At 67.1% G+C, this 220,348-nt stretch carries 222 protein-coding genes, 2 pseudogenes and 1 riboswitch (2 of these 225 only partly in view); of the genes and pseudogenes, 86 read left to right on the top strand and 138 right to left on the bottom strand.

Annotated features, from left to right (window positions below; translation table 11 throughout):
* Positions 1 to 435: the 5' portion of a 7-carboxy-7-deazaguanine synthase gene (gene queE / locus F624_RS0103530; protein ID WP_031253952.1), read on the bottom strand. The gene continues 198 nt to the left of window position 1, outside the view; only the first 435 of its 633 coding nucleotides appear in the window; it begins with the start codon at positions 433 to 435; the stop codon falls past the left edge of the window.
* Positions 436 to 663: 228 nt separating this feature from the next.
* Complete coding sequence (locus F624_RS0103525) at positions 664 to 966, bottom strand: hypothetical protein (RefSeq protein ID WP_157443289.1); 303 nt, start codon at positions 964 to 966, stop codon at positions 664 to 666.
* A 474-nt stretch (positions 967 to 1,440) separates the two neighbouring features.
* Between F624_RS0103525 and F624_RS0103520 the strand changes: the two genes are divergently transcribed.
* Positions 1,441 to 1,812, top strand: a complete 372-nt coding sequence (locus F624_RS0103520) for a type IV pilin protein (protein ID WP_157443288.1) — start codon at positions 1,441 to 1,443, stop codon at positions 1,810 to 1,812.
* Between the two features lie 195 nt (positions 1,813 to 2,007).
* On the opposite strand, the gene F624_RS35655 is transcribed toward F624_RS0103520, so the two are convergent.
* The 4 genes from F624_RS35655 to F624_RS0103500 all read right to left on the bottom strand — a co-directional run bounded on the left by F624_RS35655 (position 2,008) and on the right by F624_RS0103500 (position 6,271).
* A complete protein-coding gene (locus tag F624_RS35655; protein ID WP_031253949.1) occupies positions 2,008 to 2,748 on the bottom strand; it encodes a helix-turn-helix transcriptional regulator in 741 nt (246 codons plus the stop codon).
* A gap of 252 nt (positions 2,749 to 3,000) precedes the next feature.
* Positions 3,001 to 4,542, bottom strand: coding sequence for an amidase (locus F624_RS0103510; protein ID WP_031253947.1), 1,542 nt, complete (start codon positions 4,540 to 4,542; stop codon positions 3,001 to 3,003).
* A 37-nt stretch (positions 4,543 to 4,579) separates the two neighbouring features.
* Entirely contained in the window at positions 4,580 to 5,581 is a 1,002-nt protein-coding gene (locus tag F624_RS0103505) for a Bug family tripartite tricarboxylate transporter substrate binding protein (RefSeq protein WP_019572877.1), read from the bottom strand.
* A gap of 132 nt (positions 5,582 to 5,713) precedes the next feature.
* Positions 5,714 to 6,271 carry a DUF2799 domain-containing protein gene (locus tag F624_RS0103500; RefSeq protein ID WP_084679390.1) on the bottom strand — a complete coding sequence of 186 codons (558 nt, stop codon included), beginning with the start codon at positions 6,269 to 6,271 and terminating at the stop codon, positions 5,714 to 5,716.
* A gap of 211 nt (positions 6,272 to 6,482) precedes the next feature.
* Between F624_RS0103500 and F624_RS0103495 the strand changes: the two genes are divergently transcribed.
* The 4 genes from F624_RS0103495 (at position 6,483) to F624_RS0103480 (ending at position 9,695) form a co-directional block, all read left to right on the top strand.
* The gene (locus tag F624_RS0103495) at positions 6,483 to 7,394 is read left to right on the top strand and encodes a LysR family transcriptional regulator (protein WP_031253945.1); all 912 of its coding nucleotides are present in this window, start codon (positions 6,483 to 6,485) and stop codon (positions 7,392 to 7,394) included.
* Between the two features lie 209 nt (positions 7,395 to 7,603).
* Entirely contained in the window at positions 7,604 to 8,533 is a 930-nt protein-coding gene (locus F624_RS0103490; RefSeq protein ID WP_019572874.1) for a LysR family transcriptional regulator, read from the top strand.
* Positions 8,534 to 8,710: 177 nt separating this feature from the next.
* Positions 8,711 to 9,304, top strand: a complete 594-nt coding sequence (locus F624_RS0103485; protein ID WP_019572873.1) for an outer membrane lipoprotein — start codon at positions 8,711 to 8,713, stop codon at positions 9,302 to 9,304.
* Between the two features lie 67 nt (positions 9,305 to 9,371).
* Positions 9,372 to 9,695, top strand: coding sequence for a DUF2845 domain-containing protein (locus F624_RS0103480; RefSeq protein ID WP_019572872.1), 324 nt, complete (start codon positions 9,372 to 9,374; stop codon positions 9,693 to 9,695).
* Between the two features lie 64 nt (positions 9,696 to 9,759).
* Here the strand turns inward: F624_RS0103480 and amaB are convergent, their stop codons facing one another.
* Both amaB and F624_RS0103470 read right to left on the bottom strand, forming a co-directional pair.
* Complete coding sequence (gene amaB, locus F624_RS0103475; protein WP_051107312.1) at positions 9,760 to 11,250, bottom strand: L-piperidine-6-carboxylate dehydrogenase; 1,491 nt, start codon at positions 11,248 to 11,250, stop codon at positions 9,760 to 9,762.
* A 234-nt stretch (positions 11,251 to 11,484) separates the two neighbouring features.
* On the bottom strand, positions 11,485 to 12,336 hold the full coding sequence (locus F624_RS0103470; protein ID WP_019572870.1) for an IclR family transcriptional regulator: 852 nt from the start codon (positions 12,334 to 12,336) through the stop codon (positions 11,485 to 11,487).
* Between the two features lie 205 nt (positions 12,337 to 12,541).
* Between F624_RS0103470 and F624_RS0103465 the strand changes: the two genes are divergently transcribed.
* The 7 genes from F624_RS0103465 to F624_RS0103435 all read left to right on the top strand — a co-directional run bounded on the left by F624_RS0103465 (position 12,542) and on the right by F624_RS0103435 (position 19,368).
* A complete protein-coding gene (locus F624_RS0103465; protein ID WP_019572869.1) occupies positions 12,542 to 13,633 on the top strand; it encodes an ABC transporter ATP-binding protein in 1,092 nt (363 codons plus the stop codon).
* A complete protein-coding gene (locus F624_RS0103460) occupies positions 13,630 to 14,478 on the top strand; it encodes an ABC transporter permease (protein ID WP_019572868.1) in 849 nt (282 codons plus the stop codon). Before F624_RS0103465 ends, F624_RS0103460 begins: the two co-directional genes overlap by 4 nt.
* 118 nt (positions 14,479 to 14,596) lie before the next feature.
* Complete coding sequence (locus tag F624_RS0103455; RefSeq protein ID WP_051107311.1) at positions 14,597 to 15,340, top strand: ABC transporter permease; 744 nt, start codon at positions 14,597 to 14,599, stop codon at positions 15,338 to 15,340.
* The gene (locus F624_RS0103450) at positions 15,337 to 15,660 is read left to right on the top strand and encodes a (2Fe-2S)-binding protein (protein ID WP_019572866.1); all 324 of its coding nucleotides are present in this window, start codon (positions 15,337 to 15,339) and stop codon (positions 15,658 to 15,660) included. The genes F624_RS0103455 and F624_RS0103450 overlap by 4 nt, the downstream gene beginning before the upstream one ends.
* Entirely contained in the window at positions 15,657 to 17,096 is a 1,440-nt protein-coding gene (locus F624_RS0103445) for an FAD/NAD(P)-dependent oxidoreductase (protein ID WP_019572865.1), read from the top strand. Before F624_RS0103450 ends, F624_RS0103445 begins: the two co-directional genes overlap by 4 nt.
* Entirely contained in the window at positions 17,096 to 18,235 is a 1,140-nt protein-coding gene (locus F624_RS0103440; RefSeq protein ID WP_031253940.1) for an NAD(P)/FAD-dependent oxidoreductase, read from the top strand. Before F624_RS0103445 ends, F624_RS0103440 begins: the two co-directional genes overlap by 1 nt.
* Positions 18,236 to 18,291: 56 nt before the next feature.
* Positions 18,292 to 19,368 (top strand): ABC transporter substrate-binding protein, encoded by a 1,077-nt coding sequence (locus tag F624_RS0103435; protein WP_019572863.1) that lies wholly within the window; start codon positions 18,292 to 18,294, stop codon positions 19,366 to 19,368.
* A 302-nt stretch (positions 19,369 to 19,670) separates the two neighbouring features.
* Here the strand turns inward: F624_RS0103435 and F624_RS0103430 are convergent, their stop codons facing one another.
* Both F624_RS0103430 and F624_RS0103425 read right to left on the bottom strand, forming a co-directional pair.
* Positions 19,671 to 20,066, bottom strand: coding sequence for a VOC family protein (locus tag F624_RS0103430; RefSeq protein WP_019572862.1), 396 nt, complete (start codon positions 20,064 to 20,066; stop codon positions 19,671 to 19,673).
* A gap of 78 nt (positions 20,067 to 20,144) precedes the next feature.
* Positions 20,145 to 20,561: a hypothetical protein gene (locus tag F624_RS0103425; RefSeq protein ID WP_019572861.1), complete on the bottom strand. Its 417-nt coding sequence runs from the start codon at positions 20,559 to 20,561 to the stop codon at positions 20,145 to 20,147.
* A 144-nt stretch (positions 20,562 to 20,705) separates the two neighbouring features.
* On the opposite strand from F624_RS0103425, the gene F624_RS0103420 reads away from it, so the two are divergent.
* The 4 genes from F624_RS0103420 (at position 20,706) to F624_RS33910 (ending at position 25,418) form a co-directional block, all read left to right on the top strand.
* The gene (locus tag F624_RS0103420) at positions 20,706 to 21,290 is read left to right on the top strand and encodes a TetR/AcrR family transcriptional regulator (protein WP_019572860.1); all 585 of its coding nucleotides are present in this window, start codon (positions 20,706 to 20,708) and stop codon (positions 21,288 to 21,290) included.
* Between the two features lie 743 nt (positions 21,291 to 22,033).
* On the top strand, positions 22,034 to 23,803 hold the full coding sequence (locus F624_RS0103415) for a methyl-accepting chemotaxis protein (protein WP_031253939.1): 1,770 nt from the start codon (positions 22,034 to 22,036) through the stop codon (positions 23,801 to 23,803).
* An 827-nt stretch (positions 23,804 to 24,630) separates the two neighbouring features.
* Positions 24,631 to 24,960 carry a hypothetical protein gene (locus F624_RS0103405; protein ID WP_019572857.1) on the top strand — a complete coding sequence of 110 codons (330 nt, stop codon included), beginning with the start codon at positions 24,631 to 24,633 and terminating at the stop codon, positions 24,958 to 24,960.
* 140 nt (positions 24,961 to 25,100) lie between these two features.
* On the top strand, positions 25,101 to 25,418 hold the full coding sequence (locus F624_RS33910) for a J domain-containing protein (RefSeq protein WP_169426539.1): 318 nt from the start codon (positions 25,101 to 25,103) through the stop codon (positions 25,416 to 25,418).
* A gap of 16 nt (positions 25,419 to 25,434) precedes the next feature.
* Here the strand turns inward: F624_RS33910 and F624_RS0103395 are convergent, their stop codons facing one another.
* The gene (locus tag F624_RS0103395) at positions 25,435 to 26,250 is read right to left on the bottom strand and encodes an inositol monophosphatase family protein (protein ID WP_019572855.1); all 816 of its coding nucleotides are present in this window, start codon (positions 26,248 to 26,250) and stop codon (positions 25,435 to 25,437) included.
* A gap of 175 nt (positions 26,251 to 26,425) precedes the next feature.
* On the opposite strand from F624_RS0103395, the gene F624_RS0103385 reads away from it, so the two are divergent.
* Positions 26,426 to 27,478, top strand: a complete 1,053-nt coding sequence (locus F624_RS0103385; RefSeq protein WP_019572853.1) for a hypothetical protein — start codon at positions 26,426 to 26,428, stop codon at positions 27,476 to 27,478.
* A gap of 88 nt (positions 27,479 to 27,566) precedes the next feature.
* Complete coding sequence (locus F624_RS0103380; RefSeq protein ID WP_031253937.1) at positions 27,567 to 27,830, top strand: VF530 family protein; 264 nt, start codon at positions 27,567 to 27,569, stop codon at positions 27,828 to 27,830.
* 18 nt (positions 27,831 to 27,848) lie between these two features.
* On the opposite strand, the gene F624_RS0103375 is transcribed toward F624_RS0103380, so the two are convergent.
* Together F624_RS0103375 and F624_RS0103370 are read right to left on the bottom strand one after the other, a co-directional pair.
* The gene (locus tag F624_RS0103375; protein WP_245573543.1) at positions 27,849 to 29,222 is read right to left on the bottom strand and encodes an aminotransferase class V-fold PLP-dependent enzyme; all 1,374 of its coding nucleotides are present in this window, start codon (positions 29,220 to 29,222) and stop codon (positions 27,849 to 27,851) included.
* Positions 29,223 to 29,280: 58 nt separating this feature from the next.
* Entirely contained in the window at positions 29,281 to 30,192 is a 912-nt protein-coding gene (locus F624_RS0103370) for a TauD/TfdA dioxygenase family protein (RefSeq protein ID WP_019572850.1), read from the bottom strand.
* A gap of 394 nt (positions 30,193 to 30,586) precedes the next feature.
* Between F624_RS0103370 and F624_RS0103365 the strand changes: the two genes are divergently transcribed.
* From F624_RS0103365 to F624_RS0103320, 10 genes are all read left to right on the top strand, one after another.
* Positions 30,587 to 31,561, top strand: a complete 975-nt coding sequence (locus F624_RS0103365; protein WP_019572849.1) for a DnaJ C-terminal domain-containing protein — start codon at positions 30,587 to 30,589, stop codon at positions 31,559 to 31,561.
* A 2-nt stretch (positions 31,562 to 31,563) separates the two neighbouring features.
* Complete coding sequence (locus F624_RS0103360) at positions 31,564 to 31,908, top strand: chaperone modulator CbpM (RefSeq protein WP_019572848.1); 345 nt, start codon at positions 31,564 to 31,566, stop codon at positions 31,906 to 31,908.
* Positions 31,909 to 32,060: 152 nt separating this feature from the next.
* On the top strand, positions 32,061 to 32,876 hold the full coding sequence (locus tag F624_RS0103355) for a polyprenyl synthetase family protein (protein ID WP_019572847.1): 816 nt from the start codon (positions 32,061 to 32,063) through the stop codon (positions 32,874 to 32,876).
* Positions 32,877 to 32,948: 72 nt separating this feature from the next.
* Positions 32,949 to 33,185, top strand: a complete 237-nt coding sequence (locus F624_RS0103350) for a hypothetical protein (RefSeq protein WP_157443287.1) — start codon at positions 32,949 to 32,951, stop codon at positions 33,183 to 33,185.
* A 44-nt stretch (positions 33,186 to 33,229) separates the two neighbouring features.
* Positions 33,230 to 33,409, top strand: a complete 180-nt coding sequence (locus tag F624_RS0103345) for an oxidoreductase-like domain-containing protein (protein WP_031253932.1) — start codon at positions 33,230 to 33,232, stop codon at positions 33,407 to 33,409.
* 215 nt (positions 33,410 to 33,624) lie between these two features.
* Positions 33,625 to 35,478 carry a putative bifunctional diguanylate cyclase/phosphodiesterase gene (locus F624_RS0103340; RefSeq protein WP_019572844.1) on the top strand — a complete coding sequence of 618 codons (1,854 nt, stop codon included), beginning with the start codon at positions 33,625 to 33,627 and terminating at the stop codon, positions 35,476 to 35,478.
* A 61-nt stretch (positions 35,479 to 35,539) separates the two neighbouring features.
* Complete coding sequence (locus tag F624_RS0103335) at positions 35,540 to 37,060, top strand: metallophosphoesterase (RefSeq protein WP_019572843.1); 1,521 nt, start codon at positions 35,540 to 35,542, stop codon at positions 37,058 to 37,060.
* Positions 37,057 to 40,875, top strand: coding sequence for an alpha/beta fold hydrolase (locus F624_RS33215; RefSeq protein ID WP_019572842.1), 3,819 nt, complete (start codon positions 37,057 to 37,059; stop codon positions 40,873 to 40,875). Before F624_RS0103335 ends, F624_RS33215 begins: the two co-directional genes overlap by 4 nt.
* 28 nt (positions 40,876 to 40,903) lie before the next feature.
* Positions 40,904 to 41,590: a hypothetical protein gene (locus F624_RS36190; RefSeq protein WP_019572841.1), complete on the top strand. Its 687-nt coding sequence runs from the start codon at positions 40,904 to 40,906 to the stop codon at positions 41,588 to 41,590.
* Between the two features lie 87 nt (positions 41,591 to 41,677).
* On the top strand, positions 41,678 to 42,439 hold the full coding sequence (locus tag F624_RS0103320; protein ID WP_019572840.1) for a DNA/RNA non-specific endonuclease: 762 nt from the start codon (positions 41,678 to 41,680) through the stop codon (positions 42,437 to 42,439).
* 52 nt (positions 42,440 to 42,491) lie between these two features.
* Here F624_RS0103320 and F624_RS0103315 read toward each other — a convergent pair whose 3' ends face one another.
* Positions 42,492 to 43,145 (bottom strand): GNAT family N-acetyltransferase, encoded by a 654-nt coding sequence (locus tag F624_RS0103315; protein WP_019572839.1) that lies wholly within the window; start codon positions 43,143 to 43,145, stop codon positions 42,492 to 42,494.
* Positions 43,146 to 43,239: 94 nt separating this feature from the next.
* Between F624_RS0103315 and F624_RS0103310 the strand changes: the two genes are divergently transcribed.
* From F624_RS0103310 to F624_RS0103295, 4 genes are all read left to right on the top strand, one after another.
* Entirely contained in the window at positions 43,240 to 44,220 is a 981-nt protein-coding gene (locus F624_RS0103310; protein WP_019572838.1) for a class I SAM-dependent methyltransferase, read from the top strand.
* A 151-nt stretch (positions 44,221 to 44,371) separates the two neighbouring features.
* On the top strand, positions 44,372 to 45,664 hold the full coding sequence (locus F624_RS0103305) for a sensor domain-containing diguanylate cyclase (protein WP_019572837.1): 1,293 nt from the start codon (positions 44,372 to 44,374) through the stop codon (positions 45,662 to 45,664).
* Between the two features lie 286 nt (positions 45,665 to 45,950).
* Positions 45,951 to 46,694: an RNA polymerase sigma factor gene (locus tag F624_RS32115; RefSeq protein WP_019572836.1), complete on the top strand. Its 744-nt coding sequence runs from the start codon at positions 45,951 to 45,953 to the stop codon at positions 46,692 to 46,694.
* Between the two features lie 47 nt (positions 46,695 to 46,741).
* A complete protein-coding gene (locus tag F624_RS0103295; RefSeq protein ID WP_169426537.1) occupies positions 46,742 to 47,542 on the top strand; it encodes a cupin domain-containing protein in 801 nt (266 codons plus the stop codon).
* 30 nt (positions 47,543 to 47,572) lie between these two features.
* Here the strand turns inward: F624_RS0103295 and F624_RS0103290 are convergent, their stop codons facing one another.
* The 15 genes from F624_RS0103290 to F624_RS0103215 all read right to left on the bottom strand — a co-directional run bounded on the left by F624_RS0103290 (position 47,573) and on the right by F624_RS0103215 (position 59,927).
* Complete coding sequence (locus F624_RS0103290; RefSeq protein ID WP_084679387.1) at positions 47,573 to 48,430, bottom strand: cupin domain-containing protein; 858 nt, start codon at positions 48,428 to 48,430, stop codon at positions 47,573 to 47,575.
* Complete coding sequence (locus F624_RS0103280; RefSeq protein ID WP_031253924.1) at positions 48,427 to 50,508, bottom strand: methyl-accepting chemotaxis protein; 2,082 nt, start codon at positions 50,506 to 50,508, stop codon at positions 48,427 to 48,429. The genes F624_RS0103290 and F624_RS0103280 overlap by 4 nt, the downstream gene beginning before the upstream one ends.
* Positions 50,505 to 50,819 carry a cupredoxin domain-containing protein gene (locus tag F624_RS35320; protein WP_019572832.1) on the bottom strand — a complete coding sequence of 105 codons (315 nt, stop codon included), beginning with the start codon at positions 50,817 to 50,819 and terminating at the stop codon, positions 50,505 to 50,507. The genes F624_RS0103280 and F624_RS35320 overlap by 4 nt, the downstream gene beginning before the upstream one ends.
* A gap of 241 nt (positions 50,820 to 51,060) precedes the next feature.
* Entirely contained in the window at positions 51,061 to 51,486 is a 426-nt protein-coding gene (locus F624_RS0103270; protein ID WP_019572831.1) for a c-type cytochrome, read from the bottom strand.
* Complete coding sequence (locus F624_RS0103265) at positions 51,483 to 51,968, bottom strand: group I truncated hemoglobin (RefSeq protein ID WP_019572830.1); 486 nt, start codon at positions 51,966 to 51,968, stop codon at positions 51,483 to 51,485. Before F624_RS0103265 ends, F624_RS0103270 begins: the two co-directional genes overlap by 4 nt.
* A 38-nt stretch (positions 51,969 to 52,006) precedes the next feature.
* Complete coding sequence (locus tag F624_RS0103260) at positions 52,007 to 52,948, bottom strand: DUF3034 family protein (protein WP_019572829.1); 942 nt, start codon at positions 52,946 to 52,948, stop codon at positions 52,007 to 52,009.
* 125 nt (positions 52,949 to 53,073) lie between these two features.
* A complete protein-coding gene (locus tag F624_RS0103255; protein WP_019572828.1) occupies positions 53,074 to 53,856 on the bottom strand; it encodes an anti-sigma factor in 783 nt (260 codons plus the stop codon).
* A gap of 34 nt (positions 53,857 to 53,890) precedes the next feature.
* Positions 53,891 to 54,472 (bottom strand): RNA polymerase sigma factor, encoded by a 582-nt coding sequence (locus F624_RS0103250; RefSeq protein ID WP_019572827.1) that lies wholly within the window; start codon positions 54,470 to 54,472, stop codon positions 53,891 to 53,893.
* A gap of 59 nt (positions 54,473 to 54,531) precedes the next feature.
* Positions 54,532 to 55,005, bottom strand: a complete 474-nt coding sequence (locus F624_RS0103245; RefSeq protein ID WP_019572826.1) for a c-type cytochrome — start codon at positions 55,003 to 55,005, stop codon at positions 54,532 to 54,534.
* Between the two features lie 4 nt (positions 55,006 to 55,009).
* Positions 55,010 to 55,585, bottom strand: coding sequence for a ferritin-like domain-containing protein (locus F624_RS0103240; RefSeq protein WP_019572825.1), 576 nt, complete (start codon positions 55,583 to 55,585; stop codon positions 55,010 to 55,012).
* A gap of 155 nt (positions 55,586 to 55,740) precedes the next feature.
* Positions 55,741 to 56,388, bottom strand: a complete 648-nt coding sequence (locus F624_RS0103235) for a cupredoxin domain-containing protein (protein WP_019572824.1) — start codon at positions 56,386 to 56,388, stop codon at positions 55,741 to 55,743.
* A gap of 129 nt (positions 56,389 to 56,517) precedes the next feature.
* Positions 56,518 to 57,387, bottom strand: coding sequence for an excinuclease Cho (gene cho, locus F624_RS0103230; protein ID WP_019572823.1), 870 nt, complete (start codon positions 57,385 to 57,387; stop codon positions 56,518 to 56,520).
* A gap of 29 nt (positions 57,388 to 57,416) precedes the next feature.
* Positions 57,417 to 58,778 carry a type II toxin-antitoxin system HipA family toxin gene (locus F624_RS0103225; RefSeq protein WP_019572822.1) on the bottom strand — a complete coding sequence of 454 codons (1,362 nt, stop codon included), beginning with the start codon at positions 58,776 to 58,778 and terminating at the stop codon, positions 57,417 to 57,419.
* Positions 58,775 to 59,038, bottom strand: a complete 264-nt coding sequence (locus F624_RS0103220; RefSeq protein ID WP_027475119.1) for a helix-turn-helix domain-containing protein — start codon at positions 59,036 to 59,038, stop codon at positions 58,775 to 58,777. The genes F624_RS0103225 and F624_RS0103220 overlap by 4 nt, the downstream gene beginning before the upstream one ends.
* Before the next feature lie 91 nt (positions 59,039 to 59,129).
* Positions 59,130 to 59,927 carry an IclR family transcriptional regulator gene (locus tag F624_RS0103215; RefSeq protein ID WP_019572820.1) on the bottom strand — a complete coding sequence of 266 codons (798 nt, stop codon included), beginning with the start codon at positions 59,925 to 59,927 and terminating at the stop codon, positions 59,130 to 59,132.
* Positions 59,928 to 60,053: 126 nt separating this feature from the next.
* On the opposite strand from F624_RS0103215, the gene F624_RS0103210 reads away from it, so the two are divergent.
* The 8 genes from F624_RS0103210 to F624_RS0103175 all read left to right on the top strand — a co-directional run bounded on the left by F624_RS0103210 (position 60,054) and on the right by F624_RS0103175 (position 67,801).
* A complete protein-coding gene (locus F624_RS0103210; RefSeq protein WP_051107281.1) occupies positions 60,054 to 61,049 on the top strand; it encodes a tripartite tricarboxylate transporter substrate binding protein in 996 nt (331 codons plus the stop codon).
* Positions 61,050 to 61,095: 46 nt separating this feature from the next.
* The gene (locus F624_RS0103205) at positions 61,096 to 61,779 is read left to right on the top strand and encodes an RraA family protein (protein ID WP_019572818.1); all 684 of its coding nucleotides are present in this window, start codon (positions 61,096 to 61,098) and stop codon (positions 61,777 to 61,779) included.
* The gene (locus F624_RS0103200; protein ID WP_019572817.1) at positions 61,779 to 62,711 is read left to right on the top strand and encodes a hydroxyacid dehydrogenase; all 933 of its coding nucleotides are present in this window, start codon (positions 61,779 to 61,781) and stop codon (positions 62,709 to 62,711) included. Before F624_RS0103205 ends, F624_RS0103200 begins: the two co-directional genes overlap by 1 nt.
* A gap of 15 nt (positions 62,712 to 62,726) precedes the next feature.
* Positions 62,727 to 63,800 (top strand): cyclase family protein, encoded by a 1,074-nt coding sequence (locus F624_RS0103195; protein ID WP_019572816.1) that lies wholly within the window; start codon positions 62,727 to 62,729, stop codon positions 63,798 to 63,800.
* Positions 63,801 to 63,880: 80 nt separating this feature from the next.
* Positions 63,881 to 64,882 (top strand): Bug family tripartite tricarboxylate transporter substrate binding protein, encoded by a 1,002-nt coding sequence (locus F624_RS0103190; RefSeq protein ID WP_019572815.1) that lies wholly within the window; start codon positions 63,881 to 63,883, stop codon positions 64,880 to 64,882.
* Between the two features lie 5 nt (positions 64,883 to 64,887).
* Complete coding sequence (locus F624_RS0103185; protein WP_157443285.1) at positions 64,888 to 65,859, top strand: Bug family tripartite tricarboxylate transporter substrate binding protein; 972 nt, start codon at positions 64,888 to 64,890, stop codon at positions 65,857 to 65,859.
* Positions 65,852 to 66,832, top strand: a complete 981-nt coding sequence (locus F624_RS0103180; RefSeq protein WP_019572813.1) for an amidohydrolase family protein — start codon at positions 65,852 to 65,854, stop codon at positions 66,830 to 66,832. The genes F624_RS0103185 and F624_RS0103180 overlap by 8 nt, the downstream gene beginning before the upstream one ends.
* 12 nt (positions 66,833 to 66,844) lie before the next feature.
* Positions 66,845 to 67,801 carry an SMP-30/gluconolactonase/LRE family protein gene (locus F624_RS0103175; RefSeq protein WP_019572812.1) on the top strand — a complete coding sequence of 319 codons (957 nt, stop codon included), beginning with the start codon at positions 66,845 to 66,847 and terminating at the stop codon, positions 67,799 to 67,801.
* Positions 67,802 to 67,847: 46 nt separating this feature from the next.
* On the opposite strand, the gene F624_RS0103170 is transcribed toward F624_RS0103175, so the two are convergent.
* Together F624_RS0103170 and F624_RS33905 are read right to left on the bottom strand one after the other, a co-directional pair.
* Complete coding sequence (locus tag F624_RS0103170) at positions 67,848 to 69,047, bottom strand: type II toxin-antitoxin system HipA family toxin (RefSeq protein ID WP_019572811.1); 1,200 nt, start codon at positions 69,045 to 69,047, stop codon at positions 67,848 to 67,850.
* An 8-nt stretch (positions 69,048 to 69,055) separates the two neighbouring features.
* The gene (locus F624_RS33905; protein ID WP_019572810.1) at positions 69,056 to 69,307 is read right to left on the bottom strand and encodes a helix-turn-helix transcriptional regulator; all 252 of its coding nucleotides are present in this window, start codon (positions 69,305 to 69,307) and stop codon (positions 69,056 to 69,058) included.
* 352 nt (positions 69,308 to 69,659) lie between these two features.
* On the opposite strand from F624_RS33905, the pseudogene aroE reads away from it, so the two are divergent.
* Positions 69,660 to 69,779, top strand: a pseudogene (gene aroE / locus F624_RS34655) (shikimate dehydrogenase); the annotation flags it as partial.
* 23 nt (positions 69,780 to 69,802) lie between these two features.
* Here the strand turns inward: aroE and F624_RS0103155 are convergent.
* From F624_RS0103155 to F624_RS0103090, 14 genes are all read right to left on the bottom strand, one after another.
* Complete coding sequence (locus tag F624_RS0103155; RefSeq protein ID WP_019572807.1) at positions 69,803 to 70,489, bottom strand: aspartate/glutamate racemase family protein; 687 nt, start codon at positions 70,487 to 70,489, stop codon at positions 69,803 to 69,805.
* Between the two features lie 26 nt (positions 70,490 to 70,515).
* Entirely contained in the window at positions 70,516 to 71,187 is a 672-nt protein-coding gene (locus F624_RS0103150; protein ID WP_051107309.1) for a GntR family transcriptional regulator, read from the bottom strand.
* 149 nt (positions 71,188 to 71,336) lie between these two features.
* Positions 71,337 to 72,215, bottom strand: coding sequence for an ABC transporter permease (locus F624_RS0103145; RefSeq protein ID WP_019572805.1), 879 nt, complete (start codon positions 72,213 to 72,215; stop codon positions 71,337 to 71,339).
* Between the two features lie 34 nt (positions 72,216 to 72,249).
* Positions 72,250 to 73,170: an ABC transporter permease gene (locus F624_RS0103140; protein WP_019572804.1), complete on the bottom strand. Its 921-nt coding sequence runs from the start codon at positions 73,168 to 73,170 to the stop codon at positions 72,250 to 72,252.
* Between the two features lie 4 nt (positions 73,171 to 73,174).
* Positions 73,175 to 74,476 (bottom strand): ABC transporter substrate-binding protein, encoded by a 1,302-nt coding sequence (locus F624_RS0103135; protein WP_019572803.1) that lies wholly within the window; start codon positions 74,474 to 74,476, stop codon positions 73,175 to 73,177.
* An 81-nt stretch (positions 74,477 to 74,557) separates the two neighbouring features.
* Entirely contained in the window at positions 74,558 to 75,601 is a 1,044-nt protein-coding gene (locus F624_RS0103130; protein ID WP_019572802.1) for an ABC transporter ATP-binding protein, read from the bottom strand.
* Positions 75,602 to 75,773: 172 nt separating this feature from the next.
* Positions 75,774 to 76,781, bottom strand: coding sequence for a UDP-glucose 4-epimerase GalE (galE, locus tag F624_RS0103125; protein ID WP_019572801.1), 1,008 nt, complete (start codon positions 76,779 to 76,781; stop codon positions 75,774 to 75,776).
* 53 nt (positions 76,782 to 76,834) lie between these two features.
* Entirely contained in the window at positions 76,835 to 77,152 is a 318-nt protein-coding gene (locus F624_RS0103120; RefSeq protein WP_051107280.1) for a hotdog family protein, read from the bottom strand.
* The gene (locus tag F624_RS0103115; RefSeq protein ID WP_019572799.1) at positions 77,152 to 77,970 is read right to left on the bottom strand and encodes an SDR family oxidoreductase; all 819 of its coding nucleotides are present in this window, start codon (positions 77,968 to 77,970) and stop codon (positions 77,152 to 77,154) included. The genes F624_RS0103120 and F624_RS0103115 overlap by 1 nt, the downstream gene beginning before the upstream one ends.
* Before the next feature lie 7 nt (positions 77,971 to 77,977).
* A complete protein-coding gene (locus F624_RS0103110; protein WP_019572798.1) occupies positions 77,978 to 78,988 on the bottom strand; it encodes a tripartite tricarboxylate transporter substrate binding protein in 1,011 nt (336 codons plus the stop codon).
* Positions 78,989 to 79,025: 37 nt separating this feature from the next.
* Entirely contained in the window at positions 79,026 to 79,520 is a 495-nt protein-coding gene (locus tag F624_RS32105; RefSeq protein WP_019572797.1) for a PaaI family thioesterase, read from the bottom strand.
* A complete protein-coding gene (locus tag F624_RS0103100) occupies positions 79,517 to 81,031 on the bottom strand; it encodes a class I adenylate-forming enzyme family protein (RefSeq protein ID WP_019572796.1) in 1,515 nt (504 codons plus the stop codon). The genes F624_RS32105 and F624_RS0103100 overlap by 4 nt, the downstream gene beginning before the upstream one ends.
* Before the next feature lie 172 nt (positions 81,032 to 81,203).
* The gene (locus F624_RS0103095) at positions 81,204 to 81,935 is read right to left on the bottom strand and encodes an LrgB family protein (protein WP_019572795.1); all 732 of its coding nucleotides are present in this window, start codon (positions 81,933 to 81,935) and stop codon (positions 81,204 to 81,206) included.
* Positions 81,925 to 82,284, bottom strand: coding sequence for a CidA/LrgA family protein (locus tag F624_RS0103090; RefSeq protein WP_019572794.1), 360 nt, complete (start codon positions 82,282 to 82,284; stop codon positions 81,925 to 81,927). Before F624_RS0103090 ends, F624_RS0103095 begins: the two co-directional genes overlap by 11 nt.
* A 319-nt stretch (positions 82,285 to 82,603) precedes the next feature.
* Here F624_RS0103090 and F624_RS0103085 point away from each other — a divergent pair, with 319 nt between their 5' ends.
* Positions 82,604 to 83,686 (top strand): ABC transporter substrate-binding protein, encoded by a 1,083-nt coding sequence (locus F624_RS0103085; protein ID WP_019572793.1) that lies wholly within the window; start codon positions 82,604 to 82,606, stop codon positions 83,684 to 83,686.
* Between the two features lie 407 nt (positions 83,687 to 84,093).
* Here the strand turns inward: F624_RS0103085 and F624_RS33895 are convergent, their stop codons facing one another.
* The 3 genes from F624_RS33895 to F624_RS35640 all read right to left on the bottom strand — a co-directional run bounded on the left by F624_RS33895 (position 84,094) and on the right by F624_RS35640 (position 86,907).
* On the bottom strand, positions 84,094 to 84,888 hold the full coding sequence (locus tag F624_RS33895; protein ID WP_031253914.1) for a TOBE domain-containing protein: 795 nt from the start codon (positions 84,886 to 84,888) through the stop codon (positions 84,094 to 84,096).
* Between the two features lie 135 nt (positions 84,889 to 85,023).
* Positions 85,024 to 86,061 (bottom strand): LLM class flavin-dependent oxidoreductase, encoded by a 1,038-nt coding sequence (locus F624_RS0103070; RefSeq protein ID WP_019572791.1) that lies wholly within the window; start codon positions 86,059 to 86,061, stop codon positions 85,024 to 85,026.
* Between the two features lie 156 nt (positions 86,062 to 86,217).
* Positions 86,218 to 86,907, bottom strand: coding sequence for a globin family protein (locus F624_RS35640; RefSeq protein ID WP_019572790.1), 690 nt, complete (start codon positions 86,905 to 86,907; stop codon positions 86,218 to 86,220).
* A 417-nt stretch (positions 86,908 to 87,324) separates the two neighbouring features.
* On the opposite strand from F624_RS35640, the gene F624_RS0103060 reads away from it, so the two are divergent.
* From F624_RS0103060 to F624_RS34650, 3 genes are all read left to right on the top strand, one after another.
* A complete protein-coding gene (locus F624_RS0103060; protein ID WP_337955934.1) occupies positions 87,325 to 87,918 on the top strand; it encodes a GNAT family N-acetyltransferase in 594 nt (197 codons plus the stop codon).
* A gap of 507 nt (positions 87,919 to 88,425) precedes the next feature.
* Complete coding sequence (locus F624_RS33205; RefSeq protein ID WP_019572788.1) at positions 88,426 to 88,752, top strand: hypothetical protein; 327 nt, start codon at positions 88,426 to 88,428, stop codon at positions 88,750 to 88,752.
* 466 nt (positions 88,753 to 89,218) lie between these two features.
* Positions 89,219 to 89,566, top strand: a complete 348-nt coding sequence (locus tag F624_RS34650) for a hypothetical protein (RefSeq protein ID WP_157443284.1) — start codon at positions 89,219 to 89,221, stop codon at positions 89,564 to 89,566.
* A gap of 1,041 nt (positions 89,567 to 90,607) precedes the next feature.
* Here F624_RS34650 and F624_RS0103050 read toward each other — a convergent pair.
* From F624_RS0103050 to nifE, 7 genes are all read right to left on the bottom strand, one after another.
* Positions 90,608 to 91,183 carry a nitrogen fixation protein NifQ gene (locus F624_RS0103050; RefSeq protein WP_019572787.1) on the bottom strand — a complete coding sequence of 192 codons (576 nt, stop codon included), beginning with the start codon at positions 91,181 to 91,183 and terminating at the stop codon, positions 90,608 to 90,610.
* Positions 91,184 to 91,211: 28 nt separating this feature from the next.
* On the bottom strand, positions 91,212 to 91,523 hold the full coding sequence (gene fdxB, locus F624_RS0103045) for a ferredoxin III, nif-specific (RefSeq protein ID WP_019572786.1): 312 nt from the start codon (positions 91,521 to 91,523) through the stop codon (positions 91,212 to 91,214).
* 18 nt (positions 91,524 to 91,541) lie between these two features.
* Positions 91,542 to 91,751, bottom strand: coding sequence for a CCE_0567 family metalloprotein (locus tag F624_RS0103040; protein WP_019572785.1), 210 nt, complete (start codon positions 91,749 to 91,751; stop codon positions 91,542 to 91,544).
* A 32-nt stretch (positions 91,752 to 91,783) separates the two neighbouring features.
* Positions 91,784 to 92,311 carry a NifX-associated nitrogen fixation protein gene (locus F624_RS0103035; RefSeq protein WP_019572784.1) on the bottom strand — a complete coding sequence of 176 codons (528 nt, stop codon included), beginning with the start codon at positions 92,309 to 92,311 and terminating at the stop codon, positions 91,784 to 91,786.
* Complete coding sequence (gene nifX, locus F624_RS0103030) at positions 92,304 to 92,723, bottom strand: nitrogen fixation protein NifX (RefSeq protein WP_019572783.1); 420 nt, start codon at positions 92,721 to 92,723, stop codon at positions 92,304 to 92,306. Before nifX ends, F624_RS0103035 begins: the two co-directional genes overlap by 8 nt.
* A gap of 40 nt (positions 92,724 to 92,763) precedes the next feature.
* A complete protein-coding gene (gene nifN / locus F624_RS0103025) occupies positions 92,764 to 94,191 on the bottom strand; it encodes a nitrogenase iron-molybdenum cofactor biosynthesis protein NifN (RefSeq protein ID WP_019572782.1) in 1,428 nt (475 codons plus the stop codon).
* Between the two features lie 68 nt (positions 94,192 to 94,259).
* Entirely contained in the window at positions 94,260 to 95,819 is a 1,560-nt protein-coding gene (gene nifE, locus F624_RS0103020; RefSeq protein ID WP_019572781.1) for a nitrogenase iron-molybdenum cofactor biosynthesis protein NifE, read from the bottom strand.
* A gap of 246 nt (positions 95,820 to 96,065) precedes the next feature.
* On the opposite strand from nifE, the gene F624_RS0103015 reads away from it, so the two are divergent.
* On the top strand, positions 96,066 to 96,311 hold the full coding sequence (locus F624_RS0103015; protein ID WP_019572780.1) for a hypothetical protein: 246 nt from the start codon (positions 96,066 to 96,068) through the stop codon (positions 96,309 to 96,311).
* A 286-nt stretch (positions 96,312 to 96,597) separates the two neighbouring features.
* On the opposite strand, the gene F624_RS34645 is transcribed toward F624_RS0103015, so the two are convergent.
* Positions 96,598 to 96,771, bottom strand: a complete 174-nt coding sequence (locus F624_RS34645; protein ID WP_157443283.1) for a hypothetical protein — start codon at positions 96,769 to 96,771, stop codon at positions 96,598 to 96,600.
* Between the two features lie 9 nt (positions 96,772 to 96,780).
* On the opposite strand from F624_RS34645, the gene F624_RS0103010 reads away from it, so the two are divergent.
* Positions 96,781 to 97,608 carry a hypothetical protein gene (locus F624_RS0103010; RefSeq protein WP_157443282.1) on the top strand — a complete coding sequence of 276 codons (828 nt, stop codon included), beginning with the start codon at positions 96,781 to 96,783 and terminating at the stop codon, positions 97,606 to 97,608.
* 159 nt (positions 97,609 to 97,767) lie between these two features.
* Here the strand turns inward: F624_RS0103010 and F624_RS0103005 are convergent, their stop codons facing one another.
* The 8 genes from F624_RS0103005 to nifH all read right to left on the bottom strand — a co-directional run bounded on the left by F624_RS0103005 (position 97,768) and on the right by nifH (position 104,812).
* Entirely contained in the window at positions 97,768 to 98,250 is a 483-nt protein-coding gene (locus F624_RS0103005; RefSeq protein ID WP_019572778.1) for a ferritin-like domain-containing protein, read from the bottom strand.
* A gap of 123 nt (positions 98,251 to 98,373) precedes the next feature.
* Positions 98,374 to 99,333 carry a hypothetical protein gene (locus F624_RS0103000; protein WP_019572777.1) on the bottom strand — a complete coding sequence of 320 codons (960 nt, stop codon included), beginning with the start codon at positions 99,331 to 99,333 and terminating at the stop codon, positions 98,374 to 98,376.
* Positions 99,334 to 99,341: 8 nt separating this feature from the next.
* Positions 99,342 to 99,698, bottom strand: a complete 357-nt coding sequence (locus F624_RS0102995) for a hypothetical protein (protein WP_019572776.1) — start codon at positions 99,696 to 99,698, stop codon at positions 99,342 to 99,344.
* A gap of 9 nt (positions 99,699 to 99,707) precedes the next feature.
* Positions 99,708 to 100,241, bottom strand: a complete 534-nt coding sequence (locus F624_RS0102990; RefSeq protein WP_245573540.1) for a hypothetical protein — start codon at positions 100,239 to 100,241, stop codon at positions 99,708 to 99,710.
* Positions 100,242 to 100,249: 8 nt separating this feature from the next.
* Positions 100,250 to 100,573: a hypothetical protein gene (locus F624_RS0102985; RefSeq protein ID WP_019572774.1), complete on the bottom strand. Its 324-nt coding sequence runs from the start codon at positions 100,571 to 100,573 to the stop codon at positions 100,250 to 100,252.
* Positions 100,574 to 100,731: 158 nt separating this feature from the next.
* Positions 100,732 to 102,291, bottom strand: a complete 1,560-nt coding sequence (gene nifK / locus F624_RS0102980) for a nitrogenase molybdenum-iron protein subunit beta (RefSeq protein WP_019572773.1) — start codon at positions 102,289 to 102,291, stop codon at positions 100,732 to 100,734.
* 89 nt (positions 102,292 to 102,380) lie between these two features.
* Complete coding sequence (gene nifD, locus F624_RS0102975; protein WP_019572772.1) at positions 102,381 to 103,844, bottom strand: nitrogenase molybdenum-iron protein alpha chain; 1,464 nt, start codon at positions 103,842 to 103,844, stop codon at positions 102,381 to 102,383.
* A 92-nt stretch (positions 103,845 to 103,936) separates the two neighbouring features.
* Entirely contained in the window at positions 103,937 to 104,812 is an 876-nt protein-coding gene (gene nifH / locus F624_RS0102970) for a nitrogenase iron protein (protein WP_019572771.1), read from the bottom strand.
* Between the two features lie 394 nt (positions 104,813 to 105,206).
* Between nifH and F624_RS32095 the strand changes: the two genes are divergently transcribed.
* The 7 genes from F624_RS32095 to F624_RS0102935 all read left to right on the top strand — a co-directional run bounded on the left by F624_RS32095 (position 105,207) and on the right by F624_RS0102935 (position 108,826).
* Complete coding sequence (locus F624_RS32095) at positions 105,207 to 105,719, top strand: group II truncated hemoglobin (protein ID WP_019572770.1); 513 nt, start codon at positions 105,207 to 105,209, stop codon at positions 105,717 to 105,719.
* On the top strand, positions 105,712 to 106,320 hold the full coding sequence (locus F624_RS0102960; RefSeq protein ID WP_019572769.1) for a hypothetical protein: 609 nt from the start codon (positions 105,712 to 105,714) through the stop codon (positions 106,318 to 106,320). Before F624_RS32095 ends, F624_RS0102960 begins: the two co-directional genes overlap by 8 nt.
* An 11-nt stretch (positions 106,321 to 106,331) precedes the next feature.
* Positions 106,332 to 106,670 carry a thiosulfate sulfurtransferase GlpE gene (locus tag F624_RS0102955; RefSeq protein ID WP_019572768.1) on the top strand — a complete coding sequence of 113 codons (339 nt, stop codon included), beginning with the start codon at positions 106,332 to 106,334 and terminating at the stop codon, positions 106,668 to 106,670.
* A complete protein-coding gene (locus F624_RS0102950; RefSeq protein WP_019572767.1) occupies positions 106,667 to 107,179 on the top strand; it encodes an ArsC/Spx/MgsR family protein in 513 nt (170 codons plus the stop codon). Before F624_RS0102955 ends, F624_RS0102950 begins: the two co-directional genes overlap by 4 nt.
* A 26-nt stretch (positions 107,180 to 107,205) precedes the next feature.
* Positions 107,206 to 107,439 carry an FmdB family zinc ribbon protein gene (locus tag F624_RS0102945; RefSeq protein ID WP_019572766.1) on the top strand — a complete coding sequence of 78 codons (234 nt, stop codon included), beginning with the start codon at positions 107,206 to 107,208 and terminating at the stop codon, positions 107,437 to 107,439.
* A 266-nt stretch (positions 107,440 to 107,705) separates the two neighbouring features.
* Positions 107,706 to 108,029: a hypothetical protein gene (locus tag F624_RS0102940; protein ID WP_019572765.1), complete on the top strand. Its 324-nt coding sequence runs from the start codon at positions 107,706 to 107,708 to the stop codon at positions 108,027 to 108,029.
* A gap of 80 nt (positions 108,030 to 108,109) precedes the next feature.
* Positions 108,110 to 108,826, top strand: coding sequence for a hypothetical protein (locus F624_RS0102935; protein ID WP_031253909.1), 717 nt, complete (start codon positions 108,110 to 108,112; stop codon positions 108,824 to 108,826).
* A gap of 131 nt (positions 108,827 to 108,957) precedes the next feature.
* Here the strand turns inward: F624_RS0102935 and F624_RS0102930 are convergent, their stop codons facing one another.
* The 16 genes from F624_RS0102930 to nifA all read right to left on the bottom strand — a co-directional run bounded on the left by F624_RS0102930 (position 108,958) and on the right by nifA (position 120,468).
* The gene (locus F624_RS0102930; RefSeq protein ID WP_019572763.1) at positions 108,958 to 109,416 is read right to left on the bottom strand and encodes a hypothetical protein; all 459 of its coding nucleotides are present in this window, start codon (positions 109,414 to 109,416) and stop codon (positions 108,958 to 108,960) included.
* Between the two features lie 8 nt (positions 109,417 to 109,424).
* Entirely contained in the window at positions 109,425 to 109,721 is a 297-nt protein-coding gene (locus F624_RS0102925; RefSeq protein WP_019572762.1) for a 2Fe-2S iron-sulfur cluster-binding protein, read from the bottom strand.
* 68 nt (positions 109,722 to 109,789) lie between these two features.
* Entirely contained in the window at positions 109,790 to 110,638 is an 849-nt protein-coding gene (locus F624_RS0102920) for an SIR2 family NAD-dependent protein deacylase (RefSeq protein ID WP_157443281.1), read from the bottom strand.
* A 9-nt stretch (positions 110,639 to 110,647) separates the two neighbouring features.
* Positions 110,648 to 111,811 carry a DegT/DnrJ/EryC1/StrS family aminotransferase gene (locus tag F624_RS0102915; RefSeq protein WP_019572760.1) on the bottom strand — a complete coding sequence of 388 codons (1,164 nt, stop codon included), beginning with the start codon at positions 111,809 to 111,811 and terminating at the stop codon, positions 110,648 to 110,650.
* A 2-nt stretch (positions 111,812 to 111,813) separates the two neighbouring features.
* A complete protein-coding gene (locus tag F624_RS0102910; protein WP_019572759.1) occupies positions 111,814 to 112,074 on the bottom strand; it encodes a hypothetical protein in 261 nt (86 codons plus the stop codon).
* Between the two features lie 58 nt (positions 112,075 to 112,132).
* Positions 112,133 to 112,348, bottom strand: a complete 216-nt coding sequence (gene nifT / locus F624_RS0102905) for a putative nitrogen fixation protein NifT (protein WP_019572758.1) — start codon at positions 112,346 to 112,348, stop codon at positions 112,133 to 112,135.
* Between the two features lie 57 nt (positions 112,349 to 112,405).
* Entirely contained in the window at positions 112,406 to 113,560 is a 1,155-nt protein-coding gene (locus F624_RS0102900) for a cysteine desulfurase family protein (protein WP_019572757.1), read from the bottom strand.
* A gap of 33 nt (positions 113,561 to 113,593) precedes the next feature.
* Positions 113,594 to 114,067: a DUF3024 domain-containing protein gene (locus tag F624_RS0102895; protein WP_019572756.1), complete on the bottom strand. Its 474-nt coding sequence runs from the start codon at positions 114,065 to 114,067 to the stop codon at positions 113,594 to 113,596.
* Positions 114,064 to 114,357, bottom strand: coding sequence for a nitrogen fixation protein NifZ (locus F624_RS0102890; RefSeq protein WP_019572755.1), 294 nt, complete (start codon positions 114,355 to 114,357; stop codon positions 114,064 to 114,066). Before F624_RS0102890 ends, F624_RS0102895 begins: the two co-directional genes overlap by 4 nt.
* Positions 114,354 to 114,719, bottom strand: a complete 366-nt coding sequence (locus F624_RS0102885) for a nitrogen fixation protein NifZ (RefSeq protein WP_019572754.1) — start codon at positions 114,717 to 114,719, stop codon at positions 114,354 to 114,356. Before F624_RS0102885 ends, F624_RS0102890 begins: the two co-directional genes overlap by 4 nt.
* Complete coding sequence (locus F624_RS0102880) at positions 114,712 to 115,569, bottom strand: 4Fe4S-binding leucine-rich repeat protein (RefSeq protein WP_051107279.1); 858 nt, start codon at positions 115,567 to 115,569, stop codon at positions 114,712 to 114,714. The genes F624_RS0102885 and F624_RS0102880 overlap by 8 nt, the downstream gene beginning before the upstream one ends.
* On the bottom strand, positions 115,566 to 116,138 hold the full coding sequence (locus F624_RS0102875; protein WP_019572752.1) for a hypothetical protein: 573 nt from the start codon (positions 116,136 to 116,138) through the stop codon (positions 115,566 to 115,568). The genes F624_RS0102880 and F624_RS0102875 overlap by 4 nt, the downstream gene beginning before the upstream one ends.
* 15 nt (positions 116,139 to 116,153) lie before the next feature.
* Positions 116,154 to 116,555, bottom strand: a complete 402-nt coding sequence (locus tag F624_RS0102870; RefSeq protein WP_019572751.1) for a HesB/IscA family protein — start codon at positions 116,553 to 116,555, stop codon at positions 116,154 to 116,156.
* A 1-nt stretch (position 116,556) separates the two neighbouring features.
* Positions 116,557 to 116,751 (bottom strand): 4Fe-4S binding protein, encoded by a 195-nt coding sequence (locus F624_RS0102865; RefSeq protein WP_019572750.1) that lies wholly within the window; start codon positions 116,749 to 116,751, stop codon positions 116,557 to 116,559.
* 78 nt (positions 116,752 to 116,829) lie between these two features.
* Positions 116,830 to 118,437 (bottom strand): nitrogenase cofactor biosynthesis protein NifB, encoded by a 1,608-nt coding sequence (gene nifB, locus F624_RS0102860; RefSeq protein ID WP_019572749.1) that lies wholly within the window; start codon positions 118,435 to 118,437, stop codon positions 116,830 to 116,832.
* Positions 118,438 to 118,692: 255 nt separating this feature from the next.
* Entirely contained in the window at positions 118,693 to 120,468 is a 1,776-nt protein-coding gene (gene nifA / locus F624_RS0102855) for a nif-specific transcriptional activator NifA (protein ID WP_019572748.1), read from the bottom strand.
* Between the two features lie 444 nt (positions 120,469 to 120,912).
* On the opposite strand from nifA, the gene F624_RS0102850 reads away from it, so the two are divergent.
* From F624_RS0102850 to F624_RS0102790, 13 genes are all read left to right on the top strand, one after another.
* Positions 120,913 to 122,157, top strand: a complete 1,245-nt coding sequence (locus tag F624_RS0102850) for an IscS subfamily cysteine desulfurase (RefSeq protein ID WP_019572747.1) — start codon at positions 120,913 to 120,915, stop codon at positions 122,155 to 122,157.
* A 60-nt stretch (positions 122,158 to 122,217) separates the two neighbouring features.
* Complete coding sequence (gene iscU, locus F624_RS0102845; protein WP_019572746.1) at positions 122,218 to 122,649, top strand: Fe-S cluster assembly scaffold IscU; 432 nt, start codon at positions 122,218 to 122,220, stop codon at positions 122,647 to 122,649.
* 63 nt (positions 122,650 to 122,712) lie between these two features.
* On the top strand, positions 122,713 to 123,093 hold the full coding sequence (gene erpA / locus F624_RS0102840; protein ID WP_019572745.1) for an iron-sulfur cluster insertion protein ErpA: 381 nt from the start codon (positions 122,713 to 122,715) through the stop codon (positions 123,091 to 123,093).
* Between the two features lie 13 nt (positions 123,094 to 123,106).
* Positions 123,107 to 123,427, top strand: a complete 321-nt coding sequence (iscA, locus tag F624_RS0102835) for an iron-sulfur cluster assembly protein IscA (RefSeq protein WP_019572744.1) — start codon at positions 123,107 to 123,109, stop codon at positions 123,425 to 123,427.
* Between the two features lie 18 nt (positions 123,428 to 123,445).
* Positions 123,446 to 125,320, top strand: a complete 1,875-nt coding sequence (gene hscA, locus F624_RS0102830; RefSeq protein ID WP_019572743.1) for a Fe-S protein assembly chaperone HscA — start codon at positions 123,446 to 123,448, stop codon at positions 125,318 to 125,320.
* 13 nt (positions 125,321 to 125,333) lie between these two features.
* Positions 125,334 to 125,669 (top strand): ISC system 2Fe-2S type ferredoxin, encoded by a 336-nt coding sequence (gene fdx / locus F624_RS0102825; RefSeq protein WP_019572742.1) that lies wholly within the window; start codon positions 125,334 to 125,336, stop codon positions 125,667 to 125,669.
* A gap of 275 nt (positions 125,670 to 125,944) precedes the next feature.
* Positions 125,945 to 127,096 (top strand): homocitrate synthase, encoded by a 1,152-nt coding sequence (nifV, locus tag F624_RS0102820; RefSeq protein WP_019572741.1) that lies wholly within the window; start codon positions 125,945 to 125,947, stop codon positions 127,094 to 127,096.
* Complete coding sequence (gene cysE / locus F624_RS32090; RefSeq protein ID WP_019572740.1) at positions 127,093 to 127,923, top strand: serine O-acetyltransferase; 831 nt, start codon at positions 127,093 to 127,095, stop codon at positions 127,921 to 127,923. The genes nifV and cysE overlap by 4 nt, the downstream gene beginning before the upstream one ends.
* A gap of 4 nt (positions 127,924 to 127,927) precedes the next feature.
* Positions 127,928 to 128,266, top strand: a complete 339-nt coding sequence (gene nifW, locus F624_RS0102810) for a nitrogenase stabilizing/protective protein NifW (protein ID WP_019572739.1) — start codon at positions 127,928 to 127,930, stop codon at positions 128,264 to 128,266.
* Positions 128,267 to 128,285: 19 nt separating this feature from the next.
* Complete coding sequence (locus F624_RS0102805) at positions 128,286 to 129,134, top strand: electron transfer flavoprotein subunit beta/FixA family protein (RefSeq protein ID WP_019572738.1); 849 nt, start codon at positions 128,286 to 128,288, stop codon at positions 129,132 to 129,134.
* Positions 129,131 to 130,246, top strand: coding sequence for an electron transfer flavoprotein subunit alpha/FixB family protein (locus tag F624_RS0102800; RefSeq protein WP_019572737.1), 1,116 nt, complete (start codon positions 129,131 to 129,133; stop codon positions 130,244 to 130,246). Before F624_RS0102805 ends, F624_RS0102800 begins: the two co-directional genes overlap by 4 nt.
* A 28-nt stretch (positions 130,247 to 130,274) precedes the next feature.
* Complete coding sequence (locus F624_RS0102795; RefSeq protein ID WP_019572736.1) at positions 130,275 to 131,585, top strand: FAD-dependent monooxygenase; 1,311 nt, start codon at positions 130,275 to 130,277, stop codon at positions 131,583 to 131,585.
* Positions 131,582 to 131,911: a ferredoxin family protein gene (locus tag F624_RS0102790; RefSeq protein ID WP_019572735.1), complete on the top strand. Its 330-nt coding sequence runs from the start codon at positions 131,582 to 131,584 to the stop codon at positions 131,909 to 131,911. Before F624_RS0102795 ends, F624_RS0102790 begins: the two co-directional genes overlap by 4 nt.
* On the opposite strand, the gene F624_RS33200 is transcribed toward F624_RS0102790, so the two are convergent.
* From F624_RS33200 to F624_RS0102770, 4 genes are read right to left on the bottom strand one after another with little or no spacing between them, the layout of a single operon-like run.
* Positions 131,898 to 132,545, bottom strand: a complete 648-nt coding sequence (locus F624_RS33200) for a TetR family transcriptional regulator (protein ID WP_019572734.1) — start codon at positions 132,543 to 132,545, stop codon at positions 131,898 to 131,900. The two genes, F624_RS0102790 and F624_RS33200, sit on opposite strands and share 14 nt — an antisense overlap.
* On the bottom strand, positions 132,542 to 134,056 hold the full coding sequence (gene adeC / locus F624_RS0102780) for an AdeC/AdeK/OprM family multidrug efflux complex outer membrane factor (protein ID WP_019572733.1): 1,515 nt from the start codon (positions 134,054 to 134,056) through the stop codon (positions 132,542 to 132,544). The genes F624_RS33200 and adeC overlap by 4 nt, the downstream gene beginning before the upstream one ends.
* 20 nt (positions 134,057 to 134,076) lie before the next feature.
* A complete protein-coding gene (locus F624_RS0102775; RefSeq protein WP_019572732.1) occupies positions 134,077 to 137,238 on the bottom strand; it encodes an efflux RND transporter permease subunit in 3,162 nt (1,053 codons plus the stop codon).
* Positions 137,239 to 137,255: 17 nt separating this feature from the next.
* Complete coding sequence (locus F624_RS0102770; protein WP_019572731.1) at positions 137,256 to 138,497, bottom strand: efflux RND transporter periplasmic adaptor subunit; 1,242 nt, start codon at positions 138,495 to 138,497, stop codon at positions 137,256 to 137,258.
* Positions 138,498 to 138,653: 156 nt separating this feature from the next.
* Between F624_RS0102770 and F624_RS0102765 the strand changes: the two genes are divergently transcribed.
* Positions 138,654 to 139,310: a TetR/AcrR family transcriptional regulator gene (locus tag F624_RS0102765; RefSeq protein WP_019572730.1), complete on the top strand. Its 657-nt coding sequence runs from the start codon at positions 138,654 to 138,656 to the stop codon at positions 139,308 to 139,310.
* 5 nt (positions 139,311 to 139,315) lie between these two features.
* Here the strand turns inward: F624_RS0102765 and F624_RS0102760 are convergent, their stop codons facing one another.
* Positions 139,316 to 140,314 carry an aldo/keto reductase gene (locus tag F624_RS0102760; protein ID WP_019572729.1) on the bottom strand — a complete coding sequence of 333 codons (999 nt, stop codon included), beginning with the start codon at positions 140,312 to 140,314 and terminating at the stop codon, positions 139,316 to 139,318.
* A gap of 136 nt (positions 140,315 to 140,450) precedes the next feature.
* Here F624_RS0102760 and F624_RS0102755 point away from each other — a divergent pair, with 136 nt between their 5' ends.
* A complete protein-coding gene (locus tag F624_RS0102755) occupies positions 140,451 to 141,371 on the top strand; it encodes a LysR family transcriptional regulator (protein ID WP_051107278.1) in 921 nt (306 codons plus the stop codon).
* A 4-nt stretch (positions 141,372 to 141,375) separates the two neighbouring features.
* Here F624_RS0102755 and F624_RS33195 read toward each other — a convergent pair whose 3' ends face one another.
* On the bottom strand, positions 141,376 to 143,550 hold the full coding sequence (locus F624_RS33195) for a bifunctional diguanylate cyclase/phosphodiesterase (protein ID WP_169426535.1): 2,175 nt from the start codon (positions 143,548 to 143,550) through the stop codon (positions 141,376 to 141,378).
* Positions 143,551 to 143,960: 410 nt separating this feature from the next.
* On the opposite strand from F624_RS33195, the gene F624_RS0102745 reads away from it, so the two are divergent.
* The 3 genes from F624_RS0102745 to F624_RS0102735 all read left to right on the top strand — a co-directional run bounded on the left by F624_RS0102745 (position 143,961) and on the right by F624_RS0102735 (position 146,651).
* A complete protein-coding gene (locus tag F624_RS0102745) occupies positions 143,961 to 144,263 on the top strand; it encodes a tripartite tricarboxylate transporter substrate-binding protein (protein WP_084679385.1) in 303 nt (100 codons plus the stop codon).
* A 75-nt stretch (positions 144,264 to 144,338) separates the two neighbouring features.
* A complete protein-coding gene (locus tag F624_RS0102740) occupies positions 144,339 to 145,385 on the top strand; it encodes a histone deacetylase family protein (protein WP_019572725.1) in 1,047 nt (348 codons plus the stop codon).
* Positions 145,386 to 145,571: 186 nt separating this feature from the next.
* Complete coding sequence (locus F624_RS0102735) at positions 145,572 to 146,651, top strand: DnaJ C-terminal domain-containing protein (protein ID WP_019572724.1); 1,080 nt, start codon at positions 145,572 to 145,574, stop codon at positions 146,649 to 146,651.
* 21 nt (positions 146,652 to 146,672) lie between these two features.
* Here F624_RS0102735 and F624_RS0102730 read toward each other — a convergent pair whose 3' ends face one another.
* Entirely contained in the window at positions 146,673 to 147,995 is a 1,323-nt protein-coding gene (locus F624_RS0102730; RefSeq protein WP_019572723.1) for an MFS transporter, read from the bottom strand.
* 2 nt (positions 147,996 to 147,997) lie between these two features.
* Here F624_RS0102730 and F624_RS0102725 point away from each other — a divergent pair, with 2 nt between their 5' ends.
* On the top strand, positions 147,998 to 148,969 hold the full coding sequence (locus F624_RS0102725) for a LysR family transcriptional regulator (protein ID WP_019572722.1): 972 nt from the start codon (positions 147,998 to 148,000) through the stop codon (positions 148,967 to 148,969).
* A 22-nt stretch (positions 148,970 to 148,991) separates the two neighbouring features.
* On the opposite strand, the gene F624_RS0102720 is transcribed toward F624_RS0102725, so the two are convergent.
* The 6 genes from F624_RS0102720 to F624_RS0102690 all read right to left on the bottom strand — a co-directional run bounded on the left by F624_RS0102720 (position 148,992) and on the right by F624_RS0102690 (position 155,119).
* Complete coding sequence (locus F624_RS0102720) at positions 148,992 to 149,786, bottom strand: class I SAM-dependent methyltransferase (RefSeq protein WP_019572721.1); 795 nt, start codon at positions 149,784 to 149,786, stop codon at positions 148,992 to 148,994.
* A 57-nt stretch (positions 149,787 to 149,843) separates the two neighbouring features.
* A complete protein-coding gene (locus F624_RS0102715; protein ID WP_019572720.1) occupies positions 149,844 to 150,482 on the bottom strand; it encodes an FABP family protein in 639 nt (212 codons plus the stop codon).
* 389 nt (positions 150,483 to 150,871) lie between these two features.
* A complete protein-coding gene (locus tag F624_RS0102705; protein ID WP_019572718.1) occupies positions 150,872 to 151,849 on the bottom strand; it encodes an MYG1 family protein in 978 nt (325 codons plus the stop codon).
* Between the two features lie 82 nt (positions 151,850 to 151,931).
* Positions 151,932 to 153,266 (bottom strand): type II toxin-antitoxin system HipA family toxin, encoded by a 1,335-nt coding sequence (locus F624_RS0102700; RefSeq protein WP_031253898.1) that lies wholly within the window; start codon positions 153,264 to 153,266, stop codon positions 151,932 to 151,934.
* A gap of 2 nt (positions 153,267 to 153,268) precedes the next feature.
* Positions 153,269 to 153,739, bottom strand: a complete 471-nt coding sequence (locus tag F624_RS36370) for a helix-turn-helix domain-containing protein (protein ID WP_337955929.1) — start codon at positions 153,737 to 153,739, stop codon at positions 153,269 to 153,271.
* Positions 153,740 to 153,769: 30 nt separating this feature from the next.
* A complete protein-coding gene (locus F624_RS0102690; protein ID WP_043425202.1) occupies positions 153,770 to 155,119 on the bottom strand; it encodes a chloride channel protein in 1,350 nt (449 codons plus the stop codon).
* 168 nt (positions 155,120 to 155,287) lie between these two features.
* Here F624_RS0102690 and F624_RS0102685 point away from each other — a divergent pair, with 168 nt between their 5' ends.
* The gene (locus F624_RS0102685) at positions 155,288 to 157,771 is read left to right on the top strand and encodes a penicillin-binding protein 1A (RefSeq protein WP_084679384.1); all 2,484 of its coding nucleotides are present in this window, start codon (positions 155,288 to 155,290) and stop codon (positions 157,769 to 157,771) included.
* Positions 157,772 to 157,824: 53 nt separating this feature from the next.
* Here the strand turns inward: F624_RS0102685 and F624_RS0102680 are convergent, their stop codons facing one another.
* The 5 genes from F624_RS0102680 to F624_RS0102660 form a co-directional block, all read right to left on the bottom strand.
* The gene (locus F624_RS0102680; RefSeq protein ID WP_019572714.1) at positions 157,825 to 158,886 is read right to left on the bottom strand and encodes a YeiH family protein; all 1,062 of its coding nucleotides are present in this window, start codon (positions 158,884 to 158,886) and stop codon (positions 157,825 to 157,827) included.
* Between the two features lie 9 nt (positions 158,887 to 158,895).
* On the bottom strand, positions 158,896 to 160,119 hold the full coding sequence (gene metC / locus F624_RS0102675) for a cystathionine beta-lyase (protein WP_019572713.1): 1,224 nt from the start codon (positions 160,117 to 160,119) through the stop codon (positions 158,896 to 158,898).
* Between the two features lie 63 nt (positions 160,120 to 160,182).
* Positions 160,183 to 161,166, bottom strand: coding sequence for a Bug family tripartite tricarboxylate transporter substrate binding protein (locus F624_RS0102670; protein WP_019572712.1), 984 nt, complete (start codon positions 161,164 to 161,166; stop codon positions 160,183 to 160,185).
* 128 nt (positions 161,167 to 161,294) lie between these two features.
* Positions 161,295 to 162,884, bottom strand: a complete 1,590-nt coding sequence (locus tag F624_RS0102665; protein WP_019572711.1) for a rhodanese-like domain-containing protein — start codon at positions 162,882 to 162,884, stop codon at positions 161,295 to 161,297.
* A gap of 117 nt (positions 162,885 to 163,001) precedes the next feature.
* Complete coding sequence (locus tag F624_RS0102660) at positions 163,002 to 163,604, bottom strand: cysteine dioxygenase family protein (RefSeq protein WP_019572710.1); 603 nt, start codon at positions 163,602 to 163,604, stop codon at positions 163,002 to 163,004.
* A gap of 113 nt (positions 163,605 to 163,717) precedes the next feature.
* On the opposite strand from F624_RS0102660, the gene F624_RS0102655 reads away from it, so the two are divergent.
* A complete protein-coding gene (locus tag F624_RS0102655; protein ID WP_019572709.1) occupies positions 163,718 to 164,593 on the top strand; it encodes a LysR substrate-binding domain-containing protein in 876 nt (291 codons plus the stop codon).
* Positions 164,594 to 164,612: 19 nt separating this feature from the next.
* Here F624_RS0102655 and F624_RS0102650 read toward each other — a convergent pair whose 3' ends face one another.
* The 3 genes from F624_RS0102650 to F624_RS0102640 all read right to left on the bottom strand — a co-directional run bounded on the left by F624_RS0102650 (position 164,613) and on the right by F624_RS0102640 (position 167,779).
* Complete coding sequence (locus F624_RS0102650) at positions 164,613 to 165,947, bottom strand: sensor domain-containing protein (RefSeq protein WP_019572708.1); 1,335 nt, start codon at positions 165,945 to 165,947, stop codon at positions 164,613 to 164,615.
* A 185-nt stretch (positions 165,948 to 166,132) separates the two neighbouring features.
* The gene (locus F624_RS0102645) at positions 166,133 to 167,149 is read right to left on the bottom strand and encodes a Bug family tripartite tricarboxylate transporter substrate binding protein (RefSeq protein ID WP_051107276.1); all 1,017 of its coding nucleotides are present in this window, start codon (positions 167,147 to 167,149) and stop codon (positions 166,133 to 166,135) included.
* 279 nt (positions 167,150 to 167,428) lie between these two features.
* Positions 167,429 to 167,779 (bottom strand): DUF1304 domain-containing protein, encoded by a 351-nt coding sequence (locus F624_RS0102640; protein ID WP_031253893.1) that lies wholly within the window; start codon positions 167,777 to 167,779, stop codon positions 167,429 to 167,431.
* 187 nt (positions 167,780 to 167,966) lie between these two features.
* Between F624_RS0102640 and F624_RS0102635 the strand changes: the two genes are divergently transcribed.
* Entirely contained in the window at positions 167,967 to 168,803 is an 837-nt protein-coding gene (locus F624_RS0102635; RefSeq protein WP_084679383.1) for a Crp/Fnr family transcriptional regulator, read from the top strand.
* A gap of 141 nt (positions 168,804 to 168,944) precedes the next feature.
* Here F624_RS0102635 and F624_RS36185 read toward each other — a convergent pair whose 3' ends face one another.
* Both F624_RS36185 and F624_RS0102625 read right to left on the bottom strand, forming a co-directional pair.
* Positions 168,945 to 170,732, bottom strand: coding sequence for a methyl-accepting chemotaxis protein (locus F624_RS36185; protein WP_043425393.1), 1,788 nt, complete (start codon positions 170,730 to 170,732; stop codon positions 168,945 to 168,947).
* A 37-nt stretch (positions 170,733 to 170,769) separates the two neighbouring features.
* Complete coding sequence (locus F624_RS0102625; protein ID WP_157443280.1) at positions 170,770 to 172,437, bottom strand: EAL domain-containing protein; 1,668 nt, start codon at positions 172,435 to 172,437, stop codon at positions 170,770 to 170,772.
* A gap of 309 nt (positions 172,438 to 172,746) precedes the next feature.
* Between F624_RS0102625 and F624_RS0102620 the strand changes: the two genes are divergently transcribed.
* On the top strand, positions 172,747 to 173,424 hold the full coding sequence (locus tag F624_RS0102620; RefSeq protein WP_031253892.1) for a Crp/Fnr family transcriptional regulator: 678 nt from the start codon (positions 172,747 to 172,749) through the stop codon (positions 173,422 to 173,424).
* A gap of 30 nt (positions 173,425 to 173,454) precedes the next feature.
* On the opposite strand, the gene F624_RS0102615 is transcribed toward F624_RS0102620, so the two are convergent.
* From F624_RS0102615 to F624_RS0102600, 4 genes are all read right to left on the bottom strand, one after another.
* Positions 173,455 to 176,901 carry an AAA family ATPase gene (locus tag F624_RS0102615; protein WP_019572701.1) on the bottom strand — a complete coding sequence of 1,149 codons (3,447 nt, stop codon included), beginning with the start codon at positions 176,899 to 176,901 and terminating at the stop codon, positions 173,455 to 173,457.
* Positions 176,898 to 178,151: an exonuclease subunit SbcD gene (sbcD, locus tag F624_RS0102610; protein ID WP_019572700.1), complete on the bottom strand. Its 1,254-nt coding sequence runs from the start codon at positions 178,149 to 178,151 to the stop codon at positions 176,898 to 176,900. The genes F624_RS0102615 and sbcD overlap by 4 nt, the downstream gene beginning before the upstream one ends.
* 448 nt (positions 178,152 to 178,599) lie before the next feature.
* Positions 178,600 to 179,874 (bottom strand): DUF4397 domain-containing protein, encoded by a 1,275-nt coding sequence (locus tag F624_RS0102605; RefSeq protein WP_020700640.1) that lies wholly within the window; start codon positions 179,872 to 179,874, stop codon positions 178,600 to 178,602.
* Between the two features lie 204 nt (positions 179,875 to 180,078).
* Positions 180,079 to 182,247: a secretin N-terminal domain-containing protein gene (locus tag F624_RS0102600; protein ID WP_019572699.1), complete on the bottom strand. Its 2,169-nt coding sequence runs from the start codon at positions 182,245 to 182,247 to the stop codon at positions 180,079 to 180,081.
* Between the two features lie 472 nt (positions 182,248 to 182,719).
* On the opposite strand from F624_RS0102600, the gene F624_RS0102595 reads away from it, so the two are divergent.
* On the top strand, positions 182,720 to 184,072 hold the full coding sequence (locus tag F624_RS0102595) for a lactonase family protein (protein WP_031253890.1): 1,353 nt from the start codon (positions 182,720 to 182,722) through the stop codon (positions 184,070 to 184,072).
* Positions 184,073 to 184,434: 362 nt separating this feature from the next.
* On the opposite strand, the gene F624_RS0102590 is transcribed toward F624_RS0102595, so the two are convergent.
* Positions 184,435 to 185,175 carry an SDR family oxidoreductase gene (locus F624_RS0102590; protein ID WP_019572698.1) on the bottom strand — a complete coding sequence of 247 codons (741 nt, stop codon included), beginning with the start codon at positions 185,173 to 185,175 and terminating at the stop codon, positions 184,435 to 184,437.
* Between the two features lie 296 nt (positions 185,176 to 185,471).
* On the opposite strand from F624_RS0102590, the gene F624_RS0102585 reads away from it, so the two are divergent.
* Both F624_RS0102585 and F624_RS0102580 read left to right on the top strand, forming a co-directional pair.
* Complete coding sequence (locus F624_RS0102585) at positions 185,472 to 186,098, top strand: pyridoxamine 5'-phosphate oxidase family protein (RefSeq protein ID WP_019572697.1); 627 nt, start codon at positions 185,472 to 185,474, stop codon at positions 186,096 to 186,098.
* An 87-nt stretch (positions 186,099 to 186,185) separates the two neighbouring features.
* Positions 186,186 to 186,527, top strand: coding sequence for a hypothetical protein (locus F624_RS0102580; protein ID WP_019572696.1), 342 nt, complete (start codon positions 186,186 to 186,188; stop codon positions 186,525 to 186,527).
* Positions 186,528 to 186,551: 24 nt separating this feature from the next.
* Here the strand turns inward: F624_RS0102580 and F624_RS0102575 are convergent, their stop codons facing one another.
* Entirely contained in the window at positions 186,552 to 187,454 is a 903-nt protein-coding gene (locus F624_RS0102575; RefSeq protein ID WP_019572695.1) for a LysR family transcriptional regulator, read from the bottom strand.
* A 138-nt stretch (positions 187,455 to 187,592) separates the two neighbouring features.
* Between F624_RS0102575 and F624_RS0102570 the strand changes: the two genes are divergently transcribed.
* Together F624_RS0102570 and F624_RS32085 are read left to right on the top strand one after the other, a co-directional pair.
* Positions 187,593 to 188,141, top strand: a complete 549-nt coding sequence (locus tag F624_RS0102570) for a carboxymuconolactone decarboxylase family protein (RefSeq protein WP_019572694.1) — start codon at positions 187,593 to 187,595, stop codon at positions 188,139 to 188,141.
* Between the two features lie 133 nt (positions 188,142 to 188,274).
* Positions 188,275 to 189,144 (top strand): HD-GYP domain-containing protein, encoded by an 870-nt coding sequence (locus F624_RS32085; protein ID WP_157443313.1) that lies wholly within the window; start codon positions 188,275 to 188,277, stop codon positions 189,142 to 189,144.
* Positions 189,145 to 189,492: 348 nt separating this feature from the next.
* On the opposite strand, the gene F624_RS35625 is transcribed toward F624_RS32085, so the two are convergent.
* Together F624_RS35625 and F624_RS35620 are read right to left on the bottom strand one after the other, a co-directional pair.
* Positions 189,493 to 189,939, bottom strand: coding sequence for a LysR substrate-binding domain-containing protein (locus F624_RS35625; RefSeq protein ID WP_019572692.1), 447 nt, complete (start codon positions 189,937 to 189,939; stop codon positions 189,493 to 189,495).
* Positions 189,940 to 190,374, bottom strand: a complete 435-nt coding sequence (locus F624_RS35620) for a LysR family transcriptional regulator (protein WP_245573538.1) — start codon at positions 190,372 to 190,374, stop codon at positions 189,940 to 189,942.
* A 134-nt stretch (positions 190,375 to 190,508) separates the two neighbouring features.
* On the opposite strand from F624_RS35620, the gene F624_RS0102555 reads away from it, so the two are divergent.
* Positions 190,509 to 191,477, top strand: coding sequence for a Bug family tripartite tricarboxylate transporter substrate binding protein (locus F624_RS0102555; protein WP_031253889.1), 969 nt, complete (start codon positions 190,509 to 190,511; stop codon positions 191,475 to 191,477).
* Positions 191,478 to 191,498: 21 nt separating this feature from the next.
* Entirely contained in the window at positions 191,499 to 192,854 is a 1,356-nt protein-coding gene (locus F624_RS0102550; RefSeq protein WP_031253888.1) for an FAD-dependent oxidoreductase, read from the top strand.
* Positions 192,855 to 192,970: 116 nt separating this feature from the next.
* Here F624_RS0102550 and F624_RS0102545 read toward each other — a convergent pair whose 3' ends face one another.
* On the bottom strand, positions 192,971 to 193,615 hold the full coding sequence (locus F624_RS0102545) for an NADPH-dependent F420 reductase (protein WP_019572688.1): 645 nt from the start codon (positions 193,613 to 193,615) through the stop codon (positions 192,971 to 192,973).
* 186 nt (positions 193,616 to 193,801) lie between these two features.
* Between F624_RS0102545 and F624_RS0102540 the strand changes: the two genes are divergently transcribed.
* On the top strand, positions 193,802 to 194,728 hold the full coding sequence (locus tag F624_RS0102540) for a LysR family transcriptional regulator (RefSeq protein WP_019572687.1): 927 nt from the start codon (positions 193,802 to 193,804) through the stop codon (positions 194,726 to 194,728).
* Positions 194,729 to 194,767: 39 nt separating this feature from the next.
* Here the strand turns inward: F624_RS0102540 and F624_RS0102535 are convergent, their stop codons facing one another.
* From F624_RS0102535 to F624_RS32075, 25 genes and pseudogenes are all read right to left on the bottom strand, one after another.
* The gene (locus F624_RS0102535; RefSeq protein WP_019572686.1) at positions 194,768 to 195,151 is read right to left on the bottom strand and encodes a (2Fe-2S) ferredoxin domain-containing protein; all 384 of its coding nucleotides are present in this window, start codon (positions 195,149 to 195,151) and stop codon (positions 194,768 to 194,770) included.
* Positions 195,148 to 196,179 carry a precorrin-3B C(17)-methyltransferase gene (gene cobJ, locus F624_RS0102530; RefSeq protein ID WP_019572685.1) on the bottom strand — a complete coding sequence of 344 codons (1,032 nt, stop codon included), beginning with the start codon at positions 196,177 to 196,179 and terminating at the stop codon, positions 195,148 to 195,150. The genes F624_RS0102535 and cobJ overlap by 4 nt, the downstream gene beginning before the upstream one ends.
* Positions 196,180 to 196,190: 11 nt before the next feature.
* Positions 196,191 to 196,640: a cobalamin biosynthesis protein gene (locus F624_RS0102525; RefSeq protein WP_019572684.1), complete on the bottom strand. Its 450-nt coding sequence runs from the start codon at positions 196,638 to 196,640 to the stop codon at positions 196,191 to 196,193.
* Positions 196,637 to 197,437: a cobalamin biosynthesis central domain-containing protein gene (locus F624_RS0102520; RefSeq protein ID WP_019572683.1), complete on the bottom strand. Its 801-nt coding sequence runs from the start codon at positions 197,435 to 197,437 to the stop codon at positions 196,637 to 196,639. The genes F624_RS0102525 and F624_RS0102520 overlap by 4 nt, the downstream gene beginning before the upstream one ends.
* Entirely contained in the window at positions 197,434 to 198,291 is an 858-nt protein-coding gene (cobI, locus tag F624_RS0102515) for a precorrin-2 C(20)-methyltransferase (protein WP_031253885.1), read from the bottom strand. The genes F624_RS0102520 and cobI overlap by 4 nt, the downstream gene beginning before the upstream one ends.
* Complete coding sequence (locus F624_RS0102510; protein WP_019572681.1) at positions 198,284 to 199,636, bottom strand: bifunctional cobalt-precorrin-7 (C(5))-methyltransferase/cobalt-precorrin-6B (C(15))-methyltransferase; 1,353 nt, start codon at positions 199,634 to 199,636, stop codon at positions 198,284 to 198,286. The genes cobI and F624_RS0102510 overlap by 8 nt, the downstream gene beginning before the upstream one ends.
* Positions 199,633 to 200,835: a cobalt-precorrin-5B (C(1))-methyltransferase gene (locus F624_RS0102505; protein ID WP_051107303.1), complete on the bottom strand. Its 1,203-nt coding sequence runs from the start codon at positions 200,833 to 200,835 to the stop codon at positions 199,633 to 199,635. The genes F624_RS0102510 and F624_RS0102505 overlap by 4 nt, the downstream gene beginning before the upstream one ends.
* A 23-nt stretch (positions 200,836 to 200,858) precedes the next feature.
* On the bottom strand, positions 200,859 to 201,542 hold the full coding sequence (locus F624_RS0102500; protein WP_019572679.1) for a precorrin-8X methylmutase: 684 nt from the start codon (positions 201,540 to 201,542) through the stop codon (positions 200,859 to 200,861).
* Positions 201,539 to 202,522 carry a sirohydrochlorin chelatase gene (locus tag F624_RS0102495; RefSeq protein ID WP_019572678.1) on the bottom strand — a complete coding sequence of 328 codons (984 nt, stop codon included), beginning with the start codon at positions 202,520 to 202,522 and terminating at the stop codon, positions 201,539 to 201,541. Before F624_RS0102495 ends, F624_RS0102500 begins: the two co-directional genes overlap by 4 nt.
* On the bottom strand, positions 202,519 to 203,328 hold the full coding sequence (gene cobM, locus F624_RS0102490) for a precorrin-4 C(11)-methyltransferase (protein WP_019572677.1): 810 nt from the start codon (positions 203,326 to 203,328) through the stop codon (positions 202,519 to 202,521). The genes F624_RS0102495 and cobM overlap by 4 nt, the downstream gene beginning before the upstream one ends.
* A complete protein-coding gene (locus F624_RS0102485; RefSeq protein ID WP_019572676.1) occupies positions 203,325 to 204,191 on the bottom strand; it encodes an energy-coupling factor ABC transporter ATP-binding protein in 867 nt (288 codons plus the stop codon). Before F624_RS0102485 ends, cobM begins: the two co-directional genes overlap by 4 nt.
* On the bottom strand, positions 204,188 to 204,937 hold the full coding sequence (locus F624_RS0102480; RefSeq protein ID WP_019572675.1) for a CbiQ family ECF transporter T component: 750 nt from the start codon (positions 204,935 to 204,937) through the stop codon (positions 204,188 to 204,190). The genes F624_RS0102485 and F624_RS0102480 overlap by 4 nt, the downstream gene beginning before the upstream one ends.
* 19 nt (positions 204,938 to 204,956) lie before the next feature.
* Positions 204,957 to 205,301 (bottom strand): energy-coupling factor ABC transporter substrate-binding protein, encoded by a 345-nt coding sequence (locus tag F624_RS0102475; RefSeq protein WP_019572674.1) that lies wholly within the window; start codon positions 205,299 to 205,301, stop codon positions 204,957 to 204,959.
* Positions 205,298 to 205,975, bottom strand: a complete 678-nt coding sequence (locus F624_RS0102470; RefSeq protein ID WP_019572673.1) for an energy-coupling factor ABC transporter permease — start codon at positions 205,973 to 205,975, stop codon at positions 205,298 to 205,300. Before F624_RS0102470 ends, F624_RS0102475 begins: the two co-directional genes overlap by 4 nt.
* Before the next feature lie 121 nt (positions 205,976 to 206,096).
* Positions 206,097 to 206,309: riboswitch (cobalamin riboswitch) on the bottom strand.
* 81 nt (positions 206,310 to 206,390) lie between these two features.
* A complete protein-coding gene (locus F624_RS34640; protein ID WP_157443279.1) occupies positions 206,391 to 206,606 on the bottom strand; it encodes a hypothetical protein in 216 nt (71 codons plus the stop codon).
* Positions 206,607 to 207,033: 427 nt separating this feature from the next.
* On the bottom strand, positions 207,034 to 208,281 hold the full coding sequence (locus F624_RS0102460; RefSeq protein ID WP_019572671.1) for a GGDEF domain-containing protein: 1,248 nt from the start codon (positions 208,279 to 208,281) through the stop codon (positions 207,034 to 207,036).
* An 88-nt stretch (positions 208,282 to 208,369) separates the two neighbouring features.
* Positions 208,370 to 210,586: an HD domain-containing phosphohydrolase gene (locus F624_RS33190; protein WP_169426527.1), complete on the bottom strand. Its 2,217-nt coding sequence runs from the start codon at positions 210,584 to 210,586 to the stop codon at positions 208,370 to 208,372.
* Positions 210,587 to 210,659: 73 nt separating this feature from the next.
* Positions 210,660 to 211,028, bottom strand: a complete 369-nt coding sequence (locus F624_RS0102450; protein ID WP_019572669.1) for a hypothetical protein — start codon at positions 211,026 to 211,028, stop codon at positions 210,660 to 210,662.
* A gap of 101 nt (positions 211,029 to 211,129) precedes the next feature.
* Complete coding sequence (locus F624_RS0102445) at positions 211,130 to 211,993, bottom strand: fumarylacetoacetate hydrolase family protein (protein WP_019572668.1); 864 nt, start codon at positions 211,991 to 211,993, stop codon at positions 211,130 to 211,132.
* A gap of 35 nt (positions 211,994 to 212,028) precedes the next feature.
* Positions 212,029 to 212,784, bottom strand: a complete 756-nt coding sequence (locus tag F624_RS0102440; RefSeq protein ID WP_019572667.1) for an SDR family oxidoreductase — start codon at positions 212,782 to 212,784, stop codon at positions 212,029 to 212,031.
* Between the two features lie 90 nt (positions 212,785 to 212,874).
* Positions 212,875 to 214,155: a TRAP transporter large permease subunit gene (locus tag F624_RS0102435; RefSeq protein ID WP_031253883.1), complete on the bottom strand. Its 1,281-nt coding sequence runs from the start codon at positions 214,153 to 214,155 to the stop codon at positions 212,875 to 212,877.
* Positions 214,156 to 214,202: 47 nt separating this feature from the next.
* Complete coding sequence (locus tag F624_RS0102430) at positions 214,203 to 214,820, bottom strand: TRAP transporter small permease (protein ID WP_019572665.1); 618 nt, start codon at positions 214,818 to 214,820, stop codon at positions 214,203 to 214,205.
* 71 nt (positions 214,821 to 214,891) lie between these two features.
* Positions 214,892 to 216,127, bottom strand: a complete 1,236-nt coding sequence (locus F624_RS0102425; protein WP_019572664.1) for a fumarylacetoacetate hydrolase family protein — start codon at positions 216,125 to 216,127, stop codon at positions 214,892 to 214,894.
* A gap of 19 nt (positions 216,128 to 216,146) precedes the next feature.
* A complete protein-coding gene (locus F624_RS0102420; RefSeq protein WP_019572663.1) occupies positions 216,147 to 217,928 on the bottom strand; it encodes an IlvD/Edd family dehydratase in 1,782 nt (593 codons plus the stop codon).
* 87 nt (positions 217,929 to 218,015) lie between these two features.
* Positions 218,016 to 219,025, bottom strand: a pseudogene (locus F624_RS32075) (TRAP transporter substrate-binding protein).
* A gap of 153 nt (positions 219,026 to 219,178) precedes the next feature.
* Here F624_RS32075 and F624_RS0102410 point away from each other — a divergent pair.
* The gene (locus F624_RS0102410) at positions 219,179 to 220,132 is read left to right on the top strand and encodes a LysR family transcriptional regulator (RefSeq protein WP_425387267.1); all 954 of its coding nucleotides are present in this window, start codon (positions 219,179 to 219,181) and stop codon (positions 220,130 to 220,132) included.
* Between the two features lie 50 nt (positions 220,133 to 220,182).
* Here the strand turns inward: F624_RS0102410 and F624_RS0102405 are convergent, their stop codons facing one another.
* A protein-coding gene (locus F624_RS0102405) for a Zn-dependent hydrolase (protein ID WP_019572661.1) crosses the window boundary here: on the bottom strand, positions 220,183 to 220,348 show its 3' end. The gene runs 1,079 nt beyond the window's last position; only the last 166 of its 1,245 coding nucleotides appear in the window; its start codon lies off the right edge, out of view; the stop codon is at positions 220,183 to 220,185.

Here is a 220,348-nt window from a genome sequence, read left to right as displayed (position 1 = left end):
GCCGCTGCGCTGCACCAAGGGTGCGCCGGCCTTGGGGCTGACGCAGATCCAGTCGATGGCCGGCGGGGCGGGCAGGCTGCCATTGGTTTCCACCGCGATCTCAAAGCCTTCAGCGTGCAAGGCCTGGGTCAGGGCCTCATCGACCTGCAGCAGGGGCTCGCCCCCGGTCAGCACCACATAGCGGTGGCCCTGCCCTTCGGGCCATTGGGCCGCGATCAGCGTGGCCAGGGCCTGGGCATCGGCGAACTTGCCGCCCAAGGTGCCATCAGTGCCCACAAAGTCGGTATCGCAGAAACGGCACACGGCCGTGGCGCGGTCGGCTTCACGCCCGCTCCACAGGTTGCAGCCCGCAAAGCGGCAGAACACCGCGGGCCGGCCAGCGCGCAGGCCTTCACCTTGCAAGGTGTAGAAAATTTCCTTCACGGCATAGCTCATGCGGCCCCCTTGGCGCATGCGTGCTGGGAGAGAAGCTGAACAGGGAGAACTTCGGAAGGCGGGCGACGGAAAACGACAGGCAGCCGCACAGCGTGCGGCAACGAGGTTTTGAACATGGTGTTCCTCTACATGGCCCCGGGCGTGAACGACATGAACCTTGGCCGGGGCGGCAAGAGGCGGGATTTTAGCTGAAGGCCTTGGCCGCCCCCGATGCGGCCCTCAGATGGGTCAGGCCTGGCGCTGACCAGGCCACCAGGCAAACACGCGTCTCCACCAAGGCTGGGGGGCCGCCACGGGAGCGCGTGCTCGCCTGCGATTGACCTTTCGTCGGTTGTAAGACCTCTCAGACGGCGGCTTGGCCATCTCCCACCCGCCCACGGGTTGGGGCTCAACCGTCATCAGATCCGAGTCGTACTGGTTGATTTCGCTGGTCACAAAGTGCTCTGCGACAAAAGACTCTGCGCGACGGTCTCCGCGGTGAAAGCTGTCGTCCAGGCGGCTGATCACCTCGGCGTCATCTTCCTCCGACATGACCGAATCCAGGAACTTGACTTCTAGGCCCACTGATTTCATGACATTCCTACCCTTTTTTTGATTGGCACCGATGCCGCCCCTTTTGGCGCTCATTCGAACCGCTTATCAAATAAGTGTCACAGGCAGAAGCACCAGTACGCAACTATCAAAATTGATGGTTGAAGGCCTGCGTGTCGAGCTTCATCAGCTTTTGCGGGGGACATCTGCCTCCATGCCCCAGATCAAGCAGATCAAGCCTTGGGTCAGTTTTAGCGCATCTTCGCCAGACATCCACTATCGAAAGTGATAGTTGCGACCATCCCCAGTTCGTCAAGAATCGGTTCGCCTCACCGTTCAGGCGCTTGCATGCCCCCCAAGTCAACCGCCGTTACCCGATCCCATCACCAAGAATGTTCATCCACGTGCTGTGTCTATCCCCCCTTTTGAGCCGGACTGAAAGGGTTGAATGTGTTTACCTTGATTGAGGGGCTGTTGGCACTGGCCATCACGGGCATGCTCTTGGTGGTTGCCTTGCCGACGCTGCACGCCCAGACCCCGCGCAGCCGTGTCGAAATGTCTGCCCAATACCTGGTCGCCCTCAGTGAGGTGTTGGAGCGTGGTTACCAACAGACGCAACGGTACCCCAGTCATGTGCTGATGGACTTTCCGGACCTGAGCACCGACCGGACCACCCCCCCTGTGGGCGTAGCGCCGGGGCCGGCCTTTCGCTTTTCCCTGCAATCCACCCCGCAGGCCTATACCCTGACGGCAACAGCCCTGAACGGCCTGCGTTGTACGCTGACCCTCAATCAATCGGGCGCACGCACGGCATCAGGCCCGGATTGCGGCGCTTTGCGGTGGTAAGGCACTGAGTCAAGAGAGCGTCACGGAGACCGCTTTCACACACGACTGCACAAGCCCTTCACCGATGACCCGGCCAGATCGGTGCTGCCAAGCTCACCCGCATCAGATCACTTATGACGAAAATCATCCATTCCGTCATCAAATATGAGCCATCGGCACCCCGCTTGAATCAGTAGACGGTTTGATCAGGCATTTTCAATGGAAGCCCCGTAAATCGATCCAACCGCGCGACAGCGCCAGAGCGACGGCATGCGCCTTGGACGCCGCATGCATTTTAGAAATGGCGTTTTTGAGGTGAAACGCCACCGTGGCTTCGGACACCGTCAAGATTTTGGCTGTGTCGGCCCCGGTTTTACCCAGAGCAGCCCATTTCAGGCATTCAAGTTCGCGCGGGGTCAGCGTCTGGTCTTTGACATGCTCCAGTGCCGCCTTGAAAATGCGCATCAGAGAAATTCGACTGGCCGCCAGAATCAGGCGCGACGCATTGGTCAACGCCGCCTCGGTCGACGCCGAGCCATCCTCCTGCGTCAGCGACAGGACCAACCGATGCGGCAGGCCGACGCCCGCAGGAAACTCCATGACCTGCCGTGTCTTGACACGCACCCCCTCAGGAAGGTCGAAGGTCTGGAAGTCGGTGGAGGGGCCCAGGCGGGCCGATTCCGAGGGCTCGGCCTGCGTCAGTTCCTGCCGGGATCCAGCGCCGAAGATGAAGTCGATGTCTGGCACATTGACCACGCTTGAACGCCCATCATCGACGTTTGAAAACCACAAACGCCGGGCCTCACCGGAAACCGCCCAGTACTCGACCATCAGATCCAGTCGATCGACAGGGAGCATGTGGGCTATTTGCATCAACAAACCACGCACCGCCGCCAAGTCAGTTGCTTTGGACAACTGAGAGATCGTGGCAATCAAATGATGTTCTGTGGCAGGCATGTGCAATCGAATGAAATGCCGCTTTGAAATTGGGAATGGGCGCATCGTGCGCCCATTTCCACCAGAATTCCCGACAGGAAAATGACTTGGCTATTTAGCGGATGAAAAAAAGGTAGGTGCAAACAAAAGCAAGGTGCTGTGCGATGCCAAGCCAGCCCCGGGTTTTTGCGATTTTAGCCAGAAACCAGGCAAGCCATCGAATGCCATGCTCGACATGACGGAAAAACCCAGGCTGAGCAACTCCGGCCTGCCTCAGACCACTGACTGCGCCGCGCCAGACCGGCCCGCTTCGGCCGTGTGCGGCACCTGGGGCGGGTGCGTCACGATGCTGTCCAGCGCGGGCACCGGCGGCTTGAGCGCGGCCAGATCGGGCAGCGGGCGGCGCAGCACGGGCGAGCCCGCAAAGGCCTGCTCCAGGGCACGCGAGGCCGAGAGCAGCGCCAGATCACCGCGGAAACGGCCCACCACCTGCAGCCCGAAGGGCATGCCCATCGGGTCGGTGCCGCAAGGCAGGCTGATGGCCGGGTGGGTGGTGAGGGTGATCACATAGGTCAGGGCCAGCCAGCGGTAGTAGTTGGCCTGGGCCTTGCCATCGATCATGTCCGCGTGCGGCAGCGTCCAGGGGAAGGGCGACACCGGCGTGGTGGGCGTGAGCAGCAGGTCGTAGTCGGCGTACACGGCCTGGAAGCGGTTCAGGATGCGGGTCTGCTCGGCCTGGGCCCAGGCGCTGTCGAGCAGGCTCATGCGCATGCCGATCTCATAGTTGGCGCGCGGGTTGGGGCCCAGGCTGGCGGGGTCGCGCTCGTAGGCCTCACGCGTGCCGGCCACAAAGGCCTCGGCGCGCAGCACGTCAAAGCAGCGGTGCACATCGCCCAGCTCCAGGTTCACCTCGTCGCAGCGGGCAAACAGGTGTCGCATGGCCTCGATCTTGGCCAGGAAGGTGGCGCGGATGACCGGGTCCACATCGCACGAGCCCAGGTCGGTGCTGTAGGCCACGCGCAGGCGGCCCAGATCGCCCATAGTGGGGCGCAGAAAACTCAAGGGGTCGAGCGGGTAGCTCAGCGGATCGCCCGGGTGCATGCCGGCCGAGGCCGCCATCTGCAGGCAGGCATCGTCCACCGTGCGCCCCATGGGGCCGACCACCGAGATCGGTGTCCAGCCCAGCAGCTTGCGCACGCTGGGCACCACGCCGGGCGAGGGGCGCAGGCCCACCACACCGCACTTGGCCGCGGGGATGCGCAACGAGCCCCCGGTGTCCGAGCCGGTGCATACCGGCAGCATGTCGGTGGCCAGGGCAGCGGCCGAGCCACCGGAGGACCCACCCGCATTCAGCTGCGGGTTGAAGGGGTTGCCCGTGGCGCCCCACACCGGGTTGCGCGAATTGGCGCCGGCCCCCATCTCGGGCACATTGGTCTTGCCGGCAACGATGGCGCCGGCACGGCGCAGCCGGGCCACCAACTCGATGTCTTGCGCTGGAATGTTGTTGCGGTAGTTGGGCGAACCGAAGGTGCTCAGCAGCCCGGCCGTGGGCTCCAGATCCTTCACGCCCAGGGGCAGGCCGTGCAACAGGCCCAGGGGCTCGCCGCGCAGCACGGCCTGCTCGGCCGCGCGGGCCTCGACCCGGGCGCGGTCATAGCACTTGGCGGTGACGGCGTTGATGCTGGGGTTGACGGTCTCGATGCGCTCGATGCAGGCCTCGAGCAGTTCGACGGGCGATATCTGGCGTTGCGCGATCAGCTCGCGCAATTCGACGGCAGAGCGGGTGACAAGGTCAGCAGAAGAAGATGCGGTCATGGGCAGGGGTCCAGGTCGTGAACAACGGACAGAGGCCTCAATCGGCCTGGATGTTGGCGCGTGCAGCGGTGGCGCGCATCAGCGGCAGTTCAGTTTCGATCAGGGCACTGGCCTCGGCCGCGGTGGAGAAACTGGGCTCCAGCCCCTGGTCGTTCAACGCCTTGCGCACGCCCGGGTCGGCCAGGGTGTCGCTCAGCGCTTTTTGCAACTTGGCCTTGACCGGTGCGGGGGCCCCGCGCGGTGCCAGCAGCATGAGCCAGGATTCAAGTTTCACATCGGGGTAGCCCGACTCGGCAAAGGTGGGCACATTGGGCAAGGTGGGCAGGCGCTTGGGCGAGGCCACGGCGATGGCGCGGATCTTGCCGGTCTTGAGCTGGGGCAAGGTGGCCGTGACCGTGTCAAAGGCCAGCGGCACCTGGCCGCCCAGCAGGTCGGTCATGGCGGGGGCGCTGCCCTTGTAGGGGATGTGGGTGACCTTGAGGCCCATGGCGTAGAAGGCCATTTCTGCCACGAAGTGGGAGCTGGTGCCGGCGCCAAACGAGGCGTACGAATACTTGTCGGGCGCGACTTTGATCGCGGTCTTCAGCTCGGCCAGGTTCTGCACCGGCAACTGGGCATTGGCCAGCAGCACCAGGCCGGCCCGGGTGATCATGCCGACAGGCTCGAAGCTCTTGACCGGGTCATAGGGCAGGTTCTTGCGCACGGCGGGGTTCAGCGTGAGCGTGGAGCCCGCGCCCATGAGCAAGGTGTAGCCGTCCGGGGCGGCCTTGGCCACATAGGCCGCGCCGATGGCGGTGCCCGCCCCAGGCCGGTTGTCGACCACGATGGTGGCGCCCAGGCGCTCACCCAGCTTGGGCGCAATGGCGCGCGCCACCACGTCGGTGCTGCCTCCCGGTGGGAAAGGCACCACCAGCGTGATCGGGTGGGCGGGGTAGACCGCTTCAGCACCCGCCATGCCGGCACACAAGGCCCATGCCGCCAGGCCCAGGGTGTTCAGGGTGGAACGGCGGTTCAGGACAGGAGAAAAGGACAGCTTCATGGCACAGGCTCCAGACGACTTGAAAGGGTTGTTCCAGGCCATGTTAGGCAGGCCTGCATCTTCCAGCAACGGCAATCCAAACAAACCTGCGTTGCGAATTACGCAACCCACCAGGCGCCATGGCGCCGTGGCTCAGCGCACGCGGTCCAGGTTGTATTCGGCGTCGCGCACCCGGTCGCGGGCGCGGCGCAGGTTGCGGTCGTTGTCCGACAGGTCATCACGCAGCTTCTTGCGGGCGTCATCGCTGCCGGCATTGCGCAGCTTGTTTTCCAGATCAATGCGCCGGTTGTCCAGGCTGCGCACCTGTTCACGCGAATCGCGCACCTCGCGCCCCACGTTGACGCGGCGTCGAAACTCCCCATCGATGGCCGCCGGGCAGACGCCGTTGTAGTACTTGCCGTCCAAGCCCAGACGGGTCGCATTGGGCAATTGGCAGTAGCTGTACAGCCCTTGATCGCGTCCGGCCATGTAGGCCCGGGTGTCCACCACCACCTTGGCTTCGGCACAGTCCTTGGACAGGTCGTTGAGCTTGGACAGCGGCTCGCCGGCCATGCCATCGCGCAGGCCCACATCGTTCCAGCGGGCCAGCTTGCACTCTTCCACGCTCATGGTGGAGCAACTGGCCAACAGGCCCAAGGCCGCGATGGCCAGCCAAAACATCAACTTCTTCATGGGCTTCATATGCTTCATGGGTATTTCTCCTCCTAGGATGGTTGCTCGGCCCGCTGGGCTCGATCGATGTATCGGTGTGTGCGAGCCCCGTCAGGCCTCACCCCCCGCGCCGATGATAGGAGATCAGATACATTGAGTTGCAATTCTGTTGATCGCAAGCGCCTGATCAAGCTGTCAGGCTTGCCCCCTGCCCCGAACTTCGCCCCGTGATCCGATGAACCGTCCCGCCATGAACCACCAAGCCCTGCAAGACACCTCCTTGCGCTACTTTCTGGAGGTGGTGCAGACCGGCTCGGTGACCGAGGCGGCAGCCCGCCTCAATGTGGCGCCCTCGGCGGTGAGCCGGCACATCGCGCGGCTGGAGGCCGAGCTGGACACCCTGCTGTTCGAGCGGCGCGCCCGCGGCATGGTGCCCAATGCGGCGGGCGAGTTGCTGGCCACGCATGCGCGCCGTGCCTGGCAGGACATCGAGCGGGTGGCCGACGAGATCCAGTCGCTGCGCGGCCTGAAAAGCGGCGTGGTGCGACTGGCCTGCACCGAGGGCTTTGCTGCTGAGTTCGTGCCCGGCCTGATCGTTGATTTTCAGCGCCAGTACCAGGGCATCCGCTTCGGCCTGCAGGTGAGCCGGCAGGCCGACGTGCCCGAAAAAGTGCGCCAGGGCGAGGTGGACATCGGCATCACCGTGAGCACGGTGTCCGAGCGTGGCATCAGCGTGGCGCTGCGCCACCCCTCGCCCATCATTGCCGTGCTGCACCCCGAGCACCCGCTGGCCGGCCGCGGCCAGCTGTCGCTGGCCCAGTTGGTGGGCCATGCCGTGGCGCTGCCCGGGCCGGACTCGACCTTGCGCCAGCTGTTCGACATCAGCTGCAGCCGCCAGGGCCTGGATTTCGAGGCGGTGTTTGAATGCGACCGGCTCGACCCCTGCCTGTCTTTTGTGCGCTCGGGTGGCGGCATCACCCTCAATGGTGAACTGGCCTTGCGCGAACGCCTGCGGCGCGGCGAGGTGGTGGGCATCCCCTTGCGCGACCGCGAAATGAACGAACGCCATTTCGAGGTGCAGACGCTGGCAGGCCGCACCCTGCCCCGCGCCGCCAAGGCCTTTCTGGAGCATCTGCTGGAGGCGCTGGGCCGGCCGGGTTGAGGCCCGCGGCGCAGAGGCCGTCCCTGTCACGGGCAAGGGCCTGCTCGGCCTCAGCCCTGTGCCCAGCCGCAAGCATCTGAAGTTCAGCCCCTCAGGCCGCACCGGATGCCGTGCTGCAAGCCGCTGCGCCTGCGCTGCGTGGCAACAAGGGCTGAGCCACAATAGGCCCGCGGCCTGGGTGATCCGGTGCCGGCCAACCACCGATCGCCATGAACCAACTCGACTCTTTGCGCGCCTTGCTGGCCGTCATCGACCTGGGCGGATTTGCCGCTGCTGCACGGTCACTCGACACCTCGCCCGCCAAGGTGACGCGCCTGATCCAGGACTTGGAGAAGACCCTCAACACCCGGCTGCTTCAGCGCACCACGCGCACCTTGTCGCTGACCGAGGCTGGCGAGGTTTACGCGGCCCGAATCCGCCCGGTGATCGACGCCCTCGATGCCGCCAACGACGAGGTCAGCACCAGCGGGCGCCTGCCCAGCGGGGTGTTGAAGGTGCGCTCGTCATTGGACTTTGCCGCCACCCAGTTGATCCCGCGCATCTCGCGCCTGCAGCGGCTCTACCCCAAGCTCGAAGTGGAGATCAACACCACCGAACGCCAGCTGGAGTCGCCGGACCTGGAGTCAGACATCACCATGCTGTTCTCGCGCAACGGCCTGTCGGACGGGGACTTTGTGGCCCGCAAGCTGGGCATGACCTCGGGGGTTCTGTGCGCGTCGCCCCAATACCTGAAGATCCACCCGGCCCCCAACCACCCCGCGGACCTGGTGCGGCACGAGTGCCTGATTCCCACTGGCAAGGACTTACCGCATGCCTTCTTGCTGGCCTCGATCGACCCGGCCGAACCCCAGCACTTCGAGTTCCGCCCCGGGCCGGCCAAATTTCACTCCAACAGCTCTGAAGCGCTCTACCACGCCGCGCTGCAAGGCCTGGGGCTGGTCGGCATGCTGTCGGTGCACGCCCAGCCCTACATCCGCAGCGGCGCCTTGGTGCGCGTGCTGCCGCAGTGGATTGGCGAGCGCTGGCAGGTGTGGGCGGGCTACGCGGGGCGCAAGCATGTGCCGCGCAAGGTCCAGGCCTTTCTGGAGTTTCTGCAGACCGAGTTTGGCGACCCGGAACTGGACCCCTGGCTAGTTTGACGGATTCAGCCACCGGCAAAAGGTTTGAATCCCGATATTCCTGCAGGGCCTGAAGGGATTCCCAGCCAAGGCGTTCAGGCGGGTGATATGTGATCGCGAGACATACTTACTGTTACATTCCAAATTGATAGTAACAGGCATGTAAGCGTAAGATTCAAATCATTTTGTGAGGTCATCATGCGCCCATCCTTTCTGCTTCCCTTCTTGTTGAGCGCCGTGGCCTTGGCCTCTGCGGCCCAGGCCCAACCCCAGGCACCTGCCGACGCACAACAAGCCAAGAACCGTTACAAGCAAGACTTGCAGATCTGCGCCAGCGAGACCAGCGCCGACAGCCGCATGCAATGCAAGCGCGACGCCAAGACCGAATACGACCAGGCCTTGGCCACCCTCAAGGCCAGCCAGCCGGTGACAGCGCCCGAGCATGCAGGCCCGGCGGGCTGCCCCGATTGCGGCACGGTCAGCTCGGTCAGCCAGATCGAGCGCGAGGGCGAAGGCAGCGCCTTGGGCCTGATCGCGGGCGGCGTGGCCGGTGCGGTGCTGGGCCACCAGGTGGGGGGCGGCTTTGGCAAGGACCTGGCCACCGTGGCCGGTGCGGCGGGTGGCGCCTACGCGGGCCGCGAGGTCGAGAAGAAGGTCAAGAGCCACAAGATCTGGGTGGTTACCGCCCGATTCAACGGCAACAGCTCGCAGCGCTATGAGTTTCAGAACGACCCGGGTTTCAAGGTGGGTGACACGGTCAAAAAATCGAATAAATCGATTGTTCGCCCCTGATAAAACGCTTTTAAATTCGCAGGGCGTGCCGCGGAATACCTGCTGATCTGGCCCAGATAATCCACCCATGAAAATCTCTGCCATTTTCGCCAGCGCACTGATGGCTGCGCTGCCCCTGGTGACTGCAGCCCAGTCACTGAAATGCGGCAACGACTTCACCCAGCTCGGCATGAGCAAGCTTGATGTGCTGCAGAAATGTGGCCAGCCCCTGGCCACCGACAGCTTCTGCAAGCCCGCCGACCCGGCGCGCCCCCCGGCCCAGAATGCGGCTGCCCCCTGCGAAAAGGTGGAAGAGCTGCTCTACAACCCGGGCTATGGGCAGTTCATGACCGTGCTGCGCTTTGAGAGCGGCGCCCTCAAGGAAGTGCGTTACGGCGACCGGGCCCGATAGGTCTCATCAGACCTGTCTCGCCCACCTGGCCCGTGATGACTCACCAGGCCAGTCGCCCAGGCGATCACCCCTCCACGTCGAACTTCACGCCCTGAGCCAGGGGCAGTTCACGCGAGTAGTTGATGGTGTTGGTGGCGCGGCGCATATAGGCCTTCCAGCTGTCCGAGCCCGCCTCACGACCACCGCCGGTTTCCTTCTCGCCGCCAAAGGCGCCACCGATTTCAGCGCCGCTGGGCCCGATGTTGACGTTGGCAATGCCGCAGTCCGAGCCCACGGCTGACATGAAGCGCTCGGCCTCGCGCAGGTCCAGCGTGAAAATCGAGGACGACAGGCCGGCCCCCACCGCGTTGTTCAGCGCAATCGCCTCGTCCAGCTCGGTGTAGCGCTGCACGTACAGGATGGGGGCAAAGGTTTCGTGCAGCATCGGGCCGCTCTGGGCCGGCATTTCCACCAAGGCCGGGCGGGCGTAGCAGGCCGACTCGCCCGCTTCGGTCAGCACACGCTCGCCGCCGTGCACCTTGGCGCCCAAGGCACGGGCCTGTTGCAAGGCTTGCTGCATGGCCGCCAGGGCGGCCGCATCGATCAGCGGGCCCACCAGCACGCCGTCTTCGCGCGGGTCGCCCACGCGCACACTGGCGTAGGCCTTGATCAGGCGCGGCACCAGGGCTTCATAAACCGAATCGTGCACAAACAGGCGGCGCAACGTGGTGCAGCGCTGGCCGGCGGTGCCCATGGCGGCGAAGGCGATGCCGCGCAGCGCCAGATCGAGGTCGGCGCTGGGGGCCACGATGGCGGCGTTGTTGCCCCCCAGCTCGAGGATGGCGCGGGCAAAGCGGGCGGCCAGCTTGGGGCCCACGGCACGGCCCATGGCGGTGGAGCCGGTGGCCGACACCAGGGCCACGCGCAGGTCGTCCACCAGGGCGGCGCCCACCTCGCGCTCGCCCAGCAGCAAGGGCAGCAGGCCCTCAGGCGCGCCGCCGAAGCGGGCCACGGCGCGCTGCACGATGGCCTGGGTGGCCAGTGCGGTCAGCGGGGTTTTCTCAGAGGGCTTCCAGACCACCGCGTTGCCACAGACCAAAGCCAGCGCCGCGTTCCAGGACCACACGGCCACCGGGAAGTTGAAGGCCGAAATCACCCCGCACACGCCCAGCGGGTGCCAGGTTTCCATCATGCGGTGGCCGGGGCGCTCGGTGGCGATGGTCAGGCCGTGCAGCTGGCGCGACAGGCCCACTGCGAAGTCGCAGATGTCGATCATCTCCTGCACCTCACCCTCGCCTTCGGAGGGGCTTTTGCCCACTTCAAGCGTGACCAGCTGGCCCAGCAAGGCCTTGTGCGTGCGCAGCTCTTCGCCGATCAGGCGCACCAGCTCGCCGCGGCGCGGGGCCGGGGTTTCACGCCAGGCCAGAAAGGCTTGCTGGGCCTGGCCGACCACGGCCGCCACATCGGCGGCCTGTTGCAAAGGCAGTTGGGCCATCACCTCGCCGGTGATGGGCGAGCGCACCGGCAGGCCACCGGCCTGGCGGTACTGGCTGGGTGCCACGCCCAGGGCGCCCATCAGGCGGTCCAGCTCTTGCGGCGCCGGCGGAAAGCCGCTGGACAAGGGGGTGGAAGGGGTGGACTGGCTGGGGGTGCTGCTCATGGACATCTTTCGGGGAGGGGCTCGGAAGGCCGCACTATCGCGCAAACCGCGCGCCCTGCCTATCGACGTTTGCGAAAGACTTGATTCCTTCTGGGCATCAAGTCAGGCCACACCCTACCTGAATCAACAGCCTATCATTCTGATGATGCATCAAGGGGTGGCACCGGACTCTGGGGCCACCGGCTCCGACCAGGGCTCGGCCAGGCTTTGTGAGGGGCGGCGCAGCACCGGGTCGAAGGGGTTGATGCGCGGGCCGATCTGGGCCGCCTCGCGTTGCAGCAGGGCCACCACGGTGGGCAGGCGCTCGGGGTTGAGGCGGTCGGCAATCGTGCCCACGCTGAGGGCGGCCACGGCCCGGCCATCCGAGCCCAGCACCGGCACGGCCACCCCGGCCATGCCATCGAGCAAGCCGGTGTTGCGACCGGCATAGCCCAGTTGGCGCACCCGCTCGACCTCGGTGCGCAGGTACACCTCGTCGTACACCCCGAACTCGCGCACCCGCGACAGGTTGAAGCGGATCACCTCTTCGCGCTCTTCTTCGGGCAGGAAGGCCAGGATGGCCAGCGCGCCCTGCCCCACCCCCAGGGCCACCCGCCCGCCGATGTCACCCGTGAACGAGCGGATCGGAAACGGGCCCTCGGCCCGGTCCAGGCACACCGCATCAAAGCCGCTGCGCACCAGCAGGAACAAGGTGTCGCCCAGGCTGGCGCACAAGCGCAGCAAGGCCGGGCGGCACAGGGCGCGCAGCCCGCCGGTGTTGCCGGCCTGGGCGGCCAGGGCAAAAAAATCGACGCTCAGGCGGTACAGCTTGCTGCGCCCGTCCTGCTCGACCATGCCTTCGGCCACCAGGGCCTGCAGCAATCGGTGCGTGGTGGCCTGGGTCAGGCCGACGCTTTGCGCCAAATGGGTGACCCGTGCACCTTCCGGGGGCACCCGGGTCAGCGCGCGGATCACCGCAAACACCCGCTGCACACCGCCTGTGCCGGTTTCTGCTTCTGCCATCTTCACCTCGCTGGAATGGACTTGGGGCCATCATCCCCATTTATTTCATTTAACGGAATATTTTATAAATATCTTCTGATTAATGGAATATCCCATTGTTTCAGGCCCGGCTATTGCAATAGATTGAAAAAAGAACGAACGACTTTCCAGCTCCCCCTCTTCATCGACGCCGATGCCCCCCGGCATCTGCTGAAAGGCTTTGACGATGTCCTTTTTGCAACTGCACGCCCTGTGCAAGAACTACGGTGCCACCCGGGCCGTGAGCGATCTGAACCTGACGGTGGAGCAAGGCGAATTTGTCTCGCTGCTGGGCCCCTCGGGCTGCGGCAAGACCACCACCTTGCAGATGATTGCCGGCATCGAGGCCGTGAGCAGCGGGCGCATCGTGCTCGATGGGCAAGACATCACCCACACCAAGACCAGCAGCCGCGGCCTGGGCATCGTGTTCCAGACCTATGCGCTGTTCCCGCACATGACGGTGGCCGAGAACGTGGGCTTTGGCCTGGAGATGCGCCACTGCCCCAAGGCCGAACGCGAGCAGCGCGTGGCCGAAGCCCTGGCCCTGGTGCGGCTGGACCAGCATGGCCAGCGCTACCCGCGCCAGCTGTCGGGCGGCCAGCGCCAGCGCGTGGCCCTGGCCCGGGCGCTGGTGATCCGCCCGCCAGTGCTGCTGCTCGACGAGCCCCTGTCCAACCTGGACGCCAAGCTGCGCGAAGAGATGCAGTTCGAGCTGCGCCGCATCCAGCGCCAGGTGGGCACCACCACGGTGATGGTCACGCATGACCAATCGGAGGCCCTGTCGGTGAGCGACCGGGTGGTGGTGATGGAGGCCGGGCGCATCACCCAGGTCGACCACCCCGAGGCGGTGTACGAGCACCCGGGCAACCGCTTCATTGCCACCTTTGTGGGCAAGGCCAACCTGATCCCAGCCCAGGTGGTGGCCGGCGAACACGGCCCTGAAATCAGCCTGGGCCCGCTGCAACTGGCCGTGCCGGGCCTGCGCCAGGCGCCGGGCACCGGCGTGCTGGTGGGCCTGCGCCCCGAAAAGCTGCACCTGTGCGCGCCCGGCCAGGGCCGGCTGAGCGGCCGGGTGCTGGAGCGCTTCTTTCTGGGCAGCCAATGGCTGTACCGGCTGAACAGCCCGCTGGGTGAGTTGCTGCTGCTGGCGCCCAACGACGGCGGTGACACCCTGGCCGTGGGCGCCGAGGCCGGCATCGACTGGCCCCTGCACGTGACCCGGGTGCTGGACACCACGGGCGCTGCCGCCGCGCTGACAGCCACCGAGGCCCTGGCATGAAAAAGCCCATCCCCTGGCTGCTCAGCGCGCCCGCGCTGTGCCTGTTTGCCACGCTGCTGATCACCCCGCTGCTGCTGACCGCCGTGCTGTCGTTCAACGGCTTTGACTACGCCACCGGGGTGAAAGAGGGCGAGTACACGCTGGCCCACTACACCCACCTGTTCAGCGACAGCTATTACCTGGGCATCTTCTGGCGCACCTTCTGGGTGGCCGGGCTGACCACCCTGATCTGCATGCTGGTGGGCGCCCCCCAGGCCTATGTGCTGAGCCGCATGGGCAGCCCCTGGCGCTCGATTCTGCTGCTGGTGGTGCTGGCGCCGCTGCTGGTGTCGGTGGTGGTGCGGGCCTTTGGCTGGTCGATGCTGCTGGGCCCTGAGGGGCTGATCAACCAGGCCCTGATGGCCCTGGGCCTGGGCCGGGTCAAGCTGCTGTACACCGAGGCCGCGGTGGTGATCGCCCTGGTGCACGTGATGCTGCCCTTCATGGTGATCCCGGTCTGGACCTCCTTGCAAAAGCTCGACCCCAGCGTGGAGCACGCCGCCGCCTCACTGCAGGCCAGCCCCTTCACCATCGTGCGCCGCATCGTGCTGCCGCAGGTGATGCCCGGCATCCTGTCGGGCAGCCTGATCGTGTTCGGCCTGTCGGCCAGCTCGTTCGCCATCCCGGGGCTGCTGGGCGGGCGCCGGCTCAAGATGGTGGCCACCATCGTCTACGACGAGTACCTGCATGAATTGAACTGGCCCCAGGGCGCGGCGGTGGCCCTGACCCTGTTGGTGGCCAACCTGATCGTGATGCTGAGCTACAACCGCCTGGTTGAGCGCCGCTACCAGAAAGCCTTGGGGTAAACCAGACATGAGCGCAACTGCAACAACATCCACCTCGCCTTCCGCCCCCGCATCGGCGCGTGTGCCCGGACGCAACGGCCCCCTGGCCCTGCTGTTCAATGCCCTGGTGGTGAGCTTCATGCTGGCCCCGCTGCTGATCGTGTGCGTGGTGGCCTTCACGCCCGAAAACACCCTGACCCTGCCGCGCCACGGCCTGTCGCTGCGCTGGTTCAAGGCCGTGTTCGAGCACCCCGACTTCGTGTCTTCGTTCTGGAACAGCCTGTGGCTGGCCCTGGGCTCGGCCACGCTGTCCACCGTGCTGGCCGTGCCCGCCGGCCTGGCGCTCACGCGCTACAGCTTTCGCGGGCGGGAGCTGATCAACGCGCTGTTCCTGTCTCCGCTGATCATTCCTCACCTGGTGCTGGGCGTGGCCTTGCTGCGCCTGTCCAGCCTGGTGGGCGCGGCCGGCAGCTTCGGCTTTTTGTTGCTGGCGCATGCCCTGGTGGTGACGCCCTATGTGCTGCGCCTGGTGCTGGCCTCGCTGGTGGGCTTTGACCGCAGCATCGAACAGGCCGCCCTGTCGCTGGGGGCCTCGCCCTGGCGCAGCTTTGTGCGCGTCACCCTGCCCATGATCCTACCCGGGGTGAGCGGCGGCTGGCTGCTGGCCTTCATCAACAGTTTTGACGAGGTCACGCTGTCGATCTTTGTCACTTCGCCGTCCACCGTCACCCTGCCGGTGCGCATGTACATGTATGCCACCGAGTCGATCGACCCGCTGATGGCCGCCGTGTCGGCCCTGATGGTGGGCCTGACCGCCGTGGCCATGCTGGTGCTGGACCGCCTGTACGGGCTCGACAAAGTGCTGGTCGGAGGCCACCGATGAACCCCCATGCCCTGAAGAAAGCCGGCCTCGGCCTGCTGCACCGCGTGGCCGAAACCGGCCGCACCCCGCTGACCCTGCTGGTGGACGGCCAGCCCGTGCAGGCCCTGGCCGGGGACACCGTGCTGACCGCCATCCTGCAGCACCAGGCCGCCCTGCGCCACAACGAATTCAGCGGCCAGCCGCGTGCCGGCTTCTGCCTGATGGGGGCCTGCCAGGATTGCTGGGTGCGCACCGCGCAAGGCCAGCGCCTGCGCGCCTGCAGCACCCTGGTCAGCCCCGGCCTGAGCGTGCTGACCCAGGCCGAGGAGAGCCCGCTGTGAACACACCCCAAGCCCCCGACAAGGCCCCTGCCGACACCCCAGCGGTGATCGTGGGCGCCGGCCCCGCCGGCATCCGCGCCGCCCAGACCCTGGTCGCCCATGGCCTGCGGCCCATCCTGATCGACGAGGCCGCGCGCGGCGGCGGCCAGATCTACCGCCAGCCCCCGCCCGGCTTTTCACGCCCGCCCGAGGCGCTGTATGGCTTCGAGGCCGGGCGCGCCCGCGCCGTGCACGAGGCCTGGCTGGCCCTGTTGCCCCAGGTGGACTACCGGCCCGAGCAACTGGTGTGGAACGCCGGCCCCGGCTGGCTGGATGTGCTGCAAGGCGAGCGCAGCCAGCGCCTGGCCTGGTCGCAGCTCATCGTGGCCACCGGCGCCACCGACCGCGTGCTGCCCCTGCCGGGCTGGACACTGCCCGGCGTCTACACCCTGGGCGGGGCCCAGGTGGCCTTGAAATACCAGGGCTGCACCATCGGCCAGCGCGTGCTGCTGACCGGCACCGGCCCCCTGCTCTACCTGGTGGCCTACCAGATCGCCCAAGCCGGCCGCGCCCATGGCGTGCAGGTGGCCGGGGTGCTGGACACGGCCGGCTGGGCCGGCAAGATCGCCGCCCTGCCGGCCCTGCTGAACCAGCCCGCCACCCTGGCCAAGGGCCAGTACTTTCTGGCCTGGCTGCTGGCCCATGGGGTGCCGGTGCACTGGGGCGTGCAGCCGCTGCAGGTGCTGGGCCGCGAGCGCGTCGAAGGCCTGCGCTGGCGCGACCGCCAGGGCCGCGAGCACAGCACCGCGGCCGACGGCCTGGCGCTGGGCTATGCCCTGCGCTCCGAAACCCAGCTGGCCGACCTGCTGGACTGCCGCTTTGAATTCAACGCCCTGAACCGATCCCACCTGCCGGTGCGCGATGCCGCCGGGCGCAGCAGCGTGGCCGGTGTGTACCTGGCTGGCGACGGCGCCGGCATCCAGGGCGCCGATGCGGCCGAATGGGCCGGCGAACGTGCCGCCCTGGCGCTGCTGGAAGACCGCCAGGGCCTGGCCCCGAGCCCGCGCAGCCGCGCGCTCGATGCCAAGCTGGCGGGCATTGCACGTTTTCGCCAGGGGCTGGAGACCGCCTTCCCCTTCCCCACCGATTGGGCAGCCCAGGCCCCCGATGAACTGGTGGTGTGCCGCTGCGAAAACATCACCGCAGGCGAGCTGCGCCAACAGGTCAAAGACACCGGCGCCCCTGAGCTGAACCGGCTCAAGGCCCTCAGCCGCGTGGGCATGGGCCGCTGCCAGGGCCGAATGTGTGGCCTGGCCGCCGCCGAGATCCTGGCCCACGCCAGCGGCCAGCCCATCGAACAGGTGGGCCGGCTGCGCGCCCAGGCCCCCATCAAACCCCTGCCCCTGATGGCTTACGCCAGCCCCGGTGCCGAGGGCACCGCCCCGGAGAACGACTGATGCAAACCCTTGATTGCGATGTGCTAGTGGTGGGGGGCGGCATTGTGGGCAGCTCGGCCGCGCTGGCGCTGGCCCGCAGCGGCAGCAAAGTGGTGCTGATCGAGCGCGACCTGTGTGGATCGCGCTCCAGCGGCGTCAACTTTGGCGGCGTGCGGCGCCAGGGCCGCCCCTTGAACCAACTGCCCCTGGCCCAGCGCGCCCACGGCATCTGGGGGCGCCTGCCCGAGCTGATCGGCATCAACGGCGAATACCAGCGCAGCGGCCACCTCAAGCTGGCCCGCAGCGAGGCCGACCTGGCCTCGCTGGAGCGCTACCGCGAGCAAAGCGCCGCCTTTGACCTGGGCCTGCAGGTGCTGGGCCGCGCCGAAGTGCGCCGCCGCTGGCCCTGGCTGGGCGAGGTGGCGGTGGGCGGCTCGCTGTGCCCCGAAGACGGCCAGGCCAACCCCCGCCTGGTGTCGCCGGCCTTTGCCCGCGCGGCCGAGCGCGCCGGGGCCCACGTGCTGGAACGCACCCCGCTGCTGGCCCTGGCCCACGATGGCCAGCGCTTTGTGGCCGAAGCCGGCCCCGACGGGCAGGCCAGCTGGCGCCTGCGCGCGCCCCAGCTGATCAACTGCGCCGGGGCCTGGGCGGGCCAGTTGGCCGCCCAATTTGGCGAGGCGGTGCCCCTGGTGTCGGGCCACCCGGCCATGGCCGTGACCGAGCCCCTGCCCTTTTTTGCCCCGGTCAGCCTGGGCGTGGAAGGCGGTGGCATCTACGGTCGGCAGGTTCGGCGCGGCAATTTTGTGCTGGGCGGCGGCTCGGGCCTGGCGCTGGACGGCCAACGCGCGCGCAGCAGCAGCGAGGCCCTGCTGAAGCTGAGCCAGCAGGCCGTCGAGCTGCTGCCCGCACTGCGCGGCGCCCACATCATCCGCACCTGGAGCGGCACCGAAGGCTACCTGCCCGACCGCCAACCCGTGCTGGGCGCGAGCCAGCAGCGCAGCGGCCTGTGGCATGGTTTCGGCTTTGCCGGGGCGGGCTTCCAGATCGGCCCTGCCGCCGGCGAGGTGCTGGCCGAACTGGCCCTGCAGGGCCGCAGCAGCACGCCGCTTGACGGCTTTGACATCGCCCGCTTCCAGCCCACCGAGCCAAGCCGCTCTTGAAGCCCCGTTCACCTCGTCCCCTTTTCTTTCACCCCCTAGCCAACAAGGACCACAGCATGAAAACCACCCCCTCCGTGCCAGCACGTCGTTTCAGCCGCCTGGCCTGGGCCAGCGCCGCCCTGTGCGCCAGCGCCGCCCTGGGCAGCAACGCCCTGGCCCAGACCAAAACCCTGTACATCGGCATGAACGGGGGGCAGATGGAGAAGGCCTACACCCAGTATGTGTTCCCGGCCTTCGAAAAGGCCTATGGCGCCAAGGTGGTGGTGGTGCCCGGCACTTCGTCCGACATCCTGGCCAAGGCCCAGGCCAACAAGGACAAGCCGCAGATGCATGTGATGTTTCTGGACGACGGCATCATGGTGCGGGCCATCAACATGGGCCTGTGCGAAAAGCAGCGCGACACCCCGGTGCTGAAAGACATCTACCCCGCCGCCCGCCTGAAGAATGACATGGCCACCGGCGTGAGCCTGGGCATGACCGGGCTGGCCTACAACAAGAAGATGTTCACCGAAAAAGGCTGGGCCGCCCCCACCTCGTGGATGGACCTGGCCGACCCCAAGTACAAGGGCAAGGTGGTGTTCCAATCCATGCCGTCGTCCACCTTCGGCCTGCACGGCTTCTTGATGTTCAACCGCATCCAGGGCGGCACCGACAAAAACGTCGAACCCGGCTTCAAGGCCTGGCCCAACACCATCGGCCCCAATGTGCTCGAGTACATCCCCAGCTCGGCCAAGATCTCCGAGATGGTGCAGACCGGCGAGGCCGCGCTGTTCCCGCTCACCCCCACCGGCGTGGCCGGCCTGAAGGCCAAGGGCATCCCGGTCGAATACGCCCAACCCAAAGAGGGCTCGGTGGTGCTGATGGTGGCCCAGTGCGTGATCGCCAAGAACAGCGAACCCGAACTGGCCCAGAAGCTGGCCGAGTTCCTGCTCTCGCCCCTGGCCCAGGCCAATGTGCTGCAGTTTGGCGACCAGATCCCCACCAACCCCAAGGCCCCCGTGGTGGGCAATGGGGTTGAGCAGGTCAAGCTGATCAATGGCTACATGAAAAACGCCGTGACCGTCGACTGGGACGCCATCAATGAGCAGCGCCCGGGGTGGAACAGCCGTTGGAACAAGACGATTGAGCGTTGAGGTGGGGGGGGCTGGCTGGGGCCGGGGGCTCCAGCCTGGGCCTTGTGTCAGGCCTGTTGTGCACGCTGCGCCAACGACAAAATCCAAACCATCGAACTCGTTGGATCCGCGGTACAGTCAAGGGGATTGCCAACTGCCGTGAGTGACCATAAATGCTGTTCCATTCAGATCAAGCACTGCGCCGGTCGACGATTGATCCGATATCTGCCCTTCAAAATCCCGATTGACTGCGGACGACCTTCGGACTACGCGAAGCAGACCATGCCCGGAACGGCCATGCTCCGCTAGCGCAGCGCGCGATCTCACTCAGCGCAGTTCAGCATCCACTGAACACCAAATCGATCGGTCAATTTGCCGTAATAGTCCCCCCAGGGTTGGATGCCCAAGGGAGTTGTGATGGTCCCGCCAGCACTCAGCGCGTGGAAGAGTTCGCGTGTGGAGTCGCGGTCGTCCATTGCCAATAAGTGTGCAGAACCCCGCATCGGTTCCGCGTCGTCATTGTCCGAGGCATAAAAGTGCAGAGCAGGTCCTTGGAACTTGGCATGCATGACCTTCCCACGCATAGCCTCGTTTCTTACCGGCATGCCGTCTACTCCGTAGCGCAGGATCTCGACAACATGGCCAAGGCCGCATTGCGCATAAAAAGCCAAGGCTTGGTCACAGTCAGTGGTGAAGAAAAGATAGTTCGAGAGTTGCATATTGGTCTCACTGAGTTGTGAGGAGGCCTCAACGCGGTCGTCCCGAATCTGGCGACCTCGTTGCGGCCCCCAGATGTCTCAGGCCGGAACACCCCCCGCGCTGAGTTGCGCATTGTTGAGGGCCATCCCTGCAATCCCCCAAGCCCCATCCACCGCGTGTACCACATTGACCCATATGCGTTCCTTCGGGTGAAGCGTGCCAGACAGTTCATGAATGATGTTCGTGGCCTCTTCGATGTAGCCGACTTGAATCTCACGGCTAGCGAACGCGAAGGACGGGACCTTCCATTCAATGAAGGCCACAGAAGCTTCCTGTGATCCCGAATACGTATGCTCCCTCGGCAGGACGTGGATCGAGCCAACGATATTCGGTGTCATCGCCTTATTTCCAGCCAGGCCGTGCCACTTGAGCATGGCATCGGACAGGCGACTGAAGGCGACTTTTTCCTGACCCTCGGGAAGAACGCCCTCGGTAAGGGTGAGCGTAAGTGGCATAGGTACTCCAACTAGAAAGAACGGCGTCGACCCATACGCTGCGTCTCCGCATGGCATTTCAAGTAACGACCGTTATTTAATATTACATAACGATCGTGTTCTGACAACTACAATCTTCAACTTCACAGGTCGAAGGAGTTCATCGTGTCGAGGTCAGAACAGAAGTCGCAGACGCGGCAGCAACTCCTGCAGGGCGCAGGGCGCGGGTTTCGCAAGGCAGGCTTCGGTGGGATAGGGGTAGACGGCCTTGCAAAAGAAGCAGGGGTGACCTCCGGCGCCTTCTACGTTCATTTCGACTCAAAGGCCCAAGCATTTCGGGAATCGGTCGCACTGGGCATGGCCGAATTGAGGGGCGGGGTGCTGTACTTCCAAGAACAACACGGACACGCTTGGTGGCCGGAATTTGTGCGCTTTTACCTCAGCGCCAAGCGAACCTGCGACTTGTCAGAAAGTTGCACGTTGCAGACGATGCCGATAGAGGTGTCTCGATCAGACGAAGCCTCGCGCACAACTTTCGAGGATGCTTTACGCGACGTCGCACAGGCAGTCGTAGATGGTCCCGACTCACCAAATGCGCCGCAAGACATGGAGGCTGCTTGTGCCGCCCTGTCTTCGCTGGTGGGTGCGGTCACGCTTGCACGAGCGGTTTTCAGCCGTGAGTTCTCGGATCAGATTGCCGCAGGGACGGAACATGCTTTGCTCGGGCCCCAAGCAACTCTACCTGCGTAAGGCCAACAAGAAGGCCTTCTAGGTGAAGTGAAATGCCCCGAATTTCGCATTCATAGCTCAACGCTAAATTGCGAGAAGGACCGCTTCTGTAGATAGCCGACTGACTGCTCTGGGCCCATTGCCGTCCTCCGCTGCAGTTGGCCGAAAGCCTGCTGAGTGGTTACCCCATGCTAGACGCCTCCAACATGCATGCGGGTGATATCGCTCTAACGTACAAGGAAGACCCCGCCAAATCCCGTCTCTAACTTGGCCAAAAAATGGGCCGCTGGGTAGCGCCAGGCCTTGCACTGCCCGGGGTCGGCAGGGCCGTCAAAAATTGGTCTACCAAGACCGAGGGCGTGGCGGGGTCTCGACGGCGCGCCGTGGATCAAGGCCGAGCCAGCCCAACTTGAGATCTCGGTGCCTCATGCTGGGAAAACCCCTACTTCGGCCTATCGTCAGCACCGTATGGCACGACCTTGTTCTGGTCCGACAAGATCAACACCGAGCCAGAGAAAGCTGGAACCCAACCAAAACGTATGCCGTGGCAGTTGGGGATTTGATGCTTGGTCCCGCAAGGGCCACCCAGAGCATCACAAAGGCCTCCAGCACAACATTCATCACAAGACAATCACGTGTGTTCGGTAGCACACATTTATGGGCAAAAGTGCATACCAGAGCATCACACTGGACTTATGATAGATTTGACACAAGTGTCACTTCGATCAAAAATTCCTCGAAATCTATCAAGTCGAGGTGCCGAAATGTCCTTTCAAAATATGTCGGTTCGTGCCAAGTTGTCTGCCGCCTTTGGTGGCTTGGCCCTGCTAGTCCTTGTCGTGGCTGGCGTAGCGCTCAATGCATTGCAGGACGCGAACCTGGCCTTTGAGTCGTATGTGAATGGCGTCAATGTCCGAGCCACTCTCGCAAGCCGCATTCACTCCGAGGTCGATGCTCGGGCCATTGCCGCGCGCAACCTGGTGCTGGTGACCAAGCCAGCCGACCTGGAAGTTGAAAAAGCAGCTGTCACCAGGGCGCATGAGCAGGTACAAAAGGATCTCGCAAAATTGAAAGAAATGGTGGTTAACCCTGATATCCCAAGCAATGTCAAAGCCTTGGTCGCTGAAATCGACAAGGTTGAACAGGCATACGGGCCGGTGGCGTTGGCGATCGTGCAGCTTGCTTTGCAAAACAAGCGTGACGAAGCCATCGCCAAGATGAACGACGAATGCCGCCCATTGCTGGCATCACTGATCGAAAAAACCAATGCATATGCCGATGTGACTGCACAGCGGTCGGCCGCGATGATCAAGGAAGCAGAGGCCCACTACAACAGCCAGCGCAATTGGCTTAGCGCCGCATGCCTTTTGGCCCTTGCCGCTGCGGTGGTCGCTGGTATGTTGATCGTGCGCAGTTTGACAAGCGCCCTGGGTGCTGAACCAGGATTGCTGAGCGAAGCCGCAGAGCGAGTTGCCAGTGGCGATTTGAGCCCGGTGACCGGAATTGAGGCCGCTCACCCTGGCAGTGTGCTGGCCTCCCTTGGGGTCATGCAACAAAATCTGGTGAAGATAGTTGCCCAAGTGCGTGGCGCGGCGGACTCCATCGCAACGGGCTCCTCGGAAATCTCGGTCGGCAACACCGATCTGAGCCAACGAACAGAAGAGCAGGCCAGCGCGCTGCAACAGACAGCTGCCACCATGGACCAGTTTGGAACCACGGTCCGCCACAATGCGGACAACGCGAAGATGGCCAATCAGCTGGCACTGAACGCCTCGGAGGTGGCCAGCAAGGGTGGCTCGGTGGTTGCGCAGGTTGTGGAGACCATGAAGGGCATCAATGACAGCTCCAAGAAGATCGGAGACATCATTGGCGTCATCGACAGCATCGCATTTCAGACCAATATCCTGGCCTTGAACGCTGCGGTCGAGGCGGCTCGTGCCGGGGAGCAGGGTCGTGGCTTTGCAGTGGTCGCCTCTGAGGTTAGAAGCCTGGCAGGACGCTCCGCCGAGGCTGCCAAAGAGATCAAGTCACTCATTGGTGCGAGTGTGGATCAAGTCGAGCAGGGCTCGATCCTGGTGGACCAAGCCGGTCAGACCATGGAGGAGGTCGTCGCAGCGATCACACGCGTCAGCGATATCGTCGGCGAGATCAGCTCCGCCAGTTCGGAGCAGAGCTCCGGCGTGACCCAAATTGGCCAAGCCATCAACCAGCTCGATCAAACCACGCAGCAAAACGCGGCGTTGGTGGAAGAAAGCGCCGCTGCAGCGCAAAGCCTGGAGCACCAATCGGCACAGTTGGTCGCTGCAGTGTCCGTCTTCAAATTGAGCGGAGTTCAACATCGCAGCGCTCAAGCTCCGGCATCAAAGGCAGCAGCACGTCCTCAAACAGCGACTGGCTCATCCAATACCACAAGCCTGAAGTCTGTGAAAAAGGCACCGAAGTTGGCATTGGCCCATCCAACAGCCACGACAGCAACCAGCTCGGCCAAGGCCACCGGCACGCATGTTGACAACGACAGCTGGGAGTCGTTCTAAGCGGCACAAGACAAGGGGATCATCCCAACGGGAAATTCCCCACGATCAGCTCCCCCTTCGGCGCCCGGGCTCGCCCGGCACCGCCCTCGCTGCAGTTGATTGACACCTCCCGCATCGGGAACCAGCGAGTTGGAGCCTTACGAGCTTGACGGCTGGTACTGCTACTGCGCGTTCACCCCGTGCCCGACCATGGTTGTATGGGTACGACGCTTTCAAAGGGATCTGGCGACACCAAGCACTTGCCGGCGAGATTCGGCCCGAACCGGCCGCTCGCAGACACCGCTCAACTCAGCCACTGGCGGCTTTCGCCCATTCGATTCAACGACAGTGCCGAGCTGCTAAGCGGAATCGGCTCTGCAGCCAACTCAACAATTGGCAGCTACTGGCAGCTACTGGCCGTTCTCAGCCATCCTACCAGGGCACTTTGCCGATCAAGCCAAGGGCCAGCGCTTGTTCGATGGACCCATTTCTTGGATCGTTTTGTGCTCATCGACGCACTCAATGTCCAATTGGCGCGCAGTGCCGCCTGACCAATTGCTCTAGCCCCCGCGCTATGACAGCCACCGTAAACTGATGCCTTCGGCTGACCTGCCCTCACCCCACCCCATGTCGCTTCGACGGATCTTTGCCCTCATCGCGCTGGCCGCCTCGGCCGTGATCTGGCACGCGGGGCAGCATCAGTTGGCCGAAACCTTTCTGGGGCCCCTGGCTTTGATGCTGGCGCCCGTGATGGTTTTTTTGGCGGCGGCGGTCCTTGTCTTCAACTTGCCCATCTTGGGCCGACCGCAGCCAGGCAGCCCTGAGCCCGGCCCAGCACGGCAACCCGCATGACCAAGATCCTGTGGCTCATCGCCCTGGCGCTGCTGCCCTGGTTGGGGACCAGGCTCGACGCGCCCAAGTGGGCCGTGTTGCTCACGCTGGTCCCCTTTGGGCTGCTGGCCATGCGCATGGGCGACTCTGACGAAGAGATGTTCGGCGATGCCTCGCCGAAGGTGGGGCGGTTCCTGTTTCTGGGGTTGGGGATGGGCGGCGTGGCCCTGGGGCTTGTGGCCTTCAGCCTGCAGGGAGGCGCTTCGATGCTGGGTTTGATCTGGTGGGTGCTGCCTATTGCGGGCGTGCTGCTGGTGATCGGCGTGATCCGCCTGTTCCGTCATTAGACCAGCCCATCGAGGGGGCGCAGGGCTTGCGGACCCATGTCTGCCAATGCACAGACTGCCCAGGCTCAATGGGGTTCACTGCACTCAGTCGGTCGCTACTGGCAGGGTTGCTGGCAGGGCTGCTTCCCCGCGAAGGTCCCATGAATTCCTTGTACGAAACGCTTCAGGTCAGCCCCCGGGCCAGCAGCCCGGTGATCCGGGCCGCGTACCGATGCCTGGCCCAACAGCTTCACCCCGACAAGCACCCGGAGGCCCCAGAGAGTGGCCACCGTCTGGCGCGCGTCAACCAGGCCTATGCCGTGTTGTCCGACCCCGAAAAAAGACAGGCCTATGACCTGAGGCAGGGCGTGGCCCCTGCTTTTGTGGAGCGGCGCGGTCGCGGTACTGCGGCGGCTCATGCCTCAGCTGGCAAGGGGGCGCCAAGCGCTCGCCTGTTCAGCTTCCGGCCCTTGGTCTGATCGGCCGGCGGTTCGATCAAGCGGCCACGTCTGGGCCTGGGCACAGCAGCTGCTGCGCCAGCGTGTTCCAGTTTTGCTGATTGTCGGCCACCAGCAGGCCCTGGCCACCGTCCAAAGGCCGATACGGCGAGCCATCAGGCCGCGCCACATGTGCCCCGGCCTCGGACATGAACAAGGCCCCGGGCGCGTGGTCCCAGGGTTCGGTGCGCCAGAACAGCACGAAATTCTGCAGCCCCTGGGCGATCGCAGGGTACTCGTGGCCGGAGCAGCGCATGCCCGGCAAGACGGCGCCCAGGTCGCCGGCGCGGGCCTCGATGTGGCCCTTCAAGGCAGAGGGCAGGAAGCGGGTGAAGATGGCCCCACGAAGTTCGCTGAGCGGCAGCGGGGTCTGCCGTGTGTGCACGCGCTGGCCGCCCAGGTAGGCCCCGGCCCCTTTTTCGGCAAAGGCCAGGGTGTCGGTCAAGGGGTCGAGCATCCAGCTCATCACCGTTTCGCCGTCGCGGATCAAGGCCACCATCACGGCAAACAGCGGGCTGCCGGCCACAAAATTGGCCGTGCCGTCCAAAGGGTCGACCACCCAGAGTTCGGAGACCGCGGCCGCATCGCTCCTGCGCTCGGCCTGCATCGATGTGGCCTCTTCGCCCATCACCTGCGCGCTGGGCAGCAGGGCCAGCAGCCCGGCGGTCAACAAGGCCTCGGCCTCGCGGTCGGCGGCGGTCACGGTTTCACCGGGCGATTTCTCCTCGATGTCTTCCGCCCGCAGCGCGCGGAAGCGGGGCAGGATGGCCTGGCGCGCAGCTTGGCGCATCAGTTGTGCGACTTCTTCAATCATTGAATTCCTCTGAACTGGCCCCGATCAGCGCCCAGGCCAGGGTACGCAGCCTGGTGCTGCGCGCCGCCGTCATGGTGCGCCGTCCTTGGGTAAAGTGCGGTTCACGGGCCTCTGCGGGCGACATGCCGGCCTGGGGTCTGAACCGCTACAAAACATCAAGAGGGAGGGTAGCAGCATGAATCTGTTCAATATCGGATTGGCGCTGATCCTTTTTCTGCAACTGCTGCTGGCCCTGCACCAGTTCAGGCGACATCGAAAGTTGAAGAAGCACCAGCAGAGGATGGTGGAGGCGCTGGGGGGCAGGCGGTTTTGGCGCGTCGGCCTGGCCCGCGTGGAGTTTCTGAAGTCCTGGCCCAAGCGAAGCCCGCAGCAAGCCCTGGGGGTGTTGATCGATGAGGGGCATACCGTTCGACTCAAGGGCCGCTGGTATGGCGCCCAGGAAGACTTTGAACAGGTCGTGAGCAAGGAGCCGGCCACGCTCACCTGGCTGGCCCCCCATCCGTGGCGCACGGCCAACCTGGCCTGGGTGCAGATCGATGCCCCTACCGGCCCGCTCCTGGTGTGTGCAGAAACCCTCGCCAACCCCAGGGCCTCGCGCGAGGCCCTGGCCGACAGGGTGCGTTCGGTCTCTCCAGGCTTTGCGTTGCCGACGGGCGCAGGCACAGATTTTTCGCTGGAGAAGAACCGTTTTTCGCTGACCGCCGTGGTGGTGTTCCTGGCGCTGCTGCTGTTCTCACTGCTGGACACCTATGTGTTCAACGACTACGAGCTGATTGAATCCCAGGTGGCACGGCTGCTCAGCAGCCCGGCCCTGCTGGTGGCCGCTGGGGCTGCGCTGGTCGGGGTGGGCTTGTTCAGCTACCGCCGGTTGCTGGCTGGCAAGGTGCCGGTGCAAGAGTCGCTGGTGCTGGCCCTGTTTGTGACCGGCGCCTTGACCATGGCGGCGCTGCCAGCGCTCAAGCGGGTTGATCAGGTGCTGGCGAAAGGGCCATCCACCTGGTACGCCTACCGCGTGGTCGATCGGGTGGTTCACCTGAGCCCGGTGGATGCCCGCCAGGGCTTGCCGACCCTGCGCTTCACCAAGGCCCCCGAGTACTGGGCTCAGGTGCCCACGGGCAGCGAGGTGCAGGTGCCGCCTTTGCGCGGCCCCCTGGGCCTGTGGCAGCTCGATCACCAACGCTTTGACCCGCCGATCCTGAAGTTTTATGAAGACGCCGGCAACAAGTGAGCCGCATGGGCACATCAGGCCAAAGCCGCCACAGGGGGCTCAGCCCTGGGTTAAGCTCAGCAGCCCCGCAGCCCACCCAGATGCCGCCATGTCCACGCCCCCTGCCCCTCCAGCCCAGCGCCACAACCCTTTGCATGGGCTGACCCTGGAGGCCATCGTCACCGCGCTGGTTGACTTCTATGGCTGGGACGAGCTGGCCCACCTGGTGCCCATCCGCTGCTTTGCGCTCAACCCGAGCATCAAATCAAGCCTGACCTTTCTGCGCAAGACGCCCTGGGCGCGTGAAAAGGTCGAAAGCCTGTACCTGTTCATGCTGCGCGAGCAGCGCCGCGCCGGGCAGCAAGGCGACTGATTGCGCGGGCCATCCCTTTCAGGCCGCGATCACCTTCAGGGCCTCGACCAGCCGCGCCGTGTCTTCGGCCGAGGTGAACAAGGCCGGTGAAATGCGCACGCAGTCCCCCGCCGCCACGCCCCCGCGGCGCACGGTGAACAGGCCAAACTCATCCTTCAAACGCTTGGCCAGGCGCAGGTTGTCCTCGCGGCTGGTCTGGCCGCGCAAGCGGATCGAGGTGATGCCGGCGTACAGGCGTGGGTCTTGCGGGGTCAGGATCTGCAGTTTCGACAGCCCCAGCAGGGGCGCCACCCACAGATCGCGCAGGTGGCGCAAGCGGGCCTCCTTGTGGGCCGGGCCCAGGGCCTGGTGCAGGTCCAGCGCCACGGGCACGCTCAGCACATTGGCGATGTTGGTGGTGCCGGTGTGCACGCGCGAGCGCACATCGTGGGCCGGGTAGTCACCGTCTTCAAACGCCCGGTCGATGTCATCCAGCCGGCCCTCCTTGATGTACAGGCAGCCCACGCCCAGGGGCGCGCCCATCCATTTGTGCAGGTTGAAGCCCACAAAATCGGCGCCCAGCGACTCCACCTTGAAATCGATCTGGCCCCAGGAATGGGCCGCATCCACGATCACGTCGATGCCACGGGCCCGTGCCAGGCGGCAGATCTCGGCCACCGGCAACAAGAGCCCGGTGCGGTGGCTGACATGGGTCAGCAGCAGCAAACGGGTCTTGGGATGCTGCTCGAAGGCCCGCGCGTAAGCATCGATCACGCCCTGATAGCTGGCCGGCTCGGGCAGACTGATGCGCACCACCTCGGCGCCGCGGCGCTGACGCAGGTAGTTCATGGCGTACTGCATGCTGTCGTAATCCAGATCGGCATACAGGGCCACATCGCCCGGCTGCAGGCGCCGGTAGTTGGTGATGAGGTTTTGCAGCGCCTCGGTGGCCCCCCGGGTCAGCGCCACCTCTTGCGGCTTGGCGCCCAGCTCCAGGGCCACACGATCACGCACGCGAGTGGCTTCGCCCGCGTCGTACTGGCCACGAACAAACACCGAGCCCCGGCGATTGATCTCATCGACGTGGCGGTGATAGGCCTGTGCCACGGGCCGGCCCATCATGCCGAAGTAGCCGTTCTCGAAGTTCACCACGCTGCGGTCCACCGGAAACAGCGCGGCCACGCGGGCCCAGTGGGCCTCGTCACGGGCCAGGCTGGCGGGATCTTGCAGGGGGCGCGGCACCGTCAAACTGTCGGCGGCTGAAGCCTCGGGCGCCGGCGGCGGGCTCACCTGGGCCTTGGCGGCACCGGCCACCAGGGCGCCCAAGGCGCCTGCTGAAGCCATCAGGCCACGGCGCTGGCGCTGGAAAGGGGTGACCGGGGTGTTGTTCATGGGCAATGGGCTGTCTTTCATGGGGCACCAGCCTAGGGGCAGGCCGTGTCATGCCCATGACGGACGGCGCTGCGGCCGCTCAGGCCTTGGGGCCGTGGTCCAGGTAGGCCGACACGCGTTCGCCCCAGCGCTCTTCGGGGAAGTAGTCCCACACGGCATGGTGCTGGGTGGCCCAGTTGTCCCAGAACAGCAAAGTTCCCGGCTCCCACCGCACACGCACCTGGAAGGTCAGATTGCGTTCGATGTGGCGGTACAAGTGCTGCAGCACAGACTGACTTTCCTGGCGGCTGAGCTGCACGATGTGCGAGGTGAAGGCCTCGTTCACGTACAGAAACTTCTGCCCGGTGAACGGGTGGCGGGCCACCACCGGGTGCTCGGTGGCCGGAAAGGTCTTGCCCGGCTCGGGCTGGGTGCCGTAGCCGGCCGTCCAGGCGGTGGAGCCGTCGTGCACAGCCGTCAGGCCGTCGAGAAAGGCCTTGTAGGGGGCCGACAGCGACTCATAGGCCAGCACCAGGTTGGCAAAGGCCGTGTCGCCGCCACCCGACTCGGGCAGCCGCGTGACGTGCAGGAACGAGCCCCAGATCGGGTTGGCGTCGCACGACACATCATGGTGCCAGGCGTCGCCCGCCGTGAAGCGCGACTGCGGCCCGGTGCGCCAGGCCAACACCTCGGGGTCGTCGGTGCCGCCGGCCACGGCGCGGCTCTTGGCGAGCAGATGGCGGTGCAGGGTGCCGAAGCGGCGCGCAAAACGCTTGTGCGACTCCAGATCCAGCGTCTGGCCGCGGAAAGCCAGCACCAGGTTTTCTCCGATGGCACGGCGGATTTCGGCGAATTGCACGTCAGGGATGTCGCGCGACAGGTCCACGCCATGGATCTCGGCACCGATCGTGGGCGCCAGGCGCGTCAGCTTGAAGGTTTTGTAGGGCGCGCGGGGCAGTGCGTGCCAGGCTTCGATGGCCTGTTTGTCGTTGAAGTCTTGGTAAAAGCTCATGGTGTTCGCTCAGTCGGTTGTCTGTTCCACGTGGGGTTCAACAAGGGGTTCTCACCGGTGGGGGGCGGGCCTTCTGATGGGCTGCCCGCCACCGGTTCGAGCCGAATCTAGCGCTGGCGCGGCAGCCGGTTACGACCCTTTTCAGATAAGAAAAAGTGATTCCGGCCAGATCTCCAAGGCTTGAGGAAACGCAAAAAATCGGGGCCGCGGGCCAGGCATGTTTTTGTCGCGGATCAAGCCCGCGGGGCCCGCCCTGTGGCTGAGCAGGGTCACAACTGCCCACTTCGGGCGGGCCGCCACGCACCGCCATGGCCAAACCTTGCGCCAGGTACAGACAAACTGCCCCCCATTGGATTAGGGTGGGCCTTTGACGCAGCTTCGCAAAGGCCCGGGCATGGAATTCAAGGACTACTACCAGCAATTGGGGGTGGGCAAGAACGCCACCGCGGACGAGATCAAGAAAGCGTTTCGCAAGAAGGCCCGCCAGTACCACCCCGATGTCAGCAAAGAGCCCGATGCGGCCAGCCGCATGGCCGAGCTCAACGAGGCCAACGCCGTGCTGTCCGACCCCGAAAAACGCGCCGCCTACGACACCCTGGCCAACCAGCCTCAGGCCAGCCGTGCGGGCCAGGCCTACCAGCCCCCACCCCACTGGGACAGCGGCTACGAGTTCTCGGGCGGCGCCGACGACCTGGAAGGCGAGCACAGCGACTTCTTCGAGCAACTGTTCGGCCGTTCGGCCCGTGCCAGCCGGCAAGGTCGGGGCACGGCCGGCATGGGCGGCGCCCGACCGCAGGCGCAGCGTGGCAACGACCACCACGCCAGCATCGAACTGGATCTGGTCGACGCCTACACCGGGGCCCTGCGCACCATCACGCTGCAGGCCGGGCGCCTGAACGAAGCCGGCCACCTGGTGCGCGAAGAACGGCATCTGGAGGTGAAGATTCCCCAGGGCGTGCGCGAGGGCCAGCACATCCGCCTGGCCGGCCAGGGCAGCCCGGGCCTGGCCGGTGGCCCACCCGGCGACCTGTTGCTCGAAGTCGGCTTCAAGCCCGACGCGCGCTGGCATGCCGAAGGCCGCGATGTGCACCAGACCCTGCTGTTGGCGCCCTGGGAGGCGACCCTGGGCACCAGCATCACGGTGACCACCCCGGGCGGCGAGCTGGAGGTGCAGGTGCCCGCCGGCTGGCGCCGCGGCCGCAAGCTGCGCCTGAAAGAACGTGGCATCCCCGGCCACCCCCCCGGTGACCTGTACCTGACGCTGGACCTGGCCCTGCCCCCGGCCGACACCGACGCGGCCCGTGCCGCCTACACCGCCCTGGCCCAGGCCTGCCCGGGCTTCAACCCTCGCCAGCCCCACGGAGCCTGACCATGAACCCAGCCCCCCAAAGCCCTCACACAAGCCATGTGCTGGATGCCGAGTTGCTGCCAGACGATGCCTTCGATCTGGAGGCCCTGGCCCAGGCCTGCCGCCAGAGCCCGGACTGGGTGCGTGTGCGGGTCGAAACCGGCGTGTTGCAGACCGACCCACCTGAGCAGGCCTGGCGCTTCAGCAGCCAGACCTTTGTGCGCGCGCGCCGCATTGCCCACCTGGAAGCCACCTTTGACGCCGATCCCCAACTGGCCGCCTTGACGGTCGACCTGATCGAAGAGGTGACCCGTTTGCGCCGCCAACTGCAGCAGTTGCAGGCCTTGCACGGCGATGCCCCGACCTGATGCGCGCAGCGCTGTAACGGGTCATTGCACCTGTCTGCCCGGCGGGCCCGCCGAGTTCCCCTACACTCGCCGGCAAACCCTGCGCCGGATCAGGGTGCTCCACCGGCCCGCAAGGGTGGTTGGCTGCACCTGCCCCTGCCGAACCCGTCACCATGCAAGCCCCCATCCCGAGTTCTTTTCTTGCCCTGATTGATGCCGATCTGGCCCAGGTCGGCACGCTGATCCAGCAGCGCCTCAACACCGAGGTGGCCCTGATTGCCTACGCTGCGCAGCACATCGCCCATTCGCCAGAACAGCGCGTGCGCCCGGCACTGGCGCTGGTTTGCGCCCAGGCTTTGGGGGACAGCGGCGCGCGCCAGCAGGTGCTGGCCGCGGCCGTTGAACTGATCCACGCCGCCCTGGCGCTGCACCATGAGGTGGACCTGCCCACGGCAGAAGCCCCCGCGGGCCTGGGCAATGCCCCCAGCGTGCTGCTGGGCGACCTGCTCTACACCGGCGCCTTCCGGGCCATCGTCGAGCTGGGCGACATGCGCGTGCTGCGCGTGCTGGCCGACGCCACCAACCAGGTGGCCGAGGGCTCGGTGATGTACCAACAGACCTACCAGGCCGCGGATGCACCCGCCACGGCCGATGAGACCGGCCAGCAGCACCTGCGCATCACCCGGGCCCGAACCGCCTCGCTGTTCGAGGCCGGGGCGCGTTGCGCGGCCATCCTGGCCGCGGCACCGCCCGAGGTGGAGGCCGCCCTGGCCGCCTATGGCCAAAGCTGGGGCCTGGTGTGGCAACTGAGCCGCGAAAGCCATGCCGAAGCCCCCACGCCCGCCCGGCCAACGCAACTGAGCAAGACGGCCCTGAGCGCCGCCCTGGCCCAAGCCCAGGCGGCGCTGGCCCAGGCCCGGCAAGGCTTGAGCGTGCTGCCTGAATCACCCTATCGGCAGGCACTGCTGGACGCGACCGCCCTCGGTTGAGCGCCCGCGCACCCGTCGCAGGCCCAGGGCGGTTGCGCTGGCCTGCGGCTGGTGTTCAACGTGGGCGCCGGCATGACCAGCCCCGCCGCACTGACTCACACCCTGACCCGCACCCTGAGCGTGCACCCCGACCTGGTAGGCTCGGCCGCGGGGCTGTATGGCGCCATCCAGAGGGTGGTGGGCGCCCTGTGCACCGCCGCGGTCGGGCTGGGCCACGACCCCGCCCTGGCGATGGCCACGGTGCTGGTCGGGGCCAGCACCCTGAGCCAGTGGGGGTTCCGCGATGCATTGCAGGTTTCGCGGCCCTGACCCTGCGCCAGCAAGGCCTGTGCGGCTGCGCGAAAATCGTCACCATGCCCAGCCCACAGCCCCCTGACAACGACCCGATGCCCACACCGCCCGTGCAGCCTGAACTCGAGGCCTGTTGCGGCAATGGCTGTGACCCCTGCATCTTCGACCTGCACGATCTGGCCATGGACGAGTACCGCCAGGCCCTGCGGGCCTGGCAGGCACGCCAGCCACCGACACCTTAGATCAGCGCCCAGCCCCCCCGCCCTGGCCCCCGCGCCCAACACCCTGCGCCTGGGGCCGATTGGCAGCAGGTGCCAACACCTGCGCGCGCTTGTTTGAAAGCCAACCGGGAAAGTCACACGCTGATCCCCGTTTTGGTTACATTAGGTAACAGCAGCGCAAAAACCACGACAAACGTCAGGTTTGATCGCGCCAAAATACAAAATCTGATAGATCCATGCCGATTTTGCGCGAAATTGCCGACGACCTGACGGTGAGACGAGTCGAAATCCTGGTCTCTCAATCCCGATTGGGCACGCTGGCGGCCTTGAGCCTGTGCGGCCTTTTCGGCTTCACCCTGGTCGAGCGCGTGGGATGGCCGGCATACGGCGCCTGGTATGCCGTGGTGGCCTGCGGCTACCTGTTGCGGCAGTGGTACTACCACGTGCATCTGAGCCGCCAGGGGCCCACGCCGGGCACGCTGGATGCCATGGCGGCCATCAACACCATCACAGGCGCGCTGGCGGTGTCCTGCCTGCCCTTGTTCTCCAGCGCTCTGGACATCATCGACCTGGCGCTGCTGTCAGCCCTGGTGGTGGGCTGGGCAGCGGTCACGGTGACGGTGTTGTCCGCCAGGCCCCGCATCTATGGCGTTTTTCTGGTCCTGAGTCTGGGTTCCGTGCTGTACGCGTGGCACGGGCATGTTCAGCCCCACGCCTTGCTGACCCTGGCGGCCAGCCTGTTCTTCGGTGGGGTGCTGCTGCTCAACGTGTGCCGGATGATGGAGCACCAACAGCAGTCGGAATACGAACACCAGAAAGCCATCACCGACAGCCTGACCCAGTTGCCCAATCGTGAAGGGATCCGGGCCGATGGCGATGCCCACCTGCGCCAGGGCAATGACCCCTTGGTGCTGGTGCTGGACCTGGACCGCTTCAAGGCCATCAACGATGCGCTGGGCTATGAATTTGGCGATGCCGTGCTGATCGAGGCAGCTCGACGCCTGCACAGCATCCCCGAGGTCAAGGTGGGTCGGCTCCATGCCTCGCAGTTCTGTCTGCTGGCCTCCAGCCATGCCGACACCTCCGACCTGATCGAAGAGGTGCGGACCCGCTTTGCCGAGCCCCTGAATGTGATGGGCGAGCCCGTGGACATCAGCTTCACCGTGGGCGTGGCGGTGGCGCCCCGGCATGGGCAGAGCATGCAGCACCTGATCCGCGCCGCGGCCATCGCCACCCATGCGGCACAGCGGGTCAATGCCGACTGGCTGACCTTCTCCGACAGCATGGAGCTGAATTCGCGGGCCGACCTGAGCCTGCTGTCCAAGCTCAAGGACGCTGTCACACAAAACCAGTTGGAAATGCACCTGCAACCCAAGGTCCGCATCGCGGACGGCAGCATCGAGTCGGCCGAAGCCCTGATCCGCTGGCGTCACCCCGAACGGGGCCTGGTGCCCCCCAGTGAATTCATTCCGTTTGCCGAGCAGACGGGCAGCATCCGCATGCTGACCGAATGGATGCTCAAAAAGGCCTTGTTGGTCTGCGCCCAGCAGCGGGTGGCGGGGCGGCCGATTCAGATCTCGGTGAATATCAGCGCCAGCGATCTGCGCGACGACCGCCTGGGTCGTCAGGCGCAGGAACTGGCGGCCCGCCTGCATGCCGATCCGCGAGACATCCGCTTCGAGGTCACGGAGAGCAGCGTGATGGATGACCCGGACACCGCCCTCAAGCACCTGTACGCCTTGCGGCAGGCCGGCTTCAGCCTGTCCATCGACGATTTCGGCACCGGGTACTCATCGCTGGCCTACCTGCAGAAGATGCCCGTGCAAGAGCTCAAGGTGGACCGCTCCTTTGTCAAAGGCGTGCAGGAGGGCAGCGCCGCCGAAGTGCTGCTCGATTCGATCTGCTCGCTGGCCCACCGCATGGGCCTGAGCATCGTGGCCGAGGGGGTGGAGACCGCCGAGGAATGGGCCATCGTGAAACGCCTGGGCTGCGAATACGTGCAAGGCTGGTATGTCGCCAAGGCCATGCCCGTGGAGGCGTTCTGGGACTGGCGCCAGTTGAATGAACCTGTGATTCCACCCGGGCTTTGACAGCCCCCTGCAGCCCCCGGCTGATCAGGATCGGCCACCAGATACAGGAGCGAAACTGCCCATGACCACTGTGCGCTACGTCTGCGTGTCGGACCTCCACCTCGGGGCCCCGGACAGCACCCTCACGCAGCTGAATGCGGCCGGCGAGTTCGACGCCGCCCACCCCAGCCCCACGCTGCTGCACTTTGCCTCGTCGCTGCGGCGCACGCTGCGCCACATGGCCCAGGCGGCCCAGGCCCAGGGCCTGGCCCCCACGCCGCCCACCCTGGTGCTGCTGGGCGACATCCTGGACCTGGGCATCTCGCCCATGGGGCAGGTGGCCCGGGTGTTCACCCAGTTTGTCGAGGCCCTGTTCCCCCCCGGCCAGGAGCCGGTGCTGGCCCCCACCATGCTGCTGGTGCCCGGCAACCACGACCACCACCTGTGGCGCATGGCCCAGGACACCTTGTTCGTCGAGGCCTTGCGCCAGGGCCAGATCCATGACGACCTGATCGACCACTCGGAGTACCGCGACCGCCCCCCGGGCTCCGAGATCCCGTGCGACATGCTGACGGCCATCCTGCGCCGGCACCTGCCCGATGAACCCCTGGCCCGCGTGCACATCGCCTACCCCAACCTGTGCCTGCTGACGCCCGACCGCCAACGCGGCGTGGTGCTGCACCATGGCCACTACATCGACCCGACCTACCGCCTGATGAGCACCATCAATGGCCTGATGTCGGGGCAAACGATGGGCGACCTGAGCGCCGAGACCCTGGAAGAGGAAAACGGTGCCTGGGTCGACTTTCTGTGGTCCGACCTGGGCAGCGCCGGCGACACCGGGCGCGAGGCCTTCTCGCTGTACCAGGTCATGAACAATGCCGGCGCTTCGCATGCCTATGCCGACCAGTTCCGCGAACGCCTGCTGGACCGGGTGGCGAGCCAGCTCGGCTTCAGCGGCAGCATGCCGCTGTACCAGGGCATCACGCTGCGGCAACTGGTGGGAGCGCTGATCGAGCTCACCCTGACGCGCAATGCCCAGGGTCAGCGCAACAACTTTCTCGATGTGCTGCCCCCCGACGACCTGAAGAACCTGCGCGCCTTCATCGGCGGGCCGGCCCTGTACGACCTGCAACAGGCTTTGCGCCCCGACCCCGCGGCCCACCCCGCCCTGCCCGACTTCGATCTGTCCTTTGTCTATGGGCACACCCACAAGCCCTTCCAGCAAGAGCTGGTCATCGAGGGCCTGAACCAGCCGGTGGCCGTCTACAACACCGGCGGCTGGGTGCTGGACCAGCCCACCATGACCTTCACCCAGGGGGCCTCGGCCGTGTTCATCAGCGACGCCATGGATGTGGCCGCCCTGCGCCTGTTCAACGACCCCGTGGCCTCGCAGATGGCCCCGGTGCGGGCCGAGGGCCTGCAGAACTTCCGCGACCGGCACAACCCCTTGCTGGGCGCCCTGCAAGCGGCGGTCGCGGCCACCGCAGCGGATTGGGCCGCCTTCTCGGGCTGCGCCCGCGACAAGCTGGAAGCCCTGGCCGCGGCGGCGCTCAATGCCCGGTCCATGGCCCACCCCTACCAGAAAGGAGCCCGGCCATGATGCGCAGGATTGCCCAAGACATTGGCCAGGGCCTGGCCGCCATAAAGCCCTCGTATGAGGTGGTGGTGGTGGGCTCGGGCTATGGGGCCGGCGTGGCGGCCTCGCGCCTGGCGCGTGCGGGCCGCCAGGTGGCCCTGCTGGAACGCGGCCTGGAGCACCTGCCCGGCGAGTTTCCGGCCTCGCTCAACCAGGCGCGGGGCGCCATGCGCGTGGACACCGCCGCCCAGACCCTCGGCTCGCCCACCGGGCTGTACCAGCTGCATGTGCACGCCGACATGCTGGCCATGGTGGGCAATGGGCTGGGCGGCACCTCGCTGATCAACGCCAACGTGTCACTCGAGGCCGACCCCGAGCTGCTGCGCAGCCCGGCCTGGCCCCAACCCTTCCGGGACGACCCTGAGCTGCTGGCCCCCTACCTGCAGCGGGCCCGGGCCACCCTGGAGCCTCGCACCTACCCGCTGGACCGCCCCACCCCAGCCAAGCTGGCCGCCCTGCGGCAGTCGGCCAGCCACCTCGACAAGCCTTTCAAGCGGGTGCCGATCAACGTCACCTTTGAAGACCGGGTCAACCCCTTCGGCGTCGCCCAGCCGGCCTGTAACGATTGCGGCGACTGCACCAGCGGCTGCAACGTGGGCGCCAAGAACACGGTGCAGATGAACTACCTGCCCGATGCCGAGCGCCATGGCGCCAGCCTGTTCACCGGCGTGAGCGTGAGCCACGTGAGCCGCGAGGGCACGCGCTGGCGCGTGCACTACCGCCCCACCGCCCAGCAGGAGACCGCCCTGCGCAGCGTGCTGGCCGATGTGGTGGTGCTGGGCGCCGGCAGCCTGGGCTCCACCGAGATCCTGCTGCGCTCGCGCCAGCACGGCCTGCCCCTGTCAGACCGGCTGGGCGCCTCGTTTTCGGGCAATGGCGATGTGCTGGGCCTGGCGTATGACGCGGGCTGGTCGCCTCAGGCGGCCGAGGCTGCGCAGGCCACCACGGCCGACGACGACCAAGGCGAAGACCCGGACGAACTGGCTTTGCGTGAACCCCCAGTGGCCGACGTGCCAGGCCTGCACGGGGTGGGCCTGGGCCAGCGCAAGCCGGTGGAAGGCGCCCTGCCCGGCCCCTGCATCACCGGCGTGATCGACCTGCGCCAGGAGCCCGACCCCAAGGACCGCCTGGTGATCGAAGAAGGCGTGATCCCGGGCGCGCTGGCCCTGGCGCTGGCCCCGGCCCTGTTCTTTGCATCGGCCCAGCTCAACACCGCCTTCGAATACGGCGCGGAGGACGGCAAGCGCAAGCTGCTCGATGCCAAGGCCATCGGCGAGGCCGTCCAGCAAGACCCCGGCCAACTGGCCGACATGGCCTACCGCGGCGCGGTGGACCGCACCCAGACCTTTCTGGTGATGAGCCTGGACGACGCCCAGGGCCAGTTGAAACTGCATGACGACCGCCTGCGCATCGATTGGCCCCATGCCGGGCGATCCCCCGTCATCGAGCACGACAACCAGTGGCTGCGCCGCGCCAGTGAGGGCATCCAGGGCCAGTTCATCGCCAACCCGCTGTGGACCGAGGGCATGGGCCAGAAGCTGGTCACGGTGCACCCGCTCGGGGGCTGCGCCATGGGCGACGATGCGTCGCACGGCGTGGTCAACCACCAGTGCCAGGTCTTTGCCGGTACGCAGGGCGAGGCCGTGCATGAGGGCCTGTACGTGTGCGACGGCGCGGTGATCCCCGCCGCGGTGGGGGTCAACCCGCTGCTGACCATCACCGCCGTGGCCGAGCGCGCCTGCCAGCGCCTGGCCGACCAGCGCGGCTGGACCATCCAGTGGGGTGCCACCCCTGCCCACCCTGCCACCCCACCGGCCGCAGCCGAGGCACCGGAGGACTCCGAAAGCCTCTGGGCGCGCCTGAAAAACGCTGTGCAAGAGGAACTGCAGACCGCCGAGCACGCTCTTCAACAAGCCGGCCACACTTTGATGCACGAGCTGATCCAGCCCCTGGAAGACGGCGTGCTCGACTGGGCCAAGGCAGAAGGCGCCGCGGTGTTGAAAGCCGCAATCGCACGCTTTCCGCAGCTGCTGAGCCCGGCCTTCTCGTTTTCCGAGCGCATGGCCGGCTGGGTGAGCACCGAAGCCCTGCAGCAGAACGGGCCCGGCGGGCTGATCCACGACTTCGAGATCGCCCGCGCCTGGGGGCGCCGCCGCGGCCAGACTTTGAGCCTGGAGCTGTTGGTGCACACCCAGGACCTTCACCAACTCAACACCCACGAAGACCACCCCGCCGACATCGACGGCCAGGTGCATTGCCACGCCCTGGACCCCGAGCCCATGGTGGTGCGCCAGGGGCGCTTCCAGCTGCTGTGCACCGACGAGCAGCAGGTGGAGACCTGGCTCATGGTGTACGACATGACGCTGGAGCGCGCGCAAGGGCGTGGCCAGTTCCACCTGCGCGGCCACAAGCGCCTGCACCAGACCGCCAGCTCCTCGAGTTGGCAAGACCTGACCACGCTGTTCGTGGAGGTGCGCGACCAGCCCGGTGGCACCCTGCTGGCCCAGGGCATCGCCTCGCTGGCACTGGACGACCTGCTCAAGCAGCTGACCACGCTGAAGCTGGAGGCCGTCACGCCCCTGGCCCGGCAAATCCAGGCCCACCAGCCCGGGCTGCTGGACACCATCCACCTGCTGTACCTGGAGCAGTTTGCGGGCTTCTTCGGCATGACGGTGTTCCAGGCCTATGGGGGCCTGCTCTCCTGCCTCAACGACTTTCCGGGCAAGGCCCTGCCCCAATGGGCCGGGCGGCCTTTGAAGGCGCCGGCCCCGGTGGTGCACAGCGTGCCGCTGGACGATGGCTTTTCGATCCGCCTGACCCGCTACCCAGGTCAGAAGGGCCCGGTGATCCTGGCGCCGGGCTTTTCGATCCGGACCTCCTCGTTTGCCACTGACACGGTGGACGAGAACCTGGTCGAGGCCTTGTGCCGCGACGGCTTCGATGTGTGGCTGCTCGACTACCGCGGCAGCATCGACTCGGGCAGCCCGCTGCAGCCCTACACGATCAGCGACATCGCCCGCCATGACTGGCCCGCCGCCGTGCGCCATGTGCTGGCCCAAACCGGCCGGCCCGACCTGCAGGTGATCGCGCATTGCGTGGGTTCGATGACGCTGCTGATGGCCTTGCTGGAGGGCATGCCCGGCGTGCGCTCGGTGATCGCCTCGCAGCTCACGCTGCACCCCATCACCAACTGGCTCAACGATCTGAAAAGCGAGCTGGGGGTGTCGCGCCTGCTGCAGAACATGCCCGAGTTCGGCGGCCATGTCGACTTCGTGCCCGGTGGCACGGACTTCGACAGCCAGCTGGACGCCGTGCTCTGGGGCGTGCCCGTGCCCGAAGGCGAGGCCTGCAAGAACCCGGTGTGCCGCCGCCTGTTTGCCATCATGGGGCCCTCGTACCGGCACGACCAGCTCAACCACGCCACCCACACCGCCCTGGCACGCATGGTGGGGCCGGTGTCGCTGCGGCCCTTCGACCAACTGAGCCTGATCATGCAAAAAGGCCATGTGGTGGACCCGCTGGGGCACGAGCGCTACCTGAGCCCCGAGCGGGCGCGCCACCTGGCCCTGCCCATCCACTTCATTGCGGGGGCCCGCAACCAGTTGTTCCTGCCCGAGACCAGCCTGCGCACCCTGGCCTGGCTGAGCGAGCACAACGACCCCGGCCTGTACAGCCGACAGCTCTTCAAGGACTACGCCCACATGGACCTGTTCATCGGCAAGAACGCGGCCGCCGAGGTGTTCCCGCAGCTCATCGCCGAGCTGAACCGACACCCCTGAGCGGCCCCCTCCAAGCCCGACCGAGCCCATGTACGCCGGACACTTCGCCATCGGCCTGGCCTTGCAAAGCCGCATCCCGCGGCAGCCGGCCTGGCCCGTCCTGCTGGGGGTGGGCCTGCTGGACATGCTCAACGGCCTGTTCATCGTGCTGGGCTGGGACCAGGTCAGCCCCAACCTGGCGGCCGGCCCCTACCTGTACTTCGACCTGCGCTTCATCGACTGGGACCACTCCTTGCTGGCGGCCGGGCTGTGGTCCGGCGCCTGGGGCCTGCTGTGCTGGCGCCGCAGCCGGGCGCTGGCGGCCTGGGGTCTGGTGGCGGCGCTGTCGCATTGGGTGGCCGACTGGCCGGTGCACAACCACGATCTGGCCCTGTTTCCGTACGCTGAGCAGCACCTGGGCGCCGGCCTGTGGGCCCGCCTGGGCCCCTGGGCCTGGTGGCTGGAGGGCGGCCTGGTGCTGTGCCTGATCGGGCTGGCCTGGCAACAGGCCCGCCAGCATGGTGCCGACTGGCGCTGGCCCTGCGCCCTGGTGGCCGCGCTGTGGATGGGCCTGAACCCCTGGCTCTCGCCCATGCGCTGGATGGCCGCGTGGCCCGAGCCCTGGGCCCACCTGGGCCATGGCACGCTGGTCGGCCTGGGCTTTCTGCTGCCGGGTCTGGTGCTGATGGCCCTGGTGAAACAAGCGCCCTCAAGGCCCGAACAACACACCCCGTAAATTCACCTGTTTTGCACTTTGTGACGCTTTGGCCGTGCTCCAATCGAGCGCTTTGGCTTTGTAGTTTCCGTGCATTTCATGTCTCCGATGGCGCCCTGGTTGCGCCGCTTTGTCGCCTGTGCCGCCGTCAGCACCGCATTCCTGGCCCCTCAAACCTCTGGCTGGGCCGCCCCCCCAACCCAGGCTCTGCCCACGCGCTTTGCCGAATGCCCTCAGTTCTTTGCCGGCGGTCATCCGCCCCAGGTGCCAGCAGCGCGAGGTTTGCGCGAGCTGTGTTACGAGGCGTTTGCCGTGCTGCACAGCGGCGAAACCCGCACCCCGGTGTTCGTGGCCGAGCGCCTGAACCGCCAGCGCATCGAGGACGCCGACGAGAAGCGGGCCGACAAGTTCTTTGCCGACGCCCGCCTGCCGCGCGGCGAACGCGCCGAGCTGGAAGACTACAAAGGCTCGGGCTACTCACGCGGGCACATGGCCCCGGCCGGTGACATGCCCACGCCCAGCGCCATGGCGCAAAGCTTTTCGCTGGCCAACATGGTGCCGCAGAACAGCCAGAACAACAGCGGCCCCTGGGCCAAGATCGAAAAGGACACCCGCCGCTATGCCTTGCGCGCCCAGGGCGACGTGTTCGTGATCACAGGCCCGGTGTTCGAGCCCGGCAGCGAACGCATCGGCCCACGTGGCGTGCGGGTGCCGGCCTACCTGTACAAGCTGGTCTACGACGCCCACACCGGCAAGGCCTGGGCCCACTGGCAGCGCAACCAGGCCGGCGAGCGCGTGTCGGCCCCCATCAGCTACGCCGAGCTGGTGCGGCGCACGGGCATTGAGTTTCTGGGCGGGCGCAGCGACTGACGCAGCGCGCTCCGGCCTGCCCACTCACACCCGGCCGCACACATCTGGCCGCTCAGATCTGGCCACCGCCCGCCACCAGCCGCTCCCGCAGGGCCTGCTGCACCTGGGGCCACTCGTCATCGATGATGCTGAAGCGCACCGAGTTGCGCTTGCGCCCGTCGGGCATGATGCGTTCGTGCCGCACGATGCCCTCCTGCACCGCGCCCAGGCGCAGGATGGCGGCGCGCGAACGCTGGTTGATCTCGTCGGTGGTCAGTTGCACGCGCACGCACTGCATCACCTCGAACGCATGGCGCAGCAGCAGGTACTTGGCCTCGGTGTTGGCAAAGCTGCGCTGCCAGCGCGCGGCCAGCCAGGTGGCGCCGATCTCCAGTTTGCGGTGCCGGCGGTGGATCTTCCAGAACCGGGTGGTGCCGATCACCTCGCCGGTGGCCACCAGCTCGGTGGCAAAAGGCATCACGGTGCCCGCCTCGCGCCCGGCCAGGGCCTCGGCCAGGTAGGTGTGCACCGTGTCGGCCGACGGCACCACCGTGAAGGGCAATTGCCACAACTCGCCATCGGCGGCGGCCTTCAACAGGGCCGGGCCATCATCGGCCTGCAAGGGGCGCAGGCGGATGCGCGGCCCCTGCAGGGTGGTCAGCAGTTGGAAGGGTGCGGGTGCAGGCGGCTGAGCCGCTGGGACAGGAGGAATCGGCGTGGGGTTCATGGCTGCAGATTCTGCCGTGTCGGCCCACGCTAAGATGTGCCCCCTTCCGGGCGTCGCCTTGCCCAAGCAGTTCCACCCCCACGATCTCCCCTCCATGCAAGCCCTGCTCGACACCATCGCCTCGATGGACATGCCCCAAGACGCCCAACGCCTGTTCCACGGCCGGGGCGGCCGCTACCCGGGCTGCGAGCAATGGACGCTGGACGCCTACCCGCCCGTGTGGGTGGTGACCAGCTTTCTGCCCGCGTCCGATTCGGAACTGGCCACGCTGCAGACCGCCCTGCAGGCCCGCTGGGCGCAGATCGCCCCCGGGCAGCCGCTGAACTGGGTGTTCCAGCAGCGCCTGGAAGGCCGAGCCGAAACCCGTCTGATGGCGGGCAACGTGCCCGAGCCGCATGTGGTGAGCGAACGCGGCGCGCAGTACCGGGTGCACGTGCTCAAGGGGCAGAACCACGGCCTGTTCCTGGACATGGCCGAAGGCCGGCGCTGGGTGCGCGAGCACCTGCTGGCCCACCCCCACCCCAATGGCCTGCGCGCCCCCAAGGTGCTGAACCTGTTTGCCTACTCCTGTGCATTTTCAGTGGTGGCCCTGCAGGCCGGGGCGCGCCAGGTGGTGAACGTGGACATGAGTTCCGGCGCCATTGCCATCGGCCAGCAGAACCACCGCCTCAACGGGCTGGACACCGGGGCCAGCTTTCTGGCCCACGACATCTTCACCACCTGGGGCAAGATCAACCGGGCCGGGCCGTATGACCTGATCGTCGTCGACCCGCCCACGCACCAGAAGGGCAGTTTTGTGGCCACCAAGGACTACGCCCGGCTGATGCGCCGCCTGCCCGACCTGCTGGCCCCTGACGGCCGCGCCTTGCTGTGCCTGAACTCGCCCACCCTGGGGCTGGATTTTCTGCAAGGCCAGATGCGCGAACTGGCGCCCAGCCTGGTCTTTGAGCAACGGGTGGCCAACCCGGCGGTTTTTGCCGACACCAACGAAGACCGATCCTTGAAGGTGCTGGTGTACCGGGCTGCACCGGCAGACACCCCGACGGCCACCGCTGACGACGCAAAGTCGGTGTAAAGACTGACCGGCATGGGGCCAAGTCTGGCCCCGGGAGCAGGCAAATGGAAAACCCCCAGGCCCGAAAGGGCCAAGGTGGTGCTAAATTGCAGACAAGGTTGTCAAAAATAACGATTACCGGTTTTCCAACTGCCCCTTTTCCAGAGCTTCCATGCCGCATTCCCCGGAACTGCACACCGACACTCTGGACGCCCTGCCGACCCCCGCCGTGGTGGCCGTGTCGGGCCAGATTGTTCATGCCAACCCCGCCTGCCTGGTGCTGCTGGAGGCCGAACAGGCCGATCAGGTGCTGGGGCGCTCTTACAGTGATTTCACCCACCCGCTGGATCTTGCCCGAGCCCGCCGGCGCGTGCAGGCCTTGAGCCAGGGCGGCGTGCCCGGTCAGCGCAACCAAAGCACCAGCTACCGCATGCAGACCTGCTGCGGCAACACCCGCATGGTGCTGCTGGCCAGTGCCAAGGTGCTGTGGCAGGGGCAGCCGGCCCTGCTGGTCAGCGGCATCGACATGACCCACCTGGACCGCCTGCAACACGAGATGCAGGAAAGCGAGCGCAATTTCCGGCGCCTGTTCGAGAAGATGCAGGACGTGTACTACCGCACCGACGCCCAGGGCGTGGTGCAGCATGTGGGCCCGGGCGTGCGCCGCGTGCTGGGCTACGAACCCCATGAAATCGAAGGCCGCACCGCCGAGTCTTACTACCCTCAGAGCAAGGACCGCGACGCCTTCAAGGTGGCCATCATGGAGCACGGCGAGGTGTCCGACTTCCCTGGCCAGATGGTGCGCCGCGATGGGCAGGTGATCGACATCTCGATCAGCAGCCACGCCCTGTACGACCAGCACGGCGCCTTTGCCGGCGTGGAGGGCATCTACCGCGACGTGACCCAGCGCAAAAACCTGGAGCGCGAACTGCACCGCCTGGCCAGCACCGACATGCTGACCGGCCTGAGCAACCGCCGTGTGCTGCTGGAGGCGGCTGAATCGCTGTTCCTGGCAAGTTCCAATGCGGGTGCCCGTGATGGCGGCGCCGTGGCCACATCCGCGCCGGCCCTGCTGATCCTCGATCTGGACCACTTCAAGTCTATCAACGACCGCTACGGCCACCTCGAAGGCGACCGCGCCCTGATCGAATTTGCCGCGGTGGTGCGCGCCGAGTTGCGCAACAGCGATGTGGTGGGGCGCATGGGCGGCGAAGAGTTTGCCGTGCTGCTGCCCGACACCCGCAGCACCGAGGCCGAGGCCATTGCCCAGCGCATCGTGCGGCAGTTGCGCCAGCGCCAGCTCTGGAGCGGCGACGACCAGCAACCCCGTGGCATGACCGCCAGCGTCGGCGTGGCCAGCCGCCTGCCCAGCGACCGCCACCTGCGCGACTGGCTGGACCGCGCCGACAAAGCGCTGTACCAGGCCAAGCACCAGGGGCGTGACCGGGTCGTGCTGGCCGCTTGAGCTGGCGCCATTCGCTGGCGCCTTCCCCCGGCTGCCGGTGCGCCGGGGGGCCGGTCTGGCAAAGAAAGCCTTGTTTTTTGGCGCGCTGCATCCAAAAAGGAATGTGTTGCGTATCAGCGGTGGAGCATGGCGTTGCCTGCAGGCCATTGACCCAGCACGCCAACACGATGCTTGCCCGGTCGGCCATCCTTCAGGCACCTGGGCAGGTGCCCTCGTGTGCCTGGATGGCGCACGGGTCAGAGCAAACGCGCCAAGAAAGCCCTGGGCGGAGGAAGCGATAGCTGCAATGGAATTTCCTGAAAACGATCCGGAAGAGGACGAATGGGTGCTGCAGGTGCTTGGCGATGGGGCGACCCATCCGCCAAGGCTGGAGGGACGCGCGCCCGTCACCGATGAGCCAGGCGAGCCCTACGTGCACGACGTGTCCGACATGGCCGATGTGCCCGACGAATCGGCGCTGCTGGCCGCGCTGGTGGCCCGCGTCATGCGCCAGGACGAAGCCGCCCTGGCCGAGCTGTACCAGCGTCTGGTGAACCGGGTCTATTCCACCGCACTTCATCTGACACGCAACCCGGCTCTGGCCGAAGAGGTGACAGAGACCGCGTTCTGGCAGGTCTGGCGCCAGGCCCCGCGTTTCGACCCGACACGCGGCAGCGTGACGGCCTGGGTGCTCAACATCACGCGATCGCGCGCCTTGGACGCCCTGCGCGCCTTGCGCAGAACCCCCGGTTACGAAGGCCATGTCGACGCCCAGGACGAATCGGGGGCCCTGTGCAGCGATGCCCAGGACGACCCCATGGACCTGCTGGAGCTGGCCCAGAACGGCACCCGGCTGCATGAAGCCCTGTTGCAGCTGGACCCGATGCGACGCCAGTTGATCGCCCTGGCCTACTTCCGTGACATGACCCAGGAGCAGATCGCCGCCCATGTCCAGATGCCCTTGGGCACCGTCAAATCCCACATGCGGCGCACCTTGTCACTCCTGAGGGTGGCGCTGGGCGAAACACCGAGTCGGAGGCCATTGCGATGAAGCCGCGCGACAATCCAGGCCGTGAACCCTTCTTGCTCGACAGCTCCATGACCTTCAAGCCAACGCCCATGCCCTCGCTGTGGCCCGGCGAGCTGGCGGCCCAGCTCCGCGAACAGGCACCGCCGGCCGCTCTCAAAGAATCCATGGCTGCCCGCCTGCGGGCCCGAGCCTTGGCCAGCGCCCAGGCGCACAAAGCCTTCAAGGTGACGCGGCGCGAGGATGGCGCCTGGCAGCCACGCGGCCCCGGCGCCCAGGCGCGCGTCCTGCATGAAGACGCCCAGTTCTGCGTCGAATGTGTGAAGCTGCAAAGCGGCGCCGCCATGCCCTGGAGCGACACCGATCACGCCCAGGAGATTCTGGTGCTGAGTGGCAGCTTGTCTTGGGAGGGCTCGCCCCTGCCATCCATGGGCTATGGCGTGCGGGACGCAACGCACACAGTGGTCGCGGCCACCCAGGAGGGGGCCGAGATGTACGTGCGCCGCCTGCGTGTGGATCCCGCCGCCTTGCCTGCTCCTGAATCGCACTGGTGGCAGCAAGCCGCCGGTCAACGGGTGAACGATGCCTTGGGCGGCACCTGGTCTGGCAACGGGCTGGGCATGGAGATACGGCCGCTGGCCCAGGCCGGCGCAGTGGCATCGATGCTGATCCGCCTGGCCCCGGGGGGTGTCGCCCCCGATCACGCCCACCCCATTGCCGAAGATTGCATGATGATCGAAGGTGCGTTGTTCCTGGGCGACATCCTGCTGCGCGCGCTGGACTACCAATTGGCCCCCACGGACGCGACGCATTGCAGCATCAGCAGCGACACCGGCGCCCTGTTCTTTGTGCACGGCGCGCTGCCGGCCTGAGGGTTGAAGGCCCACTGGCCGTGTGGCTGCTCAGCGGCGCGGCTCGCGCAAGACCGGGTCCAGGGCGCCATGGAAGAAGAACAGGACCCCGACATCGCTGAATTCCCCAAAATGCCCGCCTCCGGCCGGCGCCAATTGGTAGTCGCCCGGTTGCAGCAGCATGTCCCCGAGAAACATCTCGCCTTCCAGCACCAGACAATCCTCGTCCAGCGCATGGTGATGGTCGTTGACGCCGGCACCCGCTTCGAAGCGAACCAGCATGGACACCACCTGGGCGTCCCCGCTGAGCAGACAGACCTGGACCCCGGGGCCACTGGCGATCCAGGCGCTCAGGCCCGGCTCCACCTGGGTCTGGGGTGCCAGCGCCCGTTGCCACCACCGGGCCTCCAGCGGAGGCAGTTGCTCGACAGGCGCACGCAGGTGGCGCACATAGGCCTGGGTGTCGCCGTGCGCCAGCAAGGGCATGGGCGGCTGGTCCGGCCCCTGGCCGGGCGCCCGGCGCACCCGGTAGCTGTAGCGGTAGTCCGTGGCGGCATCACTGCCCGACGGGCTTGCCCACGCCCCCTGCAACAGCAGCACCTCCTGCGCCAGAACGCCCTCGGGCCACGGCAGGGGCTGACCATCGCGCAAGTGCAGCAGCTCGACCCGGAAAAAGGCGTCCTCGCGCAGCACGGCGGGCCCGCCCACCGGGGCGCCGCCCAGCCAGGCTGAGCCCCCACGGCGCACCGTCAGGTAATCGCTGTGGGCCGCCACGCTGAGCTGCACCCGCCCCATCAGGCGTTGCATCACACGCTCATAGCGGGTCGACGACAGGCCCAGGCCATCCGCCCCATGGCCTGTGGAAACCCCATCGTTCATCGGAGCAGGATCTTTGTCGGTTGGGCTCATTGAGAAGCACTCAGAGGGTGCGCCAGCAAGGGTTCGAGGTCCGGGTCCAGCGCTGCGCTGTCCAGGGTGGGCGATCGGTCACGCAGCAGGCGCTGCGATGCCGACCATGACGGCAGGCGGAAAGCCTCCACCCGCAGCGCCAGATGCCGGGCCAAGCCCTGCAGCTGCTCAGCCGCCGTGGCCGTGCCCGTGGCCTGGGACGAGCCTTTGGCCGTGGCGGCGGTCAGCTGCTGCAGCCTGGCGTCGACCTGGGCCGTGGCCTGGGCCTGGGTGGATGACTGGGCTGCCAAAGTCTGCAGGGTCTGCTGCATGCGCTCGGCGTTGGCCGCCAGGGCGTTCATTTTGTGGGCGGTCTGCTCGCCAATGGCCACGCTCTGGGCCACCCGGGCCAGGTTGGCGGAAAGCAGTCGCTGGATGTTGTGCGCCGCCGCCGCAGATTGCACGGCCAGTTGCCGCACCTCGCCCGCCACCACGGCGAAGCCACGCCCGCTGGCGCCCGCGCGGGCGGCCTCCACGGCGGCGTTGAGGGCCAGCAGGTTGGTGCGAAAGGCGATGTCGTTGATGAGGTCGGTGATGTCACGCATGGTGCCGGAGGACACCCGCAGCTCGGCCATCACGGCCAGCCACCGCTGAACCGAATCGAGCCCGGCCTGGGCGGCCTGGGCGTTCTCTCGCGTCAGATCCGCCGCCTGCTCCAGCCCCCGCCCCGCCTGCTGCACCGAGGCGCTGAGCGCATGGGTGGCGGCAGACGCGTCACCGATCTGGCGGTCGGCGGCTTCGTTCAGCGCCTGCAGGGTTTCGGCATCGCGGCTCAGCTGCACCGTGGCCCCCAGCACCTCGGCACTGGCCCCGCGCACCTCGCCCACGAGGGCGGCGATCGCGCCCTGCATGTGGCTCAGCTGGTGCACCAGGTCAGCCACTTCGTCGCGGCCCCAGGCCTGGGGCGCCTGGGTGAGATCGCCGTCGGCCAGGCGCTGCATTTGCGATCCCAGCAAGGCCATGCCCCCGGCGCTGACCCGGCTGAATGAGACAAAAAGGTAGGCCGCCAAGGCCAGGCTCAAGCCCAACATCAGCAGCACGGCATCGCGACGCCTCTGCAGCGATTGCTCGCGGGCCGCCAGTGTCGTGTCCAGCGCTTGCAGGCCACTGGCCTGCAAGCGTCGTTGCCCCTGGTCCAGGGTCTGGGCCACACGCTCGAAGGCCGCGGCATCGCCCGACAGGGCCGGGCCCAGGAACTGCCGGCGCGCCAGGCCGCGCAGTTCAGCCGCCGAGGGCAAGGCCTGTGGATCGGGCAGACCGCTGGCGCCATCGCCCTGGGCCTGTGTGAAGGCCTTGAGCAAGGCCTGGTCCAGGTACTCGATGACGGGCAGTTGGTCGGCCATGATGCGTTGCTGCGACGGCTCCAGGCGCGCCGAGCGCAACACCCAGCCGCCCAGTGAACGCACCTGCGAGGCCTTTTCCTGCAGGACCGGCAAGACCTGCAGCGCGCCACGGACCAGGCTTTGCCCCACCAGGCTGGGGTCCTGCGCCAGGCGAGAGGCATCAAGCACCTCTTGCAGCAGCACCTGGCCATCGGCCACCACCTGGGACAGGCGCTCGAAGGCATCCATCGGATCGGCCTGCGCGGGGTCGAGGGCGGGCGCCCCGGACATCCGATCGGCCATCAAGTCGGCAGGGAGTTCCGAGGGTAATTCAGCCAGCAAGGGCGCCCGCACCGGCGGCCCCTCCTGCCGCATCAGCTCGGCCCTGAGCTGGGCATAGCGGCGCGGCGCCTGCTGCGCCGACGTCAGGTTGGCGGGGCCGGGCAGCAACAGGCCCAGGCGCAGATCCTGCACGGACTGGACCAGCGCCAGCACCCGCCGTGCCTGCTCGAGCCCCTGCCGCTCGGACCGGACATGGCTCAGGCCTTGAAACACCGCGCCCAGGTAGGCCACCGCCAACACCCCCAGTGGCAGCAGAAAGGCCAGGCTGATCAAGGCGGCACGGGCACGGAAACGCAGGCGCCGGAAGCCCCGCACCCCCGGGGCCCAGAGCCCATGGTGCGCAAAGAACCCGCTGGCGCCAGGCCCTGATGTCATGGGGCCACCACGATGCGCATTTTCATGTTGGGGTGGATGCCGCAGATGACATCGACCACACCGGTCTTGTCGAAGGTGACGCTGCGCTGGGTGCCCTTGGGCAAGGTTCCGAGGTCGAAGCTCTTGGCTTCGGAAGACGACAACACGCTGTGGCTGAAGGCATCTTCATTGCTGAAGCGCACGCTGTCGCCCACGCGGATCTTGAGTTCGGCGGGCGCGAAGGCGCGGGCGCGCTGGACCGCCAGGTGCTCCTCGGCGTGGGCCGCGTTCAGGCCAGCCAGGATCAGGGCAGCAAAGAGGACAGATTTCATGAGGGCTCCGGAGATCAGAAAGTGAAACACGACTGATCTGTCTACGCCCCACCTCCAGCGCCGGATGCACCATGCCAGGGATGCCATCGGGGTCTTTGAGGGCCGCCAGGGCCGGGGTCGCGGGCAGGCCAAGCACCCTGTAAAAAAGCCCCCAGACCAGAAAGCCTGGGGGCCAACACGGGCCGGGCCCATCCTCGGAGAAACTGCCCGCCGCTCTGCGCCTGCCGGGCGGGGAGGCGATTCAGGGTGCGTGGGCGCCCGTGGTGCGGGCGCTCACCGCGTCCGAGCTCAGGTACTCGATGATCAGGCGCCGGTCTTCGGCCGACCTGACGCTGTAGTTCATGCGCTGCCCGGGGATCAAGGCCTCGGGGTTGCTGAGCCAGGCGTCCAGGGTCTTGGCCGACCACACCACGGCGCTGGATTGCAGCGCGGGCGAGTAGGCAAAGTCGGGCACCCGGCCGGCCTGCCGTCCGATCAGGTTGCGGTGCTGGGGCCCCACCCGGTTGGCGTCCACCGCATGGCAGCCGCCGCAACGGGATTCGTACAGCGTGCGCCCTTGGATCAGCTCATTGGCAGGTACCGGGCCGGCCTGGCCGGTAGCGCCCCAAGTCAGCAGCGCCAGGGCGGCGCAGCCAGGCCGCCTCAGCAGGTGCAGGATCGGGCTCATTGGGTGATGATGTCCCGGTGCATGGGGGCCAGACGGGCCAGCATCTGGTTCTGCGCCGAGAAGGGGATGGAGCGCGCGTCCATGGCCTTTTGCAGGTCTTCGACCAGGGCGTTGAAGTTGCCCTTGCTCACGCCCATGTCGGCATGGGCGGCGGCCATGTCGGGCCCCTGGTACTGGCAGGGGCCGCCGGCCACCTGGCACAGTTGCTCGGTGAGCTGGTGCTTCAGGTGCTCGAGGTTGGTGTTCTTGAACTTGTCGGCAATGCGCGGGTCGGCCGCCAGCCGGTTGACGAAGTCGTCCATCAACTGGGTCAGGCCGGTCTTCTCACCGAAGGCCTTGTACAGGGCGGCCGGGTCGCTGGCCGCCATGGCGGGCGCCGCGGTCTGGGCCATAGCGGGCGTCACAAACGCCATGGACAGGGCCATGGACAAGGTGGTGGACAAGGCGGCTGCCGCCAGGGCGATGCTTTTTTTCATGGTCATACTCACAGGGATTGGGTTGGCCGGGGTGGCACAAGACGTCAGAACGCGATTTGGGTGGACAGGAACAGGCCGCTTTGGCGGCGGTTGCCGGTCACACCCGGCACCACCTGGCCCAGATCGACATAGGCCGCCGTGACCGAGACGTTCTTGCTCGGGGCCCAGGCCACGAACAGGTCTTTCCAGTTGTCCTGGTGCAGGGCGTTGCCCAGGCCCGCAGCACGGCCCAGGGCTTCGAGGTTGTTGGGCATGAAGCGGTACTCGGCCCCCACCACCACGTTCTTGCTCAGCAGGTAGGCCACCGAGAACTCGGGTTGCAGGCTGCGGCTGTCACGACCGGGTGCGGCCGAGCCAAACCCCAGCAGGCCACCCTGGTTGGCGTTGGTGTAGCGCAGCGTGGCATTGAGCAAGATGCCCTGGGCCAGCAGCAGCTTGGTGGCCGAGGCATACAGGTCGGTGCCCGTGGTCTTGGCATGCAGGAAATCGAGCACCGGGCGGATGGTGCCGGCATCGGTGCTCTTGTATTCCATGCCCACCGCAATCTGGGGCATCAGCGTGTCGCTGTCGAGCACGGCGTCGCCCGCCACCCGGACCTTGGCACCCAGCACGGTCATCTTGATGTGCTGGCCATTGGCCACGCTGAAGCCCAGGCCATTGAGGGCCACGGCCGGGCCGGCATTGAAATCCTGCTCGCCCACCGAGAGCTCGAAGCGCTCGCGAAAGCCGAAGGCCGCACCGTAGCTGGTCAAGCCGTAGTCCTTGGTCTTCAGGCGACTGATGCTGGCGCTGGCGCCCACCTCATCGGCTGCGGCATTGCTGCCGATCACGGCCCAGGGCGTGATGCCCCCGCCCGCCGGCCCTTCCACCGTCGACACCCCGCCGGTCAGCAGCAGCTTGCCGGTATCGGCCCATGCATGCCCTGCACCCAGAGCGCCAGCGGCGAGCAGGGTCAGGGAACAGATCAATCCATGTTGCTTTTTCATCGATGCGAACTCCATCCAGGTTGAACACGGCGCATGTCCCATGCGCCCTTGCCCACCTAGTACGGGCCGCTTCAGCAACTGGATTCAATTTCAGATGCAAAAAGCAGAAAAAAACGGGCCTCCGATCACAGCGTCCGGTGCACCACGGGTCCCTTGAAGAGGATTGGCCCCTGCGGGCCACCGGCCTCAGGCACACCGCCCTCCACCTCCAGGCTGAGGGCCAGCAACGCCGCCCCCTGGACCTGCGACGCGGCAGCACTCAGCACCTTGCCTGCGTCGCCCGCGCCCAGCACGCCCAGCGAGCGTGGCGCCCCTTGGGCCGGCACGGCCCACAGTTGCAGCGAGCGCCCGGCCGGCACCGGCTGGCCCAGCAGGTCTTGCAGCTGAACTTGCTGGCGCGCGCCGCTCCAGGAGGCCAGCCAGGCCGGTCGGTTGTCGGCATCCAAAAGCAGGGCCAGGGCTTCGGAGGCGGTGCCCGCCGGGGCACGGGCCTGGGTGGAGGCGTCGGGGGCCGCTTGCCAGGGCTGCCACCAGGCCAGCAAGGCCAGCGACAACGCCGCTGCGCTGAAGCCTTGCCAGACAAACAACTGGCGCCACCAAGGCTGCGAAGGCGCCTGGCTTTGCGGCGCTGCCGAGGCCTTGCTGCGGGCGGCCGCCAGGCGCAGCGCTTCGCGCTCCAGGTGCAGAGCGATTTCGATGCGCTTCCAGACCACCTCGGGGGGCTTGGCCGGGGCCTGCAGTTCGGTGAGCCCGGCCAGGCGCTCCTGCCAGTCACGGATGGCCTGGCGCACCGGGGCCTGGCGCCGGGCCAGGGCCTCGAAACGGCGCCGGGCGGCGCCCTGCATGGTGCCCAGGCCGTAGTCGGCGGCCAGGCGCTGCAACAGGATCTTGTTCTGCACGATGTTCATGGCTGGCCTCTTTCAATCCTCGGTGGGGTGGGCATCAATGGAGGGCCCCCATGCACAGCCGCAGCTGCTCCAGCCCGCGGCGGATCCAGCTCTTGATGGTGCCCAGGGGCAGCTTGAGCTGCTCGGCCAGGTCGCCGTGGCTCAGCTCGCGCAGGTAGGCCAGGCTCAAGACCTCGCGCTGCGGGCCCTTGAGCTGCGCCAGGCAGCGGTGCAAGGCCTGTGCCTGCTGGCTGGCGTCGGCACACTGGGCCGGGTCGGGTGAATCGCCCTCCAGGGTGTCTTCGGTCAGCTCGTCCAGTGAATCGGTCAGTTGCACACGTTCGCCCGTGCGCCGGCGCAGCAGGTCGAGCGCGCGGCTGCGCACGATCAGGCCCATCCAGGCCAGCGGCGGGCTTAGGCTGGCGCGGTAATCGGCCGCCGAGCGCCAGATGCTGAGGTAGCTCTCCTGCAGCACGTCCTCGGCCAGTTCACCGGCCCGCACGATGCGCAGGGCCAGGCCATAGAACCGGCCCGAGGTCAGGTCATAGAGCTGCTTGAGCGCCAGCTCGTCGCCCTGGGCCACACGGCTGAGCAGGTCGATGAGCAGGGCTTGGGTGTTGTCGTCTGGGATCGTCATGTTCTGGTGGGCCGGCAGCGCCTGGACCGGCGCCAGCGCAGAGTGCGGGCCGCTGCATCTTATCGAAGGGTGGCCAGGTAGGCGATCAGGTCTTGCCGGGCCTGGGGGTCGGCCACTTGTTCATCCATGGCCTGCCCCGGGATCAGGGCTTCGGGGTTGCGCAGCCAGGCATCCAGCGACTGGCGCGTCCACACCAGGCGGCTGGCGCGCAAGGCGGGCGAATAGTCAAAGCCAGGCACCGCGCCAGCACGCCGGCCCAGCACACCCCGGTGCAGGGGGCCGGCGTCATTGTTGTCCACGGCGTGGCATGAGGCACAGCGCTCTTGGTACAAAACCTGGCCGCGCAGTGCTGAGCCGGCCAACAGCCCGTTGGCGGAAGTACCGCCACCCGATTGGCCCGAAGCCAGTCCGGCCGGCCCTTCAGCCCGGGCCGTGAGCAGCCCCAGGGCCAGGCCTGCACACACCATCAGCCCCAACAGCCCCAGCGCGCGACGCACACCAGGGCCGGGCAAGATCGAGGTCTTCAGCCGCATGCCCTCAGGCGCCGAAGCTCAGCGCCTGCGTCGGCAGTGCCTTGCCCAGGGCCGAGATCAGCACGGTGTAGTGCATGGTCTCGTCAGCCGCCAGACGCGCCGCCACCTTGGCCAGATCGCGGTTGCCCAGCGAGGGCAGCACACCCAGGTAGGCATTGGTGGCGCCCAGCTCCAGGCGGGCGGCGAGCTCGAGCACATCGGCCTGGGTCTTCAGGGTGTTGGCCTTGAGGGCCATGGCGTAGTCCTCCAGCTTCTTCTCGGCCACCGGGCTGCCACCCAATTTCTGGATGGTGGCGGCCAGGGCATCGCGGTGGGCCTTGTGGTGACTCTGGAACTGCACGGCCACGTCGAGCACGGGCTTTTGCAGCAGGCCGCTGCCGGCACCCAGTTGGTAGGCGTTGATGGCTTCGTGCTCCAGGCCCAGGGCCACGTTGAGGATCTGCACGTCCTTGGAGGTGTCGCCCATGGCGCCTTGGGCCAGGGCTTCGCGGCCGCCCAGCATGGCCACGGCCACAGCGGACAAGGTGGCGCCCGTGCCCAGGAATTGACGGCGCGCAGTGGTTTGACGGATGAGGTTCATGGTGGTGTCCAGATGAAAAGAGTTGGCTGAGGCAACAGACATCGTTGGCCTCTGCAGCCAGTACGGAGGGGCGCTCCCGAGTGGATGCATGACCCGGACCTGCGCTCGGGTATTGCACAGGCCCTGCAGGCTCCGCAGACCAAGCACCCGCGCCTTCAACGCCGCTTGGCCACCATGCTCAGCTGCCGCGTCAACTGCAGGGGCTGGGCACCGAGCACGACGGGCGACGGCGCGATCTCCGCCACCTCATCGGCCTGCCAGAGCTTCACCACGGCCGGCCCGGCGGGCAGCTCATCGAGCACGGCCACGCCATCGGCCCCGGTCACCGCTACCCAGGGGCTGTCGGCCACCACCACATAGCCACGCATGGAGGAGTGCAGAAAACAGCCCAGCAAGGTCACACCGGGTTTGTCGAACACCACCTCGCTGCTGGACAGGGGCTTGCTGTCCACCCAGCCGGCCAGGCGGAACTGAAAGCCCACCGCATCCAGCATCTGGGCCAAGCCCCCCAAGGTACCGCGCACATGGTGGTCCCAACGGTCCTGGTTGGTGAACACCACCCGGGTGCCGGGCTGGACCACGGTGACACGGGGCACGAACTTCATCTTGCTCTGGTTGATCGTGACCTGGCCCGGCGCCGGTGCTCGGGGCACGGCGCCCGAGGCGACTTGCACCTCGACCACCGCATCGGGCACCGGCTGGCCATCGCGGTCGGTCACTTTGATTTGCAAGGAGGCGGCACAGGCCAGAGCGGGCAGCGCGGCCACCACCAGGGCGGCCAGAGAAAAACGGAGCGGTTTCATGGGGCAAGGCTTCAGGGGTTGGAGGCACTTGGATGCGGCTCGGCCGCAGGCCGAGACAGGGCGTGTCAGCCCCCTGTACGCAGCGGGATGCCATCTGGATGCAGCCCGCCGCAAAAAAACTGAAAAATTTCAAAGCCCTGGCGACAGCGGCACGATCTCGGCCCCGCCCTGCATCAGCGGCCTCACCAGGATCTGGTAGCCGTCCGCATCAAAGCCCGCCGCCTGCCGGGTGAAGCGGGCCGCCTCGGCGGGTGTGGCGGCGCTGCCCAGGTAGCACCAGTTGTTCACCACATGCACCTGGCTGAAATCGCCCGTGCGCTCGACCAGGCCCACCGCGCCCGGGTAAGGCCAGCAGACCACCTGCACCTGGCGCAGGGCGCCCAGCAGGCGCTCGTCGTGGGCCGCGGGGGTTTCATCGCCCCGGCACACGCCGGCGCACTGCCTGAGCGCGGCCCTGAAGCAGGCCCGGCCCGGCGGCAACTTCTCCAGGCCCAGGTGGGCGTAGCAAAGCCGCTGCTCGTCGGCCACCTGGCGCAGGCGCTCGATGGCGGCGTGGCGGCTGGCAAACAAGCCGAACAGATCAGGCGCCTGGGCAAAGTCCACGTCTTTTGAATACACCAGTTGCAGCTGGCCACCCTGCCGCTGCCAGGCGCACAGCTGTCGGTTGCGGCGCAGCTTCTGGTTGAGCAAAGGGTGCAGGGTCTTGATCATCTGCGCCTCCAGCAACTGGGCTCCGATGTCGCCGGCCGTGCAGATGTGGCTGATGCGCCGGGTCTGGCGCAGCAGGCGGTCTTCGTCGGGGTTGCGCAGGTGCGAGAGCACGCGCTGGCGCAGGTTGACGCTTTTGCCGATGTACAGCGGCATGGCCGGGTCATCGCCATGGAACACATACACCCCGGGTGCTGCGGGCAGGTCGCCCAGCGCCGCCTTCAGGTGGGCGGGGTAGACGAACTCGGCCGTGGGGGCAAAGTCGGCGCGGCGGCGGCGGGGGAGGTGCATGGGTATGCCGTATTGTCAGGGGGCCGGGCCTAACGCTTGCGTCGCGGTGCCGCCAACAGCTCGGATCGGCCGATCGTCACACGGGCCGGCTCTGCTGGCGCAGGGGCGGAGAAGCCGGCCTCAGCGATGGCTGCATCCAGCCCCCGCCAGGCCACGCTCGCCTTCGGGTCACGCAGTGATGCCATGCCCTCATTCCAGGCGTGCACCATCTGCTTGGCCACGGGGCGCCATCGTGCTTCGTTCAATGATGCCTCGATCACTTCTTTGCCAACCTCTACGGCCGACTCGCACAGGCGCTCCACCATGGCGGCGTACTGCCTGGGGGATATGCCTAGGCGGGCCGTGAAAAAGCGCTGCAAAGCCTTGCCTGCAGCCCAGGTCTGACGACCATCGATGGACAGTCCTGGCGGGTTGTTCGCGTAGCGCGGATAGGCCTGCGTGGTCACGGTGTCATAGACCGGGGTGAAGCCCACATCACCGAGCCGGGTGTAGTACAGCGCGATATTTTTGGCATGGCAATCGGCGTTGCGCACCACGTAGTTGCTCAGCACATGCCAGCCGAACTGCTCAAGTTGTGCACGCACCTGGGCCGGAGGCAGGTAAGCCCTGGTGGCGTTGAGCACTTTCTCAAGGGTGGTGGCGTATTTTTCGTGCGGAGGCAGGCCGAGCAATCCGCAGGCATCCTCCAGACCATGCGTGGGCGTGCCATGTTCGTCCACGTCAAAGCGCTCGACCACCAGAACCCGGCCATCGTCAGACATGCGGGTGTGCGCCACCGGCACCACGTTCAAACGCTGCAGCACGCGCATGCTGTAGTGCTCGTTGAAGCCCAAATAGGGCGTGGCGTCGTCCGAGCCCTTGATGATGTGGCGGCTGGTCCGCAAGGTGGGCTTGCCCAAGGGGCCCAAGCCCTCGGCGGAGGGCTCGCCAATCGTCTCTTCCGGCGCCATGAATTTGGGCACCATGCCCGAGATCGACGCCCGGGCATAGCGCCGCACCAACGATGCAAAGTACTCAGGGGTGTTGTCCGCCTTCAACAGGCTGTCGATCTGCAGCGGTGCCAAGGCGAGACCGGGCGCTGCGCCTTCGGGCGTGACCGTGACCCGGCCGACGCCCATGCCCCCGACCACGGCCAGCAGCGACAGGTCGGTGCCGTCGAGCCAGGGCCCAAATTCCTCGCGGATGATGTTCAGCAGGTACCCCTCTGGCAGGTTCTGGCGGAAAAAGGGATGCAGGTCGCGTGGCCAGCGCCAGGGCGCTTCCCGAACCGGCATGGTCAAGCTCACGAAATCGGCCACATCGGTGCCAGGGTGGTAGTGCAGCAAGTACTCGTCGCGCTCTCGGTACAACTGGGCCACGGTTCTGCCGCTGACCTGTACATCCAGCCTCATGGCGAATCACCTTGGCGCTGCTCAAGCAGGATGTCCTCGACGGTGCGCTGGTGCCCGGGCCTGACCAGTCTCATGTCGTAGCCCGCAGCCTCCAGCAGACGCAGCAACGCCGAGACGCTCATATCGCCCTTGGAGAGGTTCTCCATCCGTGCCACGGTGGTGCGCGACACACCGGCCCGACGGGCCAGTTCATCCTGGCTCAGCCGCGCTTCACGGCGGGCACTTTTGAGCATTTCAGCAACATCAGAGAGGGTGGTCAATGTAGCCCCCAGGCATCAAAAATAGGCAATCATTGAGAAAATGTAGCCCAAGTGATGCAGTTTCTCAATTTTTCAAACTGAAGACCATCGCTCAGCCCGGAAACCACGCGCTCGATTTGACCGGCCCCGCAGCCGGCCCCGGTCGGCGGCTGCCGGCCAGCGCGTAGGAGAGCTGGTTGGCGGCCTGGATGATGGTCTGGGCCAGTTCCAGCAGGCGGGCCTCGCTGAGGCGCGAGGTGGGCCCCGAGATGCACACCGAGCCCAGCAGCTTCCAGTGCATGCCGAACACCGGGGCCGACACGCTGGACACCTCGGGCTCGCGCTCGCCCAGCGAGAGGTGGTAGCCGCGCTGGCGGATGGATTCATAGGGTTCACCGGCTTCACCCGAGAAGGCCAGGATGACCCGCCCCGGCGCGCCCAGGTCCAGCGGCAGGCCCAGGCCCACGCGAACGTGGTGGCGGATGGTGCGCGGCCCATCCACCCGGGCCAGGCAAGTGCGCAGGTTGCCCTCGCGCACATAGAACGAGGCGCTCTCGCCGGTCTGCACCGTCAGCTCGCGCAGCACCGGCTCGACCAGATCGTGCACATCAAAGGTGGCCTGGTAGCAGGCCCCCAGCCAACCCGCTGCCCGCCCCAGCCGCCAGGCACCGTCTTCGCGCTGCACCAGGTAGTGCTCGGCCGCCAGCGTGCGCGCCAGGCGCAAGGCCGTGGTCTTGTGCATGCCGGTGCGGCGGCTCAGTTCGGCCAGGCTGAGAAAGGCGTCTTCCATGCCGAAGGCCTCCAGCAGACGCAAGGCGCGGGTGACGGCCACCACGCCGCCGGCGGCCGCGGTGGCGGCTTCGGCAAGGCTGGCATCGGTTTCCGCAAGGGGTGTTTTGGGGTTTCGCATATCGGCACATGAACCACTGTGTGAAACGGCATTGTACTGATTGAAACGCTCTCCTACAGTCCGGTCCCAACAAGGGGCGCTGCATTTGGCAGCCCAACCCCGGTGGACCGCACACAAGGAGACAACATGACACTGATCCCCCATGGGCTGCGCCAAGTCGCGCGCCTGAGCCTGCTGCCCGTTCTCGCCCTGGGCCTGCTGGCAGGCCCGGCACAGGCCGACACCTACCCCGGCAAACCGATCCGCCTGGTGGTGCCCTTCCCGGCCGGGGGCGGCACCGACATCATTGCCCGCGCCATCGGCCAGCAGCTGACCGAAAGCCGGCAATGGACCGTGGTGGTGGACAACAAGCCGGGGGCTGGCGGCAACCTGGGTGTGGACGCGGTGGCCAAGGCCCCGGCCGACGGCTACACCGTGGTGCTGGGCCAGACCAGCAACCTGGCCATCAACCCCGCGCTGTACCCCAAGCTGCCTTACGACCCGGTGAAAGACCTGAAGCCCGTGGTGCTGGCCGCCACCGCACCGCTGGTCATCGTGGTGCCCAACAGCTCCAAGTACAAGACCCTGGCCGATGTGCTGGCCGCCGCCAAGCAAACCCCTGGCGCCCTGGTGTTCGGCACCCCGGGCAATGGCACGGTGGCCCACCTGGCCATGGAGCAACTGCAGAAGGCCGCCCACATCCGGCTGCAGCACGTGCCCTACAAGGGCTCGGCCCAGGCGCTGACCGATCTGATGGGCGGGCAGATGGATCTGTATGTGTCGTCCATCCCCACCGCCATCAGCCACCTCAAAGGCGGCCGCATGAAAGCGCTGGCCGTGACCTCGGACAAGCGCTCTTCACAACTGCCCCAGGTGCCCACGGTGGCCGAGTCGGGCGTGAAGGGCTTCGAGGCCAACACCTGGTTCGGCTTCATGGCCCCCGCAGCCACCCCGGCAGCGGTGCTGACGACCTTGAACACCGCCATCAACCAGGCCTTGCAGTCGCCCACCGTGCGCAGCCGCCTCATGGGCGAAGGCGGCGAGGTGCTGGGCGGCAGCCAGGCCGAGTTCGCCGCCCTGCTCAAGACCGATCTGCAGCGCTGGGGACGCATCGTGCACGAGGCCGATGCCCGCATCGACTGACGCCCTCTCTGACCGACATCCACCCATTCACCTTCAAGGAACCGCCATGAGCACACCCGACATCATCAAAGACTTCCCCCGCGTCAGCCCCGAGGACGTGGCCCAGGCCAGCCAATACCAGCCGGCCATCTTCTCCGACATCGCGGGCCGCCGCGGCGCCCTGCATGGCCGCATCCAGGCCCTGCGCCCGCGCATGAAAGTGGCCGGCCCGGCCTTCACGGTGGAAGTGCGCCCCGGCGACAACCTGATGATCCACGCCGCCCTGTCGCTGGCCAAGCCCGGTGATGTGCTGGTGGTGGACGGCAAGGGCGACCAGACCTCGGCCCTGATGGGCACCATCATGATGACCGCCGCGCGCCAGCTGGGCCTGGCCGGCGTGATCCTCGATGGCGCCGTGCGCGACAGCCTGGAAATCGACGAGATGGACTACCCGGTGTTCTCGGTGGGCACCAACCCCAACGGGCCGACCAAGAACAACGGCGGCCGCATCGGCCACCCCATCTCCTGCGGCGGCGTGACGGTGCGCCCGGGCGATCTGGTGATCGGCGACGCCGACGGCGTGGTGGTGGTGGAGCGCGTGCAACTGCCCGCCCTGCTGCCCCTGGCCGCCCACAAGGTGCAGGCCGAGGCCAAGCGCATCGCCGCCATCAAGACCGGCGACACGGCGGCCAAGTGGCTGACCGCCTCGCTGGTGACGGCCGGCGTGCTCAAGGAAGGCGAGGTGCTGTGATGAGCCGCCCCGTCATCCTCATCACCGCGGCCGACCTGGCCCCGGCGGCCCTGGCCCTGCTGACGGACTTCGACATCGTCTACGCGGGCAAGACCCCGCAGCCGGCCGACATCGAGGCGCTGGCCCGCCAGCACAACCCGGTGGGCATCATCGTGCGCTACAGCGGCGTGAACGCCGCCACCATGGACGCGGCCCCGGCCTTGAAGGTGATCTCCAAGCACGGCAGCGGCACCGACACCATCGACAAGGCCGCCGCCGCCGAGCGCGGCATTGCCGTGACCGCGGCCGTGGGCGCCAACGCCGCGGCCGTGGCCGAACAGGCCCTGGCCTTGATGCTGGCTGGTGCCAAGTCGATCGTGGCGCTGAACCAGCGCATGCACAGCGGCCACTGGGACAAGGCCACCCACAAGAGCCTGGAGCTGGGCGGTCGCACCGTGGGCCTGGTGGGCCTGGGCGCCATCGGCCGCCGCTTTGCCCGCATGTGCGACGCCATGGACATGCGCGTGATCGGCTTTGACCCCTTCGCCCGCGATCTGCCGGCCCACATCACCCCGGTCGACCTGGACACCCTGTGGGCCCAGGCCGATGTGATCTCGCTGCACTGCCCGCTGACGCCCGAGAACCGCCACCTGCTCAACGCCGACACCCTGGCGCGCTGCAAGCGCGGCGTGATCGTGGTGAACACCGCGCGTGGCGGCCTGATCGATGAAGCCGCCCTGCTGGCCGCCGTGCAATCGGGCCAGGTGGCCTCGGCCGGGCTGGACAGCTTTGCCGTGGAGCCCATGACGGCGCCGCACCCCTTCCACGGCCAGCCGGGCTTCACGCTGAGCCCGCACATCGGCGGCGTGACCAGCGACGCCTATGTGAACATGGGTGTGGCCGCTGCCCGCAACACCCTGGCCGTGCTGCAGGCCAGCACCCAGGCCGCCTGAGCCCGGAGGCCCGCCATGAACCCAAGCCCCCGACGATGGAAACAGGCCCCGCCCGGCAGCAGCTGGGGCGAATTCGGCCCCGATGACCAGCGTGGCCGCATGAACCTGGTGGACGCCCGCAAGGTGCTGCAGGGCGTGGCCGAGGTGCAGGTGGGCCGCACCTTCTGCCTGTCGCTGCCGCTGGACGTGCCCGGCGGCCAGAGCCTGAACCCGCGGCGCATGCCGCCGCGCCGCTACAGCGTGCTGCGCGACGGCAAAAGCCAGGGGCAACAGGGCTTTTGCTGGTCGTACCAGGCCGAAGACCCCGATCTGAGCGACGTGGTGAACGACGACGTGCTGCTGATGAGCCTGCAGTACAGCACCCAGTGGGACAGCCTGGCCCACGTGGGCAGCCGCTTCGACGCCGATGACGACGGGGTGGCCGAGGCCGTGTTCTACAACGGCTTTCGCGCCGGCACCGACATCCGCCCCGGAACCGAAGACCCGCAGGCCGTGGCCGACTGGGCCCGCTACCCGGCGCCCGAGGCCGCCGCCCTGGGCATCGAACGCCTGGCCGAGCATGGCGCGCAGGGCCGGGGCGTGCTGATCGACCTGGCCCACCACCTGGGCCGAGAGCGGCAGGCCGTGGGCTACGACCGCCTGATGCGCCTGCTGGAGGCCGACCGCATCGAGATCGACCCCGGCGACATGGTGTGCCTGCACACCGGCTTTGCCAACACCCTGCTGGCCATGAACCGCCAGCCCGACCTGGCCCGGCTGCACGCCACGGGCAGCGGACTGGACGGCCACGACACCCGGCTGCTGAACTGGATCACCGACAGCCGCCTGGCCTGCCTGCTGGCCGACAACCCCGCCGTGGAGCTGGTGGTGCCCAAGCTGATGAGCCCCAGCCCGCTGCGCCAGCCCAGGCTGCCCCTGCACGAGCACTGCCTGTTCAAGCACGGCATCCACCTGGGTGAGCTGTGGTATTTCACCGAACTCGCCACCTGGCTGCGCCAGCAAGGGCGGCATCACTTCCTGCTGACGGCGCCGCCCTTGCGCCTGCCGGGGGCGGTGGGCTCGCCGGCCACGCCGATCGCGACGGTTTAGCGGGGGTGTAGCGACGGTCCAACCACCGTGTAAACCCCCGCGCCCTTGAGCGCTCTATTCAAAACAATGAGACAAACACCATGCCACACAACACCTTCATACCCCGCCCCCTCGCTCGCCGCCCTTGGCTGGCCCTCGCAACCGCCCTGCTGGCCACTACCGGCTGCAACGCCTGGGCGCAAACGCCCTGGCCCGCCAAGCCCGTGAAGATCGTCGTGCCCTATGGCCCCGGCGGTGCGGTGGACGTGGTCACACGCAAGGTGGCCCAGAAGCTGACCGAGCAGACCGGCCAGAGCTTCTACATCGAGAACAAGGCTGGCGGCACCGGCACCATCGGCGCCACCCAGGTGGCCAAGGCCGAGGCCGACGGCTACACCCTGATGGCCAACGACACCACCTTCTCGTTGCTGCCCCACATCTTCAAGAAGCTGCCCTTCGACCCGGCGCAGGATCTGCAGCCGGTGAGCGCCTTTGTGTTTGCCCCCATGGCCCTGGCGGTGAACGCCAGCTCGCGCTTCGCCAGCCTGCAGGACCTGCTGGCCGCCGCACGCAAAGAGCCCAACCAGGTCACCTACGGCACCGGCGGCCCCGGCACCACGCCGCACTTTGCCAGCGAGGCGCTGGGCATTGCCGCCGGCGTGAACTTCATGCACGTGCCCTTCAAGGGGGCGGGTGAGGCCACCCAGGCCGTGCTGTCGAACACGGTGGACTTCCAGATCGCCTCGCCGGCCGGGGTGATGGGCAACGTCAAGGGCGGCAAGATGCGGGTGCTGGCCGTGAGCGGCGACAAGCGCCTGAGCGCCCTGCCCGACGCCCCCACCTTTGCCGAGGCCGGCGTGCGCTGGAGCGGCGTGGTCAACTGGACCGGCCTGTGGGCCCCCAAGGGCACGCCGGCCCCGGTGCTGCAGAAGCTGCAGGCCGAAATCGCCAAGGCCATGGCCAGCACCGATCTGCAGGCCTTTGCCGCCAACATGGGCGCCGAGCCACGCCAGATCGGTGGCGCTGACATGGCCAAGATGCTGAAAGACAGCACCGAATCGTGGGGCAAGGTGGTGGCCAACACCGCTTTTGAAAAGCAATGAAGCCCATGAAGAAGCTCCCCCTGCTTTGCATCGGCCTGCTGAGCACCACCTGGGCGCAGGCACAGCCCACGACCAACGCCCCCTGGCCCACCCAGCCGGTGCGCCTGCTGGTGGGCTTCACCGCAGGCGGGCCCACCGACATCGTGGCACGCGCCCTGGCCGAGCCCCTGGGCAAAAGCCTGGGCCAGCCCGTGATCGTGGACAACCGGCCCGGTGCCAACACCATCATCGCGGCCCAGGCTGTGGCCCAGGCCAAGGACGGCCATACCCTGTTGATGGCGGCCACCAACCACACCATGATCAGCGCGCTGTACAGCCGCCAGATCCAGTTCGACCCGGTCAAATCCTTCAAGGCCGTGTGCCGCATCGGGGCCTCGCCCACCGTGCTGGTGGTGGGGCCGCAAGCGGGCTTCAGCCGGCTGGCTGATTTTCTGGCCAAGGCCAAAAGCCAGCCCCGTGGCGTCACCTACGCCTCGCCAGGCCAGGGCAGCTCGGTGCACTTTGCAGGCGAAGACTTTGCCCAGCGCGCAGGCCTGCAGCTGACCCATGTGCCCTACAAGGGTGCGGCCCCGGCCATTGCCGACGTGATGGCCGGGCAGGTGATGGCCTCTTTCGCCTCGCTGGGATCGGTGCTGCCCTCGATCAAGTCGGGCAAGCTGCTGGCCTTGGCGGTGGCCAGCCCGCAGCGCGTGAGCGCCCTGCCCCAGGTGCCCACCTTCGAGGAATCGGGCATCAAGGGCTACCGGGCCGATGCCTGGTATGGCGTGCTGGCCCCGGCCCAGACGCCCGAGCCGGTGCTGCAGAAGCTGCAGACCGAGGTCAGCCGCTTTGTCACGTCGAGTGCCGGGGCCGACCGGCTGCAGCAACTGGGCATGGACCCGGTGCTGGCCTGCGGCGACGAGTTCGACCGCCAGATTGCGGCCGAGACCGCCCACTGGAGCCAACTGGCCCGCCAACTGAAGATCAACGATGAATGAGTTCACTGCCCCCCTGGCATCGCCCCACCGTCGTCACCTGCTGACCCTGGGCGCCGGCGCCCTGCTCGGTGCCTGCGCCCAGACACCGGCCCGCCCCGGTGCGCCGCGGCCTGAGCCCCTGAGCGTGCCCCATTCGGCCGGCCAGGTCACGCCAAGCTTCGAGGTGCCTGCCGGCGCCTGCGACTGCCACCACCACATCTACGACCGGCGCTACCCAGCCCACCCCAGTGCCACCCTGCTGCCGGCCGACGCCAGCCTGGCCGATTACCGATTGCTGCAGCGCCGCCTGGGCCTGCAGCGCCATGTGATCGTGCAGCCCTCCACCTACGGCACCGACAACCGCCTGCTGGCCGACACCCTGCGCGCGGCCGGCCCCCAGTCCCGGGGCGTGGCGGTACTCGGCAGCGATGTGAGCGAGGCCGAGCTGCAGGCCCTGCACGAGGCCGGCGTGCGCGGCGTGCGCTTCAACCTGAGCTTTCTGGTCGGCGTCAACGCCGACATGATGGTGCCTCTGTCAAAGCGCCTGGCCGAGCGCGGCTGGCACCTGCAGGTGAACGGCACGGCCGCGCTGCTGCAGGCGCACGAGGCGACTCTCAGCCAGCTGGCCTGCCCGCTGGTGATCGACCACATGGGCCAGCTGCCCCAGCCCGCAGGGCTGGATCACCCGGCCTGGCGCCTGTACCAGCGCTGGCTGGATGGGGGGCGCACCTGGTTCAAGCTGTCGGGCGCCTACCTGCCCAGCCGGCGCAGCGATTTTTCCGACGTGGGCGAGGTGGCGCGGGCGCTGCTGCGCCAGGCCCCCGAGCGCATGGTGTGGGGCAGCGACTGGCCGCACCCGACCAAGAAGGAAGGCGCCAAGCCCGACGACACCACCCTGTTCAACCTGCTGGCCACCTGGGCGCCCGACGCCGGCTTGCGACACAGAATACTGGTCGACAACCCCGCCGTGCTGTACGGCTTTCCCAGCGCCTGAGGACACCCCACCATGTTTTTGCTGAACCCACCCACGGTCCGCACCCTGGACACCTTCAGCGCCCTGCCCGGCCGGTACCGGCAGACGCGGCGCACCGTCTGGGGCGATGCCAACCAGGGCGGCCGCGCCAGCGACTCGTTTCTGGAGGGCCCCGTGTTCGATGCCCAGGGCAACCTGTATGTCACCGACATCCCCTTCGGCCGCGTGTTCCGCATCGACCCCAAAGGCGAGTGGGATCTGGTGGCCCAGTGGGAGGGCGAGCCCAACGGCATGAAGTTCATGAGCCCCACCGAGTTGCTGATCACCGACTACATGAATGGTCTGATGGTGCTCGACGTGACCCGAGGCAGCCTGCGCCCCCTGCTGGCGCGGCGCAACACCGAAAGCTTCAAGGGCGTGAATGACCTGTGCTTCGACAGCCGGGGCAACCTGTTCTTCACCGACCAGGGCCAGACCGGCCTGCACGACCCCAGCGGCCGGGTGTACCGCCTCTCGCCCGAAGGGCGGCTGGACCTGCTGCTGTCGAATGTGCCCAGCCCCAACGGGATCGTGCTCTCGCCCGACGAGCGCTTCCTGTTCGTGGCCGCCACCCGCGGCAACTGCGTGTGGCGCATGCCCCTGCTGGCCGACGGCTCGGTGGCCAAGGCGGGGCAGTTCTTCACCTCCTACGGCCCCAGCGGCCCCGACGGCCTGGCCATGGACGAGGCCGGCCGCCTGATCGTGGCCAACCCGGGCCTGGCCTATGTGTGGGTGCTCAACGGCCGGGCCGAGCCGGTCGAGGTGTTGCGCGGCCCCTCAGGCCACTCGCTGACCAATGTGGCCTACGGCGTGGCGGACCGCCGCACGCTGTTCGTCACTGATTCGACGGCGGGCGAGATCTTGTGGGCGCCGATGAGCGAGGCAGGGGTGGCGCTGGGGCAGGCCCAGCGCTTTCCGGAGGCCACCACAACGGCGGACAAGGCGCAGTAAGAGGATCGTCAATCCATGACGCAACTTGGACGCGGATGGTTGAGGTTCAACTCAAGAACGTCTTGGAGAAGGCATCGATCCCGAGCTGAATTGCTTGAGCCACATGAGGAATGGCCGCAGTGATCTCCTCTTGTTCGCGCAAGACCTGCTCTGCGGTCAATACCAGCGTCTGAATGCGCTCGACAGGGTCTAAAACGTCGCAGTCTTTTGCGAATTTGAGAAGGCCATCCCGGCTTGAAAAAAATGAGCGCTGGCCGCGCAGCTCAAGGGCCAAGGCGTCTTCGGCAATATAAGCCGTGGTGTTGACGATGTCATACGCCGGTGCGAGTTGGCAGTCGGCCGTGGTCGGGTCGGCGTACAGCAAGCCGAAATTCTTGAGATGCGCGTCGCCATTTCCGACGATGCAAGAGAGCGCGACCATGTCAAAGAGCGAATGCAGTGACGTGGCGACATGCTCAGGGGAGGCAAAACTTTCGATCAACCTGGCGACGAAGGTGTAGCTCCTGTCGTACTTTTCTCGGGCAGACAGGCCACCGAGGACAGCCATGTCCTCAAAGCCCATGGCTTCGCCTTGGGCGGTCCTGTCGAAACGCTTCATGACGAACAACTCACGGTTCTTGGACAGGTAGAACTCGGGAACGGACATACCCGCCTCGCGAGCCATCGTCATGCACAGGTATTCATTGGCAGCCAAACCGGGATACGCCTGCCGACCACTTTTGACGATCAGGTCTGGGGCATGGAAGGTCGCTCGGGTCTGTGCATCACCAGCCTCCAGGGCTTGAGGAACCAATACCTTGGGCTGGACGCCCGAGATGCCGGCTCGGGTGATGTACTTGTCGACAAGTTCGGCAAAGATGTTCTCTTTGCCGTCCCACTCCAGGATCTCAGTGAGGCTTTCCCCGCGCTGAATTTCAGGGCGCTTGAGCAGACCGCGCGTCATCTCCGTGGGGTCGACCTGAATGCGGCCAATCGGGGCTTGCGAGCCGCTGATGGCCAGCAGCGCCATGTCATCGAGTTGCAGCGTCTTGGCAAGGCGATTGCGCAACTCCTCCAGCATGAAGCCCTCGGGCAGGTTCATCTGGAACACGGGGTGCAATGCCTGGCTCTCGTACTGCCGGGATCGCACAGGCATGGTCAGACTCACGGCCGCCTCATCAGGCCTGGCCCGGCCATAGCCAAACAAGTACACGCGATCTTCGAGCGACAGCGTGCCACTCTCTCCCTGGGGCGTGCTGATACCCATGGATGGCTTCACTTGAAATCCCTCAGTTCTTCAAGGGTGGGTCTGCTGCGGGGTGCCAAGGTCAGTTCAGCCCCCAAAGCGCTTGCCAGCTTGTCGTAAGAGCCCACTGCCACGGATTCACGACCCGCCTCAATTCGGATCACCGTCAGTCGCGGGATACGCGCCAGTTCGCCTGCCCGTGCCTGAGTGAGCCCACGGTTCACCCGCATCGCCTTGAAGGTGGCGCCAAGTCTCTGAAGCTGGAAAGACGATGTCGTCATGTATTTTATGAGATACCAAAGTATAAATAGGTATCACAAAATATACACTCAACCCTGCGATTTCACAAACGCGGCGCACTGGGGGCTGAGTCGCCATGCGCAAGACCCGCTCCCCCTGAGCGCCCGCCCCTGCACACGACGGCTCAATTCCCTTTCACCACCCCCATGAACACGTCCGCGCACACACCCCGCAGCCACTGGTTGGCCGGGTCTTGGTGAAAGCGCGCGTGCCAGTGCTGCTTGACCGTGAAACCCGGGATGGCGATGGGGCAAGGCAGCACCTGCAGGCCACCGCTGTGGGCCAGGGTTTCGCCGATCTGGCGCGGCAGGGTGCCGATCAGGTCCGTGGTGCGATGGCGTGGGCATGCTGGCCGAACAGGCCGAGCAGGCCGCAGAAGCCTTTGCCTGGTGGCGCGGCGTGCGGCCGCAGACACGGGCCGTGATCGAGCAACTGACCGTGCCCCTGGTGTGAGCCGGCGCCTGCCCAGGCCGCCGTCAAGCTGCCGGTGCAAGCTCCATGTGCCCCAGCAACTGCCGCACGCCCGCCTGCACGCTGTCGATCAGGGGCAGGCCACTGCCCGGCTGCAACTGGGCGGCCATGCCGGCCAGGCCCGCGCCACCGATGATCAGCGCATCGGGGGCCCAGCGCGCCTGGGCCTCATGGCAGGCCTGGGCCAGCACGCGCAGAGCGCCATCCGGGTCGGCGGCCATCTCGGCGCCGCTGGGGGCCACGGTCCACACCCCGGCCAGTTGCGGCGCAAAGCCCAATTGCAGGGCCAGGCGTTGCAGCATGGGACCCCAGCGCTCGCCCCCGGTGACCACGGCAAAGCGGCCCAGGCGGGCCGCTTCGGTGAAGGCGGCCTCGGCCAGGCCGGTGGCGGGCACGGGGCTGCACTCCCTGAGCGCCCACAGGCCCGGGTCGCCAAAGCAGCCGATCAGCACGCCGTCGGGGGGCGTGACGGCCCGCTCTTGCTCGGCCCCCCAGGCATCGAGCACCGCATGGCCGGCCACCTGGTAGCTGACCTCGTCGGCAATGTAAGGAGCGCCGAAGCGCGCGGTCACGGTGTGTGCCACGACCGGCGACGCAAGGTCAGCCAGCGCGTGGGCGATGTGTTGCTGCAACAGCGCACTGACCGATTCAGAGGTGTTGGGGTTGATGACCAGAAGGCGCTTTGTAGGCATCGTGGGCTTCACCGGCTTGATGGACCTCACCCGGCGCTGCCCAGCAGGGCCACCAGATCGGGCGCAGCGGCTTCCGCCGGGCCGAAGTGCAGCTGCGTCTCCAGCCGGGCCAGGTGGTCGCGCATGCGGCGGGCCGCCTCGACCGGGTCGCGCAGGCGGATGGCGTCGATCAGGGCTCGGTGCTCGCGGCAGCCGCAGGCCGTGGCCTCTTCACGCTCGGCGGCGTGGTGGGCGCTGTAGGTCATGAGGATCAGCGAGGTGCGCGACACCAGCTCGCGCAGGATGCGGCCCAGGGTCTGGTGGCCCGAGCCTTCGGCAATGCGCAGATGAAAGTCGCCCGACAGGCGGATGGCGCGGCGCATGTCACCCTGGGCGCGCGCGGCTTCTTCCTGCTCGATGCTGTCGCGCAGCTGCTGCACCTCGCCCACGCTGGCGCGCTGGATGAACAGCTCCACCAGCATGGGCTCGATCAGCCGGCGCGCCCCGAACACCTCGCGCGCCTCCTGCTCGGTGGGCTGGGCGATGGTGGCGCCGCGGTTGGGGGTGAGCGTGACGATCTGTTCATTGGCCAGGCGCACCAGCACCGGCCGGATGCGCGTGCGCGAGACGCCGAAGGCGGTGGCCAGCTTGTCTTCGACCAGCTTGGTGCCAGGTGGCAGGTGGTGGTCCAGCACCGCCGACACGATGCGGTCGTACATCTCGCTGTCGCTCAGGGGGAGCACGGGGCTTGGAACAGGGCCAGAAGCAGAAGCAGAAGCAGAAGCAGAAGCAGAAGCAGAAGCAGAAGCAGAGGCAGAGGCAGGGGCAGACACGGGGCTTGTCATGGCGAGATCATCGGTTCGGGTCATCAGACCTCCTTGCGGCGGCGCCGCTTCATCCAGGCTGCGGCGGCCACGGCCAGGCCCATCACGGCAAACGACACCACGGTGGTGACGGTGCCCAGGGCGTAGATGGCCGGGGTGGTGACGGTGGCGGTCAGGCCCTGCAGCTCCAGCGGCAGGGTGTTCACATCGCCAATGGCCTGCGAGGTGCGGGCGATTTCGTCCCAGCTCAGCGTGAAGCCGAACATGCCCACGCCCACCACCGAGGGGCCGATCAGGGGCAGCACCACATGGCGGAAGGTCTGCCACGGGGTGGCGCCCAGGTCACGGGCGGCCTCTTCGTAAGCCGGGTTGAAGCGGTTGAACACCGCAAACATGATCAGCAGGCCAAAGGGCAGTGTCCAGGTGAGGTGGGCGCCCAGCGCAGAGGTCATGAGGCCCAGCGAGCTGCCGTAGCCCTCGAGCAGCGCATCGGCACCGCACCAGGCCAGCAAGGCCTTGAGGCCGTCGTCCAACAGGCGAAACTGCAGCCCGATGCCCAGCGACACCACGATGGAGGGCATGATCAGGCTGGCCACGGTGACAAAAAACAGCACCTGCCCACCGCGCAGCCGCTTGCGAAAGGCCAGGCCGGCCAACACCGACAGCAGCACGGTCAAGGCCATCACCATCGCCCCCAGCCCGAGCGAGCGCATGAAGGCCGCGCCGATGTCGACCGTGCCCAGGCCCTGGGCCAGCTGCGCAAACCAGTGCAGCGAGACCCCGCGCAGCGGAAAGGTCAGGCCGCCTTCGGGGCCCTGGAAGCTCAACACCACGATGGTGAGCATGGGCCCATACAAAAAGGCCACAAACAGGGCAAACACCAGCGCCAGCGGCCAGAAGCCGGGGGCACGTCGTCGGATCATGGACCGGGTCATGGAACGGGACATGGGGGACCTCTCACAGCTCGCGGCGGATGTCGACCAGGCGCGTCAGGCCCCAGATGATCATCAACACCACCGCCAGCAAAATCACGGCATTGGCCGCCGCCAGGGGAAACTGAAGGTACGAGGTCTGGACCTGGATGATCTTGCCCACCGAGGCGATCTGCTGCCCGCCCATCACGCCGATGGTGACAAAGTCGCCCATGACGATGGTGATCACAAAGATCGAGCCGATCAACACCCCGGTGCGCGACAAGGGCACGATCACGTGCCACAGCGTCTGCCAGGCCGAGGCGCCGGCATCGCTGGCGGCCTCCAGCAGGCTGCGGTCGATGCGCATCATGCTGTTGAAGATGGGCACGATCATGAACAGCGTGTACAGGTGCACAAAAGCCAGCACCACCGAAAAATCCGAGTACAGCAGCCAGTCCAACGGGCCCTGGGTCAGCCCCAGGCCCTGCAGGGTCTGGTTGACCAGGCCGTTGCGGCCCAGCAGCGGCACCCAGGAGATCATGCGGATCACGTTCGAGGTCCAGAACGGCACGGTGCACAGAACGAACAGGCCGGTCTGCACGCCTGCCGAAGGCACGTGGAAGGCCAGAAAATACGCCACCGCAAAACCCAGCAGCAAGGTGATGCCCCAGACCAGCACGCAGAACTTGAGCGTGGAGAGGTAGGTGCTCAGGGTGACGCACAGGTCGCCCTGGTCGGTGCGCTGGCTGCAGCCCTCGAAGATGGCCGCGTAGTTGTGCAGCGTGAAGCCGGGGATCAGCTCGTACTCGTTGAAGTGCCAGAAGCTGACCATCAACACCAGCAGCAGCGGCAGCACAAAGAACAGCGCGAACACCGCGCTGAAAGGGGCCGCCTGCCACCAGGCAGGCAGCCCGCGCGCCACGGCGCCGGCCGGCGCCTGGGTGGGGGCTACAACCGTGCTCATCGGGTCAGGCCGCGACAAACTCGTTCCACTTGCGAACCATGTACTCGTTCTCGTCCATGACCGCGTTCCAGCAGGCGATGCCGCCCATGCGCTGCTCGTAGCTGCCGCCATCGCGCACGCTGCCCGCCTTGGCGATCACCTCGCCATGGGGGTTCTTGATGTCCTGGGCGGCGGCCTTGCCTTCCATCCAGTAGGCCCACTCGTAGGCTTCCATCTTGGCCTTGGCGGTCTCGAGCACCGCGCTGTAGTAGCCCTGGCGGTTCAGGTAGGCACCAGCCCAGCCGTCGAGGAACCAGTTGATGAACTCATAGGCGGCATCGAGCTTGGCGCCCGACAGCGTGGCCGGCAGGCCAAAGCCCGAGGCCCAGGCGCGGTAGCCCTCCTTGAGCGGCTGGAACACGCAGTCGATGCCCTTGCCGCGCACGGCCGTCACGGCGGGCGACCACATCGACTGGATCACCACCTCGCCCGAGGCCATCAGGTTGACCGACTCGTTGAAATCCTTCCACAAGGCGCGGAACTGGCCGGCCTTCTTGGCCTCGATCAGGGTCTTGATCGTGAGGTCGATCTCGGCCTTGGTCATGTTGCCCTTGTCGGCGTACTTGTGGATGCCCTTGGCCTCGACCACCATGGCCGCGTCCATGATGCCGATGGAGGGGATGTTGAGGATGGCCGCCTTGCCCTTGAACTCGGGGTTCAGCAGCTCGGCCCACGAGCTGATCGGGCGCTTGATCAGGTCGGGGCGAATGCCCAGCGTGTCGGCGTTGTAGGTGGTGGGGATCAGCGACATCCACTCGGTGGGCGCCTTGGCAAACACCTTGCTCTTTTCGCCTTCCAGAAAGATCACCTTCTTGGGCGCGGTGCCCTGGTCACCCACCAGCTTGCCGGCCACAGTGCCGGTGGTAAACAGCGAGGTGATCTTGTCGGCGTTCTTCACACGCTTGGTGCTGATGCCCTTGAGGTTGCCGGTGGGCACGATCTTCTTGAGCGAGAAGTACTCGGTGTCGATCAGATCGAAGCTGTTGGGCGCGGTGACGGCGCGCTTGGTCACATCGTCGGTGGTCACGGCCACGTACTGCAGGGTGATGCCTGTGTCGGCCTTGAACTTCTCTGCAATCGCCTTGTCCTGGTTGACCGCCGTGCCCAGGTAGCGCAGCACAGGCTTGTCCTGGGCATGCACGGCCGGGAACACGCCCGCGGCCAGGATGCCCGCCGTGCCCTTGAGCAGGGATCGGCGTTGCACAGCGGTCTCGGACAGATCGGTCTTGGGCACATCTGCCTTGGGGGAGAACTGGGAATCAGACATGGTCAAAGCTCCAGAAGTTGAGTGGAAACAAGTGAAAGAAAACGGCTAACGCGGGGACGACAGAAATCGCATGGGCCAGGCTCAGGCCGCCAGGGCATGGGCCTGCTGGGGCTGCCACCACAGGCTCACGGCCTGGCCCAGCTGCACGGGGTGCTCGGCAAAGCGGGCCTCGGGCACCATCACGGTGACACCGGTGGCGCCCTGCTGATCGACCGCCTCCACCCCGAGCAGCACATGGGTGCCCTGGTATTCGACGTCGGTCACCGTGCCCCCCAGGCTGGGGCAGGCCTCGGCCGGGGTGCCCAGTTGCAGGTGGTCGTTGCGCACCGCCATCAAGCCCTGCTGCAGGCGCAGCACGTTGTGCCCGCCCATGAAGCGCGCCACAAACTCGTTGACCGGGCGGTTGTAGATCTGGTGCGGGGAGCCCACTTGCTCAATCACGCCATGGTTCATCACCACCATGGTGTCGGCCAGGGCCATGGCCTCTTCCTGCGAGTGGGTGACGTGGATGAAGGTCAAGCCCAGCTCCTGCTGCCAACGGCGCAGCTCGGCCCGCATCTGGATGCGCAAAAAGGGGTCGAGCGCAGAAAGCGGCTCGTCGAGCAACAAGACCTTGGGGTGGTTCATCAGCGCCCGCGCCAGCGCCACGCGCTGCTGCTGGCCGCCCGACAGCTCGCCCGGCAGACGCTGCGCCAGGTGGCCCATGGCCACGCGCTCCAGCAGGGCCTGGGCCTGCCGCTGCCGCTCGGCCCGGGCCACGCCCTTCATCTTCAGGCTGAAGGCCACGTTGTCGAGCGCTGTCAGGTGCGGAAACAGCGCAAAGCTCTGGAACATCATGGCCGTGCCCCGCGCCGCTGCCGGCAGATCGGTGATGTTGCGCGAGCCCATCAGGATGTCGCCGCTGCTGACCGACTCGTGGCCCGCAATCATGCGCAAGGTGGTGCTCTTGCCACAGCCCGAAGGGCCCAGCAGACAACAGTAGCTGCCCTCGGCAATGCGCAGATCGATGGAATTCACCGCCACACTGCCGCCGTCATAGCGCTTGCTCAGCGCAATCAGTTCAATGCCGGCAGCCCGCGAGGCCACCGGGCCGGAAGAGGTCTTTGATGCGTCCATGCCCCACATGGAGCACAGTCCGTGCCAGCTTTGTACACAATCTTTTTTTGAGATTGCACACAATTTTCACCAGAAGCGTGCGCAGAGGTCAGGCTGCCGGGGCGGGCCGCGCTGCAGGTTGGTGCTGGGTGCACCTGGGGAAGGCGTGGTCTATGACAGGAACAACCACTTTGGCCGGTCCTCAGGCCCTCCCCTGCCACCGCCAGGCATCCCGGCACATCTCTGCCAGCCCCAGTTCTGCCTGCCACCCAAGGTGCTGGCGCGCTGCCGACACATCGGCCACCCAACAGGCCGCGTCGCCCTCGCGGCGTGGCGCCCACTGGTGCGGCACACGGTAGCCGGTGTGCTGCTCGAAGGCCTGCAGCAGTTGCAGCACCGAGATGCCCTGGCCGCGCCCCAGGTTGAGCACGCGGTGGCGGGCATCTGGCGGCGCCGCCGCCTGCAGCAGCTGTTGCAGGGCGAGCAGGTGGCCCCGGGCCAGGTCCATCACGTGGATGTAGTCGCGCACGCCGGTGCCGTCGGGTGTGGGGTAGTCGTTGCCGAAGATGCTCAAGGGCGGGCGCTGGCCGGCGGTGGCCTGGGCCATCACGGTCAGCAGGTTCAGCGTCTGGCCGCGGGGTGCTTCGCCCAGGGCCCCGCTCGGGTGGGCGCCAACCGGGTTGAAGCAGCGCAAGCTGAGCACACGCCAATCGGGGTGGCTGGCCGCCACGTCGTGCAGGATCTGCTCGACCATCACCTTGCTGCGGGCCTCGGGGTTGAGCGGGACCAGGGGCGCGGACTCGGGCAGGCACTGCAGGGTGGGGTTGCCGTACACGGTGGACGACGACGAAAACACCAGCCGCCGCACCCCGGCGCGCTCCATGGCGCGGATCAGGGTGACGGTGCCGCTCACGTTGTTGTCGTGGTAGAGCGCAGGCTGCGCCAGGCCCTCACCCACGGCCTTGAGGCTGGCCCCGTGCAGCACGGCCTGAATGGGGTAGCGGGCAAACAAGCTGTCGAGCAGGGCCGCATCGCGCACATCGCCCTGCACAAATAAAGGGGCCTGGCCCGTGATGCGGGCCAGGCCTTGCAGAGTGGATTCGGGGCTGTTGGCCAGGTTGTCGAGCAGCACACAGGGCAGGCCGGCCTCGGCCAGGGCCACCGCGGTGTGGCTGCTGATGAAGCCGGTGCCACCGGTCAGAAGAATCATGGTTGTGAGGGGTTGGCCGCGGGGCCTCTATTGTGGCCAAAGCCAGCCGCCCCTCAGCGTTGCACCGCCCCACCCCGTTGATACCGAAACGTCCCCATGGCCCGGGCCACCGTGCGCTGAGCACTGTCCAGCAGCTGGGCCTCGCAAAAGCACACCGAACGGCCCCCGCCCGTGACCTGAGCCCGGGTCTGCAGCGGCCCCTCCAATGCGGTGCTGAAGACCAGACTCAGGTCGGTCGCGGCCAGCGCCCGGGTCTCGTCATCGAGGCGGGTGCGGGCGGCCTGGCGCAAGGCCTGGTGCAGCAGGCGGCATTGCTGCTGCTCGGCGTCGGCCCTTTCTTCATCGCTTTCTTCACCCCTGTCTTCATGCATCAACGGGGCCCCCGCGCCGTGGCCTCGGCGGCGGCCGAGAAATCGCGCGGGCCGCTCAGCGACAGGCCCCCATCGACCGGGATGATGGCGCCGGTGATGAAGCTGCCCCAGTCGCTGGCCAGCCATTGGGCCATGCGAGCGATGTCGCTCACCTGGCCCAGGCGACGCAGGGGCACACGCTGGGCCATCTGGGCCAGGGTGTCGGCAGTGGGGGCCAGGCGCTTGAGGCCCTCGGTGTCGGCGATCGGGCCGGGCACGATGGAGTTGACGCGGATGCCCTGCGGCCCCCACTCCATGGCCAGCACCTGGGTCAGCATGTCGACCCCGGCCTTGGCGGCGCAGACATGGGCCTGGTAGGGGGTGGGTGTGAAGGCCTGACTGGCCGAGATCTGGATCACGCAGGCGCCAGGCTGGCGCAAGTGCTCGTGGGCCAGGCGCGCCACATGAAAGCTGCCCATCAGGTCGATGTCGACCACGGTCTTGAAGGCATTGGGCGACATGTCGAGCACCCGCGCCAGAAAATTGCCGGCCGCCCCCGACACCAGCACGTCGATGGGGCCAAAACGCCCGGCGGCCGCCGCCAGGGCCGCGGCCACGGCCTCGGGCTGGCGCACGTCAGCGGCCTGCCCAAAAGCCTCGGCACCGGCGGCCTGCAGGGTGGCCACGGCGGCATCCACCTTGTCGGCCGAGCGGCTGATCAGGCTGATGCGGGCGCCCGCCTCGGCAAAGGCCTGCGCAATGCCGAAGTTGATGCCAGACGAGCCACCGGCCACAAACACGTGCCGGCCCTGAAAGTCGAAGGGGTTGTTGTTGCTCATGGGTTCCTCAATCCAGTTTGAAGCCGATCTCGGCCAGCATTTTCTGATCGCGCTCGAACTGGGCGCGGGCGTAATCGGCGTACTCCAGGGGGCTGGTGAGCTGGGGCAGCATGTCGAAGGCATCGAGCTGCTTCAGGTAGGCCGGGTCGCTGGCGGCCTTGCGAAAGGCCTCGTGCAGGCGCTGCAGCACCTCGGGCGGCAGGCGCTTGGGGGCCACCAGGCCCACCGGCGAGTCGATGGCCACCGGGTAGCCCAGCTCTTTGAGGGTGGGCACGTCGGGGTAGCTTTTGTGGCGCTGCTCCAGAAACACCGCCAGCAGGCGCGCGCGCCCGCCCTGCACCTGGGGGCCGAAGCCTGGGTCGGCATACACATCGAGGTGGCGACCGATCAGGGCCTGAAAGGCCTCGGCCCCACCCTTGAACGACACCATGTTGAACGACGCGCCCGCGCCCCGCGCCATGCGCTCGGCCGTGATGCGGTTGATGCTGATGGCGCCCACATTGCCCCAACTGATGGCGCCGGGGCGGGCCTTGGCGTCGGCCATCAACTCGTTGAAGCTCTTCCAGGGCGCATCGCGCGCCACACACACCCCGGTGACCAGCCCGAAGAAACCGCCCAGGTAAGTGAAATCCTTGATTGGGTCCCAGTTCACCCGCTGCACCAGCGGGGCGCGGATGACCGAGTTGTGCATCACCGCCAGGGTGTAGCCGTCGCCCTCGGCAATTCGGGCCAGGTTGGCCGTGCCCGCCACGCCGCCCGCGCCGGGCTGGTGCATCAGCACCACCGGCTGCCCCAGCTCGCGCGAGGCCGCCTCGGCCAGGGACCGGAACACCGGGTCGAACGAGCCCCCGGGCGGAAACGGCAGCACGAGCTGGATGGGCTTGCTCGGAAAGCGCTCCGCGGCCCGGGCCGGCACACCCTGGCCGGCCAGGCCGGCAAGGCCGAGCGCCGACAGGCCGGCCAGGCATTGGCGCCGGTTGGGTCGATGCCGATTTGAAGGAGGAAGCTTGGGGTTCATGGGTGTCTCCTGGTCTTGTTGTCGAAATCAGGGCTTTTCAGCGCCGCGGCGCTGTGCTGCCAGCCGCTGCCGCAGCTGGTAAGGGCAAGGGCAGGTAGCGGAAGGTGCCCTGCCCCCGCGCCACCACCCGGCCTTCGGTATCGCTCACCACGGCGCGGCAGGTGGCCACCTGCTCGTCACAGGCCAGCAATTCGCCATCGCACACCAGGCTGCCCCGGCCGGGCTCGATGAAGCTGGTGTTCAGGTTCAGGGTGACCGCCGTGCACTGAAAATCCCGGTACGAGACCGCCGCACTGGCCATGGCCACGTCCAGCAGGGTGACCACCACGCCGCCGTGCACGGCGCCGATCACATTGCCCAGCTCTTCGCGGGCGTCGATGGCGAGGCGGGCCTTGCCGCCCTCAGAAAACTCACGCCGCATCTGCAGCCAGGCCATGAAGGGCACCTGGCTGAAGATCTGGCGCGGGTCAGCCCCCACCACCACCTGTGGGCCGGCCGTGGGGGTGGTCGCGTTGGGGAGGGGCCTGTTCATGCGGCCAGCTGCTGGCGCAGCACCGTCTTCAGCACCTTGCCGGCGGCCGACAGCGGCAGCGCCGGCACATGGCTCAGGCCGCGCGGGCATTTGTAGCCGGCCAGGTGTTCGTGGCACCAGTCGCGCAGCACGGGCAGCGGCAGTTGCTCGGGCGTGGCCCCGTCGGCCAGCACCAGCACGGCATGCACCACCTCGCCCCAGTGCGGGTCGGGCCGCCCGATGACGGCGGCCTGCGACACCAGCGGGTGGGCGCGCAGCACGCTCTCGACCTCTGCGCAGTAGATGTTCTCGCCGCCCGAGATGATCATGTCCTTGAGGCGGTCGACGATGTACAGATAGCCCTGCGCATCCATGCGCCCGGCATCGCCCGTGTGCAGCCAGCCGCCGCGCAAGGCCTCAGCACTGGCCTCGGCCAGACGCCAGTAGCCGCGGGTGACCATGGGGCCGCGCACGATGATCTGCCCCACCTGGCCCGCTGGCAGCTCGCGCCCGCTTTCATCGACGATCTGGATCTCGGCCCCCAGGCCGGCACGGCCAACTGAATTCAAACGCCCCTGGGCCAGGGCCGCCGGGTTGCGGTGGTTGTCGGGCAGGTTGATGCAGACCGCGCCAGCGGTTTCGGTGAGGCCATAGGCCTGGAAGAACTCGGCATGCGGCCAGGCCTGCAGGGCCCGCTCCAGCAGGTCGGGCGGCATGGGTGCGGCGCCAAAGGCAATGCGGTTGAGGCTGCGCACGCGCTCAGGTGCAAAGCCCGGGTCGTCCAGCAGCGACTGCAGCATGGTGGGCACCACCACCACATCGCTGATGCCGTGGCGCTCAATGGCCTCCAGCACCGCCGCTGGTTTGAAATGCGCCATGGTCACGCAGGTGCCGCCCACCAGGGTCTGGCCCACCAGGCGGCCCAGCCCGGCCACATGGAACAGGGGCGCCACCAGCAGCGAGACCGAATCTGGGGCGTTGTTCAACTCGGCCCCGCGCGTCATCGAGGCGGTCCAGAAATTGGCGTGGCTGAGCATCACGCCCTTGGATCGGCCCGTGGTGCCCCCGGTGTACAGGATGGCGGCCAGGGTGTCGCCACCGGCGCGCACATCGGGCAGGGCCTGCAGGCCCTGGGCCTCTTGGGCGAGTTGCTCAAAGTCGATCACAGGCAGCGGCAGCTCGCGCACCAAGCCTGCCAGTGCCTCGTCCACCACCAGCAGGCTGGCCTCGCTGTCGCTGACGGCATAGGCCAGTTCGGGTGCGCTCCAGCGCACGTTCAAGGGGCAGGCCACGGCACCCAGCCACCAGCAGGCCAACAGGGCCCGCACCAGACGGTCGTGGTTGGGTGCGAGCAAGGCCACGCGGTCGCCGGCCTTCACGCCACGGGCCTGCAGGGCCGCCGCGTGCTGGCCCGTGTCGCGCAGCAGCTCGGCAAAGGTATGGGTGCGCACATCGCCGTCGCCGACATGGCGCAGGGCGGGCTTGTCGGGGTGTCGCTGCAGTGATCGGTGCAGGCCTTGGGTCAGGTACACGGTGGTCGCTACTCGGGTGAAGGGTCGATCGGAGGGTGTGAGCGCCAAGCGTAGGCAGCCCTGCACAGCCCGCCAATGGCTGGATTGACCAATGCGCTTGGCGAAAAACGACACGCCCAGCCCCGCCCCGGCGCCCCGGCGCCGGGCTCCAACCCTCAGCCCCGGGAGCGCCTCAGCCCGACACCCAGCGCAGCACCACCGGGATCAGCGTGGCCCCCAGGATGCCGTGCAGGCCCATGCCCAGGCTGGCATAGGTGCCGGCGGCCGGGTGCACGCTGAAGGCCCGCGAGGTGCCGATACCGTGCGCGGCCACCCCCAGTGCAAAGCCGCGCTGCCACCACGCCGTGACCCGGCAGGCATTGAGCACATAGCGCCCCAGCACGGCGCCCAGGATGCCGGTGGTGACGGCGAACACCGCCGTCAGCGTGGGCGAGGCCCCGATGCGCTCGGCAATGCCCATGGCAATCGGGGCGGTGACCGATTTGGCGAACATGGCGCGCACCAGGGCCGCATCGGCATGGAGCAAGCTGAGCACACCCACCGCCACGGCGATCGAGCACACCCCGCCCGCCGCCAGCGCCAGCAGCAGCACGCCAAAGCGCCCGCGCAGCGACGACCAGCCCTTGTAGATCGGGATGGCCAGCGACACGGTGGCCGTGCCCAGCAGAAAGTGCACAAACTGCGCCCCCTCGAAGTAGCGCGCATAGGGCATGTCGGCCAGGGTCAGGCCCAGGGCCACCACCAGCAAGGCCAGCAGCACCGGGTTGGCCAAGGGGTTGCGCCGGCTGCGCTCGTAGCAGAACAGCCCGAAGGCATAGGCCCCCAGGGTGAGCAGCAGCGCAAACAGCGGGCTGCCCGCCAGATACACCCAGATCTCGTGGATGTGGGGCAGATCAGGGCGCATGCTCGTCCTCCGGGCTGGGGCGGGCCACAGCCTTGAGCACCAGCGCCGTCACCGCGATGGTGGCCGCCACGCTCAGCACCAGGGCCAGCCCCAGGGCCAGCGCGTTCGCGGCCAGCAAAGGCAGGTACATGATGACGCCCACCGAGGCCGGGATGAACAGCAAGCCCAGGTGCTGCAGGATGCCGCTGCCCACCAGATCGATGCTGGCCGGTACCGACCCGCGCAGGCCCAGGAAGGCCAGCAGCAACACCAGGCCCAGCACCGGCCCGGGGATGAAGGGCAGCGCAAAGCGGCTGCACAACTCACCCAGCGCCTGGAAGGCCAGCAGTTGCAAAAAACCATGGATCACGGGCGCTCCTTGTGGGGTGGGCAGACAGCGCCTTTATAGCGCGCTCACCGGCGGGGCACGCCACGCGAGGCGATCGCTTGCTGATTTTGTAATGTCCTCATTCAGATTCAGTCGTTGGGGCAAAGGCGCCCATTCCATACGCTGCAACCCATCAAGGGGGCGTGCATCGGGTCTGCAAGTGAACTTGACTGGCCTGGGCCTGTCGGCCTTCAAGGGCGCGGGCCACCGCTTGGTGTGGCGCCACCTGGCGACAGCCCGTGTCATCCCAGGCCACCCATCCCAGGTCGCCCCCATCCGTCTTACCCTTCAAGGACCCCGCATGGATCTTCATCGCAGAGACATCGTCAAATCAGCCCTGGCGTTCGCGGCTGCAGCCCAGGGTGCCGGCGCCTGGGCCCAATCACCAGCTCCCGTGACCACCATCCGCCTGGGCGTGGCCCAGCCCGCGATCGGCAACCCACCGGGCTTTTACGGCAGTTCGATCTCGATCGCCCACGCCAAGGGCTGGATCGAGCAGGAGTTCAGCCGCGACAACATCAAGATCGAGTGGTTCTTCTTCAAGGGGGCCGGACCGGCCGTGAATGAGGCGCTGGCCAACAAGCAGCTGGACTTTGCCTTTCAGGGCGATTTGCCCGCCATCGTGGCCAAGGCGGCAGGGCTCAAGACCCGGCTGATCCTGGCCACCGGCATCCGCTCCAACATCTACCTGGCGATGCCGCCGGACTCGCCCATCCAGTCGGTCAAAGACCTGCGCGGCAAACGCGTGGCCATCTTCAAGGGCACCAATGCACAGCTGCCCATCAACCGCCTGCTGGAGGCCAACGGCCTGACCGAGAAAGACCTGCGCGCCCTCAACCTCGACACCGCTGCAGGCAAGGCCGCGCTGGCCAGCAAAGACATCGACGCCTTGTTCGGCGGGCTCGATCTGATCTCGCTGCGGCTCAATGGCACGGCGCGCATCGTGTATTCGAGCAAGGGCGATTCACCCATCTTCACGCGCCAAGGCCATTTGCTGGTGACGGACGAGTTCGCCGGGGCCCAGCCCGCGCTCACGCAACGCCTGGTCAAGGCCGTGGTGCAGACCGCCCGCTGGGCCTCTGACGACCTGAACCGCGACGAGGTGTTCCGCATCTGGGCACGCACCGGCTTCCCCTACGAGGTGTGGAAGGAAGACTACGACGGCGAGCCACTGCGCGTGCGCTTCAACCCGCAGTTCGACCCCTTTCTGGTGGCCCGCTACAAGGACGCGGTCGAGCAGGCCTACAAGTTCAAGCTGACCCGCGCCAAGTTCAATGTCGATGGCTGGATCGACACCCGCTTTCTGCAAGCCGCCTTGACCGAGCTGAAGTTGGAGAACTACTGGCCCGTGTACCAGGCCAACGGCAAGATTTCAGGCGTGTGAATGGAGGGGCGCCAGCCACCTCGACTGATTTTGGAAATGCGCTGCCGATTCCCACCTATGGATATGCAAATGGCTTCGTTCACCGGCAGCCTGGCGGCACAGATACTGAATCCATGCGCTGAGTATCGAGTTGAAACAACGCGGTGGTCAGCGCAGCTCCATAGCTCGCGGGGGTGAGCTTCAGTTCGACGAACACATCGTCGGGCTTTTGATCTGGCCGTCAGGTGAATTCATCTGACGGCCATTTTTTTAGGCTGCCGCGCTAGATCTGAAAGCGCGCCCCCTGGAGGGTGGCGGCTTCAGGCCTTGGCACAGCCAACCGTGAATCCACTCAGCACGCCCTCAGCGGATGGAGCTTTGGGGCGCCTCTTCTTGGGTGGCGCCATCGAGGTCATGCGCCCCCACCCTCAATCCACCGCCACAGCCACCATCACCGAATAGGCCTTGAACACCGCCGTGGCGGCCTGGCCTACCTGCAGGGCCAGGGCGTCCACCGCGTCGTTGGTGACGCTGGCGGTCAGGTGCATGCCGCCGGGCAGGGTCAGCACCACCAGCGAGGACACGGCGCCGCGCTCCACCCGCGACAGGGTGCCGGCAAACTGGTTGCGCGCCGACAGGGCATAGCCGCCAAAGTCGGTCACCAGCACCACGGCCGACGATTTGATCATCACGATGGCAGCCTTGCCCAGGGCCAGCTTGAGGCGCTCGGCCGCCTTGCTGGTCAGGGTGGCCACCACCTCATGGCCGCCGGCGATCTGCACGCAGACCTGGGTGGTGACGGGGCCGCTTTCGATGGCCGTGATGCTGCCGGCGAACTGGTTGCGTGCGGTGGTCTTCATGGAAACGCTCCTTAAAAGCCCGGCGAGTGCCGGTTGCTGGGTGAGCCAGGCCTCTTGCTGGCGCAAGAAGGCGGCTTGTTGGGTTTGCAGATGGCGCCACGCGGCCAGCAGGCCCAGCGAGGCCGGCGTGAGGCGGGTGCCCCCGCCGCCACGCCCGCCCACCACGCGCTCCACCAGGGGTTCGTGCGCCAGCTTGGCAGCACTCTCCAGAATCAGCCAGGCGCCTTTGTAGGTGTAGCCCGCGGCGCGGGCGGCGCGGTTGATCGAGCCCGTGGCGTGCAGGGCCTCCAGCAGCTCAAAAAAACGCCCATCGAGGCGGCCGGCCAGCCTCAGGTCGCCACTGAGCAAGGTTGAATCAGCCATGCACCCCCTCGGTTGCCGCGCCGGCGCAGAGCGCCGGGCATGGCAGGCAGGCAAGGGCAGCAGTGGGCAGGGGCATGGGGTGGCAGGCAAGGCCAGCGAAGGACTCTTGCAAAAACTGTTGCCGTGACAGAGCAATCACTGGGCCAGGCCTTTTTGTCGCATTTCCGACATGAACAGGCCCAGCGCCGCGCGAGCCTGGGCGGGCTCATGGGCGGCGGGCTTGAGCAGCAACAGGTGCGGGCCCAACAAGGCCTGCAGGCGCTGCACCTGGGCCAGGCACTGGGCCGGGTCGCCGATCACGGCGTTGGCCAGGATCACCTCGTCGGGCGCATCGGGCTCGAACATGGGCGGGCGCTTGCCCGGCGCAAACTGCACCCCCATCTCCAACGGGTAGGCGCGCACCCCGGCCAGGCCACGCGCCAGAGCCTGCCCAGGGTCGGCCTCGCAATGAAAGAAGCGCGCGATCGCAAAGCGCAAGTCACCCTGCCGGACGCGCTGTGCCTGCACCACCTGGGCCACCTGCGCCAGATCGGACGAAGGCGTGGCCATCAGGCCGTCGCCATGCTCAGCGGCCAGTTCGCAAGAGTCAGGGCTGAGGCTGGCCAGCCACACCGGCACCGGTCGCTGCAGCGGCTTGGGCTCAAGCCGCAGGCCGCTGACCTGGTAGAAGCGACCCGAAAAGTCAACGCCGCCCTCGCCGTCCGCCCCGCTCTGTGCGGGGGCCCACAGCCGCCGGATCAGCGCCAGCGCCTCATGCAGATGGGCCCGGGCCTCGTCGGCCGAGGCCAGGCCCACCTGGCGGTACTGCTCCGGAAACGGCCCGCCCCGCCCCACGCCAAACTCGATGCGGCCCTGGCTCAGCAAGTCGAGCGTGGCCACCTGCTCGGCGATGCGCACCGGGTCGTTCAAGGGCAGCAGGGCCGCCCCGGTGCCCAGGCGAATCCGCGTGGTCAGCGCCGCAATGTGGCCCAGCAACACCGTGAGGGCGCTGCCAATGGCAAAGCCGTTGTGGTGGTGCTCGGCCAGCCACACCGATTCGTAGCCCTGAGCCTCGGCCGCCACGGCCGTGTTCACCAGTTCATGCAAGGCGCCGGCCGGGTCGTGGTGTGGGTCTTCCACGTTGAGGAACACGCCCAGGCGGGTAAGGCCCGGTGTGGGCAACAAAAACGACATTTGCGACAAAGACGACACAGGCAGACTTTCTGAAATTCGAGCCATGGCAGCCGCCAGGCACGCGCCAGGCAAGCGCCAACGCGCCACCCGACCCTGGAGGGCACCAAGAGCAATCAAGCATCGGACACGGCAGCCATTCCGCAAGAACCGCGCCGCTCAGGCATCCAAGGGGGCCGTGTTGAGAAACCAGCTGCGCACCGTGTCGTACGGGTAGCGGCTGAGCCCGGCGTGGCGCGCCTGCGGTGCCAGCAGGTGCACCGACAGGGGCTCGGCCCAGTTCCAGTAATCGGCCCGCAGGCCAGGCGCCAGGCCGGCATCGTCCATGGCGTGCCAAAGCTGCACCAGCCACAGCTCGCGGCCCGGCGGGTCGAGCAGCAGAGGCAGGCCATAGCCGGCCTGCAGACGGCTGTGGCGCTGGCTGTAATACAGCGGCCCGCCGCAAGACTCGACCACAAAATCGGCCACGCGCTGCGCCACGCAATCAAAACACGGCCCGGCGGGGGCAAACAGCGGCGTGTTGCGCAGGCGCGCCATGTGCAAGGCCACCAGCCGGCGCAACCCCTCTTCGTTGCACAAGGCCAGCAGCCGGTGCGGCGGCTGGGGCAGCTGGGGCAGGCGCTGGTGCAACGAGCCGGCCGGCGGGTCGGGATCGCCCTGCCAGCCCCCACCGCCACGGCCACTGCCAGCCGTGCCCGCCGCCCCCCGTGGCCACACCAGGGTCTGGTAACTGGCCCGCGAGCACGGGCTGTAGCGCGCGCTGGGCCCCTCGGCAGCCGCGCCGGGGGTTGCTGGCAGGCCGGTGCGTTCATGGGGCGTGGCGGTGTGTTGGGGTGCGGAGGCGTTCATGGCGTGTCGGCTTTGTCAGGGTTGGCACAGGGCTTGTCGCGTTTATGTAGCGCGCTACATAGGTCGATGAAGCATTGCAAGCTGTGTGCCTGGCTCCAGCGGCTGGGGTGCCAACACAGCACCACGGCGCAACCCGGTGGCTGTCGCCCGAACGCCGTCCACCATGATCACCTGCCCGGCATGCCACTCTCACGAGACCGTTGAAGGCCAATTGCTGCCTTCCGCCGACGATGGCGCCACAAGCTACTTCTACCCGAGCGGGCTCAAGCTTCTGGCGTTCAAACGATCTGTCGCCCTTGAAAATGGGCAGCAGTTCAGGGCCTGTACGGCGTGTGGGCCTGTGTGAAGCCGGGTTTCAGCGGAGCAACTCAAGAGGCTTTTGGAGCGGAGTGGGAAAGGCAGTGCTGGGTGATCAGAATGGGTGACCACTTGTGCGGCGGGCCTGTCAGCAAGCTTGGTTGTGGGTCAGAATCCGGCCAGGAGCAGCCATTCAAGCTTCGACTTCACAAAATGGAACGCACCCTGAGACTGACATTTCGACGGCTAACCCCAGGAGATATGTCCTTCATCTTGGCGATGGAAGCAGACCCAGAGGTGATGAAGCACACCACCGGCCGTATTGAGCCGACGGCCGCCAGACAAGCAGAGTTGCTGAACGCGCTCGCCGCCATGCCGGAAGCAGGCCTTGGTCACTGGTGTGTGGAGCATCAGGCTAAGCCAATCGGTTGGGTCAGCCTTACGCCATTGGAGGCGACTGGTCGTATCCAACTGGCATATCGATTCGTCCGAGATGCCTGGGGTCAGGGTTTTGCAACCGAAGCGGGCGAAGCTGCACTTGAGCATGCCCGAACAAAACTGGGTCTGGATGAGTGTGTCGCCATTGTCTGGCCAGCCAATAAGGCATCCGCACGGGTCTTATTCAAGCTGCGATTTCGGAACGAAGAGAGGGCTGCGCACTACGGGCATGAGGTCAACGTGCTCTCCTGCTCTCTGAGAGCAGCGGTGGATTGAACCGCTGCTTCGGGACCACCAGTGGCATCATGATGTGGGACAGAATTCGGCCAGAAGCAGCCCCCAACCTGACGGTGTATTGCACCACGAGCCAGCCACTAATGCTCACTTTCGACTGCCGTGTTCGAAGACTATTTTTCCCTTCAACTTGCGTTCTCGAAGCAGTACGCATCCAAATCCCGCGTGGCTTTAAGTGAAGCGATAGACCGCTGCACCAACCTGCGACGTCGATTTGGTTTGACCGGACCGAACGGGGAAGGCCCTTGGCGAACTTTTCTCGCTTGCGTCGACCAATCAGCCACAGACAGAGACGATGCTGTTCTATCTATGTGTTCGAAGCTCTACGCTGACAGACCCGTGGTCAGCCAGGGTCCAGCCTTCGGTTGTTTCTCATACGACCCACCGAACGCATCAGGAATTCTCCGGCTGCACTTCGTTCCCCCAGAGAGCGTCGAAGCCAGTCCGCTGGCATCAGCGAACGTTGAGGCCAGGTTGAGCGAACTTCGAATGATGTTCGAGCACATCCGTCGCCAAGAGCGCCATGCGACCGTCGTCATGGGCATCTCTTGGCTGTACAACATCGAAGCCTACAAGCGCTTGTTTCCCGAAAGATATGTCGAATCCGTGCGCACTCCCGCGTTTTCAGTTCACCTGAATGGAACTTCGACCTGGGGGCAGGTGCTCGACTGGCGCCAGGCCGTGAAGCCAGCGATGCGAGGCTCTATTCTGGCCCGCTTGTCGGACTTGCGAGTTGAGGCGCCTTGGGCAGTTTTCCCTTATCGAGCGCTTGTCGCGAACTGTGAAATGGCGGTCTTTCACGACTATTTCACCTGAAATCATGACCGCTATGGGCGTCGCCGGCTGGCCGCTCTGGGCCAATTCTGTTGAAAAACTCCCTACCTCCGTCTTGAGCGATGTTTTTGGGGGTGCCTTACCCCTTCCCGCATGTGAGATCGTCGATCCTAGGGCGATCTGAGAGGTCGATTTTTTTGCCAACGTGGGACTCTCGGGAACTTCCGAGTTTTTCAACAGAATAGGCCCAAAGACGCCGTTGAACAACGCCACCCGGAAGCTGACGTTGATTCACGGCCCGCTGGCTCACAGGCCAAACGTGCTGTTGGAATGTCCGGCCTCGGAGCAACTAACCTGAGCAGAATCCCAATAAGCATTTAATATGCCAATCGACACGAACCCACGCCTGCAGGAGGCGGCTTCGCCGCGGATGGTTGTGGTCCGGCTATTTTCACGCTAGGGCTCGTCACCGCACTGGCGCATCTCCTATTGAAAGAGGGCACATCGAATGAATCTCACGACAGAACTGGGCGAGTTCAACCGTCGCATGGCGCATGCCTTAGCTGGCACTTTTGATCCATCTGTGAAGCCAGTGCAGTCCGAAGAGGGAACTCTGCTTTTTCGCGGCCCGATTCCGACCAGCGATGATCCTAGGCACATCGGAACACACGTCGCCGTATCGTTGGAAAATGAAGTCAAGGCCGCACTGGACGCATCAACGCCAGATGAACGCGAAGCAATGATTGAAAACCTCGTTTGCAGCCTGTCGACGCAAGTCCAAGCGCAATACCACTCCAGCAAGATTGGGCCATATGCGTTGGATGTCGTTGGCACAATCCGTATCGTCCAAGGCTAGAGTTCTTGCGTATGGCTTGATATTTTTAGAAATTGGGAGTTGGCCGCCATCCTTAGGCGACGGCTGGCAATCCCCGGCGTGGTGGTAATCACGTCGTCAGGCGGGAAAGAGACGTGACGACAACGCCACACAACCTCGTACCCGTCAAAGCCCACGCCCCGCAGGCAGGATCACGATCATTGGTGAGAGCAATGTGGCGCGGGCGTCAAGGCCGATGCGCTGCGGTGTACCAACTGCCCAGCTGTTTTCACAAAAGACTCTCGCTGGCGAGTGATGAATCGGGGAAGCAGTTGATGCCGGGACCAGCTCGGCAACCGATTTAGTGAAAGCCCGCACCCGATGACAAGCATCTTCGACACCAAAATTCAATTGGGAGGCAGTGATAAATGAAACATCGAAATACCGTTTTTTCGATCATCTTAATATTGATTTTGGCCGTGGCTGCAAAATCAATACACCATCCAGGAATCAATATTTGGCTCCAAATATCAGCCATACCAACATTCTACATATTGGCAGTCATTATTATTTTTCGTTCTAAAAAACGCTGGACCACCCTGCTTTGGAGTGCGCCCATTTTGATATATCTAATTAAAGATCTGTATATATTTATATTTGGAATGATATTCGCCTTTATTACCCTCTTTTCATATAAATTTGGATAAATCAAGGCAGCCAATATCATTCTGTCATTTTCAAATATTTTCAAATTAAGAACGGCTAACGCTACTCACTTCTGAAGGCCTGCGGAGCATTTATGCTCTGCGTCCCCGTGGCCCGACATCCCGTAAGCAAAGAACTGCGGCAGCAGCTATGCCGTTCGCTGAACTCGGTCGTTAAGCGTCCGCTTTCGTCAGCCATCATCGGCCGCTATTGGCCGTTCTCAGTCATCGTATCAGCCCCCCCTCTGAAGCCTTCAAGCGACACTCGAGTCCAGAAATACACCAGTGTCAGCATAAGACCTGCCCAGAACACACACCTGTGGCCTGGACACAGAAGCAACCCATAAAGCCGGCAAAATCGCCACCGCCAGCTTATCCCCTACTCCGGCCCAAAACACACCCCCTGATCCGCACACACCGCACAACTGGGCGCGCGGCAGATGAACAGCTCATGGCGCAGGCAAAGCTGTTTGTAGAAGAACTTCTTCCACTTCATGTTCTGGTGGTTCAGCGCCGCCAGGGTGGGGAACCAGGTGGCGATAAGCGCTGAGAGTTCGGCGCGTGAGGGCAGTGCCAGGTCTTGCCACAGGTGGTTGTTGCCCAGGCAGGCGCAGGCGATGGCGTGGGCCACGGCCTCACGCTCGGCGGGGGTGCCCGCGGCCAGGGCCATGTGTTCGCGCAGCAGGGCCAGCAGGTCGTCCACCTCGTCTTGCCGGGGCTCGGGGCGGTGGGCTTGGGCCAGGGCGGGCCAGTCGAGGCCCAGCAGGTGGTCGGCGCCCGGGAACCAGCGCTGCAGCGCCAGCCGGGTGGGCTCGGCGCCCAGGCCGCTCAGGGGCAGCAGCGCCAGGCCGTGGGTTTGCCAGGCCTGGCCCAGCACGCCGGCCAGGGCCAGGGCGGCGGGCTCCAGCGGGTCGGCGCTGGCGCACGACAGCAGCAGGGTGCGGGGGGTGCTCATGCGCGGGCCCGGTGATGGTTGCGCAGGCTCACACCGAGGCGGCGGCGTGGGTGTAGCACTTCTTGGGGCAGATCTTGGCGCAGGCGGTGCAGCCGATGCACAGCTCCTGGTGGGCGATGGTCATCACCTTTTTCTCGTACTCGTCGTCTTCGTCGTCGTCATCGCCGGCCAGGTGGATGCGTTCGCCGTCTTCGTCCAGCCCCACCAGTTCCAGCACGCCACGTGGGCAGACGCGAAAGCAGCGGCCGCAGCCGATGCACTTGGCTTCGTCGAGGCTGGCCACAAAGGTCGGGGTCCATTGCGCGCCGCTGGGCAGGGTGACCTGAAAGTGTTCGCTCATGGTGGGCTCCGGGCAGGGTCAGGAGGTGGCCTGGGCCGCCTCGCGGCGGGCGTCCATCAGGTCGGCGTGGGCGCGGTGGCAGCGCTGGGCCACTTCGAGAATGCGCTCCCAGCCGGTGGGCAGGTCTTCCGACAGATCGTGCAGATCCATCTTGGCCTGGGTGGCCTGGGCGTTGAGCTTCTTGATGCGCGCTTTGAGCTCGTCGGCGCGGGGGTCGGGCGTGGTCATGGTCGGGACATTGATAAGGTGGGTGAGCGGTTTCACGCCCCGTACTGGGCCACGGCCGGGTAGGTGCGGATCATGGTGATGGCCTCGTCGAGAAACTTGCCACCGGCCTCGGCCAGCTTGGCCAGCGACGGAAAGCCGAAGCGGTGCACATCGCGCAGCTGCTTGTTGACCACCACCAGGCGGCCGGCCAGCAGCACCATGCGGCCAAAGCCCTCGTGGCTCATCTTCATCATGGGCGAGACCATCTGGCCGGTCTCACGTTCGATGGCCACGGCGATCGCGTTGTAGAAGATGTCGAGCCGCCACAGGATCTCGGGATCGGGGTCGCCCAGGATGGGCAGGGCCCGGCGCTCTTCGGGGGTGAGGATGTAGGGGCGCAGCAGTTGCAGATCGGTCTTGCCGTCCCAGGCGCCATGGGTGTCCTGGGCGCGCAGCTGCTTGATCAGCTGCTGCACAAAGGGCTGGGCCAGAAAGGCCGCATCGTCGGTGCCGGCAGGCAGCTCGGCGGGCGCCGCAGCGTCAAGCTTGGGGGTGGGGGTGAAAGTGGTGGCATCAGCCATGTTGGACCTCATCGAGTTCGTCATCAAAATCGTGGGCGCGAGGCTGGTCTTTGGTCATGGCCTTGCGCAGCCAGGGCGGCGGCGTGCCCTTGAGCACGTCTTGCAGCTTGAGCAGGATCTCGCCGATCACCTCGGGCTGGGGCACCTTGATCGGGTGGATCTTCAGCGCCACCACCCGCGCCGCGCCCGAGCCGCCGATGGCGGCCACGTAAAGGATGGCGCAGTCTTTGATGGCTTCGAGCTTGGGGGCCAGCTTGTCTTCGTCGCCGTCTTCCTCGAGCTTGCCGTCGAAGTCGAAGGCCTCGACAAAGCGCGAGCCCTCGGGCGTCACGTCGTAGCAGAGGATGCTTTTGGCCCAGCCGAAGTGGGCGTCCACGCGGACCTTGTCCTGGGTGGCGAAGGCGACTTTCATGGGGTACTCCTGTTCTTCAGAGAGAGGCAATGGACGGGGCTCAGAAGCTGCAGGCCTGGGCCGGCGGTGCCGCCTGATGGGCGTCGAGCGCGATCGAGGCGAGGGTTGCGGTGCTGGTCGGGGAGCGGCTGGCCGCACGCTGGGCCTCGGGGCTCAGGGGCCAGTCGCCGGCGTGGTGGTGCGGCAGGTGCTCGATCATCAGGTTGGCGATCTCGAAGATCAGGTTCATGGTGCCGCGGTAGCCCACCATGCGCCGGTGCGAGTTGCCCACCCGGTCGAACATCGGAAACCCCACGCGCCACAGCGGCTTGCCCAGGTGCTCGGCCGCCTGGCGACCGTGCGAGTGGGTGATCAGCACGTCGCAATCGACGGCCAGGCGCTCCAGGTCTTCCAGGTCGCCCAGCAGCACTTCGGCAGCGGGCAGCAGGGCGTGGGCGGAGGACGCGGTGGTGCTGATGCACACGCTCAGCTCGGCGCCCATTTCATGCAGCAAGGCGCCCACGGCCAGCAGCAGGTCGGGCTCGGCCCCCAGGGCCACCTTGATGCCGCCGGTGTAGAAGTGCCCGTCGAGCATGGCGTCGAGCAACTGGCTGCGCTGGCGGCGCAGGCGGGCCGGCACAGGCTGGCCCGACACCTGCGACAGGCGCAGCAGCAGGCGGTCGTTGGGCTCCAGCCCGGTCAGGCGCTCAAACACCTCAAAAGGTGTGCCAGCAATGGCCTGCAGGGCCTGGGCCGCCTGCCGGGTCTGCTCGCCCACGCCCAGGGTGAAGGCCGAGGCCCCGGTGGCGCGGATGTCTTCCAGGCTGGTGCCGCCCAGGGTGGTGCCGCGCCAGTCGGGGGCGATGTGGCCGTCCAGCGAGCCCGACAGATCGGGCAGCACCACGGGCTGCAGGCCAAAGGCCTCGATGATCTCGCGCAGCTCGTCGATGTCGCCGGGTGAGAGGTGGCTGCCGGGCAGCAGCGTCACCTGGCGGGGCTGCACCGGCAGCGGCTTGACCAGTTGCTGCACCAGGCCGGTCAGGGCCAGGCGGTAGCCGTCTTCAAAGGCGCCCACGTAGTCGGGCGTGGACACATAGACGATCTCGGTGTCGGCCAGCTCGGGGTGGCGCTGGCGGGCGGTGACCAGAAAGCCCTCCACATCGTCGCCCTTGGTCTCGGTCAGGCCCGTTGAGCAGATGGCGATCAGGCGCGGTGCGGCGCGCTTGCGGATGTTGAGCAGCGCCGTGACCAGGTTGTCGTAGCCCCCCATGATGGTGGTCACCTCGTTCATGGCCGTGGTCTGCAGCGGAATGGCCTCTTTGAAGTGGCGCACCAGCAGCACCAGGCCGAACGAGGTGCAACCCTGCGAGCCGTGCATCACCGGCATGCAGTCGGCCAGGCCCAGAAAGGCCAGGCTGGCCCCCAGGGGCTGGCTCATCTTGAGCGGGTTGACGGTGCAGGCTTTCTTCGACTCGACGACCTTGGCCATGGTGGGGCTCTCCGGCTGGGTGGATGGGGTGGGCTGGCGGGCAGAAAGGCAGGCAAGCGTGGTAGGGCTCAGACCGGAATCTCTTCGGCGCTGAGGCCCAGCGACTGGGCCGCCACATCGCTCAGGTACTGGTGCGCCGCCGTAGGCAGGGGTTCGGGCGTGGGGCCGGGCAAGGCCGCAGCGCTGGCAAGGGCCGCATCCGGGCCGGCGGTGCTGGCCGGCACCGCGCCCAGGGTCTCGCCGTCGTCGCCCCAGGGCGCCGGGATGCGCACCTGCTGCCACACCGGGTTGAACAGGGCCCGGTCGATCTCGTGCACCAGCTCCACCATGCCTTCGTAACCGCCATAGGGGTGGTGGCGCTCCTGGTTGATGTCGAGCCAGGGCATGCGCGCCTTCAGGGCCACAAACTGCGAGCGCCCGCCTGACAGCATGATGTCGGCCCGTGCCTCGCGCAGCATCTTGTACATCTCGCGCGGGGTCATGTCGTCGATCATGTGGGCGTCGTCGCCCATGATCTCCTTGATCTTTTCCTTGTCTTCGCGCGTGCTCTTCTTGACGCTGGTGCCCACGATCTCAAGCCCCGCCTCTTGCAGGGCCGACACCACCGACCAGGACTTGACGCCGCCGGTGATCAGCAGCACCCGCTTGCCGCTCAGGCGGGCCTTGTAGCTGGCAATGCGCTTCCAGGCCCGGGCCTCTTCCACCTCGATCAGGCGCTCGGTGCGCTCCAGCAGTTCGGCATCGGCGCCCTGGCGCACCAGCAGCGTGGCGATCTGGCGCAGGGTGTCGCTCATGTCGCTGATGCCGTAGAACGAGCCCTCGAAGTACGGAATGCCGTAGCGCTGCTCCATGCGGGTGGCCACATTGATCATCGACTTGGAGCACACCATCATGTTGACCTTGGCGCGGTGTGCGCTGGCGATCTCGTTGTAGCGGCCATCGCCCGAGATGCACGACAGCACCCGGATGCCCAGGGCCTCCAGCAGCGGCCGGGTCTGCCACAGCTCGCCCACCAGGTTGTATTCACCGATGATGTTGATGTCCAGCGGGGTGGTGTACTCGGGCTCGCGGGTGCCGATCACGTAGTCGAGCAAGGCCTCGGCGCCCAGCTTGTTGCCCAGGTTCTTGGGGCCGGCAAAGCCCGGCGCGTTGACCGGGATCACCGGTTTGCCGAACTTGGCGCTGGCGCGCTGGCACACGGCCTCGATGTCGTCGCCGATCAGAGCGGTCACACAAGTCTGGTACACAAACACCGCCGGGGGGTCGAACTTCTCGATGATCTCGCGCACGCTGCGGAACAGGCGTTTTTCGCCGCCATAGATCACATCGAGCTCATGGATGTCGGTGGTGAAGCCGGTGCGGTAGATCTGCGAGCCCGACGAGGCCGAGTGCCGGTTGTCCCACGAGTTGCCCTCGCAGGCGATCGGGCCATGCACCAGGTGGGCCACGTCGGCAATCGGCTGCAGCGCGATCTTGGCGCCATCAAACGCACAGCCACCGGCGGCGGCGCCGGGCGAGAGCTGCTTGGTGCAGCCCTTCTTGCGCTCTTTCTCACTCTTGCCCTGGTTCTTGTCGCAACCGGGCTCTTCGAACACTTCGGCGATTTTCGCTTTGAGCGAGACGGACATGGGGCACTCCTGACGGCGGTGGGGTGGGTAGCCCCTCTTTGCAGATTTGGTGCCAACGACAAAGCGCACAAAAGCCCCCTGCCCCAGCGCCACCCAGCCCGCTCCGCCCTCGGGCTGGCGCCCTCGGCATGACACTTTTGAAGCGATTGAAGGGTTTGCGACACAAGGCGGCCGACTGGCGACCGACTGGCGGCCGCCCCTAGAATGGCGGCCTCTCTTCACCTCCCGCCCCCCCATCAAGCTGCCATGCCCGCCACCGAACTCACCGTGACCCCCGCCGGCCAAGTGGCCGGCAAACACCTGCTGATCCCCAGCGGCCCCGAGGGCACCTTTTACCCCCACATCCAGGACTGGGTCACCGCCCAGCGCAAGGCCGGCAAGGTGGTGCGCGACGTGAGCTCGGAGGTGCTGGTCAAAGGCATCAAGCAGTGGGCCGCGTATGAGCACAAGGCCGGTGGCAAGACGGTGCGGACGGTGTTCAAGATCACTTGAGGGGCGATCTGGCGCGCTTTGTTCGCCCACCTTCAGCTCAGAGCGCCACAGTACGCCTGCCATCAAGGCAAGCTGCAAGGCGCGGCAGCCTTTCGTTTAGGATCAAATCCAGACCGCAGGCCCTGTCAAAAAAGAGGGCCCACCACCTGAACGGAGGACCTTGATCATGGCAAAAGCCCATCTGAAACGTTGCCTGGCCGTCGCATTGATGGCAGCCTCACTGGGGCCCTCTGTCTCACCAGCCTTTCAGGTTCTGCCCCGCATCAGCGACGTTGACCGAAAGCTCTCAAGCCTGGGTAGCAACCAGCTCATCGACAGCCTCGGGCAATGGTTGGTTGGCAATGCGCTTCCCATGATCAAAAGCCCGGTTCATGAGGCCATCACCCTCAACGCCCTTGATTGCGAGGCTCAGCCAGGCGCTGAAAAAGAATGCCTGACCACCGAAGCGGTCCGTGCCCACCAGGTGCTTTTGTACGGCGTGCGCTGGCCTGACGATCCGCCGTTCGCACTGAACCGCGCGTCGCCGCCGCGGATTGCAGACTGCGACCCCAGTGTCACGCTGCGCTCCACCGCCCAGCCCAAGTGCTGGAAGGGGCTCTTCTCCGATGCCGACAAGACCGCCAAGCAGCGCATGGCCAGCCGGCCCGGTGAGCCGGCTTTCGGCCCAGGCGACTACCTGCTGTACCGATCCCATTTTGGTGACCTGCAGTTCTTCCATTCGATGGCCGCATACGACGGAGAAACTGCCGCTGAGACCCAGCAACGCATGCGCATGTGGGCGCAGTTCCTGTGGGGGGTGGCGACCAAGTCGATTCCGACCGACCACTTCATCCGGACCCTCGGCATAGCCCCGCTGACGCCCTATTTCCCCGGCGACATGACGGCCACCAATCTATTTGCCACCGGTATCGTCGAGGTCCGAAATGACCTCGACCAAGTGGCTCTGGGTGTTTTGCTGCACATGCTCCAGGACAGTTTTTCACAGGCCCATGCAGGCCGGGCCCCTGAGAGCGGAGCCGCCTGCGAAAGGATGGCGCGGTTTGCACAGCCCGGCAAGATCCGCCAGTTCTACAGTTACGCGGGGCAGGTGGGCAGCCTGCATGACCACGAGGACACCTTCAAGGCACTGGGCCTGCAAACCTTGCAGGTCAGCCCAAGCGTCGTGGATGCCAGCCGTGCCTTGCTGACCTTGTGGAAGGAAAACGCGCCCTGGAGCGAGGCCGAGAAATACTTCGATTGCGCCTTCGCGCTGGAGACACCCGATGCCCCGGCGGGGCCCGGCCCATTCACGCACTGAGGCCATGTCGGGTCAGTCGGTGTGAGGTCCTGCAGATCCACGCCTGCAAAGCGAACGAAGTGCGGCGGAGGTTCCGCACAAAAATCGAAACGATCATTTCGAAACCGAAACTGATCGCGGTTCAGCACGGCAAAACGAAGCGCTTGCTTCTATTTTTTCTCAGCCCTCCACCGGCAACGGCAGCCCCGCCCGTTGCAGATCCGCCCAGCGCTGCAGCTCCAGCACGTGGGCGCTTTCTTCGTCGACAAACTCGCGTGCCAGGGCACGTATTTCGGGGTCGGTGGTGGCGTCGAGCACCTGCTGGTAGAAGTCGCGGCCCGAGGTTTCGGCTTGAAGGGCCACTTGCAGCGCCTGCTCGGGGCCCAGTTGGGGGTCGGCGGCCCAGATGGCGGCGGCCTCGGGGCTTTCGAGGCCGGGCCAGCTGAAATCCTCCGCTTTCAGCGCGGGCAACTGGCGGTAGGCGGCGCGGGCCCGGGCGTCTTGCAGGTGCAGCAGCGAATAGTCGGCCAGGCGCCTGAACAGCCGGGCCACGGGGCGGTTGCCGGCGCTTTGCATGGCGTCGGCCAGTTCGCCGAAGCGGCGGGCGGCCTCGCTCTCCAACTGGATGGAATGGGCCAGAAAGCGTTCGATGTCGGTGTGCATGGTGTGTGCGTGCCTTTGCGGGTTCGGGATGCGTGAATCGGGAAAGGTGAATCTGGGGGTTGGGGACGTGTGCGTCGGGTGGGATGCGTGAAACTGATGCAGCGGGTGGGCCTTGGCGGCGTGTCAGCGTCGTGGCGGGCTCGGTGGAGGGTGCTGTGCCTGCGCGGGCAGCTCGTGCAGCAGCAGTTGGCGCAGGCAGGCCAGTTGGGCCTGGTGCCAGGCTGGGTGCCAGGCCGGGTCGGGCCGTGCACCGGACCCTGCACCGGACAGTGCGTTGGGCCGTTCGCCGGGCTGCGCCGCAGGTGCAGGCACGGCCGCCACGGCGGCCTGCATGCGCTGCCACCAGCGGGCCTGCACAAAGCGGGCGCCAGCTCGGCCGGTGGCGGCCTCGTGCTCCAGCTGGCAGAGGTGCAGCAGGGTCGTCAAGGGTGCGGGCTGGCGGGGTTGACCAGGCGGATGGGCTTGCTGGGGCAGCCCCAGCGCCTGCAGCACTTGCAACACGGCCTCGGGCTCGCCGTCGGCCAGGTGCAGCAGCGGGTCGCGGTGCTGCATCAGCTGCCGGCACAGTTGCAACTGGGCCTGGGGCAGGTCCATGCGCTCGCACAGCGCAGCCAGGGCGGCTTGGGCGACCTCGCCCGGGCGCGCCAGCAGGCGCCGGTAGCCCCACTGCCCGCCTTCGGTCTGGGCCCAGCCGATGCGGTGCAGCAACCCGGCCAGGCGCTGCTCCAGCGGGGCGCCGCTGGCGGCCAGCTTGCCCAGCACCCGCAGTTGCACCTCGCCGGCGTTCGGGGCGGCCGTGGCCGTGCCACTGTCGGGCAGGGCTTGGCTGAACAGCAGATCCAGCTCGGGCAGAAAGCGCTTCAGGCCGCCACAGGCGCGCAGGGCCTCAAAAAAGCCGCGGGGGTACGGCGCCATCAGCGCGCGGCACAGGCTTTGGCCACGCTGCCCGGGGCTGAGCTGCTCCAGCCGGTTCATCTGCACCAGGCAGCTCATCCAGGCCAGGTCTTGCGCGTCCAGGCAGGTGGCCTGGGTCTGCGCCGCAGCCAGCGAGAGGCGGATCAGGTCTTGGCCGGTGCCGGTCATGGGGGCGCTCACAGCTTCATGTCGAACCACACGGGGTGGCGCTGGCGCAGCTGGTGCAGCATGTCCAGCGTGGCGGGCACCAGGGCATTGAGGGCGTACCACACGGCCTCGCGGCGGGGGCTGCCGGGCTGCTCCAGCAGGGCCTGCAGGGTGCCCCAGCCGTGCCAGTCGAGCTGGGGCAGCTGCAGTTGCAGGGCTTCGGGCAGGTGCGACAGGGTCTGGGCCATGATCAGCAGTTGCTGCTCCAACTCGGCCAGGGTGTTGGGGCTGGCGAACAGCTCGGCCTCGTCCTGCAGCTCACGCAGCAGCAGGGCCAGGGTGCGACCACCCGACTGCAGGATGGCCAATTGCATCAGCGCCAGCACGGCCTGCCCCTATTGGTTGTCGGCCAGCACTTCCAGTGCCACCAACTGCTGGTACAGGGCGCGGCGGGCGTGCCAGTGCGCAGGCCCCACCAGGGCCGGGTCGCCACCCTCGAAGGCGTGCAGGGCCTGCTCGTCGCTCCAGTAGACCGTGGTGCGGCCCGGGCGGGCGGCCAGGGCGGCCTCCAGCGCCTGGCGCAGGCTCACGGGTTCAGCCTGCAGCATGCCGCGCCCCAGCAGGTGGTCGGCGCGGTACAGCGGGGTGTCGTAGCCATGGCGCTGGCCCAGCGCACACAGGGCCGGAAACCGCGCCTCGGCCTCGGGGCCGGGGGGCAGCTCGGCCAGCAGCTCCAGCCATTCGCGGGCGCTTTGCTGGTCGTAGATCTCCCAGGGCTGCAGGCTGTCGGTGGCGGCCACCTTGCGGGCCAGGTCGGCCTCGTCGTAGGCAAACCAGGCGCGGGGCTCAGCCCGGGGCTGGGCTGGGGCAGTTGCCTCGACCTGTATCTCAGCCTGTACCTCGGCGGGGCGCTCCAGGATGTAGATCATGGCGCGCTTCACTCAACGCCATCGGCCTCGGCCTTGGCCCACAGGGCCCGCCGGATGCGCTGGTTGATGCCCGAGGGGCTGGCGTCGAACTGGCGCTGCTCCTGCGTCAGGGCGCCCTGTGCGGTGGCGGCCTCGCTGAGGGTGAGCGGCAGGCGGCCGGCCACATAGGCCGCATCGGGCATGACGCGGGCGATGGCCTGGCGGTTGGGGTGCTCGCTCAGGGGCACCAGCACCGTGGTCTCGGGCACACCGGCCAGGCACAGCTGGCCGCCGATGACCTCGACGCGACGCCCGTCCTGGGTGGTCTTCACATAGGTGACGTGGGGGTTCATGAAGGCGCCTCCTCGGTGGGCTTGGGCGACGGGGCCAGGGGGTTGGGATCAGGGTGAGATCGGGGTGGGATCGGGGTAGATCCTGCCGGGCCCGGTCGGCACGGGCCACCCACCCGGGGTGGCCCGAGGACCTGGGCCCGTCAACGTCAACGTCAACGTCAGCGGATGATGTCGAACGAGTAATCGGTCTTGGAGGCCACGTTGGTGTTGGCGTCCAGGGTTTCGAAGAACTCGTCGAGCAGGGTCACCAGCACGCGCAGGCCGCCGTCATAGCCCCAGGTGGGGTAGCGGTGGTAGTGGTGGCGGTCAAAGATCGGGAACACCATGCGCACCAGCGGGGTACCGGTGTCGCGCTCCAGGTACTTGCCGTAGGTGTTGCCGATCAGAAAATCCACCGGCTCGGTGAACAGCAGCGAGCGCAGGTGCCACAGGTCGCGCTTGGGGTAGACCTTGCAGCCAGCGCCATAGGGCGAGGCGTCGAACAAGGCCTGCACCCGCTTGGCCCATTCTTCGTTGCCGTTGGTGGCCACCACATGGGCCGGCTCGGCGCCCAGCTCCAGCAGGAACTGCGTGTAGCCCAGCATCTGGTCGGGGTCGCCGTACAAAGCGTAGCGCTTGCCGTGCAGGTGGGCCTGGCTGTCGGCCATGGCGTCGACCAGTTGGCCGCGCTCCAGCTCCAGCTCGGCCGGCACAGGCTTGCCCGTGAGGCGCGAGATGGCCAGCAAGAAGTCATCGGTGCCGGCCACGCCCACGGGGGCATTCAGCACCACCACTTCCTGGCCGTGTTCCTTGATGAACTTGGTGGTCTTTTCGCTGCAGAACTCCTGGAACACGATGGTGGCCTTGGCATGCAGGGCGCGCTCCACCTCTTCCTTGGTGGTGCCGCCTTCGTACATGCGGAACTCACCATCGGTGGGGGTGTTCCAGTTGCCCGAGGGGTCGCACAGCACGTTCACCTGCACGCCGAACAGGCTGAAGATGCGGCGGATCTCTTTCATGTTGCCGACCACAAAGCCGTCAAAGCCGCCGATGAAGTTGATGCTCTCGTCGGGCACGCGGGTCAGCGGTGCGGTGGTGCCGGCCTTGCCATCCCAGAAGTGCTTGAGGATGCCCAGCAAGGCGTTGTCGTAGCCGGTGATGTGGCTGCCCACAAAGGCCGGGGTGTGGGCAAAAGGCACGTCGTAGGCCTCGGGCACGCTGCCCTTTTGCTTGCTGTTCTTGATGAAGGCGTCCAGGTCATCGCCGATCACCTCGGCCATGCAGGTGGTGGACACCGCGATCATCTCGGGCTTGTACAGGTTGTAGGCGTTGGCCAGGCCATCGATCATGTTGTTCAGGCCCCCGAAGACGGCGGCGTCTTCGGTCATCGACGAGCTCACGCACGAGGTGGGCTCCTTGAAGTGGCGCGAGAAGTGCGACCGGTAGTAGGCCACGCAGCCCTGGCTGCCGTGCACAAAGCTCAGGGTCTTGTGAAAGCCGTTGGCCACGTACACGGCGCCCAGCGGCTGGCAGGCCTTGGCCGGGTTCACGGTGAGTGAGTCGCGGGCAAAGTTCTTTTGCTTGTAGTCTTCGGTCTTGGTCCACTCGATGACCTGCTTGACGGTGTCGTCGGAGTGGTTGAACTCGAAGTTCTCTTTCTTGCTTCGGAAGATTTCCTGGTACTCGGGCTCACGGAACAGCAATTCGTGGTCGAGGATCTTGTCGGCGGATTGGGGCATGACGGGCTCCGGTAAACGAGAGGGGGTTCAGGGGGCCCCGGGCGCGGGGCACCCGGGGCGCTGGCGGTGGCTGGCGGTGGCTGATGGGATCAGGCGGCCTTTTTCCAGGGCGCCTGGGTCAGGCCCCAGATCGGGCTGGAGATGGCCATGTCCATGTCGCGCGCAAAGATCGCGAAGCCGTCATAGCCGTGGTAAGGGCCCGAGTAGTCCCAGCTGTGCATCTGGCGGAAGGGCACGCCCATTTTCTGGAACACGTACTTTTCCTTGATGCCCGAGCCGACCAGGTCGGGCTTGACCTGTTCGACGAACTTCTCGAACTCGTAGCCGGTCACGTCGTCATAGATCAGCGTGCCGTCTTTCACGTAGTGGGTGGTGCGCTGGTAGTCGTCGTTGTGGCCGAACTCGTAGCCCGTGCCCACCACTTCCATGCCCAGGTCTTCGTAGGCGCCGATCACGTGGCGCGGGCGCAGGCCACCCACGAACAGCATGACCTTCTTGCCTTCCAGGCGGGGCTTGTACTTGGCGATCACCGCGTCCATCAGGGGGCGGTAGCGGGCGATCAGCTTCTCGGCATTGGCCTTGATGGTGTCGTCGAAGTGGCTGGCGATCTCGCGCAGGCTCTTCTCGATCATCGAGGGGCCGAAGAAGTTGTACTCCACCCATGGGATGCCGTATTTTTCTTCCATGTGGCGGCTGATGTAGTTCATCGAGCGGTAGCAGTGCAGCACGTTGAGCTTGGCCTTGGGGGTGTTCTCCAGCTCGGCGATGGTGCCGTCGCCCGACCATTGCGCGATCACGCGCAGGCCCATCTCTTCAAGCAGGATGCGGCTGGCCCAGGCGTCACCACCGATGTTGTAGTCGCCGATGATGGCCACGTCGTAGGGGGTGGAGACAAAGTCGGGGCGCTTGTTGGGGTCGACCTTGTCGAACACCCAGTCGCGGATCGCGTCGTTGGCCAGGTGGTGGCCCAGCGACTGGCTCACGCCGCGAAAGCCTTCGCAACGCACCGGCACGATGGTGTGGCCTTCGTACTGCTTGGCCTTCTTCTTGGAGACGGCTTCGATGTCGTCGCCGATCAGGCCGATCGGGCACTCGGACTGGATCGAGATGCCCTTGTTGAGCGGAAACAGTTCCTGGATCTCGTCAATGATCTTGTCGAGCTTCTTGTCACCGCCGAAGACGATGTCTTTTTCCTGGAAGTCCGAGGTGAACTGCATCGTCACGAAGGTGTCGATGCCGGTGGTGCCGATGTAATAGTTGCGGCGGGCAGCCCACGAGTACTGGCCGCAGCCCACCGGGCCGTGGCTGATGTGGACCATGTCCTTGATGGGGCCCCACACCACGCCCTTGGAGCCCGCGTAGGCACAACCCCGGATCGTCATGACGCCGGGCAAGGATTTGATGTTGGACTTGACCCCGCAATCGGGCTTGCCGTCCTCGAAGGTGCCCAGGTGCTTGGCGCGCCGCTTGGCCATCTTTTCAGGGTAGGCCTTCAGCACTTCATCGATCAGGGCCTTGTTCGCGGCCTTGCGTTCTTCAACGGTGGCGGTCATGGAGAGCTCCGGTTAGATAGTTGTCAGTGAGAGTCGGGCGCGGGGGCAGGCCCTCGTGAGGTGGGGCCCTGCGCCCCGCACCCGGGGGCCCTTCAGGCGGCCACGGCCGACTTGCCGACTTGCGACTCGTCGATCTGCTTCATGATCCCGTGCTCCATCAGCAGGTCTTCCAGCTGGTCCATGGTGATGGGGGTGGGGATGGTGCCGTTGCCAGCGTTGTTGTGCACCTTGGTGGCCAGTTGGCGGTACTCGTCGGCCTGCTTGGAGTCCGGGGCGTACTCGATCACGGTCATGCGGCGCAGCTCGGCGTGCTGCACGATGTTGTCGCGCGGCACGAAGTGGATCAGGCGCGAGCCCAGCATCTTGGCCAGCGATTCGGCCAGCTCCAGTTCCTTGTCGGTCTGGCGCTCGTTGCACACCAGGCCACCCAGGCGCACGCCGCCCGAATTGGCGTACTTCAGAATGCCCTTGGAGATGTTGTTGGCCGCGTACATGGCCATCATCTCGCCCGACATGACGATGTAGATCTCTTGCGCCTTGTTTTCGCGGATGGGCATGGCAAAGCCGCCGCACACCACGTCGCCCAGCACGTCGTAAGAGACGTAGTCGACACCGTCGTAGGCGCCGTTTTCTTCAAGGAAGTTGATCGAGGTGATCACGCCGCGGCCGGCGCAGCCCACTCCGGGCTCCGGGCCACCGGATTCGACGCAACGGATGTCCTTGTAGCCGATCTTCATCACGTCCTCGAGCTCCAGGTCCTCCACCGAGCCGGCTTCGGCCGCCAGTGACAGGATGGTGTCCTGGGCCTTGGCGTGCAGGATCAGGCGGGTCGAGTCGGCCTTGGGGTCGCAGCCGACGATGAGGATCTTCTGACCGAGTTCGGTCAGCGCGGCCAGCGTGTTCTGGGAGGTGGTGGATTTGCCGATGCCGCCTTTGCCGTAGAAGGCGATTTGCCGAAGTTTAGACATTGCAGTACTCCATTCAGGAAGGGTTGAGAACCAAGGTAGCGAACTCGCGACCATGTCAGCCTGGCGTGCCTGTTGGTCTTCTTCTATCGGGTCACGTTGGGCCGGACTTGTGTCCGCGCACTGGTTCTTTGCACCTTCTGTGCCATGCCGAAATCACGGTGTTCCAGCCCGATCAGCGCGCTGTTTACGACAAAACGACACCAACATGTCGGCTTGTGGCGGGCTTGGCGGGCGCTTTGTCCGGCCTGCTGCAGCGCTTTGTTCCGTTTGCGACAAACCGGGCCCGGCCAGCCCCACACCGCTGAGGCGGGCGCGCCCCAAGGGCTGTTTTGTCGCGTTTGGTGGCCGCCCACGCGCGCGCCTGGCCTGGTACGGTCATTGCAGAAAGAGGGGCATGAGCACGCTGCCCCACCCCACGGCCCCTGCCGAGTCAGCCCCCCCGTTGCCCCCCCTATCGGCGCCCGTGGGCGCGCCGGTGTCAGCCCAGGTATCGCACTACCAACAGCTGGGCGGCCTGGCCCGGGTGCAGGCCCTGGTCGAGGCCTTCTATGCGCAGATGGACCAGCGCCCCGAGGCGCAGGTGATTCGCGCCATGCACCCCGCCGACCTGGGCCCGGTGAAGGCCGTGCTGGTGAGCTACCTGTGTGAATGGCTGGGTGGGCCGCGTGACTACAGCGCACAACGCGGCCACCCGCGCCTGCGCATGCGCCACCAGCCCTTTGCCATTGGCAACGCCGAGCGCGATGCCTGGCTGAACTGCATGCAGGCCGCCCTGCTCGCCACCGAGGTTCCCCCTGGCCTGCGCCAAGCGCTGATGCAGGCCTTCTCCAAGACCGCCGACCACCTGCGCAACCGCGCGGCCGGCCCCTCTGTTTCCTCCACCCTTCCAAGGACTGACCATGACTGAAACCCTGGTGCGCAAACCCATTGAAGACACGGCCCTGGGCCCGCTCGATGCCGATGGCCGACTGCTGAACCCCGTGCTCAAGGCGCCCACGGCCAAGCCCGGGCGGGTCGGCTTCCGGGGCGAGCTGGCGCTGCGCTTTGCCGCCAAGCTGGCCGACGAGGCCCGCCCCCCCGAACTGACCTGCGACCAGGTGATGGCCGTGGCCCAGGTGGGGGAGGCCCACCTGCCCTTCTTTGCAGGCTACCTGCTGAGCTTCGAGCACCTGAAGGACGTGGCCGAGGTGCTGGGCGACAGCCTGAGCGCAGGCGGCAAGTACTTTCTGTTCTGCAACAACATCGACCTGTCGAAGAAGTACCAGGTGCCCTACCGCGGCGCACTGTTCTATGTGCTTCCCATCGACGAGTCGACCGTCTACAACGAGCTGCTCGACCTGCTGTACCTCGAAAAGAGCGAGCTCAAGAAAAAGGACACCGCCGGCAAGCTCGACGCCGTGGCCGATGCGGCGCTCAAGTACGACGTGACCTTTGACACCATCACCTACGCCGAAGGCCTGAGCCTGATGGGGCCGGTGCGCAACCCCAACGAAAACCGCCCGGTCTGAGCGACGGCGCCATGCGCGGCCCCCGCCTCTTCCGCCGGCTCACGCTGGCCGAGCTGGAGCGCTGGTGCGCCAGCCGCCCCCACGCCCTGGTGCTGGATGCGCGCGACCCGGGCAGCCACCAGCGCGATGGCTGGGCCGGCTCGGTGCGCCTGGGCCCGCACAACCAGGACGCGCTGCTGCTGCAGACCGATCGCAAGCGCCCCATCCTGATCTACTGCCACCACGGCCACGCCAGCCAGACCTGGGCCCAGATGTTTGCCGACTTCGGCTATGTGGACGTGTGCGACCTGGTCGGCGGCCACGCGGCCTGGGCCCAGGCCCACCCCCTGCCCCCGGAGGAGCCCGCATGAGCCACATCGTCTTCTACGAAAAGCCCGGCTGCGGCGGCAACGCCCGGCAGAAGGCCGCGCTGCGCGCCGCCGGCCACACCCTGGAAGTGCGCGACCTGCTGCGCACCGCCTGGACCCCCGACACCCTGCTGCCCTTTCTGCAGGGCCAGCCCGTGCCCAGCTGGTTCAACCGCGCGGCGCCCCGCATCCGCCAAGGCCTGCTCGACCCCGACACCCTGAGCGCCGATCAGGCCCTGGCCTGCCTGCTGGCCGAACCCCTGCTGATACGCCGGCCACTGATGCAGTGCGGCCCCCAACACCACCTGGGCTTTGTGACCGAGGCCGTGCACGCCTGGGTGGGCCTGGGCCCCAGCCTGGCCACGCTGCCGGGGAGCACGGGGCTGGAGGGCTGTGCCCACCCCCACCCCCATGGCCATGCCCACGCTCATACGCCCCCTCACACCGAATCGACCACCCCACCGGGCCCCGAGGCCGGCCGCTGCGCCAGCCCGCCCCCGCTCGCCGCCTGATGCCCCACCACACAAGGACCCTCGCCATGCCTCTTTACGACTACCACTGCCCGGCCTGCGGCCACCGCTTTGAAGCCCTGGTGCGCGCCGGCAGCACCCCCGCCTGCCCCCAATGCGGCAGCAGCGCCCTGGAGCGCCAGATCAGCGCCCCGGTGCCCCCAGGCCAGAGCAAGGCCATCATCGCCTCGGCCCGCCGCCAGGTCGCACGCGAAGGGCATCTGAGCAACTTCTCGAAGGCCGAGCGCGGCAAGCTGGGTTGAGGTCAATGTTCGAGACATTGGACCTTTGGCGATTCCGATACAGACGAGCCCCTCAGCCGCCAGACGTTTGATTTCTCTTTCCTTCAAGCCCCGTTCAACAGCAACAGCCCGGGCATCACCCTGCAAACATTGCTAACGGATTGAAGCTTGGCCAACGGCAAGAATGGTGGGTGCCAGACGGGCTTGAAGCGGTTTGTCTTGCCCTTTTGAAGCGGGCTGCCTGGCCGGGCGAGCGCTTCGTGGGCAGGTAGGGACGAGGCCATCACATGCTGGCCATCCGCCTGGACCGGTCCCAGAAATTGGGACACCAAGTGGCACAGCAGGCAAGCCCCCCGAGGCAAGCAGAAGGAGACAGCATGAGAGCAACAACAAATCCACCGACCCCCGACCCCGAGTTTGCTGACGACTACGTGGTGCACCAACCCAGCCAATATTCGGTCACAAGAGGCGTCACCTCAACGGGCGAGGTCCTGTACCTTCTGACCTTCATCGACTCGATGCTTGTGCCTGTGATCTCAGGAGACCACCACAGTGCGAGAGAACAAAAGCTGATCAGAACCACTGTTCAGATGTCGAAGAGCTTTTTTTGAACACATGGTGAAGACTGTGGAATCCCTGGAACCCAGGGCAGCCACAGCCATGCCAGCAGGTACCGCGGAGGGCAAGCCCCATGCCGGCAACGGTTGAGGTGCCCTTCGACCCCAGATTTCAGCGGTTTCTGCAGATGGCCACGTCCCATTCGCAGATCGAGCCCACTGAACGAATTCAGTTTGATGCTGCGCATGGAGCAGGCCCCAAAGGAACCGTTCATCTGGTCTATTCGTCGGCTACCGGCGTGTCCCCCCATGTGCGACAACTTGAGCAGGGCATCGGCAAAGCAGAAATGGACCTCACTGAGATCCGCATGCCATGCGGTGAAGTACAAACAAAAGCTGACGCCTATACTGGTGAAACCATGACATCCCCTTCTCGCGAAGAGATTGCCCTTCAGTTCCAGAACGCCCGGCTGCAGGTCGACAAAGACTTGCTGGCTGCCAGGCAGGCGGAAGCCGAATTCCGTGCCGAGATCAAAGTCATGATCGCCCACCAGGGTGAAACCTTTCAAACCCTGCGTTCAGACATCAACAAGGCAGTGGGTGAAGCTGGGCTGAATGTGGAGCGCCTGCGCACTGAGATGCACAAAGAGTCGTCCGTCAATCTGCGCTGGATTGTGTCGACCATGATTGCCCTTGGCTTGGCAACAGCCGGTGCCGTCTCGTGGGTCGTGAAATCCGGCATGGAGGGTCGTTCTGCCACCACCGCCACAGCCCTGGTTACAAAATCTGTTGCTGATGGAACAACCCACACGGAAACGACGACTCAAGCAGCCCCGCGTCCAAACCAGTAGATGCCCAGCCAGGCTTTGCCAGCGTTTTTTTGCGGTGACTGAAGGGCATTGGGGGCATGAGGCCTTGCCCACCAAATCGCGCCGATGTCCGCAGGCACCGCTCTGAGTCGCCCCCTCACCGAGAGCACTCCTCACAACCCGATGCGAAACCACCGCGGCTGCTGTTGGCGGTAGAAGCGCAGCCACAGCAAGGTGGCAGGCACCAGCGATTCGACAGCGAACCACAGCGCCTCGTCCAGCGCGGGGCCGGCGGGGGCGCGCAGGCGTGGAGCCAGGGCAGCCCAGCCGGCCCAGTCCAGCTCGGGCATGGCGGTCTGAACGGCCGCGTCCAGCTGGGTGGCCGACAGGGTCAAAGTGCTCAACTGGCGTAACACTTCCGTGCGGGTCAGGCGCGAGCCCAGCAGCTCATCGCGGGTCAGGCCTTCACACAGCACCAACACGCCCTGGGCGGCCTGCTCGATCAGGCCCAGCAAGGCCCCGGTGGCCCAAGGCGAAGGGCCTGAGAGATCGATCTCGTCCGGGGTGGAAGGCCCAGGGGTGGAACGGGCCTGCGGGGTGGCGCCCGGCTTGGCCGGGCCGGGGCCGGTCACCGGCCGCCTCAGACGAAGCTGAGCAGTTCGACGGTGGCAGGCTCGGTGCCCAGCACCACCTGGCAGGCCAGGCGCGACTTGGAGCTGACGCCCACCAGCGCGTCGAGTTTCTCGTTTTCGAGCTTCTGGATCTTGGACAGGCCCTTGCGCCCTTCCTGGATGAACACATGGCAGGCGCCACATTTGGCCTGCCCATCGCATTTGCTGGCGATCACCTCGCCAACGGCAAGCAGGGCCTGCAGCAGGGTGCTGCCGGCAGTGGCTTCGTAGGTTTTGCCCGAGGGCAGGACGGTCAGTGCAGTCATGGTGGTACTCAGCTCAAGGCTGGTTCTGGTTGAGGAAAGGGGTGACGGGGCAACGGTGGGCCAGGCGCTCAGGCGGTGGCGGTGTCCTGCAAGGCCTCCACCAGGCCGGCGGCAAAGCTGGCCAGCGGCTGGGCGATGCGGGTGATGCCCTGCTCCTGCAGAAAGCGCGCCTCCATGCGCGTGGGTTCGTCGGGCAGCACGGCCCAGTGCTGGGCGCTGGAGCGCTTCATGATCTGGCGCGCAAAGCTGCGTGTGAGCTGGTCATCGAAGCGGCAGCCCAGAAACAGAAAATGCCGCCCGCTGCGCCAGGCCTGCACGGCCGCCGGGATGGGGGTCTGGATGTCGATCTCGGTCAGCACCTCGACATAGTCGCTGTCAGACACCAGGTAGTTGCCGGCCGGCGCATGGGCCCCGATGGGCTTGTAGAGAATGGGCTGCGCGCCGCCCGGGGCCTGGGGCAGGAACTCGCCGTTGGCGGCATAGGCGCCCGTCCAGTGGCCGAAATGTTCCGATTGCGACAGGCCCTGCAGCTGCAGCCAGCCGCCCTCGGGCCGCACCTGGGCCAGCGCGGTGGCCAGGGTGTCGTCGTACCAGCCATCGACCAGCAGGCCGGCATTGCTGCGCGCCAGGGCCAGGTGCAGGGCCGAGGGCGTGGTGGGCGCGGCAAAGGCCTGGTTCATCAGGTGCACCACCGATTTGCGGTGCTTGAAGTTCTCGATGAACTGCGCCGCCTGCGTCAGCCGCTTGCGGATCTTGTGCGGCACGCTGACCTGCGAGGTCATCAGCTCGGCCAGGGCCAGCGGCGTGGCCGGCACCGGGGCCTCGGGGCACAGGGCCAGCATGCCCGGGCCGAGGTAGGGCACGATCAGGCCCTTGTCAAGTTGCTCGGCCAGGGTGGCCATCAGAGGTGTGTTCATGGGCGGCTTTCACAGGTAGATGGCGGCCCCGGCACCGACATTGGTGGCGGTGTCCTTGAGGGTCTTGACGATGTACTGGATGTGCTCCGGCCCCAGGCCGCCATGCAGCGGCAGGGCCAGGGCGCGGTCACCGATGCGCTCGGTATCGGGCAGCAGGCCGCGCTTGCGGCCGATGGTGTCGCCGGCGTTCATGTAGAAGAACTGCTGGTGCAAGGGGTGGCTGTAGGCCGCGCTCTCGATGCCGCAGGCGCGCAGGTCGTCGATCATCTGGGTGCGGGCGCTGGCGGTGAAGCGCTTGCCCAGGTGCACCACGTAGAGCATCCAGTGCACCTCGTCCACGTCTTCGCCCAGGTAAGGGGGCTTGATGCCTTCAAAGCTCTGCATCTGCTCGTGGTACCAGGTCTCGACCTGCTTGCGCTGCAGCAGGCGCTCGTCCAGCGACGCCAGCTGGGCCAGGCCCAGGGCGGCGCTCAGCTCGCTGAGGCCGGCCTGCAGGGGCACGCGCGAGCCCACCGACACCGAATGCCGGTCGCTCAGCCGGCGCTGGCGCAGGTAGCGCAGCTCATGGGCCAGTTGTTCGTCGTCGGTCACAACCATGCCGCCCTCGCCCGTGCACAAGGCCAGGGGGGACGAGAAGTCGAACACCGCCAGGTCGCCAAAGCTGCCCACGGTCTGGCCGCCGTAGCGCGAGCCCAGCGCCTCGGTGCTGTCTTCGATCAGCGCCAGGCCGTGGGCCTGGGCCAGGGCCCGCAGCGGCCCCCAGGCGGCCGGGTGGCCATTGGTGTTGCCGGCCAGCAGGGCCCGGGTGCGCGGGCCGATGCGCAGCGCGGCCTTGTCGGCGCTCAGGCAGCCGCTCCAGTAGTCGATGTCGGCAAACACCGGGGTGGCACCGCACAGCGTGATGGCCTGGGCCACCTGGTGCCAGGTGTGGGCCGCGCACACCACCTCGTCGCCCGGCCCGATGCCGAGGGCGCGCAGGGCCATCCAGGTGCCCAGGGTGCCGCTGGCCACGCCCACGGCATGGGCACGGCCCACCCAGCCGGCAAAGGCCTGCTCAAAGGCTTCCAGCATGGGGCCGTCGCTCCAGCGGCCCGAATCGAGCACGGCCTGGATCAGCGCGCTCTCCTGCGGGCCGGCCTCGGGCTCGAACAGGGCGATGGTGTCGGTCTGCATGCTCAGACCTCGGTCAGGATCAGCGCCGAGGCCTGGGCCGGCTCCTGCGTGATCTGCCAGCAATGGCCGTCGCTGGCGGCCAGGTAGACGCGGCGGGCGCCCAGGATCAGCGTGGGGGCCTCGTCGCGCATGTCAAAGGCGTCCACCACCAGGGCGCGGATTTCGGGGTGGTGGGCGCGCCACAGCGCGGCGGCATCGCGCAGGCTGGAGGCGGCACCCACCAGCTGGCTGGCTTCGTGCAGGTGTTCGGGCATCAGGCTCATGGGGGGCTCCTGGGGTGGCGGGGGATCAGGACGGATTCAGCCGGTGATCAGCTGAAGATCACTCGGCGGCCGCGATGCGGCGGGCCTCGACGGTGATGGGCAGTGGCGTGTCGGGCGCCATGGCCGGCAAGTCAAGCTGCCAGCCATTGCCCAGGGTGACCAGGCCCCCCCACATGCCGGGCTCGACCATGGAGACGATGGGCTCCTCCAGGTCCTTCTTGGGCACATAGGCACTGAGCTGGCCTTTGCTGTCTTTTCGGATCATGACTTTCATGGGGGGCCTCTCGTTGGGTTCGGGGTTAAGGGAAGGGGGTGAGCGCTGTCGTGGCCTTCAGTGGCAGGCCTGGGCTTCGTGCAGCAGCGGCGCCAGCAGGGCCGGCAGGCCTTGCAGCACGGCGTTCACGTCGTCGGCCGTGCTGTCGCGGCTCATCGACAGGCGCACGGCCGCCAGCGCCTGCTCGCGCGGCACGCCCATGGCCGACAGCACATGCGAAGGCTGGCTGCCGCCCGAAGAGCAGGCAGCGCCCGACGAGGCCGCCACGCCGAGGCGGGCCAGGCGTTGCAGCACCGTATCGGCCGCCAGCAGGCCCACACGCAGGTAGCTGGTGCCCGGCAGCCGGGCCAGGCCCTGGCCCCACACCTGCAGCTCGGGCAGGGCCTGGGCCAGGCCCTGCTCCAGCGCATCGCGCAGGGTGGCCTGGCGGCGGGCTTCGGCGTTCACCGCCCCCGCATCGCCCAGCTGGCTCAGGGCCGTGGCCAGGCCCACGATGGCGGGCAGGTTCTCGGTGCCGCCGCGGCGCCCGCGCTCCTGGCTGCCCGGCACGGGCGAATGGAAGGCCAGGCCCTGGCGCAGCAGCAGGCCGCCCACGCCCTTGGGGCCATGGAACTTGTGGGCCGAGAAGCTGACCGCGTCGGCCGCGCAGTCGTCAAACCGGAAGGGCAGCTTGCCCAGCCACTGCGTGGCGTCGGTGTGCAGCAGCGCGCCGGCCTGGCGCGTCAGGGCGGCCACCTCGGCCAGCGGCATCAGCACGCCGGTCTCGTTGTTGGCGGCCATGAGCGACACCAGGGCCACCTCGGGGTTGATCAGCTCAGTGGCAGCCCGCAAGTCGAGTGCCCCGTCGGGCCGCACCGGCAGCCAGCCCACCGACACCCCCTGGGCCACCAGGCTGCGGGCCAGGGCCAGGTGGGCGCTGTGCTCCACCTGGCTGAACAGCACGCGCCGGCGCCCCACCGGCGCGCCGGCCAGCAGGCCGCGCACGGCCAGCTGGTTGGACTCGGTCGCGCCGCTGGTGAACACCAGCTCGGCCGGCTTGCAGCCCAGGGCCTGGGCCGCCTGCTGCCGCGCCTGGGCCAGGCAGCGGCGCGCCTCTTGCCCTGGCGCGTGTTGCGACGAGGCATTGGCCCAGTGCTGCGCCATGGCCTGGGCCATGGCCTGCAGCACGGCGTGGCTGGGCGCGGTGGTGGCGTTGTGGTCGAGGTAGATCATGGGTGCTGCGTTTCAGGCGGGTGGCGGGTGCGCTCAGGGCCAGAAGACCCGCTGCGGGTCCTGGCACAGCAGCGCCAGCAGGGGTTGCAGCGCCTCGTCTTCGGCTTGCGCGGCCCAGCAGCCGGCGGTGTGGTCGCGGGCATACAGGGTCCAGCCCCGGCCGCCGCGCGAGGTGCCGGGCTGCAGCAAGGCGATGTCGATCACGCCGCCGCTGCGGTCGATGTTGCGTGAGCAGCAGGGGCTTTCGATGCGCACGCCCTCGCCTTCGCGCAGCACCCGTGGCTTCACGTAGCGGTAGCGGCTGCGCTCGCCCAGCACGCGCTGCACCTGCCGGATCAGCAGGTCCATCACGCGGCTGCCTGCCGGGGTGGCGGGCTGGGCGGCCATGCCCGAGGGCATCTCACGCCGGCGCGCCTGCAGGGCGCGCAGCATCTGGCGTATCTGCTGCGGTGGCCGCAGCGGCCGCAGGGGGCGAACCTGGGCGCCGCCCACGCAACGCCCGGTCATGCCGGCACCTCGTCGGTCTCGGGCAGCAGGCCGGCCGGGGCCGGGGCCAGTTCGACCTCCAGGCAGCCCACCACGGCATGGGCAAACTGCACCAGGTAGACGGGCTCGTTGAGCTCGACGGCGTGTCCGATGTTGACCACCTCGCCCACGCTGCCGCGCGGCGCCAGCAGGGCATCGGGGGCGCACTCGGGGTGGCTGCCGTCGTTGACCAGGTCGTCCAGCGCAATCACGCGCTGGCCCCAGGCATACACGGCGCTGCGGGCTTCGATCGGCAGTGGGGGGGTGGTCATGGCAGGTCCTCCTTGGGGGCGGGTGGCAGGCCCAGGTGGTTCAGCGCCTGGGCCTTGTCGCCCAGTTGCTGCAGCACCTCGTCGGGCAGGTGGTCCAGGGTGCACAGTTCCTTGGCCCGCATGCCGACCCGGTGGCCCGAGTCGACAAAATCGACGGCGTAGATGTAGAACTGCTGCAAAAAGGTGTTGATCTGGGTGACGTAGCCGATCTCGCCGCGCTGCACCAGCACGGCGCCGATGTCCAGGCCGTTGTAGGTGCCGTCGTTGCGCACCACCGAGCGCGCCACCACCCGCTCGCCAAAGCCGAAGCGCGGGGGCGAGGCGATCTCGATCAGGTCATCGTCACGGTTGATGTCAGCCATGGGCGTTGCTCCGGTGGGTGGAGGGGCCAGCCTGGGGGGCCGGGGCCAGAGGCAGGCGCTGGCGGGCGGCCGCGCGCACCTCGGGGTCGTCGTCGTTCAGCAAGGGGGCCAGGGCGGCGGGGGCGGCACGCTGGGCCACCTCCCAGCGCACGCGCCAGTCGGGGTCGCCCAGCAGCCGGGGCAGCAAGGCGGTGGGCAGGCGCTGGGCCACGGCGCGGCGCACCTCGCCTTCGGGGTCGTCGGCCAGGGCCAACAGCGCGGGCATCTCCAGCCGCTGCGCCACGCGCAGGCGCACCGCCCGGTCGGGGTCGTGGGCCAGCGCGCTCAGCAGGGGCAGCGGCAGCCGGGCCGCCACGCATTCGCGCACGCCATAGTCGGGGTCGCGCAGCAACGGGCCCAATTGGGCAGGATCGATGCGCTGGGCCACGCGCAGGCGCACCTCGCGGTGCGGGTCCTGCGCCAGCATGGGCAGGTGGGCCAGCAGTTGGGCGATCGGCAGCCTTTGCACCACCTGCATGCGCACGGTCTCATCGGGGTCACCCAGCAGGGCCGGCAGGCGGAACACGCTGGCGTGGCGCACAGCGATCGCACGCACTTCGAAATACGGGTGCTGCAACTGGGCGTCGGCCAGCCCGGGGTGCCAGCTCAGAAAGCGGCTGATGCGCCGGGCGTAGGCATCGTGCAGGCAGGCGTGGCCGGGCTGGCAGCCCTGGCGGGGTGGGCGCTGCAGCAGATCGCGCTGCGCGCAGGTGCCGCAGTCCAGGGCAGCACCTGACCAGTGCCGCAGCGGGATATCCACGTCAGAGACGTCAGCGGCTTCTGTCGATTCAGCGGCGTCAGCGGTGCTCATGAGCGGGGCCTCCAGCCGCGCACCGGGTCGCCCTCTTGCCACAGCGGGGTGTCGGGGTCTTCGCCGGCCTCGCGGCGCTCCAGCACCTGCAGCAGCAGCGAGCCACCGACATGGTCTGCCGGGTCCAGCCGGCGCAGCTCGCCCAGCATCAGCCAGGCCTGGGGCCAGTCGCCCAGGCGCAGGTTGAGGTAGGCCAGGCCCTTGAGGGTGAAGAGGTAGAAGCGCACCGCGGCGTCGTGGCGGGTGGCCTCGTCGCTGGGCGGCACATCGCCAAAGTCCGGGCCCAGCGCGTGGCGCGCCATGGCCAGGGCGTCTTCGCCGGCGGCGCGGGCCAGGGTCAGCTCGTGTGCATAAAAATGAAAGCGGTACACGGCAATCACCGGCACCGGGTGGCGCGGGGCCAGCTGCCGGGCCTGTTGCAGGCAGCGCAGGGCCGCCTCGGGTTGCTCGCGCAACTGGCCTGCCTGTTCGATCAAGGCCAGGGCTTCGGGCCCCAGGCCGGCGCCCACCACGCTGTCGGCAAAGGCCGCCAGCGCCTGTTCGTCGAAAGCCAGGGGGGCGAAGCTCATGGCGCGGGCCCTGCGTCAGGACAGCAGGCTGGCCGGGCGGCCGCGGCTGATCGAGCCGATCTCGATGCGCGCCACGCCCGGGGGCGCGGCCTCGGCACTGCTGCTGCAGGCACAGGCCGACTGCTTGGGGTTGACGAAGGTGAGGCCGGACTTGGTCGGGGTGTCGGCAAAGTCCATGGTCACGCCATCGAGCAGCAGGCGGCTTTCGGCCGGCAGGAAGATCTTCAGGCCCTGGTGTTCCAGGGTCTGCTCGCCTTCACGCGGGGCCGGTTCGGCGCTGAACTCGGCGTTGTAGCCCGAGCAGCCGCCTTCGCTGACCAGCAGCCTGAAACCTGCGCCCTCGGGCAGGCCCGAGAAGCGGACGATGCGCCGCATGAATTTGTCGGCGGCGGCGGTGATTTGAATGTTGGGCAGCATGTCAGGCCTTCACGATGCAGCCGTCGACGGGGCACACGGCCACGCACTGGGGCGAGTCGAACTGCCCTTCGCATTCGGTGCACTTCTTGGGGTCGATGACATAGGTGCCGCCTTTTTCGCGGATCGCGACGTTGGGGCATTCAGGCTCGCAGGCCGAGCAGCCGGTGCAGGTGGAACCGATGATCTTCAAAGCCATGATGACGCTCCTTTGCTTGGATGAAAGTGGGGTTGAAAAAGCGGGGGCCAGGGAGGGCCACAGGGAGGCCGGCGGGCCTCAGGCCGCCTGCTGCGCGCCGGTGAAGGCGCCTTGGCGGATCTGGGCGTCACCGCGGTGCTGGTGCACCAAGGCGCCGCTGGCCACGCGGCTGCGGTAGTCGTTGAACCACCCGAGCACGGCCTTCTCGATGAACTCGCCCGCATAGGCATCCACCGGCTCGATGCCGGCAGCCGACAGCTCATCGCGCGGGCAGGCACCGATCTTGGACACCAGCACGGCATGGCAGTCGTTGATGGCGCGCACCACCGAAGGCAGTTGCTCGTCGTCGCCATAGCCGCCCTGGCAGTACAGGTCAACCCGGCGGTGGCCCACGAACAGGGTCTGCTGGGCCGAGACCTCGTAGATCTGGAACTCGGTGACGTGGCCGAAATGCTCGTTGACGCGGCCCCCGCCCTGGGTGGCCACGGCCACCAGCAGCTTCAGGTCGTCCACCGGCAGCGCGCTGGCGCCGGCCAGGGCCATCTGCAAGGCCATTTGCTTGGCCTGGTGCTGGGCCTGGCGCTCGATCTCGACCTGCTCCTGGTAGCTGCGGCGGCGGTCCAGGTCGTACACCACCTCCATCTGGTCGATCTTGTCCTGGGTGAACTCTTCGCTGCGGTCTTCGCCCAGCAGGCCCACCGCATCGGCGCGGCACTGGCGGCAGTGGCGCATCAGGTTGGCACCGCCGGCACAGGCGTCCTGCACGGCCTTGAGCTCTTGCGCGGTGGGGCCACGCTGGCCGGTCAGGCCGAACACCGTGCCGTGCTCGGCCTCGGAGATCAGGGGCATGATGTTGTGCAGAAAGGCGCCGCGCTTCTTGACCTCGCGGTTCACTTCGATCAGGTGCTGGTCGTTCACGCCGGGGATCAGCACCGAGTTGATCTTGGTGAGCACGCCGCGTGCGGTCAGCATCTCCAGCCCCAGCATCTGGCGCTCGTGCAGGATGCGGGCCGCCTCGATGCCCGTGATGCGACGGTGGTCCCAGAAGATCCAGGGGTAGATCTTGGCCCCCACCTCGGGGTCGACCATGTTGATGGTGATGGTGACGTGGTCGATGTTGTAGCGGCAGATCTCATCGACCAGATCCGGCAGGGCCAGGCCGTTGGTGGACAGGCACAGCTTGATGTCGGGGGCCTGCTCCTGCAGCATGCGGAAGGTGTCGAAGGTCTTCTTGGGGTTGGCCAGCGAGTCGCCCGGGCCGGCGATGCCCAGCACGGTCATCTGCGGGATTTCGCTGGCCACGGTGACCACCTTCTTCACGGCCTGCTCGGGGGTGAGCTTCTGGCTGACCACGCCGGGGCGCGACTCGTTGCTGCAGTCGTACTTGCGGTTGCAGTAATTGCACTGGATGTTGCAGGCCGGGGCCACGGCCACGTGCATGCGGGCGTAGTGGTGGTGCGCCTCTTCGGAGTAGCAGGGGTGGTTCTTGACCTTCTCCCAGATCTCGGGCGGCATGTCCTCGGGGCCGCCGGAGGAGCCACAACTGGCCTTGCCCTCGCCGCCTTCGGTGCTGCAGCCCCCCGAGGGGGCCGGGATGTCCAGGGGGTCGCCCAGGCGTTTGATCTGTCCAATGCCCACAAAGGCGACGGCGGGTGGGGTGCTGCTGGCGGGGGAAGCGGATTGCATGGAGATCCTTCCTGGCCACCTGGAGTGGCGGCCTCAGGCTTCTTTAGCCAAATCCATGCCACCTAAAAACTTCTTTTAAATCAACAGCTTGTCTTCTTTGTAGGGTGTTGGCTGGTGTCGGTGTCACGACAGCCCGGACAGGGAGGCGGGGCGCTTGTCAGGCTTGCGACAAAGCGCACACAGGGATGACAAGGGGGCGACAAAGACAGGACACGGGACGCACAAGGGACGCACAAGGGGCCAGGGCCGCCCCGTTCAGAACTTGCGCACCTCAATGCCGTGCTTGCGCAAGGCATAGCCCATCTGCCGCGGCGAGATCTTGAGCAGCCGCGCCGCCTTGGCCTGCACCCAGCCACAGCGCTCCATGGCCCAGATCAGGCGTTCGCGCTCGCCCTCGGGCTTGCCGTCGGCGTTGGCCGGGGCGGGCTGGCCGCCGGGCAGGCCTTGCAGCGCGTCGTCCGCGTCCAGCCCATCGTCATCGAGGTGCTCGTGATCCGCGTGGCCGGTGGCCTCGGGCAAGGCGTCCGACGCCGTGGGCGGCAACGACGGGGGCGCAGGCAGCACCGCGCCCGCCTCAGCAGGTTGGCCGGCGCGCGCCAGTGGCACCTCATGGATCGGGATCACCCCGTGGCGGCCCGGGCGCACGGCGTCTTCGCGCTCGATGTGGTGCAGCACCTGGGTCAGGCAGCGGTTTTCACGGCACGGAAAGGCCAGGTCGGTGATCACGCCATCGCCGGCCATGGTGGCCGTGCGTTCCACGCAGTTCTCCAGCTCGCGCACATTGCCGGGCCAGTAGCAGCTCGACAGCACGCGCACGGCCGACACGTCAAAGCGGGACTGGCGCCCGTTCTCGCGGTTGAAGCGGTCCAGAAAGTGCTGGGCCATGGCCGGGATGTCGCCACGGCGCTCGCGCAAGGGCGGCAGCTGGATGCTGATGACGTTGATGCGGTAGTACAGGTCGGCGCGGAACTCGCCGGCCTGCACCATGCGCTCCAGATTGCGGTTGGTGGCCAGGATCAGGCGCACATCGACCTTCACCTGCGAGGCCCCGCCCACACGCTCGAACACGCGCTCCTGCAGCACACGCAGCAGCTTGGCCTGGAACGAGGCGGAGATGTCGCCGATCTCGTCCAGAAACAAGGTGCCGCCATGGGCCATCTCGAATCGCCCCTTGCGCTGGCCCTGGGCGCCCGTGAAGGCGCCCTTCTCGTGGCCGAACAGCTCGCTCTCCAGCAGCGACTCGGTCAGCGCGGCGCAGTTGACGCAGACAAAGGCCTCGTTGCGCCGGGGCGACAGGTTGTGGATGGCGCGCGCAATCACCTCCTTGCCGGTGCCGCTCTCGCCGCGCAGCAGCACGGTGGTGCGGGCCGCCGCCACCTGCTCGACCTGGGCGAACACCGCCAGCATGGGTGGCGACGAGCCCACCACCTGGTCGCTGAGCTGCACGGGCTTCAAGGCCTTGTGCATGCGCCGGGCCTCGCTTTGCAGCGAGTCGTGGGCGGCGCTCACACTGCGGTGCAGCAGAAAAGCCTGGCCCATCATGGTGGCCACCATCTTGAGCAGGTGCAGGTCTTCGGCAAACACCCGGCGCGCCCCGGGATTCAGGCAGTCGACCGACACCACGCCGATGGTGCGTCGGTCGGCGCGGATGGGCATGACCAGCATGGCCACACAGCTCTCCAGTGACTGGTCGGCGCCGCCGGTGCGGTTCAGGAACAAGGGTTCGTTGCGGATGTCGGGCACCACGGCCGGCACGCCACTGGCATACACCCGCCCCACGATGCCTTCGCCCGACTGGAAATGCAGGCGCTGCTGCTCCTCGCGCGTGAGCCCCACCGAGCAGAGGCCGCGCAGGCGCCCCTCGGGCTCGCCCAGCAGCACAAAGGCGCGACGCCACGAGCACGCGTGCAGCAGGTAATTGAGGGCTTCGCGAAAGGTCTTGGCGATGTCGAGCGAGGTCGACAGCGTCTTGCTGACCTCGTAGATCGCGTGCAGCTCTCGCCGGGCTTCGGATTCGTGTGTGCTCACCATAGGGCCTCGTTCTCGTGCGCCATCGCGGGGTTTGCGCTGCCAGCGTCCTTGTGGGACACCAGGCAGCCACCATTTCAGACACCACCTGCACCAGCTTTGGGAGGCACCCGGGATCGCAGCGCCACCCGCGAGCAGAGATGCAAAAAATATACCTATCGCGAGGCTGACGGCTTTGTAAAGACTCGGTTGCGCAAGCACTGTCCATGGGGCCGGCGCGCCACGACATTCGCGCACCTGCACCCGCCGCTGCAGCCACCTCCGTTCAATTGCGACAAACCCGACACGCCCTGCGGCGGGCAGGTGCAGGCACGCTCACAAATGCAACAAAGGAACGACAAAGAAGCGACAAAGCGCGTCGCAAAAGCACGCTTGCCGACACGAAATCGCGTGGCACCGAAGTTGCAAAACAGCCCTGCCAACCCACTCACACAGCAGGAGCTCCACATGACCGATTCGCGTGCAGACAAAGCCCCGCCCGGCCAGGGCCAGCCGGTCTACCTCGACTACGCCGCCACCACCCCCGTGGACCGCAGGGTGCTGAACCGGATGCTGCCTTACCTGACGAACCTGTACGGCAACCCGGCCAGCCGCTCGCATGCCTACGGCTGGGCCGCCGAAGAGGCGGTGGAGCTGGCCCGCGAGCAGGTGTGCTCGCTGATCAATGCCGATCCGCGCGAGATCGTCTGGACCTCGGGCGCCACCGAATCCAACAACCTGGCGCTCAAGGGCGCAGCGCACTTCCACAAGGGGCGCGGGCGCCATCTGGTGACGCTGGCCACCGAACACAAGGCCGTGCTCGACAGCCTGCGCGACCTGGAGCGCGAGGGTTATGAAGTGACGGTGCTACCGGTGCTGGACAGCGGGCTGGTCGACCCCGCCGTGTTCGAGGCCGCACTGCGCCCCGACACGGTGCTGGCCTCGGTGATGTTCGTGAACAACGAGACCGGGGTGATCCAGGACGTGGCCACGCTGGGCGCGATGTGCCGCGCCCGCGGCGTGATCTTCCATGTGGACGCGGCGCAGGCCGCCGGCAAGGTGCCCATCGACCTGGAGCAGCTGCCCATCGACCTGATGTCGCTGTCGGCCCACAAGATCTACGGTCCCAAGGGCATTGGCGCGCTGTATGTGCGGCGCAAGCCCCGCATCCGCATCGATGCGCAGATGCATGGCGGGGGCCACGAACGCGGCATGCGCTCGGGCACGCTGCCCACGCACCAGATCGTGGGCATGGGCGAGGCCTTCTGGCTGGCGCGCGAAAACATGGCGGCCGACAACGCCCGCATCGAGGCCCTGCGCGAGCGCCTGTGGGCCGGCCTGTCGAAGATGGACTCGGTGGTTCTCAACGGCCACCCGCAGCAGCGCGCCCCCCAGTACCTGAACGTGAGCTTCAACTACGTGGAGGGCGAGTCGCTGCTGATGGGGGTGAAGAACCTGGCCGTGTCCTCGGGCTCGGCCTGCACCTCGGCCAGCCTGGAGCCCAGCTACGTGCTGCGCGCCATGGGGCGCAGCGACGAGCTGGCCCACAGCTCGGTGCGCTTTTCGCTGGGGCGCTTCACCACCGAGGCCGAGATCGACTTTGCCATCGCCCAGGTCACCGAAGTGGTCGAGCGCCTGCGCGCCATGAGCCCGCTGTGGGACATGGTGCAGGCCGGCGTCGACCTGTCCAGCATCCAGTGGGCGGCGCACTGAGGCGGCCCCGCGCCGCCAGCACCCCTTCTTCATCCCCCCCAACCCGACACGGAGTACCCCATGGCTTACAGCGACAAGGTGATCGACCACTATGAAAACCCCCGCAACGTGGGCGCCTTCAGCGCCGAGGACGAGGGCGTGGGCACCGGCATGGTCGGGGCCCCGGCCTGCGGCGACGTGATGCGGCTGCAGATCCGCGTGAACGCGGCCGGCGTGATCGAAGACGCGCGCTTCAAGACCTATGGCTGCGGCTCGGCGATTGCGTCGAGCTCGCTGGTCACCGAATGGGTGCGCGGGCGCACGCTGGACGAGGCGCTCAACATCAAGAACGCCGAGATCGCCGAAGAGCTGGCCCTGCCGCCCGTGAAGATCCACTGCTCCATCCTGGCCGAAGACGCCATCAAGGCCGCGGTGGCCGACTACCGCGCCCGCCATGCGGGCCAGGCCGCCGTGGTGAGCGAGCAGCCCGTGTGCCGCTCCAGCCAGGGCTGAACGATCCCCCTCCCCCCAACCCAGACCCCTCCCTACCCCAACCAACGACCAAGGAACACCGCCATGGCCCACGCCAGCCCCACCCCTGTAGAGGCCGCCCTGCCCGGCCTGATGCCCTCGCTGCTGGAATTCACCCACCAGGCCGCTGCCAAGGTAGCCGAGCTGATCGAGGAAGAAGGCAACCCCGACCTGAAGCTGCGCCTGTATGTGACGGGTGGCGGCTGCTCGGGCTTCCAGTACGGCTTTGCCTTTGACGACCAGCTGGCCGAAGACGACACCACCATCGTCACCGAAGGCGTGGCCCTGGTGGTGGACGCCATGAGCCAGCAGTACCTGATGGGCGCCCGGGTGGACTACGAAGAAGGGCTGGAAGGCTCGCGCTTCGTGATCCACAACCCCAACGCGCAGACCACCTGCGGCTGCGGCAGTTCGTTCTCGGTCTGAAGGAGAAGCCCCCATGATCAGCCTGACCCCGGCGGCCGCCCGCCACATCCAGAAATCGCTCTACAAACGCGGCTCGGGCCTGGGCCTGCGCCTGGCCGTGAAGACCAGCGGCTGCTCGGGCTATGCCTATGCGCTGGAGTTCGTCGACCAGGCCAACCCCGAGGACACCTGCTTCGAGGCCCATGGCGTGAGCGTGATCGTGGACCCGCGCAGCCTGGGCATGCTGGACGGCACCGAGCTGGACTTTGTGCGCGAAGGCCTGAACGAGGGCTTCAAGTTCAACAACCCGAACGCACGCGCCAATTGCGGCTGCGGCGAGAGCTTCGCCGTCTGAAGCGGGAGCCCACGCGCCATGGCCCTGTTGCAAATCACCGAACCCGGCCAGAGCGCCGCGCCCCATCAGCACGTGCTGGCCGCCGGCATCGACCTGGGCACCACCAACTCGCTGATTGCGACCGTGCAAAGCGCCCTGCCCCGCGCCCTGGCCGATGCCCAGGGCCGCTACCTGCTGCCCTCGGTCGTGCGCTACCAGGCCGAGGCCACACCTTGCGTGGGGCACGAGGCCCAGGCCCTGCAGGCCAGCGACCCGCGCAACACGGTGGTGTCGGTCAAGCGCTTCATGGGCCGGCGCCTGGCCGACCTGCGCGAGGCCAGCTCGCTGCCCTATGAATTCCTGGACCGCCCCGGCATGGTGAGCCTGGCCACCGCCGCGGGCGAGCGCTCGCCGGTGCAGGTGTCGGCTGACATCCTGGGCGCCCTGCGCGAGCGGGCCGAGGCCACGCTGGGCGGGCCGCTGTCGGGCGTGGTGATCACGGTGCCGGCGTACTTTGACGACGCCCAGCGCCAGGCCACCAAGGATGCGGCCCGGCTGGCCGGCCTGAACGTGCTGCGCCTGCTCAACGAGCCCACGGCGGCCGCCATTGCCTACGGGCTGGACAAGCGGGCCGAGGGCACCTTCGCCATCTACGACCTGGGCGGCGGCACCTTCGACATCTCGGTGCTGCGCCTGAGCCAGGGCGTGTTCGAGGTGCTGGCCACCGGGGGCGATTCGGCCCTGGGCGGCGACGACTTTGACGCCGTGATCGCCCAGTGGTTCTGCACCCAGCACGCGCTGGGGGCCCCCGCCACCCTGGCGCCCGGCCTGCAACGCGGCCTGCTGGCCGCGGCCCGCGCCACCAAGGAGGCCCTGAGCGACGCGCCTGAGGCGCTCATGAACCTGGCCCTGGAGGGCGCCCCGCCGCTGCAGGCCCAGTTGACGCGGGCCGGCTTTGCCACGCTGGGCCAGGCGCTGATCGAGCGCACCCTGCAGGCCTCGCGCCGCGCGCTGCGCGACGCCGGCCTGAAGGCCGACGAGCTGGACGGCGTGGTGCTGGTGGGCGGATCGACCCGCATGCCACTGGCGCGCGACGCGGTGCAGGCCTTTTTTGGCCGGGCCCCGCTGGCCGACATCGACCCCGATCAGGTGGTGGCCCTGGGGGCGGCCATGCAGGCCGACGTGCTGGCCGGCAATGGCCGCCAGGACCCCTGGCTGCTGCTGGACGTGTGCCCGCTGTCGCTGGGGCTGGAGACCATGGGCGGCCTGGTGGAGAAGATCATCCCGCGCAACTCCACCCTGCCGGTGGCGCGGGCCCAGGAGTTCACCACCTTCAAGGACGGCCAGACCGCCATGGCCCTGCACGTGGTGCAGGGCGAGCGCGACAGCGTGGCCGAGTGCCGCAGCCTGGCGCGTTTCGAGTTGCGCGGCATCCCGCCGGCGGTGGCCGGGGCGGCGCGCATCCAGGTGACCTTCCAGATCGATGCCGATGGCCTGCTGTCGGTGAGCGCGCGCGAGCAGACCAGCGGGGTGCAGGCCCATGTCGAGGTCAAGCCCTCGTACGGGCTGCAGGACAGCCAGATCGCGGCCATGCTGCAGGACGCGGTGGGCGCGGCCCGCGCCGACATGCAGTTGCGCGCCCTGCGCGAAGCCCAGGTGGACGCCCGGCGCCTGCTGGACGCCACCGAGGGCGCGCTGGCCCAGGACCAGGCCTTGCTGAACGCGGCCGAGCTGGCCCGGGTGCGCCAGGCCCTGTACCGACTGGCCGATCACCTGGAGACCGAGGCCCCGCTGGAGCGCCTGCGCGAGGCCAGCGAGGCCTTGTCGCAAGAGACTGCCGAGTTTGCGGCCCGGCGCATGAACGCCTCGATCCAGCGCGCCTTATCGGGCCAGCTGATCGACAGCCTGAGCTGAGGGTGGGCCCGCCATGCCCCAGATCACCCTGCTGCCCCACCCCGACCTGTGCCCCGAGGGCCGCACGCTGGACATGCGCCGTGGTGCCATGCTGTGCCGTGGCCTGCTGGAGGCCGGCATTGCCATCGAGCACGCCTGCGAGATGGTGGCGGCCTGCGCCACCTGCCACGTGCATGTGCGCAGCGGCGCCGATTCGCTGGCGCCGCCCGACGATGAGGAAAACGACCAGCTCGACAACGCCTGGGGCCTGGACGCCCAGTCGCGCCTGGCCTGTTGCGTGAAGGTGCGCGACACCGACCTGGTGATCGAGCTGCCGCGCCACACACGCAACCACGCCCGCGAGGCCTGAAGCCGCAGGGCCTGGGCCACACCTCGCACCCAACCCCTCCCTGTGCACAAGGGCCGGCCATGCCGGCCCTTGCTGCTTTGGCACGCCTGCATTTCAGCACTGTCGTGGCCCTGCCGGGCGGCGTGTTGCAAACAGCACATTCCCGACATCGCAAGCCGCCGACGGCGGGCTTTGCAGGCCGACAACAGGCCCTGCAGCAGCCCAAGCGTGTCGGGTTTGCAGGCTGTGGGCCATGGCACGCGCTTTGCGAAGAAGGGGCAGGAAGGACCTCATCCATGACCTCCTCGCTAGTGATCAACGACACCACCTTGCGCGACGGCGAACAGACCGCCGGCGTGGCGTTCACCGATGCCGAGAAATGCGCGATTGCCAGCGCGCTGGCCCAGGCCGGTGTGCCCGAGATGGAGATCGGCATCCCGGCCATGGGCCAGGAAGAGCTGGCCAGCATCGAAGCCATCGTGGCCCTGGGCCTGCCGGTGCGCCTGATGGTGTGGGGCCGCATGACCCGGGGCGATCTGCACCAGGCGCTGCGCACCGGGGCCGACATCATCCATCTGTCGATCCCGGTGTCGGACATCCACCTGCAGCACAAGCTGCGCCAATCGCGTGAGGCGGTGCTGCGCCAGATGACCGAAGTGCTGGAACTGGCCGTGGCCAGCGGCCGGCACATCTCGGTGGGGGCCGAAGACGCCTCGCGCGCCGACCCCGATTTTCTCGACCTGGTGGCCCGCCGCGCCCAGGCCTGCGGGGCGCGCCGCATCCGCTTTGCCGACACGCTGGGCGTGCTGGACCCGTTTGCCACCCACGAGGCGATTGCCCGCCTGCGCGCCGCGGTGGAGCTGGAGATCGAAGTCCACGCCCACGACGACCTGGGCCTGGCCACCGCCAACACCCTGGCCGGCCTGCGGGCCGGGGCCAGCCACGCCAACACCACCGTCAACGGCCTGGGCGAGCGGGCCGGCAACGCGGCGCTCGAAGAGGTGGTGATGGGCTTGCGCCACCTGCACCAGGGGCAGACCGGCATCGACACGCGCGCGCTGCTGGGCATCTCGCGCCTGGTGGAGCAGGCCTCGGGGCGCAGCGTGGCCTTCAACAAGAGCATCGTGGGCGAGGCGGTGTTCACCCACGAGTCGGGCATCCACATCGATGGCCTGCTGAAGAACGCCAGCACCTACGAGAGCTTTGACCCCGCCGAGCTGGGCCGCCAGCGCCGCACGGTGCTGGGCAAGCACTCGGGCGCCCATGCGGTGCGCCAGGCCTACAGCGCCCTGGGGGTGGAGGTGGAGGATGGCCCGCTGGCCAGCCACCTGCTGGCCCGCGTGCGCGAACACGCGGTGCGCGTGAAGCGCGAGCCCAATGCCGCCGACCTGGTGCGCTTTCTCAGCGAAGGCCCGGCGCTGGCGGGCCTGAAGGCGGTGCCGGCATGAACACCAGCCTCACCCCGCCGCTGCCCGAGCCGGCCCAGGCCCCGGCGGCGACCCCGGCCCAGCCGCCGGGCTGGTGGGCCAGCCTGCGGGCCGATGTGGACTGCGTGCTGGCCCGCGACCCCGCCGCGCGCAACCGGCTCGAGGTGTGGACGATCTACCCCGGCGTGCATGCCGTGGCCTGGCACCGCGTGGCACACGCCCTGTGGCAGCGCGGCTGGCGCTACCTGCCGCGCTGGATGGCCTTTGTGGCCCGGGCCCTGACGCAGGTGGACATCCACCCCGGGGCGCGCATCGGCCAGCGCTTCTTCATCGACCACGGCGCCGGGGTGGTGATCGGCGAGACCGCCGAGATCGGCGACGACGTGACCCTGTACCACGGCGTGACCCTGGGCGGCACCACCTGGCGCGCCGGCAAGCGCCACCCCACGCTGGGCCACCGGGTGGTGGTGGGGGCCGGCGCCAAGATCCTGGGCGCCATCGAGGTGGGTGACGACGCCCGCATCGCCGCCAACTCGGTGGTGATCGAGCCGGTGCCCGCGGGCGCCACCGTGGTCGGCATCCCCGGGCGGGTGGTGGCGCGCCGGCGCGATGCGCCGCATGGCTTCGACCTGAACCACCACCTGATCCCCGACCCGCTGGGCAAGGCCGTGTCCTGCCTGCTGGACCGCGTGGCGCGGCTGGAGGCGGCCAGCGCCCCGACGGGCCCTGCCCAGGCCCAGCGCCCTGACAGCGCCTGCGCCCGGTGCGACGGCGCCCAACTGCCCCACACCCTGCCCCCCGGAGCCGATTCCCAGCCCCGTCCCCAACCCTGTCCGACCGAGGAGTGAACCCATGGAAGACCTGCTCATGCAACTCAAGTCGCTGTCCTCGGCCGAGGACTTTCTTGAATTCTTCGGCGTGCCCTTTGACCAGAAGGTGGTCAACGTGAGCCGCCTGCACATCCTGAAGCGCTTTTTCCAGTACATCCGGCAGCAGTCCGCCGCGCCCACCAGCGACGAGGTGAAGCTGTTCACGGTGTACCGGGATCTGCTGGCCCAGGCCTATGCCGACTTCGTGCACTCGACGCCGGCGCAGGAGAAGGTGTTCAAGGTGTTTCAGGACACCCAGGGCACGCAGCATGTCCCGCTGGACCGGCTGCGCGCATCCATGACCCCGCGCACCGCCGCATAAACCCAAGGAGAGGCAAGCCATGCACATCGTCGTCTGTATCAAGCAGGTTCCGGACTCGGCGCAGATCCGGGTCCACCCGGTGACCAACACCATCATGCGCCAGGGGGTGCCGGCCATCGTCAACCCCTACGACCTGTTCTCGCTGGAAGAGGCGCTGCGCCTCAAGGACAAGCTGGGCGGCAAGGTGACCATGCTGTGCATGGGCCCGCCGCAGGCCGAGGATGCGCTGCGCAAGTGCATCGGCTTCGGGGCTGACGACGCGGTGCTGGTGACCGACCGGGCCTTTGCCGGTGCCGACACCCTGGCCACCTCGTATGCCCTGGCGGCCGGCGTGCGCCAGCTGGCCCGCGAGCAGGCGGTGGACATCGTGTTCACCGGCAAGCAGACCATCGACGGCGACACCGCCCAGGTGGGGCCGGGCATTGCCAAGCGCCTGGGCCTGCAGCTGCTGACCTATGTGTCGCGCATCATCGAAACCGATCTGGTGAACCGCACCATCACGGTGGAGCGGCGCGCCGAAGGCGGGGTGCAGGTGCTGAAAACCGCCCTGCCCTGCCTGATCACGATGCTCGAAAACACCAACGAGATGCGCTTTGCCAACCTGCCCGCCATGATCCACGCCGCGGCCTACCCGGTGCGCAAATGGAACAAGGAGCAGGCCGGCATCGAAGACCCGGCCAAGATCGGCCTGAAGGGCTCGCCCACGGTGGTGAGCAAGGTGTTCGGCCCCACGCCCCGCAGCGAGAAGGCCGACATGCTGGAACTGGAGACCTCCAGCCTGCGCGACGTGTCGCTGAACCTGATCCAGAAGATTTTCACCCGCCACCCCACGCTCGAATCCGATCTGCTGATGAAGGAGCTGACATGAGCACGCCCACACCTTCCGCCGCCCCCGCCACCGCGGCCCGTCCCGCCGGCCGAGGCCGCAACCTGGAGCTGCCCGAGCACCTGAAGGCCTACAAGGGCGTGTGGGTGTTCATCGAACACGACCGGGGCCATGTGCACAGCGTGTCCTGGGAGCTGCTGGGCGAGGCGCGCAAGCTGGCCGACACCCTGGGCAGCAGCGTGGGCGCGGTGATCCTGGGTGGCGACGACGAAGCCCTGGAGAAGTTTGCCGCCGAGGCCTTCACCATGGGCGCCGACAAGGCCTATGTGATGCACGACCCGGTGCTCAAAGGCTACCGCAACGAGCCCTTCACCAAGGGCCTGACCGACCTGGTCAACAAGCACCAGCCCGAGATCCTGCTGCTGGGCGCCACCTCCATGGGGCGCGACCTGGCGGGCTCGGTGGCCACCACCTTGCTGACCGGGCTGACCGCCGACTGCACCGAGCTGAAGATCGACCCCGTCTCGCGCGCCCTGGCCGCCACCCGCCCGACCTTCGGTGGCTCACTGCTGTGCACCATCATGACCCTGGCCTACCGGCCGCAGATGGCCACGGTGCGGCCCCGCGTGATGGCCATGCCGCAGATCGACGCCACGCGCAGCGGCGAGATCACGCAAGAGACCCTGGGCATGGTGGAGACCCAGATCGTGACCAAGCTGCTGGACTTCATTGCCGACGCCAACAGCCAGCAGGTCAATCTGCCCTATGCCGACGTGATCGTGAGCGGGGGCAAGGGGCTGAAGAACCCCGACAACTTCAAGCTGGTGTTCGAGCTGGCCCGGGTGCTGGGCGGCGAGGTGGGGGCCACCCGCCCCTGCGTGCAGGCGGGCTGGGTGGAGGCCGAGCGCCAGGTGGGCCAGACCGGCAAGACAGTGCGGCCCAAGCTGTACATCGCGGCAGGCATCTCGGGGGCCATCCAGCACCGGGTGGGCATGGAGGCCTCGGACGTGATCGTGGCCATCAACACCGACCCGAATGCGCCGATCTTCGAATTTGCGCACTACGGCATCGTGGGCAACGCCATGCAGGTGCTGCCGGCGCTGACGCAGGCCTTTGCGGGCCATTTCGCCAACCACCGGCGCCAGGCCGCCTGAGCGGCGCCAATCACACCAAGGGCAGATCATGAAAAAACCCTCTCAATTCGACGCCATCGTGGTGGGTGCGGGCCCCTCGGGCAACGCCTGCGCCTACACCCTGGCCAAGGCCGGCCTGAAGGTGCTGCAGATCGAACGTGGTGAATACCCGGGCAGCAAGAACGTGCAGGGTGCGATCCTGTACGCCAAGGCGCTGGAGGAGATCATTCCGGATTTCCGCGACGACGCGCCGCTGGAGCGCCACATCATCGAGCAGCGCATGTGGATGCTGGACGAAAGCTCTTTTGTCGGCACCCACATCCGCAGCGAGGACTACAACAAGCCCCCGTACAACCGCTACACCATCATCCGGGCGCAGTTCGACAAGTGGTTCAACGCCAAGGTGCGCGAGGCCGGCGCCCTGCTGATCTGCGAGACCACGGTGAACCACCTGATCATGGACGGTGACCAGGTGGTGGGCGTGCAGTGCGACCGCGAACAGGGCGATGTGTACGCCGACGTGGTGATCCTGGCCGACGGCGTGAACTCGACCCTGGCGCGCAAGGCGGGCTTCCACGGCGAGATCAAGTCGAGCAACGTGGCCCTGGCGGTAAAAGAGATCCTGTTCATGCCCGAGGAGACGATACGCCAGCGCTTCAACGTGGGCGAGGAGTCGGGGGTGGTGATCGAGATGGTGGGGCGCATCACCGACGGCATGATGGGCACCGGCTTTCTGTACACCAACAAGGAGTCCATCACCATCGGCGTGGGCTGCATGCTGAGCGACTTCACGGGCAACCCGAACCGCACCAGCCCCTACGTGCTGCTGGAGCAGATGAAGCGCCACCCCTCGATTGCACCGCTGATCGAAGGCGGCGAGATGAAGGAATACTGCGCCCACCTGATCCCGGAAGGCGGCTTTCACGCCATCCCCAAGGTGTATGGACACGGCTGGATGATCGTGGGCGACTCGGGCGGCTTTGTGAACGCGGCCCACCGCGAGGGCTCGAACCTGGCCATGACCACGGGGCGCCTGGCCGCCGAGACGGTGATCCAGGCCAAGGCCGCCGGCCAGGGCTTCCGCGAAAACGCCTTGAAGGGCTACAAGGCGGCGCTGGACGAGAGCTTTGTCATGAAAGACCTGCACAAGTACCGCGACATGCCCGCGGTTCTGCACCAGAACCCGCAGTTCTTCACCACCTACCCCGACCTGCTGGCCCGCGCCGCCCGCACCATGATCACGGTGGATGGCGTGGACAAGAAGACCAAGGAGCGCGAGATCCTCTCCAGCTTCCGCAAGACCCGTTCGCTGACCGGCCTGGTGGGCGACGCATTCAAGATCTGGAGGGCTTTCCGATGAACCCCAACACCAACACCAACCCCAACCCCGGCCCCATCACCGTGAACGTGGAAGAAAAGCTCTTCCAGAACCGCTACAAGGTGGACGCCGGGCGGCCCCACATCCGCATCAAGGATGCCGACATCTGCACCCATGCCTGCGCCAGCAAGAGCTGCACCTTTGTGTGCCCGGCCTCCTGCTACAAGACCGAGGGCAATGGCAGCGTGACCCTGATCACCGACGGCTGCCTGGAGTGCGGCAGCTGCCGCATCCTGTGCAGCGAGTTCTCCAACGTCGACTGGGAGTACCCGCGCGGCGGGCACGGCATTCTGTTCAAGTTTGGCTGAGGGCCGCCCCCTGCAGCAGCCAGGCGATGGCCTGGCGGTGCTGCAGGGCTCCAGCAGCCCAAGTACCTGACCCACCCGCCCAGGCCAGGCAGTGGCCACGCAGGCAGTCCAGCGCCAGCGCATGCAGGCATGAGCCCAGGACCTGCGGCTGGCAGCCCACCCGCAGCAGGCCGCGCGCCTCGGCCAGCGCGCAGACCTCCACCAGGCGGACCGAGGCATCGGCCACCTGCCGCTCCAGCTGCGCCACCAGATCGGGGGGCAGCTCGGGCGGCATGGGGCTGCAGCGCTGTTGGGACAGCAGCAGGGCCACCAGGCTGCGCTGGCGGGGGTCGGCCAGGCAGCGATCGATGCGCTGCGCCAGGGTTTCGCGCAGCAGGGCCAGGGGGTTGTGGCACTGCAGATAGGGCTGCAGGTCGGGGCCGATGTCGAGCGGCCATTGCAGGCCCAGGAACACCTCGCGCAGCAGGCTGACCCGGTCGGTGAAATGCCAGTAGACGGCCCCCCGCGTGACACCCGCCAGCTCGGCCACATGCTGGAAGCTGGCGCCGCTGATGCCATGCCGGGCAAAGGCCTGCAGGGCCGCGGCCAGGATGGCTTCACGCGTGCGCAGCGCACCGGCGCGGCTGCGTTTCATGGCGACGGGGTGCTGTCGGTGGCCGGCAGGGTGGCCACCGGCTGGCCCGTGTTCTCGACCCAGCCACCGCCCAGGGTCTTGTAGAAAGTGATCAGGTTCGACTGCTGCGACAGGCGCAAGCCGATCAGGTTCTGCTGGGCCGCATAGAGGGTGCGCTGCGAATCGAGCTCGTTGAGGTAGCTGTCCACCCCGCGCTTGAAGCGGGCCTGCGAAAGGCGGTAGGCGTCATCGGCCGCGCCCACCAATGCGGTCTGGGCCGACAGTTGCCGGTCGATGCCGGTGCGCTGCACCAGGGCATCGGAGACCTCCTTGAAGGCGCTCTGGATGGCTTTTTCGTACTGGGCCACGTAAAGATCGCGATCGGTCTTGGCGATGCTGAGGTTGGCCTCGTTGGCGCCGGCATTGAAGATCGGCAGTGAGACCTGGGGCGCGAAGGTCCAGGCCCCCGAGCCGCCCTTGAACAGCCCCGACAGGCTGGCGCTGGAGCTGCCCGCGCTCGCCGTGAGGCTGATGCGCGGGTAGAAGGCGGCCCGCGCAGCGCCGATGTTGGCGTTGGCGGCGCGCAGATTGCGCTCGGCCTGCAAGATGTCCGGGCGGCGCTGCAGCAGATCGGACGACAAACCGGGCGGCACCTGGGCCAGGGGGTTGGCCGCCACGGCCACGCTGTCGGGCAGGCCCGTGGGCAGCAGGCGATCGGGCAGTTCGGTGCCCATCAGCAAGGCCAGGGCATTGCGGTCCTGGGCCACCTGGGTGCTGTATTTCTCGACATCCACCCGCGCCGACTCGACGCTGGTCTGCGACTGGCGCAGAGTCAGGGCCGAGCTGACGCCCAGCTCGAAGCTGCGCTGGTTGAGCTGGTAGGTGGCGGTCTGGCTGAGCAGGGTGTCCTGCGCGAGCTTCAGGCGCTCCTGGTCGCTGGCCAGGGTGAGGTAGGCGGTGGCCACCTCGGCCACCAGGCTGATCTGGGTGCTGCGCCTGGCCTCGGCCGTGGCCATGAAGGATTCGAGCGCCTGGGTGCTCAGGCTGCGCACCCGGCCGAACAGGTCGAGCTCATAGGCGCTGAAGCCCAGCGAGGCGCTGTAGCTCTGGCCCGTGACGGTGCGGCCGGTGGCCGACAGATCGGCCGGGGTGCGGCTGGCCGTCTCGCCCAGGCTGGCGTTGACCGAGGGCAGCAGCGCGGCACGCTGCACGCCGTACTGGGCACGCGCCTTCTCGATGTTCAGCACGGCCACCCGCAGATCGCGGTTGTTGGCCAGCGTCAGCTCGATGACGGCGCGCAGCGAGGGGTCGGTGAAGACGTCGCGCCAGCCGATGTCGGCCACGGCTTGCGCGGCGCCAGTGCCGCGGGTGTCGCGGGTGTCGCCCGCGAAGCGCTCGGGCACGGGGGCCTGGGGGCGCTCATAGGCTGGCATCAGGCTGCAGCCCGACAGAAAGACCGCCAGGGCCACGGGGGCCAGCAGGGCCCGGGGCGCCAACGAGGGGCGGCCCAGAGGGGAACGGTACAGGTTCATGGTGATGTCCTCAGGGTGTGTCAGTGATGGGCACCTGCCGGGCTGGCGGGGGCCAGGGCCGGCTGGGCAGGGGTGGCCCGCTTGCGCCCGAAAAAGCCCACGACCACGACATAGAACAAGGGCACGAAGAAGATCGCCAGGAGGGTGCCGGACAGCATGCCGCCGATCACCGCGCCGCCCAGCGCATGCTGGGCGCCCGCCCCCGCCCCGCTGCCCAGCACCATGGGCAGCACGCCCAGGATAAAGGCCAGCGAGGTCATCAGGATGGGGCGCAGGCGCAGGCGTGCGGCCTCCAGGGCGGCCTCGGCCAGGCTCTTGCCGGCCGCATGCAGCTCCTTGGCGAACTCGACAATCAGGATGGCGTTCTTGGAGGCCAGGCCAATGGTGGTCAGCAGGCCGACCTGGAAGTACACATCGTTCATGTGCCAGTTCAGGAAGGCGTTGAGCAAGGCGCCAAAAACGCCCAGCGGCACGACCAGGATCACCGAGAAGGGGATGGCCCAGCTCTCGTACAGCGCGGCCAGGGCCAGGAACACGATCAGGATCGACAGCGAGTAAAGGATGGTGGTCTGGCCGCTGGAGGCCTTCTCCTGGCGCGACAGGCCGGTCCATTCGTAGCCAATGCCCGCGGGCAGCTTGGCCACGGCGGCCTCGACGATGTCCATCGCCTGTCCGCTGGAGGCCGAGCCCGGCATGGCCATGCCCAGCACTTCCATCGAGGGCACGCCGTTGTAGCGCTCCAGACGAGGCGAGCCCGAGGTCCAGCTGGCCTTGGAGAACGCGCTGAAGGGCACCATGTTGCCGTCGCTGTTGCGCACATACCAGCGGTCCACGTCGCTGGGCAGCATGCGGTAGCGTGCCTCGCCTTGCAACATCACCTTCTTCACGCGGCCCTTGTCGATGAAGTCATTGACATAGCTGCTGCCCAGGGCGGTGGAGATGGTGTTGTTGATGTCGGTCATGGCCACGCCCAGGGTGCCGGCCTTGTGGGTATCGACCTCCAGGCGGTATTGCGGCGTGTCTTCCAGACCGTTGGGGCGCACGGCGACCAGGCGCTTGTCGGCCATCAGCTCGCCCAGCAGCTGGTTGCGTGCCTGGGTCAGGGCTTCGTGGCCGAGGTTGGCCTCGTCCTTGAGCATCAGGTCAAAGCCCGTGGCATTGCCGAGCTCGGACACGGCCGGCGGCGCAAAGGCGAAGATGCGGGCGTCGCGCACCGTGCCAAAAAAGGCACCGGCCTTGGCCGCCACATCGGTCACGCTGAGGCCGGGGGCGGTGCGCTCGTCCCAGGGCTTGAGCTTGACGAAGGCAAAGCCCATGTTCTGGCCGCTGCCGGCAAAGCTGAAGCCGGCCACCGAGAAAATGCCGGCCACGGCTTCTTTCTGGTCTTCCAGGAAGTGGTGCTCGACCTGGCGCAACACGTCATCGGTGCGCGACTGGGCGGCGCCCGGCGGCAACTGCACGATGGCAAACAGCGTGCCCTGGTCTTCGTCAGGCAAGAAGCCCACCGGCAGCTTGGTGAAACCGAGCACCACCAGCGCCAGCACCACGGCATAGCCCAGCATGTAGCGCTTGCGCTGGCCCAGCATGCGCCGCACCACGCCCTGGTAGCCGCGGTTGCCACGGTCGAAGGTGCGGTTGAACCAGCCAAAGAAGCCGGTGTCGGCCAGCACATGGCCCGCCGCCATGGGCTTGAGCAGGGTGGCACACAGGGCCGGGGTGAGCACCATGGCCACCAGCACCGACAAGGTCATGGCCGACACGATGGTGATGGAGAACTGGCGGTAGATCACGCCGGTGGAGCCGCTGAAGAAGGCCATGGGCACGAACACCGCCGCCAGCACCAGGGCCACGCCCACCAGGGCGCCCGAGATCTGGCCCATGGACTTGCGGGTGGCTTCAAGCGGCGACAGCCTCTCTTCGCTCATCACGCGCTCCACGTTCTCGACCACCACGATGGCATCGTCCACCAGCAGACCGATGGCCAGCACCATGGCGAACATGGTCAGGGTGTTGATGGTGAAGCCGCAGGCGGCCAGCACCCCGAACGTGCCCAGCAGCACCACGGGCACGGCGATGGTGGGGATCAGGGTGGCACGGAAGTTCTGCAAGAACAGGTACATCACCAGGAACACCAGCACCACGGCCTCGATCAGGGTGCGCACCACCTCTTCGATCGAGATGCGCACGAAGGGGGTGGTGTCGTAAGGCTTCTGCACCTTCATGCCCGGGGGGAAGAACTTCTCAAGCTGGGCCACACGGGCGTCGATGGCGCGCACGGTGTCCAGCGCGTTGGCGCCGGTGGCGAGCTTGATGGCCAGGCCGGCCGCGGGCTTGCCGTTGTAGCGGCCCACGGTGTTGTAGGCCTCGCTGCCCAGCTCGATGCGGGCCACGTCGCGCAGGCGGATCTGCGAGCCATCGGTGCGCGTACGCAGCAGGATGTTGCTGAACTCTTCTGCGGTGCGCAGGCGGGTCTGGGCCGTGATGGTGGCGTTGATCTGCTGCTCGCCGACGGCGGGCAAGCCGCCGAGCTGGCCGGCGGACACCTGGGCGTTCTGGGCCTGGATGGCGCTCTTGACGTCCAGCGGCGTGAGGTTGAAGTTGATCAGCTTGTCGGGGTTGAGCCACACGCGCATGGCGTACTGCGAGCCGAACAAGGTGGTGTCGCCCACGCCCTCGACCCGGCTCAGCGCCTCTTGCACATTGGCCGCCACGTAGTCGGACAGGTCAGATCCATTCATGCTGCCGTCTTCAGACGTGAAGGCCAGCACATTGAGGAAGTTGGTGGCCGACTTGGTGACGGTGATGCCCTGTTGCTGAACCTCTTGCGGCAGCAGCGGCGTGGCCAGGGTGAGCTTGTTCTGCACCTGGACCTGCGCCGTGTCGGGGTTGGTGCCGTTCTCGAAGGTGAGCGTGATGGTGACCTGACCCGAAGACTCGCTGGTCGAGGCCATGTAGCTCAGCCGGTCCAGCCCCTTCATCTTCTGCTCGATGATCTGGGTGACGGTGTCTTCCAGCGTCTTGGCCGAGGCCCCGGGGTAGTTGGCCGTGATGGCGATGGCCGGCGGCGCAATGCTGGGGTATTGCGCAATCGGCAGGGTGTAGATGGACATCGCCCCGGCGAGCATGACCACAATGGCCAGCACCCAGGCGAAGATCGGTCGGTCGATGAAAAAACGTGCCATGACGGGATTCCGATCGATCAACGGGCCGACGCTGTGGTCTCAGCGGCCGGCGTGGAGGGGGCGGTACTGGCGGACGCTTCGGCTGAGGCTGCGGCAGGCTTGGCCTTGGGGGCCCAGGGCGCGGTCTTCACCTCGATGCCGGGGGCGGCGCGCTGCAGGCCGTCCACCACCAGTTGCTCGCCTTCGCTCAGGCCGCGGCGCACCAGCCATTGGTCGCCGATGGCACGGTCTGTCTCAAGTGCACGGCGCTCCAGCTTGTTGTCCTTGCCCACCACATAGGCCACCGGCTTGCCGGCGCCATCGCGGGTGACCGCCTGCTGCGGCACCAGCAGGGCCGACTCCTTCACGCCCTCTTGCAGCACGGCGCGCACATACATGCCCGGCAGCAGATCGGCCTTGGGGTTGGGGAACACGGCGCGCAGCGTGATCGAGCCCGTGCTCTGGTCCACCGTCACATCGGAGAACTCCAGCCGGCCTTCCAGCGGGTAGGCGCTGCCGTCTTCCAGCAGCAGGCGCACCTTGGCGGCCGTGGCGCCGGCCTTCTTGAAGTCGCCCCGGGCCAGGGCCTGCTTGAGCTGCAGCAAAGAGGCATTGGACTGGGTCAGGTCGACGTAGATGGGGTCGAGTTGCTGGATGGTGGCCATGGCCGTGGCCTGGCTGGCCGTGACCAGGGCCCCGGGCGTGACCGTGGACTTGCCGATGCGGCCCGAGATGGGCGCATCCACCCGGGCGTAGGCCAGGTTGATGCGGCTGCTCTCCACATTGGCCTTGGCCGCCGCCACGTCGGACTGCGCCTGGCCCAGGGCGGCGAAGGCGTCGTCGTAGTCCTGCTTGCTGACGGCGTTGATGGCCACCAGCTCCTTGTAGCGCTCGGCCTTCAGGCGGGTGGATTGCAGGGTGGCCTCGGCCTTGCCCAGGGCCGCCACGCTGCTGTCGTAGGCAGCCTTGTAGGTGGCGGGGTTGATCTCATACAGGGTCTGGCCGGCCTTGACGTCGCTGCCTTCGCGGAAGCTGCGCGTCTTGATGATGCCGTTGACCTGCGGCCGCACATCGGCAATCAGGTAGGGCACCGTGCGGCCCGGCAACTCGGTGCTGAGGCCCACGGCTTGGGCCTTGACGGCCAGCACGCCCATGACCGGGGTGCCTTCGGCGGGCGGTGGACCGCCCGGCGGCTTGCCACACGCGCTCAGCAGGCAGGACAAGGCCAGCACGGTGCTGGTCGAACGGAGGGTCAGGAAGCGGCGCAGTGGGTGGGGCATGGGTTGGACTCCAGTAAGTGCATGCTGCGGATGAGGGTCTTTCTTCGTCATAACCAAACCGTACGGTATGTTTAAAACAGTGGCGCCATGTTAGATTGAGCCCCCCGATGGAGTCAAGCAAAACTAAACACCCTGGTTCAGTAAAGGATTAAAAGAATGAGAGTCAAGACCGAGGCAAAGCGCGAGGCCATCCTGGAAGCAGCCTCCAAGGTGTTCATGGAGGCCGGTTTTGAGGGCGCTTCGATGGCCGAGATCTCCAAGGTGACCGGCGGGTCGAAAGCCACGCTGTACAGCTACTTCAAGTCCAAGGAAGAGTTGTTCGTCGACGTGATGCACCACGCCGCGCACCAGCAGCTCGACCCCATGCTGTCGTCGCTGAACCAGGACACCGAGAACCTGCCCCGGGCGCTGCAGGTCTTTGGTGAGCAGGTGGTGGGCTTTTTGTGCTCGGCTGGCGCCATCCAGACCCGGCGCCTGGTGATTGCCGAGTCAGGCCGCAGCGACATCGGTCAGCGCTTCCATGAGCAAGGGCCCAAAGAAGGCATGCAACAGATCGCTGATTTTCTGAAGCTGCAGATGAGCCGCGGCAAACTGCGCCAGGCCGACCCCATGCTGGCCACCTTGCAACTGGGCGCCCTGCTCGAATGTGAAACCGTCATGCCCCTGCTGATGGGCATCGAGACCGAGATGCCACCCGCCCGCATCAAGCAGGCGGTGAAACGCGCACTGCAGACCTTCTTCACCGCCTACGGCATGCCCGAGGAAGAGCTGGCCCAACTGGCCCAAGCAGCCGAGCCCGCCGGGACGGCTTGACGCCTTCACCCCCGCTCGACGCCGGCAAACCCAGCCTCCGGGTAGCGCGCCCCGGCCACGGCGGCGGGGTCGAACAAGCGGTCCAGCCAGGCCATCTCATCGGCGGACAACGCCATGCCCGCGCTGGCCGCATTGCTCTCCAGGTAGCTGATGCGGCGGGTGCCCGGGATGGGGATCACATGGGGTGCCTTGTTCAACAGCCAGGCCAGTGCGACCTGGGCGTTGCTCAGGCCGCGTGCCTCGGCAAATCCCCCCAGCGCGGCCACCAGTTGGCGGTTGTGGGCTTCGGCTTCACCGGCAAAGCGGGGGTTGTGCTTGCGGAAATCGTTGTCGGCCAACTGGGCCGTGTCGACGGTGGCGGTCAGAAAGGCCCGGCCCAGCGGGCTGTAGGCGACAAAGGCGGTGCCCAGTTCGGCGCAGGCGGCCAGCAAGCCGCCTTCGGGCTCGCGACTCCACAACGAGTATTCGCTCTGCACCGCCGCCACCGGGTGCACGGCATGGGCCCGGCGCAGCGTGGGCACCGACACCTCGGACAGGCCGATGGCCCCCACCTTGCCGGCGGCCACCAGATCGGCCATGGCGCCCACCACCTCTTCGATGGGCACGGCCGGGTCGCGGCGGTGGCAGTAGTACAGATCGATGCGCTCCAGCCCCAGCCGGCGCAGCGAGGCCTCGCAGGCGGCCCGGATGTAGGCGGGTGAGTTGTCGATGCGGCGCTCGTACTGGCCGGCCTGGCGCACGATGCCGAACTTGGTGGCCACCACCATCTGCTGGCGTCGGGCGGGGCCGCCCTGCTCGATGAAGCGGCCCAGCAGCGATTCGTTGTGGCCCAGGCCATAGGTGTCGGCGGTGTCGAACAGGCGGATGCCCAGCTCCAACGCACGGGCCAGGGTGAGCATCGACTGCTCGTCGTCGCTGGGCCCATAAAACTCGCTCATGCCCATGCAGCCCAGGCCCAGGGCCGATACCAAGGGGCCGCCGGCCCCCAATTGACGTTGTTGCATGCGAAAACTCCTGTCTTGCGTGGCGGCACCGGGCCGCCTGGGTTGATCGAGTGCCTCTATGGCCGCGAGCGTAAGCCCGAAAGACACATGCAACAATACGCACAATCAAACATGAGCTGTTGAACAATTTTCAACAATGACACCATCCCCTGCCTCCCATGTGCCCAAGCCTGCCGGCCTGAACGATCTGCACGCCTTCGCCGCCGTGGCCCGGACGCGCAACTTCCGCCAGGCCGCCATCGAACTGGGCGTTTCGCCTTCGGCGCTGAGCCACACGCTGCGCGCCCTGGAGGCTCGCCTGGGCGTGCGCCTGCTGAACCGCACCACGCGCAGCGTGGCGCCCACCGAAGCCGGCGAACGCCTGCTGGCCCGCCTGGCCCCGGCGCTGGCCGAAATCACCCAGGCCTTGGCGGCCATCGAAGACCTGCGCACTTCGCCCCATGGCACCTTGCGCATCAACGCCCCGCGGGCAGCCTGCGACTGGGTACTGGCCCCGCTGGTGCCGCTCTTTCTGGCCCGGCACCCCGGCATGCGGGTGGAGTTGGTGGGCGACGACAGCCTGGTCGACATCGTGGCCCGGGGCTTTGACGCGGGGGTGCGCTTTGGCGAGAGCCTGCAGCAGGACATGGTGGCCGTGCCGCTGGGGCCGCCGCAGCGCTTCATCGTCGTGGCCTCACCCGAGCACCTGGCCCGGCATGGGCGGCCGGCCCACCCGCGCGAGCTGATCGAGCACCCCTGCATTCGCCTGCGCTTTCCAAACGGCACCTTCTACCGCTGGGAGTTCGCCCAGGGTGATGAGCGCGTCGAGGTCGCGGTGGACGGCCCGCTGGCCCTGGGCGACATGCGCCTGATGGTGCAGGCCGCCGAACAAGGCCTGGGGCTGGCCTTCGTCTACCAGCAGTACGCGCAGCAGGCCCTGGCGGCCGGCCGGCTGATCACCGTGCTGGACGACTGGCGGCCCGCCGAGACCGGCTTTTTTCTGTACTACCCCAGCCAGCGCCTGGTGCCCGCGGGCCTGCGCGCCTTCATCGAACTGGTGCGCGAGCGCCACCCCTGAGCACTCAAGCCGCTTTGGAGGCAAACGCATTGCGCCCGGCTGCCTTGGCCACATAAAGCTGGGTGTCTGCCAACTTCAGCAACTCCTTGCCATCGGCGGCCGTGGTGCCATCGCTGCAGGCCACGCCCACGCTGACAGTGACCTGCAAGGCCGTCTTGTCCAGCGCCAACGGGGCCTTGAACTGCTCGACGATCTTGGCCGCCACCCCGTCGGCCTCCTGCGGGCTGCCCAGGTCCTCGAGCAGGATCACAAACTCGTCGCCGGCCAGCCGCACCACCCGATCGGTCTCACGCACGGCCTGTGTCAGCCGCCGGGCGATCTTCTTGAGCACCTCGTCCCCGATGGCGTGGCCATGGGTGTCGTTGATGCTCTTGAATCTGTCGACATCAAGAAACAGCAGGCCGATGTGTTTGCCCGAGCGCCGCGCACGGGCAATGGCCTGGGGCAAGGCCTCGTTGAGCCGAAGCCGGTTGTCCAGCCCGGTCAGGGCGTCCTGGTACAGCAGGCGCGACAGTTCGGCCTCGGTGCGCTTGAAGTCGGTGATGTCAAAGCTGAGCAGGTACACGCCCTGCACCACACTGTCGCTGCTCCAGTCGGGGATGTAGATGTTCTGCAGGGTGCGCAGGCCGCTGGTGGTCTCGGAGGTGACCAGGAACTCGACACGCTCGCCATCCAGCGCGCGCTCGACATAAGGCAGGCGTTGCTCGCACAGGGCCGGGCTCCAGTGCTCAGACAGGGCCTTGCCCAAAGGCGGCATCGCATCCGGGCCATACCAGCGCTGGTAGGTGTCGTTGACAAAGGTGATGACCAGGTCACGGTCCACGCAGGTAATCAGCGCCGGCACGTTGTTGGTGATGGCCAGCAGCTGCCGCTCGCTCCTTTCCAGCGCGGCACGCTGCTCCTGCAGCAACTGCTCCCGCGCGTGGGCCTGGGTGACATCGCGCATGGTGATGGCCAGGCCATCGCCCACCGGCACGATCTGCTGCACCACACGCCGCACATCGCCTTGCGGGGTCTCCCACGAAAACTCATCTTCAATGGCGGTGCGGGTGCTGAGCGCCTGCGCATACAGCCGGCCCAGGTGCGGCCGCAGCACGGCGGGCATCAGCGGCTCCACCACCTGTCCGACCAGGCCGCCCGATTTGTCGTCCATCCATTGCTGGGCGTGGGGGTTGGCCAGATCACAGCGAAAGCCGCTGAGGCCGCCGTCTTCAAGCCGGATCGCCGCCAGCATCATGAAAGGATCGAGCTGGGCGTGCGCCGCGGCCTGGAATCTGTCCTCGGCCAGGCTGGCTCGGCGGCGGGATTGCTCCAGCCGGATCGCCAGCAGGGTCAGGCCCGCCGTGACCAGGCAGATGAAAAAGGTGGCCGCACCCAGAAACTCGATCAGCCGCTCGCTTCTGATCTGGTAATGGGCAAATACCTCGTCAGAGGCCAAACCGGTATAGACCACAAGCTGGTATTGCGGCACCACCCGATAAGAGATGAAGCGCGACACCCCGTCCAGATGGCTTTGCGCGAGAAACATCCCCTTGGGTGATTTCTCGATCTGCCGGGCCAAAGTCGTCTGACCACCATGGTCACCAAACTGAAGGGATTCACCGCTGCGCCGGGCCCGCAAGACCTGATCCATCCCCGTCACACTGACCAGCCCCCGCTGGCCGAATTGGGCCTCGTTGTAGATATCCACCAGGTATTCGGGGTTGACGGTGGCCACCACCACGCCGGCAAATGAACCATCGGCATGCAAGCGGGCCCGGCTCAGGTGGATCACCCACTGGCGGCTGACCCGGCCGATGGCAGGCTGGCCCACATACAGGCCCTGGACGCGCCGCTCCTTGTGAACCTGAAAATACAGGCGGTCGGCCGCAGAGCCCGCCGCCGTCACCTTGCCCTTGCTCAGGGCCGCGGCCACCACATCGCCCTTTTCGTTGGTCACATAGAGGCTGCCCAGGCTGGGTTGGTGCTGCAAAGCCTGCAGCAGCAGGGTGGTGAGCGCTTCATCCGACCGGATCAGTTGGGCGTTGCCGGCCACCAATTCGGCCAGTTGGTCGATCTGCTGCAAGGCCCGCAGGATGTACGACTCATAGGCCTGGGTGGAGGCCTCGGAGCGCCGGTAGGCCTCTGCCTCGGTCCGTTGCTGGTCCTGTTGCAGATAAGTCCACCCGAGAAGCCACATGGTGGCAATGATCAGGACCCCAAATGCCGGCTGCCCCCATCGCAATATCCCCAGCACGGTGGGCCTGGGCATCGCGGCAAAAATTGATTTGTGCATGAATCATCAGAAACGCTCCCTCTTATTCGGCCGATTTCTGATTTTCTGAAGCGTGCTGCATTGATTTATGGGTCATGCACAAAACCCCATAATCATACGCAAAAAATCATTTATGTGATTATTTATATATAAATGACCAGCATGATTCAACTTCAATCCATCCATATGAATAGCCCATCAAGCCTGCACAGCCTTGGCCTACAGAATGGACCGCCAAGATCACCCTCGGACGGCGACTGCACCACGCCCGAAGGCCCCAACCTGCTGGTGGGGGGTGATGGGCCGATCACCATCCTGCCGAGTCTGCAAAAAAACTGCCCTGCGACGCCCGGCGCGATCTGCTGCCCGAGGTGCCCACCGTGGCCGAGACCTGTGCGGGCTTTCGGGCCGGTACCTGGTTCGGCCTGTTTGCACCGGCTGGCACGCCACAGGCCGTGCTGGACCCGCTGAGCAACGAGGTCAATCGCATCCCGCGCAGCCCTGCGGCTCGCAAGGAGCTGGCCGCCCAAGGCATTGAAACGCCCAGGCTGTCTCCACGGGCCTTTGCACAACAGGTGGGCCAGGAATACACGCGCTATGCGCAGATCGTGAAAAGCGCCGGCATCACCGCCGATTGAGGCTAGAGAGACAGCCACGGCGTGCGCGCCGGTAGCTAAACTCTGGCCTTTCGTCTTCAGCCTGCCAGCGCCTGCATGATCATCTTCCACAACCCCCAGCACCACCTGCACGATGGCCGCCAGGAAATGTTCCGGGGCCGCCTGGTGCCCTGCCACGAAAACCCCAGCCGCCTCGACTACGTGATCAACGAGCTGCAGCGCCGCCCCGTGGGCCCGCTGCGCCAGCCGGGCGAGCCCGATCTGGGCCCCTTGCACCGCGTGCACAGCGCGCCCTACCTGGATTTTCTGGCCCAGGCCTGGGACGACTGGGTGGCCCTGAACCCGGCCAATGCCGAGCTGGACATCCTGCCCTCGATCTGGCCGGTGCGGGGCTTCAGGCACGAGGCGCCCAGCACCAACTTCACGGCCCGCCTGGGACGCTTCTCGTTTGATTCGGGCAGCCCCATCACCGCGGGCACCTGGACGGCGGCGCTGGCCGGCGCGCGCTGCGCCATCGAAGCCGCGCTGGCCGTGAGCGGGCCGGCGCCTGAGGCGCGGGCCGCCATGGCCCTCACCCGCCCACCCGGCCACCATGCCGGGCCCGACTTCTTTGGCGGCTACTGCTTCATCAACAACGCCGCCGTGGCGGCCCAGACCTTGCGCGATGCGGGCGCCCGCCGCGTGGCCGTGCTGGACATCGACTACCACCACGGCAACGGCACCCAGACCATCTTCTATGAGCGCGGTGATGTGCTGACGGTGTCGGTGCATGGCGACCCGCGCACCGAGTACCCCTTCTACCTGGGCTATGCCGACGAGACCGGTGAGGGCGAGGGGCGGGGCTGCAACCTGAACCTGCCCCTGCCCACTGGCAGCGACTTCGCCACCTGGCGGGCCGCCCTGCAGCAGGGGCTGGACGCCATCGCCCGCTTCGGGGCCGAGGCGCTGGTGGTGTCGCTGGGGGTGGACACCTTCGAGGGCGACCCGATCTCGCAGTTCAAGCTGGCCAGTGCCGACTACCTGCAGGTGGGGGCCACCCTCGCGGCGGCTGGGCTGCCCACGGTGTTTGTGATGGAAGGCGGCTACGCTGTGGCCGACGTGGGCATCAACGTGGTCAATGTGCTGCAGGGCTTTGCGGGCTGAGGGCAGGTGTATCCAATGGTTCGTGGCAGCGCTCGCCGCCCCCAGGCGGTGGCTGAGCCAGGCTGACGTTCTTTCACAGTCTGCACCGGCGTCGGGCTGGCGGCCTGCTACGATGCGCCCCTGGCCGCCAGCGCCTGCGGGCACCTGCCCCGTTGGCCGACACGCCACGCCAAGAAACACACCCCCATGGACAAGCACGAGGCCTACCGCGAACTGGGCCTGCCCCCCACTGCCAGCGATGAACAACTGAAGGCCGCCTGGCGCCGCCTGGTGTCACGCTGGCACCCCGACCGCAACCCCAGCCGCGACGCGGCCAGCCGCACCCAGCGCATCAACAAGGCCTACCACCACCTGCGCGGCCTGCGTGACGAAGCGCCCGAGGCGCCACCCGCGGCCAAGCCAGCCCCCAAGCCCGCGGCCAAACCGGCGGCGAAACCAGCCGCCGACAAAGCGGCACCGCCCCCATCGCCGCCGCCCCATTCACCGCGCGAGGTGACGGTGCGCCAGGTGAGCCTGTCCATCGAAGAAGCCACCCTGGGCTGCGTGCGCACCCTGCGCGGGCGCTTCACCCACACCTGCCCGGCCTGCCAAGGGCAGGGCCACCGGGTGCTGGCCAGCGCCTGCCCGGGCTGCCAGGGCAAAGGCACGCGCCCCAAGCCTGCGCTTTTTGGCTGGCTGTGGACGCAAGAAACCTGCCCCGACTGCGAAGGCGACGGCCGCCAGCGCGAGCGCTGCGCGCCCTGTGAGGGCACGGGCCAGCGCTCGATCAGCTACCGCCGCCATGTGCGCATCCCACCAGGCGTGCGCGCCGGTGACGAACTCAGCGTGCCCGGCACGCTGCACGACGGCATCGAGCTGGGGCTGGAGCTGCACCTCGAGATCGAGCCCCACCCCTTCTTTGTGCTGGAAGACGGCCAGCTGCGCTGCGAGATCCCGGTGTGCGGCTACGCCTGGGCCGCCAACCAATGGGTGGAGGTGCCGGCCCCCGAGGGCCTGCAGCACATGCGCCTGAACCGCGACGCCCTGGTGTACCGCCTGCGTGGGCAGGGCTTTCCGGAGCGGCCCAACGGGCCGCGTGGCGACTACATCGTCAAGGTGGTGCCGAGTTTTCCGGAATCGCCCAATGCCGAGCAGCAGGCGCTGCTGGATCAGTTGGCCGCCGCCTCGGCGCGCGCGGCCGATGCCCAGCCGGACAGCGCCCTGGGCCGCTGGCGCCGGCAACTGGCCGGCTGGCAGCCCAAGGCGGCGCCTGGCGCCAAGGACTGAGCCACCCCGGCCCATCTCCCTTCAGTCCCGGCCCTGCCCGGCCAACGCCTGCCGGACCACCCAGGTCAAGGGCAGCGTGAGCAACACAAAGGCGGCCACCGCCTGCATGGCCTGGGCCACGCCCCACTGATCGCCCAGCCAGCCAAACAGGCTGGGCGCGATGGCGCCGGCCCCGATGGTGGCGGTGTAGTACAGGGCAAAGGCACGGTCACGCCCCTCGGGCGGCACCAGATCGGGCACGCAGCCATACAACACCGACGAGGTGCCATTGAGCATCAAGCCCAGCAGGGGCATCAGGGCCAGCGCCCCCCACCAAGGCAGCAGCAGCGTGCCCACGATGCACAGGGCCGTGGCGCCTTCGGTGAGCCACACCGTGCGCAGCAGGCCCAGGTGGCGCTCCAGCACCGCGCACAGCAGCTTGCCCAGGGCCCCGCCCACAAACAGCAGGCCCAGCGCCAGGCCGGTGCCAGCTGCCCCGGCCCCCTTGGCCGACAACACAAAGGGCAGAAAGGTCAGAAAGCCCATGCGCGTGCCGCTGTCCACCACCCCGGTGGCGGCCAGTGCTGCAAAGCCCCAAGTGGGTGGCGGCACCAGCGCCTGCTGCGGCAGCGGTGCCGGCTGGGCCGGCCCGCCATCGGCCGCCGCGCCCTGCAGCGGCGGAGCGCGCAGCAGCCAGGCCAGGCCGGCGGCCGCCCCCAGCCCCAGCAGGCCCACGGCGATCAGGCTGTGCTGCCAGCTCAGCCACATCAGCAAGGCCCCCACCCCGGCCGGCACGGCCGTCTTGCCCAGATCGCCGGCAAAGTTGTAGCTGGCCAGCGCGCGCCGGGCCTGCACCCGGTGGCCGGCGTAGGCATCGGCCACCAGGGCCGAGGCCAGGGGGTGTTGGGTGCTGGCGCCCAGCCCGCCCAGCAAGAGCGCGCCACACACCACCGGCAGGGCACCGCTGAGCCCAGCCACCAGGTAGGCCAGGGCCACCAGCACGGTGCCCCCCACCAGCAAGGCGGGCCGGCCCCAGCGCCGCGCCAGGCGCGTGGCCGGCACCTGAAAGCCTGCCATGCAGGCGGCATACAAGCCACGCATGGCCCCGGTGAAGGCCAGCGACAGGCCAAACTGACTCTGCCAGAGCGGCAACAGCACATAGATCAGATCGGTCATGCCGTCGTGCACTGCGTGGGCCACGCTGGCGGCCAGCAGGCTGCGCCGGGCTTCGGCCGGCATGGGCGTGTGGGCCTGGGGCAGGGGCTTGTCAGAGGCGGTGTTTGGAGAGGCGATGGAAACCATGCCGGGCATGATGCCGCGGCGGCTGGCCGCAAGGGGGACCAGAATGAGGAAAATGGAGAACATCCATGAGTGAATCAGATACCCCCCACCGGCCCGATCCTGATCCTGATCCCGGTCCCGATCCCACCGCCACCCTGCCCCGCCCGGGGCGCCCCGAGCAGGTGCCGCTGAACGCTCTGCGGGTGTTTGTCGAGGCGGCCCGCTGGGGCAGCTTCAAGCGCACGGGCCAGCACCTGGGCCTGACGCAAAGCGGTGTCAGCCGGCATGTGGCCACGCTGGAGGCCTGGCTGGGTCAGCCCCTGTTTAGACGCGGCGGCGCCGGCCTGAGCCTGACGGATGCGGGGCGCCTGTACTTCGACACGGTGCAGGACGCCATGGCCACCATCGAGCTGACCAGCCAGCAACTGCGCAGCCGCATGACCGGGCCTTCGGTGCTGCAGGTGCGCACCTCATTGCCCTCGCTGGCGATGGCGGTGCTGATCCCGGCGCTGTCGCGCTTTCAGCAGGCGCACCAGGTGAGCGTCGAGCTGACCACCTCGCTGGCGATGCCGCAGGCCGACGATGCCTTTGATGTGCTGGTGACGCGCGACCTGAACCTGGGGCACGCCGAGCAGTGGCACCTGGCGCACGAAGAGCTGGTGGCCGTGGCCACCCCCGATCAGCTGCGCCGCTGGCAGCACACGCCGGTGCAGGGCTGGCCCTTGCTGGTGGCCCGCTCACGGCCCGACGTGCTGGCCCAATGGTCGCGCCAACAGGGCACGGGGGCGGGGGCGGGGGCCCTGCACATCCAGGCTGGCTTCGACCACTATTTTCTGGCCATCGCGGCGGCCTTGAGCGGCGCCGGGGTGTTGGTGGCGCCTTCGTTTCTGGTGGCCAGCCACCTGCACCAGGGCCTGCTGGCCGAGTTGCCGCTGGAGCGTGTGCGCGGCGAGGGCAGCTACCTGGCCTTCATCCACCCGCGCAGCACCCAGCCCGACCCGGCGCGGGCCTTCTGCCGCTGGATCAAGGCCGAGCTGGCGGCCAGCCCGCCGGCCTGAGCAGGTCCAGCGCTGCGCCGTTTCAGAGCCGGCGGGCCAGGTAGGCCTCGGTCTGGTAGGGAAAGGCCACGGTGCTCTGGCCGCGCAGGGCCGGGTGCTGAGCGACCAGATCTTGCAATTGCTGGCGCACCTCGGACTGTGCAGCGGGCGGCAGCGCGGCAATGAAGCTGACCGACATGAAGCGGTCGACGATCACCTGGGCCGGCGGGCCCACATGCTGGTAGCTGAACCGGCTCAGCTCCAGCGGCGCGAACCAGCGGCCGGTGAAAGGTCGGCGCCAATCGCCCTTGTAAAAGCGCGGCGCATCGCCCTCGTGCGGGGTGATCAAGGCGGTCAGCCGGGCCACCCAGTCGACCGATTCATCGCGCACGTTCCAGACCAGCCCCAGGCAGCCACCGGGGCGCAGCACGCGGTGGATCTCCTGCAGCGCGGCCTCATTGGCAAACCAGTGGAAGGCCTGCGCGCACACCACGGCGTCGACCGAGGCGTCGGGCAGGGGCAAGGCCTCGGCGGTGCCGCCCAACGCGGGCACCCCCGGCAGGGCAGCCGCCAACTGGGCCCGCATCTCAGCCACCGGCTCGACCGCCGTCACCTGCGCGCCGGTACGGGCCAGCAGCCGGGTGAACTTGCCGGTGCCCGCACCCAGGTCCAGCACCTGGCGCCCCGGGGCCAGGCCCAGGGCCTGCTGCAGCCAGGGCAGCAACTCGGCCGGGTAGTCGGGGCGGCCCTGGGCGTAGGCCTGGGCCGCATGCGAAAACCCCTGTTGAGCGGCCTCATGGACCGGTGCAGGCGTGGGGTCTGGAAGGGGCTGGGTCATGCGCAGGGCTTCTTGAATGCAACGCTCGGGTGCCGAGCTGAGGCGCCAACAGCTTGATCAGGCCGGTCGGGCCATCGGATTGGGGGTCGGCTCAGCCACCTTGAACAGGTGGTTGCGGTCGGTGTGGTGGAAGGGCTCGGTCTGGCCCCGGATCATCAGCACCGTGTCTTCGCTGTAGCCCCAGCTGCCGTCGGGGTGGATGGTGACCTCGATGCGGTACTCGACCGTCTTGAAGGCGTGGTCCAGAAACGGGTTGGAGCTGATGTTGGCGTGCGTGTCGCCCAGGGTGGAGACCAGCTCGAAGCGCTTGGCATCGGGGGCGGCCTGGCCTACCGCCATGGCGATCTGGCCGCGCGGGATGGCCAGGGTCTGGATCACCGTGCCGGTGGCGGGCTCCCACAGCCAGTAGCCGACCTGGTCGTGGTAGGTCTTGGTCTGGCCGGGCTTGACCACGTGCACGTGGTAGCGCAGGCCGTACAGCAGTTGCGGGCCGTTGGTCTGGGGGTCGATGGGTTGCAGCTCGATGCGCTCGACATAGGCCTGCTTGCGCGGGCCATCGGCCTTGGGTTTGACGTCCAGCCCGCGGCTGCCCTCCCACACCCCGGCCATGGGGGCCAGCGGGCCCAGATTGGCCAGCGTGTTGAAGTCAAGGTTGGAGGGCTCGGTGTAGATGTCCTGGGCGAAGGTTTGCGACATGGCGATGCAGATTCGTGGGTTGGTGCCGATGCCGGCCCCCCTCGGCGCCCGACTCCAGCGAGCCCAGGACGGCAGCGGTGAGCCGGCGCCCTGGATCATAGAACGGGTGCGCGCCCTGGCCTGGCTTGCGCGTAACAAGATGCCCGCGCCCCTGATTTATCCGTTTTTATCTTGATTCAGATAATTTATCCAAACCAAGATAATTTCCGATAATTGAGCCCAACAGCCCCCCCGACAAGCCTGGCGCCAGCACTTGCCCAACAATTGAGCAGCGCAACACAAGCCCTTGTGAATCAAGCACTTGCCCTGGCTTTCAGCCCCCTGGGCACGGCTTATCCACAGTGTTGTTCAGGGTTTGCAGGGAAAACTGCGCACCCTGCCCCGGGGTTTCAGCGGCCAGCGGATTGCAGGGCCAGCTCGGCCAGGCGCACCGCACCGGCCTGGCTGCGGGCGCCGGCAATGAACAGGTTCATGTGGCAGAACACGCTGTCGGCCACGCCGGTGACGGCCGCCATCTCCTGCTCGCGCAGGCCGGCCCAGGCCTCGGGCAGGTCCATCTTGGCGGTGAACGAACCGGCCTCGACCGGCACGGTCTTGATCTGGTACTGGTCGCCGTCCGAATCGGGGTAGATCACCAGCAGCACCTCGGGCATTTCTTCGAGCACCACGTGCGTCCAGGGCATGCCGCCCTCGCGCAGGTGCAGCACGCGCCCGTCGAGCAGGCGCGGGGCGCGGCGCACGGTTTCCTTGGCGCGCAGCTGCGAGATCTTGCGCACGATGGCGTGGTCCAGAAAGCGGCGGGTGATGGCGATCGCCTCGCGGAAGCGGGTCTCCTGCAGGGCGGCCTTGGTGTCTTGCGTCAGGCCCTGTTCGTCCATCCAGTGGGTGTTGAGCTGCGAGATCAGCGCTGACAGGCCAAAGATGCCGGGCGCCACATCGCCCTGCCCGGTGTCCACGATGTCGAGGTACTGCACCAGCGAGGCGTCGATCGAACGCACCACCTCGGCCACGCCGGCATCGTCCAAGGCATGGCCCTGGGCCTGCGCCAGGGCGCGCACGTAGTCGGCGCCATGCGCCGCCCACACCAGGCCGGCGCTGGCATAGCCCACACCGGGCTGGCTTGCGCCGTCCACCACGCGGGCCGGGCGGGCCCCGTCAAAGCCGCGCTGGTGGTGGTCGAAACGGCCGCGGTCAGCATCCCACAGGCCCCCCACATCAACCGCGAAATCGGCGGCCTCGATCTGTTCGTTCTTGCGGGTGCGGATCAGGGTGTGCGAGGGATGCACCCCCATGAGCACGCCCACGCCAAAAACGTCGTCGGCGTGGAAGCTGCCACTGTGGGTGGCGATGGTCTTGTGTTCGGTCATGGGGGCATTTTATGGACTGCGCTTGCCCTCGAATCTCGGAGTTCGTCATTCAGCAGCCTTCCAAGCCGAGCGAACACGCGAGTCAGGGTGTCGAGTCGGCCAGAATGTGAGACATGCGCCGAAGGCCAGCGAAGACTGAGAGAGCAACCCTCTCCGGGAAGCCAGTGGGCAGTCGAGCGGTGACAGCTGCGATGGCCTGCTCCAGGTCCTCAAGCACTTCCTTGATGACATCCTCTGCACTTTCGCGCTGGAAGAACTTTTCTGCGGTTGCGTTGAAGTGGCGACGCTGAATGTCCTTGAAGCTGTCGTGCCGATTCTTGCCTTGCAGCGCCATGGCGAGCTTGGCTTTGTACCAAGAAAACTGGTTTGCGCCGTTTCCTTCAAAGGGCCAGATGGACATCACGTCGTAGAGCGGCGTGAGCTTGTAGCGGCCAAGTGGCAAGATGCGCAGGCTGAAGTTCTTGGCGTGACCGTCAGGCGCGGCGAGCATCCAAAATAGCAACTGCGTCTTGAGAAAATTCTTGAGGTCCATCTCCGCGTTCACGGAGCCAGAGAGAACCCTGGCGATGTCCGCCATACCGGGTCCGCCATCAGCCTCGTACTTGCGGTGGGGCGCTGTGCCACTGACTTGGCAGAAATCTTCTTGGGGAAGGCGTAGCAGCCAGGTGCCTGACGAATGCATCTGCCTGTCGAATCGCTCGACAGAGAGAACCTTTTGGCTCCCGAACTGGAGAATTTCCGTTGTGGCAGTCGGCAGACCGAACTCACGCATCAGTTCCATGCAGAGCCACTCGTTTTCCACCGAGGTTCCAAAATCGGCCTTGCGTGCACCCACCAGTCCGATGGGCAGCTTCAGGATGTGCGTGGTGGGAGTGGAGCGATGGGGGCGTTTCCATTGCCCTTCATGCCACAAGAGCGCCGTCTTCTCTTGGGCGCCCGCAAGCGAGATGCGGAAGTTTTCATCATCTTCCACGCCCGGGTGCGGGCCTGAGCCCGCAGCCAGCTGCAGCAGTGCCTCCACCTCACCCTCGTTGAGTGGCGTGCCCTCGATGCTTGCGACGTTGACCGGCGACTCTTCAGCGCCGAGTAGCTGGATGGCGCCCACACAATCACGTCCGATGGCTTCGAGCAGATCAAATGCGTCCAGGGTGTCTGTCTTGAATCGGGTGGCCAGGCGCTTTCGGATGGGCTCGCTATCGGGCAACAGGTTTTCGAAGTAGTTGTTGACCGGGGCCCCGCGCAGCGCCTGCGCGCCCGTGAAAGGCATGGACAGAGACAGTGGTCGACCCGCCGCCGAGGCCATCCAGCCAGCGTCGTAGACGAACTCCATATCGCCACGGGCCGGGAGGGTCCAGGTGCCCACCCGCTCCCCATTGGCCCAGACGGAGAGGGCGCGAACACGCGTTGCACGCCCCATGATTACCATTCCACCTTGCCAGCGGTCGGTTCGCCTCGACCGCCCTCGCTTCCGGCAACGGGCGAGCCGCCCCGGGTCTGCACTTGCAATTCGAGGCCCAGAACGGATATGACGGCAAGCAGTTGATCCACGCGCATGGAGCCCGGGTCAGTCTCCAGTTCGGACACGCGGTTTTGGCTCAAGCCAAGTTTTGCGGCCAACTGCTTCTGGCTCATCTTGGCGCTTTTGCGCACGGCTCGAAGGACGAGGCCGACTTGGCTAGGTACAGAGAGCAGTTGATTCATAGGGCAGGGGTGAGACGAAAGTATCGCCAATGCTGATACTTTCATTGTATCGCCATTGTCGATAAATGCAATAAATCGCTCAAGCCGATAAATTAGAGATATCGCCAGAAGCGATGCGTTGTGGTCGGGATCGAACAGCGACCAGGGAGAAATTTTCGGCTGTTTGTGACAGAGGATCCAGCCAGTCATCTATGTGCGCCGGCTCGATGGCGATCACCTTCAGGCCGATGGCGCCGCCTCACCCCGCCCCCGCAACCCCTCCGGCAGGCGCAGCCACTGCAGGTGGGCCAGCGAGGCGTACAGCGGCAGGCTGATCAGGCGCGACACCGCACTGGCCACCAGGGCGCTGGCCATCAGGCTCAGCACCAGGCCGTGGCCGTCGACCATTTCCATCACGATGATGAAGGCGGTGAGCGGCGCCTGCGTGGCCGCGGCCAGAAAGCCCGCCATGCCCAGGGCGATCAGGGTGCTGGCCTGGGCCGGGTGGAGCCACTGGGCCAGGTCATTGCCGATGCCGGCGCCGATGGCCAGCGAGGGCGCAAAAATGCCGCCCGGCACGCCCGACCAGCTGGTCACCCAGGTGGCCATGAACTTCAGCAGCACGTACAGGGGGTTGGCATCCTGCGGCCCTTCGAGCAGGCCGCGGGTGTGCTGGTAGCCACTGCCGAAGGTGGCCCCGTCGCTGGCCAGGCCCATCACGGCCACGGCCAGGCCGCAGCCGGCGGCAAAGCGCACCGGGTAGGCGCGGCGCCAGCGCGTGAACACATCGCCCGAGGCCATGCTGAGCGAGGCCACCATCAGGCGCGAAAACAGCCCCCCGGCCAGCCCCGCCACCCCGGCCACGGCCAGCGCGGGCCCCAACAAGGCCAGGTCGACCGCGCCCGGCCGGATCACCCCGAAATACGTGGCATTGCCGTACACCGACACCGCCATCAGCCCCGACAGCACAATGGCGGCCATGATCAGGCCGTTGCTGCGTTGCTCAGGCTTGCGCGACAGCTCTTCGATGGCGAACATGATGCCGCCCAGGGGCGTGTTGAAGGCCGCGGCAATGCCGGCTGCGCCACCCGCGATCAGCAGGCCCTGCTCGGACACCGGGCCGCCGGGTTTCAGGAATCGCCGCGCCGAGTGCATCACGCCGGCGGCGATCTGCACCGACGGGCCCTCACGCCCCAAGGACAGGCCGCACAGCAGGCCGCTGGCGGTGAGCAGCATCTTGGCCAGGGTCAGCCGCAGCGATACAAACCAGGCGCTGGCAGGCGCCGGCAGCCCCGGCGTCAAGGCGGCCATGACCTGCGGAATGCCCGAGCCCGCCGCGCCGGCGGCAAAGCGTCGCGTCAGCCACACCACCGCGGCCGTGCCCAGCGGCGTCCACAGCAGGGGCGACCACCAGGCCAGGTGCTGCAGGCCATGAAAAGCCTCCAGGGCCTGTTCGGTCAGCCAGGTGAACAGCACCACCGTGAGGCCCGCCAGCACGGCAAAGCCCATCACCACCGCGCGCACCGACCACAGACGCCAATCGGAAAGCTCTCGGCGGATGGCCTGCATGACCTGGGGATGCTGTTTCATGGTGGGGTCGTGGGGTTGAGTGGCCCGGAGCCTGGGCTGCATAGGAATGATTAATTGTATTTGTACAAATTCAAATGCGTGCTGCACCTGCGTTGACAGGCCCTACACTCCCCCCTTCGCCGTGCCAGCCCCCCTGCCCCCCAGCCCGCGCGCCGAACCGCCAGCGCCATGACATCCGAGACCCCAGAGCCTACATCCCCCCTGCCCCGCCGAGTCCTCACCCGCCTGGGGGCTGAGCTGCGGCGCAGCCCGGCACTGGCCGGGGCACTCGGGACGGCCGTGGCAGCCCGCATCACCCGGCGCCGCGCCGCCCTGGCCGTGGCCGCGGTGCCGGCCGCTCTGGTGCTCTACACGGTGCTGCTGATCCCGTTCACGCCCAGCATCCAGGACATCCGCAAGGCCAACCTGGAGCAGCCGGCGCAGATCCTGTCGGCCGACGGCAAGCTGATCACCGAATTCAAGCGCGCCAACCGCGAGTGGGTGCCGCTCAAGCGCATTTCGCCCCATGTGGTGGACGCCCTGATCGCCACCGAAGACCACCGCTTCTACCAGCACCACGGGCTGGACTGGCGCCGACTGGGCTCGGCGGCGCTCAGCACCTTTGGCGGCAGCCGCCAGGGCGGCTCGACCCTGACCCAGCAGCTGGCACGCAACCTGTACCCCGACGAGGTGGGCCGCGCACCGACGCTGACGCGCAAGCTCAAGGAGGCCATCACGGCGGTCAAGCTCGAGATCGTCTACAGCAAGCCCGAAATCCTCGAGACCTACCTCAACACGGTGCCGTTTCTGTACAACGCCTTCGGCATCGAGATGGCGGCACGCACCTACTTCGACAGCTCGGCCGGCGCGCTGGATGTGCTGCAAAGCGCCACCCTGGTGGGCATGCTCAAGGGCAACAGCTATTACAACCCCGTGCTCAACCCCGAGCGGGCGCAGCAGCGGCGCAACATCGTGCTGGCCCAGATGGTCAAGCGCGACAAGCTCTCGCCCGGGGCCTTCGACGCCCTCAAGGGCCGGCCCCTGCGCATCGACTTCGAGCGCCAGACCGAGCCCCCGGGCCCGGCCGCCCACTTTGCCCAACAGGTGCGCAAATGGCTGGTGGCCTGGGCCGACCGCAACGACTACAACATCTACACCGATGGCCTGGTGGTGCGCACCACGCTCGATTCACGCCTGCAGGCCCTGGCCAACCAGGCAGTGCAGCGCCAGACCAGCCAGCTGCAGCGGGTGGCCCATGCCGCCTGGGCTGGCCCCGGCACCTGGAACGCCAAGAACCCGCTGGTGCAGGGCTTCATGCGCGACACCCCGGCCTACCGCAGCGCCCTGGCCGCCGGCCTGAGCGATGCCCAGGCCCTGAAGAAACTGCAGGCCGACACCCCCTTCATGCGCGGCCTGCTGCAGCAGAAGACCGTGCTGCAGGCCGGCTTTCTGGCGATCGACCCGCGCACTTCCCAGGTGCGGGCCTGGGTGGGCAGCCGCGATTTCGAGCAGGACGCCTACGACCACGTGCAGCAGGCGCGCCGCCAGCCCGGCTCCACCTTCAAGCCCTTTGTATATGGCGAAGCGTTCCGCCAGGGCATGAGCCCCGACGACACCCTGGTGGACCAGAGCATCGAGATCGCTGCGGGGGGCAACGAGGTCTGGCGCCCCAGCGATGAAAGCCCGCCCAGCGGGCGCCCCATGAGCCTGCGCGACGGGCTGGCTTATTCCAAGAACACCATCACCGCCCAGCTGGTTCAGAAGGTAGGCCCGGCCAAGGTGGCGCGGCTGGCGCGGGCCCTGGGCGTGCGCCAGAGCAAGCTGGAAGAGGTGCCCTCGATCGCCCTGGGCACCAGCCTGGTCAGCCTGAAGGAGATGGTCAACGCCTATGCCAGCATCGCCCACCAGGGCCGCTACCTGGAGCCGGTGCTGGTCACCCGCGTCGAAGACCGCCAGGGCCATGTGATCGAAGACATCACCCCGGCCCGGCCCGAGGCCGCCCTGCCCGAGCGCGTGGCCTACACCCTGATCGACACCTTGCGTGGCGTGGTGGACCGCGGCACCGGCACCGACATTCGCAACCGCTGGGGCATCCGGGCCGATGTGGCCGGCAAGACCGGCACCACGCAGGACAACACCGACGGCTGGTTCATCCTGATGCAGCCGCAGCTGGTGGCCGGCGCCTGGGTGGGCTTCAACGACAGCCGCATCACCTTGCGCAGCGACTACTGGGGCCAGGGCGCGCACAGCGCCCTGCCCATCGTGGGCGATGTGGTGTCCAAGGCCTTGCGTGGCCGCCTGATCGACGGCAAGACCCGCTTCGAGCCCCCGGACGACAGCAACTGGCTGCAGCGCCTGCTGCAACGCGCCCGCGACAGCCTCAGCCAGCGCCTGCAGGAGCAGTGGCAGCACCTGGTGCAACAACTGCTGCAACACCTGCCACCCAGCCTGTGGCCGCAGCCCGCCAAGGGCCCGGTCAAGCCACCGGCCCCGCAGCGGCCTCCCACACCGATGGCCCCACCGCCACCGGCCGAGGAGCCCGACCCCTTGCAGAAGAAGATCGACGACATCATCACCGAGCCGCGCGAGGAAAGCCCGGCCCCCCAGGTGGTGCCCCAGGCCAGCCCGCCCCAGCCCTCATCGCCCCAGCCGCTGCCCTACGAGCAGCGCTGAGGCGCGCCATGACCGTGCCGGGCACCCAGACGGCGGCCCGTGTTACCGCGGCCTCAATGCGCCCACGGGCCGCCCGCACCCGCCAGCCACAGGTAGCCCAAGAACAAGGCCAGCAGCCACAGGGTTTCGGCCAGCATCAAGGCCACGGGCCGCCAGCCCAGCGCCACCAGCCTGGCCAGTGAGGTCTTCATGCCCAGGGCGGCCATGGCCACCACCAGGCAGACCCGCGACAAATCACCCAGCAAGCGCCCCGCCGGGGCCGGCACGCCGCCCACGCTGTTGAGCAGTACCAGCCCGATGAAGCCCAGCAAAAACAGCGGCACCAGGGGCGACCGCCCGGGCACCGGGGCGGCCGCATCCGTGGCGGCCCCGGGCCGGCCACGCCAGTACAGGGCCAGCAACGCCACCACCGGCACCAGCAGCAGCACCCGCAACAACTTGACGATGATGGCCACATCGGCCGCCGCCGGCGAGATCATGGAGCCCGCCCCGACCACCTGCGCCACGTCATGGATGGTGCCCCCCAGCAGAATGCCGGCCGCCACATCGGGCAGTTGCAGCAGCAAGGCCAGCGGGGGGTAGAAGACCATGGCCAGCGTGGAAAAGCCGGTCACGCCCACCACCGTCAGCAGCACGCTGCGTTCGTTCTCCTCGGACCTGGGCATCACAGCTGACACCGCCAAAGCCGCCGATGCGCCACAGATCGAGACCGCCGCCCCCGACAACAGCCCCAGGTCGCGCGTCAGGTGCATGCGCCCAGCCAGCCAGGCCCCCAGCCAGAGGGTGGTGGCAATACCGGCCACCGCCACGCAGAACGGCCCCAGGCCCAGGCCGCCAACCTGCCCCAGGGTGATGCGTGCCCCCAGCAAGGCCACGCCGGCGCGCAACACGGTGCGGGTGCAGAACTCGATGCCGGGGCGGCAACGCCCGTCCTCGTGCAGAAAATTCAGGGCCAGCCCCATCAGAAGCGCGTACAGCAGCAAGGGCCCGCCATGGTGCTCGGCCATGAAGGTGGCCGACAGCATGACCAGCCCCGCCACGGCCGCACCCGGCCACAACACGCGCAAACGATCCAGCCCGCCGTGCAAGGCCGGCCAGCGCATGAAGGTATTCATGAGCCCCCCTCAGAACGGTGTGCCGATGGGGGCCAGGGAGGCCAAGGCCTGGGCCAGGTCGTTCTGCAGGTCGACCGGGTCTTCCAGGCCCACGTGCAGTCGCACCACGGCCCCGCGCCCCTGCCAGTCGTCCAGGCTGCGGGCCTTGCTCATGTCCGCCAACGCGGCCAGGCTTTCATAGCCCCCCCAGGAGGCCCCGATGCCGAACAGGGCGAGGCGGTCGATCAGCTGCTCGGCCGCCTGGGGCGCCATGCCGGGCTGCAGCTCGAAAGACAGCAGCCCGTTGGTGCCCGTGCAGTCCCGCTGCCACAGCGCATGCCCCGGGTGCGAAGGCAGGGCCGGGCAGAACACCGTGGCCACCTCGGGCCGGGCCTGCAGCCAGTGCGCCAGGTGCAGGGCATGGCGCTCGTGCATCTGCAGGCGGGCCGACAGCGTGCGCATGCCACGCAGCACCAGCCAGGCATCGTCGGGGCTCACAGTCATGCCAAAGGCATCGCTGCGATCGGCCAGGGTCTGCCAGGCCGCCTGGGTGGTGCAGACGGTGCCCATCATCACGTCGGAATGCCCCGACAGGTACTTGGTGGCCGCCATGATGGAGATGTCGGCCCCCAGCGCCAGCGGCCGGTACTGGCAGCCCGAACCCCAGGTGTTGTCCGCCACCATCCAGGCGCCCTGGGCATGGGCCAGGGCCGCCAACTGGGGCAGGTCGCACATCTCGTAGACCAAAGACCCGGGGCATTCGGCATACACCATGCGCGTGCTGGGGCGCACATGGCGGGCCGCATCCTGCCCGTCGGCCCGGAAGAAGCTGCAGTCGATGCCATAGGGGGCCAGAAAGCTGCTGGCCAGATGGCGCACCGGCTCGTACACCGCGTCCGACATCAGCACATGGTCGCCGGGCCGGAGGTAGGCCAGCAGCGTCATGCCCACCGCCGCCAAGCCGGTGGGAAACAGGCGCGTGCGGTAGCCGCCCTCCAGCTCGCTGACCACATCCTCCAGGGCAAAGGTGGTGGGCGTGCCGCGGGCACCGTAGGTGAACAGGCGCTCGCTACCACGCCGGCCACGCGCCTCGCGCTGGGCCGCCACGCTGTCAAACAGCACGGTGCTGGCCCGCACCAGGGGCGGGTTGACAGGGCGGCCGCCGACTGCAGGCTCGGGCGCCTGCCCTGCATGCAACAGGCGGGTCTGAAGGCTGGTGCCGGCCAGGTGACTTGGGGGGGTGTTCTTGGGCATCGGACTTGGCTTGGATCTGCTCGTGGGGATGGGCGTGCGGCTTGGGCTTTGAAACGCGCAGCGTCAATCGACCCGCGCGCCCGACAGCTTCACCACCCGCGACCAGCGCTCGATGTCCTGTCGCAGCTGAGCGGCAAAGGCGTCGGGGGTGCTGGCCACCACCTCGCTGCCCCCCTCGGTGATCTGGCGGCTCACCTCGGGCGAACGCAGCACACGCACCAGCGCCTCATGCAGGTAGGCCACCCGCTCGGGCGGGGTGCCGGCAGGCACAAAAAACCCGTACCAGTCTTCAAAGCGGGCGTTCGGGTACCCCAGCTCTTCAAGCGTGGGCACCTTGGCAAACACGCCGACGCGGCGCGGGCTGGTCACCGCCAGGGCGCGCATCTTGCCGTTTTGCACCATGCCAGCCACCGAGGCGGTCGACGTGACCAGCACATCAACCTGCCGCCCCAGCAGATCGGTGATGGCCGGCCCCGCGCCCTTGTAGGGCACATGGGTCATGTCCACACCGTTGTCCTTGGCCAGCATCACGCCCGCCAGGTGCGACAGCGTGCCGTTGCCGGGGGTGCCATAGGTCACCGTGCCCGGGTGGCTGCGGGTGCGGCTGACCAGCTCGGCAAAGGTCTTGTAGGGCGAATCCGCCGCCACCACCAGGGCCAGCGGTGCGGCATTGATCTGGGTGACGGGGATGAAGTTCTTCAGCGGATCAAAGCCTGCCGAGGCGTACAGCGAGGGGTTCACCGCCATCAGCGACACCTGACCGGACAACAGGGTGTAGCCATCGGCCTTGGATTCGAGCACGGCCTTGGCGCCGATGTTGCCGCCGGCACCGCCCCGGTTCTCGACCACGGCAGCCTGGCCGGTCACCTCCGGCAGGCGCGCCGTCACCAGGCGCGTGGTGCCGTCGTTGCCGCCACCGGGTGGAAACGGCGAGATGAAGCGGATGGGCTGGGCAGGAAAGCCATTGCGCGGCGGCAAAGGCTGGGCCTGCACCGGGGCTTGCAGCAGGCCGGCCAGAACGGCCAGGGTGGCCAGCCAGAGCGGCATTGCCATTGGCGCCGGGCGAAGTGGGTGGGACATGGGGCAACTCCTGTGTGGGTCAGAGCGAGGGGACAAGCGATAGAGAAAGCGATGGCCAAGCCAGGGGCAGCGCCTTGTGCCGGCGCTTTGGCCCCTCAGCTGCGGTGCGGCATCTCGGCGGGCAGGCGAAAACCAGCCCGTTCGGCGGGGTCCAGCTGCGCCACCAGGCCGGTCTCCCAGGCCAGGTAGCGGCGGGCCGCCTCCTTGTTGCCGTCGTGCCGGTCGTGCACGAAAAACAGGTAGTCGATGCATTGCGCATCGCTGGGCGCGTCAGGGCTGGCCACCAGCGGCAGGCCCGCAGCCCGCCAGTCGTCCAGCCCACCGGCCAGCAGCAGCGGCCTGGGCAAGTGGGCGGGCCACTCGGTGCTGGCCCAGGCCGCCACCGCGGCAGTCTCCGCCACCAGCACGGGCTGGCGGTTCTCGTGGCTCAACAGCGCCGGCAGCGCCGGCCGGATGGACCAGATGGCCTGCGCAATGTGGGCCTGCCGATACTGCATGCCGGGCCGCAGGTCGATCAGGGCCAGCTCGCCGGCCTGCAGCCGCACCGCCAGTTCGCCGGGCTGGATGCTTTGCAGTGGGGGGGGCTCGGGCAGCACGGCGGCGGGCAGATCCAGACCACTGGCCAGGCCATCGATCAGCACGCAGGCGTCGTGCCCCATCTGGCGCAGCCAACTGGCCACGGTCGGCGCCCGCACGCCGTCGCTGTCGAACAGCACCAGGCGCGCGCCCCGCACGCCGATGTACTGGTCGGCTGCCTGCATCAACTGGCCGCCGGGGGTGTGCTGGGCCTGGGGCAGGCTGCCTGCCGCAAATTCTTCGGGGGTGCGCACATCGCACAGGAACAGAGTGCGCTGGGGATCTTCGGCCCAGCCGCGCACCGTGCCCGCATCCACAAAAGGCACCTCAAAGCGGCGCGCCAGGCGCTCTGCCTCTGGCCGCAGCGCCGCGCTGCCCGAATCGGCGGGGTAGTGGCGGCTGCCGCCGTGCTCCAGCGCGTGGTCGGCCAGGTACCAGCCCTGCGTGCCGTTCTCCAGCGCATAGACCGGGTTGGGCAGGCCCAGATTGATCAGGGTCTGCGCACCGATGATGCTGCGTGTGCGGCCAGCGCAGTTGATCACAATGGGCCGCGTCGGGTCGGGCACCAGGGCCTTCACCCGGTAGGCCAGCTCGCCATTCGGGCAACACAGGGCGCCCGGGATGTTCATCTTGCGGAACTCGCTCACCGGTCGCCCGTCCAGCACGGTGACGGGCTCACCCTGCGCCAGCCACTGCGCCAGCTGGTCGGCGCTGATGCGCGGGGTGTGGTAAACCTGCTCGGCCAGCTCGCCAAAGGTCTTGGAAGGCAGGTTGACCCCGGCAAACAGCACGTGGCCCGCCGCCGCCCAGGCGCTGGCACCACCCGCCAGCACGCTGACCTGCGGGTAGCCCAGCGCCTGCAGCCGGTTTGCGGCCCGCTCGGCCACCTGCCAGGGGCTGTCATCGCCTGCGTCGTACACCACCACACGCACCCCACGGCGGGGCAGCAGGCGCGGGGCATCGATCTCCAGGCGGCTCAAGGGCAGCGGCACGGCATGGAACAGATGGGCCTCGCCATACTGGCCGTGCTCGCGCACATCCAGCACAGCCAGCTCAGAGCCATCGTGCAGCCAGGTTTTCAGTTGGGCGGGTGAGAGGTACGAAGTCATGCAAGCCTGAGATGCAAAAAGAGGGGGCGCAACGCTGCCTGCAACGAGCCCACCAGGCCCATCACACGTTGCAAGAAAGAAAGCAGAAAGACGGTGGCGGCCCGGGAGGCCGCGCCCTCAGCGGCGGGTCTGCACGCCGATGCCCATCACCTGGCAGGTGCCGGCCTCCAGGTCGTAGCTGGTGCGGGTGTTCAGGGTTTCCAGGGCACGGCCATACATGTGCAGATGGCGGATCACCTGCTCACCATGGATCTCCACCGAGTGGATGTCTTCAGGCATCAGGGCAATGCCCGATCCGGGTGCCACCAGCACGCAATCGGTTTCGCGCAGGCGGCCCACGCCGGGCACCGAGCCGTCGTCCAGCCGCTGGTACACGCGGTTGTGCTCCGTGCCCTCCACCGCGGCCACGCAGGCCCAGGTGGTGTGGTTGTGCGGCACGATGCGCTTGCCCGGGCGCATCACGTTGAGGTATAGCGCAAAGCTCTGGTCAGCGTCTTCCGCAATCAGGTAGCGCGCCTGGTGCTCGCCGGCTTCAGGTGCCGCATAGGTATCGGCCTGCCAGAACGCCTTGGACGCAGCCAACTTCAGCAGCGCTGCCAGCACCTGGTCCAGACGCTCCCGGGTGGGCTCCTGACCCTGCAGGGCCTGCTTCATGTCTGCAATACCAGCCTGCACGGCCTGCTGACGTTGCACCGGGCGGGAAGAAGACGGGGTGTTCATGGCAGTGATGTCCTGAAGAGTTCGTGAAGGGTTCTTGATGGGCTTCACTTTAGTGACGCACAACGGCCTGAACAATCCGTCATCCCGATGCAACACTTCAATAAAATTAATACATGAACACCCTGGACCTCGAACTCCTGCGAACGCTTGCCGCCATCGACAACCTCGGCAGCTTTGCGGCCGCCGCGGTCCAATTGGGGCGCACGCAGTCGGCCATCACCCAGCAGATGCAACGCCTGGAAGAACAGATCGGCCAGGCCCTGTTCGAAAAACAGGGCCGCAACAAAGGCCTGAGCGAGCACGGAAAACGCCTGCTGACGTATGCACGGCACTTGCTGACCATCAACGACGAAGCCCTGCGCACCCTGCAGCAGGGGCAGTTGCAAGGCCTGCTGCGCATCGGCTCGCCCCACGACACGGCGCAGACCATGCTGCCACCGCTGCTGGCCGAGATCGCCCGGCATTCGCCCCTGTTACAGCTTGAAATCCACGTGGGCCGCAGCCCCTTCCTGATGGAAGCACTCAAACGGGGCGAGCTGGACATAGCGCTGTCCAACCGGGTCGACAGCACGCTGGAGGGGGTGGTGCTGCGGTCTTCTCCCACCGTCTGGCTATGCGGTGCAGGCTATGTGCACGAACCCCACAAACCCGTGCCCTTGATCACCGCCGATGGCCCCAGCATCTACCGCCGCCTGGGCCACGAGGCCCTGGAGGCCGCGGGCATGAGCTGGACTTCACGCTGCTCCGCCCCCAGCCTGATCGGCATCCGGGCGGCCTTGCACGCCGGCCTGGGCGTCACGGCGCGGGGGGTGGAGCAGCTCGATGCCGGCCTGCGGGTGCTGGGGCCTGCCGACGGCATGCCCCCGATGCCCGACCTGATCTATCGCCTGTACATCCGCAGCCATGTGGTGAACCCCCTCACCCGCCAGGTGTTCGAGAACCTCAAGAACCGCCTGCGGCTGGCCACCGGCCCTGCAGAAACACCCTGACGACAGCCCTGGCCCCGCCTCAGCGCGCCGCGGCCTGCCGCCCTGCCCGCTTGGCGGCATACATGGCCTCGTCGGCCTGGCCCAGCAGTTGATCGGTGGTCACCCCATCTTCGGGGTAGTGGGCCACGCCGATGCTGGGCGTGATCTGCAAGGCGTGTGGGCCGATGTTGAGCTGTTGCTGCAAGGCCACCCGGATCTTGTCGGCGACTTGCAGCGCATGCGCCGGGTCCCGGATGGATTCAAGCAGCACCACAAATTCGTCGCCACCGATGCGGGCCACGGTGTCGGTGTCGCGCACGCAATCACGCAAACGCCGCGCCACCTCCTGCAACAGGCGATCGCCCGCCCTGTGGCCCAAGGTGTCATTGACCAGTTTGAAGCGGTCCAGGTCCAGAAACAGCAAGGACAGACGCCCTGCAGAGCGCTCAGCCCGCGCCAATGCGCCCACCATGCGGTCGTGCAGCAGGTAGCGGTTGGGCAGGCCGGTCAGTGCGTCGAACTGCGCCATGTGCTGCAGGCGCGCCAGCAACTGCTGGCGCTCGACGGCCGTGGCGATCTGCGTGGAGGCGTACTGCAGCAGGGTCTGCTCCTTGTCGGACCACGGGCTGTCGCCCAGGTCACGCTTGAGGATCAAGGCGCCGATGTTGCCACCCGGGGTGGTCAGAGGCAGGCCCAGCCAGGCGGCCCAGCCGGCGCTGTAGGCGGCGCGCCAGGCCTCGGGCTTGTCGTGCAGGTCGGCCGGCGTGAGCAGCAACAGGCCGCCCCCGGCGAACATGGCTTGGCAAAAGAGATGGTCGGCCCGGGCTTCCTGCTCGGTGTCGATGGGTTCAGCCCCTGCGGCCGGGGCGAGGTAAGCCACGCGGCAATGCCCATCCTGCGGCTCCTGGACCAGCACTTTGAAGTGGGGCAACGGCATCAGCTTGCCCACAATCACGTGGATGTTGGACATCAGCTCACGGACATCACCACTGGCGTGCGCAGCCTCGGCAATGGCCATCAGGGCGGCTTGCGTGGCCTCGGCGTGCTTGAGGACGCTGACATCGCGCGCCACGGCATAGCGCCGCTGATCCGCATCGGACCAGCGGGCCGACCACATCAGGTGCACCAGCGAGCCATCTTTGCGCACGTAGCAGTTTTCAAAGTGAAGGTGGGGCTGGCCCGCCATCACCTGCCGCGCCGCCAGCAGGGTGCGCTCCTGGTCGAACGGGGCGATGAAGTCGATCATGCGCCGGCCCAACATTTCGCTGGGGGCGTAGCCAAAGATGCCCTCGCCGGCGGGGCTGATGTATTCAAAGACACCCTGGGCGTCCACCACACAGATGGCGTCCAGCAGCAGGTCGGCAATACGGTCCATGGAACCCTGTGGTGCGGCCATCGTCAAAATGGGCCTCAAATTGCAAAAATGTTACCGGCTAGGTTAGCTGATTTCCCGAAGTTCGCCCAGCAAACTCGCATTGACCGGGCTTGCCCCGACCCATTGCAGACGCGGTTCGGTCAGGCACTTGACGCCCCTGAAAGCCGACCGCCGTCGATCCCAGCTCAATCGGCCCCCATCTGGGCCTGCCGGGCCACCTTGCCCAGGCGTTCGTACTCGCGCAGGCTCAAGGCCTGAAGCTCGGCAGCGCTCGCGCTGCGCGGGGTGAAGCCGGCGGCCACCAGCTTGTCTTTCACCGCGGGGTCGGCCAGGGCCTGCGCCAGGGCCTGCTCCAGCCGCTGCACCACCGGCGCCGGCAGGCCGGCCGGGCCGTAAACGCCGAACCAGGGCTCGACCGCATAGTCGTTCAGGCCCGCCTCGGCCAGGGTGGGCACGTCCGGCAAGGCCGGCGAGCGCTGCGCCCCTGCCACGGCCAGCGCCCTCAGCTTGCCCGACTGGATGTGGGGCAGTGAGGCAGGCAGGTTGTCGAAGGCCACGGGCACCTGGCCGCCGATCAGGTCGGTCACCAGCGGCGCGCTGCCCTTGTAGGGCACATGCACCCAATCGGTCTTGCTGAGCTGGGCAAACAGCACCCCCGCCAGGTGCATCGAGGTGCCGGTGCCTGCGGTGGCATAGGCCAGCCCCGGGTTCTTGCGCGCATGGGCCAGCAACTCGGCCACGTTCTTCACCGGCAGCGCCGAGCCCACCTCAAGCACGATGGTGGAGTTGCCCAACAGGCCGATGGCCGTGAAGTCCTTGCGCGGGTCAAAGGCCATCTTCTTGTAGATGTGGGGGTTCAGCGCGTTGGTCGAGATGGCGCCCATGCCCACGGTGTAGCCGTCGGGGGCCGCCTTGGCCACCGCATCCATGCCGATGTTGCCGCCCGCGCCGGCCCGGTTGTCGATGATCACCGGCTGGCCCAGGGTCTGCGCCATGCGCGCCCCCACCGTGCGGGCCACCAGATCGGTGGTGCCCCCTGCGGCATACGGCACGACAAAACGGATGGGCCGGGCCGGAAAGGCTTCCTGCGCCACCAGGGACGCACTGCCGAAAAGGCTCACCACCGCCACGGCGGCAGCGCCCAAGAGGGCTCGGCGAGGATGAAGTGCTTGCAGCGAATTGAGGTGCAAGTGCAGTGGCATGAATGGGTCTCCTGGGTTTCTGAAAGGCTTGTTGGCTGATAGGCACATGCCATTTGTCGCTTCAGGTGCGTACCAGCGCATTCTTGCCCGGACGCCCGTCGGACGCGAGGAACTGCACGACATGGCCCGCCCAAGACCAGGTCTTGCGCCCCCTCCCGACCTGCTGAGCGCCAGCCCCTGGCCCGACACTCTGCCAGTTCGTTGCGGCCGAAGAACGCCGCCGGCTGACCCTGGCAGCCCCTCGAGGCAGGGCCGGCCTGCGGCAGACGGCCTATGGCTTCACAGGTACAGAAACGCCAGCCCCAACACCGCCGGCACGGTCTGGACAAACAGCACCTTGCGAGCCACCGTCACAGCGCCCCAGACGCCGGCCACCGCGACGCACAACAGACCGTAGCCAGCAAAGGCCTTGGCCACCGCGGGTTCGGGGTACAACAGGCCCAGCAACAGAGCCGCCACCAAAAAGCCGTTGTAGCAACCCTGGTTGGACATGGCCGCAGCCTTGTCTTCCACGTCTTCTGGCTTGATCTTGAACACCTTGACGCCCCAGCTCCGGTAGAAAACCGTTTCAGCCAGAAAGATCAGCACGTGGATCAGGCACACCAGGCCGATCAGACTATTTGCCAGCATTCCATGCTCCTTTTGAAAATCGAAACCCAGGCCTTTGGCGGCACGCAGGAGGCCGGCGCTATCGGCCCGCCACTCGCCCAGCATCGCCCGACCCTGACCGGCACCACGCTGTGCAGCGTCAAACCACGACAGAGAGCGGCCCCTGTTCCTCCCGCCCCATGGCCACGGGCCAGCGAAAAGGATTGAAATGGGGACCGCCTTCGGTGATCATCGCCAGCCCAGGTGGTACGACAACACGCCTGGACGGGCGAACAGCAGAATCGGGCAGGATTCTCACTTGTTGTCCGACAACAAAATGTCCACTTCAGACTATTCGTTGCCCATGCGATACAAAACGGATTCCATCCATCGTCCCCCCGCCCACGTCAATGCGCGGCTCGGTGCTGCCGCTCAGCGCAGGACCCTGGCCCGAGGCGAGGTGCTGCTGTCGCCCGACTCACCCGCAGGCATGCTGTTCGGCGTGCTCTCAGGTGCCGTCAGCACCGCGCTGTACGGCGAATCGGGCAAGCGGTTCGGCGCCACGGTCTGGACCGAAGGGCACTGGTTTGGCGAGGCCAGTCTGCTGAGCAAGGGCTCGCAACCCTTCTTCGCCGAGGCGGTTGAGGCCAGTGAAGTGGCGGTGGTGGACGAAGCCACCTTCCGTCAACTTATCGCAAGCGACCCCGAAGTGCTGCTTCACATGGCCACACTGGCCGCCAGCCGCTACATGCGCCTGCTGTCTTGGGTCGAGCACTCGGTGCTGCGCCCGATGCCGGAGCGCATCGCCATGCTGCTGTGCGCGTCTTCCGAACGCCGGCACAACCAGCAACGGTTGGTCAGAGCCTCACAGGACAGCATGGCCGACTGCCTGGGCGTGTCCCGACAAAGCATCAACAAGTGTCTCAAGAGCTGGGAAAAGCTGGGGCTGATCGAGATTTTTTACGGCTCGATCGTGATCAAGGATGAGAGCGGCCTGATGGCCGCCGCTCGACAGCAGGCTGACAGCCATGATCCCCCCCGACCAATGCCTGCATGGGTCGGCTGACGCCCGCCCCGGCCGGGAGCCCCCCAGTGATGGGGCCCATGGGGCCCGCGCAAATGGGTCTGCAGTTCAATGCCCTCCATGCCCTCGCCGAACCCGCCACACCCGCCACACCCGCATGTGGGCAGTTGGACCCGCAACAGGTCAAAAGGCCTCCCAATCATCGTTCTGCCCCGCTGCAACTGGCGTGCGCGCCTGCACCGCCGCTGGGGCGCTGGTCTTGCCAGGCACCGCCGGGGGAACCTGCACCGAGACCCGTGTGGGCGTTTTCGACATCAACGGACCCGCCCTCGGCGGCCAGGTCGGCTGTCGCACGCTGGCCTTCAAGGGCTGCAAGGTGGCCTCCGGAGGCCAGGAGGGGCGCGCGTTGCCCAGGATGGCACGGTCGGAGGCCCCCAGCCTGAACACGCTGACCGCCTGAACCAGGTCCTGGGCCTGGTTCTTCAAGCCGGTGGCGGCCGCGGCCATCTGTTCAACCAGGGCCGCGTTCTGCTGCGTGGCCTGATCCATCTGCGTCACAGCTTCACCCACCTGGGCCACGCCCGCGCTTTGCTGGCCGGTGGCCGCGCTGATCTCGCCCACGATATCGCTCACCCGGCCGATGGCGGCCACCACCTCGCCCATGGTCTGCCCCGCCTGATCGACCAGTTGGCTGCCCTGGTCCACGCGCTCCACGCTGGCCGAAATCAGGGTCTTGATCTCCTTGGCCGCCTCGGCACTGCGGCCGGCCAGGGCACGGACCTCGCCCGCCACCACGGCAAAGCCGCGCCCTTGCTCACCGGCGCGGGCGGCCTCCACCGCTGCGTTCAGCGCCAGGATGTTGGTCTGGAAGGCGATGCCGTCAATCACACCAATGATGTCGGCAATCTTCTGGCTGCTTTGGTGGATGTCCTTCATGGTGTGCACCACCTGGGCCACGACCTGTCCGCCGTTGTGCGCCACCTGCGATGCACTCAAGGCGAGCTGATTGGCCTGGCGAGCGTTGTCGGCGTTGTGTTGAACTGCCGAGCCCAGCTCTTCCATCGAGGCCGCGGTCTCCTCCAGGGCACTGGCCTGGCTTTCGGTGCGGGCGCTCAGGTCGGAGTTGCCGGTGGCGATCTCGGCGCTGGCCGTAGACACCCCTTCGGCCCCCGCACGCACCTTGGCAACGACCTGGATCAGGCTTTGCTGCATGCCCGACAAGGCAGCGAGCAATTGCGCCACTTCGTCTTGGCCCTGTACCTCGATGCGCCGGCTCAGGTCGCCTTGGGCCACCGCTTCCGCCACAGCGATGGCCTGTTGGAGCGAACGGGCAATGTTGCGCACCAACAGCAGGCCAAATGCAGCCCCCACCAGAATGCCACCCGCAATGGACGCGATGGACCAGGCGCTGATCATGCCGAAATTGGCAATCTCCCCGTCATATTCGTGCTTGGCAACATCGACCTGCAGTTGGTGCAAGGCATGCAAGTTGTCCCGCACCGGGTCCCACAATGGGTGGAGTTTCTCCAGGGCCAGCCGTCGGGTTTCATCCAGGTCATTGGCACGCATGGCAGCCAGTGCGGGCTGCAGCCCTTCCTGAGCAAAACGGGTGCGCGCAACATCAAACGCTTTCGCCAACTTGGCCTCGTCTGTTGTCAGGTTGGTGCCCATGTAGCGTGCCCAAACCTTGTCGACCTGCTGAATATTGGCCTCTATTTCATTCACATACCGCTGGGTGTGGGCCGGCGTGTTGAAAGCAACGGCATTGGCCACAGCGAGACGGTTCCTCAGCATCAAGCGCTGCAGGTCCGACAGTTCGGACAGCGGCACCACCCGATCGGCGTAGACGCGCTGCAACGCCTCATTCGAGTGCTGCAAACCCAACAGGCCCAGCAGACCCACTGCAGCAAGCAACACAGACATCAGCACCAGCAGGCCGATGATCCGCGTGGATATTTTCAAACCATTCATCATTTCTCCTCAGTTTCTCGGGCATTGCGCATCTGCATCAGTACACTGAGCAATGCTGCAACGAATCTTGCATCCACAGATATTCATAAAAATCGTTCAATGCCAAGGGCCTGGCAAAAAGGCAACCCTGTGCATAAGGAATGTGCAACGACTTGATCTTTTCCAATTGCGCTTCAGTCTCCACGCCTTCAGCGATCAGCTCGCAAGCAATGGCCTTGGAAACCCCTAAAATCTCAGGTAGCCGGCTGGCAACCACGGAGGAATCCTGGAGGCAGAAAATGGGTGACTTACCTATTTTCAGATAATTTGGCGATATCTCCCGCAGCACTCCCAAACTGAAAAACTCGGCAGAAAAATCATTGACCGAAACCAAAAACCTGACGCTTTTCAGCTTCAACAGGTTGAGCAAGCCAGCCTCTGATAATTGATCTTCGGCGACCTCAATCACCCACGTGATCTGCTCACCAATGCCCTGCCTCAAATCCTCGATCCGCTGAGCATCCAGGCTTTGCGCGAATAAATTGATGTGCACATGAAATCCCGCTGGCAAATCTGAAATGCTGGCCATCTCCTGACGTACCCGATGACACACCATCTCGTCGTACCCTTTCTGAAGGCCATTTTTCACGAGCACCGGGATGAATTCGTCAGGCATGACATAGCCGCTGCGTCGCGCTATTCGGGTCAGGACCTCACAGCCAAGCACCCGCCCGTCCCCCACATGGACAATCGGCTGATAAAAGCAATGCACATCGTTCAGCGTGCAAAGGTGGCGGATATAGAAGTCGATGGAATCCACCCGCATCATCAGGCAGCGCAAGCAGGCGAAAACCAAAGCAGCCAGCACACCGGAAAGCAACAGAATGGAGCCCAGGCATCGGCCCTCACCGGCGGTCAACAGCACAAGGGGGCTGATGGTGCTGCTCAGACGAATTTCATCGTCGGGCTGATCCAACCTGGATGTGATTTCAAAGGTGCCTGCCGCCCAATGCAGGCTGGATTTGAGCGCCGACACTCCATTTTCAGATTTTTCCACCCACCCGTGATGCCGCCCCTCGACACGGGTCCCAAGCATCAGATGGTGGCCAAGTACCTCGAAATGACTCACCCCAAAGAGGTGGGCAAAACGAGCTTCATCCATCAAAAGATAGATATCGCCCCGCTGCAACACTACAAAATGGAGCGCAAACCCCACATGGGTGAGCAAGGCCTGAACGGGCAACGATGAAATGTACCCACCCAACGGCAATGAGTACTGATCAGAGGAGATCTTCACCGCATTTTCCAGCGGGCCCGTCAAGGTGGTGCACGCCATGCCCTGCCCAGAAAACCCGAGCCCGATGTGCACGATGGAGGGATGGGTCAATACGACCTCGTGCAGCCTCTCAAGATTCTGGGGAGAACAAGAGGCTGACATGGAAGCCTGAACCAGTCCATAGACCCGATCGAGCTCCTGCACAAAATCATCCAGTAATTTGAGTTTGATGGCATGCATGGACTTGATTTCGCTATAAACCATGAAAGCCACTGCAGACAATACGATTGAAAATGAAATTACCAAGGTCGACAATGCGACAAACACCTGAACAGAATAACTGTCCAAATTCAACTTGAGCAACCCGGCTCTGACAATCTTGTTGAGCAAGGGAAAATAACCAGCACCTCGTGAAATTCCCAATTGAGTTGAACCCATAATCACTGCCACTCAAGCATCCTTCGACCCCCTTCTCGCCCAAGGCAGGTCTACCCAGCGGTCCTGAAGAAACTTCTAGAATTTTGCCCGGATGGCGTGCTGGGCCCAAAAAATATTACAGTGCAACATCCGTCACCTGCACCTGGCACGTTCCTCTTCGTTATATCTGTTATGTTTTTATAAGCAATTGATAATTTTGATTATTCATCCTCGCGACTCACCTGGGATTGATTCATTTTTATCGTCTTATTTATTGTCAATATTTGACAATCCGTTGCGATCAAGTCACATCTCGAGAAACGCGATCCTCAAATAAAAAGAATGTCAAAACTTAACAATACACAGCCCAAGGCCTTTGCCACCGAGATGATCGGTGCCCTGTCGCCGGAGAGCCGACGAAAGCTGCTTTCGATTTCAGAACTGAAACGCGTGGAAGCCGGAGACATGCTCTGGGACCGGAGCCAGTGCCAGCAGGCCATGGTGTATGTCGAGTCTGGGCAAATCAGAAGCTATATCTTCTCGAGCACCGAGCCTCAATTCGGCTTCACCGATTGGGGGCCGGGCAACTGGCTTGGGGAGGCGTTTCTGCTCTTGCAAGGAGACAACGTCTTCACCGTCGAGGCCATCGAGAGCGCCTTCCTTCGAATCGTCAAGCGGGAAGATTTCGAGCAGTTGATGGCCCACGATGCGGCACTGGCCTGCGATGTGGCTCGGCTGGTCGCATCGCGCTATCGCCGGGTGCTGTGCTGGGTCGAGGAGGCCATGTCGCGCCCCATCCCCGAACGGATGGCCACCAAACTGGTCCGCCATTGCACACCGCGCTCCAGTGGAGGATTTGTCTACTGGGGCTCACAAGACAACCTGGCGACCTGCCTGGCCGTGTCCAGGCCTACCGTGAACAAGATTCTCAAAAGCTGGGAGCGCGACGGGCTGATACGGATCAGCTATGGATCGATCCAGATCACGTCGTGTGAGCAACTGCTGGAAGCCGCCAAGTAAAGCCCTCCGAGCCCGCAGCCGACCACCTGATCAAACGCGCAGCCGCGAATGCCCCACGCCCCCGCCCTTCTCGACCCGGATCTGGGCCGAGATGCGGTCTTTGAGGCCTTCGACGTGGCTGATCACGCCAATCATCTTGCCGCTGGCGTTCAAAGTGTCGAGGGCGCACAGAGCGACCTCCAGGGTGTCGGCATCGAGCGTGCCAAAGCCCTCGTCCAGGAACAGCGAGTCAATCGAGGTCTTGTGGCTGACCAGGTCCGACAAGGCCAGGGCCAGCGCCAGGCTGACCAGAAAACTCTCGCCACCTGACAGGGTGCGGGTGTCACGTGCCGTGTCGCCCTGCCAGGTGTCGACCACATCCAGCTCCAGCTCGCCCGTGCCTTTGCGGCGCAACTGGTAGCGGCCGTGCAGACGCTGCAGTTGGCGGTTGGCCAGGTGCAGCAAGTGATCCAGCGTGAGGCCCTGGGCAAAGCGGCGGAATTTGTCGCCCTTGGCCGAGCCGATCAAGCCGTCCAGCCGCTGCCACAGCTCGGATTCGGCCGCCTGGGCATTCAGGTGCTGCAGCAGGGCCTGCTGGCTTTGGCGGCGCTGATCGTCGTCGCGCAGCAGGGCCTGCTGGGCCCCCCATTGCTGGCGCAGCTCGTCCAGCTGTTGGGATTGTTCGGCCAGCAAGGCGTCGAGCTCGGCCAGGCTGGCTTCGCTCAAGGCCTGGGCGAGCAAGGTGCCTTGCTGCTGCAGCGCGGCCTCGTGCACGGCCTGGGCCTGGTGCAGGGCCTGAGCCAGGCGGGCCTGCAGGGCCTGAAGATGTTCGCGCTCGGCCGCCGGCATCAGGGCTTCGGCATAGGCCTGGGCATCGGCAAAGGGGCTGGCCTGCAGCGCGGCCTGCCAGGCCTGCTCGGCCTGGGCCAGGCTGGCCTGCTGCCCGGCCAGCGCCTGCTGCAACTGGGTCAGCCGGCCTTGCAGGGCGGCGCGCTCGCGGCTCAGGCGATCGACCTCGGCCCCCAGGGCGGCCAGTGAGGGCGCAGGCTCGGGCAGGCTGATGACCGGCGCATCGAACAAGCCGCCTTGAGGTTCAGGCTGCTGGGTCTGCCAGCGCTCGGCCCAGCGGGCCTGCTCGGCCTGCGTCGCCTCGCACAGCGCCTGCTGGCGGCTCAGCTCGGTGGCCAGGGTCTGGCGGCGCGTCTGGGTGTGCTGCCACTGCTGCCATTCGGTGCTGCGGGCCTGCAGCCAGGCCTCGGCCTGGGCGGGCTCGGGCAGCTCAAAGCCGTCTTCGGCCAGGGTGGCGGCCAAGGCCTGGCGCTGGCTGGCCAGGGCATCGGTGTGCTGCTGCACGGCGGCGGCCAGGGCAGCCTGGCTTTGCGCCGCCGCCTGCAGCGCCTGGTTCAGCAGCGCCAACTGGGCCTGCGCGGCCTGCTGGGCCTGGGCCTGGGTGTGGGCCCGCTGCTGGGCCGCCTGCAGCACGGCCTCGGCGGCCTCGGCCTGTTGCAGCGTGTGCAGGGCTGCGGCCACATCCTGGCCGGCGTGGTCCACCGCCTGGGCCAGCGCGTCGGCCGCAGCCCAGTCGGGGCGGGCCAGCGGCTCCAGGCCCAGGGCCTCGCAGGCCTGCTGCCAGTCGGCCTGGGCCTGTTCGGCCTCGGCCTGGGTGCCTTGCTGCTCTTGCGCCCAGGCATTCAGGCTGGCCTGGCTGCTGGCCAGGGCGGCGGCAGCGGCCTCGCCCTCGGCACGCACCTCGTCCAGCGCCTGTTGGGCCGCTTGCAAGGCGGCCTGGGTGGCCGACACGTCCAGCGCCTGGTAGGCCGCCACGGCGGGGTGCTCGGGCGAGCCGCACAGCGGGCAGGCCTCGCCCGGCTGCAGGTGCTGGCGGTGCGACTCCAGGCTTTGGATGCGCTGCTCTTGCACCAGCAGTTGCTGCTTGTCGGCCACCGTGGCCTTCAAGGCCTTGTAGCGCACCAGCAACGCTTCGCGCACGCTGGCCTGCAGGGCCTGCTGCTGCAGGCCCTGCTGTTGGCGGCTGGCCTGGCGGGTGGCGGTGGCGGCCAGCTCGCGCAGGCGCTGGGCCTGGGCCTGCAGGCCTTGCCACTGGGCATGGCGGCCCTGGGCGGCCTGCCAGTGCTCGCGCCACTGGGCCAGGCTGCGCCCGGCCAATCGTTGCTGCAAGCTGACCTGGGCGGCCTGCACGGCGGCATCGGCTTCGGCCTGGGCCTGCTGGGCCTGGGCCAGCGCCTGCTGCAGCGCCGGGGCCTGCTGTTGCAGCGCAGCCTGCTCGGCGGCCTGCTGGCAGGCCTTTTGTTGCTGAGCGGCCAGTTCGGCCAGGTGGCGGGCCTGCTCGGCCAGGCCCTGGCGCCACACGCCCAGGGCATCGCCCCAGCGGGCATGGCGGGCGTGGGTGGCACAGAACTGATCGGTGCTGTGCTGCTCGGCCTGCAGCGCCTGCCAATGCGCTTGGGCCTGACGGGCCTGCCGCTCGGCCAGGGCCAGGGCCAGGCCATGGGCCTGCCGCTCTTGTGTGCCGGTGTGCTGGTGCTGGGCCTGCAGGTCGGCCAGGGTCTGCAGGCTGGCCTGCACCTGGGCCTGGGCTTGAGCGGCCTGCTGCTGCAGGGGTTGCAGGGCCTGGGCCGGCTCGCTGTCGGCCAGGCGGCGCAGGGCAGGCGCGGCATCGGCCTGGGCCTGTTGGGCCTGGGCCAGGCGCTGGCCCGCCTCGGTGGCGCCCTGTTCGGCCTGGCCCAGTTGCAGCCGCCACTGGCGCCGGGCCTGGCTTTGCTGCTGTTGGGCCTGCAGGGCCTGGGCCTGCTCTTGCAAGGTGGCGGCCTGGGCGACCATGGCGGCGCGGGCCTCGGGGGCCAGCAGCTCCATGCCGTCGGCTCGGGCCTTGATCTGGGCCAGTTGCTCGCGCGCTTGGCGGGCCTGCTCGAACACCTTCTGCGAGATCAGGCCGTAGATGTCGGTGCCGGTCAGTTCTTCGAGCAGCTCGGCCCGTTCGTTGGCGCTGGCGTTGAGGAAGGCAGCAAAGCCGCCCTGGGCCAGCAGCATCGACTTGGTGAAGCGGGCAAAGTCGAGCCCGGTGATGGCCTCGATGCGCTGCAGCTTGTCTTTGCTCTGGCTGCTCAGGATGCTGCCGTCGCCCAGGGCCAGCTCCACCTTGGGGGCTTGCAGCGCACCGTCGACCTTGTCGCGCGCGCGGTGCTGGCTCCAGAAGGCGCGGTACACCTGGCCCTGCACTTCGAACTCGACCTCGGCCAGGCAGTCGGCCGTGTGCCGGGTCATGATGTCGTTGGCACCGGCGCTGATGGTCTTGAGGCGCGGGGTCTCGTGGTAGAGCGCCAGACAGATGGCGTCGAGCAGGGTCGACTTGCCGGCCCCGGTGGGGCCGGTGATGGCAAACAGGCCGTTGTCGGTGAACGGGGGGCGGGTGAAATCGACCTGCCACTCGCCCTTGAGCGAGTTCAGGTTCTTCAGGCGCAGGCGCAGGATCCTCATGCTGCAGCCCCCTCGGCTTCGGCGCTGCCTTGCTGCAGGGCGTGCACCACGCCCCGGTAGCGCTCGGCGAGGGCCTGGGCCAGCTCGGGCGGCAGGTCTTCTTGCTGCAGGCGGCGTTCAAACACCTCTTGCGGGCTCAGCTCGTCCAGCGTCTCGCGGGCCAGGGCGGCCAACTGGGCGGTGGCCGTGCCGCGGTCGCGGCGCACGCGCAGCACCTCGAGCGGCAGTCCCTCGGTCATCTGCTGCACGCGGGCCGGCAGGTCGGGCAGGTAGTCGTCCTGGCTGACGGTGACCTCCAGCCACAGCGGGCAGGCCGCCGTGGCCTGGGCCGCCAGCGCCGGCATGGCCTGGGCCAGTTCATCAAGCGTGCCACGCACGGCCTGCAGGCCCTGGAAGCGCGGCACGGCCAGCGGCGTGACCTGCTGCAGGCCGGCTTCGCCCAGGTCGATCAGCAGCACTTCCTTGTCTTGCCCGGCTTCGTCAAAGCTCAAAGGCAGGGGTGAGCCGCAGTAGCGGATGTGCTCGTGGCCGCCCACGCGCTGCGGGCGGTGGATGTGGCCCAGCGCCACATAGTCCACCGGCGGAAAGGCGTCGCAGGGGTAGGCCTCCAGACTGCCCACATAGATCTCGCGCACCGACTCGCTGAGGCTGCTGCCCAGGGTGGTCAGGTGGCCGGTGGCGATCAAAGGCAGGCGCCGGCCCAGGTGGGCCTGCAACTCGGCCTGGCGCACCAGAGCGGCCTGGTACACCGCCGCATAGTGGGCCTGGATGGCCTGCTGCAGGGCCTGTTGCTTGTCTTGTGCGCTTTGCCCGACCTGGCTTTGCAGCACATCGCGCGGGCGGATGAAGGGCACCGCACACACGATGCAGCCCGGCGTGCCGTCGCGCTGCGCCAGCACCAGCACCTGATCGGCCGGTTGCGCCGCCGACTGGGGCACCAGGTGCGTGCCCAGGCAGGCCAACAGGGCCTGGTTCTCGCCCAGCATGGCCACCGAATCGTGGTTGCCCCCCAGCAGCAGCAGGCCCACCCCGGCCTCGCGCAGGCGCACCACCAACTGGCTGTACAACTCACGCGCATGGCTGGGCGGCGTGCCCGTGTCAAAGATGTCGCCCGCCAGCACCACCGCATCCACCGCCTGCGCCTGCACCTGCTGCAGCAGCCAGTCGATCAAGGCCTGGTGCTCGGCCTGGCGGCTCTTGCCCATGAAGTGCTGGCCCAGGTGCCAGTCGGAGGTGTGGAGGAGGCGCATGAGAAAAGTGGGGGTGGGGTGAAAGCCAGCCGACGCCCAGACGATGTGGCTGCCGCACGGGGGTCGATCTTGGGCTCGATTGTGGGGGCAGTCTGAGGCCCCGGGCCCGAAAGGCCGGGCACCCATGCGGGCTCCGGCGCGATGGTCGGGCTAACTCACCAGATCGTAGGCGGCGCTGCGTCCGCCACCCGGGGCCTTTGCAGAACCCCAAACGCCATCCGCTGCGTGACGACGTGCCGAGGGCACCCGCCTCGGTCTGTTCAACGTGCAGAACAGGTGCGCCCCACCGTCGTGGTGCGCCAGGAACCCGCGACGATCTGGTTCATGCCCGGCCCTCACCCCCATGGAGCCGGCCATCTCCGCATGAATTGCGGCGAATCGGAGGCCCGATCACCGCCAACCCAGGCCCATGTGAGCTCACACGGGGGCCCGCCAGGGGCGCCAGGCCTCAACGCTCCCGGTACAACTGCCCCACCGGGCTGGCCGTGCTGCCCATGATGAACATCGAGTACAGGCCATTGGAGGCCACAGCGATGTCGCTGGCGCTGTACGACACGCCGCCGCTGACCGTGAGCTGGGTGCTGCTGTAGGGCGTGTTGCTGAGCACGCCCAGGGCCGAGCTGCCCAGGGTGACGCCGCTGACGATGGGCACATAGCCGATGCTCAGGGCGGTAGCCGCCGTGCTGGTGCCGCAGGCGTGGTACAGGCGCACGTTGGCGGTGCTGCTGGAGGTGGGCAGGCGGTTCGAGTCGGTCAGCAGCGTGGTTTGCGGCGAGGCCGGATCGCCATACACCAGCAGGGTGTAGTCGTTGCCAGCCGTGAGCGCCACGGTCTGGCTGGTGGTGGTGCCATTGAGGGTGAGACTGACTGGCAGGCTGCCCGAGGCCACCAGGCTGTAGGTGCCGATGGCCGGCGAAACCAGTGAGGACAGCAGGCTGATGGCGCTGCCGCTGGAGGTGACCGAGGCGCTGGCCACGGCCTGGGACGGCAGGGCGGACACCACACGCAGGCGCGACTGGGTGTTGCGGTAGCTGGTGACGGTGCTTTGTTGCAACACCACGGTGGCATCGACCAGCACGCCGCCAGCGGCCGAGCTGAGCACCAGGGTCTGCACCGAGGTGGAGGCCAGCGTGATGCCGCTTTGCGTGAGGCGCACGTCGTCGCGGCTGCCAGCCCCGGTGACCACCAGGGTGTAGGTGCCCGAATTGAGGGTGTAGTAGCCCGCCAGCGTGATGCTGCTCAGCGACACCAGCGGCGTGGCGCTGGACAGGGTTTCGCCGCTGCCGAGCATGTAAATGTCGACATCGCCCGCGTCGGGGCACTGATCAAGAATGCGCAGGTAGGCGCGGCTGCTGGCGGCCGAAGACTGGTTTTCGGTCAGGGTGGTGGTGTGGGTGGAGCCCGAGAAACCCGCCACCACCAGCGTGTAAGGCCCGCTGGAGCCCGACAGGCTGAAAGACGAGCTGTAAATGGCCGTGCCATTTTGGTCCAGCACCCGCACGGTATTGGTGTCGGTACCCACCGAGACATAACTGCCCGCCTGGCCAAAGGCCACGCCCGAGCTGATCACGGTGCCATTCACCTCCAGCGACAAGGCATTGGGCGAGCTCACATTGGTGTTGAGCAGGCGAAGGTTGGTGTTGGAGCTGCTGCCCCCACCGCAGCCCGCCAAGGCAGTTGCGGCCAGGCCGGCCAGGGTGAAAGTTCGACGGCTGATGTCCATGGGATGTTCCTGCATTCAGTCTGAAAGTTGGAGGGCGCGCGGAGTATCTCAGAAGGTTTTAAAGGCTTTTTAAAAATACCTTCTGATTTATTCAACGCCTATTTTTCTGCACATTAATTAACCTGGCGTTCGGTTTTCTTTACGTACACCAAAGCATTAATTCATTGATATTTACTGACCAGACATAATCAAATCCCCGACTCATCACCCACCCGCAGGCTGCAGCGGCGTGGCCGCAGGGCTGGCCGGCTGGCTCACGGGTGAGCTGGCTGGCGGGGGGCTTGACTGGCCGGCCGCTGGGCTGGCCGGCCGGTTGGGCTGATCCCAGCCCTGGGGCCAGGCGGGCTGGGTTTCGGGCATCAGCACATCGCGGATGGCCGGGGGCAGCTCGCGCTGGCGCGCCTGCAGGGCCTGGCGGCGCTCGGCCGACAAGGCCTCGCTGCCCTCGTCGTCGGTGACCACGCGGGGGCGCAAAAACACCATCAGATTGGTCTTTTTGCGGCTCTTGCTCAGGCTGCGGAACATGGCGCCCAGCACCGGGATGTCGGCCACCACGGGCACCTGGCCGGCATCGTTGGTGGCGCTGTCTTCGATCAGGCCGCCGAGCACGATGATCTTGCCGTTCTTGACCGTGACAGTCGACTCGATGGAGCGCTTGTTGGTGGTGGGCCCGGCGTTGGTGGTGCCGGCCGCGGTGGTGGCGGCCACCGAAGACGACTCCTGGTAGATGGTGAGGCGCACGTTGCCGTTCTCGCCGATCTGGGGCTTGATCTTCAGGGTGATACCCACGTCCTTGCGCTCGATGGTCTGGAACGGGCTGGAGGTGGTGCTGCTGGTGGTGGTGTACGAACCCGTCACAAAGGGCACGTTCTGGCCCACCACGATCTTGGCCTCTTCGTTGTCGAGCGTGATCACATTGGCGGTCGAGAGGATGTTGGTGCCCGACATGGTCTCCAGCGCCGAGGCGATGGTGCCGAGCGTGAGCGTGGTGCTGCTGCTGATGCTGAACAGCTGCGACCACTGCACGCCCAGGTCCATGCTCTTGCTGGCGTCCACCTCCACCACCAGCGACTCGACATACAGCTGCGCGCGCGGCGCATCGAGCTGGTCGATCACCTTGCGCATCTCCCGAAAGCGCGGCTCCGAAGCCGTGAGGATCAACGAGTTGGTGCTGGGGTCGGCCTGGATGCCGCCGCCCGTGCTGGGCTGGGCCGAGGCACTGACCGAGGGGCTGCTGCTGCCCTTGCTGCCGCTGCTGGAGGTGCTGGCACTGCTGCTGCCCGACGTCATGCCGGACGAGAAGCCGCCCGAGCTGTCGCCCCCGGTGCTGGCACTGCTGCCGCCATAGCTGCTGCCATAACTGCTGCCTGTGGTGCGCGAGCTGTCAGCCGAGGGGAAGGCCGCCCGCAGCACCGTGGCCAGCTTGGTGGCATCGGCGTTCTGCAGGTGCACCACATGCACGCCCACCCCGGTGTTGGGGCGGTCCAGCCGAGCGGCCAGCGAGCGCACAAAGGCCATCTGCTCGGGGTTGGCGGCGCGCACCAGCAGGCTGTTGCTCTGCTGATCCACCATGATCGACAGGCCCGCCGTGGCGCTGGCCGTGCCACCGCCGGCCGAGCCCCCGGCCGCGACAGTGCCCGCCTGCGCGGCGGCGCCAGCGCTGGCGGTGCGCAGCTGCGAATCGCCCAGGCGCTGCAGCGTGCTGACCAGGTCAGACGCCACCGCGTGCTCCAGCGCAATGATCTCGACATCGGTGCCGCTGGGAGCATCCAGCGATTCGATCAACGTGGCCAGGCGGGCCAGATTGCTCGCGTAGTCGGTGATGACCAGGGCGTTATTGCCCGGGTTCAGGTTGATCACGTTGTTGGGGCTGATCAGCGGGCGCAGCACCGGCACCAGGTTGCTGGCGCTTTCGTGGCTGAGCTTGAACACCCGGGTCACGATGCGGTCGTCACGCGGGCCCTCGGCACCGGCCACCACCGAGGCCGACTGCAGCTTGCCATCGGCCTCGGGCAGCACGCGGTACACACCGCCGCTTTCCACCACCACATAGCCTTGCAAGCGCAACGCACTGGCCCACAGGCTCCAGGCCTGTGATGGGGTCATGGGGTCTTCGCTGGTGAGCGACAGGTTGCCCTTGACCCGGGCATCGAGCAGGATCTGCCGCCCGGTGATGACGGCCATGGCCCGGGCCACCGATTCGAGGTCGGCGTTGCTGAAGTTGAGCGTCAGGGTGCGGTCGGTGCCGGCCCCGGCCCGGTTGGCCGCGGCGGCCGACTTGGTCCGTGCAGCTGTGTCGGCCCAAGCCGGCAAGGTGCCCTGCAACAGGGTCAGCAAGGCCGCAGTGGCCAGCAGTGAAAGGCGTAGGGTCATGAGGCAAGAATGGGCCGCCCACAGTGCCCTCAAGGCGCCCCCGGGCAGCGGGATGAATCAAGGCAAGCCCCGATACGGGGCCGCGCGCCGATTCTGAAAGCGCCTCTTGGCGCCCATGTGTGCGGGGTGTATAGATTCGTGAAGCGGCGCGGCCCCACCCACCTCTTCCATGCGCCCTGCTCTGCGCCACCATGTACCGACGGGTGAAGGCTTTGCAACAAGTCGGGTACATGCAACACCCCACCTGCAACACGCTTGGCAGGCGTGCCCCCTGCTCCGCACAATGCAGGCCTTGACGGGGCGAGGCCACTCGTCGGTGCTGCCCGGGCCTCGCCTCTTCTCTTTCATTTCTTTCTTGCTTCTTTTGCTCAGGGATCGCAGATCCGTTTGCTTGTCGTTGCACTGTGGTCGCCGGCCTGTTCTGGCGCTGCAGGCCACCGCCTCGAACGCCTTGCCAACCACGAGCGATCTCTTGCCCAACCACCTGCCCCAGACCATGCCCGCCCAACGATTCACCCTGGCCCGCCCGGCCCGCCCCACCCTGTTTGCCCTCACCCCTTTGCTGGCTGCTGCCCTGCTGAGCGCCTGCGGCGGCGGCAGCAGCTCTGACTACAGCTTGAGCGGCACAGTCAGCGGCCTGAGCACCAGCGGCCTGGTGCTGGCCACCGGCAGCCAGACCGTGAGTGTGGCCTCGGGCGCCACCAGCTTCACCTTTCCGAGTGGGGTGGGCAGCTATGCCGTCACGGTCAAGTCGCAACCCACGGGCCAGACCTGCGCCGTCACCTCGGGCGCCAGCGGCACGGCCAGTGCCAACGTGAGCAATGTGGTGGTCACCTGCCGCGCCTACCTGGCCTATGTCACCCACGGCAGCAGCAACACCGTCAACGGCTTCAGCGTGAGCAGCTCGGCCGGCACGCTGACCGCCCTGAGCAGCAGCGGCAGCGCCCCCACCGCCTACCCGCCCACCAACATCGTGATGAGCAGCGATGGCTCGAAGGCCTATGTGAGCTTTCAGGACAGCCCCGTGATCGCCAACTACAGCGTGTCCAGCAGCGGCACCCTGACCCTGCTGGCCAACACCGCCGCCGTCAGCGAAACCCGCGGCATGACCCTGTCGGCCGACGGCAAGTACCTGTACAGCACCAACTACACCGACAAGTCGCTGGGCCAGTTCAGCGTGGCCAGCACTGGCGTGCTGAGCTCGCTCTCCCCCACCTCGGTGGCCGCCGGCAGCACCCCCCTCTCGGTGGCCACCACCGCCGACGGCAAGTACCTTTATGCCGCCAACTCGGGCGACGCCACCCTGACTGGCTACAGCGTGGGCTCGGGGGGCAACCTGAGCGCACTCAGCACCGCCAGCTACAGCCTGAGCAGCGGCAGCGCTCCGCGTGGCCTGGCCATTGCCAGCAGCCAGTACCTGTACGCCACCCAGGCCGGCAGCGCCAAGCTGCTGGCCTACAGCATCGACTCGAGCACCGGCAAGCTGACCGCCCTGTCGCCCGCCTCGGTCAGCACCGGCACAACCCCCTATGCCGTGGCCCTGCGCTCGGACGGCCGCTGCGCCTACGTGGCCAACCGCAGCGACAACACCGTGTCGCAATACATCATCAGCTCGGGCGTGCCCACCGCCCTGGCCAGCGCCACCGTGGCCACCGGCAGCAGCCCCGTGGCCATCACCCTGTCGCCCGACGACCGCTTTGCCTACGTGGCCAACAGCGGCGCATCCACCGTGTCGGTGTACAGCGTGGGCACCAGCTGCGACCTGAGCCTGATCACCAACGTGGCCAGCGGCGGCAGCACGCCCACCAGCATCGTGGTGCGCTGAGGCCTGGGGCACCAGCCCTACCTTGATTCCCGAGGATGGATATGCACACGGATTCGTTCACGCCCGATCCGGCCCCCGCCACACTGGCGCCATGTCCTGAAGTTGAGTGGCTGCTCAGTCAGCCAGCCCAAGGTCAGTGACACTCCATGGCTCGCGGGGGTGAGCTTTGGCCCGCCGACTCCGTCGGGCCTTTGAACTGGCCGTCAGATGGCGACATCTGACGGCCAATTTTTTGGGTGCATGGGATTTGGGTGCGGGAGACTGCTTTCAGCATGCTCGAACACACACCAAACTGGGCTTGACGGCACCCTTCCGTCACTCAACCCGCTGGCCCCGGCCACGGTGAAGCTGATCCTTGCAGATCACCAGGGCTGCGTTGTCGGACCCACGGTGAACTCGGTGACGTTGGTGTCGGCGGGCTGCTCGATGGCAAAGGCGACGATGTTGGCGATGCGGTCCGGCGAGATGCCATGGGCTTCGTACAGGGCGTGCATGCCGGCCGAGGTGGCCGGGTCGCTGATGGTGTTCAGCAACTCGGTGTGGATGGCTGCGGGGTAGATGGTGGCGGTGCGGATGTTCGTCTTCTCCATCGCCGACTCGATGCGCAAGACCTCCATGAACTCGCGCACAAACCACTTGGTGCCGCCATAGACCGCAGCACCGGGATAGGCCTTGAGCCCCGCCACGGACGACGTGGCAATCACCTGGCCCGACTTCTGCGCCGTGAAGGTGGGCAACACCGCCGCCACGCCGTTGAGCACGCCCTTGATGTTGATGTCGACCATCTCGTGCCAATCGTCGGTCTTCATGGCAGACAGCGGCGCGCTGGGCATGATGCCGGCATTGAGGAAGATGACATCCACCCGGCCATAGGTGCTCAGGGCCAGTTGGACGATGGCGTCGTTGTCGGCTTGCTGGGTGACGTCAAGCAGTTGGTAGATCGCTTCACCGCCTTCAGCGCGAATTTCTTCGGCGAGCTGCTTGAGCTTGTCTTCGCGCCTCGCACCGATGACGACCTGGGCCCCCTTGCGGGCCAGCAGCTTTGCGCTTGCGGCGCCAATGCCTGAAGAAGCGCCGGTGATGATGACGACTTTGCCTTGCATGGTTTCGTTCTCCTGGAAGCAAGCCCCGGGCCTGCCCCGGGGAGGATCGCAAGCGTAGTGGCGGCATGCGCATTGCACTAGACGCCCAGAAGCGCAAGCCCTTATCGACCGGCCTCATGAATCCCCCGCCAGATGAGGGGGGTGGCACAGCGCCGGAAGCCTGGGGCAGGCTGATCGTTCCGCGCACCGGAAGATTGCATTCGGCTCGATGGGCATTCTGCTTTCTTGTCGGCCCGGCCATAGTTCTTCCGTCCGCTGCCTTGTCTTGCCGCGGCAAACACACGACGGAAACCCACATGAGCCGCGCCTACTCCGACATCGCTTTCACGCCTGCCGTGCGTGCCCTGCAGACCCGCATGGGCAGCCGGTCGGCCTACGCTGCCTTCGACCACGCCGAAGATCGTCGCCACACGCTGACCGAGCACGAAGCCGAGTTCATCCGCGAACGCGATGGCTTCTATCAAGCCACGGTCAGCGAGACGGGCTGGCCCTATGTGCAGTTTCGTGGTGGGCCCGCCGGCTTTCTGAAGGTGCTTGACGCCAGCACCCTGGCCTACGGCGACTTTCGCGGCAACCGGCAGTACATCAGCGTGGGCAACCTGGGCGGCAACGACCGCGTCTCGCTGATGCTGATGGACTACGCCAGCCGGCAGCGCCTGAAGATCCTGGGCCGGGTGCGCCTGGTCAGCGAAGCGGAAGACCCCGCACTGATGGCGCAGCTCAGGCTGCCGGGCTACCGCGCCCAGGTGGAGCGGGCCTTCGTCATCGACGTTGAAGCCTTCGACTGGAACTGCCCGCAACACATCACGCCGCGCTTCACCGAAGCCGAGATCGAGCAGGCCGTGCAACCCTTGCGCGCCGAACTCGAACAACTGCATCTGGAGCTGGCCCGCCTGCGGGCGGCCTCAGCGCATCAGCCCTAGCCCACCACGGCCACCCACCCCCACCGCCCCGGTGCGAGGCCACCGGGGTTGGCTTGCCCTTCGCGCCTCAACCCCAGGAGTTTCAACATGCACATCAAGCAAATGCTCACCAAGGCCCGGTCCGACGCCGCCATCACCCCTGTCGAGGCACGCGACGCGATGCTCGGCTGCTTTGTCACCATCCATGGCGAAACCCTCAAGCGCGGCGCCGCGCTGCTGGGCAAGCCCCTCAGCGATGACCAGGCCGAGCACCATGCCACCGTCATCATGAAGGGCCTGCTCGGCCCCCAGTGGGACCGCCCGACCAAAACAGCCCTGGCCGACGCGCGCATCCGCATGGACCAGAAGATGAACTTTTCGCAAGCGCCACAGGATCTGCAAGACCTGCACGAACAGGTCTGCAACCTGATCGTCAGCAAGACGGCCTGAGCCCTGCCTGAGACCGCCGCCGCTTCAGGCTTGCAGATCCAGACGCTCGCGCAGCCGCTCCAGCGCCAGATCGATGAAGGCACGCGCCTTGTGCGAGGCGTGCCGCCCCTCGCGGTGCACCAGATGCACTGGCAGCGGGGCCAACTCAAAGCGCTCCAGCACCCGCCGCAATTGCCCGCGGCGTACCAGCTCGTCCACCTGGTAAGACATCAGACGCGTCAGGCCGAAGCCACCCACTGCGGCCGCAATCGCTGAATCGTTGGTGGTGGTCAGCATGCGTGGCACCACCCGCACCGACCGCAACTCCCCCTCCACCTTGAAACGCCACTCGGGCGCGGGCGTGACCGCATTGGCAGAGATCAGCGTGTGGCTGGGCAAGTCCTCAGGCTGCTGCGGCTCGCCGTGGGCATCCAGGTAGCTGGGGGCGGCGCAGATCACCCGGCGCACGCTGCCGACCCGCACGGCCTGCAGCGATGAATCGGGCAGCTCGCCGATGCGCACGGCCACATCTACGCCCTCGTCCGTCAGATTCACGACCCGGTCCATGAACCAGCAGGCCGCAGTGACTTCGGGATAGCGCTGCAAAAACTCGGTGACCACGGGCGTCACATGCAGCGCACCGAACAGCACCGGCGCAGTGACCGTCAAGCGGCCGCGCGGGGCCCCATGCAGGCCGCTGACCGATTCGTCGGCCTCGGCCAACTCGGCCAGGATGCGCCGGCAATCTTCCACATAGCGCGCACCCGCCTCGGTCACCCGCACCACCCGCGTCGTGCGCGTCAGCAGGCGGGCACCCAGGTGGGCCTCCAGCTCGCCGATGGCCCGTGTGACCGCCGGCGGGGAGATGCCCAGCTTTCGGGCCGCGCCGGCAAAGCCCCCCACATCCACCACCGCCACAAAGACATTGATCAGGTGCAGTCGATCCATTATTCCTCCGCTCGTAATGGTGAATTGGATATGGAGGTGATTCTAATCATCCACCGATTCAACGACAGTTCATCCACCCGCTGCGAACCCAGCGGGTACCCCAACTGAACCACCGTTTCAACACTTTGGAGATTGAACATGTCCCGCCTCAGCATCCCTACCGTCGAGCAATCCCTGCCTGCCAGCAAGCCTCTGCTGGCCGCTGTCGAAAAGCAACTGGGCGTCGTGCCCAACCTGATGAAGCTGGTCGGCCACAGCCCTGCCGGGCTGGAAGGCTATCTGTCGCTGAACGGCGCCCTCAACAAGGGCAAGCTCAGCCACGCGCTGCGCGAGCGCATCGCGCTGACCGTGGCCGAATTCAATGGCTGCGACTACTGCCTGTCGGTGCACAGCTACCTGAGCGCGAACGTGGCCAAGCTCACCCAAGGCGAGATCGATGCAGCCCGCGACGGCCGCTCCGACGACCCGCGCACCGCCGCTGCCCTGCACTTTGCACGCCGTGTCACGGAATCACGCGGCCGCGTGTCTGACGCCGACCTGGCCACCCTGCGCGCCGCCGATTTCGACGAAGCCGCCGTGCTCGAGATCGTGCTGAACGTGGCCCTCAATGTGCTGACCAACTACGTCAACAACGTGGCGCAGACCGACATCGACTTTCAGGTGGTCACCGCCCGGCAAGCGGCCTGATCGCCATCGGGGCCCGGCTTTCAACAGCCACGGCCCCTGCGGTCCTTTCAACGCGCCGCGGGCCCATCCCACACCTTGCAGCCCCCCACCCATGCCGCCCACCGCGACTTGCCCCACCATGAGCCACCCCATCATGACCGCCGCCCGCCCCGAAACACAAGACCTGCGCCAGGCCTTGCTGGCCAGCCTGCTGGTCTCGGCCTGGATGGTCGAGGCGCGCGACCCTTACACGGGCGGACACCTGTGGCGGGTGGCACGCCTGGCCCACGCGCTGGCCCTGCAGTCGGGCAGCACGCCGCGCGAGGCCAGCCGTATCGCCATCGCAGGCTTTCTGCACGACCTGGGCAAGGTCGGCATCCCCGATGCCATCCTGCGCAAGCCGGGCCGGCTCAACGATGACGAGTTCGCGACCATCAGAACGCACCCGAGGATAGGCGCCCGCATGCTGGCCGGCCACCCCCTGGCCGGCCTGGTCGTGGCTGTGATCCACCACCACCACGAGATGCCCAACGGCAAGGGCTACCCCATGGGCCTGACCGACACCGAGATTCCGCACGACGCCCGCCTGGTGGGCCTCTGCGATGCCTTCGATGCCATGACCAGCGCACGCCCCTACCGAAAGGGCATGCCCATCGCCCAGGCCCTGGACATCATCGAATCCGAGCTGGGTCAGCAGTTTGATTGGGCCCTGGGCTCAGCCTTTGTGCAGATGGGCCGCGCCGGGGCTTTTGACGGCATCGTCGGCCACAGTGACGAAGGCACGCCATTGCAGCACTGCCCGGCCTGCGGCCCGACGCTGGTCCGTACGCGCAGCAGCCGCGCCGGTGACCACTTTGGCTGCCCCGCCTGCACCGGCCGCTTGACCTGGACCGACACCCAGCAAGGGCTGCGCGCCCTGCCGACCGGGGAACCCGCGTCAGCGCATGAGTTGGAACCTGGGCTGGACCAGGTGCAGATCGAAACGCTGGTGCAGGAATGGGGGGATGCGGTGGCTGGGCTCTGATTGAGGTGCCAAGACTGCAAGGTGAAAGTGCCATAGCCGCCCCAAGCCGAAGAGCCCGGTGCTTGAAAACACATTTCATAGAGCGGCGCAGCCTACCCGACAGCGAGGCCTTGTCATACGACGCCTTGTCATACGACGCCTTGTCATCTCACCACGCAGGCTCATGACCTGCTGGGTCACGCGCGTTATTTCGGGTGCAATGGGTTACCCGCAAGCAAACGCGCGGCCCAATCCAGCAGCCGCTCGAACAGCCCGAAGAGTTCTGCGTCACACCTGAAGACCTGCGGGCGTTACTACGGACGACGAAGGTGGAACAGCGGGCGGGGGCTGGGGGTTTGCGGGCAACCGTCAGATTTCTAGAAACAGCCCGGCCACCGTCGAGCGAAGCCAGCGGTTGGCCGAGTCTTGCTGATAGCGCTCGTGCCAATGCTGCTTGATGGCGAAGTCGGGAAACCGGAACGGCGGCGCCAGCGCCCTGACGCGGGCAATCTTCATCAGCGTCTGGGCCACCCGCTGCGGTACTGTGGCGATCAGGTCGGTGTTGGCCAGCAGGTTGCCCACGCCCGGCAGGGTGGGCAATGACAGGGCCACCTTGCGCTGGCTGCCCCGGCGCTTCAACTCCTGCTCGACGATTTCATTGCCGGTGCCGGGCGCGGTGAGCACCACATGCCTTTCGCTGCGAAAGCGGCTTTCGCTCAGCTTGGCATCGATGCGCGGGTGTTGACGCCACACCACGCAGGCAAAGCCGTCCTGAAACAGCTTTTGCTGGTAGAAGCCCGCGTCCAACTCGGGCATTTAGCCGATGGCCAGATCCGCCTCACCCGACTCCAGCAGTTGCGTGGTCTCGGATGTGATGCGCAGCACCTCGATACAGACATTCGGGGCCAGCTTGGCCACCTTGTTCACCAGGGCGGGCAAGAACTCAAGGTGGCTGATGTCCGTCATGGCGATGCGGAAGGTTCGCGATGACGAGGCAGGGTTGAACTCATCTTGCTGCTCGGTGGCCGATTGCAACAAGGCCAAGGCCTGCCGCAAGGGCTGTACCAGTTGGGCAGCCCGCGGGGTGGGCTGCATGCCGTCGCGCGTGCGCACAAACAAAGGGTCATTGAAGCAGCGCCGCAAGCGCCCCAGCGCCAGGCTGACCGAGGTTTGCGGCAGGCCCAGGTTCTCGCCAGCCCGGCTCACGCTGCGGGTCTTGTAGATCTCGTCGAATACGGCGAGGAGCTTCATGTCCATTATTCGAATTCCCGCTGGCCGGTATGGGGTTTCATCGATCGACGCGATGAAGCTGGCTGCCTACAGTGCGTGCCAGACCCAAGCCGCGCCGGCTGGGTGTCTCACTCAAACAGACTGGAGACTTCACCGTGAAATCGAGCTTGTCGCGTGCCATTCTAGTGGCCAGCCTTGCCCTCATCGGCGCTCATGCGCCGGCGCAAGACTGGCCCAAAACCGCGGTCAAAGTGGTTGTTCCCTTTGACGCGGGCTCCACGCCCGACCTGGCCGCCCGCCTCATCGCCGAGCGCCTGGCCAACCGGCTGCATCAGCCTTTTGTGGTGGACAACAAGAGCGGCGCTGCCGGCAACATCGGCACCGACGCGATCGCGAAGGCCGAGGCCGATGGCAAGACGATCGGGGTCAGCATTGCCGGCCCGCTGGGCACCAATGCGCTGCTGTTCAAGAAGATGCCCTACGACACGGCCAAGGACATCGCACTGGTCACCCTGGCCGTTTCGCAGCCCTCCGTGCTGGTGGTAGGCAACAAGTCGCCGGCAGCCGACACCCAACAATTGGCCGCGCTGCTCAAGGGCCCATCGAAGCTGAGCTTTGCCTCGATCGGTGCCGGCTCCATTTCACACCTGGCGATGGCGGCCCTGGTGGCCCAGACCAGCGCCAACGCGGTTCATGTGCCCTACCGGGGCTCAGGGGCGGCTGTCACGGCCCTGCTGTCGGGCGAGGTCGACATGGCCTTGCTGCCTGCGGCGGCCGTGATGCCGCACGTGAAGGCCGGCAAGCTGCGCGCCTTGGCCGTGGCCTCGCCCGCCCGGTCGCCGTCACTGCCCGACTTGCCAACGTTGGCCGAGAGCGGTCTGCCAGACATCAAGGGCGATGCCTGGATCGGGTTCATCGCGCCAGGCAAGACCGAGGCGAGCATCGTCAAGGCCCTGCATGACCAGATCGTGCAGGTGCTGGCCGAGCCCGCAGTGCAGGACAAGCTGCGTGCGCAATACATGGATCCCGTGGGCAACTCGCCCGATGAGTTTCGCAAGCTGTTGGCAGCCGATGTGGCGCGCTGGAAGCCCATCGTCGACAAAAACAAGATCGCCCTCGACTGAGCCCTGGACAGGACCCAAACCATGACCCCATTGCAAACAACCCTGCTGGAGCCAGCCCGCCAACTGCCGATGCTGGGCGAATACGACGTGGTGGTGATCGGGGGCGGCCCCGCCGGGCTGGCCGCAGCCGCCAGTGCCGCGCGACGCGGCGCCCACACCCTGCTGGTTGAGGCCTACGGCTTTCTGGGCGGGATGGGCACCGCGGGCGGGGTGACCAACTTCGCGGGCCTGTATGGCCGCCATCAGGGCGAAATGCGGCAACTGGTGCGGGGCGCCGTGGACGAACTGTTGGCCCGCCTGGAAGCCATGGGGGGCCTGAACCAGCCCCAGGACGGCATGCAAGGCCGAATTCGCGTGCGCTCCTACGACACCTCCGTGTACAAATGCGTTGCCGACCAGTGGATGTTGGCCGCGGGCGTGAAGCTGCTCTTCCATGCCCAAGCCGCTTCGGTGCTGATGCAGGGCGAGCGCATCGCCGCCTTGGTGGTCGAAAGCAAATCGGGCCGGCAGGCGATCCGCGCCAATGTCTTCATCGATTGCTCGGGCGATGCCGACGTGGCGGCCTTTGCCGGCGTGCCCTATGCGGTGGGTGACGGCCAGGGCAGCGGGCTTTTTCCGAGCACCATGTTTCGCGTGGGGCAGGTGGATGAGGTGTTGGCCTTGGCCGCAGTGGGCGAGTTCAAGGCCATCAACGACTACATGGAACGGGCTCGCCAGGAGCACCCGGGGCGCTACCGGTTTCCGCGCGAGGGCGCGATTCTTCGGCCGCAGATCCACCCCTCGGAATGGCGTGCCAACGTCACGCAGATCGCCAATGCCGAAGGCCGCGCCATGAATGCCGTGGACGCCGCTGAACTCAGTGCCGGCGAGGTGGAGGGCCGGCGCCAGATCGCCGAGTACTTTCGCTTTCTGCGTGAACAAGTGCCCGGCTTCGCAGCCTCGCGCATCGTCGAGATCGCGCCCCAGGTGGGCATTCGCGAAACCCGCCGCATCGAGGGCCTTTACGCCCTGACGGGGGACGACATCCTGAACTCGGCCCGCTTTGAAGACAGCATCGGCATCAATGCCTGGCCCATGGAGCTGCACCGCGCCGGGGGCATTTCATGGGGGTTTCCGTCCGATGACAACCGGGCCTACAACGACCTGCCCTGGCGGATGATCGTTCCGCAGAAGGTCGAGAACCTGCTGGTGGCCGGGCGCTGCGCCTCAATGACGCACGAGGGCCAGTCGGCCGCCCGCGCCAGCGGCGGGTGCTTTGTGATGGGCCAGGCCGCCGGCACGGCCGCCGCCCTGGCAGGCAGCACGCCGGTGCAGCAGATCGACCCGGCGCGCCTGCAGCAGGCCCTGCTGCAGGACGGAAGCCTGTTGCAACCCTGACTGCTTGGCCCGCCCCGGTGCTGGACTCGCGAACGATCTGCGCCCCGGGGCCCGTGCCCGGCTCTGGCCTTGCGCGGACCCCCATCACCGCAGCGCCAGCCCTCGATGCGCGCTGATCAGATCTTGATGAAGTTGGTGGCGGCCAAGGATCCGAAGGGAAGCTCCGCCAGGCGACCGCCCACGTCCAGTGCGCCCAGATCGACCGGGAAGTAGCCCATGGCCTCCAGCACCTGGCGGACTGCGGCCTTGGCTGCGGCATCGTCACCCGAGTAGAACTGAACCCGCTGGCCGCCCGACACCTCGGGCTGGGGCAACACGTTCACGTCGAGGTGATTGAGCGCCTTCACCACCCGGGCGCCGGGCACAAAATCACGAAACACCTCGCTGGAGTAGCGGCCGCCCAGATCGATGGCCTTGATGCCGTAGGCCGCCAGCGGGTTGGCGGGGTCTTTGGCGTCTGGGGAATCAGGGTCCAGGAACTCGACCGGATTGGTGCCATCGATGACGATACGGTTGTTCCAGCCCGGCAAGCCGCTCAGCGCAGCGGGCAGATCAGCCCAACGCACGGCCACCAGAACCATGTCGGCTGCCGCGGCCTCAGCCACCGTGCCGGCCTGGATGTTGGGGCCCAGCTCGGCCACCAGCGAAGCAAGCGAGGCCGGGCCGCGCCGATTGGAGAGAATGGCCTTCTGGCCCTTTTGGGCCAGTGCACGGGCCACATTGGCGCCTAAGCCGCCAGAACCGATGATGCCGATCGTCATTGCGTTTTCCTTGGTTTGAACAGGGGTGTTGGGGGAGTGCCTCCGAACCCTCGACGCCCCAGGGCTGAAGGGGTCAAAGCGAGGGCGGTGAAGATCCGAAGGCATGCCGGTAGCTTAAAAACCGCTTGATTGCCTGACTAGATGGTTTAATTGGAATTAACTCGTTCATTTTTAATATCAATCGCCATGCTGGACCTCAACGACGTTGCCACCTTCATCCAGGTCGTGCGCTGCGGCAGCTTTGCCGAGGCTTCGCGGCGCCTGGGTGTTCCGCCCAGCACGCTCAGCCGCCGCGTGCAACTGCTGGAGGCACAGCTCGGCACCCGGTTGATGCAACGCTCCACGCGCCACCTGGCCCTGACGCAGGCAGGCCAGGCTTTCCATGACCGCTGTGCCGGCGCGGTAGACGGCTTGTTCGATGCCGGCGCCACGCTGACGGCCGATGGGCAAGAGCCCAGCGGGCTGGTGCGGGTCGCGGCACCCGCCGACTTCTTCGACTTTTTTCAGATGGAATGGCTGAGCGAGTTTCTGCAGGCCCACCCCAAAGTCCGGGTTGACTTTGCACTCAGTGATGCACGCGCCGACCTCATCGCCGAGCGCATCGATGTGGCCATTCGGGGCGGGGTGCTGGAAGACTCCAGCCTGTACGCCCGCAAGGTGCTCGACGCGGGCCTGGACAGCCTGGTGGCCAGCCCGGCCTACCTGCAATCCCGGGGCGCACCGGCGAGCTTGGCGGAGCTTCAACAGCACGACTGCCTGGGCTTCAGCCACAGCAGCGGTGAGGCCCGCTGGTGCCTGACCGGACCCGATGGACAAGAAACAGAGGTGTCTGTGAAGGGCCGCTTCAGTGGCAACACCGTACAGGCCTTGCGCAAGGCAGCGCTGGCCGGCCTGGGCATTGCGCTGTTGCCCGCCACGCTGACGCGCCGCGACCTGCGCGCCGGCCTGCTGCTGCCGGTGCTGCCCGACCACCACCGCCTCGGGCACGGCGTGCACCTGGTGTACCCGAGTCGGCAGCACCTGCCGAGCGCCGTGTCGGCCTTCATTGAGCTGATGCTTGAAAAACTGGGCGGGGTTGAAGAGCTTCCAGCATCGGTCTGTACCGCGACCTGATGGCTGCAGCAGGCGCGCCCGCCTCGATCGGCCCGCCCCCTACCCCGCCTGATGAAACACCAGATCCTCCACCCGCCGCCCCTGCACCAGGTGCTCTTCGATGATGCGGTCCATGTTCTCGGGGGTGACGTTGTAGTACCAGGTGCCGTCGGGTTGCACGCACAGCACGGGGCCGCCCTTGCAGGCGGCAAAGCAGCTCACGCGGCTGCGCTTCACGCGCAGTTCGCCGCTGTCCAGGCCGGCGGCCTTGAACTTGGTGCCCAGGCTGTCGTACAGGTCTTGCGATTCGCCACCGGGGCTGCAGCGGGGGCCGGTGCAGATCAGCAGGTGGCGCTTGTAGTTGCCGATCTTGGGTTTGACGACGGCGGGGCTGGCCGAGTCAACGCTTTGGGCCGTGGTGTCCTGGTCGGTGGGGCTGCTCATGCTTCGCTTTCTTCAGCGGGGGCCGGGGTGCTGGGCGCTTCGGGCGGGTGTTGCAGGGTGTCGCGGATGTAGTCCGCCGGCAGGCGGTGCAGCGCTGCCAGGGCTTCGATGCTGACGCCGGCCTGGTGCTCGGCCTGCAGCGATTCGAGCCAGCCCAGCAGGCCGGTGGAGAGCGAGCGGCCGGCCTTCTCGCCGGCGCGGGTGCTGCCGCCGTCGTCCATGTCGTATTTGTTGGCGTAGCCGCGCGGGGTGACCATCAGGCCGTGGCGCACAAAGGTGTTGCTGTTGCCGATCAGCACGGTGCTGAGCATGCCGATGTCGGCCTCGGCCATCTGGTCCAGGGTGGTGAAGACGATGTTCTCGCGGCGGCGGTAGGCGCTCTTGACGATGGCCACCGGGGTGTCGGCGCGGCGATGGCGCAGAAACAGGCGCTGCGCCTCGACGATCTGGCGCGTGCGACGGCCGCTCTTGGGGTTGTACAGGGCCACCACAAAATCGGCCATGGCCACTGCGTCAAGCCGGCGCGCGATGGTGGGCCAGGGCGTGAGCAGGTCCGACAGCGAGATGGCGCAGAAATCGTGCGTGAGCGGCGCGCCCACGCGGGCTGCACAGCTGTTGAGGGCCGAGGCACCGGGCACGATTTCGAGCTGCACCGGGTCGTCGGGCGTCCAGCCGGCCTGAAACAACACCTCGTAGGTGGGGCCGGCCATGCCGTACACGCCGGCATCGCCCGAGGAGATCAGGGCCACTTTTTTGCCGGCGCGGGCGCATTCGAGCGCGCTGATGGCACGGTCCAGCTCCTCGGTCATCGACTTGCGGATGATCTCTTTGCCCTCCAGCAGGTCGGCCACCAGCTTGATGTAGGTGACATAGCCGATCACCACATCGGCCTCGGCAATGGCCGAGCGGGCGCGGGCCGTCATGTGTTCGACGCTGCCGGGGCCGATGCCCACCAGCATGATCTTGCCGGTGCCGGTGCTGCTACCTGTGCTTCTACCAGGTTCGGTGGGGGTGGGTTCAGGGTTCATGGTCAGGGTTCTCAGGCAGAGGGTGTTGTGTTCATGAGCGCCACCGAGACGGTGGCGTTGCGGCCGTCGGGGCCGCAGTGCTTGTGTTTTTCGAGCAGCAGGGCCGGCGTGGGCGGGCCGGGCCAGCCCGCGGCCAGCAGGGCCGCGGCCTCGCTGACCGAGGGGGTGCCGGTGTAGCGGCGCACGGTTTCTGAGGGGTTGGGCACGGGCACGGAGGCCAGCACCTCGGGCGGGTGAAAGCGCAGCGCCCAGCCCTGCTCGGCCGCCAGCGCCAGCAAGCCGGCCTCATCGGCCTTGAGGGTGATGCTGGCGGCGGCCTGCACATCGGCCCAGCCGGCACCGGCCTGGGCCAGGGCCGCTTCCACGGCCTGGCGCAGCGTGGCCAGGCTGCAGCCCCGGTCGCAGCCCAGGCCCAGCGCCACGGTGGGATGGCGTCGGGCGCGGTGTGTGGCGTGGGTCATGCGCCCGCCTCCAGTGGCGGGCGGTACACCACCAGGCGCTCGCTCAGTTGGGCCCAGCGCGCCTCGCTCACCTCGGCGTGGGTCACCCACAGCACGGCGGCAAAGCGGCCCAGGTCCACCTCGGCCCACTGGGTAAAGCAGTGGATGTTGGCGGGCAACGGCGTGGACCGGGTCCACCAGTCGGGGCGGCCGGCCTCTTGCACAAAGGCAATCGGCTCGCCATTGACCACATGGGCCGACACCCGGGTGATGTTGATCTTGGGCGCCTCCACGCGCCAGCCCAGGTGGCGGCCCAGGATATCGACCGGCAGGGTGCGGCCCACGTCAGAGGCAGTGGTGAGCACGGGGCTGGCCTGCAGGGCCTCGGCCACGCGCTCGCTCCATTCGTTGGCGCCGCCCACATGGCCCGACAGCACGGGGATCACGTACTGGCCTGCATCGTCCACCACGATCACGCCAGGGTCTTCGTCCTTGCTGCGCAGGTGCGGGGCGATCAGGCGCACCACGGCGCCCAGCGAGACAAAGAACACCAGCTGGTCCCAGCCCGCAAACAGCGGGCCGATCTCGTCGCGCAACGCGCCTTCGTAAGCACGCACGCGGTTGGGCAGCCCGGCAAACTGCGCGGCAAACTTGGCCGAGGTGCAGATGTCGGCCTGCGGCAGGGCCTGGGCCAGGCGGGCCGCCTGGCTGGCGCCATGGCGGGTGATGGCGACCAGGCACAGGCGCACCTCTTCGGTGGCCTGGGCGGGTGCCGACAACACCACGGGGGGTTGAGCGTTGGGGATGGGTTCGGTCATGTGGGATCCAGCAGTGAGGGGGTGGCCGGTGCGGGCGTGGCACTCTTCTTGAGGCAGCCCTTGATGCGTTCGCCGCGCACGCGGCCGGGGTTCTTCACCAGCAGCAGCGACAGGTAGCTGACCCGGGTGCCGCGCAGGGCCAGCAGATCAGCACCCGACACGCGGCGCTCATCGGGCGCGCCCACGCGCTCGATGAAGTGCGCGCCGGCCAGCAGGCCACGGCGCTGCAGCCAGTCGAGCAACTCGTCGAGCAAAGGCTTGATCTTCATGAGCACCAGGGTGTCGAAATCAGGCAGCAGGCGGTCCACCGCACTCAGGCCGTAGGCGGCCGGCACGATGGCCACGGTGTCGTCCTGCTCGGCAAAGGGCACGCCAGCCTGGGCACAGGCCGCGGTGAACGAGTTGACGCCCGCCAGCACCTGCACGGGCACCTCGGCATCCAGCGCCTTCACGGTGCGCGCCAGGTGGCCGAAGGTGGCGTAGGTGCTGGCATCGCCCTCCACCAGAAACAGCACGTCGCGCCCGGCCTGCAGCCAGGGCAGCAGCGTGTGGGCGGCCTTGAGCCAGGCGCGGGCCAGCTTCTCGCCGTCGTGCGTCATCGGAAACAGCAGCAGGCTGTGCTGCTCGGGCGGGGCCAGGCCGGCGCGGGTGGCGATGTCGAGCGCGTAGCTGGGGGTTTTGCCACTGCGCGCCGGGTAGGCCCAGGCCACGTCGCGGCGCTGCAGAGCGGCCCAGGCGGCACGGGTGATCAGGCCTGGGTCACCGGGGCCCAGCGAGACGCCCCACAGGGTGCCGCGCCGATGCGATGTCGGCGCGGGCAGCCCGGCCGGTGACAAGGGGGTTGGCTCAGTCATTCAGGGCCTCCTCAGGGTGGGCACGGTGGGCGCAGACCAGCCACACCGGGTTCTCGGCGGCCATGCGGTGCATGTGCAGGATGGGTTTGCTGCGCGCGGCCTGGATCTGCAACACGTCCCAGCCCAGGGTGCCGGGGGCGGCCTGGGCGCTGGCCGCCTGAGTGCTTGCGGCCTGCAATGCGGCGGTGGCGGTGGCCAGGTTCTCCAGGGTCACAAAATTCATCACCAGGTGGCCGCCGGGGCGCAGGCGCTGCAACACCCGGTTGATCAGCTCGGCCAGTTCGCCGCCCGAGCCGCCGATGAACACCGCATCGGGGTCGGGCCAGTCGCCCAGGCCCTCGGGGGCGCGGCCCAACTGCAGGCTGTAGTTGCTCAGGCCGGCGCGGGCGTGGTTGCGGCTGGCAATGGCATGGTCGGCCTCGTTTTTTTCGATGGCCCACACATGGCCGCGCCGGCACAGGCGCGCTGCCTCCAGCCCCACCGAGCCCGAGCCGGCCCCGATGTCCCACACCACGCTGGCCGGGCGCAGCTGCAGGCGGGCCAGGCTCACGGCGCGCACCTCCTGCTTGGTGATCAGGCCCTTGTCGGGCTGGCGCTGCTCGTAAGCGCTGTCGGGCAGGCCCAGGCACGGCAGTTGGGGCGCCGGGCGCAGGCGCCACAGCAGCACCACATTCAGCTCGGCAAAACGCATGGCAGCGGCTTGGGCCGGGCTGAGCTCGGTGTGCAGGCGCTCTTCGGCCTGCAGCAGGTTCTCGGCCACGGCCATCTGGTAGTCATCGCCCAGGCCTTCGGCCAGCAGCAGGCGGGCAATGCGGTCGGGGCTGTTGGCCGGGCTGGTCAGCACCAGCAGGCGGCGCTCGCCGCGCAAGGCCTGGGCCAGCGCGTACAGGCCGTGGCCGGGGGGGCTGCCCACCGCCCACTCGCCGGCGTCCGTGCCGTGCACCGACACGATGCGCGCCTCTTGCCAGGCCAGGCCGATGCGGGCGCAGGCCAGTTGCAGGGTCGACAGGTTGGGCAGGATGTCGAGCGCCTGCACGCACAGGTGCTGCGCCAGGTAGGGTGCGATGCCATGGCACAGCGGGTCACCGGTGGCCAGCACCACGCAGGCCAGATGGGCCTCGCGGGCGGCGCGCACCCAGCCGGGCACGGCCTTGAGCTGGCCGCCCAGGTCGTGCAGCCGGGCCTGGGGCTTGAACTCGTGGCGCAGCAGGGCCAGGGTGCGGGCACCGCCGATCACCACATCGGCCGTGCGCAGGTGGGCCAGCGCGGTGGCGCTGAGGCTGGCCACGCCGTCATCGAGCACGCCGATCACGCGGCAGGGGTTGGGGTCTTTCACAGGGTTCACGAAACGGGGTCCTCATCGGTATCAAGCTCGGGCGCCCGAGGCGGCCTGGCAGGCCTTTCAGCCGCGGGCAGTGCCGGGGGCGACAGCACATCGGCCACCAGCTGGCCGGCAAAGTCGCACACCAGCACGCGCAGCTGAAAGGCGCGGCCATAGCGTTGCGGGTCGCTCAGGGTGTCGATGGCCTTTTGCGCCAACGCCTGGTGAAAAGCCGGGCCCAGGCCGCGCTCCACCATCAGCTCGGCGCCAAAGCGCGCGGTCTCGGCCTGGGCCATGGCCTGGCAGTCGGCCTCGCTGGCACCGATCTCGCGCCCGATCTGGGCCACCAGATCGGTGTCCACCACGTTGCGGTTGGCGTGGGTGATGGTCTCGCCCTGGGCGATCTTGGTGAGCTTGCCCACCATCACGCCCAGCACCACCTGGGGCAGGCCCTGGGCCAGCGCCTCGTCGAGCGCGTAGCGCAAAAAATCGCCCATCTGCACAAAGCAGGCCGCCGGCAGGCCGGGCTGCTCGGCGCGCAGGGTGGCCATGGCAAACGATTCGGTGCGCCCGCCCGTGGTCAAGGCCACCAGGCCGTGGCCCAGCGTGGCCGCCACCTGCACGCCCTGCACCACGCTGGCGCGCCAGGCGGCGGTGGAATACGGGCGCACGATGCCGGTGGTGCCCAGGATGCTGATGCCGCCCAGAATACCCAGGCGCGCGTTGGTGGTCTTCTTGGCCATCTCCTGCCCGCCGGGCACGCTGATGCACACCTCCAACCCGTGCTCGGCCAGCAGGGCCAGGGCCACCTCGCGCAGGTTGTCGGCGATGTTCTGGCGCGGCACCGGGTTGATGGCCGGGCCGCCCACCTCCAGCCCCAGGCCGGGCAAGGTGACGGTGCCCACGCCCTCGCCGGCGCGCCAGTGCAGCACACCGGCCTGGCCGGGCAGCACGCGCAGGTCCACCGTGAGGTGGGCGCCATCGGTGCAGTCGGGGTCGTCGCCGGCAAACTTGACCACCATGGCATGGGCGCTGGCCGCGTCGCAGTGCCCATCGTGCACGGCAAAGCGCACCCGGTCGCCATTGGGCAGCAGGCTTTCCACCGCGTCGGGCACCTGACCGCTCAGCAAGCCCTGCACGGCGGCGCGCGCCGCAGCGGCGGCACAGGCCCCGGTGGTGAAGCCGGTGCGGGTGCCGCGGGGGGCGGTGCTCTTGCCCTCCATCTTGCTGTCCATCGTTCCTGCCATCACGCGGCCCCGGCGGCTTTCTGGCGCGCCTCGGCCAGGGCCAGCAGTGCGTGCAGGGCCGCCACCACCAGGGTCGAGCCGCCCTTGCGGCCGCGGATCACGATCCAGGGCACCTCGTTCAGGCCGGCCATCAGGTCTTTGGATTCGGCTGCGGCCACAAAGCCCACCGGCATGCCCACCACCAGGGCCGGGCGCAGGCCCTCCTCGCGGATCAGGCGCACCAGCTCGATCAGCGCGGTGGGTGCGTTGCCAATGCCCACGATGGCGCCCTGCAGCAGGCCCAATCGCCAGGCCTTGCGCATGGCCTGCACGGCGCGGGTGGTGTCCTGCGCACGCGCCGCCTCGATCACGTCGGCATCGCTGATGAACTGGTGGGTGCGCATGCCGAAGTGGGCCAGGCGCGGCTGCGACAGGCCCGAGCAGATCATCTCGACATCGGCCACCACGGGCGTGCCGCCGCGCAGCATGGCCTGGATGCCGGCCTCCACTGCGGCGGGGTGGAAGTCGGTCAGGCCGTTGAACTCGAAATCGGCATTGGCGTGGATCATGCGGCGCACGATGGGCCACTGGAGCGGGTCGTAGGCGTGCGGGCCCACCTCGGCATCGATGATGGCGAAGCTGTCGTGCTCGATGGCCTGGCCGGCGCGGGTGAGCTGCTCGGTGACGGTATTGACGGTGCTCATGCGGGCTGGGCCTGTTGGGCCTGTTCGGCCTGGTCGACTTGGTCGGGGTTTGCGGCCGGCGTGGCGTGCTCAGGCACGTGGGTGTGCACATGAACGGGCACGGGCACATGGGTGTGCTCGTGCGAGTGGCCGTGGCCCAGGTCGTGCGCGATCTCGCGGTAGCTGCAGCCGTCGCAAGGCAGGCGGCTGTCGGGGGTGCCGGCCAGCAGGTCCAGGGCGCGTTGCTCCAGCAGCTCGAAGATCTCGGGCTCAAAGCCGAAATGCGTGCTGCAGGCCAGGCGCAGTTGCGGGTACTGGCCGCGCAGGTGCTGCACCTGGCGGTGGATGCGCTCCATCAGCGTGCCGGTGTACAGGTAGTAGGGCAGCACCACGATCTGGCCCATGCCCAGCAGCACCTGGCGCTGCACCACGCGCTCCAGGCGCGGCCAGGTGATGCCGGTGAAGGCCAGGTCGACCAACTCGTGGTCGCCCTCCTCCAGCAGCCAGCGCGCCATCTTGGCCATGTCGCCATTGGCACCCCGGTCGGACGAGCCGCGGCCCAGCACGATCACGCCGGTGCTGCGCGGGTCGGGCATGTCCAGGCCCAGCATGGCCTGACGCAGGCGCCGCTTGAGGATGGCCAGGATGGGGTCGCAGGCCGTGAGGTGGGGCGCCAGCAGGATCTGGCTGCCGGGGCAGTGGGCGCGGGCGTGCTCGATGGCCTCGGGGATCTCCATCTTCACGTGGCCGGCGGCGTTCAGGATCAGGGGCAGCACCAGCACCCGGCGGCCGCTTTGCGCGGCGCTCAGCAGGCCGTCGTGCAGCGAGGGCGAGGCGAACTCGATGAAGCACACCTCGATGCGCCACTGCGGGCGGCGCGCGCGCCACTGGGCCACGAAGTCGAGGATCTCGGTGTTGCCGGCGGCCTCGCGGGAGCCGTGGCCGACCAGCAGGATGGTGTCTTCTGAGGTGATGGAAGTGGCGGTTGAGAGGGTGTTCATGCCGTGGCCTTTCGAAAGCGGTGGGTGAAAGTGGGGTCGTAAAGCTTGGAGCGGGCCAGCGTCTCCCAGTCGGCGGCGCCCAGCGTGGGGCTGGCCACCACCATGGCCTGGCTGGCGATGCCGGCCTCGCGGCAGCGCTGCTTGATGTCGGCCAGGGTGCCGCGCACGATGCGCTCCTGCCCCGGCCAGCTGGCCTTGTGCACCACCAGCATGGGCGCGTCTTCAGGCCAGCCGGCAGCCCGCAGACCCGCTTCGATCTTGTGCATCAGGGTGATCGACAGAAAGATGCACAGCGTGCTGCGGTGCGCGGCCAGGGCGGCCAGGTCTTCGCCCTCGGGCATGGGGGTGCGGCCCTCGACGCGGGTGAGGATCACGGTCTGCGTGACCTCGGGCAAGGTCATGGACTCGCCGGCGGCCGCCATCGAGGCCATGGCCGACGACACGCCGGGCACCACGGCCCAGTCGATGCCCAGGGCGGTGAGCGGGCGGGTCATCTCGATCAGGGCGCCGTACAGGCCGGGGTCGCCGGTCTGCAGGCGCACCACGGTGGCGTGGCGCGCGGCCTGCTCGGCCAGCCATTCGCTCATCTGCTCCAGCGTCATGTCCTTGGAGTCGCGCACCAGGCAACCCGCCGGGGCGTACAGGGTGACGGCCTGGTCGACCAGCGAGCCGGCAAACAGCACGGCCCCGGCCTGGGCCAGCAGGCGCTGGCCCTTGAGGGTGATCAGCTCGGGGTCGCCCGGGCCAGCCCCGACAAACCAGACCTTGCCCAGGGGTCGCGGTGCGGGCAGTTGGGGTTCAGTCATGGCAAGCCTTGTTCACGTGAAGAGGTGGTGGGTTGCAACAGGCCAAGCAGCGCTTCGTGGCTGCGCGGCGGCTCGCCCTGCGGGGCCAGGCCCTGCTGCTGCAAGGCCTGGTGCAGCTCCAGCACCCGGGGCAGGGGCTGGCCGGCCTGCCGCCAGGCGGGTGCCTGGCCGGGCAGATCGGCGGCGGGCAGTGAGGCCGTGCAGCGGCCGGCCTGCATCAGGTGCAGGTGGTCGGCCCAGGCATAGGCAAAGTCGATGTCGTGGGTGGACAGCAGCACGGTCACGCCGCGTGCCACCAACGCGTCGAGCAGCGCCGTCAGCGCCTGTTGCATGGGGGCGTCCAGGCCGGCCATGGGCTCGTCGAGCAGCAGCACCTCGGGCTGCATGGCCAGCACGCCGGCCAGGCACACGCGCTTCTTCTGGCCAAAGCTCAGCTGGTGCACCGGGGCCAGGGCATGCGCGCTCAGGCCCACATCGGCCAGCGCAGCGTGCACGCGCTCGCGCACGGTGGCCTCGTCCAGCCCCAGGTTGAGCGGGCCGTAGGACACGTCTTCAAACACCTGGGCCGAGAACAGCTGGTGCTCGGGGTTCTGGAACACCAGCCCCACCCGCTGGCGCAGCGCGCGCAGGCCGGCCCGGCTGGCATCCAGCGGCGTGCCATCGAACAGGATCTGCCCCGCAGCGGGCCGCAGCAGGCCGTTGAGCTGCTGCAGCAAGGTGGTCTTGCCAGCGCCATTGGCGCCCAGCAGCGCATGGCGCCGCCCGCGGGCCAGGCGCAGGCTGCAGTCGTGCAGGCCCTGGGGGCCGTCGGGGTAGCGGTAGGCCACGCCCTGCAGTTCAAAAATCGGCTGTGCCTTGTTCATGCCCACGCCATCCCCCACGTGCAGGCCAACAGGCCCAGCGAGGCCAGCGCCGCCAGCCCGACATCGCGCCGCGCATGGGGATAGACCGGTGGCAGAAAGCGCAGCTCGGCCCCACCGCAGCGCGCATCGGCGCTGGCCTGCAGCACCCGGGCGCGCTGCCACAGCTGCACGGCCTGGTGGCCCAGCAGCAGGGCGATGGATCGCACGGCCTGGGCCCGGCTGGCATAGCCCAGGCGGGCACGCTGGGCACGGCTGGCCTCGTGGAACAAGGCCAGGGCCACAAACAGCAGCCGGTGGCACAGCACCATCAGCTCCAGCAGCAAATCGGGCACGCGCAGGCGGCGCAACAAGGCCATCAGATCGGGCAGCGGTGTGGTCAGCACCAGGCCCAGAAGGGCCGCCAGCGAGGCCAGCGCGCGTGCGCTGGTGCGGGCCGCCAGGGCCAGGGCCTCAGGCGGTAGTTGCACGGTGGGCAGAGCGTGGCCGCCCCAGCCCAGCGACACCGCCATCGACGCGGCCGACAGGGCCAGAAAGCCCAGCGGCGCCCAGGCCGCCCGCAGGTAGGCGCGCCAAGGCACGCCGGCCCCCAGCAGGCACACAGCGACCAGGGCGGCCGCGCAGCCCAGGGCCCGCCCGGGCGTGGCAGCGCCCTGGGCCGCAGCCAGACCGGCCAGCGCCCACAAGCCCTTGGCGGCCGGCGACACACCCCGCCAGCGGTTGGCGTAGGCCCAACGTTCGATCAGCACGGTGCTTCTGCTCGTTGAGTCAGCGCGTTGGGTCGACACGGTCGGCCAGGCTGGCCTGAGCCTGCCGCACCGCACGCTCGCGTGCCACCGACAGCCCCAGCCAGAAGCCGATCACCCCGGCGCCCAGCGCGGCCTGCAGCGCGAACAGCAGCGAGGCGATCTCGTTGCTGGCCGGCTCCAGCACCGGGGTGAACCAGGGCTGGTAATGCGGCGCCAGTTGGGCAATGGCCTGCTGGGCCTGGGCGTCGGCCCCGCCAAAGTGCTCGGCCAGCGCAGCCGCGTCGGTGGGCTGGGCCACCCAGCACAGGGGCAAGGCGGTGATCAGCACCACGGCAGCCAGCAGCATCAGATTGCGCCGGCTCATGCCTGCACCCCACGGCGGGCAAACAGGGACAGGCCCTGCAGTTCGGCCGCATTGAAGCGGGCCATGGCATTGACCACCAGCACGGTGAGCAGCCCTTCGCTGATGGCCAGCGGGATCTGCGTGAGGGCAAAGATGCCGCCAAACTTCAGCAGCGAGGCGGCCACACCACCCACGGGGTCAGGAAAAGCCCAGGCCAGTTGCACCGAGGTGCACAGGTAGGTGGCCAGGTCGCCCAGGCAGGCCGCCAAAAACACCGCGCCCGAGCGCCCCAGGCCGACCCCGCGCGCCAGCCGGAACACCGCGTACGACACCAGCGGCCCCACGATGCCCATCGAAAACAGATTGGCCCCCAGCGTGGTGAGCCCGCCATGCGCCAGCAGCAGGGCCTGGAACAGCAGCACCACCAGCGCGATCGGCACCATGGCCGCCGGGCCGAACAGCATGGCGCCCAGCCCCACCCCGGTGGGGTGCGAGCAGCTGCCCGTGACCGAGGGCAGCTTGAGCGCCGACAGCAAAAAGGCAAAGGCCGCGCTCACGCCGAGCAGCATGCGCTGCTCGGGCTGCGCCTGCACACTGCGCTGCAGCGAGCGCAGGCCCCAGATCACAAAGGGTAAAGAGGCGGCTGACCAGCCCAGCGCGTGCGCTGGCGGCAAAAAGCCTTCCATGATGTGCATTCGAATCCTCCCGTCGAATGGTTCCTGTCAAGGCACCACGCGGAGGATGAAAAAGACGGCCAGACGCCCGCGGACAAGCCGAGGCACGTTGGCTGCAGTTTTCCCGTCACCCCGGGGAATGGTGCTGGCGCTTTTTCGGGCCGGTATTCTGGCTCGCCTTCATCCTTCTCCGCACCTTCCCGTGACATGCACAGTGGTGTGTTGGCGGAGTCGTCTGGCTTACAGCAGCGGGGGCTGCGCCGGAATGGCAGCACAACATGGTTGTGCAGCGTCACCGGCTTCCCGTTTAACGTGCCCCCCGAAGAGGCCACGCACCCGAAGCGGCGATCTTAACTGCGAAATTGAACAGTTCGCCGCACGGATCGGGGGTGGACAGGTCAATCGGCGAAGGCAAAAGCCCTTGGGGCGGGCTGGGTCAAGGCAAGTCCACCGTGCGCCGAGGCATGTCCAGCCCATGCCTTGCCAACATCCGGGCTTCATTGCTATTGGCTGTGATCCGGATCGTCGCATCCGTCGCCAGCCATCGATAAGGAAGGCCGCTCTTTTGCACCGCGACATCAGTGAGCGTGCGCAGAGCGGCAAATTCTGGCGAGTTCAACTTGGCCTTCAGCCAATTCAATTGGGCAATCATCTTGCCAACCTCGCCTGTGCTGCTGGCAGGATGGGGCTCGATCCAGTATGCAGATTCCTCATGGGGCGCAGATTGGATGCCAACCGCAAAATCCCACCGGGCAGCGGCCCCCTCAAGCAACCGGAAGTGCCCGTCGATGTCTGCGCTGTGCGTGAACCGGCTCCCGGTACGGGTGGCGATGCGAGCGCGGTACTGCCCCTCGACGGCCTGCTATCCGAGCGCCACCGGAAGGCCGGCGCTTTGCGCTGCCCTCTCGAACTCTGTGGCTTTGGCGGCAGGCTGGGCTGCTTTCGGGCGGGCCATCAGCGAAGCTCCCCACTGGCGGCAATCTTGCGGGTCGCTCGCTTGGCCTTGATCTTGGCCTGCGCCTTGTTCACGGCGTTCGCAATCGTCGATGTTCACCGTGTTCGGCAAAGAAGACAGAACCTCAGCCCTGGGCTTGACCAGACTGGCCAGACGGGCGATTCACACCCTCGACCTGTGCTGAAGGTTCGCTGGACTGCTTGTATTCGGGAACCACCACCACCCGGTTGCGCCCCTGGTGCTTGGCGTCATAAAGGGCCTGATCGCTGAGGGCGATCATGGCCTCGGCGGCGGTGGGGCCCTCGGTGGGGATGGCGGCATGCACACCGATGCTGATCGTCACCGGGATGCTCACGCCGTTGACCACCATGGGCTGCTCACCCACGGCCCGGCGGATGCCCTCGGCCACCGCCTGCGCGCCCTCGGCGGTGGTGGCCGGCAGCAGGGCCAGGAACTCTTCGCCGCCAAAGCGGGCCAGCAGGTCGGCCCCGCGCAGGCGGGCCTGGGCGCGCTGCGCCACCTGGCGCAGCACCTCGTCGCCCACCAGGTGGCCGTGCTGGTCGTTCACCACCTTGAAGTGGTCGATGTCGAGCATCAGCAGGGCCAGAGGGCTGCGGCGGCGCCGGGCCAAGGCCAGGTGGTGCTCCATGAGTTCCATCAAAGCCAGACGGTTGTACAGGCCCGTCAGGCGATCATGGCTGGCCAGCTCGTGCTGCTGGCCGACGGCGTGCTCCATCTGCATCAGCACATAGCCCATGCTGTTGAGCAGCAAGACCCCCAGAATCGCAAAATAGGTGGCCACCTGCACCTGGGTGGGCACGTTGAACTGGGCATCCCACTCCGAGGCCTCCAGCATGAACAGCGTGCGCAACACCATGGTGGCGCACAAGGTGGAGGTCCCGGCGATCACCACCCAGCGACCCGTGAGCCGGCGTCCGTGCAGGCCAGGCGCCCAGGCCTGCGACAGCAGCACCAGGGCCATCATGGCCTGCAGCCCGGCCACCAGCACATTGCGCCAGCGGTCGTCGTGCAGCAGGGCCACCGCAGCCAGCATGTTCAAGGCCGCCGGTACCCAGACCACCCAAGGCGGCGGGCTGCGGCTGCGCCCACGCTGGAACGCCATCAGCGCCAAGGTGTGGATGACCAGACTGAGCGCCGTGAGCGCATTGGTCAACAGAATGGACAGGCTCAGCCAGCCCGCATCGCGCAGGCCGAAGGCCGGGTATGACAGCGCATTGAGCACCAGACCCAGCCCCCACAGCGACAGGCCCTTGTACCGCCGGCTGCCCCAGGCCACGGCCAGCACTGCGCTGGCCAGGACCCCGCTGGCCAAGGTAAGCGCCACAAGCAGGGTGGGCAGGTGCAGGGTCATGGGTCAGGTGCTCATGTGGGTCATTGAAGCCACACCGAAACCAGACCTGGCCGTTTGGGCCACAGCAGGGCTGTTGATGGAGGGCATCTCAGGCGGCCTCGAAAGAAAATTCGCCATGGCTCAGGAGTTCAACGCAGATGTCGGCGGCCTGTGGGTCATAGAGGCGCCCCCGCCCGCTCTGGATTTCAGCCAACGCGGCCGCCACACCCAGACCCGCACGGTAGGGGCGATCCAGACACATGGCCTCAACCACATCGGCCACCGCCAGGATGCGGGCTCCGAGAATGATCTGATCCTGTGCCAGGCCCAAAGGGTAGCCACTGCCATCCAGGCGTTCGTGGTGCTGCAGCACCATGTCGGCGATCGGCCAGGGAAACGCGATGTCCTTGAGAATGTCATGACCCGCCTGAGGGTGACGCCGCAGTACCTGGTACTCGTCCTCGGTCAGGCGGCCGGGTTTGGCGAGAATCGCCTCGGGCACCTGGATCTTGCCGATGTCATGCACGATGCCAGCCAGGTGGATGCCCTGCACCTCGTGATCCGACAGGCCCATGCGGCGCGCCATGGCCACAGCGAGCGAGGCCACCCGCCGCTGGTGGCCTGCGGTGTAGGGGTCGCGAAATTCGACCGTGGTGGCCACCGCCTGCACCGTGGCTTCCAGCACACCCTCCAGGCGCCGCTGGGTCTGCACATGGGCTTGCTGGACGCGGCGTGAATGGATGCCAAAGGCCAGGTCAGCCGCCAACTCACCGAGCAGGCTCACCTCCTGTTCATTGAAGGCATCAGGCGCCGCCGAGTAGATGGTCAGGGCACCCAGGGTCTGGCCGTCCACCATCAGCGGGAATGCCGCACTGGAACGGAAGCCATGAGCCAGCGCCGCCACGCGCCAGGGGGCCATCTTGTTCTCGGTGGCGAATTCCCGGTTGATCTGGGGCTGGCCCAGCCGGATGGACATGCCTGTGGGACCCTGCCCCAGGGCGTTGTCGCCCCAGCTGATCTGAGCCGCTTTCAGGTAGCCGGCGTTGACACCGAACTGGGCGATCAGGCGCACCGACTTTTCGGCATCGTGCTCGGCAAACCCCACCCAGGCCAGCCGATAGCCGCCCACCTGGACGACAATGCGGCAGATGTCGTCCAGCAAAGCCGCCTCCTGTTGGCCGCGCACCAGGGCCTGGTTGGATTTGCTCAGCAACTGCAGGGCTCGGTTCAGGCGCACCACGTTGTTGTTGGAGGCCAGGGCTGCGGCCATGTCATCAAAGGCTGCAGCCAGCGCCCCCACCTCCCCCGGCTGGGGCGCGAGCTCCGTGCGCGCCAGGTGATTGCCGGCCCCCAACTCGCGGGCGGCCAGACCGATCCGGCGCAAGGGGCGTATCAACCAGTGCTCGCCCCCCCACCAGGCCACGGCAAAGGCGACCAACACCAACAGCGCGGCCAGAGACAGGTCCATCACCATCTGACGATCCGCAGCGGCGGTGATGTCGGCCTGCCTTTGCCCGACGAAGAAATAGACCGGACCGGCCAAGGTCTCCGCAAACCGGTAGAGGGTGAGCAAGCGACGCTCCCCGTCGGGAAACACCAGGCTGACCGCCGCACCCGGGCCTTGCTGGCGCAGTTGCTCGAAGGCCGCAGGCTCGAACACCTCGTCTCCCTGCTGGGAGGCGGGCTGGGGCCGACGTGTGATGACCCGGCCATGAGCATCGACCAGGCCCGCCATGGATGGCCCAGCTGCCCGGCTGCCAGGCAGCTCACGGGTCACCCAGCTCAAGTCCATGGCCACCACGATCAAGCCTTGAACCCGGCCCTGTGCGTCCGCAATGCGCTGCGCAACCGGCAACACATGTTTGCCAGTGAACCCGCCCACCTGAGCCGCCCCGACCACCGGCTTGTCCTGCACCAAAGCCCGCGGCATGAAGGAGCGGTTGGCGATGTTGAGGGCCTGGGCTCCCCGGACAAGGTGGCACCGGGTATCCCCGTTGGGCAAGGCCAAAAAGACATTGGCCACCTGCGGATCCTGGGACACCAGCGCCGCCAGCCGGCGGTCACATTGGGGGTCGTTGATCAGCGTGCTCAGATCGACCGCCTGGCTCAACAGGCCGAGCAGGCGCTGGGTGTTTTCAAACCCCAGCCTTTGCCGATCGGCCATGGCCGTTGACAGCACATCTTGCTGCGCCATGGCCGCAGCGACGTCGGCAGCTCGACGATCCAGGGCCCGGTAGACCGATGCAGACAACAACACCGCACAGGTGCACAGCAAAAGGAACAGAAAACGCCAACGGATGCTGAGCAAGTTAAGTGGCAATCGCATCAGCAGTCGCATCAACCCGCCTCCAGTCTTTGACATGCCAGCAGTTCAAGCGCCCCCTGTGCTGCCATCGCGCTCAGGCCGAAGACTGCACCCAGTCCCGGGCTTCGGTCAGGGTGGCAAACAGCAGGATGGGCGGCATCTGGGTGATCTGGTCGTACTTGCGGGCCATGGCGATGATGACCGGGTCCGACGTGACCGCCAGGATGCGGTACTTGGGGTTGACGAAGGTGGCCCCGATGTTGATCGCGGCCGTGTCCAGGATGCCGCCCTCGCCCATGGTGAAGGCTTCGGTTTCGGAGAAATCGTTGATCGTGTAGCGGATGTTCTCGAAGCGCGGATCGCTGTGGAACTGGCCCACTGACGACAGAAACTCGTCAGCCGTGACGATGCCCCAGAAACGTTTGTGGATACCTTGGGGTTCGCGGATGATTTCGTAGGGCATGGTCGAAAAACTGCAAATCTGATCGTATGGACGCGCTGACAGCGCCTATCGGTCGCTATTTGACCATGAACGGACCAGGGGCAGCGGCCTGCCCCCGCCCCTCACCCGTCAATCAGCGCCGGGTCCCAGGCAAACACGGTCTGCTGTTGGGTGCCCAGCTTCTCGATGCCCAGCGTCATCACGTCGCCGGGGCGCAGGAACTGCGCGGCCGGCTTCTTGCCCATGCCCACGCCGGGCGGGGTGCCGGTGGTGATCAGGTCGCCGGGATCCAGGGTCATGAAGCGGCTCAGGTAGCTGACCAGCTGGGCCACGGTGAAGATCATGGTGCGGGTGTTGCCGGTCTGCTGGCGCTGGCCGTTCACATCGAGCCATAGGGCCAAGTTCTGCGGGTCGCCCACTTCGTCGGCGCTGACCAGCCAGGGGCCGATGGGGCCGAAGGTGTCGCAGCCCTTGCCCTTGTCCCAGGTGCCGCCGCGCTCCAGCTGGTATTCGCGCTCGGAGATGTCGTTGATGGTGCAGTAGCCGGCCACGTGCTTCAGGGCCTCAGCCTCGCTCACGTAGCGGGCACGGCTGCCGATCACCACGCCCAGCTCCACCTCCCAGTCGCTCTTGACCGAGCCCTGGGGCAGCACCACGGGGTGGTTGCAGCCCACGGCGCTGTTCACGGTCTTGGTGAAGACGATGGGCTCTTGCGGGATGGGCATGTTGGCCTCGGCCGCATGGTCGGCGTAGTTCAGGCCGATGGCAATGAACTTGCCCATGCCGGTCCAGGGCACGGCCAGCCGGCCCTGGGGCACGATGGGCAGGGTGCTGGCGCCCAGGCCGGCCAGGGCGGCCAGGCCGGCGGGCGACAGGGTGGCCGGGCCGATGTCGGTCAGCACGGCGCTGAGGTCTCGCAGGGTGCCATCGCTGTGCAGCAGGGCGGGCTTCTCTTGGCCCTTGAGGCCGTGGCGGAGCAGTTTCATGGATGAAGATTCCGGGTGTAGAAGAAGGGAAAGACTCAGTTCGACCAGCCGCCGTCGATGACCTGGGCCGTGCCGGTGGTGAAGGACGACTCGTCGCTGGCCAGGTACACCGCCAGCGCGGCGATCTCTTCGGCCCGGCCCAGGCGGCCCATGGGCTGGCGCTCGACAAAGCCGGCCTCGACCTGGGCCAGGCTCTGGCCGCTGGCCTGGGCCTGGGCCTGGATGCGCTCCTGCAGCGAGGGCGACATGACGGTGCCGGGGCAGATGGCGTTGCAGCGGATGCCCTGCCCCACAAAATCGGCCGCCACCGATTTGGTCAGCCCCACCACCGCGGCCTTCGTGGTGCCATAGACAAAGCGGCGCGGCGCGCCCTTGATGCTGCCGGCCACCGAGGACACATTGATGATGGAACCACGCCCCTGCGCCAGCATGCCGGGCAGGAAGGCGCGGATGGTGCGCCACTGCGAGCGCACGTTGAGGTCGAAGGCAAAGTCCCACTCCTCGTCGGTGCAGTCGAGCAGGGTGCCGGCGTGCACAAAGCCCGCGCCGTTGAACAGCACATCCACCGGGCCCAGTTCGGCCGCCACGGCCTGCACGGCCTCGGGGCGGGTCACGTCCAGCACGCGGGTGGTGCAGCCGATCTGCTGCTGCAAGGCGGCCAGGGCCTGGGCGTTGATGTCGGTGGCGATCACGCGCGCGCCTTCGGCCGCAAAGGCCACGGCGGTGGCGCGGCCGATGCCCTGGCCGGCGGCGGTCAAAAAGGCGGTCTTGCCAGCAAGTCGTTGGGTCATGGTGGGACAGCTCCTGGGGTTGAAAGAGAGAGGCGAGGCGGAAAAGCTCAATCACGCGCCCGGATGGGCCTGGCCGGGCTTGACCGGCGCTCAGGCCGTGAACCAGCGCAACGGCGCCAGCACGGTCTGTGGGAAGGCCACCATGACGAACATCACTGCGAACTCGGCCACCATGAAGGGCCAGACGCCCCGGGTCACCTCGTCCATCTTCATGCGCCCCACCCCGGCCACCACGTTCAGGATGGTGCCCACGGGCGGGGTGATCAGGCCGATCGAGTTGTTGATGATGAACAGCACGCCAAAGTAGACGGGGTCGATGCCGGCGGCCTTGATCACGGGCATCAGCACCGGGGTCAGGATCAGGATGGTGGGGGTCATGTCCATGGCCGTGCCCACCAGCATCACCAGCACCATGATGGCCACCAGCAGCAAGGTCTGGTTGCCCATGAAGGGCTTGAGCAACTCGACCATCTGGGTGGGCAGGTTGGCCACCGTGATCAGCCACGACGACACCATGGCCGCGGCCACCAGGAACATCACCACCGCGGTGGTCTTGGCCGCCGTGGTGAAGATGGGCAGCAGGGCCGACAGGGGCAGCTCGCGGTAGATCACGCCGGCCACGAACAGCGAGTACACCGCCGCCACCACGGCCGCCTCGGTGGGCGTGAACACGCCCATGCGCAAGCCCACCAGGATGAACACCGGCAGCGTCAGCGCCCAGGCCGACTCGCGGGCAGCGCGCCAGATCTCGGCCTTGGTTTTCTTCTCGGGCAGGGCCAGTTGCTCCTTGCGGCCCACCCACCACCAGGTGAGGGCCAGGCCGGCACCGATCATGATGCCGGGGAAGATGCCCGCGATGAACAGCTTGCTGATCGACACATTGGCCGTCACGCCGAAGATCACAAAGCCGATGCTGGGCGGGATGATGGGACCGATCACCCCCGAGGCGGCAATCAGCCCGCCCGACACCTCTTTCTTGTGCCCGGCCTTGACCATCATGGGCAGCAGCAGCGCCGTCAGGGCGGCCGCATCGGCCACGGCCGAGCCCGACAGCGAGGACAGCAGGCAGGCCGCCAGGATCACCACATAGCCCAGCCCGCCCTTCACATGGCCCACCAGGGCCAGGGCAAAGTTGACGATGCGCTGCGACAGGCCGCCCACGTTCATGATTTCGCCCGCCAGCATGAAGAAGGGCACGGCCAGCAACGGAAAGCTGTCGGCCCCGTTGATGAAGTTCTGCGCCAGGATCTGGGCGTCGAACAGGTCCAGTTGCCACATCAGTCCGACGCCGCTGGCCAGCAGGGCGTAGGCGATCGGGATGCCCAGGGCCATGGCGCCCACCAGGCCGCCGAGAAATATCAATACGGTCATGTTCTTGTCTCCGGTGTTGTTCTTGGTCTTGGTCGCGGCGCGACGGCTCAGCGGCCCGAGTGGGGCAGCGGCTTGTCACCCAAAGGGGAATGACTGGCTCCGTGGCCGGCCGCGTTCTCGCGCGCCAGTTCGGCCTGCAGGGCTTCGAGCTCGCCCTGCTCCTCGGACTCCTTGATCATCACCAGCTCGGCCTCGCTGAGCTGGCCGGTCAGCACGCGCAGCAGTTGCAGCACGATGAGCCCGGCCGCACACACCGAGAACACCACGCCCGAGGCATAGAAGATGGCGGTCGAGGCGCCGGTGACGGGGGCTTCAACGTCCCAGTTGATCACGGTCTGCTGCCAGCTGCCCTGAAAGAACAGCCAGGTGATGTAGAGCATCAGCACCTGCCCCAGCACCATGCACGCCTTCTTGCCTGCCACCGGCAGGCGCGACACCAGCATGTCGGTGCCCAGGTGGGCGTTTTCCTTGATCGCGCTGACGGCGCCCAGAAAGGTGATCCAGACAAAGAGCCAGCGCGACAGCTCTTCGCTGACGGCGATGCCCGAATTGAAGGCGTAGCGCAGCACCACGTTGCCGAACACCAGCACCACCATCACGGCCAGGGCCAGCGCGATGAGCAGGTTGATGAACCGGCAGTAACGATCGATGAGGGTATTGAGCATGTTGTTGTCTCCTTGGGTGGCTGGGCCACCGTGGCTTGTTTTTTGAGTTCAACCGTCTCGTCAGGCCGGGTTCACAGCGCCCTGCCCTGCAGCAGGCCGCGCGCGGCCAGGTTGGCGATGAAGGCGCGCAGGCCGAAGCGCCAGGGGGCGGCGGTTTCGCTGTGCGCGACCCGGTTGTGCAAGGCCCCCAGCCAGGCGCTCTGGATGGTGACCACATCGCCCAGCCTGTGGGTGAAGCCGCCGCCGGGCTGGTCGCGGTCCTCGATGGGCGCGAACAAGGTGCCCAGGAACAGCATGAAGCCGTCTGGGTACTGGTGGGCGGCCAGGGTCTGGGCCACCAGATCGGCCGGGTCGCGGCTGATGCTGGCCATGGTGTTGATACCGCGCAGCTCGTAGCCCTCGGGCCCGGTCACGCGCAGGTTAACGGTCTCGCGGCGCACCTGGTCCAGGCCGAAGCCGGCATCGAACAGGCGGATGAAGGGCCCCATGGCGCACGAGGCGTTGTTGTCCTTGGCCTTGCCCAGCAGCAGCGCGCTGCGGCCCTCGATGTCGCGCAGGTTGACGTCATTGCCCAGGGTGGCGCCCACGATGGCGCCACGGCTGTTGACGGCCAGCACCACCTCGGGCTCGGGGTTGTTCCAGGCCGAGTCGGCGCGGATGCCGATCTCCTCGCCCGTGCCCACCGAGGCCAGCACCGGGGCCTTGGTGAACACCTCGGCATCGGGGCCGATGCCCACCTCCAGGTACTGCGACCACAGGCCTTTGTCCTGCAGCAAAGCCTTGAGTGCCATGGCCTGCTCCGAGCCGGGGCGGATGTCGGCCAGGCTCTCGCCGATCAGGCCGACCACCTGGCTGCGCAGGCCCTGGGCGCGGCGGGCGTCGCCACGGGCCTGCTCCTCGATCACGCGCTCGATGAGGCTGGCGGCAAAGGTGACGCCGGCGGCCTTGACCACCTGCAGATCGCAGGGGGCCAGCAACCAGGGGCGGGTGGTGTCGCGCGGGGCCAACTGGCTGTTGTCCAGCAACTCGGCCACGCTGCACACACGCTGGCCCACGCAACCGTGCACGGCCTGGGCCGGGTCGGGCGACTCCAGCAGGGTGCTCATGATGGGAAAGTGCTCGCTCAGGTCGAACACGCCCTCGGGGCGCAGGGCCACCACGGCCGGGCCGCTGAGGTGACCAGGTTGGGCGCCAGGCCACCAGATGCGGCCCACCAGGGTGCCGGCCAGGCCGTCGTCAGGCAGGATTTGGGCGTGCGTTGCCGCACCGGCCGCCGCTGCTTGGGCGGCCGTTGTCGTGGAACTCATGGTCAGGTCCTTGAAGGCTTCAGTGGTTGTGGCGTGGGGTGTGCTCGGAGATCCGGCGGTAGTCCAGCGCAAAGTCGAGCGTGGCGCCGTCCACCAGTTGGCCGGTTTTTTCGCGGTACAGCGCCTCCCAGGGGGATTGGCTGCGCGGCACGGGCGGGGCGGGCAGCTCGCGGCGGCGGCGTTCGATCTCGTCAGGGGCGACCAGGGCGTCGCAGCGGCCGGTGTTGAGGTCGATGCGCAGCACATCGCCGCTTTGCAGCCAGCTCAAGCCCCCGCCCACCGCGCTCTCGGGAGACACGTTGAGGATGGAAGGGCTGTCGGCCGTGCCGGATTGACGTCCGTCCCCCAGCGTGGGCAGGGTGTTGATGCCGCGCCGAATCAACGCATCGGGCGGTTGCATGTTGACCACTTCGGCCGAACCGGGCCAGCCGATGGGGCCGGCACCGCGCATCACCAGGATGCTGCCCTCGTCGATGCCGAGCGCGGGGTCGTTGATGCGGGCATGGTAGTCGTCAGCGCCTTCGAACACCACGGCGCGGGCCTCGAAGATGCCCTCCTGGCCGGGTTGCTGCAGGTAGCGCTGGCGGAAGGCCTCGGAAATCACCGAGGTCTTGAGGATGCCGAAGTCGAACAGATTGCCCGACAGCACCAAAAAGCCGGCCTTCTGCATCAGAGGCTGGGCGAAGGGGAAGATCACCTCGCGGTCGCGGGTTTCACGGCCCTGCAGGTTCTCCGCCAGCGTGCGGCCGGTGACGGTGCGGCAGTCGCCCTGCAGGCGACCGGCCTGCAGCAGCTCCCACATCAGGGCGGGCACGCCCCCGGCGCGGAAGAAGCGTTCGCCCAGGAATTGGCCGGCCGGCTGCATGTTGAGCAGCAGGGGCAGATCGTAGGCATGGGTGGTCCAGTCGCGCGCCTGCAGCTCGACCCCGGCGTGGCGCGCCATGGCCATGATGTGCACCTGCGCGTTGCTGGAGCCGCCGGCCACACTCACCACCGACAGGGCATTGAGAAAGCTCTCGCGGGTGAGCAGCTGCGAGGGGCGCAGGTCTTCATAGGCCATCTCGACGATGCGGCGTCCGGTCTCATACGCCATCTGCCCCCGCTCGCGGTAGGGCGCCGGGATGGCCGCGCAACCCGGCAGCGACAGGCCCAGGGCCTCGGCCACGGCGTTCATGGTGGAGGCCGTGCCCATGGTGTTGCAATGGCCGGCCGAGGGGGCGCTGCTGCAGGCGCGCTGCAAAAACTCTTCCTCGTCGATCTCGCCGGCAGCCAGCTGGCGGCGGCTGCGCCAGATCACGGTGCCCGAGCCCACCAGCTCGCCATCGTGCCAGCCGTCCAGCATGGGGCCGCCCGAGAGCACGATGGCCGGGATGTCCACGGTGGAGGCGGCCATGATGCCGGCCGGGGTGGTCTTGTCGCAGCCCGTGGTCAGCACCACGGCGTCGATGGGGTAGCCATACAGGGTCTCGACCAGGCCCAGGTAGGCCAGGTTGCGGTCGAGTGCGGCAGTGGGGCGGCGGCAGTTCTCGAAGATGGGGTGCACCGGGAACTCCATCGGGATGCCCCCGGCATCGCGGATGCCGTCGCGCACGCGCCGCGCCAGATCGAGGTGGATGCGGTTGCACGGCGACAGGTCGCTGCCGGTCTGGGCGATGCCGATGATGGGCCGGCCCGAGCGCAGCTCTTCGGGCGTGAGCCCGTAGTTCATGAAGCGCTCGAGGTAGAGCGCGGTCATGTCCGAGCGCTCGGGGTCGGCAAACCACTCACGCGAGCGGAAGGGGCGCTTGGCTTTCTTGTCCATGGGAAGACCCTGCTGTGGAAGACGAGACGGCGGGTGCAGCGGCGGCGCGACGGGGCTTCGGCCCGCCGCCCACGCACCCGGGGGGAATCACTTGGCGGTGCCGCGCACCTTGGCCAGCTCGGCGTTGAGTTCACCGGTGGTGTCTTCACCAAATTCCTTGGCGTACTTGGCCAGCACGGGCTGCAGCTTGGCGCGCATCTTGGCCTGCTCGGCCGGGGGCAGCTCGGTCACCTGCATGCCCACCTTCTTGAGCTCGCCAAGGGCCTTGTCACCAAAGGCGCGGATGGTCTTGCGTTCGTACACCGTGGCTTCGCGGGCGGCGTCCTGCACGATCTTCTGCTCTTGCGCCGACAGGCCGTCCCAGGTCTTCTTGGACATCAGCAAGGCCCAGGTGCTGTACATGTGGCGCGACAGCACCATGTGCTTTTGCACCTCGTAGAACTTGCTCGACAGGATGGTGGCCGCAGGGTTCTCCTGGCCATCCACCGCGGCCTGCTCCATGGCCGAATACAGCTCGGTGAAGGGCATGGGCGTGGCGTTGGCACCCAGCGCGCTGAAGGTGTCCAGGAACAGCGGGCTCTGGATCACGCGCAGCTTCAGGCCCACCAGGTCGTCGGCCTTGGTGATGGGGCGGCGCGAATTGGTCACGTGCCGAAAGCCGTTCTCCCAGTAGCCCAGGCCCACCAGGCCTTTTTGGGCAGCTTGGCGAGCAGCTTCTGGCCGAAGGGGCCGTCCAGCACGGCATCGGCCTCTTGCTCGTTGTTGAAGGTCAGGGGCAGGTTCAGCACGCCAAAGGGCTTGATCAGCGACATCAGGGTGGAGGTGTCGGGCACCGTCATCTCGAGTGTGCCGCCGCGCAGGGCCGAGGTCATGCTGACATCGTTGCCCAGCGAGCCGCTGGCATAGAGCTTGGCCACCAGCTTGCCGCCGCTCTTGGCCGACAACTGCTCGGCAAAGTACTTCACAGCCAGGGCCTGGGGATGGTCTTCGTTGAGGCCGATGCCGACCTTGAACACATGGTCCTTGATCTGGGCCGACACCGGGGCGGCCAAGGCGGCCAGGATCGTGGCCGCCAGGGCCAGGGCTTTGAATTGCATGGATGTCTCCGAATTTGGAATGTCTGAACCACGGTGGGCGGGGCCACCGGCCGCGGGGAATCTCTGATGGATCCTCCCGTTGCAGGCGAGAGATTAGGTTTCCCGTCCCCTGGGGTCCACTGACTTTTTTGCTAGCATCCATTCCAAATGCTGATGAGTCCAGACCCGATTTCGGGTAAACCCCTGTCTTTGGCCCAGGCCTGTGCCCGCCTGCGCTTTCGCCATCTGCAGTTTCTGGACATCCTGGGCCAGACCCGCAACCTGCGCCTGACGGCCGAGCAGATGCACATCACCCAGCCCGCGGCCACCAAGATCCTGATGGACATCGAGGAGATCCTGGAGGCCCGCCTGTTCGAGCGCCTGTCGCGTGGCATGCGGCCCAACGAACTGGGCCTGTTCACGCTGCGCTATGCGGCCAGCGCGCTGGCCGGGCACCGCAAATTTGTGGACGAGTTCAATGCCCTCAAGCAAGGGGGCCATGGGCACCTGTCGATCGGCGCCATCACCGGCTCGGCGGCCCACGTGCTGATCGCCTCGGTGGCCGAGATCCAGCGCCTGCGCCCCCTGCTGGTGCTGAAGGTGCTGGAGCAGAGCAGTGACCAGCTGGTGGTGTGGCTGGCCGAGCGCAAGATCGACCTGATGATCGGCCGCTTCACCGACGAATCCCAGCGCAGCCAGTTCCACTACGAGCGCCTCTCGGACGAACCACTGCAGGTGGTGGGGGGCCTGCACCACCCACTGCGGGGCGTACGCGAGCTGGACATGGCCGAGCTGTCGCACTGGCCCTGGATCCTCTACCCCGCCTCCACCGCGGTGCGCAAGGTGTCCGACGACATCTTCGGCCGCAACGGCCTAGCGCTGACCTCAGGGGTGGTCGAGACGCCCTCTTTCCTGTTCGCGCTGGAGATGATGCAGACCACCGACATGCTGTCACTGCAGCCCACGGCCCTGGTCAAGCGCTACATCGACAAGGGCCTGCTGGCCCGCATCCCCGTCGACCTGCCCGACCGCATGCCCGACTACGGCATGCTGACCCGCCTGGGCGAAACGCCCACGCCGGCGACGCTGGCCTTCATGGAGGTGTTGCGGGGGGTGGCAGCGGCCTGAGCTCCCAAGCCCAACTCCACCCCGCCCCGCCCCGCCCCGCCGTCAAGGTATCAACCTGCCCGCTCCAGCATGGCCTGCAGCAGCACATTGCAGCCGGCGGTGATGTGCTCGGGCTTGGCGTCTTCGATCTCGTTGTGGCTGATGCCGTCCTTGCAGGGGATGAAGATCATGCCCGTGGGGGCCAGCTTGGCCATGTAGACGGCGTCGTGGCCGGCG

Origin of the sequence: Curvibacter lanceolatus ATCC 14669 (assembly GCF_000381265.1) — a bacterium.
GTDB classification, from domain to species: Bacteria; Pseudomonadota; Gammaproteobacteria; order Burkholderiales; family Burkholderiaceae_C; genus Curvibacter; species Curvibacter lanceolatus.
The sequence above is the reverse complement of the archived record's forward strand: the minus strand, read 5'-3'. Positions and strand labels throughout refer to the sequence as shown.

What these genes read in the sequence shown, in the direction of transcription:
- F624_RS0103205 (WP_019572818.1), top strand. Translation starts at nt 61,096, where the DNA reads ATGAGCACACCCGACATCATCAAAGACTTCCCCCGCGTCAGCCCCGAG.
- F624_RS0103270 (WP_019572831.1), bottom strand. Translation starts at nt 51,486, where the DNA reads ATGAGCCCGATCCTGCACCTGCTGAGGCGGCCTGGCTGCGCCGCCCTG.
- F624_RS0102890 (WP_019572755.1), bottom strand. Translation starts at nt 114,357, where the DNA reads ATGACCACCCCCCCACTGCCGATCGAAGCCCGCAGCGCCGTGTATGCC.
- F624_RS0102425 (WP_019572664.1), bottom strand. Translation starts at nt 216,127, where the DNA reads ATGAGTTCCACGACAACGGCCGCCCAAGCAGCGGCGGCCGGTGCGGCA.
- F624_RS0103115 (WP_019572799.1), bottom strand. Translation starts at nt 77,970, where the DNA reads ATGAGCAACAACAACCCCTTCGACTTTCAGGGCCGGCACGTGTTTGTG.
- F624_RS0103235 (WP_019572824.1), bottom strand. Translation starts at nt 56,388, where the DNA reads ATGAAACCGCTCCGTTTTTCTCTGGCCGCCCTGGTGGTGGCCGCGCTG.
- F624_RS0103425 (WP_019572861.1), bottom strand. Translation starts at nt 20,561, where the DNA reads ATGCCACTTACGCTCACCCTTACCGAGGGCGTTCTTCCCGAGGGTCAG.
- F624_RS0103180 (WP_019572813.1), top strand. Translation starts at nt 65,852, where the DNA reads ATGAATGAGTTCACTGCCCCCCTGGCATCGCCCCACCGTCGTCACCTG.
- F624_RS0102990 (WP_245573540.1), bottom strand. Translation starts at nt 100,241, where the DNA reads ATGATCTACATCCTGGAGCGCCCCGCCGAGGTACAGGCTGAGATACAG.
- F624_RS0103350 (WP_157443287.1), top strand. Translation starts at nt 32,949, where the DNA reads ATGACCAGCCCCGCCGCACTGACTCACACCCTGACCCGCACCCTGAGC.
- F624_RS35625 (WP_019572692.1), bottom strand. Translation starts at nt 189,939, where the DNA reads ATGCCCGAGTTGGACGCGGGCTTCTACCAGCAAAAGCTGTTTCAGGAC.
- F624_RS0103150 (WP_051107309.1), bottom strand. Translation starts at nt 71,187, where the DNA reads ATGTACGACCGCATCGTGTCGGCGGTGCTGGACCACCACCTGCCACCT.
- F624_RS0103525 (WP_157443289.1), bottom strand. Translation starts at nt 966, where the DNA reads ATGTCGGAGGAAGATGACGCCGAGGTGATCAGCCGCCTGGACGACAGC.
- F624_RS0102950 (WP_019572767.1), top strand. Translation starts at nt 106,667, where the DNA reads ATGAGCCACATCGTCTTCTACGAAAAGCCCGGCTGCGGCGGCAACGCC.
- iscU (WP_019572746.1), top strand. Translation starts at nt 122,218, where the DNA reads ATGGCTTACAGCGACAAGGTGATCGACCACTATGAAAACCCCCGCAAC.
- F624_RS0102590 (WP_019572698.1), bottom strand. Translation starts at nt 185,175, where the DNA reads ATGCAAGGCAAAGTCGTCATCATCACCGGCGCTTCTTCAGGCATTGGC.
- F624_RS0103215 (WP_019572820.1), bottom strand. Translation starts at nt 59,927, where the DNA reads ATGCGAAACCCCAAAACACCCCTTGCGGAAACCGATGCCAGCCTTGCC.
- F624_RS0102880 (WP_051107279.1), bottom strand. Translation starts at nt 115,569, where the DNA reads ATGAGCACCGCTGACGCCGCTGAATCGACAGAAGCCGCTGACGTCTCT.
- F624_RS0103060 (WP_337955934.1), top strand. Translation starts at nt 87,325, where the DNA reads ATGGGTGACCACTTGTGCGGCGGGCCTGTCAGCAAGCTTGGTTGTGGG.
- F624_RS33190 (WP_169426527.1), bottom strand. Translation starts at nt 210,586, where the DNA reads ATGCGATTGCCACTTAACTTGCTCAGCATCCGTTGGCGTTTTCTGTTC.
- F624_RS35620 (WP_245573538.1), bottom strand. Translation starts at nt 190,374, where the DNA reads ATGAAGCTCCTCGCCGTATTCGACGAGATCTACAAGACCCGCAGCGTG.
- F624_RS0102660 (WP_019572710.1), bottom strand. Translation starts at nt 163,604, where the DNA reads ATGAACACCCCGTCTTCTTCCCGCCCGGTGCAACGTCAGCAGGCCGTG.
- F624_RS0102775 (WP_019572732.1), bottom strand. Translation starts at nt 137,238, where the DNA reads ATGGCACGTTTTTTCATCGACCGACCGATCTTCGCCTGGGTGCTGGCC.
- F624_RS0103320 (WP_019572840.1), top strand. Translation starts at nt 41,678, where the DNA reads ATGGCGCCCTGGTTGCGCCGCTTTGTCGCCTGTGCCGCCGTCAGCACC.
- F624_RS0102520 (WP_019572683.1), bottom strand. Translation starts at nt 197,437, where the DNA reads ATGACCGAACCCATCCCCAACGCTCAACCCCCCGTGGTGTTGTCGGCA.
- F624_RS0103210 (WP_051107281.1), top strand. Translation starts at nt 60,054, where the DNA reads ATGACACTGATCCCCCATGGGCTGCGCCAAGTCGCGCGCCTGAGCCTG.
- cobM (WP_019572677.1), bottom strand. Translation starts at nt 203,328, where the DNA reads ATGACTGAACCCCAACTGCCCGCACCGCGACCCCTGGGCAAGGTCTGG.
- cobI (WP_031253885.1), bottom strand. Translation starts at nt 198,291, where the DNA reads ATGACTGAGCCAACCCCCTTGTCACCGGCCGGGCTGCCCGCGCCGACA.
- F624_RS0103340 (WP_019572844.1), top strand. Translation starts at nt 33,625, where the DNA reads ATGCCGATTTTGCGCGAAATTGCCGACGACCTGACGGTGAGACGAGTC.
- F624_RS0103185 (WP_157443285.1), top strand. Translation starts at nt 64,888, where the DNA reads ATGAAGAAGCTCCCCCTGCTTTGCATCGGCCTGCTGAGCACCACCTGG.
- F624_RS0102410 (WP_425387267.1), top strand. Translation starts at nt 219,179, where the DNA reads ATGAGTCCAGACCCGATTTCGGGTAAACCCCTGTCTTTGGCCCAGGCC.
- F624_RS0102445 (WP_019572668.1), bottom strand. Translation starts at nt 211,993, where the DNA reads ATGAAACTGCTCCGCCACGGCCTCAAGGGCCAAGAGAAGCCCGCCCTG.
- nifE (WP_019572781.1), bottom strand. Translation starts at nt 95,819, where the DNA reads ATGTCCGTCTCGCTCAAAGCGAAAATCGCCGAAGTGTTCGAAGAGCCC.
- cobJ (WP_019572685.1), bottom strand. Translation starts at nt 196,179, where the DNA reads ATGAACCCTGAACCCACCCCCACCGAACCTGGTAGAAGCACAGGTAGC.
- F624_RS0103085 (WP_019572793.1), top strand. Translation starts at nt 82,604, where the DNA reads ATGGATCTTCATCGCAGAGACATCGTCAAATCAGCCCTGGCGTTCGCG.
- F624_RS0103175 (WP_019572812.1), top strand. Translation starts at nt 66,845, where the DNA reads ATGTTTTTGCTGAACCCACCCACGGTCCGCACCCTGGACACCTTCAGC.
- F624_RS0103155 (WP_019572807.1), bottom strand. Translation starts at nt 70,489, where the DNA reads ATGCCTACAAAGCGCCTTCTGGTCATCAACCCCAACACCTCTGAATCG.
- F624_RS0102720 (WP_019572721.1), bottom strand. Translation starts at nt 149,786, where the DNA reads ATGACCCAGCCCCTTCCAGACCCCACGCCTGCACCGGTCCATGAGGCC.
- F624_RS0102800 (WP_019572737.1), top strand. Translation starts at nt 129,131, where the DNA reads ATGAGCACGCCCACACCTTCCGCCGCCCCCGCCACCGCGGCCCGTCCC.
- F624_RS0103190 (WP_019572815.1), top strand. Translation starts at nt 63,881, where the DNA reads ATGCCACACAACACCTTCATACCCCGCCCCCTCGCTCGCCGCCCTTGG.
- F624_RS0102735 (WP_019572724.1), top strand. Translation starts at nt 145,572, where the DNA reads ATGGACAAGCACGAGGCCTACCGCGAACTGGGCCTGCCCCCCACTGCC.
- F624_RS0103140 (WP_019572804.1), bottom strand. Translation starts at nt 73,170, where the DNA reads ATGAGCACGGTTGTAGCCCCCACCCAGGCGCCGGCCGGCGCCGTGGCG.
- F624_RS34640 (WP_157443279.1), bottom strand. Translation starts at nt 206,606, where the DNA reads ATGATTGCCCAATTGAATTGGCTGAAGGCCAAGTTGAACTCGCCAGAA.
- F624_RS0103355 (WP_019572847.1), top strand. Translation starts at nt 32,061, where the DNA reads ATGCAAGCCCCCATCCCGAGTTCTTTTCTTGCCCTGATTGATGCCGAT.
- F624_RS0102895 (WP_019572756.1), bottom strand. Translation starts at nt 114,067, where the DNA reads ATGACCGGGCGTTGCGTGGGCGGCGCCCAGGTTCGCCCCCTGCGGCCG.
- F624_RS0103460 (WP_019572868.1), top strand. Translation starts at nt 13,630, where the DNA reads ATGAAAAAGCCCATCCCCTGGCTGCTCAGCGCGCCCGCGCTGTGCCTG.
- F624_RS0102670 (WP_019572712.1), bottom strand. Translation starts at nt 161,166, where the DNA reads ATGCCGCTCTGGCTGGCCACCCTGGCCGTTCTGGCCGGCCTGCTGCAA.
- nifD (WP_019572772.1), bottom strand. Translation starts at nt 103,844, where the DNA reads ATGACCGCCACCGTTGAAGAACGCAAGGCCGCGAACAAGGCCCTGATC.
- F624_RS0103095 (WP_019572795.1), bottom strand. Translation starts at nt 81,935, where the DNA reads ATGCGCCCTGATCTGCCCCACATCCACGAGATCTGGGTGTATCTGGCG.
- cysE (WP_019572740.1), top strand. Translation starts at nt 127,093, where the DNA reads ATGAACACCAGCCTCACCCCGCCGCTGCCCGAGCCGGCCCAGGCCCCG.
- F624_RS0103110 (WP_019572798.1), bottom strand. Translation starts at nt 78,988, where the DNA reads ATGAACCCCAAGCTTCCTCCTTCAAATCGGCATCGACCCAACCGGCGC.
- F624_RS36370 (WP_337955929.1), bottom strand. Translation starts at nt 153,739, where the DNA reads ATGACTGGCTGGATCCTCTGTCACAAACAGCCGAAAATTTCTCCCTGG.
- nifK (WP_019572773.1), bottom strand. Translation starts at nt 102,291, where the DNA reads ATGCCCCAATCCGCCGACAAGATCCTCGACCACGAATTGCTGTTCCGT.
- F624_RS0102640 (WP_031253893.1), bottom strand. Translation starts at nt 167,779, where the DNA reads ATGCTGGCAAATAGTCTGATCGGCCTGGTGTGCCTGATCCACGTGCTG.
- F624_RS0103255 (WP_019572828.1), bottom strand. Translation starts at nt 53,856, where the DNA reads ATGAACATCGTGCAGAACAAGATCCTGTTGCAGCGCCTGGCCGCCGAC.
- F624_RS0103145 (WP_019572805.1), bottom strand. Translation starts at nt 72,215, where the DNA reads ATGATCCGACGACGTGCCCCCGGCTTCTGGCCGCTGGCGCTGGTGTTT.
- F624_RS0102935 (WP_031253909.1), top strand. Translation starts at nt 108,110, where the DNA reads ATGCCGGCAACGGTTGAGGTGCCCTTCGACCCCAGATTTCAGCGGTTT.
- F624_RS0102805 (WP_019572738.1), top strand. Translation starts at nt 128,286, where the DNA reads ATGCACATCGTCGTCTGTATCAAGCAGGTTCCGGACTCGGCGCAGATC.
- metC (WP_019572713.1), bottom strand. Translation starts at nt 160,119, where the DNA reads ATGCCCAAGAACACCCCCCCAAGTCACCTGGCCGGCACCAGCCTTCAG.
- F624_RS0103260 (WP_019572829.1), bottom strand. Translation starts at nt 52,948, where the DNA reads ATGAAAAAGCAACATGGATTGATCTGTTCCCTGACCCTGCTCGCCGCT.
- F624_RS0103435 (WP_019572863.1), top strand. Translation starts at nt 18,292, where the DNA reads ATGAAAACCACCCCCTCCGTGCCAGCACGTCGTTTCAGCCGCCTGGCC.
- F624_RS0102580 (WP_019572696.1), top strand. Translation starts at nt 186,186, where the DNA reads ATGCACATCAAGCAAATGCTCACCAAGGCCCGGTCCGACGCCGCCATC.
- F624_RS0102645 (WP_051107276.1), bottom strand. Translation starts at nt 167,149, where the DNA reads ATGCCACTGCACTTGCACCTCAATTCGCTGCAAGCACTTCATCCTCGC.
- F624_RS0102715 (WP_019572720.1), bottom strand. Translation starts at nt 150,482, where the DNA reads ATGTCGCAAACCTTCGCCCAGGACATCTACACCGAGCCCTCCAACCTT.
- nifT (WP_019572758.1), bottom strand. Translation starts at nt 112,348, where the DNA reads ATGAAAGTCATGATCCGAAAAGACAGCAAAGGCCAGCTCAGTGCCTAT.
- F624_RS0102585 (WP_019572697.1), top strand. Translation starts at nt 185,472, where the DNA reads ATGAGCCGCGCCTACTCCGACATCGCTTTCACGCCTGCCGTGCGTGCC.
- F624_RS33195 (WP_169426535.1), bottom strand. Translation starts at nt 143,550, where the DNA reads ATGTGGCTTCTCGGGTGGACTTATCTGCAACAGGACCAGCAACGGACC.
- sbcD (WP_019572700.1), bottom strand. Translation starts at nt 178,151, where the DNA reads ATGCGCCTCCTCCACACCTCCGACTGGCACCTGGGCCAGCACTTCATG.
- F624_RS0102725 (WP_019572722.1), top strand. Translation starts at nt 147,998, where the DNA reads ATGAGTGAATCAGATACCCCCCACCGGCCCGATCCTGATCCTGATCCC.
- F624_RS0103430 (WP_019572862.1), bottom strand. Translation starts at nt 20,066, where the DNA reads ATGCAACTCTCGAACTATCTTTTCTTCACCACTGACTGTGACCAAGCC.
- F624_RS0102705 (WP_019572718.1), bottom strand. Translation starts at nt 151,849, where the DNA reads ATGACCGAACACAAGACCATCGCCACCCACAGTGGCAGCTTCCACGCC.
- F624_RS0102885 (WP_019572754.1), bottom strand. Translation starts at nt 114,719, where the DNA reads ATGGCTGACATCAACCGTGACGATGACCTGATCGAGATCGCCTCGCCC.
- nifA (WP_019572748.1), bottom strand. Translation starts at nt 120,468, where the DNA reads ATGGTGAGCACACACGAATCCGAAGCCCGGCGAGAGCTGCACGCGATC.
- F624_RS36185 (WP_043425393.1), bottom strand. Translation starts at nt 170,732, where the DNA reads ATGAATGGTTTGAAAATATCCACGCGGATCATCGGCCTGCTGGTGCTG.
- F624_RS0103195 (WP_019572816.1), top strand. Translation starts at nt 62,727, where the DNA reads ATGAACCCAAGCCCCCGACGATGGAAACAGGCCCCGCCCGGCAGCAGC.
- F624_RS0103485 (WP_019572873.1), top strand. Translation starts at nt 8,711, where the DNA reads ATGCGCCCATCCTTTCTGCTTCCCTTCTTGTTGAGCGCCGTGGCCTTG.
- F624_RS0102960 (WP_019572769.1), top strand. Translation starts at nt 105,712, where the DNA reads ATGACTGAAACCCTGGTGCGCAAACCCATTGAAGACACGGCCCTGGGC.
- F624_RS0102700 (WP_031253898.1), bottom strand. Translation starts at nt 153,266, where the DNA reads ATGGGGCGTGCAACGCGTGTTCGCGCCCTCTCCGTCTGGGCCAATGGG.
- F624_RS0103290 (WP_084679387.1), bottom strand. Translation starts at nt 48,430, where the DNA reads ATGAGCCCAACCGACAAAGATCCTGCTCCGATGAACGATGGGGTTTCC.
- F624_RS0102760 (WP_019572729.1), bottom strand. Translation starts at nt 140,314, where the DNA reads ATGCAACAACGTCAATTGGGGGCCGGCGGCCCCTTGGTATCGGCCCTG.
- F624_RS0102460 (WP_019572671.1), bottom strand. Translation starts at nt 208,281, where the DNA reads ATGACCCTGCACCTGCCCACCCTGCTTGTGGCGCTTACCTTGGCCAGC.
- F624_RS0103480 (WP_019572872.1), top strand. Translation starts at nt 9,372, where the DNA reads ATGAAAATCTCTGCCATTTTCGCCAGCGCACTGATGGCTGCGCTGCCC.
- F624_RS0103240 (WP_019572825.1), bottom strand. Translation starts at nt 55,585, where the DNA reads ATGAACCTCATCCGTCAAACCACTGCGCGCCGTCAATTCCTGGGCACG.
- F624_RS0103035 (WP_019572784.1), bottom strand. Translation starts at nt 92,311, where the DNA reads ATGGCTGATGCCACCACTTTCACCCCCACCCCCAAGCTTGACGCTGCG.
- iscA (WP_019572744.1), top strand. Translation starts at nt 123,107, where the DNA reads ATGATCAGCCTGACCCCGGCGGCCGCCCGCCACATCCAGAAATCGCTC.
- F624_RS0103490 (WP_019572874.1), top strand. Translation starts at nt 7,604, where the DNA reads ATGAACCAACTCGACTCTTTGCGCGCCTTGCTGGCCGTCATCGACCTG.
- F624_RS0103295 (WP_169426537.1), top strand. Translation starts at nt 46,742, where the DNA reads ATGACCTTCAAGCCAACGCCCATGCCCTCGCTGTGGCCCGGCGAGCTG.
- F624_RS0102870 (WP_019572751.1), bottom strand. Translation starts at nt 116,555, where the DNA reads ATGCTGCCCAACATTCAAATCACCGCCGCCGCCGACAAATTCATGCGG.
- F624_RS0103120 (WP_051107280.1), bottom strand. Translation starts at nt 77,152, where the DNA reads ATGCATGAAGACAGGGGTGAAGAAAGCGATGAAGAAAGGGCCGACGCC.
- F624_RS0102500 (WP_019572679.1), bottom strand. Translation starts at nt 201,542, where the DNA reads ATGAGCACCGTCAATACCGTCACCGAGCAGCTCACCCGCGCCGGCCAG.
- F624_RS0102875 (WP_019572752.1), bottom strand. Translation starts at nt 116,138, where the DNA reads ATGAGCTTCGCCCCCCTGGCTTTCGACGAACAGGCGCTGGCGGCCTTT.
- F624_RS0102540 (WP_019572687.1), top strand. Translation starts at nt 193,802, where the DNA reads ATGCTGGACCTCAACGACGTTGCCACCTTCATCCAGGTCGTGCGCTGC.
- fdx (WP_019572742.1), top strand. Translation starts at nt 125,334, where the DNA reads ATGCCCCAGATCACCCTGCTGCCCCACCCCGACCTGTGCCCCGAGGGC.
- nifN (WP_019572782.1), bottom strand. Translation starts at nt 94,191, where the DNA reads ATGGCCAAGGTCGTCGAGTCGAAGAAAGCCTGCACCGTCAACCCGCTC.
- F624_RS0103315 (WP_019572839.1), bottom strand. Translation starts at nt 43,145, where the DNA reads ATGAACCCCACGCCGATTCCTCCTGTCCCAGCGGCTCAGCCGCCTGCA.
- F624_RS0103250 (WP_019572827.1), bottom strand. Translation starts at nt 54,472, where the DNA reads ATGACGATCCCAGACGACAACACCCAAGCCCTGCTCATCGACCTGCTC.
- F624_RS0102690 (WP_043425202.1), bottom strand. Translation starts at nt 155,119, where the DNA reads ATGAAACAGCATCCCCAGGTCATGCAGGCCATCCGCCGAGAGCTTTCC.
- galE (WP_019572801.1), bottom strand. Translation starts at nt 76,781, where the DNA reads ATGATTCTTCTGACCGGTGGCACCGGCTTCATCAGCAGCCACACCGCG.
- F624_RS35655 (WP_031253949.1), bottom strand. Translation starts at nt 2,748, where the DNA reads ATGCCTGCCACAGAACATCATTTGATTGCCACGATCTCTCAGTTGTCC.
- hscA (WP_019572743.1), top strand. Translation starts at nt 123,446, where the DNA reads ATGGCCCTGTTGCAAATCACCGAACCCGGCCAGAGCGCCGCGCCCCAT.
- nifB (WP_019572749.1), bottom strand. Translation starts at nt 118,437, where the DNA reads ATGCAATCCGCTTCCCCCGCCAGCAGCACCCCACCCGCCGTCGCCTTT.
- F624_RS0103130 (WP_019572802.1), bottom strand. Translation starts at nt 75,601, where the DNA reads ATGTGGGGCATGGACGCATCAAAGACCTCTTCCGGCCCGGTGGCCTCG.
- F624_RS0103070 (WP_019572791.1), bottom strand. Translation starts at nt 86,061, where the DNA reads ATGTCGTTTTTGTTGCCCACACCGGGCCTTACCCGCCTGGGCGTGTTC.
- F624_RS0102680 (WP_019572714.1), bottom strand. Translation starts at nt 158,886, where the DNA reads ATGAATACCTTCATGCGCTGGCCGGCCTTGCACGGCGGGCTGGATCGT.
- F624_RS0102605 (WP_020700640.1), bottom strand. Translation starts at nt 179,874, where the DNA reads ATGGACATCAGCCGTCGAACTTTCACCCTGGCCGGCCTGGCCGCAACT.
- F624_RS0102440 (WP_019572667.1), bottom strand. Translation starts at nt 212,784, where the DNA reads ATGACCCAACGACTTGCTGGCAAGACCGCCTTTTTGACCGCCGCCGGC.
- amaB (WP_051107312.1), bottom strand. Translation starts at nt 11,250, where the DNA reads ATGGGCGCCCTGGGCGTGGCACCCAGCCAGTACCGCCAGGCCGGTGGC.
- F624_RS32115 (WP_019572836.1), top strand. Translation starts at nt 45,951, where the DNA reads ATGGAATTTCCTGAAAACGATCCGGAAGAGGACGAATGGGTGCTGCAG.
- F624_RS36190 (WP_019572841.1), top strand. Translation starts at nt 40,904, where the DNA reads ATGTACGCCGGACACTTCGCCATCGGCCTGGCCTTGCAAAGCCGCATC.
- F624_RS0103375 (WP_245573543.1), bottom strand. Translation starts at nt 29,222, where the DNA reads ATGAAAGACAGCCCATTGCCCATGAACAACACCCCGGTCACCCCTTTC.
- cho (WP_019572823.1), bottom strand. Translation starts at nt 57,387, where the DNA reads ATGCACCTCCCCCGCCGCCGCCGCGCCGACTTTGCCCCCACGGCCGAG.
- F624_RS0103500 (WP_084679390.1), bottom strand. Translation starts at nt 6,271, where the DNA reads ATGAAGCATATGAAGCCCATGAAGAAGTTGATGTTTTGGCTGGCCATC.
- F624_RS0102920 (WP_157443281.1), bottom strand. Translation starts at nt 110,638, where the DNA reads ATGAACACACCTCTGATGGCCACCCTGGCCGAGCAACTTGACAAGGGC.
- F624_RS32095 (WP_019572770.1), top strand. Translation starts at nt 105,207, where the DNA reads ATGAGCACGCTGCCCCACCCCACGGCCCCTGCCGAGTCAGCCCCCCCG.
- F624_RS0102420 (WP_019572663.1), bottom strand. Translation starts at nt 217,928, where the DNA reads ATGGACAAGAAAGCCAAGCGCCCCTTCCGCTCGCGTGAGTGGTTTGCC.
- F624_RS0102550 (WP_031253888.1), top strand. Translation starts at nt 191,499, where the DNA reads ATGACCCCATTGCAAACAACCCTGCTGGAGCCAGCCCGCCAACTGCCG.
- nifW (WP_019572739.1), top strand. Translation starts at nt 127,928, where the DNA reads ATGGAAGACCTGCTCATGCAACTCAAGTCGCTGTCCTCGGCCGAGGAC.
- F624_RS0103015 (WP_019572780.1), top strand. Translation starts at nt 96,066, where the DNA reads ATGCCCGCCACCGAACTCACCGTGACCCCCGCCGGCCAAGTGGCCGGC.
- F624_RS0102985 (WP_019572774.1), bottom strand. Translation starts at nt 100,573, where the DNA reads ATGAACCCCCACGTCACCTATGTGAAGACCACCCAGGACGGGCGTCGC.
- F624_RS0103280 (WP_031253924.1), bottom strand. Translation starts at nt 50,508, where the DNA reads ATGACATCAGGGCCTGGCGCCAGCGGGTTCTTTGCGCACCATGGGCTC.
- F624_RS0102495 (WP_019572678.1), bottom strand. Translation starts at nt 202,522, where the DNA reads ATGAACACCCTCTCAACCGCCACTTCCATCACCTCAGAAGACACCATC.
- F624_RS0103245 (WP_019572826.1), bottom strand. Translation starts at nt 55,005, where the DNA reads ATGCGGCTGAAGACCTCGATCTTGCCCGGCCCTGGTGTGCGTCGCGCG.
- F624_RS0102620 (WP_031253892.1), top strand. Translation starts at nt 172,747, where the DNA reads ATGTCAAAACTTAACAATACACAGCCCAAGGCCTTTGCCACCGAGATG.
- F624_RS0102790 (WP_019572735.1), top strand. Translation starts at nt 131,582, where the DNA reads ATGAACCCCAACACCAACACCAACCCCAACCCCGGCCCCATCACCGTG.
- F624_RS0102945 (WP_019572766.1), top strand. Translation starts at nt 107,206, where the DNA reads ATGCCTCTTTACGACTACCACTGCCCGGCCTGCGGCCACCGCTTTGAA.
- F624_RS0103135 (WP_019572803.1), bottom strand. Translation starts at nt 74,476, where the DNA reads ATGTCTGATTCCCAGTTCTCCCCCAAGGCAGATGTGCCCAAGACCGAT.
- F624_RS33205 (WP_019572788.1), top strand. Translation starts at nt 88,426, where the DNA reads ATGATGTTCGAGCACATCCGTCGCCAAGAGCGCCATGCGACCGTCGTC.
- F624_RS0102910 (WP_019572759.1), bottom strand. Translation starts at nt 112,074, where the DNA reads ATGAGCCTGATGCCCGAACACCTGCACGAAGCCAGCCAGCTGGTGGGT.
- F624_RS0103000 (WP_019572777.1), bottom strand. Translation starts at nt 99,333, where the DNA reads ATGACCGGCACCGGCCAAGACCTGATCCGCCTCTCGCTGGCTGCGGCG.
- F624_RS0102545 (WP_019572688.1), bottom strand. Translation starts at nt 193,615, where the DNA reads ATGACGATCGGCATCATCGGTTCTGGCGGCTTAGGCGCCAATGTGGCC.
- F624_RS0103450 (WP_019572866.1), top strand. Translation starts at nt 15,337, where the DNA reads ATGAACCCCCATGCCCTGAAGAAAGCCGGCCTCGGCCTGCTGCACCGC.
- F624_RS0102685 (WP_084679384.1), top strand. Translation starts at nt 155,288, where the DNA reads ATGACATCCGAGACCCCAGAGCCTACATCCCCCCTGCCCCGCCGAGTC.
- F624_RS0103005 (WP_019572778.1), bottom strand. Translation starts at nt 98,250, where the DNA reads ATGCACACCGACATCGAACGCTTTCTGGCCCATTCCATCCAGTTGGAG.
- F624_RS0102615 (WP_019572701.1), bottom strand. Translation starts at nt 176,901, where the DNA reads ATGAGGATCCTGCGCCTGCGCCTGAAGAACCTGAACTCGCTCAAGGGC.
- F624_RS0103360 (WP_019572848.1), top strand. Translation starts at nt 31,564, where the DNA reads ATGAACCCAGCCCCCCAAAGCCCTCACACAAGCCATGTGCTGGATGCC.
- F624_RS0103495 (WP_031253945.1), top strand. Translation starts at nt 6,483, where the DNA reads ATGAACCACCAAGCCCTGCAAGACACCTCCTTGCGCTACTTTCTGGAG.
- F624_RS0103380 (WP_031253937.1), top strand. Translation starts at nt 27,567, where the DNA reads ATGTCCACGCCCCCTGCCCCTCCAGCCCAGCGCCACAACCCTTTGCAT.
- F624_RS0102505 (WP_051107303.1), bottom strand. Translation starts at nt 200,835, where the DNA reads ATGGAGGGCAAGAGCACCGCCCCCCGCGGCACCCGCACCGGCTTCACC.
- F624_RS0102475 (WP_019572674.1), bottom strand. Translation starts at nt 205,301, where the DNA reads ATGAGCCGGCGCAATCTGATGCTGCTGGCTGCCGTGGTGCTGATCACC.
- F624_RS33215 (WP_019572842.1), top strand. Translation starts at nt 37,057, where the DNA reads ATGATGCGCAGGATTGCCCAAGACATTGGCCAGGGCCTGGCCGCCATA.
- F624_RS34650 (WP_157443284.1), top strand. Translation starts at nt 89,219, where the DNA reads ATGAATCTCACGACAGAACTGGGCGAGTTCAACCGTCGCATGGCGCAT.
- F624_RS0103395 (WP_019572855.1), bottom strand. Translation starts at nt 26,250, where the DNA reads ATGATTGAAGAAGTCGCACAACTGATGCGCCAAGCTGCGCGCCAGGCC.
- F624_RS0103310 (WP_019572838.1), top strand. Translation starts at nt 43,240, where the DNA reads ATGCAAGCCCTGCTCGACACCATCGCCTCGATGGACATGCCCCAAGAC.
- F624_RS0102485 (WP_019572676.1), bottom strand. Translation starts at nt 204,191, where the DNA reads ATGAACAAGGCACAGCCGATTTTTGAACTGCAGGGCGTGGCCTACCGC.
- F624_RS0103465 (WP_019572869.1), top strand. Translation starts at nt 12,542, where the DNA reads ATGTCCTTTTTGCAACTGCACGCCCTGTGCAAGAACTACGGTGCCACC.
- F624_RS35640 (WP_019572790.1), bottom strand. Translation starts at nt 86,907, where the DNA reads ATGAACGCCTCCGCACCCCAACACACCGCCACGCCCCATGAACGCACC.
- fdxB (WP_019572786.1), bottom strand. Translation starts at nt 91,523, where the DNA reads ATGAGCGAACACTTTCAGGTCACCCTGCCCAGCGGCGCGCAATGGACC.
- F624_RS0103050 (WP_019572787.1), bottom strand. Translation starts at nt 91,183, where the DNA reads ATGAGCACCCCCCGCACCCTGCTGCTGTCGTGCGCCAGCGCCGACCCG.
- F624_RS0102600 (WP_019572699.1), bottom strand. Translation starts at nt 182,247, where the DNA reads ATGACCCTACGCCTTTCACTGCTGGCCACTGCGGCCTTGCTGACCCTG.
- F624_RS33905 (WP_019572810.1), bottom strand. Translation starts at nt 69,307, where the DNA reads ATGACGACATCGTCTTTCCAGCTTCAGAGACTTGGCGCCACCTTCAAG.
- F624_RS0102915 (WP_019572760.1), bottom strand. Translation starts at nt 111,811, where the DNA reads ATGCAGACCGACACCATCGCCCTGTTCGAGCCCGAGGCCGGCCCGCAG.
- F624_RS0102635 (WP_084679383.1), top strand. Translation starts at nt 167,967, where the DNA reads ATGGGGACCGCCTTCGGTGATCATCGCCAGCCCAGGTGGTACGACAAC.
- F624_RS0102795 (WP_019572736.1), top strand. Translation starts at nt 130,275, where the DNA reads ATGAAAAAACCCTCTCAATTCGACGCCATCGTGGTGGGTGCGGGCCCC.
- F624_RS35320 (WP_019572832.1), bottom strand. Translation starts at nt 50,819, where the DNA reads ATGAAATCTGTCCTCTTTGCTGCCCTGATCCTGGCTGGCCTGAACGCG.
- F624_RS0102450 (WP_019572669.1), bottom strand. Translation starts at nt 211,028, where the DNA reads ATGCCCTACGAAATCATCCGCGAACCCCAAGGTATCCACAAACGTTTC.
- F624_RS0102535 (WP_019572686.1), bottom strand. Translation starts at nt 195,151, where the DNA reads ATGAGCAGCCCCACCGACCAGGACACCACGGCCCAAAGCGTTGACTCG.
- F624_RS0102665 (WP_019572711.1), bottom strand. Translation starts at nt 162,884, where the DNA reads ATGACTTCGTACCTCTCACCCGCCCAACTGAAAACCTGGCTGCACGAT.
- F624_RS0102765 (WP_019572730.1), top strand. Translation starts at nt 138,654, where the DNA reads ATGAGAGTCAAGACCGAGGCAAAGCGCGAGGCCATCCTGGAAGCAGCC.
- F624_RS0102525 (WP_019572684.1), bottom strand. Translation starts at nt 196,640, where the DNA reads ATGACCCACGCCACACACCGCGCCCGACGCCATCCCACCGTGGCGCTG.
- F624_RS0102755 (WP_051107278.1), top strand. Translation starts at nt 140,451, where the DNA reads ATGACACCATCCCCTGCCTCCCATGTGCCCAAGCCTGCCGGCCTGAAC.
- adeC (WP_019572733.1), bottom strand. Translation starts at nt 134,056, where the DNA reads ATGAACCTGTACCGTTCCCCTCTGGGCCGCCCCTCGTTGGCGCCCCGG.
- F624_RS0102655 (WP_019572709.1), top strand. Translation starts at nt 163,718, where the DNA reads ATGAACACCCTGGACCTCGAACTCCTGCGAACGCTTGCCGCCATCGAC.
- F624_RS0103440 (WP_031253940.1), top strand. Translation starts at nt 17,096, where the DNA reads ATGCAAACCCTTGATTGCGATGTGCTAGTGGTGGGGGGCGGCATTGTG.
- F624_RS0103040 (WP_019572785.1), bottom strand. Translation starts at nt 91,751, where the DNA reads ATGACCACGCCCGACCCCCGCGCCGACGAGCTCAAAGCGCGCATCAAG.
- F624_RS0102430 (WP_019572665.1), bottom strand. Translation starts at nt 214,820, where the DNA reads ATGCTCAATACCCTCATCGATCGTTACTGCCGGTTCATCAACCTGCTC.
- F624_RS0102575 (WP_019572695.1), bottom strand. Translation starts at nt 187,454, where the DNA reads ATGGATCGACTGCACCTGATCAATGTCTTTGTGGCGGTGGTGGATGTG.
- F624_RS0102850 (WP_019572747.1), top strand. Translation starts at nt 120,913, where the DNA reads ATGACCGATTCGCGTGCAGACAAAGCCCCGCCCGGCCAGGGCCAGCCG.
- F624_RS0103365 (WP_019572849.1), top strand. Translation starts at nt 30,587, where the DNA reads ATGGAATTCAAGGACTACTACCAGCAATTGGGGGTGGGCAAGAACGCC.
- F624_RS0103200 (WP_019572817.1), top strand. Translation starts at nt 61,779, where the DNA reads ATGAGCCGCCCCGTCATCCTCATCACCGCGGCCGACCTGGCCCCGGCG.
- F624_RS33910 (WP_169426539.1), top strand. Translation starts at nt 25,101, where the DNA reads ATGAATTCCTTGTACGAAACGCTTCAGGTCAGCCCCCGGGCCAGCAGC.
- F624_RS0102470 (WP_019572673.1), bottom strand. Translation starts at nt 205,975, where the DNA reads ATGCACATCATGGAAGGCTTTTTGCCGCCAGCGCACGCGCTGGGCTGG.
- nifX (WP_019572783.1), bottom strand. Translation starts at nt 92,723, where the DNA reads ATGAAAGTCGCCTTCGCCACCCAGGACAAGGTCCGCGTGGACGCCCAC.
- F624_RS0103265 (WP_019572830.1), bottom strand. Translation starts at nt 51,968, where the DNA reads ATGACCATGAAAAAAAGCATCGCCCTGGCGGCAGCCGCCTTGTCCACC.
- F624_RS0103505 (WP_019572877.1), bottom strand. Translation starts at nt 5,581, where the DNA reads ATGAAGCTGTCCTTTTCTCCTGTCCTGAACCGCCGTTCCACCCTGAAC.
- F624_RS0102955 (WP_019572768.1), top strand. Translation starts at nt 106,332, where the DNA reads ATGCGCGGCCCCCGCCTCTTCCGCCGGCTCACGCTGGCCGAGCTGGAG.
- erpA (WP_019572745.1), top strand. Translation starts at nt 122,713, where the DNA reads ATGGCCCACGCCAGCCCCACCCCTGTAGAGGCCGCCCTGCCCGGCCTG.
- nifV (WP_019572741.1), top strand. Translation starts at nt 125,945, where the DNA reads ATGACCTCCTCGCTAGTGATCAACGACACCACCTTGCGCGACGGCGAA.
- F624_RS0102730 (WP_019572723.1), bottom strand. Translation starts at nt 147,995, where the DNA reads ATGTTCTCCATTTTCCTCATTCTGGTCCCCCTTGCGGCCAGCCGCCGC.
- F624_RS0103345 (WP_031253932.1), top strand. Translation starts at nt 33,230, where the DNA reads ATGCCCAGCCCACAGCCCCCTGACAACGACCCGATGCCCACACCGCCC.
- F624_RS0103305 (WP_019572837.1), top strand. Translation starts at nt 44,372, where the DNA reads ATGCCGCATTCCCCGGAACTGCACACCGACACTCTGGACGCCCTGCCG.
- F624_RS33895 (WP_031253914.1), bottom strand. Translation starts at nt 84,888, where the DNA reads ATGGCTGATTCAACCTTGCTCAGTGGCGACCTGAGGCTGGCCGGCCGC.
- F624_RS0103370 (WP_019572850.1), bottom strand. Translation starts at nt 30,192, where the DNA reads ATGAGCTTTTACCAAGACTTCAACGACAAACAGGCCATCGAAGCCTGG.
- F624_RS32085 (WP_157443313.1), top strand. Translation starts at nt 188,275, where the DNA reads ATGACCGCCGCCCGCCCCGAAACACAAGACCTGCGCCAGGCCTTGCTG.
- F624_RS0103225 (WP_019572822.1), bottom strand. Translation starts at nt 58,778, where the DNA reads ATGAGGCTGGATGTACAGGTCAGCGGCAGAACCGTGGCCCAGTTGTAC.
- F624_RS33200 (WP_019572734.1), bottom strand. Translation starts at nt 132,545, where the DNA reads ATGAAACGCAGCCGCGCCGGTGCGCTGCGCACGCGTGAAGCCATCCTG.
- F624_RS0102865 (WP_019572750.1), bottom strand. Translation starts at nt 116,751, where the DNA reads ATGGCTTTGAAGATCATCGGTTCCACCTGCACCGGCTGCTCGGCCTGC.
- F624_RS32105 (WP_019572797.1), bottom strand. Translation starts at nt 79,520, where the DNA reads ATGAACAGGCCCCTCCCCAACGCGACCACCCCCACGGCCGGCCCACAG.
- F624_RS0102740 (WP_019572725.1), top strand. Translation starts at nt 144,339, where the DNA reads ATGATCATCTTCCACAACCCCCAGCACCACCTGCACGATGGCCGCCAG.
- F624_RS0102650 (WP_019572708.1), bottom strand. Translation starts at nt 165,947, where the DNA reads ATGGACCGTATTGCCGACCTGCTGCTGGACGCCATCTGTGTGGTGGAC.
- F624_RS0102940 (WP_019572765.1), top strand. Translation starts at nt 107,706, where the DNA reads ATGCTGGCCATCCGCCTGGACCGGTCCCAGAAATTGGGACACCAAGTG.
- F624_RS0103170 (WP_019572811.1), bottom strand. Translation starts at nt 69,047, where the DNA reads ATGGGTATCAGCACGCCCCAGGGAGAGAGTGGCACGCTGTCGCTCGAA.
- F624_RS0103455 (WP_051107311.1), top strand. Translation starts at nt 14,597, where the DNA reads ATGCTGGCCCCGCTGCTGATCGTGTGCGTGGTGGCCTTCACGCCCGAA.
- F624_RS0102925 (WP_019572762.1), bottom strand. Translation starts at nt 109,721, where the DNA reads ATGACTGCACTGACCGTCCTGCCCTCGGGCAAAACCTACGAAGCCACT.
- F624_RS0103405 (WP_019572857.1), top strand. Translation starts at nt 24,631, where the DNA reads ATGACCAAGATCCTGTGGCTCATCGCCCTGGCGCTGCTGCCCTGGTTG.
- F624_RS0102435 (WP_031253883.1), bottom strand. Translation starts at nt 214,155, where the DNA reads ATGACCGTATTGATATTTCTCGGCGGCCTGGTGGGCGCCATGGCCCTG.
- F624_RS0102770 (WP_019572731.1), bottom strand. Translation starts at nt 138,497, where the DNA reads ATGCCCCACCCACTGCGCCGCTTCCTGACCCTCCGTTCGACCAGCACC.
- nifH (WP_019572771.1), bottom strand. Translation starts at nt 104,812, where the DNA reads ATGTCTAAACTTCGGCAAATCGCCTTCTACGGCAAAGGCGGCATCGGC.
- F624_RS0103470 (WP_019572870.1), bottom strand. Translation starts at nt 12,336, where the DNA reads ATGGCAGAAGCAGAAACCGGCACAGGCGGTGTGCAGCGGGTGTTTGCG.
- F624_RS0103415 (WP_031253939.1), top strand. Translation starts at nt 22,034, where the DNA reads ATGTCCTTTCAAAATATGTCGGTTCGTGCCAAGTTGTCTGCCGCCTTT.
- F624_RS0103385 (WP_019572853.1), top strand. Translation starts at nt 26,426, where the DNA reads ATGAATCTGTTCAATATCGGATTGGCGCTGATCCTTTTTCTGCAACTG.
- F624_RS0102900 (WP_019572757.1), bottom strand. Translation starts at nt 113,560, where the DNA reads ATGATCTACCTCGACCACAACGCCACCACCGCGCCCAGCCACGCCGTG.
- F624_RS0103510 (WP_031253947.1), bottom strand. Translation starts at nt 4,542, where the DNA reads ATGACCGCATCTTCTTCTGCTGACCTTGTCACCCGCTCTGCCGTCGAA.
- F624_RS0103335 (WP_019572843.1), top strand. Translation starts at nt 35,540, where the DNA reads ATGACCACTGTGCGCTACGTCTGCGTGTCGGACCTCCACCTCGGGGCC.
- F624_RS0102570 (WP_019572694.1), top strand. Translation starts at nt 187,593, where the DNA reads ATGTCCCGCCTCAGCATCCCTACCGTCGAGCAATCCCTGCCTGCCAGC.